This window comes from Pseudomonas sp. BIGb0558 (assembly GCF_024807515.1).
Classification (GTDB): Bacteria; Pseudomonadota; Gammaproteobacteria; order Pseudomonadales; family Pseudomonadaceae; genus Aquipseudomonas; species Aquipseudomonas yamanorum_A.
Map to the genome: position 1 here is coordinate 1 of NZ_JANUEW010000005.1, position 228,729 is coordinate 228,729.

The window sequence follows — 228,729 nt, forward strand, 5'->3', positions numbered from 1 at the left end:
AGACCTTTTGGTTACTTTTGGCTGGGCCGGCATTCCGGGCGTTTGCCAAAAGTGACCCGCTGTAAGAGCGGAACCCTAAGTGGCCGTTACCGCAGCAATGGATATGTACACAGCACAAACCCACTCCGCTATCACCATCATAGGTGGAGTCAAACCTCCCCAACCCCTAGAATCCCCCCACGATTAAAGGAGACGACTTCATGCTGACGGTGATTTCCCCCGCCAAAACCCTCGATTTCGAGTCAAAGCCGGTCACCCCGCGCTTCACCCAGCCGCAATACCTCGACCACTCCCAGGAGCTGATCGAACAACTGCGCGAACTGAGCCCGGCGCAGATCAGCGAACTGATGCACGTCTCCGACAAGATCGGCGGCCTCAACGCCGCACGCTTCGGCAGCTGGACCCCAGCCTTCACCCAGGCCAACGCCAAACAAGCCCTGCTGGCCTTCAAGGGCGACGTCTACACCGGCCTCAACGCCGAAACCTTCACCGACGCCGACTTCACCTACGCCCAGGACCACCTGCGCATGCTCTCCGGCCTGTACGGCCTGCTGCGCCCCCTGGACCTGATGATGCCGTATCGCCTGGAGATGGGCACCAAGCTGCCCAACGCCCGTGGCAAGGACCTGTACGCCTTCTGGGGCACCCGCATCAGCGAGTGGCTCAACGAAGCCCTCGCCGAACAAGGCGACGACGTGCTGCTCAACCTCGCGTCCAACGAGTACTTCTCGGCAGTCAAACGCCCGGCGCTGAACGCGCGGATCATCAACACCGAGTTCAAGGACCTGAAAAACGGCCAGTACAAGATCATCAGCTTCTACGCCAAAAAGGCCCGAGGCATGATGAGCCGCTTTGTGATTGAAGAACGCATCAACGACCCTGCCAGGCTCAAGGAGTTTGACGTGCAGGGTTATCGCTTCAATGCAGAGCAGTCAAAGCCGGATAACCTGGTGTTCCTGCGAGATCACGCACCGGAATAACCGGGCAACGAAAATCCAAATGTGGGAGCGGGCTTGCTCGCGAAAGCGGTGGTTCAGTCGATGCCTGTATTGGCTGACACACCGCCTTCGCGAGCAAGCCCGCTCCCACACTTTGTTCGGATTCCAGCCTTAAAATCGTCATTTATTTGGCGTCAAAAATAATTCTTCAGATTCCCTAACATTTATTTCACTCGACATTCGTCAATTTTTTTCGTAGTGGCACCACTTTTTTCAAACAGTAGTGGCACAAAACTATTTAACCCTCGCAACTCCCCGCAACTACTAGCCCAAGTAGCAAGTGCTATCACTATAGTACTAGTGCCATCTTTCCTAATATTTCAAGAAATTTCCGGAAACAGGATGAGCGGCCAGGAACTATGTCCTGAAGCACCGCTCATACCACCGGTAACGATTATCTCTGCAAATGTAAGAGATGACTTACGTGGCGACCAAAGGAAGTAGCAAAGTTGACATACAACTTTGACTCAATGGTCAAATCATCAACTGACTAGTTGAAGGCGGACGAAAAGGCTTCACTATTTTCTCCGACAAGGCCAAGGCTGAGCTCACCTGTATGGGTCAGTGAGACAACCCAAGCCGTTGATACATAAGGGCTAAATCCCTCTTTCAACGCCTTGCGGCACTGGCGCCAGGCCCTTCCCCAGGAAGGCTGGCTGCATTTCAGGGCAAGCCCCAACAATAAGGCCAAGTTGCGCACAACTTGAGTGCATTAGTTAGTCACTCGACTTTTAGTATGCCTGCACTGGATATATCGACGTTTACTCGTCGCACTTTCCAGTGCCTGGGTGACGCTTCAAAACATGAACTCCGGCCATCTAGTGGCACGATTAACAATGAGGTAAATTCGATGCGCATCAGCATATTTGGTTTGGGTTACGTCGGCGCCGTATGTGCCGGTTGCCTGTCTGCACGGGGCCATGAGGTCGTTGGCGTAGACATCTCCAAGGAAAAGATCGACCTGATCAACGCAGGCAAATCGCCCATCGTTGAACCGGGTCTGGGCGAACTGTTGAGCCAGGGTATTCAGACCGGCCGACTGCGCGGCACCACCAATTTCGCCGAAGCAATCCGTGATACCGATCTGTCGATGATTTGCGTCGGTACGCCGAGCAAGAAGAACGGCGACCTGGAACTCAACTACATCGAATCGGTGTGCCGCGAGATCGGTTTTGTTCTGCGTGACAAGACCACCCGCCACACCATCGTCGTGCGCAGCACCGTGCTGCCAGGCACTGTGGCCAATGTGGTGATCCCGATTCTCGAAGACTGCTCCGGCAAGAAGGCCGGCGTCGACTTCGGCGTCGCGGTGAACCCTGAGTTCCTGCGTGAAAGCACCGCCATCGCCGACTACGACCTGCCGCCGATGACCGTCATCGGTGAATTCGACAAAGCCTCCGGCGATGTCCTGCAGTCGCTGTACGAAGAGCTCGACGCCCCGATCATCCGCAAGGACATCGCCGTCGCCGAGATGATCAAGTACACCTGCAACGTCTGGCATGCGACCAAAGTCACCTTCGCCAACGAGATCGGCAACATCGCCAAGGCCGTCGGCGTCGACGGTCGCGAAGTGATGGAAGTGGTCTGCCAGGACAAGACCCTCAACCTGTCCCAGTACTACATGCGCCCGGGCTTCGCCTTCGGCGGCTCGTGCCTGCCCAAAGACGTGCGCGCCCTGACCTACCGCGCCAGCTCCCTGGACGTGGAAGCGCCGCTGCTCAACTCGCTGATGCGCAGCAACGAGTCCCAGGTGCAGAACGCCTTTGACATCGTCTCCAGCCACGACAAACGCAAAGTCGCCTTGCTGGGCCTGAGCTTCAAGGCCGGCACCGATGACCTGCGCGAAAGCCCGCTGGTGGAACTGGCCGAGATGCTGATCGGCAAGGGTTTCGACCTGAGCATCTACGACAGCAACGTCGAATACGCCCGTGTGCACGGCGCCAACAAGGACTACATCGAAGGCAAGATCCCGCACGTCTCGTCCCTGCTCAACTCGGACTTCGACGAAGTGATCAACAACTCCGACGTGATCATCCTGGGCAACCGCGATGAGAAGTTCCGTGCCCTGGCGCATAACGCGCCCCACGGCAAGCAAGTGGTCGACCTGGTGGGCTTCATGTCCAAGGCCACCAGCGTGACCGGTCGTACCGAAGGCATTTGCTGGTAACAGCAACGGCAAGTTTCGAGCTGCAAGCGTCCTGACCCCCAGCGCTTGCAGCTTGAAGCCTCCTTCACCTGCGGATGACGCCTATGTCCAAGTTAAAACACGTACTGCTCCAATCTGCCGGCTGGTTGTTGTTCCTCAGCCTGCTGATGGGTCTCGCCCTGCTGTTGCCGGCGAGTACGTTCGACTCCGAGTCGAAGAATTTTATTTTCCTGATTGGCGCCGTCGGTATCTGGCGCTACTCGATGGGTGCTACGCATTTCTTTCGCGGCATGCTGTTTTTGTACGTGGTCTACCCGCACCTGCGGCGCAAAGTGCGCAAGCTGGGCAAGGCGGCAGACCCGTCCCACGTATTCCTGATGGTGACAAGCTTTCGGATCGACGCGCTGACCACGGCCCAGGTCTACAGCTCGGTGATCCGCGAAGCCATCGAATGTGGCTTCCCCACCACGGTGGTGTGCTCCCTGGTGGAAATGTCCGATGAGCTGCTGGTCAAGAGCCTGTGGGCCAGGATGAACCCGCCCGACCACGTCAAGCTGGACTTCGTGCGCATCGCCGGTACCGGCAAGCGTGACGGCCTGGCCTTCGGTTTTCGCGCCATCTCGCGCCACCTGCCGGACGACCGCGCCGTGGTGGCCGTGATCGATGGCGACACCGTGCTTGCCGAAGGCGTCGTGCGCAAGACCGTGCCGTGGTTCCAGCTGTTCGGCAACGTCGGCGGCTTGACCACCAACGAGTTCTGCGAAGTGCGCGGCGGCTACATCATGAGCGAATGGCACAAGCTGCGCTTCGCCCAGCGCCACATCAACATGTGCTCCATGGCCTTGTCCAAGCGCGTGCTGACCATGACCGGCCGCATGTCGGTGTTCCGCGCCAACGTCGTCACCGACCCGGGCTTTATCGCCGACGTTGAAAGCGACTCCCTGCAACACTGGCGCCTGGGCCGCTTCAAGTTTTTGACCGGCGATGACAAGTCCAGCTGGTTCAGCCTGATGCGCCTGGGCTACGACACCTTCTACGTGCCGGATGCCGCGATCCACACCGTGGAACACCCGCCGGAAAAGAGCTTCATCAAGGCCAGCCGCAAACTGATGTTCCGCTGGTACGGCAACAACCTGCGCCAGAACTCACGGGCCCTGGGCCTGGGTATGCGACGCCTGGGCCTGTTCACCAGCATCGTGCTGTTCGACCAGCGCGTGTCGATGTGGACCTCCCTGCTGGGCCTGACCGTGGCGATCATCGCCACCTTCAAATACGGCGGCGCGTTCATCCTCGCGTACCTGCTGTGGATCGGCATCACCCGCCTGATCCTGACCCTGCTGCTGTCGTGCTCCGGTCACCGGATCGGCCCGGCTTACCCGGTGATTCTCTATTACAACCAGATCATGGGCGCGCTGGTGAAGATCTACGTGTTCTTCCGCCTTGATCAACAGTCCTGGACACGCCAGGACACCAAACTGACCCGCGATTTGGCCAGCTTTCAACGTTGGTTCAACACCTGGTCGTCTCGGACCATGACCTTCTCCGCCGGCAGCATTTTCGTCGCCGTGTTGCTGATGATGGTTTGACCCTGCCAAGCCTGAATTAACTAGGAACTACACCTGATGAACAGCCCAATGAATGCTCCAGTAAATGCCAACGTCGTCCATGAATCCGAAGCCCAGCGCCAACATGCCCGGGTAAAAATCCCGGCCAAGCTGCGCTTCTTCGGCGCCGACCATACGCCGATGGAAGTGCGGGTCATCGACCTGTCTGCCGGCGGCCTGGCGTTCAACGCCCCGCAGCAGCCGCTGAAAGTCGGTGACGTGCACAAGGGTCGCCTGCAGTTCGTGATCGATAACCTGGGCCTGGCGATGGACGTGGAGCTGCAGATTCGCTCCTACGACCGCCAGACCGGCCGCACCGGTTGCCAGTTCCAGAACCTTGATGCACAAGACATCTCCACCCTGCGCCACCTGATCACCTCGCACCTGGCCGGCGACATCGTGACCATGGGCGACGTGCTGGCGACCCTGCAACGCGACAACTTCACCAAGGCGCGCAAGGTCAAGGACGGTGGCAGCAACATGAGCGTGGGCGGCCGTCTGCGGGCCGTGACCTTCAGCCTCGGGATCTTCGTGGTGGGCCTGGTCGCATTCGGCTTCGTGGTGAAATCGGTATATGGCATGTACTTCGTCAGCCACGCCACTTCCGCCCTGGTGAGCGTGCCCGGGATGAACGTGACCATGCCGCGCGACGGCACCGTGCAGAGCCTGATCAAAGATGACGCGGTCGCTGCCAAAGGTGCACCACTGGCGACCTTCAGCACCAGCATGCTCGATGTGCTCAAGGGCCACCTGGACGAAGACCAGCTGCAACCGGCCAAGGTGGAGGAGCTGTTCGGCAAGCAAATGACCGGCACCCTCACCTCCCCGTGCGACTGCGTCGTGGCCCAGCAATTGGTCGCCGACGGCCAGTACGCCAGCAAGGGCGACGTGATCTTCCAACTGGTGCCACGCGGCAGCCAGGCCAACGTTGACGCACGCTTCTCCTATCGCCAGTTTGCCGATGTTCGCCCGGGCACCCGTGTGAACTTCCAGGTGGCGGACGAAGAGCAAGTGCGCACCGGCACCATCGTCAGCAGCACCAGCCTCAACAGCACTGAAATGTCCTCCGACATCCGCGTGCAGATCAAACCCGATGCCCCGCTGGACAGCACCTACGCCGGTCGCCCGGTTGAAGTGACCAGCGACCGTGGCCCATCCCTGAACTGGCTGATCGACAAAGCCATGGCTCACGGTCTGTAAGCGAGGACATGCCTGTGAACCCTATTCTAAAAACAGCGCTGGCCAATGTGGGAGCCGGGCTTGCCCGCGATGACGGTGGTGAATCCAACATCGGCATCGCAGGCAAGCCAGCTCCCACCCAAAGCAGGTCCCACGCTGCCTTGGCGTATTGTGCCCTGGCCCTGGCCGTGAGCCTCGCCGGCTGCGCCGGCCTGCCCGACCAACGCCTGGCCAACGAAGCCTTGAAGCGCGGCGACACCGTCACCGCGCAGCAGAACTACCAGCAACTGGCAGACCTGGGCTACAGCGAGGCCCAGGTGGGCCTGGCGGATATCCAGGTCGGTACCCGCGACCCCGAGCAGATCAAGCAGGCCGAAGCCACGTACCGCGCGGCCGCCGACACCTCGCCCCGCGCCCAGGCACGCCTGGGTCGCCTGCTGGTGGCCAAGCCCGGCGCCACCGAAGCCGAGCACCATGAAGCCGAAGGCCTGTTGAAAAAAGCCTTTGCCAATGGCGAAGGCAACACCCTGATTCCGCTGGCGATGCTGTACCTGCAATACCCCCACAGTTTCCCGAACATCAACGCCCAGCAGCAGATCAGCAAATGGCGCGCCTCGGGTTACCCGGAAGCCGGCCTGGCCCAGGTGCTGCTGTATCGCACCCAGGACACCTACGACCAGCATCTGGACGAAGTGGAAAGCATCTGCAAGGCCGCGCTGAACACCACCGATATCTGCTACGTCGAACTGGCCACGGTCTATCAGAAAAAAGCCGAGCCGGAAAAACAGGCCGAACTGCTCAAGCAGATGGAAGCAGGCTACAGCCGTGGCACCGTCACCGCCCAACGGGTCGACAGCGTCGCTCGTGTACTGGGTGACGCCACCCTGGGCAAGACCGACGAAAAAACCGCCCAGGCCCTGCTGGAAAAAATCGCCCCGGGCTACCCGGCGTCCTGGGTCAGCCTGGCGCAACTGCTCTACGACTTCCCGGAACTGGGCGACGTCGACCAGATGATGAAGTACCTGGACAACGGCCGCGCCGCCGACCAGCCCCGCGCCGAACTGCTGCTGGGCAAGCTCTACTACGAAGGCAAGTGGGTCCCGGCTGACGCCAAGGCCGCCGAAGAACACTTCCAGAAAGCCGTCGGCCGCGAAGTCGCCGCCGATTACTACCTCGGCCAGATCTACCGCCGAGGCTACCTGGGCAAGGTCTATTCGCAAAAGGCCCTGGACCATTTGCTGACCGCTGCACGCAACGGCCAGAACAGCGCCGACTTTGCGATCGCCCAACTGTTTTCCCAAGGCAAGGGCACCAAGCCCGACCCGCTTAACGCCTATGTCTTCAGCCAGCTGGCCAAGGCCCAGGACACGCCGGAAGCCAACGACCTGGCGACCCAGCTCGAAGCCCCGCTGACCCCGGAGCAACGCGCCGAAGGCCAACGCCTGGTGCAACAGGAACTGGCCGTGCGCGGCACCCTGGCCCAAAGCACGCTGCAATTGCACGCCCTGCAAGAAGAAGACGGCGAGGAATCCCTATGAAGCTCAATCCATTCGTCAAGGCCGGCATCGGCCTGACCTTCGCCCTGCTGTGGTCGTGCCCGACCCTGGCCGCGCTGACCGAAGCCAAGAACTTCGGCCTGGAAGTGAAAGTCACCGGCCAGTCCGAAGATGACCGCGACCTGGGCACCCAGAAAGGCGGCGACGTCAACGGCATCGGCCTCGACCTGCGCCCGTGGATCTACGGCGAAAGCGGCAACTGGAGCGCCTACGCCATGGGCCAGGCGGTGACGTCCAGCGACATCATCGAGACCGACACCCTGCAACAGTCCTCCGATGACGCCACCCAGCAGACCAGTAATGACGACCGCAAGAGCAAGAAAAACTACCTGGCGATGCGCGAGTTCTGGGTCGCCTACGGCGGCTTCACGCCCTACCCCGGCGAGATCCTCAAGCTGGGTCGCCAACGCCTGCGCAATGACGACGGCCAATGGCGCGACACCAATATCGAAGCGCTGAACTGGACCTTCGACACCACCTTGCTCAAGGCCAATGTCGGCGTCGCCGAGCGGTTCAGCGAATACCGCACCGACCTCAAGGAACTGTCGCCCAAGGACAAGGACCGTCAGCACCTGTACGCCGACGCCGCCTATCAGTGGACGCCAGGCCAGTGGATCGGCCTGCGCGCGCACCACACCCATGACGACGGCAAGCTCGACTACCCGCAACCGGGCGTGGCCACCGACTCGCTGGACAAACGCGAGAACGGCGACCTGACCTGGCTCGGCATCGAAGCCAACAGCGACGCCTACAACTGGCGCAACACCAACACCGTCAACTACTGGGCGAGCGTCACCGGCATGCAGGGCGACCGCGATACGGTCAACGCCTTGAACGCCGACGGCACCCGCCCCGCCAACGCCAAGCGCAGCGATGACGTGAATGGCTGGGCCACCGACCTGGGGGTGCGCCTGCGCCTCGACCCGCAGTGGCAAGTGGGCGCCGCCTACTCCCGCGCGAGTGCCGAATACGAGCAGAACGGCCTGCAAAGCAACCGTTCGAACTGGACCGGTACCCAGTCCCGCGTCCACCGTTTCGGCGAAGCGTTCCGTGGCGAAATGAACAACATGCAGTCCATGAGCCTGTTCGGTTCCTGGCAGCTGCGTGAGGACTATGACGCCAGCCTCGTGTACCACAAGTTCTGGCGCGTCGACGGCAACAAGCCGGTGGGCAGCAACGGCATCGATGCCGTGCAGAACAACACCGATGACGTGACCGGCGCGATCCTGTCCAGCACTTCCCTGCCGCTTGAAGACGGCAAGAAAGACCTGGGCCAGGAGATGGACCTGGTGGTCACCAAGTACTTCAAGAAAGGCCTGCTGCCGGCCGGGCTCAGCCAGTCGATCGACGAACCGTCGGCCCTGGTGCGCTTCCGTGCCGGTGTGTTCAAGCCGGGCGACGCCTACGGCAGCCAGGTCGACTCGTACATGCATCGCGCCTTTGTCGACGTGATCTGGAAGTTCTGATGGGAGCCTGCGCAATGAACCCTCAAGCCCTCAAAGGCTCGGTCAGCCTGCTGGTCGCAGCCATGCTGCTGGCCAGCACTTCGGCCTTCGCCGATGTCGCGCAGCAGGTCAAGGCGCCGACCATCGCCAAAGAGCTGCAACAGGCCAAGACCTACACCATCTCCAGCCCGCCGACCGCGCCGCTGGAGATGGCCAAGCCGGCGCTGCCGGATGTGTCCGGCTACACCGCAGCGAATATCGCGAAGAAAATCGTGCGTACGAAACCCGGCAAGATCAGCATCCGCCGGATGATGCAGGAAGACGCCCTGAAGGACTTCATCGGCGGCGACAACAAGATGGCCGAATGGGTGGTGCGCCAGCACGGCATTCCCCAGGCGATCTTCGTCGACGACGGCTACATGAACCTCAAGGACCTGCTGAAGAAAGTGCCCAAGCAGTACTTCAGCGAAACCTCGCCGGGGGTGTTCCTGGCCAAGTTGCCGATCGTGGTGGGCCGTAAAGGCATCCTCGAAATCGACAAGCAGACCCAGGAGTTGCGCCTGTCCCAGGAAGCCGGTTCGTTCCTGATCAACGACGGCCAGCTGTTTGTGCGCGACACCAGAATCACCGGCTGGCGCGAGAAGACCAACGGCCCGGCGACCTTCCAGTCGCCCAAGGAATTCCGCCCGTTCCTGCTGGCCTGGGGCGGCACCGAGACCTACATCGCCAACAGCAAGATGGCCAGCTTCGGCTACGCCAACAGTAAGTCTTACGGCGTGAGTATTTCCCAGTACACGCCGAACATGGCCAAGGTGCTCAAGCGCCCCGAGCCGACGGGCTGGATCGTCGACTCCGAATTCTCGGACATGTGGTACGGCTTCTACTGCTACGAAACCACCGGCTTTGTGCTCAAGGGCAATACCTACAAAGACAACATCGTCTACGGCATTGACCCCCATGACCGTTCCCACGGTTTGATCATCACCGACAACACCGTCTACGGCACGAAGAAGAAGCACGGCATCATCATTTCCCGGGAAGTGAACGACAGCTTCATCTTCAACAACCGCAGCTTCGACAACAAGCTCTCGGGCCTGGTGATCGACCGTAACAGCGTCAACAACCTGATCGCCGACAACGAGATCTACCGCAACCACACCGACGGCATCACCCTCTACGAGAGCGGCGATAACCTGCTGTGGGGCAACAAGGTGATCAGCAACCGTCGCCACGGCATCCGCGTGCGTAACAGCGTGAACATTCGCCTGTACGAGAACGTGGCCATGGCCAACGGGCTGACCGGCGTGTACGGCCACATCAAGGATCTGACCGACACCGACCGCGACATCGCCCTCGACCCGTTCGACACCAAGGTCTCGCTGATCGTGGTGGGCGGTGAGCTGGCCGCCAACGGCAGCGGGCCGCTGTCCATCGACTCGCCGTTGAGCGTCGAGCTGTACCGCGTGTCGATGCTTGCGCCGACCAAATCCAGTGGCATCAGCTTCTCGGGCGTCCTCGGCGATCGCCAGGAAGAGATTCTCGACTTGCTGGTACGCCAGAAAAAAGCCGTGCTGATCGACCCTGTCGAACGCCAGACCGAAATGCAGGACTGAGGATGACCTTTATGCACCGACACATGATCAAACTGCTCAGCCTTTCGGGTTTGACCCTCGGCCTGCTCGCGGCCAGCCAGGGCGTGCGCGCCGACGAAGTCCAGGCGCCGAAATTCAGCGCCGAACCGTGCTGCAGCCTGTGCCCGGCCGCCCACGACGCGAAGAACTACACCACGCGCTACCAGCAGAACTTCACCACCCTGGTGCAAGCCCAGGGCGACTGGCTGTTCCGGACCCAGGAAGACCTGCGCACTGAATTCGACACCAGCCCCGCCGGCTACAAACGCATGCAGCAGTTGCACGATGCGTTCAAGAGCAAGGGCGTGGAACTGGTGGTGGTGTACCAGCCAACCCGTGGCCTGGTGAACCGCAACAAGCTCAACCCCGAAGAGAAAGCCAAGTTCGATTTCGACAAGGCCCTGGGCAATTACAAGACCATGCTCGGCCGCTTCGCCAAGATGGGCTACGTGGTGCCGGACCTGTCGCCGTTGACCAACGAGCAACTGCCCGACGAGTTGCCGGCCCACGATTTCTACTTCCGCGGCGACCAACACTGGACACCGTACGGCGCCCAGCGCACCGCAAAAATCGTCGGCGCCAAAGTACGCGCGATGCCGGAATTCGCCGGTATCCCGCAGCGTGAATTCGAGACCAAACGGTCCGGGCGCATGGGCAAGACCGGCACCCTGCACAACATGGCCGGGCAACTGTGCGGCACCAGCTACGCGATCCAGTACATGGACCAGTTCACCACCGAGCCCAAGGGTGAAGCGGGCGACGGCGACCTGTTCGGTGATTCCGGCAACCCGCAGATCACCCTCGTGGGCACCAGCCACAGCGGCAAGAACTACAACTTCGCCGGCTTCCTGGAACAGGAAATCGGTGCCGACATCCTCAACGTCGCCTTCCCCGGCGGTGGCCTGGAAGGTTCGATGATCCAGTACCTGGGCAGCGAAGAATTCCAGAAAACCCCGCCGAAGATTCTGATCTGGGAATTCTCGCCGCTGTACCGCCTCGACCAGGAAACCATCTACCGCCAGATGATGGCGCTGCTGGACAACGGCTGCGAAGGCAAGACCGCGCAGATGAGTGCCAGCGCCACGTTGAAACCCGGCAAGAACGAATTGCTGGTTAACAGTTCGAACAAAGACCTGCGCAACTCCAGCCATCAGGTCGACATCCGCTTCGCCGACCCTTCGGTGAAAACCCTGCAAGCCACCCTCTGGTACATGAACGGGCGCCACGAGGACATCAAGATCGAGAAACCCGAAACATCCGATACAGACGGGCGTTTCGCCTTCGAACTGCGCACCGACGAAGACTGGGCCACGCAAAACCTGCTGGCCGTGGAAGTGCAGGGCCCCGAAGCGGGCCAGGCCGCTTCGAGGGTTGAAGCGAAAATTTGCACACGCAACGTATTCCCTGCCGGTGGTCAACAGACTGCTTCAACGGGGCAATGAGGTTACTTATGCAGAAGTTATTGATTCCAACGCTGCTGGGCCTGGCGATGTTTGCCGGTTCAGTCAACGCCGCCGCGCCACTGCGTCCACCCCAGGGTTATTTCGCCCCGGTGGAAGCGTTCAAGACCGGCGACTTCAAGAATGACTGCGACGCCATGCCGGCGCCGTATACCGGCTCGCTGCAATTTCGCAGCAAGTACGAAGGTTCGGACAAAGCCCGCTCGACCCTTAACGTGCAGTCCGAAAAAGCCTTTCGCGACAGCACCGCCGACATCACCAAGCTGGAAAAAGACACCAGCAAGCGCGTGATGCAGTTCATGCGCGACGGCCGCCCGGAGCAGCTGGAATGCACGCTGAACTGGCTCACCAGTTGGGCCAAGGCGGATGCGTTGATGTCCAAGGACTTCAACCACACCGGCAAGTCCATGCGCAAATGGGCCCTGGGCAGCATGGCTTCGGCCTATGTGCGCCTGAAGTTCTCCGACTCCCACCCGCTGGCCAACCACCAGCAGGAGTCGCAGTTGATCGAAGCCTGGTTCAGCAAGATGGCCGACCAGGTGGTAAGCGACTGGGACAACCTGCCGCTGGATAAAACCAACAACCACTCCTACTGGGCTGCCTGGTCGGTGATGGCGACGTCCATCGCCACCAACCGCCGCGACCTGTTTGACTGGGCTGTGAAGGAATACAAGGTCGGCGCCAATCAGGTGGATGCCCAAGGCTTCCTGCCCAACGAATTGAAGCGTCAGCAACGGGCCTTGTCCTACCACAACTACGCGCTGCCGCCGCTGGCGATGATCGCCAGCTTCGCCCTGGTCAACGGTGTTGACCTGCGCCAGGAAAACAACGGCGCGTTGAAACGCCTGGGTGACAACGTGCTGGCCGGGGTGAAAGACCCGGAAATCTTCGAGAAGAAGAACGGCAAGGAACAGGACATGAAGGACCTCAAGGAAGACATGAAATTTGCCTGGCTTGAGCCCTTCTGCACCCTCTATACCTGCGCGCCGGATGTGATCGAGCGCAAGCACGGGATGCAACCGTTCAAGACGTTCCGCCTCGGGGGTGACCTGACCAAGGTCTACGACCCGACGCACGAAAAAGGCAACAAAGGCAGCTGATACAAAGCTCCCACACCTGGACTCGGTCCAAATGTGGGAGCTGGCTTTATGTGGGAGCTGGCTTGCCTGCGATGCAGACACCTCGGTAATTCAGACAAACCGAGTTGATCCCATCGCGGGCAAGCCCGACTCCCACATGAGCCGACACACTGAACGCGTACACCCTCCCAGATTCGTGGGGGGTTTGGGGGGGCCGTTGGCCCTTGACTGTTGGTTAAACATGGAGAGATCGGGATGGTTTTCTCGTCCAATGTGTTCCTGTTTCTGTTCTTGCCGATCTTCCTCGGCTTGTACTACTTGAGCGGGCAACGCTATCGCAATCTGCTGCTGCTGATTGCCAGCTATGTGTTCTACGCCTGGTGGCGAGTGGACTTCCTGGCGCTGTTCGCCGCCGTGACGCTGTGGAACTACTGGATCGGCCTCAAGGTCGGTGCGGCAGGCGTGCGCACCAAGCCGGCCCAGCGCTGGCTGCTGTTGGGCGTGGCGGTCGACCTGTGCATTCTCGGCTACTTCAAGTACGCCAACTTCGGCGTCGACAGCATCAACCTGATGATGAAGTCGGCGGGCCTGGAGCCCTTTATCCTCACCCACGTGCTGTTGCCGATCGGGATCTCGTTCTACATCTTCGAGTCCATCAGCTACATCATCGACGTGTACCGCGGCGACACGCCGGCCACCCGCAACCTGATCGACTTTGCGGCGTTCGTGGCGATCTTCCCGCACCTGATTGCCGGCCCCGTGTTGCGCTTTCGCGACCTGGCCGACCAGTTCAACAACCGCACCCACACCCTGGATAAATTCTCCGAGGGCTGCACGCGATTCATGCAGGGTTTCATCAAGAAGGTGTTCATCGCCGACACCCTGGCGGTGGTCGCCGACCATTGCTTCGCCCTGCAAAACCCGACAACGGGAGACGCCTGGCTCGGCGCGCTGGCCTACACCGCGCAGCTGTACTTCGACTTCTCCGGCTACAGCGACATGGCGATCGGTCTGGGCTTGATGATGGGTTTCCGCTTCATGGAAAACTTCAAGCAGCCGTACATCAGCCAGTCGATCACCGAGTTCTGGCGGCGCTGGCACATCAGCCTGTCCACCTGGCTGCGTGACTACCTGTACATCACCCTGGGCGGCAACCGTAAAGGCACGCTGACCACCTACCGCAACCTGTTCCTGACCATGCTCCTGGGGGGCCTGTGGCACGGTGCGAACATCACCTACATCGTGTGGGGCGCCTGGCACGGCATGTGGCTGGCGATTGAAAAAGCCATCGGCCTCAACACCGCACCGCGCAGTTTCAACGTCGTGCGCTGGGCCTTCACCTTCCTGCTGGTGGTGATGGGCTGGGTGATCTTCCGCTCGGAAAACCTGCACGTGGCCGGTCGCATGTACGGCGCGATGTTCAGCTTCGGCGAATGGTCGCTGTCGGAACTCAACCGCGCCAGCCTCACCGGCCTGCAAGTGGCAACCCTGGTGGTGGCGTACGCAACCCTAGCGTTCTTCGGTCTGCGGGACTTCTACAGCAACCGCCCACCGGAAAAAACCAAGCCTGCAGTCAATACCCAGGCCGATGGCCCGGCCACTGCCCAGCCTGGCTTGATCAAGGCGGTACCCGGCGACAACCCGGGCAGCATCCATGAGCCCGGCTACACCGTGGGCACCGAGGCCACCGTGCAACCGGCCTACTGGAGCGCCACCTGGCCACGCTACGCCATGCGCGCTGCAGTGCTGCTGCTGTTCGTGGCATCGATTCTCAAACTTTCGGCGCAGAGCTTCTCGCCGTTCCTTTACTTCCAGTTCTGAGGGAGCCGACCATGACCCGTTCATTACGCGTCCTCTACATCGCCTTGTTCCTCGCCGTGCTGCTGGCGTTGGGCGCCTGGTCGATGCGCAGTTTCCTGGGCTTCAGCACCAACCCCGACGCCACCGTGCTCAACGGTCGCTGGACCAAGGCCGTCGAGACCCATTACGACGACCAGTTCCCGATCAAGCGCCTGGGCACCAACCTCTGGGCAGCGCTGGACTACAAGCTGTTCAATGAAGGCCGCCCCGGCGTGGTGATTGGCCGCGACCACTGGTTGTACAGCGACGAGGAATTCAACCCCATCGTCAACGAAGACCAGAACCTGCAGGGCAACTACGCCCTGGTGGAAGGCGTGCGCCAGAAGCTCAAGGCCCAGGGCATCCAACTGGTGATGGCGATCGTGCCGGCCAAGGTGCGCCTGTACCCGGAACACCTGGGTGAAGTGCAACCGGCCAGCATCCACGCCGGTCTCTACCAGGACTTCCATGCCCGCATGGCCGCCGACAAGATCGTCGCCCCCGACCTGATGGGCCCGCTGCAACAGGCCAAGCTGCACGGCCAGCAGGTGTTCCTGCGCACCGACACCCACTGGACCCCGGACGGCGCTGAAGTGGCGGCCAAAGAGCTGGCCAGGACGATTGCGAATAAAACGCCCCTGAGCGGCGAGCCTCAACGCTTTGTCACCGAAGCCGAGAAGACCGAACCGCACAAGGGTGACCTGCGCCTGTTCCTGCCCCTGGACCCACTGTTCGAAAACCTGATGCCGCCCAAGGAGCCGCTGCAAAAACGCGTGACTCACCTGGCTGAGACCAAGGGCGACGACGCGCTGTTCAGCGACAGCGAAACCCCGGTGGCCCTGGTGGGCACCAGCTACAGCGCCAACCCGAACTGGAACTTTGTCGGCGCGCTGAAGCAAGCCCTGGGCAGCGACGTCATCAACTACTCCGAAGACGGCCACGGCCCGATCCTGCCGATGCTCAGCTACCTGAAAAGCGACGACTTCAAGAACAGCCCGCCACAGGTGCTGATCTGGGAGTTTCCTGAACGTTATCTGCCCGTGAACAACGAAATCGGCGACGCCGACCCGCAGTGGGTTGCGCAGCTCAAACAAGCCGGTATGCGCCAACAGAACATGGCTATCAATACACCAAAATCCGAGACGCCCGACCGGGCGCAAAACTGAAAGAGAGGTAACTCACATGACTTTCACTACTAACCTCGCAAAAACTTTTGCTCTCGTCGCCGGCATGAGCGTTGTTTCGATGTCTGCCTTCGCCGGTGGCGATGCCGCCCTCTACGGCCCCGTCGCGCCAAAAGGCTCGAGCTTTGTGCGGGTGTACAACGCCAGCAACCAGGAAGTCAGCGCCACCGTCGGCAGCACCAACCTCAACGAGGTTGCACCGCTGGCCAGCAGTGACTTCAGCTTCATGCCAGGCGGTGACTACAGCGCCAAGGTCGGCAGCCAGACCCTGCCGGTCAAGCTCGCCGCCGACCACTACTACACCCTGGTCAGCAGTGGCAGCGGCCAGCCGCAACTGATCGAAGAACCGCCGTTCAAGAACAAGCAGAAATCCCTGGTGCGCGTGCAGAACCTCAGTGACAAGTCGCTGACCCTGAAAACCGCCGACGGCAAGACCGACGTGGTCCAGGCCGTAGCCGCCAAAGGCCGTGGCGAGCGCGAGATCAACCCGGTGAAGGTCAGCCTGGCCTTGTATGAAGGCGACAAGAAAGTCGGCGACGTAAAGCCCGTGGCCCTGGAGCGTGGCGAGGCCGCGGTGCTGTACGTCACCGGCACCGGCGCCAACCTGTCGCCAGTGTGGGTGAAACGCCCCGTGTCGACTCGCTAATGATTTATCTGAGTTGACACGCTCCTTGTGGGAGCTGGCTTGCCTGCGATGGCGGTCTTGAAGGTGCCATCGCAGGCAAGCCAGCTCCCACATTGTCAGCATTTCAACTCAGGCCCGGACAAAAACAAGAGTGAAACGACAAACCTTCGTAGCTCTGACCCATATCGATTCAAGGAGAAACACATGATCCCAGTAATCCTTTCCGGTGGTAGCGGCTCACGTCTTTGGCCGCTTTCCCGCAAACAGTTTCCCAAGCAGTTCCTGGCCCTGACCTCCGAGCACACCTTATTCCAGCAAACCCTGGAGCGCCTGGTATTCGAAGGCATGGATGCGCCCATCGTGGTCTGCAACAAAGACCACCGCTTTATCGTCAACGAGCAACTCGCCGCCCGCAAACTGGACACCCAGCGCATCCTGATGGAACCGTTCGGCCGCAACACCGCGCCGGCTGTGGCCCTGACCGCGATGATGCTGGTCAACGAAGGCCGTGACGAGCTGATGCTGGTACTGCCCGCCGACCACGTGCTGGACGACCAGAAAGCCCTGCAACGCGCCCTGGCCCTGGCCACCGTGGCCGCCGAGCGCGGCGAGATGGTGCTGTTCGGCGTACCGGCCACCCGTCCGGAAACCGGCTATGGCTATATCAAGTCGACCAACGATTCGCTGCTGCCCGAAGGCGTCAGCCGCGTGCAGCAGTTCGTGGAAAAACCGGATGAAAAACGCGCCGCCGAGTTCGTCAAAAGCGGGGGTTATTTCTGGAACAGCGGCATGTTCCTGTTCCGCGCCAGCCGCTTCCTCGAGGAGCTGAAAAAGCACGACCCGGACATCTACGACACGTGCATGCTGACCCTGGAACGCAGCAACCACACCGCCGACACCATCGACATCGACGAGTCCACCTTCGCCTGCTGCCCGGACAATTCCATCGACTATGCGGTGATGGAAAAAACCCAGCTGGCCTGCGTGGTGCCATTGACCGCCGGCTGGAGCGACGTGGGTTGCTGGGCATCGCTGTGGGACGTGAATGAAAAAGACGCCAACGGCAACGTCAGCAAGGGCGACGTGGTGATCCAGGACAGCAAGAACTGCATGATCCACGGCAACGGCAAACTGGTGTCGGTGATCGGCCTGGAAAACATCGTGGTGGTGGAAACCAAGGACGCGATGATGATTGCCCACAAGGACAAGGTCCAGGGCGTCAAGCAGATGGTCAATACCCTCAACGAACAGGGCCGCAGCGAAACTCAGAACCACTGCGAGGTCTACCGTCCGTGGGGCTCGTATGACTCGGTGGACATGGGCGGCCGCTTCCAGGTCAAGCACATCTCGGTCAAGCCGGGCGCGTGCCTGTCGTTGCAGATGCACCACCACCGCGCCGAACACTGGATCGTGGTCAGCGGCACCGCCGAAGTCACCTGTGACGAGAACGTGTTCCTGCTCACCGAAAACCAGTCCACCTACATCCCGATCGCCTCGGTGCACCGCTTGCGCAACCCGGGCAAGATTCCCTTGGAGATTATCGAGGTGCAGTCCGGCAGCTACCTGGGTGAAGACGATATCGAGCGCTTTGAAGATATCTACGGTCGGTCTACGCCGATCGAGCGTGGCGTGTCGGTGAAAACCATCGCGCAGTAACACCGCGGAAAAACAAGCGCCCGTCACTGACTGCGTCCCCTATCCGCAGTCAGTGACGGGCTGCTTGCATACCGCCCTGACCTCAGCCGAACGGGCCCTTTTTAATGATTCGATTAACTGGGTTGCCATTGCCGTCCCGGTACTTCAAGGGAATGGCGAACTTTGTATCCACGTAAAAAATGTGCGGATTTTCAGTTGGCATTACCGTCAGGCCCGATGTATTGATCTCGTAGTATTGCGTCATTTTATCCTGGGTATTACCGCCGGGACGCCGACCAAAGATCGTCCGGGATATCTCAGCCTGGTTCGTATCTTCAGGCCTCAGGTCCGTAAAGTAATGCCGGCCCTGGCCACGGGGTAAAGGTTGCCCTTTCAGATCTTTAGAGGACGACTGCAAATGCCAGTCGGCATTGATGGAAGCCGACGCGTTGTTCCCCGTGTAGTGGTAATACACGTTCTCGCCTTTGACGGGAGCCTCCAGCTCGGCTTTTTCACCTGGAAAGGCTTCGGGCGTTCTAGGTCTTTTTGAGGCATTGGAAGAGGCCGGCTGTATATCGAGAGTCGCTGGGCGTTTGACCCCTTGACTGCCTTCTCCCCCCGCACCACCCAGCATCCTGTTCAGCCGCCATTGCCCCTCACCTGCCGACTGCAGGAACGCCACGGTCTTTTTGGTTTGCGGGTCAATGACTCGAACGTATCCGCTTTCGACTTTGTAAACCGGGCTGATTTCATACGGCTTGCTGACGCCGGTACCGTCGGTGTAACGCACATAGAACTGCTCCCCGAGTTGATAAGTACCATCGCCCCTCATCGTACGGCCGTCGAGCACGTTCTCAGGTACGGAATAGGCACTGATGTCTGGCAACGTGCGCGTTGCGCCCCTACCTTGACCCGCTATTTCCGAGGGTGTCAGCGGCATGACCCTGGCTGCCAGCGACGGCTGCAGGACCGGGCGCAGAATCGGACTGGCCGTATCACCAGTCTTCACTCCGCCGCCGTAACGGCTATAGATCATGGCAAGTCGGTTGGGTTTGTCGAGCACCCTCACGATGGATTGGCCAGGCGCCCTGATGACCCTCAGCCCGGATCTGGTGAGCCTGACGGCAGTCGAAATGCCCTTTCCAATCACCGGCAAGAGGTCCATGAACTGGGTGGCGATCTCGATACCGAACATCGTCTTGTTGTAGGCCGACTCCTTGGCCACCTCGGCGGAGCTGACAGAACCGAGATCCGCCTTATCGAGCAGTATCTCCGTCAGCTGTTTGTACAGTGCGTCCTGAAAGTCACCCTGAATAGGTTTGAGGTACGCATTGCTTGTCAGCTCGTTCGCCTTGCCCACACGCTTGAGGTTTTTGATGACGTCGCCGTCTCGATAGTCCTGGATGACAGCCCCCAGGCTGTCCGGATTGAGCGGCGACGTTTTGCTTCGGGCATAGGCTTTCCATTCCGGCTGCTCGAAAAGCGCCTCCAGGGCAGCCTGGTTGGCAACTTGTCGAAAGGACATGCCGTCAGGCGCATCAGGGGTATACAACACCAGCGGCCCGGCCTCGCCATTGCCAATGGCGATGACACCCTGGAGCGCCTGGCCATGGTGACTGACGGTGTTGGCGACGATGTTTTTTCCATCCACCTGGGGCCGGGTGGCCGGGTCCGGAAAATCGAGCACGGTCTGGACCCACTCGGATGCCGGGGATCCCTGTGGATAAGCCTGCGGGTTCAATTCCCCCAGAAACGCCTGCTTGTTCATCACATCGGACAGGTTGGCTTTCCACGCGGAACGCAGTTTCCCCGGTTCTCCGGTCTGAGCGTCGGGCGCCATTCGCGTCTTGAGAAGCTGGATGTAGTTGCCGCCCACGTCCAGCTCATTGACCAACGCCTTGAGCTCTGCAGTTCCCAAGACCACGGGATTTCCGTCTGCCCCCAGTACCGGCTTGCCCGAGGCGTCGGTCAACGGTGCGGCGAATGCCACGGAAGAATACTGGTGACTGTCTGCGGCAGGCCAGGCAGTAGGGTTTTTCAAGGCCAGCTCAGTCAAAGAACTTTGGTGGCTGCTGACATTGCGTGGAACGTAGGCGCCGGGCCGACCGGTATGCACTTTGGATTGCGTGGTGGTGGTCACCACGATCTTGTCCGGGTCAAAATTCGCCGTCGGGTATTTTTTCTGCAGCGCGGCGTTCAGTTGCTGATTGGCAAAACGCTGCAGCGAGGGAATTTCTTCCAATAACGGCACCAGGTTCTGGAGGGATTGGTGCTCGCTCGTGTCCAGGTATTGATATTGCCCCGCGTTCATGGGGGACAGGTTTTTCAACCATGGCGGCTGTTGTTTATCTTCGAGCTTTTCACCCCGGGCAAGCATGGCATTGCTGCTGTCCATTTGAGACGACCAATTGGCGGCATTGTTCATGGCCTGGGCGATTTGGGGGCCGTCCATGTCGCTGGTGTCTGAGTGAGTCAAGGCGCTCAGCTCGGCTTTTTGCCGCTCCAAAAGCTGAGGGACGGCCTCTGCTATCACATCCCCTGAAGTGGGCGCGAAACTGAGCGTCAGGTCATCCCCGCGCAAAGGCTTGCGCAGTTTTTCCACCGACAACGGCAGACTTTCCGACAGGAGCGCTGCGGGGATACCTCCCTGGTCAATGCGTTGGGCCAGCGCCGCTTGCAGTTGGGCCGGGGTCGCAAACTCCTCAAACCCTTCGCCGGGGGTGTAAAGCACCACAGGGCCGTTACCTTCGTCAGCCTTGATGTTTTTGTTACCGTTGGGCCAGTGAGGTTGTGTCTTCCAGGAACCATCTGTGGAGGTAATCATGAAGGCTCCGGCCAGCCGCGCGCCGTTTGGCGTGTTGTCATCCACCGTGATCGGGTAAACGCCAGGCCGCGCACCGTCGGGGAAAGCGCTTTCCCGGGCGGCCAACGTGGGATAGCGGAACGCCTTGTCGATCAGGGCTTTGCTCGCCGGGCTCAGGGTACCGTCCTCCAGGCGCAAAGCCGCCTGGGTGGAAAGCATTTCCCGGTGCAGGTTGATCAATTGATCTTGAGGTGGGCTCGGATCTTTTTCGTTGGGGCGGGGAGACGTCCAGTACCGAGTGACGGCGTTGGCAAACAGCTCCCCGATTTCTCCCACGGCGCCAGGCGTCTTGGCAACGTACTCGTGATACTCCTGCACAAATTGTTCATAGGTGGGCTGCTGGCTGATCAACCGGTTGATTTTAATGTTGAGTGCATCGTGCTGGCCGAGGAAGCCCTGCGGAGCAGAAGCAGGCTTGCCAAAAACATACTCGGCGACCGTGGCCGGATGAATGCTCCGCACGACGGGTATGGCTGGCGTACCAATGGCAGGGAGGCCAGAAAATGGCGCCGGTGCTCCAGGGCCTGGCGCCTCGCTCCCAGAGGATGGCTGGTTGGATGAATCAGATGGAGGGGGAAGATCAGGATGATAGTGGGTGTGACGCTTAACGATCATTGAATGGACCCTGTCATTAAGGGAGTCAGTCCATTGCCCTTTTAAAAGTGATATCGCTCCGATGATGAATCAATCAGTGGTGTAAGAGAGGCGGCGGGTTCCTGTGGGAAAAGTGCAATACGTTACGGTAAGTGAATAGGCTTGGCCCCCGAGCTCAGCTACGATGAACGCTCATGGCAAGCGAGGGTTTTATCGTGTTCATCGGTGTTCTGCTGGTCATTACCTGGCTAATCCTTCTGCTGCGCTACCCGGCCCGGGCCTTGCCGGTTTCCCTCGCGGCCGCCGTCGGCCTGGGCCTGGTAGCGATGTGGGTGGTGTGGCTGGACAACCGCGAGGCCCAGCAATTGGCACGCCTGGAGCTACGTACCGTGTACGCCCCTAAAGAGTGCCCGGCGGACCGTCCGCTCAAACTCACCCTGAACAACGGCAACAACGTGCCGCTGACCGAACTGCGCTGGCGCATCGCGGCCTATGCGCCGGGCGATACGGTCAACCTGGCGGACAACGTGTACGCTGCCCCGCGCTATCGCGGCCCCGGTGAACTGCAGGCCGGCGCCACCTGGGAAGACTGCCTGCCGGTGCCGCCGCTGCGCCCCGGCTACCGCCCGCAAACCCTGGAATTTCGCGCCGAGCATTTGCAAGGCAGCTTTTCCGACTAACCCTGACAAAGGATTGATTCATGCCCAACGTACTCATTACCGGGTGTTCCAGTGGCATTGGCCGTGCCCTGGCGGATGCCTTCAAACACGCGGGCTTTGACGTGTGGGCCAGTGCCCGGCGCACCGAGGATGTTGCAACACTCAGCGCCGCCGGCTTTAACGCCGTGCAACTGGACGTCAACGACAGCGCTGCACTGGCGCACTTGGCCGGGCAGATCGGCGCGCTGGACGTACTGATCAACAACGCCGGCTACGGCGCCATGGGCCCGTTGCTCGACGGCGGCACCCAGGCGATGCAGCAGCAGTTCCAGACCAATGTGTTTTCAGTGGTCGGGGTGACGCAGGCGCTGTTCCCGGCCCTGCGCCAGCGCAAAGGGTTGGTGGTGAATATCGGCAGTGTCTCGGGGGTGCTGGTCACGCCGTTTGCCGGTGCGTACTGCGCTTCAAAAGCGGCGGTGCATGCCTTGAGCGATGCGTTGCGCATGGAGCTGGCACCGTTTGGCGTGCGCGTGATGGAAGTGCAACCGGGCGCCATCGATACCAGCTTTGCGAAAAACGCCGGCACCCAGGCCGAGCTGTTGATCAATGAGCAATCGCCCTGGTGGCCGCTGCGTGAAAGCATCCGCGCCCGGGCCAAGGCTTCCCAGGATCGGCCTACGCCCGCCAGCAAGTTCGCTGCCGATGTGCTCAAGGCCGTACAACAGAGCACACCGCCGCGCCTGTTGCGCTCGGGTAATGGCTGCCAGGCACTGCCGTGGATGGCGGCGTTGTTGCCCAAGGGGTTGCTGGAGACGGTCCTGAAAAAACGCTTTGGCCTAAGCGGAACCTTGTAATAGCAGCACCGCTGACTTGTGGCGAGGGAGCTTGCTCCCTCGCCACAAGGTTTGCGACTCCTCGACGGATCAGCCTTTCATGAAATCAATGAAGGCCCGCACTTTCAGCGGCAGGTGCCGGGTGTCCGGGTACAGCGCATACACCCCCTGTGGCGCAAACCGATAGCCCGGCAGCAGCCGCACCAAACGCCCTGCATCGAGGTCGTCCTGCACCAGCCATTGGGGCAGGATCGCCACGCCATGCCCGCGCACGGCGAATGCCTGCAGGATCGCGGCGCTGTCGGCAACCAGTGAGGCCTTGCCGGGCCCCGGGCGATACAGGTGCTCCAGGCCCGCCGGGTCGACCACCGCCAATTCCGTCAACCGTCCATGCCCGAGCTTGGGCAGTTGCTCCAGTTCATCCAGGGTGGTGACCCCGGCGAAACCCGGCGCGGCCACGGCAAAAATCTCGTAGCTCGACAGCTGCACCGCCCGATGATTCGAATCGAGCATGCGCCCCAGCCGGATAGCGACATCGAACCGCTCGGAGATCAGGTCGGCATGACTGGAGGATGTGGATAACTGAACGTTCAATTCCGGGTGCAGGCCGCGAAAGGTTTCCAGCACCGGCACCACCACGGCCAATCCGTACTCGACAGTGGTGGTGATCCGTAGCGTGCCCTTGAGCTGGCTGTGTTCCGAACGGGCTTCCTCCACCGCCAGCCGCGCCTCTTCCAGCATCCGCGTGCAGCGCAGGTAAAAGCGCTCACCGGCATCGGTCAGCGCCAGTTGGCGCGTACTGCGGGTTAACAGGGTGACACCCAGCTCGGCCTCCAGGCGCTTGAGGTTGAAGCTCACCACGGCCCGCGTCTGCCCCAGGAAATCAGCGGCTGCGGTCAACGATCCGGCCTCGACCACGGCCTTGAAGGTGTCGAATCGATCCAGGCTGACCATTGTCCACGCCCTCCATTGTCAAAATATTTTTGACAAGCTAACAGTCAAACCGCTGTTTCCCAAGTGCCCGCACGCGCCTACCCTGCCGCCATCCAACGCAGGAACCGCGCCATGACCTACCGCTCGAAAGTCACCTGGATCTTTCTACTGGGCTTCGCCCTGGACCTGGTGAACATGTTTGTCGCCACCATCGCCTACCCGGACATCGCCCGCGAATTGCAGGCCTCGGTCACCCAACTGGCGTGGATCGGCAACGCCTATATGCTCGGCCTGACCGTGGTGATTCCCCTGAGCGTGTGGCTGGCGGCACTGCTGGGTGAGCGGCGCTTGATTGCCGTCAGCCTGTTGTTGTTCGGCCTCGCCTCGGTGCTGGTGGGCCAGGCCGCATCGATTGAAGCGCTGATCGGCTGGCGCCTGCTGCAAGGCCTGGGCGGCGGCTTGTTGATCCCGGTGGGCCAGGCCCTGGCCTATCGGCATTTTCCGCCGGCACAACGCAGCCAACTGACAGCCAAAGTCATGTTCGTGGCGCTGCTGGTCCCAGCACTGTCGCCAGCACTGGGCGGTTTGGTGGTGGACAGCGTGTCGTGGCGCTGGATCTTTTTCGCCAACCTGCCGCTGGCACTGATCACCCTGACGTTGACCTTGCGCTGGCTGGAGGCAGACACACCCTCTTCCACCCGCCCGCCCGTGGACCTCGGCGCGGTGCTGGGGCAGATCCGTCGTCCGCTGCTGCGGGTGGCGATGCTGGTTTACCTGTTCATCCCGGGCGTCTTTATCGGCACCAGCCTGGTGGCGATTCTTTACCTGCACGGCCTGGGATTTACCGCCAGCCACATCGGCGCGCTGATGCTGCCTTGGGCGCTGGCCTCGGGGGTGGCCATTGCCCTGAGCAAAAAACTGTTCAATCGTTGCGGGCCCCGGCCGTTGCTGCTGGCGGGCATGGTGCTGCAATCCATCGGCATCCTGTTGCTGATCGAACCCCACCCGCCTGTCGTGGTGCTCGCCTACACCCTGATGGGCCTGGGCGGCAGCCTGTGCAGCAGCACCGCGCAAACCCTGGCCTTTCTCGATATTCCGGCCGAACGCATGGGCCACGCCAGCGCCTTGTGGAACATCAATCGGCAACTGAGTTTTTGCCTCGGGGCAGCGTTGCTCAGTGCCGTGCTGGCCGCGCTGGACTCCTTCACCGCGACCTTTGCGATTGCCGCAGCGTTGACCCTGTTTCCCCTGATTGCAGTACTGTGCCTGGATGCATCCAAGGTACGCACACTGCTTCACCCTGCCAGCGAGCCCACATGATGATTGATTACCGCGACTTTTTTGATGAAGTGATCCAGGCCCATGTCGAGATCGAACAATGGTTTGCCGGGACCGCACCCGAGGGCACACTGGAGACTTTGCTTGCGCGCTTTTCCCCGGACTTTTCCATGATCACCCCGGCGGGCAAGCAGCTGGATTTTGCGCTGCTCAACCAGCTGTTCAGCCAGGCCGGTGGCAAGCGGCCCGGGTTCAGGATCAGCCTCAGCGAATTTGCCGGGATTGACCGACACGCCCGTGGTGCGACGTTAAGTTATCGCGAGCAGCAGGTGGACGGCAGCGGCGCACAAACCGATCGGCGTTCGACCGTGGTGTTTGAAAAGCAGGCCAGCGGCGCCCTGCTGTGGCGCCACTTACACGAGACATTTTTACAAGCCTGATTTCACAAACGATGAAGATCAACGGTAGGAGCTGGCTTGCCTGCGATAGCGGAGTATCAGCCAATACTTCTCTGACTGATGCACCGCCATCGCAGGCAAGCCAGCTCCCACAATTAATTCTGTGTTTGGTTGACGATCACGGTGCAGGTGATACCCGCCGCCAACAGCACACCCTCCGGCACTTCATCGATGTGAATCCGCACCGGCACCCGCTGGGCCAGGCGCACCCAGTTGAACGTCGGGTTCACATCGGCGATCAGCTCGCGGCTCTCCGGGTTGTCGCGGTCGTAGATCCCGCGCGAGATGCTTTCCACGTGGCCCTTGAGGGTTTCGCCGCTCATCAGTTGCATGTCGGCTGTATCACCGACTTTGACGTGGGGCAGCTTGGTCTCCTCAAAGAAGCCGTACACCCAGAACGAGTTCATATCCACCACCGCCATCTTCGCCTCGCCGATGCGCGCGTAGTCGCCGCGGTGCACGTTGAGGTTGGTGACGTAGCCGTCCACCGCCGCCAGCACCTGGGTGCGTTTGAGGTTCAGCTCGGCCGCTTCCAGTTGCGCCAGCGCATGTTGGTAATCCGCCAGGGCCGAGTCGGCGATGTTGCTGGCGTCGTCACGGTTTTCCTTGGAGATCACCAGGGCATCGAGGTCGGCGCGGCGGTGGGCGTTGACCTTGCGCATTTCCCAGGTGGCCTTGCGGGACGCCACCAGCGATTGCGCCTGCTTGACGGCTATCTGGTAGTGCTCGGGGTCGATCTGCATCAGCAGGTCACCCTTCTTCACCAGTTGGTTGTCACGCACCGGGACATTGACCACCTCGCCGGTGACGTCAGCGGCGACGTTGATGATGTCGGCGCGCACCCGGCCATCGCGGGTCCAGGGAGTTTCCATGTAATGCACCCACAACGTGCGGCCAATCCAGATCGCCAGGGCCAGTACCAGCAAGGTCGCGAGCAGGCTGAAAAACTTTTTCATCGGGGCATTCTCAACGGTAGACGGTCAACGCCAGGGCGCCGAACAAGCAAGCGAACAGGCTCAGGCGCAGCAACGCCGGGTGCCAGAAAAAACGGTACAGGTCGAAGCCGGCCAGGAACCGGTCCAGGGCCCAGGCCAACCCCGCCGCGATCAGAAACATCAGGGTCATGGTGGGCATGTACACGCCGTGGAAGGCGATTTCACGAGGCATGAGCGGGTCCTTCAGGCTTGAGGGCAGCCAGGGGTGATTGCGGGTCCAGCAATGAGGTGCGGATAAAGTGCAGGTAGCTTTTCACCCGGCGCAGGGCCGAGGTGTCGAAGTGCGGGGCGAAAGGTTCGTCGGTGGCCTGCACCCGGCTGATGGCATGGTCCACGGCGACCAGGCTGCGTTCCAGATTGCTGGCGCTGGGTTGCAGGAACAGTCGCACCAATGAGCGGCCCATCACCCGGATCGCCTGGCGCCACGGTTGGGATTCGGCATACGCCGGGTGCACCGGCAGGATTGCCTGCTCCTTGCGCAACTCGATAATCGCGTGGCCGACTTCCAGCACCACGAACATCCAGCGCAGCAGGTTGCGTTGCACCTGGGGTTGCCCGGCGGCGAAGCCGTAGGCCTGGTGCAGCAAGTCGCGGGTGCGGCTTTCGAAACCCGACGCCAGGCCCTTGAGCTTGCCGCTGATGGCGAACACTACTTGCTCGCGCAAATCCTGCTCCAGCCGGCGCCACAACCAGCGGCTGTTGGGCGGCAGGATGATTGCCCCCGCCGCCGCACACACCAGCATGCCGATGACCATCGCGATGTAGTCGTTGATGAAGGTGTAGGGGTTGTAGATCGTGAGGTTGTCTGGCACCGAGCCGGTGCTGAAGAAGATCAGCAACCCGACGCCGACTCCCGCGTATTGCGGGCGCGAGGCCAGGAACGAGCCGAAGATGATCACCGGCGCGAGCATCACGCACAGCAGCGGGAACCCGTCGATCCAGGGGAACACGAAGAACATCTCGACAAAGCCCACCAGCGCCCCGATCAAGGTGCCGCAGGCCATTTGAAACGCCATGCGCTTGGGGTTCGGCGTGGCGGCGGACAAGCCCACCGTCGCGGCGGCGATCAGGGTCATGGTGGCGCCGCTGGGCCACGCCGTGGCCACCCAGTAACTGCCGAGCACGACTAGGATGAACGAGGCGCGAATCCCCGAGGCGGCGCAGGCCAGCCAGTTGGTTTTCGGGGTGTAGGGCTCGTCCCAGTGTTCGCGCTCATGGCTGTGGTCGGCCAGGGACGCGTGGGTTTGTGCGTAGCTGTGCAACTCGTCGACGAAGCGGTACAGCAGCTCGTAGGCGGTGTGAAAATCCAGCTGCTCGGCGTCACTGGGCGCGCTTTCCTGAAAGCTCGCCCGCAGGCTGCGCACCTTGGCGGGCAGGCCTTCCTTGTAGGCGGTCAGTTGGCTGACCAGGCGCGCGGCGTCGGGGCTGGTGAGGGCGCGACCGGAGAAGCCGTCGAGCAATTCCGCGAGGTCTTGCAGGCCTGGCTTGATAGCGGCCACCACGTGATCGGCCTCTTGGCTGCGCAGGCGTTCCAGCAGTTGGTGCAAGGCATTGAAGCGGGTAGTGATGCCCATGAACTCGCTGTTCAACCGCGTCAGCCGGCCATTGCGCCGACGCATGTGCGGGTCTTCGAACACGGTGATGCTGCGCAGTCCTTCCAGGCCCACGGCTTCGGCGATAAAACGCACGTTGCTGCGCTCAAACCCTTCGCGCTCGCTGCGACCACGCAGGCCATCGGTGACAAATAACGCGAACACACCGAAGCGTTGGTACAGGGCGTTGCGCATCGCAGCACTGGCGGTTTGCGGCAGGATCGCGGCACTGACCAGCGTGGAGCAGACAATCCCCAACGAGATTTCCAGGACCCGCCACACCGCCGCCATAAAGGCGCCATCCGGATGGGCCAGGGCCGGCAAGCCAACCATCGCCGCGGTGTAGCCGGCCAGCACAAACCCGTAGGCGCGAAAGTTGCGATTGCGGGTCGCGCCGGCGGTGCAGATGCCGACCCAGATCGCCAGCGAACCCAGGAACAGCTCGGTGTTCTGCGCAAACAGGGCGATGAGAAACACCATCACCGCCGAGCCCGCCAGGGTGCCAAGGAAGCGGTAGAAACTCTTGGCAAATACCTGCCCGCTTTGCGGCTGCATCACAATAAATACGGTGATCATCGCGGTGCGCGGCTGCGGCAATTCCAGGCGCATGGCCAGCCACAGCGTCAGGAACGCCGCGATCAGTACCTTGAAGATATACACCCAGGTCACGCCATCACTGCGTGCCCAGTCGAAAAAACCACGGCGCCACTCAAGGGCGTGCAACCAGCGCAGCGGTGCAGGCAAGGGAGTCATTGCGTCCTACTCAGTGATCAAACACGGCGAGGGCCGCCGGGGTCTTGCTCGGGAGAGTCTTGCTGTCTTGCGGCACGTCGCTGCCGGCACCGAGGCCACCGCCCAACGCGGTCACCAGTTCGGCGTGGGCACTCAGGCGCGCGGCCTGGACCTGTTGCTGCACCTGCTGCTGGCGGAACAACAGGCTCTGGGCGTTCAGCACGTTGAGGTAGTCGGTGAGGCCGCGCTGGTAGGCGATCATCGCGATGTCGTAGGTTTTCTGCGCCGAGGCTACGGATTCGGCGGCGAACGCCTGTTGCTTGTCCATCGACTCGCGGCGGATCAACTGGTCGCTGATGCCCTTGAGCGCATTGACCAGGGTCTGGTTGTAGTGCGCGACGGCGATGTCGTAGCCGGCGCTGGCTTCACCCAGTTGCGAGCGCAGGCGGCCACCGTCGAAGATCGGCAGGCTGATGGCCGGGCCAGCGGTGTAGTTGAGCTTTTTGCCCGTGAGGAAACTGAGCATCCCGCCGCCGGTGGCGACGTAGCCGAGGCTGCCCACCAGGTCGACGTTGGGGTAGAAACCGGCGTGGGCCACATCAATGCCACGGGCCTGGGCCGCCACTTGCCAGCGGCTGGCAACCACGTCCGGGCGCTGGCCGAGCAGTTCGGCGGGCAAGCGCGAGGGCAATTTCAGCGGTGCCGCGAGGGACAAGGTCGGCCGCTGCAATTGCGCGCCCGCCCCCGGCCCCTTGCCCGCCAGCGCAGCCAGCTGGTTGCGGCTCAGGGCGATGGCTTCATCCAGGGCGTCCAGTTGCCTATGGGTTTCCGGCAACGGCGTCTCGGCCTGGCTGACTTCGAAGTGGGTGCCGATCCCGCCATTCAGGCGCTTTTGCGCAAGGTCGAGGATCTGTTGCTGCTGGGCCAGGGTCGCGGCCACGATGTCCCGCTGGGCGAAGTGCAACGACAACTGGATATAGGCGCGCACCACGTTGCTCTGCAATTCAAGCTGGGCCTGGCGGGCTTCGGCGGCGCTCATGTGGGCCATGTCCACGGCACGCTCGGTGGCATTGCTTTCGCGGCCCCAGAGGTCGAGGGCATAGCTCAAGCCCAGGGAAGCGTTGTTGTCCCAGGTGGTGGAATTGTCCAGCGCGCCCGGGCCATAGAATTGGTCGCTGGGCCAGTTGTGGCGCTTGAGCGTGGCGTCGCCATTGACCTGCAACGACTCGGCCGACTCGGCGATGCCGGCCATGGCCCGGGCTTCCCGCACGCGAGCGGCGGCCATGGCCATGCTCGGGCTGCCTTGCACGGCGAGGTCGATCCAGTGGTTGAGTTGCGGGTCGCCGTAGGCTTGCCACCATTGCGCAGTGGGCCAGTGGGCGTCCTGGGCAGCGGTTTTGATCGCTTCGTCGGTGGCCAATGTGTTGGCGATGAGTGACTGCCCTTGGGGGGCAACTCCTCCGGTTCCGATGCAGCCGCTGATTGCTAACGATAAGGCCCAAACACTGAGAGTCTTCAGCTCTCTGCTGATGCGACGCGGCACTGCTGCGAATTCCTGAGAGGGTGTTGCGGGGAAGGTGGCGCAATTCTAAGGGGCGGGCTGGATGGCGATAAGGTGGGATTCTTGTGAATCTTTGTTACCGTTCAGGCGATAATCCGTTCGTAGGTTCATTATTCGCTCTGCAAAAAAAAGAAACTTCGTGTCACAATTTGCCATCTCCCAGAGAGCACCCCATGGACACTTTGCAAAACATGCGCGCCTTCAGTTGTGTGGCCGAAGCCGGCAGCTTCACCGCCGCCGCCGTGCAACTGGATACCACCACTGCCAACGTCTCGCGCGCGGTCTCCAACCTTGAGGCCCATCTGCAAACCCGTTTGCTCAACCGCACCACCCGCCGTATCGCCCTGACCGAGGCCGGCAAGCGCTATTTGCTGCGTTGCGAGCAGATCCTGGCCTACGTCGAAGAAGCCGAGGCCGAAGCCAGCGACGCCCACGCCCGCCCCGCCGGCCAGCTGAAAGTGCACACCATGACCGGCATCGGCCAGCACTTCGTGATCGACGCGATTGCCCGCTACCGCCGCACCCACCCGGACGTGACCTTTGACCTGACCATGGCCAACCGCGTGCCAGACTTGCTGGACGAGGGCTACGACGTGTCCATCGTGCTGGCCAGCGAGCTGCCGGATTCGGGGTTTGTCTCGCAACGCCTGGGGATAACTTACAGCATCGCCTGTGCCTCGCCGGCTTACGTCAAGGCCAACGGCTGCGCGCAACGGCCCAGCGACCTGCTCAACCACGCGTGCCTGCGCCTGGTAAGCCCGGTGATCCAGCTGGATAAATGGTCGTTCAATGGCCCTGAAGGCCAGGAAAGCGTCGCGATCAACAGCTCACCGTTCCTGGTGAACTCGGCGGATGCGATGAAAACCGCGATCACCAGCGGCATGGGCGTTGGCCTGTTGCCGGTGTATGCGGCGATTGAAGGTCTGCGCAACGGCACGCTGGTGCGGGTGATGCCCAACTATCGCTCCCAGGAACTCAACCTGTACGCCATCTACCCGTCGCGCCAGTACCTGGATGCGAAGATCAAGACGTGGGTGGAATACCTGCGCAGCTCCTTGCCGGAGATCATGGCCGCGCATCAGGCGGAACTGGCGGCCTATGAACTGAGCGGCAGTCTGGGCGGGGTACGACTGAGTAACTGAGGGTGGTCAGCCGCTACACCGGCAGCGTAATGCCAAAGGTGTTGCCGCCGGCCTCGCTGCGCACAAACACATCCCCGCCGTGCATCAGCGCGATCGCCTTGACGATCGCCAGCCCCAATCCGTGATTCGCCCCGCTGTTGCTGCGGGACGCGTCCACCCGATAGAACCGCTCGAACAACCGAGGCAGATGCTCGCTGGCAATCTCATCGCCCGGGTTGGTCACCCCGATCGCCACGTGATCCTCCAGCACTTCGATCTTCACCTCGATCACCTGCCCCGGCGCCGTGTGCTGCACCGCATTGCTCAACAGGTTGATCAGCGCCCGGCGCAGATGCGCCTTCTCGATCTGCACCTGGGCATCACCGCTCACCCGCACCTGCACCTGGGCGTCTTCGAGGATGAAGTCCAGGTAATCCAGGGTGGTTGCCACTTCATCCGCCAGTGAACTGGTGATCAGCTTGGTGGCCTTGCTGCCCTGGTCGGCGCTGGCCAGAAACAGCATGTCGTTGATGATCGAACGCAGCCGCTCCAGCTCTTCGAGGTTCGATTGCAGCACCTCGAAATAATGCTCGGCCGAACGCCCGCGGGTCAGCGCCACCTGGGTCTGGCCAATCAGGTTGGTCAACGGCGAGCGCAGCTCATGGGCCACGTCGGCGTTGAACGACTCCAGGCGCGAGTACGCTTGCTCCACCCGGTCCAGGGTCGAGTTGAAGGAGTTGACGAACTGCTTCAGCTCCGGCGGCAACGGCGACAATTGCAGGCGCCCGGAGAGTTTCGGCGGCGCGAGTTTCTGCGCTTCATCCGACAGCTTGATCAGCGGCTTGAGGCCGATACGCGCCACCCAGAACCCCAGCAGCGAGGCCAATACCACGCCGACAAATGCCAGGCCGATCAGCGCCACCAACAGTTGATGTTGGGTGGCGCGGAAATTCTCGGTGTCGACGGCGATCATGAAGCGCAGCGGCGGGCGCTGGTCCTTGGCCGGGAACTGGCTGACCAGCACTTTGAACGGATGATGATGGCCTGGCAGGTGCAAATCACGCTTGCCGGTCGGGCCTTCGGCGAAGGCGCGAATCTGCGCGTCCGGGTTGCCATATTCGTAGGTGGGGTCGCTGCTCACCACCCAGAAACGGATGCGCTTGTCTTCCTCCCCCAGCAGCTTGAGCTTGGCGGTGATCTTGGCCCAATGGTCCGGCGTACCGAAGCGATTCACCGAGGACTCCAGCACGCTGTAACGCGCATCCAGCTCGGCACCGGGCAACAGGCCCAGGCCTTTGTCCACCTGCTGGTACAGCGCGCCGCCGATCAACAGGAAGATCAGCAGCGCCACCAGGGTGAACATGCCGCTCAGGCGCAGGGCGATCGAGTTAGCCGACACTGCGGTTCTCCAGCACGTAACCCATGCCGCGAATGGTGTGCAGCAGTTTCTGTTCGAACGGCCCGTCGAGCTTGGCCCGCAGGCGTTTGATCGCCACTTCCACCACGTTGGCGTCGCTGTCGAAATTGATGTCCCAGACCATTTCCGCAATCGAGGTCTTGGACAGGATTTCACCCTGGCGCCGGGCCAAAACGCTGAGCAGCGAGAACTCCTTGGCGGTCAGGTCCAGGCGAACCCCGTTGCGACTGGCCTTGCGGCTGATCAGGTCGATCCACAGGTCGGCGATGGTCACCTGCACCGGCTCGTGCCCGCCGCTGCGACGGGTCAAGGCCTGCAGGCGTGCCACCAGTTCGAGGAACGAGAACGGCTTGCCGAGGTAATCGTCCGCCCCTTCGCGCAGGCCGCGAATGCGGTCTTCCACACGCTCACGGGCGGTGAGCATGATCACCGGCGTCTGCTTGCGCGCTCGCAGCGCGCGCAATACGCCAAAGCCATCCAGGCCGGGCAGCATCACGTCGAGCACGATCACCGCGTAATCGTTCTCCAGGGCCAGGTGCAAACCTTCGACGCCTTCACGGGCGACGTCGACGGTATAGCCTTGCTCCGTCAGCCCGCGGTGCAGGTAGTCGGCGGTTTTTTCTTCGTCTTCAATAATCAGTACACGCATGAGCCTTTTGTTCCAGGACGGGGCCTCAGCCTCAGTGTGTGGTTGCCAGCTGGGGAGCTGGTTTGGGTCTGTGGAAAAACTTCTCGAGGTACAAGTATATGACCGGCGTGGTGAACAGCGTCAGCGCCTGGCTCACCAGCAACCCGCCCACCACCGCGATACCCAGCGGCTGGCGCATTTCCGCACCGGGGCCGGAGCCCAGCATCAGCGGCACCGCACCCAGCAGCGCGGCCAGGGTGGTCATGATGATCGGCCGGAACCGCGTGACACACGCCTCATAAATCGCCTCCTCGGGCGGCAGCCCGCGCACGCGCTGGGCGTCCAGGGCGAAGTCGATCATCAGGATACCGTTCTTCTTCACGATACCGATCAGCAGCACCAGGCCGATCAGGGCCATGATCGAAAAGTCCTGGCCCATCAATGACAACATGATCAGCGCCCCCAACCCCGCCGACGGCAAGGTGGAAATGATCGTCAGCGGGTGCACGAAGCTCTCGTACAGCACGCCCAGGATAATGTAGACCGCTACCAGTGCCGCGAGGATCAGCCAGGGCTGGCTGGCCAACGAACTCTGGAATGCCTGGGCCGCGCCCTGGAAGTTGCCGATGATGGTGGTCGGCATGCCGATTTCATTCTTGGCCTGGTTGAGCATGATCACCGCATCCCCCAACGCGACGCCCGGCGCCAGGTTGAACGACAGGTTGGCCGCCGGGAACATGCCGTCATGGCTGATGGACAACGGCCCGACCGTAGGCGGGTCGACCTTGGCCAGGGCCGACAGCGGCACCATCTCGTTGGTCAGCGGCGAGCGCAGGTAGAAGTAGTTCAGGCTTTCGGCCTTGCCGCGTTGTTGGGTGTCCAGCTCCAGCACCACCTGGTACTGGTTGATCTCGGTCTGGAACTCGTTGATCTGGCGCTGGCCGAAGGCGTCGTACAGCGCCTGGTCCACATCGGTGGCGGTGAGGCCAAACCGCGCGGCGGCCTGACGGTCGATGCTGATGTGGGTGATGCTGCCACCCAGCTGCAAGTCGTTGGACAGGTCGCGGAACGCCGGGTTGGCCCGCAGTTTTTCGGTGAGGCGCTGGGTCCAGGTATTCAGCGTGGGGCCGTCATTGCTCTTGAGCACGTACTGGTACTGGGCGCGGCTGGGGCCGGAGCTTAAGTTGATGTCCTGGCCGGCCCGCAGGTACAGGACGATGCCCGGCACCTTCGCCAGCTTCGGCCGGATGCGGTCGATAAACTGGCTGGCCGACACGTCGCGATCCCCGCGATCTTTCAAGGCGATCCAGAACCGGCCGTTGGCGATGGTCTGGTTGCTGCCGGTCACGCCCACCGAATGGGAAAACGCTTCCACCGCCGGGTCGTCCTTGACGATCTCGGCGAGGGCCTTGTGCTTGGCGACCATGTCCGGGAACGACACGTCGGCCGCCGCTTCGCTGGTGCCGAGGACGAAGCCGGTGTCTTGTACCGGGAAAAAGCCCTTGGGGATAAACACGTAGCCGACCACGGCCAGGGCCAGGGTCACCATGAAGATCGCAGCCATGGTGCGTTGGTGGGCCAGGGCACGGCGCAGATTGCGCGCATAACCGGCCAGCAGGCGTTCGCTGAAGCCGGGCTTGTCGTGGGCGTGATGGGTCGGGGCGCGCATGAACAACGCGGCCAGGGTCGGCGCCAGGGTCAGCGAGACCACCACCGAAATCAGGATGGTCGAGGTGGCCGTCAGCGCAAACTCCTTGAACAACCGCCCCACCACACCGCCCATGAACAGCAGCGGGATAAATGCCGCCACCAGCGAGAAGCTGATGGACACCACGGTAAAGCCGATTTCCCCCGCGCCCTTGATCGCGGCCTCGCGTTTGTCGAGGCCCGCCTCCAGGTGGCGGTGAATGTTCTCCACCACCACGATGGCATCGTCCACCACAAACCCCACGGCGATCACGATCGCCACCAGGGTCAGGTTGTTCAAGCTGAAACCCATCAGGTACATCAAGGCAAAACTGGCTACCAACGACACGCCGAGCACGCTGGACACAATCAACGTGGCGGACAACTGGCGCAGGAACAACGCCATCACCGCCACCACCAGCAGGATCGCGATCAGCAGGGTCACTTCCACTTCATGCAGGGACGCGCGGATGGTCTTGGTGCGGTCGGTCAACACGCTGACCTGCACCGAGGCCGGCAGCATGGCTTGCAGGCGTGGCAGCTCGGATTGAATGCGGTCCACGGTCTCGACGATGTTCGCACCGGGCTGGCGGGAGATCACCAGGTTGACCCCGGGCGTGTCGCCGGACCAGGCCTGCACGTAGGCGTTTTCCGAACCGTTGATAACTTTGGCAATGTCGCGCAGTTGTACCGGCGCCCCATTCTTGTAGGACACGATCAACTGGGCGTAGTCGTCAGGATGAAACAGCTGGTCGTTGGTCGACAGGGTCGACACGCTGTTCTCGCCGTAGATCGCACCCTTGGCCAGGTTGAGGCTCGATTGCTGGATCGCCAGGCGTACGTCCGCCAGGGTCAGGCCGATGGCCGCGAGCTTGTCGGGCGATGCCTGTACCCGGATGGCCGGGCGTTGCTGGCCGGTGATGTTGATCTGGCCGACGCCGTCGATCTGGCTGATCTGACGGGCCAGCAGGGTTTCCACGTAGTCGCTCAGCTCGGTGCTGGGCATGCTGTCGGAGCTGACGCTGAGGATCAGTACCGGGCTGTCCGCCGGGTTGACCTTCTTCCAGGTCGGCAGGCTCGGCATGTCACTGGGCAGCTTGCCGGACGCGGTGTTGATCGCCGCCTGTACTTCCTGCGCTGCGGTGTCGATGCTCTTGTTGAGGGTGAACTGCAGGGTCAGGAGGCTGGAGCCCAAGGCACTGCTGGAGGTCATCTGGGTCATGCCGGGGATGGCGCTGAATTGCACCTCCAGCGGGGTGGCCACGGATGAAGCCATGGTGTCCGGGCTGGCGCCGGGCAACGTGGCGCTGACCTGGATCGTCGGAAATTCCGCTTCCGGCAGTGGGGCGATGGCCAGACGCGGGAAGGCAATCATCCCGAGCAACACCAGGGCGAAGGTCAACAGCAAGGTGGCGACCGGGTGGTCGACGCACCAGGCCGACGGCGAACGACTGCCACTCATGGCTGCACCTTGGCATCAACGGTCTGGATCACCTGCGTCGGTTCCTTGAGCACGTCCACCTGTGCGCCGGCCTTGAGCCGCGACTGGCCGTCGCTGACCAGTACATCACCGGCCTGCACGCCTTCGAGGATGTTCACGTCGCTGTCCTGATACACCACCTGCACCGGCACGATGTCGACCTTGCCACCGTTGACCCGGTACACAAAGTGCGAGTCCAGGCCGCGCTGCACCACGGTGACCGGCACCACCAGCGCGTTCTTGTGCAGGGCGGTCTGGATGCGGATCGTCACCAGTTGCCCCGGCCAGAGTTTTTGCGCGCCGTTGCTGAACTCGGCCTTGGCGCGGATGGTGCCGGTAGTGCTGCTGATCTGGTTGTCGATCAGGCTGAGGCGGCCTTCACCAAGCAGGTCGCCGGTCTGGCCGTCGGTGTCGGCGCCCATGTAGGCGTTGACGTCGGCGGGCAGTTGCGCGGCGATCAGGCCTTGCAGGGTCGGCAGCATTTGTTGCGGCAGGGAGAATTCCACGGCAATGGGGTCGATCTGGGTCACGGAGAACAAGCCCTGGGTGTCGCTCATGCGCAGGAAGTTGCCTTCATCCACGGTGCGAATCCCGACACGGCCGGTCACCGGCGAACGAATCTGGGTGTACGAAAGCTGCACCTGGGCCGAGTCGATGGCGGCCTGGTTGCCTTGGGCCGTGGCCTTGAGCTGGTTGACCAGGGCTTGCTGCTGGTCATAAGTCTGCTTGGACACGCCGTCGTCGATGCTCAGTTCCTTGTAGCGCTTGAGGTTGACCAGCGCGACCTGCAGTTGCGCCTGGCTTTCCCCCAGTTGCGCCTTGGCCTGGTCCAGGCTGGCGCGGATCGAGCGGTCGTCAATGGTCGCGAGCAGGTCGCCGGCCTTCACCAGTTGACCTTCCTTGACCAGCAATTTGGTGAGAATGCCGTCGATCTGCGGGCGAATCACCACACTGTGCAACGACAGCACCGAGCCGATGCCGCTGACAAAACGCGGGATGTCCTGCTCCTTGACGTTGATCACCCGCACCGGGATCGCCGTGGGCGCGGTCAGTTTGGTCTTGGCCGGGCGGGTCACCACCCAGGCGACAACGGCCAGTACCACGAGGACGCCCACGATCAAGGCAGGTTTTCGTTGAATGTGCATGGGGTGAGGCGCCAGGGCAAAGGATCGGAAGAATGAAGGTTCTTTATAGCCCGCCAACCGGGTCAGCAAAGTGACTGCTAACTGACAGCGCCGTCAGTAAAGTCCGACCATTCGTACGAGCAGTGGTTAAAGATCCGAGGCGCGCAGGTATACTGCGCAGCGGTGTGGCCTGCAAGTCGGGCCCGCGTCATTTTCAGTACTCCCCGGAGCCACCATGAATTCCCCGACACAACCCGCTGTTGAAGCGGTCGACATCGACCCACAGGCCAACCCTGACAGCGTCGAAGGCGAAACCAAGGCCGAGATCCCGGCATTCAAGTTTCCGTTCAAGCCGGGCGAACTGGCCGGAGCGAAAAACGCCGGCCAGCCGTGGTACAAAAACGGCGCCAAGAACGGCCACACCAAGAGCCCGGGCATGGCGCCACCTGGCACCCGTCGTTCGATGGGCAAGCGCTGAGCGGTAATAATTCCCTCGCAATGGCGAGCCGTGCCTACAACATTTACTGAAGTTTCGCCTTGTAGGCCTGCGTCCAATTCTTGAAAGCTTGCACGACCCTACCTTGCCCCGGTTCTTTCTCACGGGGCTGGGCGTGGTGACGCTGGTTTTCCGGAAAAGGACGTTCCCGTGGTTCCTATACGTACCTGTATTGCGCTGTGCTTGTCGCTGATAGGCGGTTTGTTCTCCATCGACGCGGCCGGCGATCAACCACGGCGCGAAATTCGCTTCGCCGTCGCTGCGCAATTCCCCCCCTTCCAAAGCCGCAATCAGCACGGCCAGCTTGTCGGACTCAACATCGAATTGGGCAACGCCCTGTGCATACAGCTCAATGTGCGGTGTATCTGGGTCGACCAAGTGCTGGTGGAAGACTTTCCCGCCCTTGAAGCCCGGCAATTCGACGCGATCATGGGCATGGCCCCTACGTCCAGACGGCGCCAGCAGGTGAACTTCACCGCTGACCTGTATCCGATCAACACGCGCCTGGTGGCCCACAGAACATCCGGTTTGAAGCCCACTGCACGGTCGCTGAAGGGCAAGCGCGTGGGAGTATTGGTGGGCAGCAACCGCGAAGCCTTTGCCCTGTCGAAGTGGGCGCCGAAGGGCGTAATCATCAAGGGGTTCTGGCGCAATGACGAACTGGTCCACAGCCTGCTGGCACGTGACATCGATGCCACATTGCAAGGCATGGTGGAAATCCGCGAGGCGCTGCTCGACACCGCCGAGGGCCAGGACTTCGACTTCCTCGGCCCCGCCGTCTCCGCCGAACTGCTGGGCAGCGGCGTGGCGATTGCGCTGCGCAAGCCCGACATCAGCTTGCGCAATGAACTCAACGATGCCCTTGAACAGCTGATGCAGAATGGCGAATACCAGCGCATCGTCCGCCCCTACCGTCTTGACGCACTGCCCGCCAGGCCGTAATGGCCAATTAATTGCTCAGAACGTGAGCTGGATCAGTATTTGCCCAACCGGTGCGCTTAGAGTCGACGCCCTGCCGACTCCACCAACAATCACGAGCGCGCGTTTCCATGAAGATCAATCTGCCGGTCACCGGTCGAAATGTGGACTTTGCCCCCGACGCCAACATCCTCTCGACCACCGACCTGACCAGCGCAATTACCTACGCCAACCAGGACTTCATCGACATCAGCGGCTACACCCGTGAGGAGTTGCTGGGCGCGCCCCATAACCTGCTGCGCCACCCGGACATGCCACCGGCTGCGTTTGCCCACATGTGGCAGGTGTTGAGGAGCGGCCGCTCGTGGATGGGCATGGTGAAGAATCGCTGCAGGAACGGTGATCATTACTGGGTGAGTGCCTATGCCACGCCGGTCACCCGGGACGGCGTGATGGTGGAGTATCAGTCGGTACGCACCAAGCCCGATGCGCGGCGGGTGCAACGGGCTGAACGCGCCTATACCCGCCTGCGCGACGGCACCCGCCGGGTGCTGCCCGTGGTGGGTGTGACGTTCAAATTGTCGGCCTGGGTGCTGGGAGCCTGCGCCGCCACCTGGGCATTGGGCTTTGGCCTGGCCACTTATCCGGTGATCTGGCAACTGCTGGCGGTAACGGCGGGGTGCACCGCGGGGGTGGCGGGCGTACACAGTTTATTGCGGCCCTTGGCACAGCTGAACCAGCGAGCCCGGTTGATTGCCGACAACCCGCTGAGCCAGGCGATCTACACCGGACGCGAGGATGAGTTCGGGCGCATCGAGTTTGCCATGCAGATGCTGGAAGCTCAGGTGGGCGCAGTGGTGGGCCGTATTGGCGACGCCTCGCAACGCTTGTCCGGGCATGCCGCCGCCTTGGTGCAGCAACTGGACAGCAGCCACACCAGCACCCTCGGCCAACAGACCCAGACGGATCAGGTCGCGGCCGCGATCAATCAAATGGCCGCAAGCGTGGCGCAAGTCGCCGAACACGCGTTGCAGGCCTCGAAAGCCGCCGACCAGGCCGGCAACGAGACCCGGGAAGGCCACCAACGGGTGGATGAAAGCCGCGACGCGGTGCTGTGCTTGTCCCAGGAACTGGCGCGGGCCACCGAAGTGATCCATCAACTGGAAAGCCACAGTGGCGACATTTCCGGGGTGCTGGAGGTGATCCGCGCGATTGCCGAACAGACCAACCTGCTGGCGCTCAATGCCGCCATCGAAGCCGCACGGGCCGGGGAACAGGGACGCGGATTCGCCGTGGTGGCCGATGAAGTACGCGGGCTGGCCCAGCGTACGCAGCAGTCGACCAATGAGATCCAGCGCATGATCAGCACCCTGCAAGGCGGCGCCCGGGATGCGGTGCAAGCGATGGCGCAAAGCAGCCAGCATGTAGAGGCCAGTGTCGACCAGGCCCAGCGCGCCGCTGCCGCGCTGGACGGGATCAGCCAGCGGGTGACCCGGATTACCGCCATGAGCCAGCAGATTGCGGCGGCGGTGGAAGAGCAGAGCGCGGTGAGCGAAGACATCAACCGCAACATCATTGGCATTCGCAATGCCGGGGAAGTGACGGTGAGTGCAGGTCAGCAGAGCCAGCTCAGTTCAGGGGATGTGGCGGGGCTGGCGGATGACTTGCGGCGGTTGGCGGAGGAGTTCTGGGGCAAGCGGCGCTAGGCGCGGCATGAGCTGTTTTTGTGGTGAGGGGGCTTGCTGTGGCCAGAGGGCTTGCTGTGGTGGGGGAGCTTGCTGTGGCGAGGGAGCTTGCTCCCGCTGGGCTGCGCAGCGGCCCCAAAATCTTGGGAGCGCTACGCACTCCAGCGGGAGCAAGCTCCCTCGCCACAGCAAGCTCCCTCGCCACAGCAAGCCCCCCCCACCACAGCAAGCTCCCTGGCCACAGCAAACTCCCTCACCACAACGCACATCGTTCCAACTCAAGCCGCGCGCAGCGAGATAAACGCATAGTTGGCCGGCACCTCGGTAGCAATCCGGGCACCGGCATCCAGCAGCTGCTCGGCGATATCCATCCCGGACACATGGAACACCCACTCATTGGCCTGCACGGTCTCTTGCATGGCCAACTCGATCGCCTGGGCAAACAGCCCCATGTCCGGCAGGTACGCGGTAAAACCGTCGCCCTTGAGCGCCGTGGTATGAATGCCCAGTAACCCACACACCGCTTCCTTGGCCTGGATATCGTCGCGGTCGGCCTGGCGTGAACGGCTGATCAACTCGGCCAGTTCCTTGTCCATCAATTCGCCGCCGACGATCAGCGCCGGCCCCTGCTCCCAGGATTCCGGCGGGCAGTCCTTGGCGCCCGGGTTCAACGGGATATGCGGGTTGATCTCCATCGGGTAGATACGGCACACCAGCGGCCGCCGCTCGTAGATGCCGCAGCGGTTGTCTTCGTCAAGATTCCGGCAGCGCCCGGCGTTATAGGCAGCAAAGGTGATTGCCACATACGCCTCGGTATTGCCGCTGGGCACGATGGCGGAACGGCGCTGTGCGTGCTCGCGCTGCAACTCGGGCAGCCCCAGGCCACTGCCCAGGAAACCTTCCACCAGCACGATGACATTACCGCCGTCAGCCGCCCAGCTGCGGGCTTCTTCAAGGGTCAGGGGGACGTGGTGGTCGGTGCAGCACTTGCCGCAACCAACGCAGGAAAAGTGGGTATTCATGGAGGATCTGTCACCAGGCAAGGTCAGAAGGCACTCATGAACGGTGGCGGGTTTTTGCCTCTGCTCACCGTTCGCCTTCGTACGAAGCAAGTTATGCGCCAGCGCCCTCAGTCCTCGGGGACAAGATCGCGCAGCACAAACACCATGCCCGCACGTTCATACAGGTGCCGGGCCCGCAGGTTGGACTCCAGCACCTTGAGGTCGACGAACGCCTCGCCGCGCTGTTTGAACACCTGGAAGGTGTGCAGCAGCAAGGCTCGGCCCAGCCCCATGCCTTGGGCGCACGGGTGAATGGCCAGGTTCTTGATGTAGGTGCTGGTCCAGCATTGCGACACCCCGAGGATGCCGCTGGCATTGCTGGCCACCAGGCACAACTTGGGGTCGAACTCGGCGTCGGTGACAAACTGCTGGCGCCAGTGCTCAAGGGAGCCGACACGTCCGCCGCCCTGTTCCTGGGCCAGGCTCAATACCGCGTGGATCGCCGGGGCCAGGGCCTCGTGGTAATGATCCAGCTGAATATCCGCCGGCCATTGCGGGGCGGGCAAACTGCCGGTGAGGTCCCGGCGTAGCAACTGGAAGTATTCGCCCACCGGTCAGATGCCCTGTTGCGCCACAGTCTGGGCGGCGATCACCAGGCACTTGGTCAACTCAGGGGAGGAAAATTTGGTCAACACCGCATTGGCCCCGGCCAGGCGGGCTTTTTCGCTGTTCATCGCACTGTCCAGGGAGGTGTGCAGCAGCACGTAGAGGTCCTGGAAGTCCGGGGTTTCCCGCAGGGTACGGGTGAAGGCGTAACCGTCCATTTCGGACATCTCGATGTCCGAGACCACCACGTTGATCTGCTCGACAGTGCCTTGCAGCTCCAGCAACCGGTCGATCGCTTCCTTGGCGCTGCGGGCGGTGTGGCAGGTGAGGCCGAGGTTGCGCAGGGTGTGCACCGATTGCTGCAGGGCCACCTGGCTGTCGTCCACCACCAGGATTCGGGCGTTGCCCAGCACTTCGGCTTCTTCCATGGTCAGGTCGGTGGGCGCCGCTTCGATTTGCGCCGGGGCGATGCCGTGGATGACTTTTTCGATGTCCAGTACCTGCACCAGGGCGCCTTCCACCTGGGTCACGCCGGTGATAAACGAACGCGTGCCGCCAGAGCCAAACGGTGGCGGACGAATGTCGGTGGTCAGGCAGTGCACGATCTTGCTCACCGCTTGCACATGCAGGCCCTGCTTGGAGCGGCTTACATCGGTGACGATCAGGCAGCCGCCGTCCGGGTCTTGCAGGGGCATTTCCCCCAGCGCGCGGCTAAGGTCGATCACCGACAAGGCGGTGCCGCGCAAGGTGGCGATGCCTTTGACGTGGGGGTGCGACTCCGGCAGCTTGGTCAGCGGCGGGCAGGGAATGATTTCGCTGACTTTCAGCAGGTTGATCGCCATCAGCTTGCCGCTGCGCAAGGTAAAGAGCAGAAGCGAGAGTGAGTCTGCGCGGGCTTTGGTGGTGGACATAAAAACCTTCTGTGGATCAGGGATAACGATCTATAGACCGTTATCGACTTGCACGCTGAAAACTGTAGGAGCGAGCTTGCTCGCGAAAAACCTGAGGGCACTGCGTTGATCCAGGCCGCCCGCGTTATCGTTGACGTTCTTCGCGAGCAAGCTCGCTCCTACAAAAAGCAGTGATCAGCCCTTCCACACCTGCGGGTTCACCAGATCCTGCGGACGCTGGCCCAACAAGGCACTGCGCAGGTTTTCCAGGGCGCGATTGGCCATGGCTTCGCGGGTTTCATTCGTGGCCGAGCCGATGTGCGGCAGGGTCACGGCGTTGCTCAACTGGAAAAGGGGCGACTCGGACAACGGCTCCTGCTCGTACACATCCAGGCCGGCGCCACGGATGGTCTGGTTCTGCAAGGCTTCGATCAGCGCCGGCTCATCCACCACCGGGCCACGGGAAATGTTCACCAGGATCGCACTGGATTTCATCAGGCCCAGTTCACGATGACTGATCAGGTGCCGGGTTTTCTCGCTCAACGGCACCACCAGGCAGACGAAGTCGGCTTCGGCCAGCAACTGGTCGAGGCTGCGGAACTGCGCGCCCAGCTCCTGTTCCAGCTCGGTCTTGCGGCTGTTGCCGCTGTAGAGAATCGGCATATTGAAACCCAGGCGACCACGGCGGGCGACGGCCGCGCCGATGTTGCCCATGCCGACAATGCCCAGGGTCTTGCCGTGTACGTCGCAGCCAAACAACGGCGCGCCGACACTGGCTTTCCACTGGCCGGCCTTGGTCCAGGCGTCCAGTTCGGCAACGCGGCGGGCGCTGCTCATCAGCAGGGCGAAGGCCAGGTCGGCGGTGCTTTCGGTGAGCACGTCGGGGGTGTTGGTGAGCATGATCCCGCGTTCATTGAAGTACGCCAGGTCGTAGTTGTCGTAGCCCACCGACACACTGGAGACCACTTCCAGCTTGCTCGCGCCTTCCAGTTGCGCACGGCCCAGTTTGCGGCCAACGCCGATCAGGCCGTGGGCATGGGGCAAAGCTTCGTTGAACTGGGCGTTGATGTCCCCAAGCTTCGGGTTGGGGGCGATCACATCGAAATCCTGTTGCAGGCGTTCGATCATTTCCGGGGTGACGCGGCTGAAGGCGAGGACAGTCTTTTTCATGGAAGGCGGGCTCATCGACTACGTGGGAATGGCAAGCACGCTAACATTCTTGCGTGGGCTTGTCAGGACGCGCCACACCCGCGAGCCCCGACTGTTGCGATTTGGGCAACAGTCATTATCTTGTTACACTCTGTATCGCACCGCTCACCTGCGCTAATTTGTCGCATCGATGAGCGCAGCGGTTAAGACCGACCCGCTCTCCCCCGATTTCCCTCGACTTATTTCCAGGGCTCTACACTGGGAATCTGTCTTAAAGCCGCTGAGTTCAGCGGCTTTTTTTTGCGCTGAAAAAAGGCCAGGAACCCCAACAACACTGGCCGGTTTCGATTGACCCAAAGGAGCTCCACCGGTGAAAACCTCGCTGACGTTCACCCCGTTATTCCTCGCGATTGCTGCAACGATCGTTCCCCTTGCCCACGCGGCAGACACCCCGGCCACCGACGGTTTCGTCGAAGGTGCAAGCTTCAAGATCAACACCCGCAACTACTACATGAACCGCGACCGTCGCGACATTCACACCGATGACAGCAAGGAATGGGGCCAGGGCATCATCGGGATCTTCAAATCCGGCTACACCCCGGGTACCGTCGGCTTCGGCCTGGACGCCAACGCCATGCTCGGCCTCAAGCTCGACGGTGGCGGCGGCACCGACGGTTCCAGCATCCTGCCGGTGGGCTCCGGCAACGGCAAAGCCCCCGCCTCGTTCTCCACCGCCGGCGCCACCTTGAAAATGCGCGCCTTCGACACCGAGTTGAAAGCCGGCGACCTGTTCCTCAATAACCCGGTGATAGCCGGCGGCATGACCCGCATGCTGCCCCAGACCTTCCGTGGCGTGAGCCTGACCAACCACAGCCTGGACGGCTGGATGTTCGAAGGCGGCCAGGCCAGCTTCACCAAGCTCTACAACCAGAGCGGCCACCGCCGCATCGGCACCAGCTACGGCGCATTGCCCAATGGCGAAGACAGCCGGCACCTGGACTGGGCCGGCGTGTCCTTCAGCGGCGTGCCGGGGCTGACCAGCAACCTGTACGCGTCCGAACTCAAGGACATCTGGAACCAGTACTACTACGACCTGGACTACACCTGGCAGTTGAACGAACTGGTCAGCCTCAACCCGGGCCTGCACTACTATCACACCCAGGAAACCGGCAAGGCCCTGCTGGGCAACATCGACAACAACACCTACAGCCTGCATTTCACCGTGGGCGTGGGCCATCACAGCGTCACCGCCGCTTACCAGCGGGTCAACGGCAACACCCCGTTCGACTACATCAGCCAGGGCGATAGCATCTACCTGGATAACTCCCAGCAATACTCCGACTTCAACGGCCCCAACGAACGCTCGTGGAAGCTCAAGTACGCCTACGACTTTGTCGGGCTGGGCCTGCCGGGCCTGACCTCGGCCGTGTCGTACATCAGCGGCAAGACCGACCTGACCACGGTCGACCCGGACAGCCGCGGCTATTCCTCCTGGTACAGCGCCGACGGCAAGAACGCCAAGCACTGGGAGCGCGACATCGACCTCAAGTACGTGGTGCAAGGTGGCAAGGCCAAGGATTTGGCCGTGCGCCTGCAATGGGCGACCAATCGCGGCGGTAATGGCTACGCGGCCGTGGACCGGGACGTGGATGAATACCGGGTGATCGTCGACTACCCGATTGACGTTTTTTAACCTTCGGGCTTTCTTTTAGCGGCGGCGACTTTTTTTTCACAACATGGAACTAAACTGCCAGCATCTTGAGTGCCGAAGCCAGTCCCATGAGTCAACGCCGCACCTTCACCCAGCCTGCACGCCCGGAGCTTTTGCTGATTCTGGGCAGTGGGCTCACCGTCATCCTGATCGTAATCATCGTTGCCATACTGCTGATTCGCGAACACGCCAGCGCACTGCTGACGGCCCAGCGCTCCACCACCAACATCACCCAGTTGATCAACGCCGATGTGTTGCGCAACGTCGAACTCTACGACCTGGCCCTGAACGGCCTGATCACCGCAACCACCCGCCATGATCTGCCCCAAGTGTCGGCCGAAATCCTGCATATGGTGCAGTTCGACCAGTCCACGGCCGCCCCTTTCAAAGGCGAAGTCCTGCTGCTGGACAAGAACGGCGCCGTCACCGCCGACTCCTCCACCCTGGCGCCCACGCCGCGCAATTTCGCCAATCGCGACTATTTCCAGGTGCACCAGCAGAACCCCGACGCGGGATTGTTCATCAGCCGCCCCTTCAGGATTCGATGCGACTGCGATCAGGTCTGGCGTATTGCGTTCAGCCGCCGGATACCCGGGCCCAACGGCGAGTTTGCCGGAGTGGCGGTGGCGACCATGCGCCTGGCGTACTTCGACCAGTTGTTCAATCGCCTCACCATCGGCAGTGGCAGCACCATCAACCTGCTGAACAACGACGGCATTCTGTTGGCCCAGCAGCCCCTGCTCGAAAAAGACATGATCAACAAGGACCTGAGCACGCGACCGAACTTCAAAAGAATGCTGCGTGAAGGCAGCGGCAGTTTCAGCGGCGTCTCCTCCACCACCGGCACGCAACGCCTTTACACGTTCACCAATGTCGGCGCGCTGCCGCTGATTGTGGTGGTGGCGCTGTCCAGCGATGACGTGTTCGCCGCCTGGAAGCGCGCCGCCCTGCTGATCAGCGGCGCCACCGGCGTGCTGTGTGCAGGCCTGCTGTGGCTGACCTGGATGCTGCGCCTGGAACTGCGCCGTCGTTATCGCGCCGAAAAGGTCTTGTCGGAACTGGCAGCCACCGACGCCCTCACCGGCCTGGCCAACCGTCGCACCCTCGACCAGCGCCTGCGCCTGGAATGGGAGCGTGCGCAACGTTCCGGCGAGCCGCTGGCCTTGCTGATGATCGACGTCGACCACTTCAAGGCCTTCAACGACCGCCATGGCCACCAGGGCGGTGACGAAGCCTTGCGCCACGTGGCCCAGGTCATCGGCAGCAACATTCGCCGCCCTGCCGACCTGGCCGCGCGTTACGGCGGCGAAGAGTTCGCGGTGGTCCTGCCGGACACCGACGGCGACGGCGCCAATACCATCGCCGAACACATCCGCAGCGCGGTGCAGCACTTGCCGCCTGCGGACGGAGACGCACTGTCGGTCACCGTCAGCATCGGCCTCAGTACCTGGGACAAACGCAGCCGTGGCTCGCTGGAAGCGCTGTTGCTGAGTGCCGACCGAGCGCTGTATGAAGCCAAGCATTCCGGGCGCAACCGCATCGTTCACAGTCAGGCCACATGAGCCGTCATCAGCAACTACGCTAAGGGCATCCTCGAAGCAGAAGTACGCCCGATGAGCCCAAGCACCACCCGCCCGCCCCGCCCTACCCACCGCCCGGAGCGTCTGCTGATTATCGGCAGTTGCGTCACGGTGCTGCTGATCCTGCTGGTGGTCGCGGGGTTGCTGATTCGCGAACACACCAACACGTTGCAGACTGCCCAGCGTACGGCCAATAACATCACGCAACTGATCGATGCCGACGTGCTGCGTAACGTCGAGCTGTACGACTTATCGATCAAAGGCCTGATCGCAGCCACCGAACGCACGGATCTGGCCGGTGTATCGGCCAGCATTCGTCACTTGGTGCTGTTCGACCGCTCGGAAGCCGCGCCGTACAAGGGCGATATCCTGCTGCTGGACAAGAACGGCGAGGTGATTGCCGACTCTTCGCTGCTGACGCCCATCGCCGCCAATTTTGCCGACCGTGACTACTTTCAGGCCCACAGGAAGAACCCCGACCTGGGCCTGTTCATCAGCCGGCCCTTCGTCGCGCGCTGCGTGTGTGACGACCAATGGCGTATCGCATTCAGCCGCCGGGTTTCCGGACCCGACGGGCGATTCCTCGGGGTTGCAGTGGCCTCAATGCGCCTGTCGTATTTCCAGCAACTGTTTCGAAGCCTGAATATCGGCAACGACAGCACCATCAACCTGATCAACCAGCAAGGCATCCTGCTGGCTCAACAGCCGTTGCTGGAACGGGACATGATCGACAAGGACCTCAGCCAGCGCCCGAACGTGGCGCGCATACTCCACGAGCGTGACGGCAGCTTTCGTGGCGACTCCAGCGTGGATAAGGAGAACCGCCTCTACACGTTCTCGACCGTGGGGGATTTGCCACTGATTGTCGTGGTTGCCCTGTCCACCAACGACATATTCGCCCCCTGGAAGCGTGCGGCACTGGTGATCAGCGGTGCCACCGGGATTTTGTGCATCGGCCTGCTGTGGCTGACCTGGATGCTCTGCATGGAGCTGCGCCGGCGCCACCGTGCCGAGCAGGTGCTGTCAGAACTGGCAGCCACCGATGCCCTGACAGGCCTGGCCAACCGTCGCACCCTGGATCATCGCCTGCGCCTGGAATGGGACCGCGCCCAGCGTTCAGGCGAACCATTGACCGTGCTGATGATTGATGTGGACCACTTCAAGGCCTTCAATGACCGGCATGGCCATCAAGGTGGTGACGAGGCATTGCGCACGGTGGCGCAGGTGGTCGAGGGCAATATCCGCCGCCCGGCCGACCTTGCGGCCCGTTATGGCGGTGAAGAGTTTGCGGTGGTGCTGCCGCACACCGACAGCCAAGGTGCGTTGTTGATTGCCGAACATATCCGCAGCAGCGTCGAGCACCTGCCACGGGTGGGAGGGGATACGGTGCCGATTACCGTCAGCATTGGCCTCAGTACCTGGACCAGGCGCAGCCGTACCACCCTGGAAGAATTGCTGCTCAGCGCCGATCAGGCGTTGTACGAAGCCAAGCACACCGGGCGCAACCGCATCGTTGATGCAAAAACCCTGGCATAAAAAAAGGCCACCCGAAGGCAGCCTTTAAAAACAAAAGGAAAGAGAGTTGTTACTTACACCGCCGCGACGGGACGCATGTAAGAGATCGGTGCGGTGCTGGCATCTTCGAAGGTCACGACTTCCCAGGCATCTGTCTGTGCAATCAGCTTGCGCAGCAGTTGGTTGTTCAGTGCGTGGCCCGACTTGAAGCCTTTGAACTCGCCTATCAGGCTATTGCCCAGCAGGTAGAGGTCACCGATTGCATCGAGGATCTTGTGCTTCACGAATTCGTCTTCATAGCGAAGGCCGTCTTCGTTCAGTACACCATCCGCGTCGACCACAATGGCGTTTTCAACGCTGCCGCCGAGTGCGAGGTTGTGCTTGCGCAGGTACTCGATGTCACTCATGAAACCAAAGGTACGGGCGCGGCTGACTTCTTTTACGAACGAAGTGCTGGAAAAATCCACGCTTGCACTTTGTGTGCGGTCACGGAATACCGGGTGATCGAAATCGATCTCAAAGCTCACTTTAAAGCCTTCGAACGGGACGAAGGTGGCGCGCTTGTCGCCGTCTTCTACTGTCACTTCCCGCAGAATGCGAATGAACTTCTTGGCTGCGTCCTGTTCTTCCAGGCCGGCAGATTGAATCAAGAATACGAAGGGTCCGGCGCTGCCATCCATGATTGGGACTTCGGACGCGGAGAGCTCGACGTAGGCGTTATCGATGCCCAGACCGGCCATGGCCGAGAGCAAGTGCTCCACCGTGTCCACTTTGACGTCACCGTTGACCAACGTGGTCGACATCGTGGTTTCGCCAACATTTTCCGCGCGAGCAGGAATCTGCACCACAGGGTCCAGGTCGGCACGAACAAACACGATGCCGGTGTCGACAGGTGCGGGCTTGAGGGTCAGGTATACCTTCTCCCCGGAGTGCAGACCTACACCTGTGGCACGGATAATATTCTTCAGGGTGCGTTGTTTAATCATGGCTTGGACCGCTTCAGCGCAAATTGCGAACTGGTATCAACAAAGGCTGGCGATAATAGCAGACCAGACCTTTGCTGAACACCAATCACCTTCATAGCCCTGATACATTCCATTAATCGGCCTGACGACGCAGGAAAGCCGGGATGTCCAGGTAGTCCAGGTCATCTTGCGGATTCGGGCTACGGGACGCCGCAGCACCGGCCTGAGCCTGGTTGCGCATCACGGTCGGACGATCCAGGTCACGATAGTTCACAGACGGCAGTTCCTGGCGCGCAGGCGCTGGAGCGGCAGCTTGCTGGCTGGCGTGGCTGGTATGGACGGTATTGTCGATGACCTTCACAGGCTTCTCGATTTTTGCACCCAGGCCGGTCGCAACAACGGTCACGTGCAGTTCGTCGCGCATGTCCGGATCGATAACAGTACCGACCTTGACCATGGCGTGCTCGGAAGCGAAGGCTTCGATGATGCTACCCACGTCGGAGTACTCACCCAGGGACAGGTCAGGACCGGCGGTGATGTTCACCAGGATGCCGCGTGCACCTTGCAGGTTCACGTCTTCGAGCAACGGGTTGCGGATGGCCGCTTCAGTGGCTTCACGTGCACGGTTCGGACCGCTGGCGCAGCCAGTGCCCATCATCGCCATGCCCATTTCGCTCATCACGGTACGTACGTCGGCAAAGTCGACGTTGATCATGCCCGGACGCTTGATGATGTCGGAGATACCGCGAACGGCACCGGCCAGTACATCGTCAGCCTTGGCGAAAGCCGACAAGAGGCTTGCGTCCTTGCCGAGGATGGTCAGCAGCTTCTCGTTGGGAATGGTGATCAACGAGTCGACGCTTTCGGACAGCAGACGGATGCCTTCATCGGCGATCTGCATGCGCTTGCGACCTTCGAACGGGAACGGACGGGTCACGACGGCAACCGTCAGGATCCCCATTTCCTTGGCCACTTCGGCAATGATCGGCGCAGCACCGGTACCGGTACCACCGCCCATGCCTGTGGTGATGAACACCATGTTGGTGCCTTGCAGCACTTCAGCAATGCGCTCGCGGTCTTCCAGGGCGGCTTGACGGCCGACTTCCGGATTCGCGCCGGCACCCAGGCCCTTGGTCACGGCTGTGCCCAATTGCAGGATGGTGCGTGCACCGATGCTTTTGAGGGCCTGGGCGTCAGTGTTGGCGCAGATGAATTCAACGCCTTCAATGTTGCTTTTGACCATGTGGTTGACAGCGTTGCCGCCGCCACCGCCGACGCCGATCACTTTGATGACCGGGCTTGCGGGGATGTTGTCTACGAGTTCGAACATTTTCCCTCTCCTTTCATTTCTCTAGTTTTTTCGCCTACTGCTTGAAACGGTGTTGCGGTAAATCTTTAGAAATTGCCTTTCACCCAAGCCTGCAACCGCTCGAACAACGGCGCTTTCGCTTCGTCGTCGCTTCTGTAGCTGTCACGGTTGCTCGGGCCCGACAGGGAAATGCCGTCGGTCTGCTTTTGCAGCCCGTACAACAGCAAGCCCACACCGGTGGAATAAATCGGGTTGCGCACCACGTCGCCCAGGCCTTTCACGCCATGGGGCACGCCCAGGCGGACCGGCATGTGGAAGATTTCCTCGGCCAGTTCGACCGCGCCTTCCATCTTCGAGGTGCCACCGGTCAGCACGATGCCGGCCGGGATCAAATCTTCGTAGCCGCTGCGGCGCAGTTCAGCCTGGATCAGGGTGAACAATTCGTCGTAGCGCGGCTCGACCACTTCGGCCAACGCCTGGCGCGACAGTTCGCGCGGTGGACGGTCGCCCACGCTCGGCACCTTGATGGTTTCACCGGCACCGGCCAGCTTGGCCAGGGCGCAGGCGTAACGGATCTTGATTTCTTCGGCGTACTGGGTCGGTGTGCGCAACGCCATCGCGATGTCGTTGGTCACCTGGTCACCGGCAATCGGGATCACGGCGGTGTGACGGATCGCACCCTCGGTAAAGATCGCGATGTCGGTGGTGCCGCCGCCGATGTCCACCAGGCACACGCCCAGTTCTTTTTCGTCGTCGGTCAGTACCGAGTAGGCCGAAGCCAACTGCTCGAGAATGATGTCGTCGATTTCCAGGCCGCAGCGGCGCACGCATTTTTCAATGTTCTGTGCAGCATTGACGGCGCAGGTCACCACGTGAACCTTGGCTTCCAGACGTACGCCCGACATGCCCAAAGGCTCGCGAACGCCTTCCTGGTTATCGATCACGTAGTCCTGCGGCAGGGTGTGCAGCACGCGCTGGTCAGCCGGGATCGCCACGGCTTGCGCTGCGTCGAGTACCCGCTCCAGGTCCGCCGAGCTGACTTCACGGTCGCGAATCGCCACGATGCCGTGGGAATTCAGGCTGCGGATGTGGTTGCCGGCAACGCCGACGAATGCCGAGTGAATCCGGCAACCGGCCATCAGCTGCGCTTCTTCGATGGCGCGCTGGATCGATTGCACGGTGGATTCAATATTCACCACCACGCCCTTCTTCAGGCCCCGGGACGGATGCGTGCCGATTCCGACGATTTCCAGCGTGCCGTCGTCCGCGACCTCGCCTACCAGCGCCACCACCTTGGAGGTGCCGATATCCAGACCGACGATCATTTTGCCGCTTTGCACGTTTGCCATGGGTCCTGCCTCTTCTTAATTCTTCGCGACAGCAGGTTGCGCTGCCGTGGGCGCCGCAGGGGCCCGCCAGCCGACGGCAAGGCCGTTGGCGTAACGCAGGTCGATGCTCGCAATGTTCGTAATCTGTTCTTTCAAGGTCTTTTCATAGATGGCGATAAAACGGCGCATCTTCTCTACCAGGTTGCCGCGTCCCAGCAACAACTCGATACCCGGGCCGGAACTGCCTGCACCCGTGGTCAAAAACCAGCTGCCCCGCTCACGCAATTCCAGTCGCGCAATCGAGAAACCCAACGGCCGCAGCATCTGGCTCAACGCCTGGTACTGCTGCATCACTTGCTGCTGCGCCCGCTGCGGCCCGAACAGCTGCGGCAGGTGCTCGTAATTCGCCACTTCGCGCGGCGCAAACGCCTGGCCCTGGTTGTTCAGCAACTGCCCATCACCCCAACGGGCCACGGGCAGTTGTTCTTCCAGGCGGATCGTGACTTGATCCGGCCACACGCGACGTACTTCGGCGTGGGCAATCCATGGCATCTGTTCCAGTTCGGAACGCATGCCGGCCAGGTCGATGGTGAAGAAGCTCGACGCCACAAACGGGGCGATTCGCTGCTGCACGGCCTGCTGGCTGATGTAGCTCAAGTCGCCCTGCACGCTGATCTTGGTGATCGGCCGGTCGGCATACGGCAACAGACGCTGGGCGCCTTCGTACGTACCAAAGCCCAACGCCACCAGAATCACCGGCCAGAACAGCGCCTTGAGAAAACCAAAATTGGCTTTCGGCATGCGCGCCGACATCGGCTCTTTAGCCACCATTCGGCTGGCACCACGCGGCACCGGCTTGCGGCCGGGAGCGGGTTGCTGATGACGAAGCGATGCGCCGTTCATGGTTTAGCCTCGTGGCTCAATGCTTGCGGCCAGGATCGCCAGCACCAACTGCTGGAAGTCCAGACCGGCGGCACGAGCGGCCATGGGTACCAGGCTGTGGTCGGTCATGCCCGGAGCGGTGTTGACTTCAAGGAACCAGAAATTCCCTTGGTCATCCTGCATCACGTCTGCCCGCGCCCAACCGGCGATACCCAGCGCCTCACAGGCTTTCGCCGTGAGGTCCATCAATTCCTGTTCCTTGGTTGCATCGAGGCCGCACGGGATCCGGTACTGGGTATCGGAAGCCACGTACTTGGCGTCGTAGTCGTAAAAGGTGTGGGGCGTGCCCAATGCGATAGGCGGCAATACCTGGCCACGCAGGGTGGCGATGGTGAACTCGGGACCTTGAATCCACTGTTCCACCAACACTTGCGAATCGTAGGTACTGGCCGCTTTCCATGCGTCAATCAATTCGGCGGCTGAGTTCACTTTAGCCATGCCGATACTGGAGCCTTCATGGGCTGGTTTGACGATCAAAGGCAGGCCCAGTTCCTTGGCTGCAGAAATACAATCGTCTTCGCTGCACAGCACGCTGTGACGCGGGGTCGGAATACCCAGGCTGTGCCACACCTGCTTGGTGCGCAACTTGTCCATGGCCAGCGCAGAAGCCAGAATGCCGCTGCCGGTGTACGGAATGCCCAGGCACTCCAGCAGGCCCTGCATGCTGCCGTCTTCACCGCCACGGCCATGAAGGATGATGAACGCGCGATCGATTTTCTCGGCCTGCAGGCGCGACAGGAAGTCATCGCCCACGTCGATGCCGAACGCGTTCACACCGGCGCTCTGCAGCGCTTCCAGTACGGCATTGCCGGACTTCAGCGACACTTCACGCTCAGCGCTCTTGCCACCGAACAGCACCGCAACGCGGCCGAAGTCGGCAGGTTGAATCGTCGAGAACAGGGAGCCGTAGTCAGTGGTCATTTAGACTTCCCCTGCGCTGCGGCAAAGAGCGGGCTTGCCAGCAATTTAGGAGCGAGACCACCGATATCACCGGCACCCTGGCACAGCAGGATGTCGCCGGCACGCAGCAGCGGCTTGACGATCGGCGCCAGGTCCACGCCGCGCTCGATGTAGATCGGGTCCAGTTGGCCGCGCTGGCGGATGCTGTTGCACAGCTTGCGGCTGTCGGCGCCGGGGATCGGTTCTTCACCGGCCGGGTAGACTTCCATCAGCAGCAACACGTTGGCGTCCGCCAGTACATTGACGAAGTCGTCGTACAGGTCGCGGGTACGGCTGTAGCGGTGAGGCTGGTACACCATCACCAGGCGGCGCTCCGGCCAGCCACCGCGTACGGCCTTGATCACCGCAGCGACCTCGGTCGGATGGTGGCCGTAGTCGTCCACCAGCATCACGTTGCCGCCGTCCACCGGCAGTTCGCCGTAGACCTGGAAGCGACGACCCACGCCGGCAAAACCCGACAGGCCTTCGACGATGGCTTCATCGCTGACGCCTTCGTCGGAGGCGATGCAGATGGTCGCCAGGGAGTTGAGTACATTGTGGTTGCCCGGCATGTTCACCGAGACATCCAGCGGCTCGCGGTCGGGGCGCAGCACAGTGAAGAAGGTCTGCATGCCCTGCTGGCGCACATTGATTGCGCGCACGTCGCAGTCTTCGCTGAAGCCGTAGGTCACGGTCGGACGTTTGACCAGCGGCAGGATCTCGCGCACCACCGGATCATCCAGGCACACCACGGCCAAACCGTAGAACGGCAGGTTGTGCAGGAATTCGACGAAGGTTTTCTTCAGCTTGTTGAAGTCACCGTCGTAGGTCGCCATGTGGTCGGCGTCGATGTTGGTCACCACGGCCACCAGTGGCTGCAGGTGCAGGAAGCTGGCGTCGCTTTCATCGGCTTCGGCGATCAGGTAACGGCTGGTGCCGAGCTGTGCATTGGTGCCGGCTGCATTCAGGCGGCCACCGATGACGAAGGTCGGGTCCAGGCCACCGGCGGCGAATACCGAGGCGATCAGGGAGGTGGTGGTGGTCTTGCCGTGGGTACCGGCGACGGCGATGCCGTGGCGGTAGCGCATCAGCTCGGCGAGCATTTCGGCACGCGGCACCACGGGAATGCGGCGTTCAAGGGCAGTGGCCACTTCCGGGTTGGAGGTGTTCACGGCACTGGAGACCACCAGCACGTCGGCTTCGGCAGCGTTCTCGGCACGATGGCCGATAAAGATTTTTGCGCCGAACGATTCCAGGCGCTCGGTGACAGGCGACATTTTCAGGTCGGAGCCGGACACCTGGTAACCCAGGTTCAGCAGCACTTCGGCGATCCCGCACATGCCCACGCCGCCGATGCCGACGAAGTGGATGCGACGGATGCGGCGCATTTCCGGTTGTGGCATGGCTTTCTGATTCTCAACCATGGGCCACCTCCAGGCAGATATCGACCACGGTGCGGGTTGCATCAGGTTTGGCCAGGCGGCTTGCGGTGCTCGCCATGCTGTTCAGTCGTTCCGGTTGCATCAAAACCTCGGTCAGGCGTGCGGCCAAATCGGCGGCGCCAGTCGTTCTTTGCGGCAGCAGGAAGGCAGCGCCCTCCCCGGCCAAATATTCGGCGTTGCGGGTCTGGTGATCGTCGATCGCGTGGGGCAAAGGCACCAGCAAGGACGGCAGACCGGCGGCAGCCAGTTCACTGACGGTCAACGCGCCTGCGCGACAGACCACCAGGTCGGCCCAGCCATAGGCTTGGGCCATGTCTTTGATGAAGGGCTGCACATTCGCCTCCACACCCGCATCGCGGTAGCGCGTGGCGGTCACTTCATCGTGATTCTTGCCGGCCTGATGGAAGATCTCGGGGCGCAGCTCCTCGGGGAGTTGCGACACCGCTTCAGGCAGCAATTTGTTCAAGGGCTCGGCACCCAGGCTTCCGCCCAGGATCAACAGGTGCGCCTTGCGACCGGCCAATGGCTGGCGAGCGATGTCCATGAACAGTTCGGTACGCACCGGGTTGCCGGTGGTGCGCAGCTTGTCCGCGGCACCAAAGGTTTTCGGGAACGCCTCGCACACCCGCGCAGCCAGCGGCACCAGCAGGCGGTTGGCGGTGCCGGCCACGGCGTTCTGCTCGTGGACTATCACCGGCACGCCGGCGAGCCTGGCCGCAACACCACCAGGACCGGTGACGTAGCCACCAAAGCCCAGCACGCACACCGGCTTCACTTCACGGATTACCTTGCGCGCTTGCCACACCGCCTTGAGCAACACGAACGGCGCCTTGAGCAGGGACAACTTGCCCTTGCCACGCAGGCCGGTGACGTTGATCAAATGCAGGGGCAAGCCGGCATTCGGTACCAGATCGTTTTCGATGCCACGGGGCGTGCCGAGCCAATGCACGGTGTAGCCACGGTTCTGGAATTCGCGGGCACAGGCCAGCGCCGGGAACACATGGCCACCGGTGCCGCCCGCCATGATCAGCACGTTAGCGCCCATGGGTCGGCTCCTCGGCGAAGTCGCTTTCGCTGAACTCCATCTCTTCGCTGCCCAGGTGGGTTCGACTCTCCCACTCGATGCGCAGCAACAACCCGAGACAGGCGCAGCAAATCACCAACGAACTGCCGCCGTAACTGAGGAACGGCAAAGTCAGGCCCTTGGTCGGCAGCAGGCCGACGTTCACCCCGATGTTGATCAGGAACTGGCCGATCCACAGGAACGACAAGCCGTACGCCACGTAGGCGGCGAAATATTGCTTGGCCTTTTCGGCCCACAAGCCGATGTACATGCCGCGTACACACACGAACACGAACAGCGCGACGGTGCACAGCGAACCGACCACGCCCAGTTCTTCGGCGAGTACCGAGAACACGAAGTCGGTGTGGGCTTCCGGCAGGTAGAACTGCTTCTGCACACTGTTGCCCAGGCCCACACCCAGCCACTCGCCGCGACCGAAGGCGATCAACGCCTGGGTCAGCTGGTAGCCGGAACCGAACTGATCGGACCACGGGTCGGTAAAGGTAATCAGACGCGCCATCCGATAGGGTTGCGCCTGCACCAGAATCGTCACGGCGGCCACTGCCAGCACCACCATCAAGGTGAAGCGAAACAGGCCCACGCCACCAAGGAACAGCATCGCCGCCGCCGCGCCCATCATCACGACGGTGGCGCCGAAGTCCGGTTCCATCAACAACAGACCGGCCATGGGCAGCAGCACGATGAACGGCTTGAAGAAGCCCATCCAGCTTTCGCGCACTTCTTTCTGGCGCCGCACCAGGTAACCGGCGAGGTAGATCACCACGAACACCTTGGCGATTTCCGACGGCTGCACGTTGAACGCACCGAAGCCGATCCAGCGCATCGAACCGTTCACCTCACGCCCGATGCCGGGCAGGATCACCATGATCAACAGGCCGAACGCGCCCACCAGCATCAGCCAGCCCAGGCGCTGCCAGGTGGCGATCGGGATCATCATGGTGACGATGCACGCACCGAGGCCGATCACCAGGTACACCAGGTGACGGATCATCATGTAAAGGGTGTTGCCCGACTGCACCGCGGCCACTTCCGAGGAAGCCGAGGTGATCATCACCAGGCCCAGGCCCAGCAGCGCGAGGCAACCGGCGAGCATCGGGAAATCCAGGTCGATACCGCGCCCGGTAATGATCGGCGACGGGTACGGCTTGATGATGTTCCGCAAATTGATACTCATGCCAAGGCCTCCACGGCGCGGGCGAACAGCTGGCCGCGCTCTTCGTAGTTCTTGAACATGTCGAAACTGGCGCAGGCAGGCGACAGCAGCACCACATCACCCGGTTGGGCCAGGGCCCGGCATTGGGCGATGGCATCGTCCAGGGACTGCGCACGCACCTGCGGTACGGCGTCGCCCAGGGCATCGGCGATCAAGCCGGAATCACGGCCCATCAACACCACGGCGCGGCAGTTGGCAGCGACTGGGCCTTTAAGGTCCTTGAAGTCGGCACCCTTGCCGTCGCCACCGGCGATCAGCACGACCTTGCCTTTGATATCGGCACCCAACCCCTCGATGGCAGCGAGCGCCGCACCGACGTTGGTGGCCTTGGAATCGTTGTAGTAGCCGACGCCATCCAGGTCGCGAACCCACTGGCAGCGATGCTCAAGCCCGGCAAAGGTGCGCAGGGCCGACAGCATGGCGTCGAACGGCAAGCCGACCGCATGGCCAAGCGCCAATGCAGCCAGGGCGTTGGCCTGGTTATGGGCGCCACGGATTTTCAGCTCGCGCACCGGCATCAGGTTCTGGAATTCGAAGGCCAGGTATTTCTCGCCGTTCTCTTCCCGAAGACCGAAGGCCTTGAAATCAGGTTTGTTCAGGCCGAAGGTCCAGCACGGCAAACCTTCGCCGATCAATGGACGGCTCAGGGCATCCTGACGGTTGACCACCACTTGCCGCGCACCACGGAAGATCCGGTGCTTGGCCAGGTGATACGCCGGCAGGCCGCTGTAGCGGTCCATGTGGTCTTCGCTGACGTTCAGCACGGTGGCCACTTCAGCGTTGAGCTGGTCAGTGGTTTCCAGCTGGAAGCTCGACAGTTCCATCACGTACAGCTCGACGTCGTCGCTGAGCAGGTCCAGCGCCGGCGTACCGAGGTTGCCGCCCACTGCCACGCGCTTGCCGGCCGCAGTCGCCATCTCGCCCACCAGGGTGGTGACGGTGCTTTTTGCGTTGGAACCGCTGATGGCCACGATCGGCGCCTTCGCGTTACGCGCGAACAGCTCGATATCGCCGGACAACTTCACGCCACGGGCCGCCGCCGCTTGCAGGGCCGGGGTCGCGAGCGCCAGGCCGGGGCTCACGTAGAGCTCGTCGGCACGGCACAGAAACTCGACATCCAGCTCGCCACAACGCACTTCCACGTGCGGGTAGTCACGGCGCAGCGTGACCAGCTCCGGTGGATTTTCCCGCGTATCAGCCACGGCAAACGACGTGCCCCGGTTCGCCAGGAAGCGAACCAGGGACATGCCGCTCTTGCCGAGGCCGACAACGATGCGGAAGTGGTCTGAAGCGATCAGGGACACTCGTTTCTACCTCAGTTTCAGGGTGGCAAGGCCGAACAGAACCAGAATCACGGTGATAATCCAGAAACGGACAATCACCCGCGGCTCAGGCCAGCCCTTGAGTTCAAAGTGGTGGTGAATCGGCGCCATGCGGAACACGCGGCGCCCGGTCAATTTGAAGGAGGCGACCTGGATCACCACCGACAGGGTTTCCATCACGAACACACCGCCCATGATGAACAGGACGATTTCCTGACGGACGATCACCGCGATGGTGCCCAGGGCCGCGCCCAGCGCCAGTGCGCCGACGTCGCCCATGAAGACCTGTGCCGGGTAGGTGTTGAACCACAGGAAACCCAGGCCGGCACCGATCAGCGCGCCGCAGAACACAATCAGTTCGCCCGCGCCCGGTACATAAGGGATCAGCAGGTATTCAGCGAATTTCACGTTACCCGACAGGTAGCAGAAGATGCCGAGCGCGCCGCCCACCATCACCGTCGGCATGATCGCCAGCCCGTCGAGGCCGTCGGTCAGGTTGACCGCGTTGCTGGAGCCGACGATCACGAAGTAGGTCAGCACCACGAAGCCGACGCCCAGTGGAATGCTGGCGTCCTTGAGCATCGGGATGATCAGGGTGGTTTCCACCGCGCTTGGCGCAGTCATGAACAGGAAGATCGCCGCGCCCAGCCCGAACACCGACTGCCAGAAATACTTCCAGCGGCTCGGCAGCCCCTTGGAGTTCTTCTCGATCACCTTGCGGTAGTCATCCACCCAGCCAATGGCACCGAACAGCAGGGTCACCAGCAGCACGGTCCACACGTAGCGGTTATGCAGGTCGGCCCACAACAGCGTACTGATGCCGATGGACGACAGGATCAACGCGCCGCCCATGGTCGGGGTGCCGGATTTGGACAGGTGCGACTGCGGGCCGTCGTTGCGCACGGACTGGCCGATCTGCAGGTTTTGCAGGGTACGGATCATCCATGGCCCGAGGAACAGCGACAACGACAGCGCGGTCAGCACACCCAGGATCCCGCGCAGGGTCAGGTACTGAAAGACCGCGAAGCCTTTGTGGAACTGTTGCAGATACTCAGCCAGCAGCAGCAGCATTAATGTTTCTCCGTACTTGAGCCACACAAGGCCACGACGACGTTTTCCATCACCGCGCTGCGCGATCCCTTGATCAAAATAGTGGTGTGTTTGTCTTGTTCAGCCGCACCCAATGCCTGGATCAGCTCGGCCTGGCTGGCGAAATGCCTGGCGCCCGGCCCGAAGCTGTCTACGGCGTGGAGCATGTTCGGTCCAACGGCGTACAGGGCATCGACCTTGCCGAGCGCATACGCGCCGACTTCGCGATGAGACTGTTCAGCCCACTCGCCCAGTTCGGCGATGTCTCCCAGCACCAGCACCTTGCGACCGTCAAAGGCGGTCAGCAGGTCGATGGCGGCACAGATCGAGGACTGGTTGGCGTTGTAGGTGTCATCAATCACGCGCATGCCGTTGCTGGCCAGTTGCGCGACGGTGCGGCCCTTGACCGGTTGCACCGCGCCGAGGCCGGTGGCGATGCCAAACAACGACACGCCCAGCACATGGGCAGCAGCAGCGGCGGCCAGGGCGTTCGCCACGTTATGGTTGCCCAGCAGGTTCAGCTGTACGTGATCGTCACCTTGCGGGGTGTGCAGGGTGAAGGCCGGGCAGCCACGAGCGTCGGCTTTGATATTCGAGGCATGGAAATCGGCAGCGGCGTTATGCACCGCGAAGCTCAACACCTTGCGACCGGCGGCACGTACACGCCAGGTTTCGAAGGCTTTATCGTCGAGGTTCAGCACCGCAGTGCCGGATGCGTCGAGGCCTTCAAGGATTTCGCCCTTGGCTTCGACGATCTTTTCAGGGCCGCCGAACTCGCCAACGTGGGCGGTACCGGCGTTGCTGATCACCGCGACGTGAGGTTTGGTCATGGCCACGGTGTAAGCGATTTCGCCGATGCGCGAAGCACCCAGCTCGATCACCGCCGCCGTGTGTTCCGGGGCCAGTTCCAGCAGGGTCAGCGGAGCGCCGAAATCATTGTTCAGGTTGCCACGGGTCGCCAGGACCGGGCCGCGCGTGCGCAGGATGCCGGCGAGTAATTCCTTGACGGTGGTTTTGCCGCTGGAGCCGGTGATCGCCGCCACCGGCTTGGTGAAAGCGGCGCGGTTCAGGGCACCCAGTTGGCCGAGGGCCAGGCGGGTGTCGGCCACCAGCAATTGCGGCAGCGTCGAGTCAGCGACTTCGCGCTGCACCAAGGCACCGGCAGCGCCCTTGGCGGCGACGTCATTCAGATAGTCATGACCATCAAACGTAGGGCCGGCCAAGGCGACAAACAGTTGCCCGGGCTTGATTGTCCGGCTGTCGATACTCACGCCGTCAAAGCTGCAATCAGCCGACAACACACGGGCCGACAATGCCTGGGTCAGTTCGCTGAATTTCAGAGCCTTAAGCATGGGCCACCTCCCATGCGGTCAAGGCGTGATCGGCCTCGACCAGATCGGAGAAAGCGTGACGCTCGCCGTTGATTTCCTGGTAGTCCTCGTGACCTTTGCCGGCCAGTACCACCACGTCGTCAGCGCTGGCGCTGGCGATCAATTGGGCGATGGCTGCACCGCGACCGGCAACGAAAGTGGCCTTGGTCGCCTCTTTGAAGCCGACACGAATATCATCGAAAATCTGGCTTGGGTCTTCGCTGCGCGGGTTGTCGTCAGTGACGAGCACACCATCGGCCAGGCGCTCGACGATTTCAGCCATCAGCGGGCGCTTGCCGCGATCGCGGTCACCGCCACAGCCGAACAGGCACAGCAACTTGCCCTTGGCATGGGGACGCAGGGCCAGCAGGATTTTTTCAAGGGCGTCCGGCGTGTGGGCGTAATCGACCACCACCAGCGGCTGAGTACCGCCACCAAGGCGCTGCATGCGACCGGCCGGGCCTTCCAGCTTCGGCAGCACTCGCAGGATTTCGTCCAGGGCGTAATCCAGGCCGAGCAAGGCGCCGATGGCGGCCAAGACGTTGCTCAGGTTGAAACGTCCGAGCAAGGTGCTGCGCAAATGGTGCTCGCCCTGGGGCGTGACCAAGGTGGCGCGCACGCCTTCGTCATCAAAGGTGGCTTCACGGCAATAAAGGTAGGCGCTGGCGTCTTCCAGGCTGTAGCTGATCAGGCGACCGTCACCTTTGGCGGCGGCCAGTTGGCGACCGAATTCGTCGTCCAGGTTGACGACGCGGCACTTCAGGTCATTCCAGGCAAACAGCCGGGCCTTGGTGGCGGCGTACGCCTCCATGGTGCCGTGGTAATCCAGGTGATCGCGGGACAGGTTGGTCATCACCGCCACGTCGAACGCCAGGGCAGTGACGCGGCCCTGGTCCAGACCGTGGGACGAGACTTCCATGGCAACTGCCTTGGCACCGGCCTTTTTCAGGTCGGCCAGGGTCGCTTGCACGGCAATCGGGTTGGGCGTGGTGTGCAGGCCGCTTTGCAGCGCGCCATAGAAACCAGTGCCCAGGGTGCCGACGATGCCGCAATGCTGGCCCAGCAGGTCAAGCGCCTGGGCGACCAGTTGGGTCACGCTGGTCTTGCCGTTGGTACCGGTCACGCCCACCAGGTTCAGGGTGCGGCTCGGGTCGCCATAAAAGCGCCCGGCGATGTCCGACAACTGCGCCGCCAGGCCCTTGACCGGAATCAAAGGCACGTCGGTGATCGGCAACACGGTGGCGCCTTCCACTTCATAAGCCACTGCCGCAGCGCCGCGCTTTAATGCATCGGCGATATGGTCACGGCCATCGAACTTGCCGCCCGGCACTGCCAGGAACAGGTCACCGGCACGCACGTTACGGCTGTCCAGGGTCAACTCGCGAATCAGCAGGTCGCGGCCAGCGTGGGCAAAAATCTTGTTCAGGCTAAGAGACATCAGCCGCGCCCTCCATTGGCTTTTGCAGCAGCGGCCGGCGGTCCGGCATTCGCTTGTTGGGTCGCTGGCAGGTTGTCCGGGGTGATGTTCATCAGGCGCAGCGTCCCGGACATCACTTTGCTGAACACCGGCGCCGATACCAGGCCACCGAAGTAGCCGGCTTTGCTCGGCTCATCGATCACCACGACGATGGCGTAACGCGGATCGCTCATCGGGCCGAAGCCTGCGAACAGCGAGCGATAGGAGTTTTCGGCGTAGCCCTTGGTACCCACGGCGGTTTTACGCGCAGTACCGGACTTGCCTGCCACGTGATACGCCGGCACCTGGGCACGGAATACGCCGCGCGGGGCTTCGATCACTTGTTGCAGCATGCCTTGCATGGTCTTGGCGACGTTTTCCGGGATCACCTGGGTCGCAGGCGGTGCCGCGTCCAGGTGGATCAGGCTCAGCGGCACCATGCGACCGTTGTTGGCCAGTACCGAGAAGGCGTGGGCCAGCTGGATCGCGGTGACCGACAGGCCATAACCGTAGGAAAGCGTGGCCGTCTCGGCCTTTTTCCAGTCGCGGTAGTTCGGCAGGTTGCCCACACGCTCGCCCGGGAAGTCGAGGCCGGTGGGTTGCCCCAGGCCGACTTTCTGTGCGAGGTGGTAGATGGCTTCGCCGCCGATATCGAAGGCGACCTTACTCATGCCCACGTTACTGGAGTTGATCAGGATACCTGTCAAATCCAGCACCGGACCTTCGGTGCGCGACACGTCGCGAATGGTGTATTTGCCCAACTGCAGGGTGCCCGGGTAAACCTCGACCTTGTCGGCCGGCTTCCAGCGCCCGGTTTCCAGGGCGGCACTCATGGAGATGGCTTTCATGGTCGAACCCGGCTCGAACACGTCGATCATGGCGCGGTTGCGCATCATCGCCGGTTGCAGGTTGCGACGGTTGTTGGGGTTGTAGGTCGGCTGGTTGACCATGGCGAGAATCTCGCCGGTCTTCACGTCCATGATCACCAGGCTGCCGGCTTTCGCGCCGTTCTCGATGATGGCGTTACGCAGCTCACGGTTGGCCAGGTATTGCAGGCGCAGGTCAATCGACAACGCCAAGGGCTTACCGGCCTTGGCGTTTTTGGTGACCTGGACATCCTTGATCAGTCTGCCGCGCCGATCCTTGATGACCTGTCGTTTGCCGGGAACCCCGGCCAGCCATTCGTCGTAGGCAAGCTCGACGCCTTCGCGACCGTGATCATCAATGTCGGTGAAGCCCACCATATGGGCAGTGGTTTCGCCGGCCGGGTAGAAACGCCGAAATTCCTCGATGCCATAGACACCGGGGACTTTAAGGTCGAGCACTTGCTGGCCTTGCTCGGGGGTGAGCCCGCGAACCAGGTAGATGAATTCTTTATTGGCCTGAGCTTCAAGGCGTTCGCTCAGGGCTTTCGGGTCCTGGCCCAGGGCGGCAGCCAGTTGCGGCCACTTGTCCTTGGCGGTCTGCATTTCCTTGGCGTTGGCCCACAGGGTGGTCACCGGGGTACTGACGGCCAGGGGCTCGCCGTTACGGTCGGTGATCAGGCCGCGGTGCGCAGGGATCGGGATATGACGCAGGCTGCGGGCGTCGCCCTGGCCGATCAGGAAGTCACGGTCTACCACTTGCAGGTCGACAATCCGCCAGGCAATCGCGCCCACCATCACTGCCAGCAACCCCATCACTACACGGAAACGCCATGGGTAGAGTGCGCCCTCAAGTTTCATCATGGCGCCACCATGCGAACTTCTGCAGCGCCCGGGATGTGCATCTTCAGTTGTTCAGTGGCCAGCACTTCGATGCGGCTGTGGGCGGTCCAGGTGCTTTGCTCGAGGATCAAACGACCCCACTCCGCCTGCGCCTTGTCGCGCACACTCAACTCCCCGTACAGGGTATTGAGCAGTTGGCGGTTGTAGTGGGCGCTGTAGGACACCGCAATTGCGGACACCAGCACGCCAATAAACAACAGCAACATAAAGAAGCTGCCGCCCGGGAGGGGCTTGGCGAAGAGCTTGCTCACCGCAACTTCTCCGCAACGCGCATGACAGCGCTACGGGCACGTGGGTTGGCCTTGAGTTCGGCTTCGGAAGCGAACTGCGCTTTGCCATGGATTTTGATTTTCGGCACAAAGGCTTCGTAACGTACCGGCAGGTTGCGCGGCAAGTTGTCGGATTCGCCCTTGACCAGACGACGCATGAACAATTTGACGATGCGGTCTTCCAGGGAGTGGAAGCTGATCACCACCAGGCGACCACCCACTTCCAGCGCATCCAGAGCGGCTTCGAGGCCGGCTTCCAGATCGCCCAATTCGTTGTTGACGTGAATACGCAGGCCCTGGAACGCGCGGGTCGCCGGGTTCTTGCCCTTTTCCCACGCAGGGTTGGCGACTTTCAGCACTTCGGCCAGGTCGGCGGTGCGTTCGAATGGCTGGATTTCCCGGCGCTCGACCACGGCACGCGCCATGCGGCCGGCGAAGCGCTCTTCGCCGTATTCCTTGAACACACGGGTGATTTCTTCGTGGGGTGCGGTGGCGATGAACTGCGCGGCGCTGATGCCACGGCTTGGGTCCATGCGCATATCCAGCGGGCCATCGTTCATGAAACTGAAGCCGCGCTCAGGGTCGTCCAGCTGGGGCGAAGACACGCCCAGATCCAGCAGAACCCCAGCCACCTTGCCTGCCATGCCCCGCTCGGCGACTTCTGCGCCGAGCTCGGCAAAGCTGCGCTGCACAACGACAAAGCGGCCGTCTTCGGCCGCTAGCGCTTGCCCGGTGGCAATCGCTTGAGGGTCTTTGTCGAACCCGAGGAGCTTTCCGTCCGAGCCAAGCTGGCTGAGGATCAGCCGACTGTGCCCGCCTCTGCCAAAGGTGCCATCCAGATAGCAGCCATCCGCGCGTACGGCGAGAGCCTCAACGGCTTCGTCAAGCAGTACGGTGATGTGGTTAAAGCCGCTATCAATAGTCACAGGATCAAATCACGCAGTTCATCAGGCATGGCGCCCGGTTGTTGAATAGCAGCCAGGTCAGCTGCAGAAACAGCATCCCAGGCATCTTCGTCCCACAATTGGAACTTGTTCAGTTGGCCTACCAGCATTGCGCGCTTGTCCAGCTTGGCGTAGTCGCGCAGACGCGGTGGAACCAGGAAACGACCACTGCCATCGAGTTCGAGGTCGACGGCATTACCAATCAGCAAACGTTGCAGGCGGCGGTTCTCTTCACGCAGGGAAGGCAGCGCACGCAACTTGGTTTCAATCAGCTCCCACTCATCGAGCGGGTAAACACATAAACAAGGGTCAACGGCATCGATGGTGATGATTAACTGTCCGGAACTTCGCGAAATCAGCTCGTCACGATACCGGCTCGGCATGGCGAGACGGCCTTTTGCATCGAGACTGATAGCGTTAGCTCCGCGAAACACAGATGCGTTTCTCCAAATTTTAGCGTTTTACGTTCAAAAAACCCACTTTGTGCCACTTTCCGCCACTTGCGCACACTATAGGAATGCGCCCACCACACCGTCAAGGCGCGGATTCAAGGAAAAGCCTTACAGAACGGAGATTTAGGAGAGTAAAGGGAGGAGAAACGAGAGTTCGACGGCGATTTTGACTCAACAACGCCAAATAGCTCAAAGAGCTAGGGCTTAAAGTTAAAGTAATTTATTAAGAGTAAGATTTTTTCGGTATTACGAAGACGCATCTGCTAATGATTCAGCAGGGAGGGATTCTCGCGTTACTACCAGGTTCCTGCCCGAGATTCGGACAGAAGGAAAAAAGGTGGAGAGTCGATCTGTAAGCCGGGTTCTGTCTTGAACAGTCATTCGTCTACGATGGCCATCACTGGACATCTTTAGCAACCTACCCGGTCCCAGCGCGGGCCACGCCTTGGGACCCTATTTGGTCTTGCTCCAAGTGGGGTTTACCTAGCCACGAACTGTTGCCAGTCGTGCGGTGCGCTCTTACCGCACCTTTTCACCCTTACCGGTACCGAAGTACTTAGGCGGTTATTTTCTGTGGCACTTTCCGTAGGCTCACGCCTCCCAGGCATTACCTGGCACTTCGCCCTATGGAGCCCGGACTTTCCTCCCCCCTCTAATTTTCATAGAAGGCAGCGACTGTCCAATCGACTCTCCGCCGCGCAGGTTAACGGCACGGCGGCCTTAGAACAAGTATTAAAAGACACTAATGCCATCATGTTCAGACGGAGTGCAGGCTGGAAGCCGGAACTATTCGCTCTTTTGTTTATCCAGCGCCACTTGATACAACACGTTCTTGCGCACACCGGTAATTTCCGCAGCCAGGGCCGCCGCACGCTTCAATGGCATCTCCTTGAGCAGCAGATCCAGAATGCGCATCGCCTCACTGCCCACGGCGTCTTCACTTTCCGGCGCCGACCAGCCGGCCACCAGCACCACGCATTCGCCACGTTGCTGATTGCTGTCGCCTTCGACGAACGCACGCAGCTCTTCCAGAGGCAGGCCCTTGAGGGTCTCGAAGGTCTTGGTGATTTCCCGCGCCAGCAGCGCCAGGCGATCGCCACCGAACACCAGCTCCATGTCTTGCAGGCACTCAAGGATGCGGTGCGGGGCTTCGTAGAAAATCAGCGTGCGCGGCTCTTCCTTTACCAGTTCCAGGCGCGCCCGGCGCCCGACTGCCTTGGCCGGCAGGAAGCCTTCAAAGATAAAACGGTCCGATGGCAAGCCAGCCGCCGACAATGCCGCAATCAGCGCGCACGCTCCCGGAACAGGCACTACATTGATACCAGCAGCCCGCGCCTGGCGAACCAGGTGATAACCGGGATCGGAAATCAGCGGTGTACCCGCATCCGAGATCAAGGCCACATCATCGCCCGCCAACAACCGGGTGATGAAACGACTGCCTTCTTCACGCTCGTTATGCTCATGGCACGCGGCCAGAGGTGTTGGAATGCCAAAATGCTGCATCAACCGCTGGGAGTGCCGGGTGTCTTCGGCGGCGATCAATTTTACGTCGCGCAACACTTTCAGCGCCCGTGCACTGATGTCGTCCAGGTTGCCAATGGGCGTCGCCACGACAAAAAGCGAGCCTGCAGTGGAATTCAAAGGACCTGGAGCAGTCAAAGCGCACACCTCGATGATTGGCAAAAGCCACATTGTAGCGCGTAGACGCCTTGAAAATATGCCCTCCGGGCGGGCTCCATTTCAGCCATCTGTAGGCTGTTGCAACATTTACACGACCTAAATAGACGGTTTCACGCCAGTAACATCGCGCCCCGGCCAGTGCTTGGGTACAATTCCACGCTAATTTGATCGGTATCAGGAACACTTACATGATCGCTTGCCTGCGGCTGTTCTCTGCCCTCTGCCTCGCTGCCCTGTTGGCGGCTTGCGCCAGCTCGCCCTCGTCCAGCCTTGGCGACCTCCCCCGGACCCCGGATGCCAGCATCGAGCAACTGCTCGAACAGGCGGCTTCGGCCAAGACCCCGGAAAAAGCCGCGCTGTTGCGCTTGAGCGCGGCAGACCTGGCTTACCACCAAAACAACCCGGCACGCTCGGCGCAGATTCTTGCCCAAGTGCCGCTGGACGTCCTGAAACCGGCGGCGCAGGTATTTGCCAGCACCTTGTCGGCTGAACTGGCGATGGCCCGCAACCAGCCCAAGGCCGCGTTGACGGCGTTGAACCACCCGAGCCTGCAAAGCCTTAAGGAGCTGCCGCCTGAACAGCAGATCCGTACCGGTACCGTGCATGCCCGCGCCTATGAGGCCGACGGCCAGACCCTGGCCGCCGCCCGCGAGCGTGTCGCCATGGCCCCGCTGCTCTCCGGTGATGCCTATAACAGCAACCACGAAGCTATCTGGGCATTGATTGCCGCCCTGCCTGCCGAGCAGTTGCAAGCCACCGGCAACCCGACGCTGGACGGCTGGATCAGCCTGGCCCAGGCGGTCAAGAGTGCCGGCACCCTGGAGCAACAACAGGCAGCCATCGACACCTGGCGCGCCCAGAACCCTGGCCACCCGGCGGCCTCGCAACTGCCGCAGCCGCTGACCAAGCTCAAGCAACTGGCCAGCCAGCCGCTGAACAAGATCGCCCTGCTGCTGCCGCAGGAAGGCCCGCTGGCCGGCGTTGCCAAAGCACTGCGTGAAGGCTTCATGGCCGCGCACTACCAGGCTGAACAAGCCGGGCAGAAGCCGCCGGTGATCGAGTTCTACGACAGCTCGCGCCTGACCTCCATCGACGACTTCTACGCCAAGGCCCAGGCCGCCGGCGTGCAACTGGTGGTCGGCCCGCTGGAAAAACCGCTGGTCAAGCAACTCAGCGCCCGCCCGCAATTGCCTATCACCACCCTGGCCCTGAACTACAGCGAAGCCGACCAGAACCCGGCGCAACTGTTCCAGTTCGGCCTGGCCGCTGAAGACGAGGCCCGCGAGGTATCCCGTCGCGCCCGCGCCGACGGCCTGCACCGCGCCGCTGCCATGGTGCCGAGAGGCGAATGGGGCGAGCGCGTCTACAAAGCCTTCCGTCAGGATTGGGAAGCCAATGGCGGCACCGTGGTAGGCGTTGAATACGTCGACCAGCCGGTAGCCCTGGCCCAGCAGATTGCCGACCTGTTCCAGCTGCGCAAAAGCGAAGGCCGCGCCAAGAGTCTGCAAAGCACGGTAGGTACGGATGTTTCCGCACAGCCGTCGCGCCGCCAGGACATCGAGTTCATCTTCCTGGCCGTAACCCCGCAACTGGCCCAGCAGATCAAGCCGACCTTGAACTTCCAGTACGCCGGTGATGTGCCGGTGTATGCGACGTCCCACGTATTCAGCGCCAGCGGCGACAAGAACCAGTACCTGGACATGACCAACGTCATGTTCTGCGAAACCCCTTGGCTGCTGAATACCACCGACCCGCTGCGCAACCAGGTCGCCGCCCAATGGCCACAAGCCAACGGCAGCCTGGGCCGCCTGTACGCGATGGGCGTTGACGCCTACCGCCTGGCACCACGCCTGGGGCAACTCAAGGCGCTGCCGGACACTCGCGTTGACGGTCTTTCCGGCAGCCTCGGCATCGGTGCCAGCCAGCGCGTTGATCGCCAGATGCCATGGGCGAAGTTCGTGGGCGGTGATATCCAGCGCCTGCCTGACACCCCGCGCTGATGCCCGAGCGGTCAAGCGCACAAAGCGGCAGGGACGCCGAACTTCAAGCTCTCGAATACCTGCAACAACAGGGTCTGCGCCTCCTGGCGCAGAACTGGTTGTGCAAGCGCGGCGAGCTTGATCTGGTCATGCTTGACGGCGATACAGTAGTATTTGTCGAAGTCCGCTACAGAAAACACGCACAATGGGGTGGCGCACTCGCCAGTATCGACAGGCGCAAGCGCCAGAAGCTGATACTCGCCGCGCAGTTTTTCCTGCTCAAGGAGCGTCGCTGGGCCGATCACCCCTGCCGTTTCGATGTGGTTGCCATAGAAAGCACTCCCCGGGGAACAGCCGATCTGAACTGGCTGCAAGATGCCTTTGACAGCTGATTCGCCGGACATCTACACCGCACACTTTTGCTCTTTGCTTTGCGGGCTGCACATTCCTGTGCCAAACAGCCGCGCTACTTAAGGTCACACAGATGGACATGCAATCCCGAATTCGCCAGCTTTTCCAGGCCAGCATCGATACCAAGCAACAGGCGATGGACGTACTTGCACCGCACATCGAGCAAGCCAGTCAGGTCATGGTCAACGCCTTGCTCAACGAAGGCAAAATGCTTTCGTGCGGCAACGGCGGTTCGGCCGGCGATGCCCAGCATTTCTCCTCCGAGCTGCTCAACCGCTTCGAGCGTGAGCGCCCGAGCCTGCCGGCCATCGCCCTGACCACCGACACCTCGACGATCACCTCGATCGCCAACGACTACAGCTACAACGAAATCTTCTCCAAACAGATTCGCGCCCTTGGCCAGCCGGGCGACGTACTGCTGGCGATCTCCACCAGCGGTAACTCGGCGAACATTATTCAAGCGATCCAGGCCGCACATGATCGTGAAATGATTGTCGTAGCATTGACCGGACGCGATGGCGGCGGCATGGCCTCGCTGCTGTTGCCCGAAGACGTGGAAATTCGCGTCCCGGCCAATGTCACCGCACGTATTCAGGAAGTCCACCTGCTGGCGATCCACTGCCTGTGCGATCTGATCGACAGCCAACTGTTCGGGAGTGAAGAATGACCGTTAAACGCCTTAGCCTATTGGCAATCACGCTGTGCCTAGGCATCAGCGGCTGCAGCTCGGTAATCGAAGCGAGCCGCGACACGCCTATCCAGGACGATAAAGGCACCCGCACTTTCGGCAGCAAAATCGACGACTCGCTGATCGAAACCAAGGTTTCCGTCAACGTTTCCAAGGCCGCTCCGGACTTGGGCAACGGCGCTTCGCGCATCGTGGTCGTAAGCTTCAACGGTGTGGTACTGCTCACCGGTCAAACCCCGCGCGCCGACCTGAAGGCCCAGGCTGAACAAGCCGCCGCTACCGTTCAACGGGTCAAGAAGGTTCACAACGAACTGCAGGTGATGGACCCGATCACGCTGCTGGCAATCAGCAACGATGCCCTGCTGACCACCAAGATCAAGACGCAGATGCTGACCGACAACGCGATCCCGGGCTCACGGATCAAGATCGTCACCGATAACGGCATCGTCTACATGATGGGCCTGCTGACCCAGGCAGAAGCCACCCGCGCCGCCAACCTGGTACAAGGCGTGTCGGGCGTACAGAAGATCGTGAAGCTGTTCGAATACATCGACTGATGTAAGCAAACAGCCACAAAAAAGGGCGCCGTGCATTGACTGCACGGCGCCCTTTTTATTGGCTGGCGATTACTGGTACTGCTGGTACGGGTTGCCCTGGAACTGGTTGTTCTGCTGCGGCGCCTGTTGCTGCTGGGCGCCTGGCTGACCGTATTGCTGGCCAGGGATCGGGCCAAGGTTGACCTCTACACGACGGTTCTGGGCACGGCCATTGACGTCGGCGTTGCTGGCGATCGGGTTATCCGGGCCGGCACCGCGAGCACTCAGGTTGGTCGGGCTCACACCTTGGGACGTCAGGTAATTGGCCACGCTTTGCGCACGACGCTGGGACAGGTCCATGTTGAGCTGACGGGTACCGGTGCTGTCGGTATAGCCAACGATCTGGATGGTGTTCTGGTTGAACTGCTTGAGGGAGTTCGCCAGGTTGTTCAGCGGCGTGTAGAAGCTGCTGGAGATCGCGTCCGAGTTGGTGGCGAAGGTGATGTTACCCGGCATGATCAGCTTGATCTGATCACCCTGGCGCTGCACCTCAACCCCGGTATTGGCCATGCTTTCGCGCAGTTTCTTTTCCTGCTGGTCAGCGTAGTAGCCATAACCTGCGCCGCCCAGGCCCGCAACGGCAGCGCCGATCAGCGCACCCTTGCCGCGGTTGTTGTGGTCGATGGCAGCCCCCGCCAACGCACCGGCCAGGGCACCCAGGCCACCGTACTTGGCGGTGTTGCTCACACCCGAAGAGCCACCACCCTGTGCCTGGCTGCCGTCATAAGGATTAGGTGAAGCGCAGCCCGACAACAGGGCTACGGCAGTAGCGACAACAAGCAGACGACGAGAAGTGAACATGAAGGAAGCTCCTACTTTTGCATTCTGTGATGCAGAGGACATTGGCAATGGACCTGTGCCGAGCTTGGAACACGACAAACGGTAAAAATTCCATGCCCGGCCAACGCTGTGCACAGTGAAACCCTAGCAGAGACTTCCTGAACGGTAATTGTCATTTTATCTATAAGGTTCGTCTGATAGTCGCCACTTGGTATCCGAAAAAATACCCGGTTTTTGCTTCACGCCCTCACGAACGGATTCTCACGCATTTCATCTCCCAGGCGCGTGTCCGGACCGTGCCCGGCCACCACTACCGCCGCCTCATCCAGGGTGTAGAGCCGTTGCTTGATCGAGCGCACGATGGTCGCCTGGTCACCGCCCCACAAATCCGTACGCCCCACGCCACGCCGAAACAGGGTGTCACCGGCAATCAGCAGCTTGGCATCGGCGAACCAGAAACTCATCGAGCCGGGAGTGTGTCCAGGTGTGTGCAACGCCACGCCACAGCCACAGGCCAGCTCTTCTTCATCCTCCAACCAGCGATCCGGCGACGGCACGGGTGTGTACGGCACACGAAACATCTGGCACTGCATTTCCAGGTTGTCCCACAGAAACTGGTCTTCCTTGTGCAAGTGCAAGGTGGCGCCGGTCTTTTCCTTCAACTGCCCGGAGGCCAGGAAATGATCGAGATGGGCATGGGTGTGAATGATGCTGACCACTTTCAGGCCCAGCGCCTCGAGCCGCGCCAGGATCAACTCGTGGTTGCCACCCGGGTCGACGACGATGGCTTTTTTGGTGACCGGGTCACCGATAATCGTGCAATTGCACTGCAACGGGCCGACCGGGAAGGTTTCGCGGATCAGCGCGGGGGACTGAATATTCATGGGCATTCCTGCAAATTCAAAGGCACACTCTTTTGTACTGCATCCTGGCGCACAGTATGTTCGACGATGCGCCCGATCCGAAAGCGCACGAGTATCAAACCCGCCAACTGCTAAGCTACTCTGGCGCCCGTCATACAACGCGCAACCTAGAGCGCTTGGAGTGGGACTCATGGCGACCCTCAGCCCATTGATCATCTGCGAACACTGCGATTGCGTGTATGAAAAAGTCACGCTCGCCAAACATCAGAAGACCCTCTGCACCCGCTGCGCGGGCGTGCTCCAGCGCTACAACGGGCTTTCGGTGGAACAACGCCTGGCCCTGACCCTGACCGCCGCCGTGCTGTGGGTTTTTGCCAACTTTTACCCGGTGATGAGCATCAGCCTGCAAGGCCTGAAAAGCAGCGCGACCTTATGGGATTCAGTGGTGGCGCTGGCCCAGGGCCCGATTACCTTCATCGCGCTGGTGGCCGCGATTTCCATCATCATCGCGCCGGTATTCCAACTGCTGCTGTTGATCTGGGTGTTGAGCTTCGCGATGAAAGGCCAGCGCTCGCCAGCGTTCAAGCTGTGCATGCGCTGGCTGGAAGCCCTGCGCCCCTGGAGCATGCTGGAAGTCTGCCTGCTCGGCGCCATGGTGGCGGTGTTCAAACTCGCGGGCATGCTGGATGTATTGCCCGGCACCGGACTGTTTGCCCTGGCCGCCCTCAGCCTGTTGCTGATCCGCATTGCCGGGCGTGATATTCGCGACCTGTGGGACATTCTATGAGCCGTCCACCAACCGCCAGCGAGCTGAACCTGTGCCTGTGCCACAGCTGCGGCCAGGCCTGCGACGTCAGCGAGAGCCCTGACGAATGCGAGCGTTGCGGCGCGCCGCTGCATCGGCGCAAGACCCATTCGCTGACCCGCACCTGGGCCTACATGCTCACGGCGCTGGCGTTTTACGTGCCCGCCAATTTGCTGCCCGTGATGAACACCACCATGCTCGGCTCGGGCGCCGACAGCACCATCATGAGTGGCGTGCTGGAGTTCTGGCAGCACGGCGCATGGGACATCGCCCTGATCATTTTCATCGCCAGCATCGCGGTGCCGGGTATCAAGTTCGTGGCGCTGACGCTGCTGCTGGTCAGCGTGCAACGCAATAACCAGTGGGCACGCAAGGAGCGCTCGAAGCTGTTTCGTTTCGTCGAGGTCATCGGCTATTGGTCGATGCTGGATGTGATCGTGGTGGCGCTGGTAGCCGCCCTGGTGCGGTTCCAGGCCCTGGGCACCATCGAGCCGCGCCTGGGGATTTTATTCTTTGGCCTGGTGGTGGTATTTACCATGCTGTCGGCAATGAGTTTCGACCCGCGCCTGATCTGGGAAAACCCACACAACGAGGAGATGCCGGATGGCGTCGCAAACCACTGACAAACCGCGGCCTGCGGGCCAACCCGCGATCAAGACGCGGCGCTTCAGCGTGTCGCTGGTGTGGATCGTGCCGATTGTCGCGGTGCTGGTGGGCATTTCGCTGGTGGTGCACAGCATCCTTCAGCAGGGGCCGAGCATTACCATTACCTTCAAGACCGGCAGCGGCCTGACCGCCAACAAGACCGACGTCAAATACCGCAACGTGGTGATCGGCCAGGTGACTGACGTGGAGTTGAGCGACGACCAGAAAAGCGTCAACGCCACCATCAAACTGTCCAAACAGGCCGAAAGCTTCACCCGTGAAGATTCGCAGTTCTGGGTGGTTCGCCCGCGTATCGGCGCAGGGGGCGTTTCCGGCATCGACACGCTGCTCTCCGGGGATTACATCGGTGCCGACATCGGCCAGTCCGATTCCCGCGCCAACCAGTTCACCGGCCTGGAAAACCCGCCGCCCATTACCTATGGCGAGCCTGGCAAGCGCTTCACACTGCATACCCAGGACTTGGGCTCACTGGATATCGGCTCCCCCGTCTATTACCGCAAGATCCCGGTTGGCCAGGTGGTGGCCTATGCCCTGGACGCCGACGGCAAAGGCGTGAACATCGACGTGTTCGTACACGCACCGAATGACGCCTACGTCACCGAGAACACTCGTTTCTGGAACGCCAGCGGGATCGACGTGAGTGTAGGCGCCAACGGGTTTGCACTGAAAACCGAATCCTTGTCCTCGATGCTGGTAGGCGGCATCGCCTTCATCGCCCCGCCCTACAGCCCCAACGACAAGCCGGCCGATGAAGAACACTCCTACGAACTGTTCGCCGACCAGCAAACCGCGCTGGCCCCGCCCAATGGCAAGGCGCAATACCTGAACCTGCGTTTCGATCAGGCCTTGCGCGGGCTCACGGTGGGCGCGCCGGTGGAGTTCCTGGGAATCGAGTTCGGCAAGGTGGTATCGATCAACCTGGATTTCGACGAGAAAAAACGCAGCTTCCCGGTCAACGTCGGCATCGTGATCTACCCACAGCGCCTCGGCGAAGCCAACACCAAAATGCTCACCGTCTTGAAGCATGACCCCAACGACGAAGCCGGCGGCGTGCGCCTGATGGGCAGCTTCATCGAGCACGGCCTGCGCGCCCAGGCCCGCAGCGGCAACCTGCTCACCGGCCAGCTTTACATCGCCCTGGACTTCTTCCCGAAGGCAGACAAAGTCGTGTTCGACCCGAACCAGCGCCCCGTGAGTATTCCGACCATTCCCGGCAACCTGGAGCAACTGCAGGAAAAACTCGAAGGCATCGTCAACAAGATCAACCAACTGCCCATCGAGCGAATTGCCGGCAACCTCGACGGCAGCCTGGTGGAACTGCGTAAAGGCCTGGGCCAGTTCAACGCGAAGACACTGCCGAGCGTGCAGAACACCCTGGCCGATGTGAGTAAAACCTTGCAGTCCGCCAGTTCGACCCTGGCCGAGGATTCCCCGCAACGGGAACAGTTGACCCAGACCCTGGATGAACTGAGCCGCATGTCGCGCTCCCTGCGAGAGCTCTCGGATTACCTGGCACGCCATCCCGAATCGCTGATTCGCGGTCGCCCCGACAACGCTGCGCCATCAGACCTGCAAGGGCCGCCGCGCAAATGACCACAGGAGCAACCACCATGGCTTTCCCGCTGAAGATCACGCTGATCACCGGGTTGCTGCTGCTTGCGGCGTGCCGCAGCGAGCCGATTCAATTTCACACCCTGACCCCGGTGCAGCGCAGCACGGCGTCACTGGCCGCAGGGGGTGAGATTCGCATTGAAAGCATCACCGTGCCGCCCCAGGTCGACCGACCGCAGATTGTCATCCGCCAGGGCGACAGCGGCGTGGCCATCCTTGAGACGCAATGGTGGGCCGCCAGCCTGGTGGATGAGTTGCGCAGCGCGCTGGTGGATCAACTTGCCAGTCACCGGAAAAACCTCGCGGTGCGCATTGAAGTGCAGCGCTTTGACTCGATCCCCGGGCAGTACGCCCTGCTCGACGTCAAATGGCGACTTCGCCAGACGGGCACCGATGAACGCACGCCGCTGACGTGCCGTACGGTGGTGCAGTCGCCCTCGGGGCCGACCATTGATGACCTGGTGATTGCACAACAAAACAACGTCAAACGGTTTGCCGCACTGCTCAGCCAGGTCGCCGACACGTCATCGAGTGAATGCCCTGCAGCGCAGTAAACATTGATCCAAGGGATTGAGACATGCGCACATTCTGGAAGTGGTATTTGCAGTTGCTGGAAAATGATTTCAGCACCCAGGTCTTCGATAACGTGAAGAACCTGCTGGTGTGTGCGTTGCTGTTTGCCGCAGGTACCAATGCACTGGCCGGGAAACATGAGCTGTTCCTCGGCTTCCTGGCGTCCAGTGTGGCCGGATGGGGCTTGATCGTGGTTTCAAGCGCGCTGATGGTGCTGAATGTCAGCGACGGAATCCGCAGGCTCGCCAAGCTTCGTTATCACTTGGTCCTGCAACTGCTGCTTATTCTGGTGTATGTGATGGTGGCGGAACGCGTGGTGGAAATCGTCTGGGGTTTTCGATCCCATTGATCGAGGCGCCTAACCCAACAATCCCATTTCCTGGGCCCGTGCCACTGCCTGGGTGCGCCGTTCCACTCCCAGCTTGCTGTTGATATGGCTGGCGTGGGTTTTCACGGTGTGCAGGGAGATGAACAGCTGATTGCTGATTTCCTGGTTCGAGCAGCCTTGGGCAATCAGGTGCAGCACCGCCAGCTCGCGGGTGCTCAGGGTCTCAAGGGTGTGGGGGTTTTCAATCACCGCCACTTGCGGCAAGAGTGCCAGCAGGCTCTGGTTCAGCAGGCCATGGGGATCGCGCGAAAGCTGCTCCCGTGTCCAGTCCGGATACCGCTCCAGCAGGCGCTGGAAAGGTTGCATCGCGCCACCGGCCGCGGCTTCAAGCGCCCGGACGAACACCGCACGGGCCAGCGTTTCCTGGCCACCGTCCAGCAATAGCAATGCCTGCTGGGTCAACGCCATGAGACTGATCATCTGCCGGCCGCTGTTATGGGCCTGGCGAGCCAGCTCGTCGAGCCGTTGCAGCGAGGCCGCCGGTTGATGACGGATGGCTTCAAGCGCCGCCTGCTGCAGCTCGATATGTTGCGGCAGGTGCGGGTGAAACTCCGGCGCGGCAGCAGCGTGTTCGCCGTTATAGGTTTGCCCCAGGCGCGTCAGCCAGGCGTCGGCCAAGTCGGTGCGGCCCTGGGCCAGCCACAGCTCGCATTTGACCAGGGTGATCATCGCCAGGTAGAAAATCGGCGGCACGTCCCAGATGTGCATCAAGCGCTCAGCCTCGGCCAGCTCGGCAAAGGCCATGGGGAAATCGCCACGGCGCCCTTCGAAGCTGGCGATCACGCAATGGCCGATCAGCACGCTGATATCCCGGCAGGCCCGCGCCTCGGTCAACCCGGCGCGCAGGCGAGCCAGCCCGGCCTCGGGCTGGCAGCGCATCAGCAGCAGGTAACCTTCATACAACGCCAGGCGGGCACGCACGGCGTACAGCCTTTGCGGCGCCAGGCCTTGCAAGCGTTGCAGGCCCTGGCGCACTTCATCCAGGGAACGCAGGATCTCGCCGCGGGCCTGCAGCACCCGTGCGCGGTCGTAATGGGCCAATGCCTCGAACAACGGATTGCCGACCCGCTGCGCCAGTTCCAGGGATTCGCGATTCAGGCCACGGGCGCGCCACAGGTCGGCATCGACGATGGCCAGGTTGGACAGGGTCGACAGGCACATCAACCGCTGGCCATAACGCTTGTGGGGCAGGCTTTCCAGGGCTTCGCTGCAATACAACTGGGTCCGCTCTCGATCGCCACGGCCCCGGGCGATGATCCCGCTGAGGGCCAGCCACTGGGCCAGCATCGACTTTTGCGCGGTGGCCGAAGGCGCCGGCAAGAATCGGCTGAGGTGGCTGGCCAGTTCCTGCGCAGCGTCCAGTTGGCAGGCAAGCCCCAAGGCCCAGCTGTAGAGCACGATCAGGCGTGGCGTGCTCATCAACAGGCTGTCGGGCAAGTCCATTTTCCAGCGCAGCAGCATGCCGACGTTTTGCTCCGCCAGCAGCTGTTCTTCGGAAAGGTTCTGTACCAGGTTTGCCGCCACATCCAGGTGGCCCGCACGCAGCGCCTGCTCCACCGCCTCGTCGATCAAGCCCTGAGCATTGAACCAGCGGCAGGCCCGCAGGTGCAGGCTGGCCGCCGGCAATACGGCATTGCTCGCACGACGGGTGCGCAGCAGGTCGGAAAACAGATGGTGATAACGGTACCAATGGCCCTGCTCATCCAGCGGCACCAGGAATACCTGATGGGCTTGCAGGTAGCGCAGGATTTCCGTGCTGTCGTGGGCTTCGCGCACGGCGTCGCACAGTTCGCTGCAAAAGCGCTCCTGGGAGGCGGTGTCGTAGAGAAACGCCTGGACTTCAGGGGGCAGGCAGTCGATGACCTCTTCCAAAAGGTAATCGCGGATCAGCCCTTCCCCGCCGTGCAAACCCTGGGGCAACGTGCCTTCGCTGCCGGCCTCGGAAGCCGCCAGCAGCCAGAAACGCAGGCCAGCCACCCAGCCTTCACTGCGCCGGATCAGGTTATCCAGGGCTTCGCCACGCAGTGAACTGCTGTGGCGGTCCAGCAGGGCCAGGGATTCGCCGTGGGTCAGGCGCAAATCCTGCTCGTGCAGTTCCAGCAAATGCCGGGACAAGCGCAGGCGCGCCAGGTGCCAGTCCGGGCGCTGGCGGCTGGTGACCAGCACCAGCAGGCCGTCGGGCAGATGATTGAGGAAAAATTGCAGGCAGCGATCGAGTACCGGGCCTTGCGCCAGATGATAGTCGTCCAGCACCAGCAACAGCGGCGACTGGGTGGACAGGTGCACCGTCAGTTCATCCAGCAGGCCGTCGAGCCACTCTTCAAACGCAAAGGGTTGATGCCGCTGGCGCATTTTCAGCAAGCCCAGGGACTGGGCGCCCAACTGCGGAAAGTATTGCTGCAAGCCGTCGAGCAGGCGCTCAAGGAAACGTCCCGGATCGTTATCGCGGGGGCTGAGCCCCAACCACAGGCTTTGCCAGTGGGCCGGCAGGCTCTGGCAGAACTCCACCGCCAGCGAACTCTTGCCGAACCCGGCCGGCGCGCTGACCAGCAACAGACGCCCGGCCAACCCTTCACTCAGCCGTTCGCACAGGCGCGGTCGCAACACATAGCCGTCAGGCAGTGGGGGTCGATAGAAGCGACCTTCCAGGGTCGGAATTACCGCGCTGGCAGGCCCTTGAATTCGGGACAGATCAGTCATCGCCGGGCTCTTGTAGAAGGCTGTTGTCGGCATTGCAGATGTCCGCAGACTAGCGGTAAAAGCGGCAGCTTTGTAGATCTTTGCAACAAATGTCTGAAAAAGACTACAACAAAAAATATCCGGCGGACCTGGCTCAAATATTCCAAACGCCCCAAATAAAAGGTGGGAGCCGGGCTTGCCCGCGATGGCGGTGTGTCAGTCGATACATCCGTTGACTGACACACCGCCATCGCGGGCAAGCCCGGCTCCCACATTCGAGGATGCGGCCTCGTTTACAGCACGTTAGCGAACACCATCCTGGCGCAGGGCCGCCGGGGTGAAGTCGCTGGTGGTGGCGGTGAAGCCGAAGTCATAGGCCTGTTTCTCTTCGTTCTTCATGCCCAGTGCCAGGTAGCGGCCGGACTGCAGGTCGTAGAGGGTTTCGAGGGCGTACCACGGTACTTGCTTGTCGTAGTAGTTCTCGGCATGGGCTTCAGCCACGCGCCACAGTTGGCCACGACCGTCGTAGTGGTCGATGACCGCGGCTTGCCAGGTGTCTTCGTCGATGAAGAAGTCACGCTTGGCGTAGATGTGGCGCTGGCCTTCCTTCAGGGTTGCAACCACATGCCACACACGACGCAGCTCATAGCGAGCCAGGTCCTGGTTGATGTGGCCGGCCTTGATGATGTCGACATACTTGAGCTTCGGATCATCGAGCTTGTAGCTGTTTTCGGCGATGTACAGTTCCTTCTTGCCTTCCAGTTTCCAGTCGTAGCGGTCCGGTGCACCGTTGAACATGTCGAGGTTGTCGGAGGTACGCAGGCCGTCGGCGGCGGTACCCGGGCCGTCATACGACACTTGCGGCGCCCGGCGCACACGGCGCTGGCCGGCGTTGTAAACCCACGCCGAACGAGGTTCTTTCACCTGGTCGAGGGTTTCGTGCACCAGCAGCACACCCCCGGCCAGACGTGCCGGCGCGGTCACTTGCTGTTTGAAGTAGAACAGGATGTTGCCCGGGTTTTTCGGGTCGTAGTCCTTCATCTTGTCGCGGAACACGAACTGGTCGCGGAAGTACACCAGGCTGAACGAGCCGTTGGTCTGCGGCGTGGCCTGGGTCACCAGGCGGGTCACGCTGCCGCCGCGATAGCGGGTGATGTGGTTCCAGATGACTTCCACGCCGCTTTTCGGAATCGGGAACGGTACGGCGGTTTCGAAGTTCTCCAGGCCGTTGCCGCCGGACACCAGGTTGGTGTTGGTGGCGTTTTTCTTGATGGCGGCAAACACATCAGCCGGCACGGTGGCGCCGCGATGGGTCGGGTAGACCGGCATCTTGAAGGTGTCCGGGTAGCGCTTGAACATCGCGTACTGCCCCGGGGCCAGTTTGTCCTTGTACTGCTCGACGTTCTGCGCGGTGATGGTGAACTGCGGTTGTTCACTGGCGTACGGGTTGGCCAGGAAGCCACGGGCATCCACGGCTCCGGCGTTGGTTGGCAATGGCGACCATTTAGGGATGGTGCCGGCCGCGTTGCCGGCCATTTCAGCGCCCATCGGGGTCAGGGTCGTACCGAGTTTGGCGGCTTCATCCGCCGAGACTGCCGCCATGACGCTGCTCGCCATGATCGACAGCCCCAGCACACCCACCTGCAACAGATTTTTAGTTATTTTCATGTTCTGGTTCTTCCTTAAAACATACTGCTTAAAGAGAGTGTGCTTAGAAGTTCACGCCAACGCTTAAGGCTACAAAGTCGCGGTCGTCCACGGTGCTGAAGTCACCACCGAAGAAGTTGGTGTAGTTCAGACTCGCGGTGTAGGTGTTCTGGTATTCAGCATCCAGTCCGAGGCTGACCGCCTTGCGGCCTTCCTCGAAGTTGCCGCCAGGGCCAGGTGAGTAACCTTTGACGTCATGGGACCAGGCGACGTTGGGCTTGAGGTTTACACCGGCAAAGACGTCCGGGTATTCCCAGATCGCCCGGCCGCGGTAGCCCCAGGAAGTCGCCGTGGTGAAGCCGTCATTGTTGCAATTGGTATTCAGGCCATTGGCGTTAGGCAGGCCAGCGCCCTGGGCAGTGGAGTTGTTGAGCGCAGGGCACGCGCCGTTAGGCAGAGTACCTGGGCCGAACACCGGATCACGTCCATAGCGAACTTTGGACTTGCTCTCCAAACCACCTACATAGGTCATGCCGACTTCGCCCACCAGCGTCAGGCGGCTGGCGCCCATGACCTGGTCGAAGAAGTGGGTGAACGTGGTTTGCAGTTGGGTGATTTCTTTGCGGCGGTAGCCATCCAGGTCCTGCCCCGGAACCCCTTTCAACAGCGAGGCGTTGCCCAGCAGCGGCCCGCCCAAAGGCACCACGCCGGCATACAGGATGTCGGTAGAGTTCAACTGCACCGGCGCATTCGGCCGATAGCTCAATTCACCGCTCCACGCCGTACCGGTAGGCAAGGTGGTGGAGAAACTCAAACCGTAGAGACGAATGTCTTCAGGGTAATCAATAAAGTAGTTGGAGTTCCCCGCCACAACCAACGGCGCAAGCGCACCAAAAGGTCCTAGCCCACCCGCCCTGATGCCGTCATAAACCGACTGCGGAGCACCATGTGCACTGAATATCGGTGCACGGCTGTGATAGTTCATGAAATACGCGCCGAACTCGGTATCAAGCGGCTCAAAGTTGTAGTGCAGGGCCACACCAAACTGGCCGCTATCCCGTGCATTGTCGTTCGGTCCACGGCGTACCAGTACACCCTCGTTGTTTACATCTACCCCGTTTCTTGCGAGCAGCGGCAACGTGAGCCCTGGAACCGGAATCGTCGAGCGCTTGTTCAGCACCCGCAAGTTGTCGTTACAGCCGGTGGTAACAATGTCTGGCTGCGAGAAAAATGTGCCGCAGTTGTCCGTAACGGTCTTGTCCCAACCAATCTGATAAAAGCCTTCGGCCGACAGGTTGTCGGTCAAGGTCTGAGACAGGTAGAACATGTTGACCGGAATCAGGCCTTCCTTGATCTCGGCCCCCGGGCGACGGAACGCGGCCACGTCGATCGGGTTGATGGCGTTGATACCGCCACCAATGAAGGTGCTCTCGCCCCAGCTCACGACCTGCTTGCCCAACCGCACGGAACCCGGCTCATCGCCAATCGCGTAGTTGTGGTAGACGAAGGCGTCGAGAATCTGCCCGCCGGAGGAGCGGGCGCCTGTCGGGCGGTTGTTGTCGCTGATGTTCTTGAAGTCGAGGTCGTCGTCTTTGAGCTTGAAGTCATACCAGTACTTGCCCCGGACAAACACGCCGGTGTCGCCGTATTTCAACTCGAGGTCATGGATACCCTTGAAGATCTTCGAGAAGGAGTCGCCCTTGTCGAAGTTCAGGTGACCGTCATCAGAGGTTTGCGACAACCCCTTGCCGCCGTTGTTGACGCCAATCAGGTCTTTGTTGCGACCCGCCGTCGACCAACTGGCCCCGACCGACAGGGACGAGTCAAAGCTGCCTTCGATTTCACCGATGTTGAAACTGACGCCGAATGCAGGCCCGGCGAGCGTAGAGGCGAGGCTGACGGCCAAAGGCAGTTTCGCCCGGCGCCAGAACTGGTGTGCTGAGATCATCGACGCTACTCCATGTGCATTATTGTTATGGCAGTGAGTCGTTTCTAAGGGCTTGTAACGGCCGGAATACAACGATTCCAATGCCGGGTGAACACATGAACCCGCCAGGCTCACAGCACCGCACCTTGAAAAACTCTGGGATGGACTATAGCCAGCAGGGGGTACCGCTTGATCCCTCTAAAGTGTGATTTGCATCACCAACCCGTCTGCCACAGTCCTTTCGCCATGCTGGCGAAGGCCAGCGCGAGAAGGATGGCTGAAAATTGGCAAATCACAAGTGAAGGCTTGAACTAGAGCGCTGCCGTGCCCGAGAGGGCACGGCAAGCGGCGTCAGAGTGTCGAAAGGAAGGTGCTGTTGTTGGCCTGCCATTCAATGATGTCGACACGGATACGTTTTTTGTCGAGCTTGCCGACGCTGGTCTTGGGAATTTCCGTAACAACGGCGATCTGGCTTGGAATCGCCCATTTGCTCAAGTGGCCCAGTTCCACGAACGGCTTGAGATGCTCCTTCAGCTCCTTGGCCCCTATCACATGGCCATCACGCACCACCAGCAATGCAAACGGGCGCTCGCCCCACTGCGGATCGGCAATCCCCACCACCGCTACTTCGCGTACCGCCGGGTGGCGGCTGACTAGGTCTTCCAGCGCCAGGGAGGATATCCACTCGCCGCCGGTCTTGATCACGTCCTTGATGCGGTCGCGGATATCGATCACGCCAAAGGCGTCGAGGGTGGCCACGTCACCGGTGTGCATCCAGCCGCCCGCCCACAGCTCCGCGCCCTTTTCGGGCTCGTTGAAATAGCCTTCGCTGAGCCACGGGGCACGCAGTACCAACTCGCCCTGGGACTCACCGTCGGCCGGCAGGAAGTTGCCGTCGCCGTCGATGATCGCCGCCTCCACCAACGGCCCGGGCACGCCGGCCTTGATGCGGTAGGTGGTGCGTTCGTCTTCGGTGCCGGCCATCAACTCTTCATTGAGGTGCGCGCAAGATACCAACGGCCCGGTCTCGGACATGCCGTACGCGGCCGTCAGCTGAATCCCGCGGGCCTTGGACGCTTCATACAGCGAACGATTGAGGGCGCTGCCGCCGATGACGATTTTCCAGCCTTTGAAATCCACGCCCTGGCCGGCCTTGGCGTTAAGCACCATCTGCAGGATGGTGGGCACGCAATGGGAGAACGTGACCTTCTCCTTGCGCCACAGCTCCACCAGGTATTCGGGGTCGTAGCGACCGGGATAGACCTGCTTCAGGCCAAGCATGGTAGCCACATACGGCAGGCCCCAGGCGTGCACATGGAACATCGGGGTGATCGGCATGTAGACGTCGTTGGTGCCCAGCAGGCGCACGCTGTCGACGCTGCCCATGATGGTCGCCACACCCATGGTGTGCAGCACCAGTTGACGATGGGTGAAATACACGCCTTTGGGATTGCCCGTAGTGCCAGTGGTGTAGAAGGTGGTGGCGACGGAGTTTTCGTCGAAATCCTGGAAGTCATACCGCGGGCTTGCCGCCGCCAGTAACGTTTCGTACTCACCCACGAGGTTGGGCAGCTCGGCGGTTTTTTCCGCGCCGTCGGTCAGCAGCAGGGTTTTCTCGACGGTAGTCAGGTGGCCGGCGATGGCCTGGTAGAGGCCCACAAACTCACTGTTGACCAGCACAAAGCGGTCCTGGGCGTGGTTCATGGTGTAGAGAATCTGTTCCGGCGACAGGCGCACGTTGATGGTATGGATCACCGCGCCGATCATCGGGATGGCGAACATGCATTCCAGGTAACGATGGCTGTCCCAGTCCATCACGGCCACGGTATCACCGGCCTTGACCCCGGCTTCGGTCAGCACATTGGCCAGGCGGGCGACGCGCTCGATCAGGGTCGGATAGGTATAACGCAACTGGTCGCGGTAGACGATTTCCCGGGTCTTCTCGTAGCGTGTCCCGGACATCAACAGGCGTTTGATCAACAGCGGGTATTGGTAGGCGCCTTCGGCGGGCGGGATAACACGAGTCTGCAACATACGAATCCCTTATCTGACTGCACGGTCTTGGCTGAAACATCTGCACTGTAGAGCGCTTATGTTTCAGCCAAATCAGCCAAAGGAATGATTTGCAGAACCCAATGAATGCTAGCTTTGCGCCAGCATCCGGCTTATTTCATGCTGGTAAACGCCAACTTCACCCCGATAGCAATCAGCACCGCGCCCATGGTGCGGTCGAACCAGTGGCCCATGCGTGCAAAACCGGCGCGTACGCGCTGCTGGCTGAACAGCATGGCCACCAGGCAGAACCAGATCGCGGTAGCCACGGCCAGGTACACGCCGTAACCGGCCTGGACCGCCAGCGGCGTGTGGGGATTGATCACCACGGTAAACAGCGACAGGAAGAACAACGTGGCCTTGGGGTTCAAGCCGTTGGTGACAAATCCCGACGTAAAAGCGCCGCGCGCGGTGCGCTCGCCCACTTCAAGGTGCAGGTCTTCTTCACTGGCCGGCTTGGCCGGCTGGGCGCGCAAGGCCTTGAAGCCGATGTACAGCAGGTAGGCCGCCGCCGCCCACTTCAGCGCGTTGAACAACACGATGGACTGGGACACGATCAGGCCGATGCCCAGCAGCGAATACCCCACGTGCAGGAAAATCGCCGAGCCGACGCCCAGTGCCGTCCAGGTGCCGGCACGTCGGCCATGGGTCACGCTTTCACGCACCACCACGGCGAAATCCGGGCCAGGGCTGGCCACCGCCAACAGGTGAATCAGTGCCACGGTCAAGAACTCGGTGAGGTACATGCACACTCCAGGAAGTAACTGATTATTTCATCTGATAGGCTCGGCAGATTACGCCTTCGAACCTCGTCGCAAAAGGTACAGTTGATAATGAACAATCGTCGCGCCGTCTTCCTTGATCACCCTTCCCTGGACCTCGGGGACCTGGACCTCAGCGGGTTGCGGGCCACCTTCAGCGAACTGAGCCTGCACCAGCAGACCACCCCGCAGAACGTTGTAGAACGCCTGCAAGGCGCACAGGTGGCCATCAGCAACAAGATCGCGCTGAATGCAGAGACCCTGGCGGCCTGCCCCGAACTGAAGCTGATCCTGGTCACCGCCACCGGCACCAATAACGTCGACCTCGCCGCCGCCCGCGCCCACGGCGTTACCGTGAGCAATTGCCAGGGTTACGGCACGCCGTCGGTGGCGCAGCACACGATCATGCTGCTGCTCAACCTGGCGACACGCCTGAACGACTATCAGCGGGATGTAAACGCTGGGCTCTGGCAACAAGCCAAGCAGTTCTGCCTGCTGGACTATCCGATCGTCGAACTGGAAGGCAAAACCCTGGGCCTGCTGGGCCATGGGGAATTGGGCGGTGCCGTTGCGCGCCTGGCTGAAGCGTTTGGCATGCGGGTGATCCTCGGCGCCATCCCGGGACGCCCTGCCCGTGCCGATCGCGTGCCGCTGGACGAGTTGCTGGCGCAAGTCGACGCGCTGACCTTGCACTGCCCGCTCAACGAACACACCCGCGATTTTATCGGTGCCCGCGAACTGGCGCTGCTCAAGCCCGGCGCGTTTATCGTCAACACCGCCCGCGGTGGTTTGATCAACGAACAGGCACTGGCTGATGCCTTGCGCAGTGGTCATCTGGGCGGCGCGGCGACCGACGTATTGAGCGTGGAACCGCCGGTCAACGGCAACCCGCTGCTGGCCGGCGACATCCCGCGCCTGATCGTCACGCCACACAACGCCTGGGGCAGCCGCGAAGCGCGGCAGCGGATCGTCGGCCAATTGATCGAAAACGCCCAGGGCTTTTTCAGCGGCGCCCCGCTGCGGGTCGTCAGTTGATAAACTGCGCCCCTTTTCAAGGAGCAGACCATGGATCCGCGCAGTGAAGTACTGCTTCGTCAGGCCGAACTTTTTCAAGGCGACGTGCTGCTGGTGGGCTTGCCCGCCGACGACCTGCTGGGTCGCCTGCCCAATGCCCATGGCTGGAGCTGGCACGCCGGCGACCAGGCCGCACTGGACGCACGTTTTGCCGAGCGCAGCCAGTTCGGCGTGAACGTGCCCGAGCGTTCGTTCGAGACGGCGGTGGTGTTCCTGCCCAAGTCCAAGGACCTCACTGACTACCTGCTCAATGCCGTGGCGGCGCGCTTGCCCGGCAAAGAGCTGTACCTGGTGGGGGAAAAGAAAGGCGGCATCGAAAGCGCGGCCAAGCAACTGAACCCGTTCGGCAAACCGCGCAAGCTCGACAATGCGCGGCACTGCCAGCTGTGGCTGGTAACGGTGGCCAACGCCCCTGAACCGGTAGAGCTGGAAAGCCTGGCACAGGTGTTCGAGGTGCCGCTGGCCGAAGGGGCGATAAAAGTCGTGAGCCTGCCGGGCGTATTCAGTCACGGTCGGCTGGATCGCGGTACCGCACTGTTGCTGGAACATCTGGACAAGCTGCCGAGCGGCCACTTGCTGGATTTCGGCTGTGGGGCGGGTGTACTCGGAGCGGCGGTCAAGCGTCGTTATCCGCATAACACGGTCACGATGCTCGACGTGGATGCCTTTGCCGCCGCCAGCAGTCGCCTGACATTGGCCGCCAATGGTCTGGAAGCCGAGGTGTTGACCGGTGATGGCATCGACGCTGCGCCGATGAATCTGAATACAATTCTGAGCAACCCGCCGTTCCATGTCGGGGTGCACACCGATTATTTCGCCACGGAAAACTTGCTGCGAAAAGCAGCCAAACATCTGGCAAAAGGCGGCGAACTGCGCCTGGTTGCGAATAGCTTCCTGAAGTATCAACCGCTTATCGAAGAGCATCTGGGCGTGTGCGCAATCAAGGCAGAAGGCCAGGGTTTTCGCATTTACCGTGCCAAGCGCGGCTGAAATCTTTTTCCAAAAGAAGGCTTGCCGAATGGATTTTGCCTAGGCAGAATCCGCTCCGTCCTAGGGGAGTAGTCTCCCACGAGCGCCACGCTCGTCCGGCATACGTCAACATACTTGGTCAACAGGCCATGGCGTATGCGACCCAGGAGTCCGCACAGACGGACCGGGGTTTGACAAGACCTATGACACGAACACCTTACCCGGGGCGGGAAGGCTGTACGTGTCATAGCCGTGTCGACCCGCCCCTGGAACTTACCTGATGCTGGATTCTCTGCTCGTCCCTACCGCAATCGTTGCCTTGGCCGAAATTGGCGACAAGACGCAACTGCTCGCACTCATTCTCGCTGCACGCTTTCGCAAACCCTGGCCGATCATCGCCGGCATCGTTGCCGCGACCCTGGCCAACCATGCGGCGGCCGGTGCCGTGGGGGCCTGGTTCGGGAGTTTCTTCTCGGATGCGGTGTTGCACTGGATCCTCGCGGCGAGCTTCTGCGCCACGGCACTCTGGACCCTGGTACCCGACAAACTCGACGATGACGAAGCCAGTACTTCCCGCAAGTTCGGGCCGTTCCTGACCACGCTGATTGCGTTCTTCCTCGCGGAAATCGGCGACAAGACCCAGATCGCTACCGTGATGCTCGCGGCGCAATACCCGGAACTGTGGCTGGTGATTATCGGTACTACCTTAGGGATGTTGATTGCCAACGTACCGGTGGTGCTGGCGGGGAATTTTGCGGCGGACAAACTGCCGCTGACGCTGATTCGTCGCTTGGCGGCTACGGCGTTTTTCATCCTGGCAATCGTTGCGGTGTACAAGGCCATGCAGAGCAGTGGCTGGATCTAGACACGACCCCATGTGAGGGCTGGGCTTTTGTGGGAGCTGGCTTGCCTGCGATAGCATCACCTCGGTGCAACTGACACACCGAGGTGCCTGCATCGCGGGCAAGCCCGGCTCCCACACAGGCCGGGCTCCCACATTCAGATTTGCATTTCAGCCTTATAAATCAGGACTTTTTGGCCTGCTGATACAACGGCATCACCTTCGGAATCGCCGCCTGCAACGAGGCGATCCGGCTGTCGGAAGCCGGGTGAGTGCTCATGAACTCAGGTGGCGAGCCTTCCGAGGCCTTGGCCATTTTGTTCCACAGGGTAATCGCCGCGTTCGGGTTGTAACCCGCGCGTGCCGACAACTCCAGGCCGATCAGGTCCGCTTCGTTTTCATTGCTGCGGCTGTTGGGCAAGGTCATGCCGTAGTTGGCCACGGTATCGGCCAACGCCATGCTGTCCTGACCCAGGCCGAACAAGGCACCGGCCCCCTGCTTCGCCATCTCGATACCGTAAGCCTTGGACATGGCTTCGCGACCGTGCTCACGCAAGGCGTGGGCAATTTCATGGCCCATCACGGCGGCGAGTTCATCGTCGGTCAGCTTGAGGTTATCGATCAGCGCGCTGTACACGAAGATTTTGCCGCCAGGCCCGCAGTTGGCGTTCATCTCGTCACTTTTGATCAGGTTCACCTCCCACTTCCATTGCGCCGCATCCGGCCGGAAAGTAGGCGCCTGGGCGATCAAGCGGTTGGCAATCGCCTGCACGCGCTTGGCGTTGGCGCTGGTCTTGTCCACCAGGCCTTTGCCGCTGGCTTCACCCAAGGTCTGCTGGTAGGACTGCGCATACATCTGGTCGACTTCCTGGCTCGACAACATGCTGAACATGTACTGCTTGCGCTCAACCCCCACGGCGCCGCCGCTGGTGGTGTTGACCGACTGGCAACCGGCGAGCAATACCGCCGCGCCCAATGCACATACCGCTACTGTCTTTTTCATCAACCTGCTCCCTGAAAACATGGCGCGTATCGTAGTCGGCCAATTGTATCGACGCCAGATACAACAGACGTGTAGCCGCCTATTTTCAGATACATCCCACACTGCCGCAAAAAATTCATAAACCGCCGGCGACCTTTCCATTTGCGACATTCGCCGATCCGGCGCAGTCATTTTGAGGGTATGACCCTAATGCCTCCCCCGCTCGCGGCCGATATAAAAAAGCAGCCAACCTCCCCCTGCGCCCGGAGCCGTCATGAAGTTCAAGTCGATTCAATTTTCTGTCGCGGCACTGGCCGGGGCCATTGTCCTGAGCGTGGTCGCGGTGTTGGTGCTGTACGCCTTGTTCGCGGGAGCGCGCACCCAGGAGATGGTGCAGGAACGCACCCAGGGGCAATTCGAACAGATCATCGAACAACGCCTGACCGCGCTGGCGCAAACCCAGGCGACGCTGATCCAGCGTGAACTGGAAGCGCCGCTGGTAACGGCCAAGGGCCTGGCCACCGCCAACGCCCTGATGGGCATGAAAGACGCCAATGGCAACCCGCAACTGGCGGTCTCCCGGGAACAACTGATCAACCTGATCCACGAAACCGTGGTGCGCAACCCTAAGATTCTCGGTGCCTATATCGGCTGGGAAGCCAACGCCATCGACCACAACGACGCCGCCTATGTGAACAGCCCGGTAGTCGGCGTCGAAACCAACGGCCGCTTCCTGCCCTGGTGGTTCCGCAATGCCGACGGCAGCCTGGGCCTGGATAAACTTGCCGACGTGGCCGACCAGACCATCCTGTCCACCGGCGTGCGCGCCAGTGAGTACTACCTGTGCTCCAAGGAAAGCAAAAAGCCCTGCGCCATCGACCCGGCCCCCTACAAAGTGGGCAACGCGATGGTAATGCTCGCCTCGTTTATCGAACCGATCATGATCGACGGCACCTTCCAGGGCATCGTCGGTGCCGACCTGTCGGTGAACTTCATCCAGGAAATGCTCACCAAGGCTGATCAGAATTTGTACAACGGCGCCGGTGAACTGGCGCTGATTTCCAGCAACGGTCGCCTGGTGGCCTACACCCAGGACGCCAGCAAGCTGGGGGAAAAAGCCAGCGACCTGCTCGACAGCAACGAACTCGCCAACCTCAGCCAGCTGAAGGTCGGCGAAGTGCGCTACGACGTGGACAAGGAACACGGGCATATCGAGCTGTTCCTGCCGTTCAACATCGGCCAGACCGACGCCCGCTGGACCCTGATGCTGCAACTGCCCCTGAGCGCAGTCATGGCCGACTTGCAGGCCATGCAACACGACCTCGACGCCCAGCGCAAAACCGATATTTTCGGCATGGCCGTGGCCGGGCTGCTGATTGCCGGCATCGGCTTGCTGGTGATCTGGCTGGTGGGCCACGGCATCGCCCGGCCGCTCAAGCAAATGGTGGCGATGCTCAATGACATCGCCCAGGGCGAAGGCGACCTGACCCGGCGCCTGACCAGTGATCGCGCCGACGAACTGGGAGCGATTGCCAGTGGCTTCAATACATTCCTGGCCAAGTTGCAGGGGATGATCACCCAGGTGGTGAGTTCGGTGCAGAAGGTCAGCGACTCGTCGGAACACACCGCCGACATCGCGATTCGCACCAACCAGGGCGTGCACAAGCAAATGGTCGAGATCGACCAGGTGGCCACCGCCGTGCACGAGATGACGGCCACCGCCCAGGATGTGGCGCGCAATGCCACCCAGGCCGCCCAAGCCGCCAGCCACGCCGACCAGGCGGCGAGCCAGGGCATGCAGATCGTGCGCGACACCTCCACCTCCATCGGCGCCCTCGCCCAGGAAATCGGCAAGGCGGTCGGTGTGGTGCAGGCGCTGGCCAAGGACAGCGAGAACATCAACGCCATCCTCACGGCGATTCGCGGGATTGCCGAGCAGACCAACCTGCTGGCGCTCAACGCAGCCATCGAAGCGGCGCGGGCCGGTGAGCAGGGGCGTGGATTCGCGGTGGTGGCGGATGAGGTGCGCAACCTGGCGCAGAAGACTCAGAAGGCCACCGAAGAAATCCAGACCATGATCCAGCAACTGCAGCAAGGCACGCGCGACGTGGTGCGGGTGATGGAGGACAGCCAGAGCCGCACCGATGAAAGCGTGCAACACGCGGCCAAGGCGGCCCAGGCGCTGGAGACCATTACCCAGGCGGTGTCGCTGATCAACGACATGAACACCCAGATCGCCAGCGCCGCCGAGGAGCAGAGCGCGGTGGCCGAGGACATCAACCGTAACGTGATCAATATCGGGCAAGTGGCCAACGAAGTGGCGGGCGGGGCGGATGAGTCGAGCGCGGCCAGTGCGGACTTGACCAAGCTGGCGGAGCAGCAGCGGCGGTTGATCAATCAGTTCAAGGTCTGAGGTTATTGGGTGAAGTTCAGGGCCTCATCGCAGGCAAGCCAGCTCCCACACTTTGAATGTATTCACAGGTCAAAGGTGGGAGCTGGCTTGCCTGCGATAGGGCCCTAAACCCCAGCACAAACCTGCAGGCTTAAACCGGCGTCAGACACTCCGGCCCATTGAGCTTCGGATCGTTGACCATATTGGCCAGCACCCGCTCGCGCAACGCGGTGGGCTCACTGGCCAGCAACGCCTGCAAGGTGTGCAGCGGTGTCTCTGGATTCAGCCAGGCTGCCTGCCCCGCCGCATCCAGAATCAACGGCCGACGCTGACTCTGCGCGGCCTGGGTCACCACTGCGGTACTCAGCCACACCTGCTCCTGCACCGGGTACGCTTCCCAGATCGCCGCAAAGAACAGCGTGCTGCCCTCCCCCGGCGTCAACCAGTAAGGGCGCTTGCGTTGAGTGCCGCGCCATTCGTAGAACCCGTTGGCCGGCAACAGGCAGCGACGCTGGCGAAAGGCCTCGCGAAACATCGGTTGCTCCGCCAGGGTTTCGGCCCGGGCGTGGGCCGGGGTGCGGGAAAGATCAGTCAACCAGGGCGGCGTCAGGCCCCAGCGCGCCCGCGCGAGGGTGTGCTGGCCGTCGCTCAGGCGCTGGATCAGCACCGAATCATTGGGGGAAATATTCCACTGGGCCTGCTGGTCGGCCGGAAAGCCCGGCAAGGCAGCAAACGCGGGGTTCCAGCGAAACAGGGCATAACGTCCACACATGGGGCAACACGACTCTTGGAGAAACTGGCCGACAGCCTAACAGACCAACACGTCGGGGAAGCTGTCGGGTTCATCCCCGGGCACCGGTTGGGCCCCGTTGTAGGCGGTGATCAACTCACGGGCGTAGGCGGCCTGGTCGTTCTCCACCGCCAGCGCCAGCAGGCCGTAGATCGGCAGTTCGCCAGTGCCGCCGAGCAAATCGCGCCCCACCAGGTGCGCAGTGACGCCCTCGCTTTCGAGCATGCCTTGCAGCAGCTCACCTTCCATCAGGTTTTCGGGCTCGTAGATTCGCTGCATGGGCGTACCTTTATTCGTTCTCGCTGCGCACTTCGAGCATCCATTCATCGCCGTGAATCTGCAGGATGAAGGTAATGGGCCGGCAGCATACCGGGCAGTCTTCAATGTATTGCTGATCGCCTCCGGACAGATCCAGTAACGCCGTGACTATCTCTCCACAATAAGGACATTCGTACGACTCCTCTTCCATCGCGGTCTCCCAGGTGACTTGTGCGTATAATCGCCGGTCTATTTACAGGGCTATTTTTCGTCCCGGCCAATTGCCCGGACCACGCCCTGATATTTATTGTTCCAAACCTTTACTTACCCTAGCCGTTTCTAACAAGAGAGCATGATGGGCGAATTCGATACCATCCGACCTTACAACGACAGCGAAGTCCCGGCAGTGCTGGCCCGACTGTTCAGTGACAAGGCCTTTCTGGACATCCTGACCCACTTTCGCTTCCCGCGCTTTGCCGGCGCCTTTGGCTGGCTGCTCAAGCCGATGATCGCTCATAAACTGCGCCGTGAGTTCGCCGGCGTCACCACCGTGGCCACGCTGCAGGACAAAGTCGAGTTTTACGTCGACCACACCATCGAGCGCGCGACCGACGGCGTGACCTATACCGGCGTGGAGCAATTCAAGTCCGGCAGCGCCTACCTGTTCCTGGCCAACCACCGTGACATCGTAATGGACCCGGCGTTCGTCAACTACGCCGTGTACCACGCCGGCCTGCCGACGCCACGCATCGCCATCGGCGACAACCTGCTGCAAAAGCCGTTTGTCAGCGACCTGATGCGCCTGAACAAGAGTTTTATCGTGCACCGCTCGATTACCGGGCGCAGAGAGAAGATGGCCGCTTATCAGTTGCTGTCGGCCTACATCAACCATTCGATTCGCAACGACTGCCAGTCGATCTGGATCGCCCAGGCCGAAGGCCGTGCCAAGGATGGGGATGACCGCACTGAGTCGGCGATCCTCAAGATGTTCCACATGAGCCGCAAGGACGAGCCGTTCGCCGAGGTTATCCAGTCACTGAACCTGACGCCGGTGTCCATCAGCTACGAATACGACCCGTGCGACGCCGCCAAGGCCCGCGAGCTGTACATCCGCGCTACCACCGGCACCTACAGCAAGGCGCCGGGGGAAGATGACGTGAGCATTGCCTTGGGCATCACCGGCTACAAGGGCCGGGTGCACGTCAACTTCGCGCCGCCGATCACCGAGGCGTTCGAAGACACCAAACTGCTGGCGATCGAGATGGACCGGCAGATCCTGGGCGGTTATCGGTTGTTCCCGGTGCATTACCTGGCGTACGCCCAATGGAGCGATGCCGACCCGCAATTGCAGGTGCCGACCGCCGCCGAGGTATTCCCGGCGGATGAGCTGGCCAAGGCGAAAGCGGAATGGGAACGGCGCTTGAATGCGTGCCCGGCCGAGCATCGGCCGTATCTGGTGCTGCAATACGCAACGCCGGTGAGGAATCAGTACCGGGTTAAAGCGGGGACCGCCCTGTAATGTGGGAGCGGGCTTGCCCGCGATGACGGAGTGTCAGCCCCCGAATCTATCGGCTGACTCACTGCCATCGCGGGCCAGCCCGCTCCCACATCTGTTTTAGGGTGCTCTTACAATCGGGTACTGATCCACGACACCAGCAACGCCAGCCCAAGACAGACAAACCCCAGCCGGTAAAACAGGCGATGGGTACGCTGCGTCAGCACATCCAGCAACAGCATCGGTTGATCAATGGCGCGCAGTTCGCTTTGCGCGGCAAGTCTTTCCATCGCGCGCTGTTCACGCAGGCGCGTGACAAACAGCAGCCAGGCCGCCGGGCACGCCAGCAGCAGGGCAAGGGAATTGAGCAGTAGTGCGGTCAGCGACATCGCAAACCTCGACGTATCAGTGTCTTGGTATCAGTTCAGATACAAACCTGAATGATATGCGCCGCCTGCGCCTGATTGCTCCTTCCCCATTGACGGATAATGTATCCAGTAATTTACAACGTCACCTGAACGTCACCTTAACAAGCCACTCTGTTGCCCTTCGAAAGCCCGGGAGCTTGTCATGTTGCACGCGCAAAACCAGGATCGGCTGTATCTGATCGCCCAAAGCGATGAGCAAGAGGCGCTGGTAGGCGGCCTCGCGTTCAATGTGCAGGACCGCCACTGGCTGGTGTATTGCGCCCTCGGCGGGCATCAGCATGCCGACCTGCCGGAGCTGGACTTGCTCACCGGTGTGAGTGTGCTGGACTTTTATGTCGAAACGGCTGCATGAAAACTGCAGGCGTAAAAAAACCGGGCTCAGTGATGAGCCCGGTTTTTTTATGAGCGGTTATTGCGAGCTGAGCAGCGAACCGATGCTCGGGTCCTTGAACAGGCGCGTCAGGGCATCGCTCAACACATCGCTCACCAGCTTGGTGTTGGTTTCCTGGTTCGGCGCCATGCCGAAGCGCTGGTCCAGGGATGCGCCGTAGCGGCCGCTGTAGCGACGGGTGCCGGCGGTCACGTCGGACTTGAAGGTCGCGCCGATGGTGGCTTCAGTCACGTACAGGCCTTCCTTGGGCGACTGATACTTCAGCTCGGCCAGGGTAATGGTCAGTTGTGGAGCACCCGGCGAGTTGGCCGGGGTGAAGCCCAGCAGGCGCACGGCCGCTTCGGCCTGGGCTTGCAGCTTGGGCAGCACGTCGGCACCGGTCACCGTGATGGCGCTGGTTTCCGGGTACAGGCCGCCACGGGTGCCGAGGGTCGGCGACGGACGCCCGTCAACCACACGCACCGACACCGGCTGGCCATGGCCCACTGGCGCCAACTGAGTGGTGATTTTTGGTTGCGGGCTGAGTTGTTGCGGGCTGTGGGCGCAGCCAACCAGGGTCAAACTGGTCACAGTGATCAAACCGAACAACAGGCGTTGCAACATACTCATTTCTCCAGGACTAGATGCAAACAGGGCGCCAGTATAACGGCGAGCGCTCGCCACTCACCAGAATTCCTGAACGACGGCTGAACTGTCGGCGAAATTACAATTTTCACACAGAACCGTCACCTCAATGTCATGCCAGACTGACAACCTTTGCAGCATGTAACGAACCGGGTACAAAACCATGCGCCTTCTCAAATCATTGTTCTTTTCCCACACCAGTCATCGCCATTTTGCCCTGCTCGATGCCCAAGGTTGCTGCCAGGCGTTCAAGCAGTGCAGCCTGCCGCCCGTCGGCGAAGGCTGGGTCGAAGTCGAAGAGCCCCGCCTGAGCTGGATGCACCGCCCGCTGCCCGCCAGCGCCCGCGTCAGCCCAGCGGTTTCGCAGGCGCAGCCACGGCACGCGTTGGCCTCCTGACCAGACTGCTAATAAAAGTCATTAAACACGTCCATTTGCGCGCATTTCTTCGCTACAATCTCCCCCCGATTATAAGGACGTCTCCTGATCGGGCCTCGCAGCATCGCTAATGCGCTTGTATTAGCTCCCCGCACCGCCCACAGAGAGCCGCCCACACAGATCGAGTGAAGCTGGCGAGCTTGCTGTTTTCTCTGCAAACCATCGTCTTTACCCGAATCTGCCAGAGCTGCCATGCGCTCGGCCACTTGAGTTGTTTGCCCGTTTTGCCGCTTGCCGGCAGTGATCTCGGGCCAGGTGCCAGGCTGGGGCAGCCCTTTTTTGAGGTTCACGTCTTCAAAAGAGCGTGAAAAAAACGGGTTTTCACAACTTCACAAGAGTGTGGCGAGCAAATGAATAGTTTTGCGTTTGTACAAGCACCATCAGCGTCTGGAACAGCCCCACCACACAGGACCGAGCACTCCTCAAAAAACGGAGCTTGAAGCCTGTCCGCTACGGATTTGGTTGCACGATCGGACGAGCTTGACCATAAGTCGAATTGCCACAGGTGTCCTTAAATGCGTTCATACGCACATCAGGCCCGGCCGGCAGCGTCCGCTTGCGATAAATTGCGAAGAATCGGACATGGCGATCCTGGCCATGGGTAACCTGGGGCATCACGTGAACCGCCCCGTCACTCCTGGCAGCCATGCCGTCAATTTGGTGCTGCAGATTTTGGAGACGCGTTAAATGGCGCATAACGAAGCAGTCGACGTAGTACTGGTAGGTGCGGGCATCATGAGTGCCACCCTCGCCGTACTGCTCAAAGAGCTCGACCCCGGCCTCAAGCTGGAAGTCGTTGAGCTGATGGATTCGGGTGCCGCGGAAAGTTCCAACCCGTGGAACAACGCCGGTACCGGCCACGCCGGGCTGTGTGAGCTGAACTACACACCCGAGGCCGCCGACGGCTCCATCGACATCAAGAAAGCCGTGCACATCAACACCCAATTCGAGGTGTCGAAGCAGTTCTGGGCGTACTTGACCAAGAAAGGCACCTTTGGCTCGTCCAAATCCTTTATCAGCCCCGTGCCGCACCTGAGCTTCGTGCAGGGCGAGAAGGGCGTGTCGTTCCTCAAGAAACGCTTTGAAACCCTCAGCCAGCACCACGCGTTCTCGGACATGCACTACACCGAAGACCGCAGCGAGATGGCCGAGTGGATGCCGCTGATGATGCCTGGCCGACCGCTGGACGAAAAAATCGCCGCCACCCGCGTGATGAACGGCACCGACGTCAACTTCGGCGCCCTGACCAACCAGTTACTCTCGCACCTGACCAGCGCACCGGATGCCCAGGTCAAGTACAGCAAGCGCGTCACCGGTCTCAAGCGCAACGGCGCCGGCTGGACCGTGAGCATCAAGGACGTCAACAGCGGCAACTCCCGTGATGTGGACGCCAAGTTCGTGTTCCTCGGCGCCGGTGGCGCGGCCCTGCCGCTGCTGCAAGCGTCGGGCATCGAAGAAAGCAAGGGCTTCGGCGGCTTCCCGGTCAGCGGCCAGTGGCTGCGTTGCGACAACCCGGAAGTGGTCAAGCACCACCAGGCCAAGGTCTACAGCCAGGCCGCCGTGGGTTCGCCACCGATGTCGGTGCCGCACCTCGACACCCGCGTAGTGGATGGCAAGAAGTCCCTGCTGTTCGGGCCATACGCCGGCTTCACCACCAAGTTCCTCAAGCACGGCTCGTTCCTTGACCTGCCCCTGTCGATTCGTGCCGGCAACATCGGCCCGATGCTGGCCGTGGCCCGGGACAACATGGACCTGACCAAGTACCTGGTCAGCGAAGTGCGCCAGTCCATGGAACAGCGCCTGGAATCCCTGCGCCGCTTCTACCCTGAAGCCAAAGCCGAAGACTGGCGCCTGGAAGTGGCCGGCCAGCGGGTGCAGATCATCAAGAAAGACCCGAAGAAAGGCGGCGTGCTGCAATTCGGTACCGAACTGGTTGCGGCCAAGGACGGTTCGTTGGCCGCCCTGCTGGGCGCGTCCCCGGGCGCTTCGGTGACGGTGTCGATCATGCTGGAACTGATCGAACGCTGCTTCCCGGCGAAAGCGGCCGGCGAATGGGCTGCCAAGCTGCACGAGATCTTCCCGGCGCGGGAAAAGGTCCTGGAGACCGATGCCGAGCTGTATCGCAAGATCAACACGCAGAACAACATCAGCCTGGAACTGGTTGATGCAGGAGCGAGCTTGCTCGCGAAAGACGTTAACGATGACACAGCTCGCCTGGTTTAACGCGGTGTTCTCAGGTTCTTCGCGAGCAAGCTCGCTCCTACAGTAACAAGCAAAAACGCCCCGCTCTCATGATGAGAACGGGGCGTTTTTTTTCGTCCGCAACAATCAGCCGCGGGCTTGTTCGATCAGCTCGATGTACTCGGCGGCGTTGCGCTGGTCCTTGATCACTTCAACGAAGGTCAGGCCATGCTCGTCCTTGCCATCGAGGTCCAGGCCGGCTTCCTTGAAGAAAACCAGGAAACGTTCGAAGTCGTCGATGCGCAGGCCACGGTAGGCCTTGATCAGTTTGTGCAGGGACGGTGAAGTGGCGTCTACCGGCTCGAAATTCAGGAACAGCTTGATTTGCTCGTCGCCGATTTCATCACCAATCAGCTGTTTCTTATCTTTACGCATTACCGACTCCAGCCTGCAGACATATACACGGGAAAAGCAGTTTACCTGCGGCACAGCGGCTTCGAAAGGTACGCGAACCAATGTGGGAGCTGGCTTGCCTGCGATAGCGATGCATCAGTAACAGATGGGCCAACTGACCCACCGCTATCGCAGGCAAGCCAGCTCCCACATATGACTGCATTTACACGGCCGAATCCGCGTCGGCTGGATTATTTGGCGCGCACCGCCCCGGTGTGCAAATCAGCCCAGATATGGCCATTGGCGTAAGTGAGGAATTGCACGTAGACCGTGTCATTGCGCAACAGGTCGACAATCACCCGGTACTGGGTCACCGGGTAAGACAACGTGAGGGTTTTGCTTTTATCGTCGAACACCGGCTTCTTCAGGCTTTTGCTTTCGGCATCGAAATTGAGGATCACCTGGGCGATGGTCGCGCCTTTGTTCAGGGACTTGCCCTTGAGGCGGATCATCAACGGCGAGGTCACCGGGATCGGCTGCTGGGTGGATTGGCGCTGGTTGCCCACCACCACCGAATAGTCGGTGACTTGCAGCAATTGCTGTTGGTCCGCAGCTTCGGCTCGCAGATTAAGGTCGTCGGGAGGCAGGAACTGGCCGTGCAACGGCGCAGGAGCGGCCGCCAGGGGCAAACTGAGGGTCAGCGCCAGGGCGGCGCAGGTGCGAATCAACAGGCTCATGAACAGCTCCAGACGCAGGGGCCAAGCACGATAGCATGACAGCCCTGCGCCTGAATCCCGCTTACATTCCTTTAACGGCGTAGATACCGTTAGCGTTGCGCCAGTAGCCTTTATAGTCCATGCCGTAACCGAAGATGTAACGGTCGATGCACGGCAGGCCCACGTAATCGGCTTTCAGGTCCGGACGGGCCTTGCGGTCGTGGTCCTTGTCGATCAGCACGGCGGTGTGCACTTTGCGTGCGCCGGCGTGTTTGCAGAAGTCGATGATGGCGCCCAGGGTGTGACCCTCATCGAGGATGTCGTCGATGATCAATACGTCGCGGTCGATGAACGAGACTTCCGGCTTGGCTTTCCAGAACAGGTCGCCGCCGCTGGTTTCATTGCGATAGCGGGTGGCGTGCAGGTAGGACGCTTCCAGCGGGAATTGCAGATGGGTGAGCAGTTTACCGGCGAAAATCAGGCCACCGTTCATCACGCAAAAGACCACCGGGTTGGTGTCGGCCATTTCACGGGAGATGTGCGCGCCGACCTTGGCGATGGCCTCTTCGACTTGCGCTTCGGTGTACAGGCAGTCAGCCTCGCGCATGATTTGACGGATATGCTCGAGATCAGCGGACATGGCGCTCTCCAAGGGGGTGCTGTGGCAAGAAAAGCGGGCAAAGGTACGCATGTGAGGCGCAACGTTCAAGCCTTAATGGACTAACGTACTAGATGTCTATAGGACAACACCCTCGGATAGATTAATCTAGGCCGGTTTTTTTGCCCGCCGCCGGAGCCTTTCCCCATGCCCATCCGTGAGATCCGCCATCCGCTGATCCGACATAAACTCGGCCTTATGCGCCGCGCCGACATTAGCACGAAGAACTTCCGCGAGCTTGCTCAGGAAGTCGGAGCGCTGCTCACCTACGAGGCGACCAAAGACCTGCCCCTGGAAAACTACGAGATCGCCGGTTGGTGTGGTCCCGTCCAGGTCGAGAAAATCGCCGGCAAGAAGATTACCGTGGTGCCGATCCTGCGCGCCGGTATCGGCATGCTTGAAGGCGTGCTCAGCCTGATCCCGGGCGCCAAGGTCAGCGCCGTGGGCGTGGCCCGCAACGAAGAGACGCTGCAGGCCCACACCTACCTGGAAAAACTGGTCCCGGAAATCGACGAACGCCTGGCGATGATCATCGACCCGATGCTCGCCACCGGCAGTTCCATGGTTGCCACCATCGACCTGCTGAAAAAGGCCGGCTGCAAGGACATCCGCGCCATGGTGCTGGTGGCCGCTCCCGAAGGCATCGCCGCCGTCGAGAAAGCCCACCCGGACGTGCTGATCTACACCGCGTCCATCGATGAACGCCTGAACGAACACGGCTACATCATCCCGGGCCTGGGCGATGCCGGCGACAAGATCTTCGGTACCAAGCAGAAGGACGCGTGACCATGCAGGATGAGTTCAACGACCCGCTTTGGCGCCAGATCCTGTCTGGCGCACAGATGCTCTTCGTGGCATTTGGCGCGCTGGTGTTGATGCCGCTGATCACCGGTCTCGATCCAAACGTCGCCCTGTTTACCGCAGGCTTGGGCACCTTGTTGTTCCAAGTGGTCACCGGGCGCCAAGTGCCGGTGTTCCTGGCGTCGAGCTTTGCCTTTATCACCCCGATCATTCTCGCCAAGGGCCAATTCGGCCTCGCAGCGACGATGGGCGGAGTGATGGCAGCGGGTTTCGTTTACACCTTCCTCGGCCTGGCAGTGAAGATCAAGGGCACCGGCTTCATCGACCGCCTGCTGCCGCCGGTGGTAATCGGGCCGGTGATCATTTCCATCGGCCTGGCCATGGCGCCGATTGCCGCCAACATGGCGATGGGCAAGGCGGGCGACGGTAGCGAGTTGATCCACTACCAGACGGCCATGCTGATCTCGATGCCGGCGCTGCTCACCACGTTGATCGTGGCAGTGTTCGGCAAGGGTATTTTCCGCCTGGTGCCGATCATCTCGGGCGTACTGGTGGGTTTCGCCATGTCGTTCTACTTCGGTGTAGTCGACACGGCGAAGATCGCCGCCGCACCGTGGTTCGCCCTGCCCCACTTCACCGCGCCGGAGTTCAACTGGCAGGCGATCCTGTTTATCGTCCCGGTGGCCCTGGCCCCGGCGATCGAACACATCGGCGGTGTGATTGCGGTGGGCAGCGTGACCGGTCGCGATTACCTGAAGAAGCCTGGCCTGCACCGCACGCTGCTGGGTGACGGGATCGCCACCACTGCAGCCGGCCTGTTCGGCGGTCCGCCCAACACGACCTACGCGGAAGTGACGGGCGCGGTGATGCTGACCAAGAACTACAACCCGAAGATCATGACCTGGGCGGCAGTGTTTGCCATCAGCCTGGCGTTCATCGGCAAGTTCGGCGCACTGCTGCAAAGCATTCCAATCCCGGTGATGGGCGGTATTTTGTGCCTGCTGTTCGGTTCGATTGCCGCAGTAGGGATGAACACACTGATCCGTCACAAGATCGACCTCGGCGAAGCGCGCAATCTGGTGATTGTGTCGGTGACCCTGGTGTTCGGGATTGGCGGCGTGCTGGTGGGAACCGGCACCGGCCCGGATGACTTTGGCCTGAAGGGCATCGCCCTGTGTGCGGTGGTAGCGATTGCGTTGAATCTGCTGCTGCCGGGCAATGATGGCTGGAAGAACAAGAAACCGGATGAGCCGTTGCTGTAAGGCTTCAGCTTTTGGGTGTTGCTGATGGCCTCATCGCGGGCAAGCCCGGCTCCCACGTTGGAATGCATTGTCAGAAAGAATGCAGTCCCCTGTGGGAGCCGGGCTTGCCCGCGATGGCGCCGGTTCAGTCAATAAAGATTACAGCTCACCCAACGCATCAATCAGCGCCTGGTTCTGCTCTGGCGTACCAATGCTGATCCGCAGGAACTGGGCAATCCGCTCCTGCTTGAAGTGCCGCACGATCACCCCTTGCTCCCGCACCTTGGCTGCCAGCCCGGCGGCGTCGTGCCGTGGGTGACGGACAAAGATGAAGTTGGCCGCGGACGGCAACACTTCAAACCCCTTGGCCTCCAGTTGCGCCACCAGCGTTTCACGGCTGTCGATCACCCACTGGCAGGTCTTCTGGAAGTGCTCACGGTCTTCAAACGCAGCCGCCGCGCCGACAATCGCCAGGCGGTCGATCGGGTAGGAGTTGAAGCTGTTCTTGACTCGCTCCAGCGCCTCGATCAGGTCCGGATGGCCCACGGCCAGGCCGACCCGCAAACCGGCCAGGGAGCGCGATTTGGAGAGGGTCTGGGTCACCAGCAGGTTCGGGTATCGGTCCACCAGGCTGATGGCGGTTTCGCCGCCGAAGTCGATATAGGCTTCATCGACCACCACCACCGAATCCGGGCTGGCCTTGAGGATCTGCTCCACCGCATCCAGCTTCATCACACAGCCAGTCGGCGCGTTGGGGTTGGGGAAGATGATCCCGCCGTTGGGCCTGGCGTAGTCCGACACGCGGATATGGAACTGTTCGTCCAGCGGCACCGCGTCGAACGCAATGCGGTACAGGCCGCAGTACACCGGGTAGAAGCTGTAGCTGATGTCCGGGAACAGCAGCGGCAGGTCGTGCTGGAACAAGCCGTGGAAGATGTGCGCCAGGACTTCGTCGGAACCGTTGCCGAGGAACACCTTGCCCGCGTCGATCCCGTAATACTTCGCCACCGCCTGCTTGAGCAGGTCGCTGTTGGGGTCCGGGTACAAACGCAGGTTGTCGTTCAGCTCGGCCTGCATGGCGGCCAGCGCCTTGGGCGATGGGCCGTAGGGGTTTTCATTGGTGTTGAGCTTCACCAGCTTGGTCAGCTTCGGTTGCTCACCGGGCACGTAAGGAACGAGATCCTTGACGAGCGGGCTCCAGAATTTGCTCATGTTTCAGTTCCCCTGCTGCTTGTCGTCAACGATACGGTATTCGGCACTGCGGGCGTGGGCGGTCAGCGACTCGCCACGGGCCAGCACGGAAGCGGTCTTGCCCAACTCCGACGCGCCCTGGGGCGAGCAGAAGATGATCGACGAACGCTTCTGGAAGTCATACACACCCAGCGGCGAGGAGAACCGCGCGGTGCCCGAGGTCGGCAACACGTGGTTGGGGCCTGCGCAGTAGTCACCCAGGGCTTCGCTGGTGTGGCGGCCCATGAAGATCGCGCCGGCGTGGCGAATCAGCGGCAGCCAGGCTTGTGGGTCGGCGACGGACAACTCCAGGTGTTCCGGGGCGATGCGGTTGGCCACTTCGATGGCTTGCTCCATGTCACGGACCTGGATCAGGGCGCCACGGCCATTGATCGACTTCTCGATGATCTCGGCGCGCTCCATGGTCGGCAGCAACTTGGCGATGCTCGCAGCCACCTTGTCCAGGAACTCGGCGTCCGGGCTGACCAGGATCGCCTGGGCGTCCTCGTCGTGCTCGGCCTGGGAGAACAGGTCCATGGCGATCCAGTCCGGGTCGGTCTGGCCGTCACACACCACGAGGATTTCCGAAGGGCCGGCGATCATGTCGATGCCAACCTGGCCAAACACGTGGCGCTTGGCCGTGGCCACGTAGATGTTGCCCGGGCCCACCACCTTGTCGACCTTCGGCACGCTTTCGGTACCGTAGGCCAGGGCCGCAACCGCCTGGGCGCCGCCGATGGTGAACACGCGATCAACCCCGGCAATGCAGGCCGCGGCCAGCACCAGTTCGTTGATTTCGCCACGCGGGGTGGGCACCACCATGACCACTTCAGTCACGCCGGCCACCTTGGCCGGAATCGCGTTCATCAGGACCGAAGACGGGTACGAGGCTTTACCACCCGGCACGTACAGGCCGGCGCGGTCCAGCGGCGTGACCTTCTGGCCCAGCACGGTGCCGTCGGCCTCGGTGTAGCTCCAGGAGTCCTGTTTCTGTTTTTCGTGGTAGCTGCGCACCCGCGCAGCCGCCACTTCCAGGGCTTCGCGCTGCGGGGCAGTGATGCGGGTCAGGGCCAGTTCCAGGCGTTCGCGAGGCAGGATCAGGTCGGCCATGGAGGCGACGTCCAGGCCATCGAACTGCCGGGTGAAATCCACCAGCGCCGCGTCACCGCGCTCGCGCACGGCCTTGATGATGTCGAGCACCCGCTGGTTGACCGAATCGTCGGACACGCTTTCCCAGCTCAGCAGATGATCCAGATGATGGGCGAAATCCGGGTCGGCAGCGTTGAGTCGGGCAATTGCAGTGGACGTGGTCATAGCGAGGGCCTCAATAGAATTGGCAAAAACTCAGGCGCCCTAAACTAGCAGTCGTTTCCGCTTGGGCACCTGAGAATTCTGGCTATGAGGCGGATAGACGGGCGCGGCTCAGGGCCGCGCGGGTGAGTCAACCGCGGTGTCGAGACTCCACTGCCTTGCGCAGCGTGTCGATCAACGCCTGGATACGGGCGTGCTGCATTTTCATCGAAGCTTTGTTGACGATCAGGCGGGAGCTGATGTCGGCGATAAAGTCCTGGGGTTCCAGGCCGTTGGCGCGCAGGGTGTTGCCGGTGTCGACCACGTCGATGATCTTGTCGGCCAGGCCGATCAGCGGTGCCAGCTCCATCGAGCCGTAGAGCTTGATGATGTCGACCTGGCGGCCTTGCTCGGCGTAGTAACGCTTGGCAACGTTGACGAACTTGGTCGCCACCCGCAGGCGGCCCTTGGGCTCGACATCACCGACGCGGCCGGCGGTCATCAGCTTGCACAGGGCAATACGCAGGTCCAGCGGCTCGTACAGGCCCTGGCCGCCGTATTCCATCAACACGTCTTTACCCGCCACGCCGAGGTCGGCCGCGCCATGTTCAACGTAGGTTGGCACGTCAGTGGCACGCACGATCAGCAGGCGAACGTCGTCCTGGGTCGTGGGGATGATCAGCTTGCGGCTCTTGTCCGGATTCTCGGTCGGCACGATGCCCGCTTCAGCCAGAAGCGGCAAAGTGTCGTCAAGGATGCGGCCCTTGGACAGTGCGATGGTCAACATGGGAAACGTCAGTCCTTCATCAGGCTATTGCTGTCCGGTCGCAATCGGCGCCAGACACAGATCGAGGCCATTACAGCCTCGATTTGAAACAAATCAGCTAACAGCATACATCGTCCTGTGGCGAGGGAGCTTGCTCCCGTTGGGGCGCGAAGCGGCCCTGCTCTTTGTTTAAAAAGACTGGGACTGCTGCGCAGTCCAGCGGGAGCAAGCTCCCTCGCCACAATGACCGTATTTGCAGCTCCTGGAACTAGCCCGGTACGCGGCGGATTTTCGCGCCGAGCATCTGCAGCTTCTCTTCGATGCACTCGTAACCACGGTCGATGTGGTAGATGCGGTCGATCAGGGTGTCGCCCTCTGCGCACAGCGCCGAGATCACCAGGCTGGCCGAGGCACGCAGGTCGGTGGCCATCACTGGCGCGCCCTTGAGCTTTTCGATGCCGGTGACGATGGCAGTGTTGCCTTCGACCTGGATCTTGGCGCCCATGCGGTGCAGTTCGTACACGTGCATGAAGCGGTTTTCGAAGATGGTCTCGATCACGGCACCGGTGCCTTCGGCAATCGCGTTCAGGGAAATGAACTGCGCCTGCATGTCGGTCGGGAACGCCGGGTACGGAGCGGTACGCACGTTGACGGCTTTTGGCCGCTTGCCGTGCATGTTCAGCTCGATCCAGTCTTCACCGGTGGTGATTTCAGCGCCGGCTTCCTTGAGTTTTTCCAGGACGGATTCAAGGATGGTCGGATCGGTGTCCTTGACCTTGACGCGGCCACCGGTGACGGCTGCAGCCACCAGGTAGGTACCGGTCTCGATGCGGTCCGGCATTACTTTGTAGGTGGCCGAGTGCAGGCGCTTAACACCTTCAATGGTGATGGTGTCGGTGCCGGCGCCGGTGATGTTGGCACCCATGGCGATCAGGAAGTTTGCCAGATCGACTACTTCCGGCTCGCGCGCGGCGTTCTGCAGCACGCTGCGGCCGTTGGCCAGGGCAGCAGCCATCATGATGTTCTCGGTACCGGTCACGCTGACGGTATCAAAGAAGAAGTTCGCGCCACGCAGGCCGCCTTCAGGCGCCTTGGCCTTGATGTAGCCGCCTTCGACGTCGATGGTTGCGCCCATGGCTTCGAGGCCACGGATGTGCAGGTCCACCGGACGCGAACCGATGGCGCAACCGCCAGGCAGTGCGACTTCGGCTTCGCCGAAACGGGCAACCATCGGGCCCAGTACCAGGATCGAGGCACGCATGGTTTTCACCAGTTCGTACGGAGCGATCAGGGTCTTGATGGTGCGCGGGTCGATTTCGACGCTGAGTTTCTCGTCGATCACCGGCTCAATACCCATGCGACCGAACAGTTCGATCATGGTGGTGATGTCGTGCAGGTGCGGCAGGTTGGCCACGGTAACCGGGCCATCGCACAGCAAGGTCGCTGCAAGGATCGGCAGGGCGGAGTTCTTCGCCCCGGAAATACGGATCTCGCCATCAAGACGAGCACCGCCGGTAATAATCAATTTATCCATAAGAATCTCGACGCCTTGGGGGCTCAGGTGCGCTCGGCCCAGGCCGCGCGGCTGAAAAATTTCATAGTGACCGCATGGATGCTGCCATCGGTGATCCACGGGTTCAAATGGGCATAGATCTGCTGTTGACGCTTGACCGGGCTCAACGCCGCCAGTTCATCGCTAATCACGTTCAGCTGGAAATTGCAGCCTTCGCCCTCAACTTCAACATTAGTTTGGGGCAGCTTTCCTTCAAGGAAGCTTTTAACTTCTAGGGCCTGCATGATCAACCTCTATGGGCGCCCAGTGCGCGCGGGTCGCACATCATACAAAAAAGCCCCGCGCCTGCGAACCCCGCATAGCAGGACTCTGACGGGGGGCTTCTTTAATAATGTGTATTAAGGATGCGCCAACAGCTCGGTCAGACCGGAAACCTCAGCGATTTCACGCATGTCTTCGGGCAATGCACGGATGCTTACCGGCTTGTTGACGGACTGTGCATCACGCATGAAACACAGCAGCAACGACAAGCCTACACTGCTGGACTTCACCACCGCCGAGCAATCCAGCACCAGCGCAGCAGAGGTGCTGGCATTGATCAGCCCCTGGCCCTGCTTGCGCAGGGCTGGCCCGGTGCTGTAATCCAGCACGCCGCTGATCAGCAATTCGCCGGCCTCGCCGAGGCGGATAGCCGACTCGGTCATTGGGCAGGCTTCCCGGCAGCTTTATCGGTTTCTTCCTTGGCCTTGGCGACTTCACCGGCCCAACCATTGATGGTTTTGTCCAGGTCGTTGCCATTGCGCTGCATGGCGTCGGCGAACTGGTCACGGAAAAGCTTGCCGATGTTGATGCCATTGATGATCACGTTACGCAGCTTCCACTCGCCGTTGACCTTCTCCAGCGTGTACTGCACCGGATACACCGCGCCATTGTTGCCCTTGACGCTCATGTTGACGCTGGTGCGATCCCCGGACTCATCCCCGGCCGGAGCGACGGTAATCCCCTGGTTGTTATACTCGAGCAGGGCATTGCCGTAGAACTGGAACAGGCCCTTCTTGAAGTTTTCCTGGAACGTCTGCATCTGCGCAGGGGTAGCCTTGCGCGAGTACTTGACGGTCATGATGCTGCGGGAAATGCCTTCGGCATCGACAACAGGGCCCACAATGGTATTGAGCGCGTTGTAGAACTGACTTGGATCCTGCTTGTACTTTTCCTTGTTGGCCGACAAGTCAGCCAACATCTTGTTGGTAGTGTCCTGCACCAGGTCATGTGCGGAACCGCCGGCAGCGGCGTTAGCCATCAACGGCAGTGCCGCGAGCAGTACCAACAGGCCACGTCGCAAAGTAGAGATCATGAACACATTCCTCATTTGGCGTCTTTATTGACGGTATTGAGCAGGAATTTACCGATCAAGTCCTCCAGCACCAACGACGACTGTGTGTCATGAATGGTCGAACCATCCTTGAGCAGGGCTGTTTCCCCGCCCACGCTGATACCGATGTACTTCTCGCCCAGCAGGCCAGCGGTGAGAATAGACGCAGTGGAGTCAGTCGGCAGATTATCCACCTTCTTGTCCACCTGCATGGTCACACGGCCGGTGAAGCTGTCGCGGTCCAGATCGATCGCTGTGACCTTGCCGATGGTTACACCGGCCATGGTCACTTTAGCTCTGACAGTCAAACCGGCGATATTGTCGAAGTAGGCGTAAAGTTTATAAGTATCGGCGGTGGGGCTGGCCGATAGGCCGCTGACTCGCAGGGCGAGCAACAGTAAAGCCAGGATGCCAGCCAGCAAGAAAAGGCCGACACCGATTTCCACAGTGCGGTTTTGCATCAGAAATCTCCAAACATCAAGGCGGTCAAAATGAAGTCAAGGCCCAGTACCGCCAGCGAGGCGTACACAACGGTCTTGGTGGTGGCGCGACTGATCCCTTCTGAGGTGGGCTCACAGTCATAGCCTTGGAATACGGCGATCCAGGTCACTACAAACGCGAAAACGATGCTCTTGATGATGCCATTGAGCACGTCACCGCTGAAGGTCACGCTGTTCTGCATGTTGCCCCAGTAAGAGCCGTCGTAGACCCCCAGCCAGTCAACCGCCACCCACGAGCCACCCCAGATCCCCACCACGCTGAAAACCATCGCCAGCAGTGGGAGAGAGATGAAGCCGGCCCACAGGCGCGGGGCAACAATGTACTTGAGTGGATCGACACCGATCATTTCCAGGCTGGACAGCTGCTCGGTGGCCTTCATGTTGCCGATCTCGGCGGTCAGCGCAGAACCGGCACGCCCGGCAAACAGCAACGCCGTCACCACCGGGCCCAACTCACGCAACAGGGTCAGGGCAACCATCTGCCCCACCGCCTGCTCGGAGCCGTAGCTGGACAGGATATTGAAACCCTGCAGCGCCAGCACCATGCCGATGAACACCCCGGAAACCACGATGATCACCAGGGACATCACGCCCACGGAGTGCAGTTGCTTGATCAACAGGCCAAAGCTGCCGCCAATGCCGCCACGGCCGAGTAATGCGTGGAACAGGAAAATCGTCGAACGGCCCAGCACGCCGATGATGTCAATGCCGGAGCGGCCGAAAAGGCGAACCTTCTCGATTAGAGATGTCTTGCGCATCAACGCTTCCCCAGAAGATCTGAGCGGTAGTCCGCTGCCGGAAAGTGAAAAGGCACCGGGCCATCGGGATCGCCGGTCATGAATTGGCGAATGCGCGGGTTATCTGCGTTCATCAGCTCTTCAGGCGTGCCCTGCCCCAGCACCTGGCCATCGCCCACTACGTATAGATAGTCGGCAATGCTCGCGGTCTCGGCCAGGTCGTGGGAGACCACGATACTGGTGATACCCAGCGCATCATTGAGCAGGCGGATGAGACGTACCAGCACGCCCATCGCAATCGGATCCTGGCCAACGAAGGGTTCGTCGTACATGAGAATTTGCGGGTCAAGGGCAATGGCACGCGCCAGGGCCACCCGACGCTTCATGCCACCGGACAGTTCGTCGGGCATCAGGTCGATGGCACCGCGCAGCCCTACGGCCTGCAATTTCAGCAACACAATGTCACGAATCATTTCATCGGACAGCTGCGTATGCACCCGCAAAGGGAACGCCACGTTTTCGAAAACGTCGAGGTCGGTAAACAGGGCACCGCTCTGGAACAGCACGCCCATGTGCTTGCGGGCATCGAACAGGTCGCTGCGCGAAAGTGTCGGCAGGTTCTGCCCATTGACCCAGACTTCACCGGCGGAGGGGCGCAATTGCATGCCCATCAGGCGCAGCAGCGTCGTCTTGCCGCAGCCGGAAGGCCCCATGATGCCCGTGACTTTGCCACGGGGAATGCGAATATCCACATTATTGAAGATGCTGCGCGTACCGCGCTTGAAGGAAAGGCCCTTCAGCTCGACCGCGTAGGCGTTATCGGCACTCATCTAAACTCCTTGGGATGCAGCCTTTCACTCAGACACCTTGTTTTCGACAAATGCTTGCGTCGAAGAGACACAAAGGCTGTGCGGACCGAACTGGCGGCGAACTATATCACTGCTGGTACAGCGCCCCCAAGGCCGGAACAGAGCTTGTTCAGAAACAGGACAGCTAAAAAAACCTTGCTGAGGTTCAATCTCAACCACAAACGGAATGAATAAAGCATGACGAACTTACGTGAGGGAATCGATCATTACCGCTATAATCGCCGACTTTTCGTCAGGCTATACGATTTCAGACATGAGCCAATCCAGCGACCTTATTCAATCCGCACAACGCACCATCCGCCTCGAGCTTGAAGCCGTAGAAGGTTTGCTGGCCCATATCGACGCGGATTTCGTACGCGCCTGCGAGATGATTCTGGCCAGCAAGGGCCGCGTAGTAGTGGTCGGCATGGGCAAATCCGGGCATGTTGGCAACAAGATCGCCGCCACCCTGGCAAGCACCGGCACCACTGCATTCTTCGTGCATCCGGCCGAAGCCAGCCACGGCGACATGGGCATGATCACCCGGGATGACATCATCCTGGCCCTGTCCAACTCCGGCACCACCAACGAAATCGTGACCCTGTTGCCGCTGATCAAGCGCCTGGGCATCCAGCTGATCAGCGTGACCGGCAACCCGGACTCGACGCTGGCAAAAGCGGCTGAAGTGAATTTGAACGTGCACGTTGCCGAAGAGGCCTGCCCGCTGAACCTGGCGCCGACCTCCTCCACCACCGCCGCCCTGGTCATGGGCGATGCACTGGCCGTGGCATTGCTGGAAGCCCGCGGCTTTACCGCCGAAGACTTCGCCTTTTCCCACCCGGGGGGCGCCCTGGGCCGCCGCCTGCTGCTGAAAGTGGAAAACGTGATGCACGCCGGCGAAGAGCTGCCACAGGTGGCGCGCGGCACGCTGCTTAAAGATGCCTTGATGGAAATGACCCTCAAGCGCCTGGGCATGACTGTGATCCTGGAGTCCGACGGGCGCCTGGCCGGGGTTTTCACCGACGGTGACCTGCGCCGTACCCTGGACCGCAACCTCGACATCCAGACTGCAACCATCGACGAAGTCATGACGCCTCACGGCAAGACCGCCCGCCCTGAAATGCTCGCGGCCGAAGCGCTGAAGATCATGGAAGACCATAAAATCCTGGCGCTGGTGGTGGTCGACAGCGACGACCGCCCGGTTGGCGCCTTGAACATGCACGACTTGCTGCGTGCGGGAGTGATGTAAATGACCACCGACCTGCTGCAACGGGGCAAGAACATCAAGCTGGCGATTTTCGACGTCGACGGCGTGCTGACGGACGGCCGCCTGTACTTCCTGGAAGACGGCAGCGAATTCAAGACCTTCAACACCCTCGACGGCCAGGGCATCAAGATGCTGATGGCGGCAGGCGTGCAAACCGGCATCATCAGCGGTCGCAAGACCCCGGTTGTGGAACGCCGCGCACAAAACCTGGGGATTCCTCACCTGTATCAGGGCCGCGAGGATAAACTGGTGGTTCTGGACGAGCTTCTTGGCAAACTCAACCTAAGCTATGAGCAGGTTGCCTACCTCGGTGACGATTTACCCGACCTGCCGGTGATCCGCCGGGTCGGCCTGGGCATGGCTGTGGCCAATGCGGCGGCGTTCGTGCGCGAACACGCCCATGGCGTTACCACCGCCCGTGGCGGCGAAGGCGCCGCCCGCGAGTTCTGCGAGTTGATTCTGCGCGCCCAAGGCAGCCTCGAAGCGGCTCATGCCGCCTACCTATAGAGCGTTTTATGCTGAGTAAAAAGATTCGCAATTTCCTGATATTCGCCGTGATCGCCGCCGTGTTTCTCGCGGTTGGCTACTGGAATATCAGCCCGGAGCGCTTCCTCGACAAGCCTGTTGCGCAGGTCGACGAAAGTGCCATCGACTATTACGCCATCAACGCCCACAGCATCCAGTACCTGCCCGATGGCAAGGTCCAGTATGAAATGACCTCCGACAAGGTCGAGCACTTGAAGGCCTCCGAGGTCACGCTGCTCACCAAGCCGGACATGAACCTGTACCGCGGCGCCGAATTCCCGTGGCACGTCACCAGTGAGCGTGGCGAGGTCAACCCGGACGGCACCCAAGTGGAACTGATTGACTCCGTGCGCGTTGCGCGCACTGACGCCAAGAACCGCGACACCATCATTACCAGCAGTCGCATGACCGTATTCCCACAGAAGCAATATGCGCAGACCGAGCAAGACGTTAGAATCGACGGCGCTGGCGGTGTATCGACTGGCAAGGGAATGAAAGCGTATTTGAAAGAAAGCAGGATACACCTGCTATCGAACGTAAGAGGACAGTATGAGGCTCGTTAAAACCCTCCCTATTTTGCTCGGCCTGGGCGCAGCACTGGGAAGCGTGAGCGCCTGGGCTCTGCCGAACGATAGCCAGCAACCGATCCACATTCAGGCTGACGACGCGCAGCTGGATGACAAGCAAGGTATCGCGACCTACACCGGCAGCGTGATCATCACCCAAGGCTCGATGAAAGTGACGGGTAACACCGTGACACTGACTCGCACCCCGGCAGGCGATATCGACGTGGTCACTTCGGTCGGCAACCTGGCGTATTTCGAACAGCTGCAGAAAGTTGGCGACCCTACGCCGGTCAAAGGCTACGGCAAGACAATTCAGTACCACGCCCAGCAAAATCGCATCGTACTGATCGACCAGGCCCGGGTCATCAATGATGGCAACACCACCGACGGCGAAAAAATCGTCTACGACACGGTGAAGCAGATTGCCCAGGCCGGTCGCGCCACCGGCTCTAAAATCAGCACGCCGAAGCCACGCATCGACATGGTTATCCAGCCTAAGCAGAAACCTGGCGAAGCCCAGGCGGCGCCGAAAACCGACGCGAAGAAGGCGAATTAATGGCAACCCTGAAAGCCCAGCATCTGGCCAAGGCCTATAAAAGCCGTCAGGTCGTGCGCGACGTCAGCCTGTCGATCGACAGCGGCCAGATCGTCGGCTTGCTCGGCCCCAACGGTGCCGGCAAGACCACCTGCTTCTACATGATTGTCGGCCTGGTACAGGCCGATCAAGGCCGCGTCCTGATCGACGACCTGGACGTAAGCCACCAGCCCATGCACGGTCGTGCACAGGCGGGTATCGGCTATCTTCCCCAGGAAGCATCGATCTTCCGCAAATTGTCGGTTTCCGACAACATCATGGCGATCCTCGAGACCCGCAAGGAACTCGACCGCGCCGGGCGCAAGAAAGAGCTGGAAAGCCTGCTGCAGGAATTCCACATCAACCATATCCGCGACAACCTCGGCATGAGCCTTTCCGGCGGCGAGCGTCGTCGTGTGGAAATCGCCCGCGCCCTGGCCACTGCGCCGAAGTTCATCCTGCTGGATGAACCTTTCGCCGGTGTCGACCCGATCTCGGTCGGCGACATCAAGCAGATCATCCACCACCTGAAAGCCAAGGGCATCGGTGTGTTGATCACCGACCACAACGTCCGCGAGACCCTCGATATCTGCGAAACCGCGTATATCGTCAACGATGGACAGCTGATTGCCGAAGGTGACTCCGCCACCATCCTGGCCAACGAACTGGTCAAGGAAGTGTATCTGGGTCACGAGTTCCGCCTGTAAACACGGTGGTATCAGGCCATTCGCCATGGAGCGCGGGAGTCAATAAAAACCTCAGTATTTTTATTGTTACCGCGCTCTAGGCAAAGCCCCCGATATCAGGCATATAATTTGCTTATGTTTGGCGCTCACGCGCCCTGTCGTGGATGGCGCATTGCGCCGGCGAATAAGGTGTTAAGCCCCTGCCATGAAACCATCGCTAGTCCTGAGAATGGGCCAGCAGCTGACGATGACACCGCAGCTGCAACAGGCCATCCGCCTGCTCCAATTGTCGACCCTGGACCTGCAACAGGAAATCCAGGAGGCCCTGGAGTCCAATCCGATGCTCGAACGCCAGGAAGAAGGCGACGACTTCGATAATGCAGACCCGCTGGCCGACAACATCGAGCAAAAACCCAACCCCGACGTACAGGAACCCTCCTACCAGGAAACCGCCCCCACGGTGGATAACCTCGAGGAAGGTGAATGGAACGAACGCATTCCCAACGAACTTCCCGTGGACACCGCGTGGGAAGACGTCTACCAGACCAGCGCCAGCAGCCTGCCCAGCAATGATGATGACGAGTGGGACTTCACCACCCGCACGTCCGCCGGCGAGAGCCTGCAGAGCCATTTGCTCTGGCAACTGAACCTGGCCCCGATGTCCGACACCGATCGCCTGATCGCCGTGACCCTGATCGATTGCATCAACAATCAGGGCTACCTGGACGAGACCCTTGAGGAGATCCTCGAGGCCTTCGACCCGGAACTGGACATCGAACTGGACGAAATCGAAGCCGTCCTGCACCGCATCCAGCAATTCGAGCCCGCCGGCATCGGCGCCCGCACCCTCAGCGAGTGCCTGCTGCTGCAACTGCGCCAATTGCCGGCGAAAACACCTTGGCTGGCCGAAGCGCAGCGCCTGGTCACCGACTACATCGACCTGCTGGGCAGCCGCGACTACAGCCAGTTGATGCGCCGCATGAAGCTCAAGGAAGATGACCTGCGCCAGATCATCGAGCTGGTGCAGAGCCTCAACCCGCGTCCGGGCTCACAGATCGAGTCCAGCGAAGCCGAATACGTCGTGCCGGATGTAATCGTGCGCAAGGACAACGAGCGCTGGCTGGTGGAGCTGAACCAGGAATCGGTACCGCGCCTGCGGGTCAACCCGCAATACGCAGGTTTCGTGCGCCGCGCCGACACCAGCGCCGATAACACCTTCATGCGCAACCAGTTGCAGGAAGCCCGCTGGTTCATCAAAAGCCTGCAAAGCCGCAACGAAACCCTGATGAAAGTCGCCACCCAGATCGTCGAGCACCAGCGCGGCTTCCTGGAATACGGCGATGAAGCGATGAAGCCGCTGGTACTGCACGACATCGCCGAGGCGGTAGGCATGCACGAATCGACGATTTCCCGGGTAACCACGCAAAAATTCATGCATACCCCACGGGGCATTTATGAGCTGAAATACTTTTTCTCCAGCCACGTCAGCACCTCCGAAGGCGGCGAATGCTCGTCCACGGCGATCCGCGCGATCATCAAAAAACTGGTTGCCGCGGAAAATCAGAAAAAGCCGTTGAGTGACAGCAAGATCGCTGGTTTACTGGAGGCACAAGGCATTCAGGTCGCCCGTCGAACCGTCGCCAAGTACCGCGAGTCCCTTGGGATCGCGCCTTCCAGCGAGCGTAAACGTTTGATGTGACGGGCGGGCCATAGCGTTCCAGTGGCAGGCACCCCGGCCTGCCGCTTTATGCACTGGCAACGAAGGAGAAGCTGTATGCAAGTCAACATCAGTGGACACCAACTGGAAGTGACCGAACCGCTGCGCGCCTATATCGGCGAAAAACTCAAACGAATTGAGGGGCATTTCGACAAGATCACCAACGTGCAAGTCATCATGACTGTCGAGAAGCTCAAGCAGAAAATCGAAGCCACCTTGCGTATACCCGGCGGGGAAGTAGTCGCCAATGCCGAGCATTCAGATATGTATGCTGCCATTGACGACCTTACCGACAAGCTGGATCGCCAAATCAAAAAGCATAAGGAAAAGCAGCAGAGTCTTCTTCAAGGCACTGGCCGCTAACACTCCCCACCCATGATTCGACTTGAAACCATCCTGACCCCCGGCCGTTCCCTCGTGAACGTGCCGGGCGGCAGTAAAAAGCGTGCCCTCGAACAAATTGCCAACCTGATCGGCCGCGAAGTGCCCGAACTGGATACGCAAGCTGTGTATGAGGCACTGATCGCCCGTGAAAAGCTCGGTTCCACCGGCTTTGGCAACGGCATCGCCATTCCTCACTGCCGCCTGCAAGGCTGTGAGTCGCCAGTCAGCGCCCTGCTGCACCTGGACGCCCCCATCGATTTCGACGCCATCGACGGCGCGCCGGTCGACCTGCTGTTTGTACTGCTGGTCCCGCAAGCTGCCACCGATGCGCACCTGGAACTGCTTCGGCAGATCGCCAGCATGCTCGACCGCAAGGAAGTACGCGACAAACTGCGCAGCGCTCCCAGCAATGAGGCGCTTTATCAGGTTGTCCTGGATGAACAAAACGGGCAGTAATCATGCGTTTGATCATCGTCAGCGGCCGTTCCGGCTCAGGTAAAAGCACGGCTCTCAATGTTCTTGAGGACAACGGCTTCTATTGCATCGACAACCTGCCCGCCGGCCTGCTGCCGGAACTGGCGGAACGTGCACTGATCCATACCGAGCTGGCACAACCGCTGGTCGCTGTTTCCATCGACGCCCGCAACCTGCCCAGCCACCTCACCCGCTTCCCCGAACTGCTCGAAGAAGTGCGGGCCAAGCACATCCATTGCGACGTGCTGTACCTCGACGCCGACGAAGAGACGCTGCTCAAGCGCTTCTCCGAAACCCGTCGACGCCACCCGCTGAGCAGCCCGCACCGCTCGCTGGCCGAAGCCATCGAGGACGAGACCAAGCTGCTGGGGCCGATCATTGACCTGGCCGACCTCAAGATCAACACCACCGGCCTGAACCTGTATCAGTTGCGCGATGCGATCAAGCTGCGCCTGCTGAATCAGCCGGAGCCGGGCACCGCCTTCCTCGTTGAGTCGTTTGGCTTCAAACGCGGTATGCCCGTGGATGCCGACCTGGTGTTTGACGTGCGCTGCCTGCCCAACCCGTACTGGAAGCCGGAACTGCGTGATCAATCCGGGCTGGACGCACCCGTGGCCGAGTACCTGGCGGCGCAACCGGATGTGGAAGAGATGTTCCAGGATATCTCCAGCTACTTGCTCAAATGGCTGCCGCGTTTTGCGGCCAGCAACCGGGCTTATGTCACCATTGCCATTGGCTGCACCGGCGGCCATCACCGTTCCGTCTACCTGACCGAACGCCTGGGCAAGGTGCTGCAACAAACCCTCAAGAACGTCCAGGTTCGCCACCGCGACCTCAGCTGAAAGGAACACCCCCGCGATGCCCGCTCTGGAAATTGAAATCATCAACAAACTGGGCCTGCACGCCCGGGCCTCGGCCAAGTTCGTCGGCGTCGCCGGGCAGTTCCCTTGCCAGATTCGCGCCGGGCGCACCCCGGAATCCATGGTCGACGGCAAAAGCATCATGGCCATGATGATGCTGGCTGCGGGCAAGGGCACGAAGATTCACTTGAAGACTGAAGGCGAGCAAGAGCAGGAAGCGATGGATGCGCTGGTGAAGCTGATCAATAACTATTTTGACGAAGGCGAGTAACGCCCTCTGTAGGAGCCGGCTTGCCGGCGATTGGCCCACAAGTCTTGCACTGACCTCAGGAAGGCCATCGCCGGCAAGCCGGCTCCTACAAGGAATTTGGCAGAGTTCTTAGCCCAACGCCGTATCCATCACCATCATCAAACAAAACCCGATACACAGCCCCAGGCTGGCAAGCTTGTCATGGCCATTGCGCCGCGACTCGGGAATCACTTCGTGGGTCACCACCAGCAGCATCGCCCCGGCCGCCAGCGCCAACCCCAACGGCAACAACACCTGCGCCAAACTCACCAGCCAGGCACACAGCACGGCAAATACCGGCTCCACCAGGCCTGACGCCGCGCCAATCAGGAACGCCTTGACCCGCGACATCCCTGCCCCGGCCAGCACCAACGCAATTACCAAGCCCTCCGGCACGTCCTGCAAGGCAATGCCCATGGCCAGGCTGTCGGCATCGGGCATGCCGCCGCCCGCCGAGACACCGACCGCCATGCCTTCAGGAATGTTGTGCGCAATGATGGCGAACACAAACAGCCAGATGCGCGGCGGTATTACCGGATGCTCCAGACTGCCCACCAGCATTTCCGGGCTGGCGCCGGAGACCTTGCGGTCCACCAGATACAGCCCGAATGCTCCCAGCATGATGCCGAAACTGATCAAACCGCTGGCCGCCCAAGGCGTCAGCCCCAGGCTTTCGGCAGCCGCAATACCCGGCACGATCAGCGAAAACGCAGTGGCCGCCAGCATCACCCCGGCACCGAAGCCGAGCAGCGTGTCACTCACCGCCAACGGCATCCGGCGAATCACCAGTACCGGCACGGCGCCCAAGGCAGTGCCCAGTGCGCAAATCGCACCACCCTGCAAGGCACGCAGGATACGGGGCTCCAGGTCCAGCCAGGCCAGCCCTTGGGCCACCAGCAATGCAGTGCCTGCCAATAGCAGCAGCGAGCCAAACGCATAACGAAACATTCGCACGCTGCTGATCGCCAGTGTTTCAGTGCCCATAGTCGGCCTTAGATCTTGTTATAGAGGAGTTTCAGCCCAGTGCAGCCTGGTAGCGGCCGGCAACTTCCGGCCAATTGATGACGCTGTAGAACGCGTTGATGTATTCCGGACGACGGTTCTGGTACAGCAGGTAATAAGCGTGTTCCCAGACGTCCAGGCCGAGGATTGGCGTATTGCCGTTCATCAGCGGGCTGTCCTGATTACCGCTGCTCTCCACCACCAGGGTCTTTTGCGGGGTGACACTCAACCAGGCCCAGCCACTGCCGAAACGGGTCAAGGCAGCTTTGGTAAAGGCCTCTTTGAAGGCGTCGAAACCGCCCAACTGCTCGTCAATGGCTTTGCCCAGCGCACCGTCTGGCTTGCCGCCGCCCTTGGGCGACATGACGGCCCAGAACAATGAGTGGTTGGCGTGTCCGCCGCCTTGGTTGATCACCGCCGCCCGGAGTTTTTCCGGCAGTTGCTGCACGCTGGAGACCAGCTTTTCCACCGGCCAACCGGCAAACTCGGTGCCTTCCACGGCGGCGTTGAGGTTATTGATGTAGGTCTGGTGGTGCTTGGTGTAGTGGATCTCCATGGTTTGCGCGTCGATATGCGGTTCAAGGGCATCGTAGGCGTAAGGCAAGGCCGGCAAGGTGTAGGACATATCAATGAGCTCCATAAAAAGGGCTGTTGCGGGTCGACGCATCCGATGGCGCCACGTTGCTGCCCAGCAGGCGGTGGGTACGCGGGTACTCACCGTGATCGCTGATGAAATTCAACAGTTCGACGTAGGTCTTGCTGCTCTGGCGCAGCGCCGCTTCCCGCAGTTGCGGGTTGAGGCGGGTGTCCTGCATGGTCTGCAACAGCCGCTGGTGAATGGCGCAGAGGTATTCGGCGCTTTCTTCCGGCTGGTTCAGGCGCAGGTGCAGGTCGGCCAGGTTGTGATGGGAAATGACGCAAGCCGCCACCGCCTCGTCGGCATCCGCCCAGCGCTCAAACAACACTTGAGCCAGGGCCAGGGCTTGCAGGTAGGCCTCGCGGGCATCTACCAGCTCGCCCGCCATAAAGCAGCGATTGGCCCGTTCGATCGTGCGTTTCCAGTGCTCCATGGTGAGCCTCCAAAGCAGGGTCGGTGATTACACGCCGCCGGCCGTGAGCTTTTCCGGATCCAGCAGGATTTCCAGTTGGCTGCGGGGCAAGTCGGTGTGTTCGAGCGCCACATCAATCACCGGACGGCCTTGCTGATAGGCCTTCTTGGCGATTTCGGCGGCCTTTTGGTAACCGATGATCGGGTTGAGTGCGGTCACCAGGATCGGGTTGCGCGACAGCGCTTCCTTGAGCTTGGCTTCATTGACCTTGAAGCTGGCGATAGCCTTGTCGGCCAGCAGGCGGCTGGAATTGGCCAGCAATTCCAGGCTGCCGAGCAGGTTCTGGGCAATGATCGGCAGCATCACATTGAGTTCGAAGTTGCCGGACTGACCGGCGATGGTAATCACCGTGTCATTGCCGATGACTTGCGCGGCAACCATCGCAGTGGCTTCCGGGATCACCGGATTGACCTTGCCCGGCATGATCGAGGAGCCCGGTTGCAGGCCTTCCAGTTCGATTTCACCGAGGCCGGCCAACGGGCCGGAGTTCATCCAGCGCAGGTCGTTGGCAATTTTCATCAAGGACACGGCGGTGGTCTTGAGCTGCCCGGAGACCGCGACGGCTGTGTCCTGGGAGCCGATCAGGGCAAACAGGTTCTTGCCCGGAGTGAACTGCACCTGGGTCAGGCTGCTCAGTTGTTGGCTGAAGCGCGCTGCGAACTCCGGATGCGCATTGATCCCGGTGCCCACCGCGGTGCCGCCTTGGGCCAGCGCCTGCAAACTCGGCAGCAGGTCCTGCAGATGGCCAATATTGGCCTTTAGCTGTTGGGCCCAGCCATTCAGGACTTGGCTCATGCGCACTGGCATGGCGTCCATCAGGTGAGTGCGGCCGGTCTTGACGTAGCGATGCACCTCTTCGGCCTTGTGCTCGATCACCTGCACCAGGTGCAGCAGCGCCGGCAGGGTTTGTTCGTGCAGCACCAGCGCGGCGCTGACGTGGATCGTGGTCGGAATGATGTCGTTGCTGCTCTGGCCGCAGTTGACGTGGTCATTGGGGTTGACCGGCTCGCCCAGCAAACGGCTGGCGAGGGTCGCAATCACTTCGTTGGCGTTCATGTTGGAGCTGGTGCCGGACCCGGTCTGGAAGATATCCACCGGGAAATGTTGCATGAAGTCGCCTTCCAGCAAGCCTTGGGCGGCATCGACGATGGCCTTGCCCTGGGCTTCGCTCAGTTGCTTGAGCTCAACGTTGGCCTTGGCGGCGGCGGCCTTGGCCAGGATCAGCGCACGAATGAACTGCGCCGGCATGCGCTGGTGGCTGATGGGAAAGTTATTCACCGCACGCTGGGTTTGTGCGCCATACAAGGCCTCGGCGGGTACTTGCAGTTCGCCCATGCTGTCGCGTTCGATACGGGTGTTACTCATCGGAAGATCCTTGCACCAGGTCAGAGTGAGAAATCGATGGAAGCAATTCGCAGGTCGCCAATTGCCAGGCAAACGTCTGCCAGCGCTTGAGGCGGCAGGCACAGTGGGAAAGCTTTTCCAGGTCGCGCAACGGGCGCCAGGCCTGGTCCAGGCACATGGATCGCCAGTGCCAGGGCAAGGCGATGTCGGAGGCGGTGTCGAGCAACAGGCGGAATGAGGTTTCGCCGATGGTCCACGGATGGGTTGCCGTGCAACAGGCCAGGTACCGGCCTTCGGCCAGATAATGTTCGATCAGGCGGGGCTCGTCGGGATCAAGGCCGCAGCGAATCTGACGACTCATCCAACGCCAGCTTTCCAGGTAGGGATCCTCATGCAGGACAGAACTCATGATCCACGCTCATTCGGTAATGATATTTATTATTAAATGATATTGAGAATCAAAACAAGAGCCTGAGGAAATCACTCGGAATTCCAGGCACAAAAAAAGGCGCGCCACCCAATGGGTAGCGCGCCTTGTTTACAGCGTCTGACGGCGGGTCAGCTGCCGGCGACGGTCATCTTCTCGATCAACACCGAACCGGTGCGGATGTTGCTGCGCAGTTCCAGGTCATTACCCACCGCGACGATCTGCTTGAACATGTCACGCATATTGCCGGCGATGGTCACTTCCTGCACGGCGAACTGAATTTCGCCGTTTTCTACCCAGAACCCCGCCGCGCCACGGGAGTAGTCGCCCGTGACCATGTTCAGGCCGTGGCCCATCAACTCGGTGACCAACAAGCCGCGCCCCATGCGCCGCAACAGCGCCGCCTGGTCTTCATCGCCATGGGTGATGAACAGGTTGTGCACGCCACCGGAGTTGGCGGTGCTTGGCAGGCCGAGCTTGCGACCGGCGTAGGTGCCCAGCACGTAGGACACCAACTCACCGTTCTCGACGAAAGGCTTGGCGTAGGTCGCCAGGCCATCACCGTCGAACGACGAGCTGCCCATGGCGCGCATCAGGTGCGGGCGTTCATCGATGGTCAGCCATTCCGGGAACAGTTTCTGGCCGATCGCCCCTTCCAGGAACGACGACTTGCGATACAAATTACCGCCGGAAATCGCCCCGAGGAAACTGCCGAACAGACCACCGGCCAGCTCCGCCGAAAACAGCACCGGCACTTCGCACGTCGGCACAGGGCGTGCGCCCAACCGGCTGGCGGCACGTTGCGCGGCACGCTGGCCGATGAGTACCGGGTCCATCAGCAATTCGCCCTGGCGGTTCACGTCGTACCAATAATCACGCTGCATCTGGCCGTTGGCTTCGGCAATCATCACGCAGCTCAGGCTGTGACGCGTCGAGGCATAACCGCCGATAAAGCCATGGCTGTTGCCATACACGCGGCAGCCCTGGTGGGTGCTCAAGGTCGTACCATCGGCGTTCTTGATCCGGCTGTCGGCGTCAAATGCCGCCGCTTCACAGGTCAGTGCCTGCTCAATGGCCTGCTCCGGGGTGATGTCCCAGGCATGAAACAGGTCAAAATCCTTCAGGTCGCGTGCCATCAAGGCCGCATCGGCCAAACCCGAGCTTTCATCTTCGGAAGTGTGCTTGGCGATCGCCAGCGCGGCGGCGACGGTTTCGCGAATCGCTTCCGGGCCACTGGCGGAGGTGCTGGCCGAGCCTTTGCGCTGGCCTACGTACAAGGTGATGCCAAACCCCTGGTCGCGGTTGAATTCGACCGTTTCCACTTCCCGCTGGCGGACCGATGTCGACAAGCCCTGCTCCAGGGACACCGCCACTTCACAGGCACTGGCCCCCTGGCGCTTGGCCTCGGCAATGATCTGCTCGACTTGTTCCTGCAGTGCCGGTAACGCTTGCGGACCGACGCTTTGGGCTGCACTCATGGTTTTCTCCACTCAAATTCTGCTTTCGGTTAAGGCCTTCTAGCGACCGGGCCGGACAAGCGGCCCCCGACTGGTTATCATGGCGGCGTTTCTTTGCGGACTGCCACCATGGTTGATTCTTACGACGACTCCCTCGATGGGGAGAAAAGCAAATCTCAGGTCAAACGCGAGCTGCATGCTCTGGTTGACCTCGGCGAGCGCCTTACAACACTCAAGCCTGACTTGTGTGCAAAACTGCCATTGACCGACGCCCTGCGCCGGGCTCTGAACGATGCGCCCAAGCACACCGCGAATATCGCGCGTAAACGGCACCTCATGTTCATCGGCAAACTGATGCGCGACCAGGACACGGACGCCATTCTGACGTTGCTCGATCAACTCGATGCCTCCACTCGCCAGTACAACGAGCGTTTCCATAACCTGGAACGCTGGCGTGATCGCTTGATCGCCGGCGATGACGCGGTACTGGAGAAGTTCGTCATCGAGTACCCGGATGCCGATCGCCAACAATTGCGCTCCCTGATCCGTCAGGCCCAGCACGAACTGGCGCAAAGCAAGCCACCGGCTTCCAGCCGAAAAATCTTCAAATACATCCGTGAGCTGGACGATAGTCAACGCGGCCTGCGCTGACCCTCTTCCCCGGGTGGCGGCCTTCGCCACCCGAAGCTCCCGTTCTTACGACCCCGTGCCACCCACGGTGATCGCATCAATTTTCAAGGTTGGCTGGCCGACACCCACCGGCACCGACTGACCATCTTTCCCGCACGTCCCCACACCGCTGTCCAGCGACAGGTCGTTACCGACCATCGACACCTTGCTCATGGCTTCCGGGCCGTTGCCAATCAACGTTGCACCCTTGACCGGCGCGGTGATCTTGCCGTCTTCGATCAAGTACGCCTCGCTGGTGGAGAACACGAACTTGCCGCTGGTGATGTCCACCTGCCCGCCACCGAGGTTGGCGCAGTAGATGCCGCGTTTCACCGAGGCGATGATTTCGGCCGGATCGCTTTCGCCGCCGAGCATGTAGGTGTTGGTCATGCGCGGCATCGGCAGGTGCGCGTAGGACTCGCGACGGCCGTTACCGGTACGGGCCACGCCCATCAGGCGAGCGTTGAGTTTGTCTTGCATGTAGCCCTTGAGCACACCGTTCTCGATCAGCGTGGTGCACTCGGTCGGCGTGCCTTCGTCATCGACGCTCAACGAACCGCGACGCCCGGCCAGGGTGCCGTCATCGACAATGGTGCAAAGCTTGGACGCGACCATCTCGCCCATGCGCCCGCTGTAGGCGGAACTGCCCTTGCGGTTGAAGTCGCCTTCCAGGCCGTGGCCCACCGCTTCATGCAGCAGCACGCCGGACCAGCCGGAACCCAGCACCACCGGCAACGTGCCGGCCGGTGCCGGAATCGCTTCCAGATTGACCAGCGCCTGGCGCAACGCTTCACGGGCATAACCCATGGCGCGGTCTTCGGTGAGGAAATAACGGTAGTCGGTACGCCCGCCGCCGCCATGGCCACCGCGCTCGCGGCGGCCGTTCTGTTCGACGATCACGCTGACATTGAAGCGCACCAGTGGGCGTACATCTGCCGCCAGGCCGCCATCGGTGGAGGCCACGAGGATGCGCTCCCACACACCGGCCATGCTCACGGTGACTTGCTGGATACGCGGGTCCAAGGCTCGAGTCGCGGCGTCCACACGCTTGAGCAGCTCGACCTTTTCGGCACGGCTGATCACTTCCAGCGGGTTATCCGGCGCATACAACTGGGCCACGTCCTGGGTGCTGAACGCCTGCACCGTGCCGTTCTGGCCTGCGCGGGAGATCGAACGGGCAGCGCGAGCCGCCAGGCCCAAGGCTTCCAGGGTGATGGCGTTGCTGTAGGCAAAGCCGGTTTTCTCGCCGGACTGGGCACGCACGCCCACACCCTGGTCGAGGTTGAAGCTGCCTTCCTTGACGATCCCGTCTTCCAGGGCCCAGGACTCGGAAATCTGCCCCTGGAAATACAGGTCGGCAGCGTCGATGCCTGGCCCGGCCAAATCGCCGAGCACTGTTTGCAAGCTTTCGATGGTCACGCCACCGGGCGCCAGGAGGTGTTCACTGACTGAGGACAACAACTCGCTCATAGGTTTGGCCTTAAATTCATCGTTCTGAAGCAGGTCGCTGCGCGCCCTGCGAGAAAAAGCGCCGATGGCCTGCCACCGGCATGCGCGTCCGTATCGACGCCTGTTCACTGCTGTCGCGTTCGGCCAGTAACACCGCCTCGCCTTGGTCCTGTTGTGCCAGCACTCGCCCCCATGGGTCGATAATCGCTGCATGCCCGAAGGTTTCCCGTGGCCCCGGGTGCACGCCGCCCTGGGCAGCCGCCAGCAGGTAGCACTGGGTTTCGATGGCCCGCGCGCGAATCAGCACGTCCCAGTGCGCGGCGCCCGTCACCGCCGTAAAGGCGGAAGGCGCGGTGATCAATTCGGCTCCCGCAGCGCGCAATTCGCTGTACAGCTCCGGGAAGCGCAGGTCGTAGCACACCGTCAGCCCCAGGCGGCCCACCGGCGTATCCGCCACCACCACCTGGCTACCATGAGCATAGTCATCGGATTCGCGATAACGGCCCCGGGCATCGGCCACGTCGACATCGAACAGGTGCAGCTTGTCGTAACGGGCGACGATTTCGCCCTGATCGTCGATCAACAACGAGCAGGCGTTGGACTTGGCGTTCGGTTGGTCCTTGGGAGGCAGCGGCAAAGTGCCGGCCACTATCCATAAGGTGAGGTCGCGGGCGGTCTGTTTCAACCATGGCAGGACAGGACCTTCGCCCAAGGCCTCGGCGCGACCGATATCGGCCACATCGCGACGGCCCATGGCGGCGAAGTTTTCCGGGAGGACCGCAAGCTTTGCACCGCCCGCCGCCGCTTGCTCCAGCAGGCGCCGGGCCTGGGCCAGGTTGGCCAGCACGTCGCTTTGGCTGACCATTTGAATTACCGCGAAGGACATGGGCCCACACTCCATAAAAAGCATGAGGCCATGCTACTCCACAGGTACTCAGTTTGGCTTTTCAAATGGCTTGTCGAAGGTGATTTTCGGGTCCTTCCACGGGCCTTCGACCTTGTACTGCACGCTGGCGAAACGCGAAACGCGGTCGCCAATCAGCTTGTCGATCAGGAACAATGCACCGCCAATGGCCGGCGCGCCGACGATCAGCGCCGCAATCGGCAGGTTATTGGTGACCGGTAGCGTCACCAGCAACTTGGCGTCCACGCGATCAGCCACCAGGTCCAGGGTGCCGTTGAGCTCCAGGTTGCTCGACGGCCCCGTCAGGGTGATCGGCTCGCGGGTCACAAACACGCCGTTGCTGGCGGCCAGCAAGCCCTTGACCCGGTCATAGCTCAAGCCTTTGCCGAGCAAGTCCGAGAAGTCCAGGCGCAGACGGCGACCGATGGAGTTGAAGTTCAGCAAGCCAAACACCCGCAGGGCCTGGGCACCGCCTTCCACTTCGACGAATTGGCCTTTGCGAAAGCTTGCATCCAGGCTGCCGGAGAAACGCTTGGGGCCGACCCAGGCCGGCGAACCCGGCCAGCGCCCGTCCACGTCAACATGAAAGTCTTCGCTGGTCACGCTCGGCGCAAACCCCCAGCCCTTGAGCACGTCGCCAATATTCTTGCCATCCAGGCGGCCCTTGTACCAACTGCTGCTGGCCCCGGGAGCGCCTTCCCATCCGCCGGCGCCCTGCAGCAGCATACCCTTGAGCCCCAGGTTGAGGCTGTTGAACGCCATGCCCTTGGTGGTCGGCCGGACTTTCAACGACCAGGCACCTACCAGGTCCGGGCCCTGGAACAACTGGGCAATCGAGATATCCAGTGCCGGAATATCCTTGGGATCGACATCAGCCAGCGGGTCCGGCGCATTTTCATCCGCCTGCACCGTCGGATCCACCGCAGGCAATTTCACGTACTGCAAGTTGACCGCAATCGGCGCGCCCTTGGCATCCGGCAGCCCCACGGTGCCTTTGGCCTGCTGGCTGTCGAACTGCAAACCCCAGGCAGCGGGCTTGCGATCCAGTTGCAGGTTGACCTGGTCAAACTGGGTGCCGAAGCCGGTCAGCTTGCCGACCTTGAAGTCAGCCCCGCTCAACAGTTGCTTGGCACTGCCACCCGGGTCGTTGCCGGCGTAGCGGTCTACCAGTTTTTTCCAGGGGTCGATATCCAGCTCCGACAACACACCGCGAATACGCAAGCCCTTGCCGGCTGGCAACACGGCATCGCCTTCCCCCAGGAACAGCTCACCACGGCCATCGGCAAAATTGTCCGCCGGGGCGGCGAAGGTGAAGCTGCCCAACTCGCCATAATCAAACCAGTAGCGGCGTTCCTTACCCTGCAACGTCATGCGGAACACGCTGTCACGGCCCTGGCTCGCCGGCATGCCGAACGGTGCCGGCAGGTCCACGGCCACGCCCTTGAGGTTGGAGCTGACCATCAACTGGCTGTCGGCGCCGTCGAGGTTGAGCTGCAATTGGTACGGAATATCACCGGACACCGGCAACGGCTGGCTGACTTTCAGCCAGTCAGTCAGCCGCTTGACGGTCACTTGCCCCTTGGCGGTCACGCGGGTATTGAGATTGCCCTGCCGGCCATCGGCAAAAATCTGCGCGGTGATCGGCCGGTCGAAGGCCTGGGCGCTGATGTTCTGGCCACTCAGGCCCTTGGCGCTGTCGAAACGGAAATCACCCTTGAGCTGGCTCAGGTCCAACGTGGGCTCGGCGAGTTGCAGGCGCGCCTTGTCGGTCTTGAAATCCACCACAATCTTTGGATCTGCACCCTTGGCCAGTGGAATATCCAAGTCGAGCTTGCCTTGCAGGTCGCCCTCGCCTTTCCAGCCGGCGAAGGTCGAGGCGGTGCCAATCGGCGCTTCCTGAAGGATCTTGAGGCCATCGCCCAGGCCACCGGCAAAATTGCCGGTGAGCAGCAGGTGGCTGTCTTTGCCTTCCGGGGCATGGGGAATGTTGACGTAGATGTCGTTGACCTTGGTGTCGAGCAACTGGCCCTTGCTGGCCAGGATGCGCACGCCGCTTTCCTCAACAAACACTTCGCCCTTGACCTTGCTGACATGCGGCCAGCCCGGCTGGAATGCCAGCTCGGCGTCATGCACCTTGAAGAACAGGCTGATGTTGCGCGAAGCAGGCAGTGCATCGTGGTTCAGCGAGCCCTGGTACTGGAAGAAACCCTCGTCCACCGCGCCCTTGAGGATCGCGGTGCGCAGCCACTCATCGAGTGCGGGGCTCAAGACGGCGGGCAGGTATTTGGGGGTGAAGCGGCCATCGCCGTCGACCATACCGACCCGCAGGTCCATGTAGTCTTCCTGGCTATGGTCGAAATGCAGGCGAATCAGGAAATCGGCGGCGACTTTGCCCTCTTCTCCCAGCACCTTGATGTACGGCGCAATCAGGGTGAAGCCTTCTTTATCCAGCTTCCACGTCAGGCGAGCGTTGGCCTGGATGTACTGCCAGGGCTTGGCGAAGATCGGAAACAGGTGCAAGGAGAAGTCCTTGCTGTCCATGCGCAACTCGCCCTTGCCCAGGTCACCGCTGATGCTGCCGCTGACATTGCGGGCCGCCGGCGCGCCGAAGTAGGCGTCAAAGCCGATGCGATCGAGGTTGGCCGCGAAGCTCACGCGCTGGTCAGTGGTGTCTTCAGGACGGTAATCCAGCAACACGTTGCGCAGCGTACCCGTGGCCTTGAGGTGATCCAGGGTGGTGGCCAGGGCTTCCGGCAACGGTGCCAAGGCATGCAGCAACGGGGTGATCGGGGTCAGGTCGAGGCGATCGGCCTGCAGGTTCCAGACTTCCAGGGCCTTGTCCGTGGCCAGCGTCTGTTGCAGTTGCAGGCGCGATTCCCAGCGGGTGTCGCCGAGGTTCATCGCCAACGAATCAAACAGTACCTTGAGGCCACTGTCACTGCGTTGCAGGTACGCGGTGAGGGCCAGGTTCTCGATATGGGTCGGCTTGCGGTCGGCATAGCTGCCCTTGAGTTGCGGGGCATTGAGGCGCACGGCGGCGCTTTGCACGGTGCCCTTGGCCCAGCTCAGCCAGAATTCGCCGCCGGCCTTCAGCTCGGTGAGTTTCCACTGTTGAGTCAGTTTCGCCGGGATCCATTTTGCCCAGTCACTCTGCGGCAGGCTCAGGTAAGCCTCGGCTTCACCGTCTTTCCACTGGCTGGCGCGGATCCGGGTGCGCAGGTTCAGCGCCAACGGCTGGCCGTCGGGCAGGGTCAAGCGTGCGTCCAGGCGCTGGCGGTTGGCGCCGGTCTGCAGGCTCACGCCGACATAGGTCAAGGTCAGCGGCGCCTGGTCGAACGGCTGCAGCGTCACCTGGCTGTCGAGCAATGAGACTTGCGCGACCATTTGCATGCGCGTCAGCAGCTGTTCAGGGTCCAGCGGCTGGTCGTCCTGCACCGGCAGGCCTTGCAGCGCCCAGTGGCCGTCCTTGTCTTCCTTCACGCTGACTTGCAGGCCACTGACTTCCAGATGGGCAATCCGCACTTCGCGCGCCAGCAGGCTGGCCCAGATATCCGGCACCACTTGCACCTGGTCCAGGCGCAGGGCGTTGTTGCCCTCGCCGACCATCACGTCGTGAGCCATCAACACCGGGGCGAAACCGCTCCAGCGCCCTTCCAGGCTGCCGATGTTCAGGGGCATATCCAGCGCGGTGCGGGCCTTGGCTTCGATTTCGCCACGGTATTCCGCTACCAGCGGCGTCAATTCACGGCCAAGGCTCACGTACACCGCTGCCAATACCAGCAGCAAGGCACACAGGCCGAGGCCCCAGCGGGTCAATGCGGCAAAAAAGCGTATCAGACGCTCCATGTCAGGCGACCCTCAAAGGCAATAGTCGGACAGCAGATCAAGGTCTGCCGGTCTCGTTGATAAGAGCTAACGCGAATCAGAGCAGCACCACGTCATATTGTTCCTGGGAATACATGGTTTCGACCTGGAAGCGAATGGTGCGCCCGATAAAACCCTCCAGCTCGGCCACGTTGCCGGACTCTTCATCCAGCAGTCGGTCGACCACCTTCTGGTTAGCCAGGACTCTATAACCCTCGGCCTGGTAGGCGCGCGCCTCCCGTAAGATTTCCCGGAAAATCTCGTAGCAAACCGTTTCCGGGGTCTTCAACTTGCCGCGCCCCTGGCAACTGCTGCACGGCTCGCACAGCACTTGCTCCAGGCTTTCGCGGGTGCGCTTGCGGGTCATCTGCACCAGGCCCAACTCGGTAATGCCAATGATGTTGGTCTTGGCGTGGTCGCGCTCCAGTTGCTTCTCCAGGGTACGCAGCACCTGGCGCTGGTGCTCTTCGTCTTCCATGTCGATGAAGTCGATGATGATGATCCCGCCCAGGTTGCGCAGGCGCAGCTGGCGCGCAATCGCGGTGGCGGCTTCGAGGTTGGTCTTGAAGATGGTTTCTTCGAGGTTGCGATGGCCTACAAAAGCGCCGGTGTTGACGTCGATGGTGCTCATGGCTTCCGCCGGGTCCACCACCAGGTAGCCGCCGGACTTGAGCGGCACTTTGCGCTCGAGGGCTTTCTGGATTTCGTCTTCAACGCCATACAGGTCGAAGATCGGCCGTTCGCCCGGGTAGTGCTCCAGGCGGTCGGCGATTTCCGGCATCAGCTCGGCGACAAATTGCGTGGTGCGCTGGAAGGTTTCCCGCGAGTCGATGCGAATTTTCTCAATCTTCGGGCTGACCAAGTCGCGCAAGGTGCGCAAGGCCAGGCCGAGGTCTTCATAGATCACGCTGGGTGCGCCGATGGTCTTGATCTGCGCGCCAATCTGATCCCAGAGGCGACGCAGGTAGCGGATGTCCATAAGGATTTCATCGGCGCCAGCGCCTTCTGCGGCGGTACGCAGGATGAAACCTCCGGCTTCCTTGATGCCTTCCAGCGCAACGCAGTCGCTGACCACCTTTTTCAGGCGCTCGCGCTCGGCTTCATCTTCGATCTTCAGGGAGATGCCAACGTGGGCCGTGCGCGGCATGTAAACCAGGTAACGCGAAGGAATCGACAGTTGCGTGGTCAGCCGCGCGCCTTTGGAGCCAATCGGGTCCTTGGTGACTTGCACCACCAGGCTTTGCCCTTCGTGCACCAGGGCGCTGATGCTTTCAACCGCCGGGCCTTCACGCAGGGAGATTTCCGAAGCATGGATAAACGCGGCGCGGTCCAGGCCGATGTCGACGAAAGCCGCCTGCATCCCCGGCAACACACGCACGACTTTGCCTTTATAGATATTGCCGACGATCCCGCGCTTTTGGGTGCGCTCGACGTGCACTTCTTGCAGAACACCGTTCTCTACCACCGCCACGCGCGATTCCATCGGCGTGATATTGATCAGAATCTCTTCACTCATGGCTGGGTCTCGTTCAGGCGTTTTCACAATAGTGACCGATCGCTTAAGGCTTGGCGCTGGAATACGGCGTTTAGCGCACGGTAAGGTTTTGCCAACAGGGTATGCCGAATTGGCCCAGCAGTTCTGCGGTTTCGCAGACAGGCAGGCCAACGACGGCAGAGTAGCTGCCATTGAGTCCGGCGACGAACACCGCCGCCAAGCCTTGGATAGCATAGCCGCCCGCTTTGTCCTGGGGCTCGCCGCTGTGCCAATAAGTGGTGGCTTCATCCGCTGAAATCTTGCGAAAGCGCACGCGGCTGCTGATCAGCCGCGTTTCGCAACGCTGGCCGTCAATCAGGGCAATAGCCGTCAGAACTTCATGTTCACGATCAGAAAGGGCCAGCAACATGGCCTGGGCGTCGGCCTGACCCACGGGTTTACCGAGGATTTGGCCATCGAGGATGACCGCGGTGTCGGCGCCCAGCACGCAGGCGCCAGCCGCATCGGCCAAGGCCGCACGACCGGCCGCAGCCTTGCCGCGCGCCAGGCGCTCTACGTAGGACGCAGGCGATTCATTGGTAAGGGGAGTTTCATCAATGGCGGCGCTGACGACGGTGAACGGCACACCGATCTGGGTCAGCAGTTCACGTCGCCTCGGGGAGCCCGAGGCCAGATAAAGCGAATTCATGCAGACTCTCCCTGTTGGGTTCGATAACCATGCAGAGCCTCGCGATCCATTCAATTGATTTTATAGCGACGACGCAACCCACGCAGGCCGAAACTGATCCAGGGCCACAACAGCGCACTGACCAGGGCGGGCAATACCAGCGCCAGGGTCGGTTGGCGGTTGCCGGTCAAGGCACTGAGCCACAGCTGCACCAACTGCGCCAGGCCGAAGATCACCAGGATCACCAGGCACTGTTGCCACATGGGGAACATGCGCAGGCGCTGCTGCAACGACAACACCAGGAAAGTAATCAGGGTCAGGATCAGCGCGTTCTGGCCCAGCAGCGTGCCGTAAAGCACGTCTTCCATCAGCCCCAGGCACATGGCCGTGACCATCCCGACCTTGTGGGGCAACGCCAGAGACCAGAAGGCCAGCAGCAAGGCGAGCCACAACGGACGCAGGATTTCCATGAATTGCGGCAGCGGCGAAACGCTGAGCAGCAAGCCGATGGCAAAGGTCAGCCAGACGATCCAGCCGTTACGCGAATGAGTACCGGCCATTATTCTTCCCTCTGCCGAGTGGTTGCCGGGGCCGCTGCCGGTGGCTTGGCGGCGACGGGCGGTTTGGCAGCGGCAGGTGTTGCAGCCGCAGGCTTGGCCGGACGCGCGCTATGGGCCACCGGTTTGGCCGGGGTTGCGACAGGCGCGGCTGGGGTTGCCGGAGCGGCAGCCGGGGCGGCAGGTACAGCCGGCTTTGGCACGGTGGCCGGAATGATCGGCGCAGTGCCGTTTTGCTTGTCTTCCGCTTCCTGGGCCTGGGCGGCGTCGTTGGCGCGCTCTTCCGGGGTGCGGTTGTCGCTGAACACCAGCAGCAGGTAGCGGCTGCGGTTCAACGCGGCAGTCGGCACGGCGCGCACAATGGCGAACGGCTGGCCGGAGTCGTGGATCACTTCCTTGACCGTCGCGACCGGGTAGCCTGCCGGGAACCGCTGACCCAGGCCGGAACTGACCAGCAGGTCGCCTTCCTTGATGTCGGCGGTGTCTGCAACGTGGCGCAATTCCAGGCGTTCCGGGTTACCGGTACCGCTGGCAATCGCCCGCAGGCCATTGCGGTTCACTTGCACCGGGATACTGTGGGTGGTGTCGGTGAGCAGCAGGACGCGGGACGTATAAGGCATCAACTCCACCACCTGGCCCATCAAGCCACGGGCATCGAGCACCGGCTGGCCAAGGACCACGCCGTCGCGCTCACCCTTGTTGATGATGATGCGATGGGTGAAGGGGTTCGGGTCCATACCGATCAACTCGGCCACTTCGACCTTCTCGTTGACCAGCGCGGAAGAATTGAGCAACTCGCGCAGCCGAACGTTCTGCTCGGTGAGGGCCGCCAGCTTTTGCATGCGCCCCTGCAGCAGCAGGTTTTCGGTCTTGAGTTTTTCGTTTTCGGCCACCAGCTCGGTACGGCTGCCAAATTGGCTGGCCACACCCTGGTAAAGACGCTGCGGCAGGTCAGTGATCCAGTAAGTCTGCATCAGGACCAGCGACATCTGGCTACGCACTGGCTTGAGCAGTGTGAAGCGGGCATCGACCACCATCAGCGCAACCGATAGCACGACCAGCACCAACAGGCGCACGCCCAATGAGGGGCCTTTGGAGAAAAGCGGTTTAATAAGCCGCTCCTCCCGGGCAAATGTTTTCTTTATTCATACGGCATCAAACCGGCCTGGATGCAGATTGAAGAAGATAAACGCCAACAGGCAGCACTGCAAAGTGCTGCCTGTTGGCGAAGCATGGGCCAACCAGCAAAATCTTATTCGCTGGAGAGCAGGTCCATGGTGTGTTTATCCATCATTTCCAGTGCACGACCACCGCCACGGGCGACGCAGGTCAGCGGGTCTTCAGCGACGATCACTGGCAGACCGGTTTCCTGGGCCAGCAACTTGTCGAGGTCGCGCAGCAAGGCGCCACCACCGGTCAGTACCAGGCCACGCTCGGCGATATCGGAAGCCAGTTCCGGAGGCGATTGCTCCAGGGCGCTCTTCACAGCCTGAACGATGGTGGCCAGGGACTCTTGCAGAGCTTCCAGCACTTCATTGGAGTTCAGGGTGAAGGCACGTGGAACGCCTTCGGCCAGGTTGCGACCGCGAACATCAACTTCGCGAACTTCGCCGCCCGGGTAAGCGGTACCGATTTCCTGCTTGATGCGCTCGGCGGTGGATTCGCCGATCAGGCTGCCGTAGTTACGGCGCACGTAGGTGATGATCGCTTCGTCGAAGCGGTCGCCGCCAACCCGTACGGATTCGGCATACACCACACCATTGAGGGAGATCAGGGCGATTTCAGTGGTACCACCACCGATATCCACCACCATCGAACCGCGGGCTTCTTCAACCGGCAGGCCGGCACCGATCGCAGCAGCCATTGGCTCTTCGATCAGGAACACTTCACGGGCACCGGCACCAAGGGCCGATTCACGGATGGCACGACGCTCCACCTGGGTGGACTTGCACGGAACGCAGATCAGCACACGAGGGCTGGGCTGCAGGAAGCTGTTTTCGTGAACCTTGTTGATGAAGTACTGCAGCATCTTTTCGCAGACGCTGAAGTCGGCAATCACGCCATCCTTCATCGGACGAATGGCAGCAATGTTGCCCGGTGTTCGGCCAAGCATGCGCTTGGCCTCGGTGCCAACGGCAACGACACTTTTCTGATTACCATGGGTCCGAATAGCCACAACCGATGGCTCATTCAGGACGATACCGCGCTCGCGCACGTAAATAAGGGTGTTGGCAGTGCCCAGGTCGATGGAAAGATCGCTGGAAAACATGCCACGCAGTTTCTTGAACATGGGAAAGGGACCCTAGGCAACGCGTGGGTAAAAAAGTGCGGCAAACTCTAACAACGACAGGGATTTTGGGCAAGGCGCCAATGTGCTAAATTGGCCGACTTTCTGTGCACCAACCCCCACAATCGCGGCCATATGACCGTAGAAATGCGGTAGTGTTCCTACAATCTAACACACGGATAGCTTCCGTTCTGTTTTCCACTGGAGAATCCCATGGCGCTTGAACGCTCCGACGTGGAAAAAATCGCTCATCTGGCCTGCCTGGGCCTCAATGAAGCCGATCTTCCACAGACCACCGCAGCCCTGAACAGCATTCTCGGGCTGGTCGACCAAATGCAAGCCGTGAACACCGACGGCATCGAGCCCCTGGCTCACCCGCTGGAAGCCAGCCAGCGCCTGCGCGCCGACGTCGTGACCGAGCGCAATCATCGCGAGGCCTACCAGTCCATCGCGCCAGCGGTCGAAAACGGCCTGTACCTGGTTCCGAAAGTCATCGACTAAAGGGAAAGAGCCTGCAATGCATCAATTGACTCTGGCCGAGATCGCCCGCGGTCTCGCCGACAAAAAGTTTTCTTCCGAAGAGCTGACCAAGACCCTGCTGGCGCGTATCGCCGAGCTGGACCCGAAGGTCAACAGCTTCATCAGCCTCACCGAAGAACTGGCCCTGAGCCAGGCCAAGGCCGCCGACGCCCGTCGCGCCAACGGTGAGAACGGCGCCCTGTTGGGTGCGCCGATTGCCCACAAAGACCTGTTCTGCACCCAGGGCATTCGCACCAGCTGCGGCTCGAAGATGCTCGACAACTTCAAGGCGCCCTATGACGCCACCGTGGTCGCCAAGCTGGCTGCTGCCGGGGCCGTGACCCTGGGCAAGACCAACATGGACGAATTCGCCATGGGCTCGGCCAACGAGTCGAGCTACTACGGCGCGGTGAAAAACCCGTGGAACCTTGAGCACGTGCCCGGCGGTTCGTCCGGTGGTTCGGCGGCAGCGGTTGCCGCTCGTCTGTTACCTGCCGCCACGGCCACCGATACCGGCGGTTCGATCCGCCAGCCGGCCGCTTTCACCAACCTCACCGGTTTGAAACCGACCTACGGTCGCGTTTCCCGCTGGGGCATGATTGCCTACGCCTCCAGTCTCGATCAGGGCGGCCCTCTGGCACGCACGGCTGAAGACTGCGCAATATTGTTACAAGGCATGGCAGGCTTCGATCCGCAGGACTCCACCAGCATCGATGAACCCGTGCCGGACTACAGCGCCAGCCTGAATACCTCGATCAAAGGCCTGCGCATCGGCGTGCCGAAAGAGTATTTCAGCGCCGGCCTCGACCCGCGCATCGCCGAACTGGTGCACAACAGCGTCAAGGCGCTGGAAAAGCTCGGCGCCGTGATCAAGGAAATCAGCCTGCCGAACAACCAGCACGCGATTCCTGCCTACTACGTGATTGCCCCGGCAGAAGCGTCCTCCAACCTGTCGCGTTTCGACGGCGTGCGTTTCGGCTACCGCTGCGAAAACCCGAAAGACCTCACCGACCTTTATAAGCGCTCCCGCGGCGAAGGTTTCGGCGTGGAAGTACAACGCCGGATCATGGTCGGTGCCTACGCCCTGTCCGCCGGTTACTACGACGCGTACTACCTCAAGGCGCAAAAGATCCGTCGCCTGATCAAGAACGACTTCATGGCTGCCTTTAATGAAGTCGACGTGATCCTCGGCCCAACCACGCCGAACCCGGCCTGGAAGATCGGCGCCAAGACCGGCGACCCGATCGCCGAGTACCTGGAAGACCTGTACACCATCACCGCCAACCTCGCTGGGCTGCCGGGCTTGTCCATGCCTGCAGGTTTCGTCGACGGCTTGCCGGTGGGCGTGCAACTGCTCGCCCCGTATTTCCAGGAAGGCCGCCTGCTCAATGTGGCGCACCAGTACCAGTTGAACACTGACTGGCACACTCGCACCCCTACCGGCTTCTGAGGAGAACACTATGCAATGGGAAGTCGTGATCGGGCTGGAGATTCATACCCAGCTCGCCACCCAATCGAAGATTTTCTCCGGTAGCGCCACCACGTTCGGCTCCGAGCCCAACACCCAGGCCAGCCTCGTAGACCTGGGCATGCCCGGCGTGCTGCCGGTGCTGAACCAGGAAGCGGTGCGCATGGCGGTGATGTTCGGCCTCGCCATCGATGCCGAAATCGGCCAGCACAACGTGTTCGCCCGTAAAAACTATTTCTACCCGGACCTGCCCAAGGGCTACCAGATCAGCCAGATGGAATTGCCGATCGTCGGCAAGGGCTACCTGGACATCCCGCTGGAAGACGGCACCATCAAACGTGTCGGCGTGACCCGCGCGCACCTGGAAGAAGATGCCGGCAAGAGCCTGCATGAAGAATTCAACGGCGCCACCGGCATCGACCTGAACCGCGCCGGCACGCCGTTGCTGGAGATCGTGTCCGAGCCGGACATGCGCAGCGCCAAGGAAGCCGTGGCCTACGTCAAGACGATCCACGCGCTGGTACGTTACTTGGGGATTTGCGACGGCAACATGGCCGAAGGCTCCCTGCGTTGCGACTGCAACGTGTCGGTGCGGCCAAAAGGCCAGGCCGAGTACGGCACGCGCTGCGAGATCAAGAACGTCAACTCGTTCCGTTTCATCGAGAAGGCGATCAACACCGAAGTGCGTCGCCAGATCGAGCTGATCGAAGACGGCGGCAAGGTAATCCAGCAGACCCGCCTGTACGACCCGAACAAAGACGAAACCCGCGCCATGCGCAGCAAGGAGGAAGCCAACGACTACCGTTACTTCCCCGACCCGGACCTGTTGCCGGTGGTCATCGAGGACTCGTTCCTGGCTGACGTGCGCGCCACCCTGCCGGAGCTGCCGCCGCAAAAACGCGAGCGCTTCCAGGAGCAGTTCGGTCTTTCGGTGTATGACGCCAGCGTGTTGGCTTCGAGCCGCGAGCAAGCCAACTACTTCGAAAAAGTCGTGAGCATTGCCGGCGACGCCAAACTGGCGGCCAACTGGGTGATGGTTGAGCTGGGCAGCCTGTTGAACAAACAGGGCCTGGAAATCGACGAAGCACCGGTGTCGGCCGAGCAGTTGGGCGGCATGCTGCTGCGGATCAAGGACAACACCATCTCCGGCAAAATCGCCAAGACCGTGTTTGAAGCCATGGCCGCAGGCGAAGGTAACGCCGACGAGATCATCGAGAAGCGCGGCCTGAAGCAAGTCACCGACAGCGGCGCGATTTCGGCCGTGCTCGACGAGATGCTGGCAGCCAACGCCGAACAGGTTGAACAATACCGTGCGGCGGATGAAGCCAAGCGCGGCAAGATGTTCGGCTTCTTTGTCGGCCAGGCGATGAAAGCCTCCAAAGGCAAGGCCAACCCGCAACAGGTCAACGAACTGCTGAAAAGCAAACTCGAAGGCTGATCGCGGTCGTCTCACTGCGGGAGCCGGCTTGTGTGGGAGCTGGCTTGCTTGCGATAGCATCACCTCGGTGCACCTGAAAGACCGAGGCGCTTGCATCGCGGGCAAGCCCGGCTCCCACATTAAGCCGGTTTCCACATCACTTTCGGGGACACCTTGAATGAAGCGTCTACTCGGCCTGCTGGCCCTGTTCTCACTGCTCGCCGGCTGCGCCAGCGGCCTCATCGACCCCAACGGCTACGACGAAACCGGCACCGCCTCCTACTACGGCGCCAAACACCACGGCAATCGTACTGCCAGCGGTGAACCGTTCAACCAGAATGCCCTGACCGCCGCCCATCGTCGCCTGCCCTTCGGCACGCAGGTGAAGGTCACCAACCTCGACAACGACAAAAGCGTCATTGTCCGCATCAACGACCGCGGCCCGCATACCCGTGGGCGCCTGATCGACCTGTCACGCAAAGCCGCCGAACAGCTGGGAATGATCAGCAGCGGCACCGCACGCGTTCGCGTGCAAGCCCTCAGCAACTGACCCACGGAGCCCAGGCCATTTTCGGATTAACCGCCCTCTCGCTCTTTAGCGTGATCGAACTGATCAGCGGCCTGCTGCTGTTGATCATCGGCGCCGAAGTCCTGGTGCGCGCCGCCGTGCGCCTGGCCGCCAGCCTCAAGGTGCGGCCACTGATCATCGGCCTGAGCATCGTCGCCTTCGGCAGCAGCGCGCCGCAGATAGCCATCAGCCTGCAAGCCACCCTCGCGGACAACACCGACATCGCCGTGGGCAGTGTGATCGGCAGCAGCATCTTCAACACCCTCGTCACCCTTGGCCTGGCGGCCCTGATCATTCCGTTGCGGGTCTCGCGACAACTGGTACGCCTGGATATCCCGGTGATGATTTTCGCCAGCCTGCTGGTGTTCGTGCTCGCCGCCAACGAAGAGCTGACGCCGGCCGACGGCTTGTTACTGCTGGCGGCCCTGGTGGCCTACCTCGGCGTGCTGCTGTACCAGACCCGTCACTCCCGCCGCCCCCGCACCATTCACACCGTGGTGCAAGCACCCTGGCTGAGCAGCGTATTGCTGATGATCGGCGGCCTGTTGATCCTCGTCCTGGCCGGGCACCTGTTGCTGGGCGCCGCGGTGGACGTGGCCGAGGACCTTGGCCTGTCGGAACGCATCATCGGCCTGACGCTGATTGGCGTCGGCACTTCCCTGCCGTGCCTCGCCACCTCGTTGATCGCCGCCCTGCGCGGCCAGCGGGAAATTGCCGTGGGCAACGTGATCGGCAGCAACCTGTTCAACCTGCTTGGCGTGCTGGGTTTTACCGCGCTGGTGGCGCCCTCGCCGCTGTCGGTATCGCCCAACGCCCTCGATTTCGACCTGCCGGTAATGCTCGGCGTGGCTGCCCTGTGCCTGCCGGTGTTTTATTCGGGCTACCGGGTCACCCGCGCCGAAGGCCTGGTGTTCCTGGGGTTGTACCTGGTGTATGGGCTGCATGTGGTGTCGTTCACCTTCGGCATGCCGCTGGCCACCAAGCTTGAACAACTGATGCTGTATTACGTCCTGCCAGCGCTGGTGGCTTTTCTGTTGTTCACTTCGCTGCAAGCCTGGCGCCGCCAACACAAGAGGGAATCGCAATGACCGAACAGAAAAAACCCGGCGTTGAAATGCGCCGCCAGGTAATGGGTGATGTGTTTGTCGATCGAGCGCTGGGCAATGCCACCGAGTTCAGCCAGCCACTGCAGGATTTCGTCAACGAACATGCCTGGGGCAGTGTGTGGAATCGTGAAGGCCTGCCGCTGAAAACCCGCAGCCTGATCACCCTCGCGGCCTTGACCGCCCTCAAGTGCCCGCAGGAACTCAAGGGCCACGTGCGCGGCGCGCTGAACAACGGTTGCACCGTGGAGGAGATTCGCGAGGCGCTGCTGCATTGCGCGGTGTATGCCGGCGTGCCGGCGGCGATTGATGCCTTCCGCGCGGCTCAGGAAGTGATCGACAGCTACCAGAAAGACGCCTAGATCCAACCGCCCGCCTGCAACACGAAGATCCCGATATTCGTGGTCACCGCCGCCATCAAGGTGGTGATCACGATAATCGCGGCCGCCAGCTCATGATTGCCCTCCGCCGCCCGCGCCATGACAAAACTGGCCGCTGCCGTGGGTGCGCCGAAATACAGGAACAGAATCCCCAGCTCCGGCCCGCGGAACCCCAGCAGCCACGCGCCAAGGGTGGCCAGCACCGGCAGCCAGATCATCTTCATCAGGCTGGCACTCAAGGCCATGTCGCCGCTTTTGCGCAATGCCGCCAGCGACAAAGTGCCGCCGATACAGATCAATGCCAACGGCAAGGTCATATCCGCCAGATACTGCCCGGAAGATTCAAGCCAGCCGGGCAAGCCAATCTGGAAATACGCGAAGGGCGCGGCCACGATCACGCTGATGATCAACGGGTTGGCCAGCACACTCTTGAAGATGCTCCACGGGTCGGACTTGATCACCGGGCTGTACACCGCCAGCACAATGGTCGACAGGGTGTTGTAGAACAGGATCACCAACGCCGCGAGCACCGCGCCGAGGGAAATCCCGTAGTCGCCGTACATGCTGGCCGCCAGTGCCAGGCCGATCACACCGTTGTTACCGCGAAACGCGCCCTGGGCATAGATGCCGCGGTCTTCCCGTGGGCAACGAAAGATCGCCCAGCCCCAGGCCAGGGCAAAGCTCAGCAGCGTGGCGACGGCAAAATAGATCAGCAGGCCCGGCTTGAGGGCTGAATGCAGGTCGGCGTGGAGAATCCCGAGGAACAGCAAGGCCGGCATGGTGACGTTGAACACCAGGGACGAGGCGGTGTGGATAAAGTTGTCGTTGATCCAGTTGATGCGCTTGAGCAGGACGCCCAGGAACAGCATGGCAAACACCGGCGCGGTGATATTCAGGGTTTGTAGGAAGATTGCCAGCATGCCGGGGAGAACCTTGGGTGAGCGTCGGTAGGTGGCTAATGATAAGCCACCTGGCGGCCTTATGGTGGGGGCTCGCCCTAATGCCACTCAGTTAAGAGACAGTCCCGAGCTGTAAATAACCTGTGGCGAGGGAGCTTGCTCCCGCTGGACTGCGCAGCAGTCCCATTTTTGGGGGTGCTTCGCACCCCAGCGGGAGCAAGCTCCCTCGCCACAAAAAGCACTGTCGGTGGACAGATCAGGTAATCGGCGCCGGGTTGAACAACGTAATGTCATTGTGCAGCTTGTGCTGCTCCGCCCACGTCTGTTTCTTGCCGCTGGCCACATCCAGATAGAAGTGGAACAGCTCCCAGCCCAGCTCTTCAATCGTCGCCCGCCCGGTGGCAATCCGCCCGGCGTCGATATCAATCAGGTCCGGCCAGCGCTGCGCCAGCTCGGTACGCGTCGAGACCTTCACCACCGGCGCCATCGCCAGCCCATAGGGCGTGCCACGCCCGGTGGTGAACACATGCAGGTTCATCCCCGCCGCCAACTGCAACGTGCCGCACACAAAGTCACTGGCCGGCGTCGCGCAAAAAATCAGGCCCTTGCGATTGAACCGTTCGCCCGGGCCGAGCACCCCATTGATCGCACTGCTGCCCGACTTGACGATAGACCCCAGCGACTTCTCGACAATATTCGACAACCCGCCCTTCTTGTTGCCCGGCGTGGTGTTGGCGCTGCGATCCGCCTCGCCCTTGGCCAGGTAACGGTCGTACCAATCCATCTCCCGTACCAGCTCCCGGGCCACGTCCTGATTCTCGGCGCGGGAGGTCAGCAGGTAGATAGCATCGCGTACTTCGGTAACTTCGGAAAACATCACCGTCGCGCCCGCCCGCAGCAGCAGATCCGAGGCATAACCCAGCGCCGGGTTGGCGGTGATCCCGGAGAATGCATCGCTGCCACCGCACTGCATGCCGAGGATCAACTCCGACGCCGGTACCGTTTCCCGCCGGCGCAGGTCGAGTTTCTTCAGGCGGGTTTCGGCCAATTCCATGATCTGTTCGATCATTTCGGTAAAGCCGTGGCTGGAATCCTGCAACCGATACAGCCACGGCTCACTCAGATCAACCGAGCTGTCGTTTTCATGCATCACCTGCCCGGCCTGCAATTTCTCGCAACCGAGGCTGATCACCAGGGCCTCACCGCCCAGGTTCGGGTTGCGTGCCAGATTGCGCACGGTGCGAATCGGGATGTAGGCGTCGGTAGCCGTGATCGCCACACCACAGCCATAGCTGTGGGTCAGCGCCACCACGTCATCGACGTTGGGGTACTTGGGCAGCAACTCGTCCTTGATGCGTTTCACCGCATGGTCCAGCACCCCGGTGACGCACTGCACCGTGGTGGTGATGCCGAGGATATTGCGCGTGCCCACGGTGCCGTCAGCGTTGCGATAACCCTCGAAGGTGAACCCTTCCAGCGGTGCCTGGGCCTCGGGCACCTCGGTGGACAGCGGCAAGCTGTCCAGAGGCGGCGCCGTGGGCATGCGCAGTTGATCTTCCTGGACCCAACTGCCGCGGGGAATCGGGTGCAAGGCATACCCGATGGTCTGCCCATAGCGAATGATCCGACCGCCTTCGGGGATGTCTTCCAGGGTGACCTTGTGGCTTTGGGGAATGAAATCCACCGTCACCAGGCCGTCGGGAAACTCGGTCCCCGCCGGTACGCCCTGGTCGTTGACCACAATCACCACGTTATCCAGCGCGTGCAAACGGATGGAGCGTGGCGAATCGGCATGTTCAATCAACTGCATGACGCGGGCCCCTTCAGGAATGCGCTTGGGAAAGTTTAGTCAGCTCAGGGCCGTTGGCCGGCGGCTCTTTAAGCACCACACGCTTGATCGGGCCGACGATCACCAGGTAGCTGAACACTGCCAGCAAGGCATTGGCACCGACGAACACCAGGGCCCACTTGAAGGAGCCGGTGGTGCTGATGATGTAGCCGATCACGATCGGTGTGCTGATGGACGCCAGGTTGCCGAACATATTGAACAAACCGCCACTCAGCCCGGCGATTTGTTTCGGCGAGGTGTCGGAAACAACCGCCCAACCCAGTGCGCCAACGCCTTTACCGAAGAAGGCCAGGGCCATGAAGCCCACCACCATCCATTCGATGTCCACGTAGTTGCACGCCACGATGCTACTGGAAATCAGCAGGCCGCCAATGATCGGCGCCTTGCGGGCGAAGGTCAGGGAATGGCCTTTACGCAGCAGGTAGTCGGAAATCACCCCGCCCAATACGCCGCCGATAAAACCGCAGATCGCAGGCAACGAGGCGATAAAGCCGGCCTTGAGGATGGTCATGCCGCGCTCCTGAACCAGGTACACCGGGAACCAGGTCAGGAAGAAATAGGTAATGCCGTTGATGCAGTACTGGCCCAGGTACACGCCGAGCATCATGCGGTTGGTCAGCAACTGACGGATGTAATCCCACTTCGGGCCGTCGGTTTTCTTGCCTTTGCCCTTGTCCTGGTCCATGTCGACCATGGCGCCGTTGGCCGCAATATGCTGGAACTCAGCCTCATTGATCATCGGGTGCTGGCGCGGGCTGTGGATAACTTTCAGCCAGATCAGCGAGAACACAATGCCGATGCCGCCCATCACCACGAACACGTGCTGCCAGCCGAAGGTGTAGACGATCCAGCCCATCAGCGGCGCAAACAACACGGTGGCGAAATACTGCGCCGAGTTGAAGATGGCCGAGGCCGTACCGCGTTCAGCCGTAGGAAACCAGGCCGCCACGATGCGGGCATTTCCGGGGAAGGATGGCGCTTCAGCCAGGCCCACCAGGAACCGCAGCATGAACAGCGCAACGATAGCGGTGGAGACACCGAACTCACCGACATAGCCTTGCAGCACGGTGAACAGTGACCAGGTGAAGATGCTCAGGGCGTAGACTTTTTTCGAACCGAACCGGTCCAGCAGCCAGCCGCCGGGAATTTGCCCGGCCACGTAGGCCCAACCGAATGCGGAGAAGATATAACCGAGGGTGACGGCGTCAATGCCGAGGTCTTTCTGCAGGCTGGAGCCCGCAATGGCAATGGTCGCCCGGTCGGCGTAGTTGATCGTGGTCACCAGGAACAGCATGAGCAGGATCAAATAGCGGACATGGGTCGGCTTGGTCGCTTGCATGAAAATGTACTCCCACTAATTATTTTTTTTGCGGGTAATCAAATTGTAAGCCTGTGGCGGGCACGGACCCGCCACAGGGTGCAGCCGTTACGAACCGATGTAGCTGGTTTTCACCACGGTGTAGAACTCTTGCGCATAGCGACCTTGCTCACGCGAACCGTAGGATGAACCCTTACGGCCACCGAATGGAACGTGGTAATCCACACCGGCAGTCGGCAGATTGACCATCACCATCCCGGCCTGGGAATGACGCTTGAAGTGGTTGGCGTACTTCAGCGACGTGGTGGCAATACCCGCCGACAGACCGAACTCGGTGTCGTTGGCCATCGCCAGCGCCGCTTCGTAATCCGCCACGCGCACTACGTTGGCCACCGGGCCGAAGATTTCTTCACGGCTGATGCGCATCGCGGCTTCGCTGTCGGCAAACAGCGTCGGCGCGAGGAAGTAGCCTTCGGTGTCGCAGGTCACCAGTTCACCACCGCTGACCAACCGGGCACCTTCGCTCTGGCCGATGTCGATGTACTTCAAGTCCTGGTCCAGCTGCGCCTGGGAAACCACCGGGCCGATGTCGGTGCCGGTTTTCAGGGCGTGGCCGACCTTGATCGACTTCATCCGCTCGGCCATGGCCGCGACGAACTGGTCGTGAATCCCGGCGGTCACGATAAAGCGGCTGGAAGCGGTGCAACGCTGGCCGGTGGAGTAAAACGCGCTTTGCACCGAGAGCTCGACGGCTTGCTTGAGGTCGGCGTCGTCGAGAATGATCTGCGGGTTCTTGCCGCCCATCTCCAACTGCACCTTGGCCTGGCGCGACACGCAGTTGACCGCGATCTGACGACCCACGCCCACCGAGCCGGTAAAGCTGATGCCGTCGACTTTCGGGCTGTTGACCATGGCATCACCGACCACACGGCCGCTGCCCATCACCAGGTTGAACACACCGGCGGGGAAGCCGGCGCGGGAGATGATTTCGGCCAGGGCCCAGGCGCAACCCGGGACCAGTTCGGCCGGCTTGAGTACCACGCAGTTGCCGTAGGCCAGGGCCGGGGCGATTTTCCAGGCAGGAATGGCAATCGGGAAGTTCCACGGTGTGATCAGGCCAACCACACCCAAGGCTTCGCGGGTCACTTCGACATTGACGCCCGGGCGCACCGACGGCAGGTAGTCGCCGGACAGGCGCAGGCATTCACCGGCGAAGAATTTGAAAATGTTGCCGGCGCGGGTCACTTCGCCGATGGCTTCGGGCAGGGTCTTGCCCTCTTCCCGGGCCAGCAGGGTGCCGAGCTCTTCGCGGCGGGCGAGGATTTCGGTGCCGACTTTATCCAGGGCGTCATGACGGGCCTGGATGCCGGACGTGGACCACGCTGGGAATGCAGCCCGCGCAGCGTCAATGGCGGCGTGGACTTGGGCAAGATCCGCCTTGGCGTATTCGCCAATGACATCAGACAACTCCGACGGATTGAGGTTGGCCGAATAGTCGGCGCCGGCAACCCATTGGCCACCGATGTAGTTTTCAAAACGCTTGGCTTGGGACACGAATGCTCTCCTGACGCAAAAAGCCGCTGATTACTCAGCGGCCTTGGTGATGGGTTATTGCGCGCCTTGCTTGTCGATCAGCGCGGCCAGGGCTTCGTATTCTTCCGGCAGCAGATCGGTCAGCGGCGTACGCACGGGGCCTGCGTCATAACCGACGATTTTCGCCCCGGCCTTGACGATGCTCACGGCGTAACCGGCCTTGCGGTTACGGATATCGAGGTACGGCAGGAAGAAGTCGTCGATGATCTTGCCGACGGTGGCGTGATCTTCCCGGGCAATGGCGTGGTAGAAATCCATCGCGGTTTTTGGAATGAAGTTGAACACCGCCGAGGAGTACACGGGCACGCCCAGGGCCTTGTAGGCCGCGGCGTAAACCTCTGCAGTCGGCAAGCCGCCCAGGTAGCTGAAACGGTCACCGAGGCGACGGCGGATCGACACCATCAATTCAATGTCACCCAGGCCGTCCTTGTAGCCGATCAGGTTCGGGCAGCGCTCGGCCAGGCGTTCCAGCAGCGGCGCGGTCAGGCGGCAGACGTTGCGGTTGTAGACCACTACACCGATCTTGACCGACTTGCACACCGCTTCAACGTGGGCGGCAACCCCGTCCTGGCTGGCTTCGGTCAGGTAGTGCGGCAGCAGCAGCAGGCCTTTGGCGCCAAGACGCTCGGCTTCCTGGGCGTACTCGATGGCCTGGCGGGTGGCACCGCCGACACCGGCAAGAATCGGCACGCTGGTGGCGCAGGTATCAACCGCGGTTTTCACCACTTGCGAATATTCGCTGGCCGCCAGGGAGAAAAACTCACCGGTGCCGCCAGCGGCGAACAAGGCCGTGGCGCCATAAGGGGCCAGCCATTCCAGACGCTTGATGTAGCCCGCCTGGTGGAAATCACCCTGGGCATTGAAATCGGTCACCGGGAAAGACAGCAGACCGTGAGAGAGGATGGACTTCAGTTCTTGTGGATTCATTATTCGAACACCCTGGGCGAAGACTTTCTGTTGTGAGATTGCGGATGGTTATCTTGATGTCGTACGTCATCGTACAACTATAAAAATATTCGTCAACTGCAATTCATCGACCTTCTACCGGTTCGGGATTTGTATACGCCTCCCTTGACGTAGGAAATTTCTCCTCTATGCTCGATTTAACTGTATATACGTACAGTTATTACGGAAGATTCCTACGACATAGCAAGGAGCTAACATGTCAGGTCTTGAACTCGCCACACCTGTAAAAAAGCCACCCACCCTGCGTTTTGAAGGGGGCGAACACACCGCCATCGGCGACGACACCCTGTTGCGCTTCGTCAAGGATGCCCCAGCGATTCCTGCGCGCCAGGTTGAATTGCACCTGCCCAACGGCCTGGCCCTGAGCTATGGCCAGATCATCGCCCTGGGCGGCGATTTCTACGGAATTCCCGGGCGCCCCATCAACGAAGGTGCATCGCCCGCTGATCGCGTGCAGCGCTTTACCGACGCCTTCAACTCGCTGGCGGTACTCCCGGCATCACGGGAGGAAGCAGGAAAAATCCTGGCGGTGATGCAAAAAGAGATCAACGCGGTCAACCAGGCGATCAAGGACGGCAAGCAGCCCCATGAAGCCTATGACGCGCTGGGTGACACACTGTCCGAAGAGTGGAACCGCATCACCGGCGGCGGCAGTGCCGTGTCGGCGCTGATTCCGCTGGGGCGCTATCTGAAACTGGCGGCAGACAACGCCGATCACTTCGGCGAATGGGCGTTGGCAGCCTATCTGGCGGGCCATACTGCGGCGTTGCAACAAGCGGTGGTGGCCCATCAGACCGGCACCGACCAGGCGCTGGAACTGGCCTACGCCATGAACGGTTTCGCTGATCACTTTTTGACCGATCTGTTTTCCGCCGGCCACCTGCGGGTACCGCGCAAGCAACTGGCGGCAGTGGTGACACCGGGTGAACTGGGCTCGCTGATCAGCCGCTTCATGCACGACGAAGACAGCAAGTTCGGGCTCAATGTGCGCAACGCCTTGGGCGAACAGTGGCACGCCTACGGTGATAAACGTTATTTCGACAGCAACGATGCGGCCAACCGGGCCATGGTCAAACGTGCCGTGCAGGCCTCGGCCGACGAAATCTTCGAAACGTTTATCAGCGGCGTGGCGCCCTCCCCGGCCAACTTCAAGGCGCCGTTGTATGTGCCGGACCTGAATGCCGCGCAAAACCCGGCGAACAACTTTTCACCGCTGTTCAAGGCTGAAGGCGACAAAGTGCTGCGGCGCAAGGACGTCAACAACCTGAACGACAAGCAGTGGACCAATGACTGGTGGGGCTGGAGTACGTACCTGCTGCTCAAGGACTACAAGCCGAATCAGCCGGCCTGAACGACATGAGTTAAGCCTTGTGCATTAACCTGTGGCGAGGGAGCTTGCTCCCGTTGGGCTGCGAAGCAGCCCCAGCGAGAACACGGGGTTCTTTCAGACAGAACTCGGGGGAATGGTTTTGGGGCCGCTGCGCGGCCCAACGGGAGCAAATTCCCTCGCCACAATGAGCTTCCAAGCCTTCCAGGCTGGAATTAACCGCGCTGCGCTTCAGCCTCTTCATGAGCATGGCGCAGCCGCTCACGGCTGTTGGTCAGGTGCAAACGCATGGCCGCCCGCGCCGCATCCGAGTCCTGGCGAGCGATCGCCTCATAGATCTCTTCGTGTTCGCGGCTCAGGCGGCTCATGTAGTGCTGCTGGTCATCATGGGCCAGGCGCGCCGAGTTCAACCGTGTGCGCGGAATAATGCTGGTGCCCAGGTGGGTCATGATGTCGGTGAAGTAGCGGTTGCCGGTGGACAGGGCAATCTGCAGATGGAACTGGAAGTCCGACGCCACCGCATCACCAGCGCGGGCCGCGCTTTCGTTCAGGGCATCGAGGGCTGCGCGCATGCCTGCCAATTGCTCTTCGCTGCGACGCTGGGCAGCAAGGCCGGCAGACTCCACTTCCAGGCTGATCCGCAGCTCGAGGATCGCCAGAACATCACGCAGCGTAACAACAGTGGCCGGGTCGATCCGGAAGCCGCTGGGACTCGGCGTATCCAGCACAAAGGTGCCGATGCCATGGCGGGTTTCCACCTGCCCCGCCGCCTGCAATCGCGAGATGGCTTCACGCACCACGGTGCGGCTGACCCCATGGGCATCCATGATCGCCGACTCGGTGGGCAGCTTGTCGCCACGTTTGAGTTGGCCGTCGCGGATCTGCTCGGACAACACCGTGACCAATTCCTGGGCAAGGCTGCGGCGCTTGCGGGGATGACGAGGGGCGGCGCTGGCGTTTTCCATGATGAATCATCTATCTCGGCGATCAGAAGTACGCATGATAGCCCATGGCGGTTGTACGATCACCGTTGCGTCATGACTTTCATCTATAACCGCCGGGGTTTTCACCAGGCAAAAAAATGCCCCGGCATTGCCGAGGCATTTTCAACACTGGCCCGAGGGCTGGCGTCTTGTTACTTCACCACTTTCAGACTCGGCCGACCGCTTGGGCGCGGTGGCTCGGAATCCGGCGGCGGTACATCATCTTCGCCTTCGAGCTCGATCGCTTCGTCATCCTCAAGGGACGACTCCAGATCAAACACCATGCCCTGGCCATTTTCCCGGGCGTAAATCCCGAGGATGGCGCCGATGGGCACGAACAGCGTATGCGGCACACCGCCGAAACGCCCTTCGAAGCTGACCGCTTCATTGTCCATGTGCAGGTGACGCACAGCACTGGGTGAAACGTTCAGGACGATTTGTCCGTCACTGGCAAAACCTTGCGGTACCTGAACCGCGGGAAACTCGGAATTGACCAGCATGTGCGGGGTGCAATCGTTGTCCACTATCCACTCATAGAGCGCGCGGACCAGGTAAGGTCGACTGGAGTTCATCAACGGCTCCTTAAGCCTTAGCGCATATCGCGTTCGACGCCAGACAGACTCGCCTGGAAAGCCTCACGCGCAAACTGGCGCTCCATGTAGTCAAGCAGCGGCTTGGCAGGCCGCGGCAGTTCTATGCCCAAAATCGGCAAGCGCCAGAGTATGGGTAATAGGCAGCAATCCACCAGACTTTGTTCCTCGCTGAGGAAAAAAGGTTTGTCGGCAAACAACGGCGAAACACCGGTCAGGCTCTCGCGCAATTCCTTGCGCGCCTGAACCCGGGCCGCTTCTTTACTGCGTGAATCCAGAATCAGGTCCACCAGGCCACACCAGTCACGCTGGATCCGGTGGATCAGCAGGCGGCTGTTGGCACGCGCCACCGGATACACCGGCAACAACGGCGGATGGGGATAACGCTCATCCAGGTATTCCATCACCACGGTTGACTCCCACAACGCCAGGTCACGATCGACCAGGGTGGGCAAGCTGCCGTAAGGGTTCACTTCGATCAGTTTCGGTGGGTGACGACCCGCCTCCACAGTAATGATCTCTGCGCTGACACCCTTCTCTGCGAGCACGATGCGTACTCGGTGGGAATAGTGGTCGGCGGGGTCGGAGTAACAGGCCAACCGATTGGTCACGCCCATGGCGGTCCTCCTCGCTTGTTGAAATTATCGGAAGCTCAAAAACGAGCGCGCCCAGTGAGCATCTCCGTGACGCCTGGATAAACCAGACTTACCTTCAGAGATGCCGCTGGGCGCGCAAGATTAACAGCAATTACTTACGGTTGGATCAATGCACATCCTTCCAGTATTCGCGTTTCAGCAGGTAGGCGAACACGAAGAAGAAGGCCAGGTACAGCAACACATAGGTACCAATGCGCTGATGCTGCAGCTTCACTGGGTTGGCCGAGTAGGCCAGGAAGGTCACCAGATTCTTGACCTTCTCGTCGAACTGCTCTTCGTTCAGCGCGCCGGTCTTCGGCACTATGGTCAGCTGATCGCACGCTTCATGAGTCAAAGGCGTACCGGTGAGCGGATCATACTGCTTCTTGCCGTCTTCGACGATTTGTACTTGCTTGCATCCTACCACTTGGCGGCCTTGCAGGCCGACCAGAACGTTAGGCATACCGACGTTCGGGAACACTTTATTGTTCACGCCGTAGGGACGCGTCGGGTCTTCGTAGAAGGATTTCAGGTAGCCGTAGAGCCAATCGGTGCCACGCACACGGGCCACCAGGGTCAGGTCGGGCGGCGCAGCCCCGAACCAGGTCTTGGCGTCGGCAGGTTGCATGCCGATGGTCATGTGGTCGCCGATCTTCGCACCGGTGAACACCGAGTGGCTGAGCATCACGTCATGGGGAATGCCCAGGTCGTCGGCTACGCGCTCGTAACGCTGGAACTTGGCGCTGTGGCAGCCCATGCAGTAGTTGGTGAACGTACGCAGCCCGTCCTGCATCGCAGCCTTGTCCGACACATCGATGTCGACTTTTTCCAGCTCTGGGCCGTGTTCAGCGGCGAAAGACAGCAGCGGCAGGGCCGCAAGAATGAATGCAACGAATAATTTTTTCATCAGCCAGTCACCCTTTCCGGTACCGGTTTGGTCTTCTCGAGCCGGGTGTAGAACGGCATCAGAATGAAGTAGGCGAAGTACAGGAAGGTGCAGACCTGCGACAACAACGTCCGCTCCGGGGTCGGCGCCAACACGCCCAGTACACCCAGGATCACGAACGCAATGCAGAACACCCACAGCCAGATCTTGCTCAGCCAGCCCTTGTAGCGCATGGACTTGACCGGGCTACGGTCGAGCCAGGGCAGCACGAACAGCACCGCAATCGCCGCGCCCATGGCGATAACGCCCATGAGTTTGTCGGGAATCGCTCGCAAGATTGCGTAGAACGGAGTGAAGTACCAGACCGGGGCAATGTGTTCCGGGGTCTTGAACGCGTTCGCCTGTTCGAAGTTGGGTTTCTCGAGGAAATAACCGCCCATCTCCGGGAAAAAGAACACGATCGAGCAGAAGATGAACAGGAACACCACCACGCCGACAATGTCTTTCACCGTGTAATACGGGTGGAAAGGAATGCCGTCCAGCGGTACACCGTTTTCGTCCTTGTGCTTCTTGATGTCCACGCCGTCGGGGTTGTTCGAACCCACTTCGTGCAATGCCAGGATGTGCAGCACCACCAGGCCCAGGATCACGATCGGCAAGGCCACCACGTGCAAGGCAAAGAAGCGGTTCAGGGTGATCCCGGAAATCAGGTAGTCACCACGAATCCACTGGGTCAGGTCGTTGCCGATGACCGGGATCGCGCCGAACAGCGAGATGATCACCTGGGCGCCCCAGTAGGACATCTGGCCCCACGGCAGCAGGTAACCCATGAAGGCCTCGGCCATCAGCGCCAGGTAGATCAGCATGCCGAACACCCACACCAGCTCGCGGGGCTTCTGGTACGAACCGTAGAGCAAGCCACGGAACATGTGCATGTAGACCACGATGAAGAACGCCGAGGCGCCGGTGGAGTGCAGCAGACGCAGGATCGAGCCGTACTCGACGTCGCGCATGATGTATTCGACGGAGGCAAAGGCTTCTTCGGCCGACGGGGTGTAGCTCATCGTCAGCCAGACACCGGTAACGATCTGGTTGACCAGTACCAGAAGTGCCAGGGAGCCAAAGAAATAGAAGAAGTTGAAATTCTTCGGTGCGTAGTACTTGCTGAGGTGGTCTTCCCACATTTTGGTCGCGGGGAAGCGCGCATCCACCCAATCCATGAACTTGCTCATCAGGCTTTCTCCCCCTCGTCGACGCCAATGACAATGACACTGTCAGTCTCGTAGTGATGTGGCGGAACTGGCAGGTTCAGTGGTGCGGGTTGTGACTTGTAGACGCGGCCAGCGAGGTCGTAGTGAGAACCGTGGCACGGGCAGAAATAGCCCCCGACCCAGTCCTTGCCCAGGTCCGCGGGCGCCACTTCCGGGCGGAAGGTGGGAGAGCAACCCAAGTGGGTGCAGATACCGATCAGCAGCAGAATCTCCGGCTTGATCGAGCGAATTTCCTTATCGACGTAAGCGGGTTGGTCGGAATTCTTCGAGTCGGGGTCAGACAGCTGGCCCTCGATCTTCTTCAGATTTCCCAGGATTTCCTCGGTACGACGAACGATGAACACTGGCTGACCGCGCCACTCAGCAATCATTTGCTGGCCTGGATCGATCTTGCTGACATTCACCTTCACCGGTGCACCTGCGGCTTTCGCCTTGGCACTGGGAAACCATGACCCCACGAACGGGACCGCAGCCCCCACCGCTCCTGCAGCACCCACCACGGATGTGGCTGCTACCAAGAAGCGACGCCGGCCTGCATTCACGCCGTCATTGCTCATTCAGTCCTCTCCCATCAGCTTTGTGGCCTGTTAAATCAGGCGTCTACTAAGTGTTAAATCTGAACTTATAAAAATTTTGCCGAATGGTAATGAAAAGCCCCACGTCTGACAAGGTAATTACCCCCGGCACCAGCTCCAAGCCTTTGAGTATAGGGGCTCTACGGATGTGGCAAGTTGTCACAGAGATTTTTTTACATAAATAGCAGGCAATAAAAAACGCCCAGCTCCGTGAGGAGGCTGGGCGTTTTCTGGAACGTAAAAGCGAATTAACGCTTCGAGTACTGCGGACGCTTACGCGCTTTACGCAGACCAACTTTCTTACGTTCAACTTCACGAGCATCGCGAGTAACGAAGCCAGCTTTGCGCAGAGCGCCACGCAGGGTTTCGTCGTACTGCATCAGAGCGCGAGTGATACCGTGGCGGATTGCGCCAGCTTGACCACTTACACCGCCACCGATAACGGTGACGTAGATGTCGAACTTTTCAACGGTCTCGGTCAATTCCAGCGGCTGACGAACTACCATGCGGGCAGTTTCGCGACCGAAGAAATTTTCCAGAGTGCGGTTGTTGATCGAGATGTTACCAGTACCCGGACGCAGGAAAACGCGAGCGGTAGCGGTTTTGCGACGGCCAGTGCCGTAATTTTGAGTCGCCGACATAATGAACTATTCCGTTAAAACTTCAGTTCTTGGGGCTGCTGAGCAGCATGAGGGTGAGCAGCGCCCGCATAGACTTTCAGCTTGCGATACATGTCGCGACCCAGTGGGCCCTTCGGCAGCATACCTTTGACCGCGATTTCAATCGGGGCTTCAGGCTTTTTGGAGATCAGGCCTTCGAAGTTCGAAGACTTGATACCGCCTGGGAAACCGGAGTGACGGTAGTACATTTTGTCTTGCGCTTTGTTGCCGGTAACACGTACCTGCTCGGCGTTGATGATGACAATGTAGTCACCGGTATCAACGTGAGGGGTGTACTCAGGCTTGTGCTTGCCACGCAGACGGCTGGCGACTTCAGTGGCCAGACGACCCAGGGTCTGACCAGCGGCGTCGACGACAAACCAGTCGCGCTGAACTGTTTCTGGTTTTGCAGTAAAAGTTGTCATTCTTTAATAGCCTCAGGGGCCGCCCTGTAAATTAGACGGCGGATCTTACTGAATAGTGCGTACTTTGACAAGTCAAAGGCAGCCGGATACAGACGCTATCGGGGGCTCGGGTCGGCGCGTCCGTTCAACGGCAAGATTCTTCGGCAGGCGGCGCATCACTTCCACTGCAGAAAGAGGTGGGCAATTATGCAGATTGCCAAAAAAATTTCAACCTGCTTTTATGATTGTTTTCCCCGAAGGAGTACCCGATGGACTATCGACAGCTGGGCCGAACCGATCTGAACGTGAGCGCGATAGCCTTGGGCACCATGACCTGGGGCGAGCAGAACAGCGAGGCAGAGGCCTTCGCACAGATCGAACGGGCCAAGGCCGCGGGCATCAACTTCATCGACACCGCAGAAATGTACCCGGTGCCGCCCAAGGCAGATACCTACGCCACCACCGAGCGCTATATCGGTAATTACTTCAAAAGCCGCGGCGACCGTGCCGACTGGATCCTCGCCAGCAAGATCGCCGGCCCCGGCAACACCATCGACTACATCCGCGACGGCAGCCTCAAGCACAACCGCAAGCACATCACAGAAGCCCTGGACGCGAGCCTGAAACGCCTGCAAACCGACTGGATCGACCTCTACCAGCTGCACTGGCCCGAGCGCAGCACCAACTTTTTCGGCCAACTGGGCTACAAGCACAAAGCTGAAGAGGACCTGACGCCGCTGGAGGAAACCCTCGAAGCCCTGGATGAACAGGTCAAGGCCGGCAAGATCCGCCACATCGGCCTGTCCAACGAAACGCCGTGGGGCACCATGAAGTTCCTGGCCCTGGCCGAAGCCCGTGGCTGGACCCGCGCGGTGTCGATCCAGAACCCCTACAACCTGCTCAACCGCAGCTTTGAAGTGGGCCTGGCGGAAATCGCGATTCGTGAACAGTGTGGTTTGTTGGCTTATTCACCGCTGGCGTTCGGCATGCTCAGCGGCAAATACGAAGGTGGCGCACGCCCGGCCAAGGGCCGCCTGAGCCTCTACAGCCGCTTCAGCCGCTACTTCAATGCGCAATCGGAAGCAGCGTGCAGCCGTTATGTGGCATTGGCCCGTGAGCACGGCCTGGACCCGGCGCAGATGGCATTGGCGTTTGTGACCCAGCAACCGTTCGTGACCAGCAACATCATTGGCGCCACTACCCTGGAGCAACTGGACAGCAACATTGCCAGTGCCGACCTGAAACTGTCGGATGAAGTGTTGGCGGGGATTGAGGCGATCCAGAAGGATCATCCGAATCCTGCGCCGTGATTAACCTTTAGATAGCTATCGCAGGCAAGCCAGCTCCCGCAGGAAAATGCATTCCAACTGTGGGAGCCGGGCTTGCCCGCGATAGCATCATCAGCCACACCGAAGATTCAAAGTGCCCGCGCAATAATCTCCTTCATGATCTCGTTGGTCCCCGCATAAATCCTCTGCACCCGCGCATCCGCCCACGCCCGCGCGATCGGGTATTCCCACATGAAGCCGTAGCCTCCGTGCAACTGCACGCACTCATCCAGCACCTTGCACTGCAGGTCCGTGGCCCAGTACTTGGCCATCGCCGCCGTTGGCACATCCAGCTTGCCTTCCAGATGCAGCTCCATGCATTTGTCGACAAACACCCGGCCAATCTGGGTTTCCGTAGCAATCTCCGCCAACTTGAAACGGGTGTTCTGGAAATCAATGATCGCCTTGCCGAACGCCTTGCGGTCGCGGGTGTACTCCAGCGTCCACTGCAACGCCGCCTCGGCTGACGACAACGCACCAATCGCCACCGTCAGGCGCTCCTGGGGCAACTCCTGCATCAGATAGGCAAAGCCCATCCCCGCCTGGCCCAGCAAGTTTTCCTTGGGTACGCGCACATCCTGGAAGAACAGCTCCGACGTATCCTGGGCCTTCATTCCCACCTTCTCCAGGCGCTTGCCCTTGTCGAATCCCGGCGTGTTGGCTTCCACCAGGAACAAGCTGGTGCCTTTGGCGCCGGCCTTGGGATCGGTCTTGGCGACAACGATCACCAGGTCCGCCAGAAAGCCATTAGTGATGAAGGTCTTGGAGCCGTTGATCACGTACTCATCACCGTCCAGCACCGCTGTGGTCTTGACCCCTTGCAGGTCCGACCCGGCACCCGGCTCGGTCATGGCGATGGCCGTGACCATCTCCCCGGAGATCAGCTTGGGCAGGTATTTGTGCTTCAGCGCCTCACTGCCGTAATGCAGGATGTAAGGCGCGACGATGTCCGAATGCAGGGAGAAACCAATCCCGGTCAGGCCCAGACGACTGATCTCTTCGATCACCACCGCGCTGTAGAGAAAGTCCGCCCCGAGGCCGCCGTACTCCTCCGGCAGGTGCGAGCAGAGCATCCCCGCCTCCCCTGCCTTGTTCCACAGGTTGCGATCAATGTAGCCCTGCTTTTCCCATTGCCCGTGGAACGGCGCCGCGTCTTTTTCGAGGAAGGTGCGCACGCTCTGGCGGAAGAGTTCGTGCTCCGAGCTGAACAAGGTTCTGGGAATCATGGGTCACCTGCGTGAATTGTCGGACAAGACCGGGATCACAGAGCCTAAGCCGCGAATGCCTCACGGGACACTGGACACATGCGACAAAAAATAAGACGATCCAGCCGTCTGGTGACCACTTTCCCCTATAAGAATAAATGAAATTATGTCTAACCAAATCTCCACGCCCTTGCGGCGCGTCAGCATTTTGGCCATTGATCGGGTATTCGCTTCAACCCTCATGCAAGCCAAGGATTTCTTTCACCTCGCCAGCCTGCGCTACGGCAAACAGCTGGGCCAGGGCCTTACTCCCGCGTTTGAAACCCGCCTGGTCAGCCCCGACGGGCAATCGGTGCGCAGCTTCAGCGATGTGATCATGCCGGTGGACGGCGGCCTTGAAAACGCCGACATCATCGTACTCCCGGCCTTCTGGGACGACTTTGACTCATTGTGCCAACGCTACCCCCAAGTGCTGCCCTGGCTGCGCGAACAACATGCCCGTGGCGCGGTGCTGTGCGGCGAAGCCACCGGGGTGTTCTGGCTTGCCGAAGCTGGCCTGCTGGACGGCAAGGAGGCGACCACCTACTGGCGTTTCTTCAACGCCTTCAGCGAACGCTTCCCCAAGGTGCAACTGAACCAGGACAAGCACCTGACCGACGCCGACAACCTGTACTGCGCCGGCGGCACCACCTCGGCCTGCGACCTCTACATCTACCTGATCGAACGTTTCTGCGGCGCCAACATCGCCCAGGCCGTGGCGCGCGACATCCTCTATGAAGTGCAGCGCAGCTATGCACCGGGGCGTATCGGGTTTGGCGGCCAGAAGCTGCACCAGGACGTGATCATCCTGCAAATCCAGCACTGGCTCGAAGAGCACTTCGCCGACAAGTTCCGCTTCGAAGACGTGGCCCGGGAACACGGCATGAGCATCCGCAACTTCATGCGCCGCTTCCAGACCGCCACGGGTGACAAGCCGCTGCACTACCTGCAACGCCTGCGCATCGAGACGGCCAAGGGCTTGCTGTCCGGTAGCCGCAAAAGCATCAAGACCATCAGTTACGAAGTGGGCTACGACGACGCGAGCTTCTTTGCGCGGCTGTTCCGGCAGCACACCGAGCTGTCGCCCAACCAGTATCGCCAGCAGTTCCAGCAGGCCGCATAACCAAAGGGTGTACACAGTACAAATGTGGGAGCTGGCTTGCCTGCGATGGCGGCGTGTCAGGCACCAGCTGCATTAGCTGCCAGACCGCTATCGCGGGCAAGCCCGGCTCCCACAGTTGATTTCTGTTGAGCTGGAAATTTTGCATAAAAAAGGCCCGCATCGCTGCGGGCCTTTTTCATTTCGAGCACATCGCTTATGGCTTGTGCGCCCGCGACAGGAACTCGTGGGACTGCATTTCCAGCAAGCGGCTCAAGGTCCGTTGGAATTCAAAGTTCAAGCGACCGCCCGTGTAGAGGTCCTTGAGCTCGACTTCCGCCGAGATGATCAGCTTGACGTTACGGTCGTAGAATTCATCGACCATGTTGATAAAGCGCCGCGCGATGTCGTCGGTGGTGACGCTCATCTGCTCGACACCGCTCAGGATCACCGCATGGAAGATCTTGCCCAGTTCGATGTAGTCGTTCTGGCTGCGAGGGCCGTCGCACAGCTCGCGGAAATCGAACCAGGCCACGTCATCGCAGGTGCGCAACGCGATGATTTCGCGGTTTTCGATGATCAGTTTGTCGTTTTCGATCGCCTGGGTGCATTCCGGCGTCAGCGCACGGAAGCTCTTGCGCAGGCTTTCCTGGGCCACTTCGTTGAGCGGATAGTGGAACAGTTCGGCTTGCTCGAGGTGACGCAGGCGGTAGTCGACGCCGCTGTCGACGTTGACGATGTCGGTGTTCTGCTTGATCAGGGCGATGGCCGGCAGGAAGCGCGCGCGTTGCAGGCCGTCCTTGTACAGGCCGTCGGGCACGATGTTCGACGTGGCGACCAGGGTCACACCGTTCTTGAACAGCTCTTCCATCAGGGTGCCGAGGATCATCGCGTCGGTGATGTCGGACACGAAGAACTCATCGAAACAGATCACCCGGGCCTCTTCCGAGAAGCGCTTGGCGATGATGGTCAGCGGGTTCTTCTCGCCCGGCAGGGTCTTCATCTCTTCGTGCACGCGCTTCATGAAGCGGTGGAAGTGAGTACGGACCTTTTCCTTGAACGGCAGCGCCTCGAAGAAAGTGTCCACCAGGTAAGTCTTGCCCCGGCCAACACCACCCCAGAAATACAGGCCCTTGACCGGCGTGTGGTCTTTCTTGCCAAACAACTTGCTGAACATGCCCGGCTTGTTCTGCGAGGCCTGGACCAGATCGTCGTACAGGCGCTGCAAATGGCGCACCGCAGTTTCCTGGGCAGCGTCATGGAAGAATTCGGGGCGTTTCAGATCAGCTTGATATCGTTCTAGGGGCGTCATAATTCGTTAGCAAGGCAACAAAAACGGGCCGCCACTGTAACGACGGCCCTGAAGAATGGCAATCAACCCTTGGTCGGGTCAATCCTCGATTGGGGTCAACGCAACGCGCAAGGCTTCGATGGCCGCATCCCGCGAGGCGCTGTCGGCGAACGCCGGGCTATCGGCGACAGCAGCACCTTCCAGCCACACGCTGAAGCTCAAGTCTTCACTGCGTACATCCAGCGCCTGACCCGATTGCAGCTGCTTGGTCACAGCGCCAGCGGTTTTGCCGTCGGCAAAGTTGCGCGACAGCAGCAATTGCTCGCCTTCGGCCGCCAGCAAACGGAAACGGAAGCTGCCGTCGTCTTCGCGAAAGCTCACAAAACGCGCGGCTTTCGCGGCTTTCTTCTTGGTGGTGGCGGCAACGGCGACCGGGTTGACAAACGAACGCAGGCCCACCGCTTCACGCAACTCGGCCAGGAACGGTGCAGCCACGGCGCGGGCTTTGCGGGCGCCGATCAGCAGCAGGTCTTCCATGTCCGACGGGCGCGACATCAGTTGATGGTAACGCTCGCGCGCTTCACCCAGTTGGCCGTCCAGCAATTGGAACAGACGATTCTTCGCCTCGCCCCAGCCCAGGCCTTGCAGCAGTTCGCCGCGGAATTCTTCTTCCTGGGCCTTGGTCGCGAACGCCTGGTACAGGGTGAACAGGTGCGAGTTGTCCGGGTCCTTCGCTTCGCCCGGCGCGCGGGAGTCGGTGACGATGCGCGAGATCGCGTCCTTCATCTCCTTGGCGCTGGTGAACAGCGGGATGGTGTTGTCGTAGCTCTTGGACATCTTGCGGCCATCCAGGCCCGGCAAGGTGGCGACGCTTTCTTCGATCAACGCCTCGGGCATGGTGAAGAATTCCTTGCCCTTGCCAAACAGGTGGTTGAAGCGCTGGCCGATGTCCCGGGCCATTTCCACGTGCTGGATCTGGTCACGACCGACCGGCACCTTGTGGGCATTGAACATCAGGATGTCCGCCGCCATCAGCACCGGGTAGCTGTACAGGCCCATGGTGATGCCCGCATCCGGGTCTTCGCCGTTTTCCAGGTTCTTGTCCACCGAGGCCTTGTAGGCGTGCGCACGGTTGAGCAGGCCCTTGGCCGCCACGCAGGTCAGCAGCCAGGTCAGCTCGGGGATTTCCGGGATGTCGGACTGGCGATAGAACGTCACCCGGTTCACATCCAGGCCACCGGCCAGCCAGGTCGCAGCGATTTCCATACGCGAGCGCTGGATGCGCTGCGGGTCATCGCACTTGATCAGGGCGTGGTAGTCGGCCAGGAAGTAGAAGGAGTCGGCATTGGCGTCCTGGCTGGCAAGAATCGCCGGGCGAATCGCGCCGGCGTAGTTGCCCAGGTGCGGCGTGCCGGTGGTGGTGATGCCGGTGAGGATGCGGGTACGGGTCGTCATGGGTGATCGCTTGTCATCAATTCGAAAGACGTGGCAGCACAAGATCCTTGAGATCGGTCAGCTTGCCATGAAAAAAGTGTCCGCATTCTGCCACTTTCAGAAGCTCATGGGGGCGATTCAGGGCGGCGGACCAGTCGTAGACCAGTTGCGGGTCGACCACTTCGTCGGTTTCCGGCTGGATCACGGTCAATGGGCAGCCTTGTGGTAGCACATCGTTATCCCGCAGGCGCATCACGGCCGCGGCCACCATGAACAGGTGTGCAAGTTTCTCGCCCTTGGCTTCCAGGCGGCCGCCGAGGGTGGCCGCCACAAATCCGCCGAAGGAAAACCCCAGCAGGGTAATCGGCAGATCGGGGTGTTTTTCACGCAGCCAGGTGGCGGCCGCTTCGGCGTCGTCGACTTCACCGGTGCCCATATCGTGCGTACCGGCGCTGGCGCCGACACCGCGATAATTGAATCGCAATGTGATCAAGCCGGCATCGCGGGCGGTGCGTTGCAGGGTCGATACAACTTTGTTGAGCATGGTGCCGCCCTGCACCGGGTTAGGGTGGCAGATCAGCGCCAGGCCACGTGGCTCGGGGTGATCCAGATACAGGGCTTCCAGTTGGCCTACCGGGCCATCGATCAAAACAGGGGTTTCACGCATCAGCAAGGAAGGAACTCCGTGACCTCTCAAGGGGTCGACTCGTCTAGCTAAAAGTCTGTGCATGGCATCATTGCGAGCTTAATCGCGGTATACAGCGCAGGTCCGAGCCGTTAACGTAAAGCAAAGCCGTTTATAGAGGAAGGACTCGTGGAACACTCGCTCTTAGTTTGGTTGTTGCCGACTCTCGCCTTGGTTGCCGGTGTCGCCATTGGATTCCTGGTTGCCCGCCTGCTGCCGAATGCCGCGCCTAACCGCACGCAGCGTCAGCTGGATGACATTCAGGAACGTTTTGACAGTTATCAGAACGAGGTTGTTACCCACTTCAACAGCACCGCGACCCTGGTGAAAAAGCTCACTCAGAGCTACCAGGAAGTACAGGATCATCTCGCCGAGGGTGCCAACCGCCTGGCCCTGGACGACATCACCCGCCAGCGCCTGCTGGCCGCGCTGCATTCCGATGCACCGCAAGCGCCACGGGAACGCCTGACCCCACCCCGGGAAAATCAGGAACCGCCACGGGACTACGCGCCAAAAACGCCAAACGCCCCGGGGATGCTGGATGAGCATTACGGCTTGAAAAAGTAATACGCTTTCAAGCGACATGAAAAAGCCCGGCTGATCGATGATCAGCCGGGCTTTTTTGTCAGCGCCAGCCGACCGCTTATCGACACTGTTATTTCTAACAGTAGGCAACCGCGCCGGGATTGGCCCTAATGAATCCGCTACCTGGGTGCTTGCAAGCACAGCACTCCGGGACGAGGACTTCATCAAAGGAACGGACACATGCAAATCATCCCGCTGAAAAACCGTCATACCTGGCCAGCCCCCACCAGCACTGATGTGAAAGACGGCACGCTGCTGACGGCCAGCCTGAAGGAGTTTTTTCATCTCACCATCGCCTTTCCCGGCCTGAAAAAAGGCGATCGCATAGACACGCAAATACTGGTCACGCATGACAGGTTTTCTCCACCACAACTGTGGAGCGGCCAAGTCATCGCTGGACAGGACAACAGTGAAACCTTCCAGACATCGAAGACCCCGTTTTCAGGTACGTTCAGTAAAGGAACAGGGGTTGTTTCCTTTACGGCGCACGGGCAGTCGTCCGTCCCCCTAGAGTTCTCAATCACCTCCTGAACGCCTACGCGGGGTTAGCGATGTGCGCCAAACCCCGCGGTCATCCCTAAACGCTTTGTTCGAGCAACTGCCCGTTCTCGATCCGCACATGCCGCCCATGGAAACGCTTGAGGCTGCTGCGGTGGCCGACGCTGACGATGCTCAAGCCCGGCAACTCATCGATCAACGCCTGATACAGCGCCGCCTCGTCCTCTTCGTCCATCGCCGACGTGGCTTCATCCATATACAGCCATTGCGGTTCAAACAACAACGCGCGGGCAAAGGCCAGGCGTTGCTGCTCACCCGGTGACAACATGCGCTGCCAGTGGTTGGCTTCATCCAACCTTGGAGTCAGGTGTGCCAGGCGGCAGGTTTCCAGCACCTGTGCATAACGTTCCGCCGGGTAGGCGCCCTCCTCCTGTGGATAACTCAACACGCCGCGCAAGGTGCCGATCGGCAGGTACGGCTTCTGCGGCAGGAACAGGTAACGCTCGGCCGGCAGACGGATGTTGCCGTGGCCGTTCGGCCACAGATTGCCCATGGCCCGCAGCAAGGTTGATTTGCCGCTGCCGGAACGGCCGCTGAGCATCAGGCGTTCGCCCTCGGCAACGCTCAGGTTGGCGCCGTCGAGCAGGTGACGACCATCAGCCAGATCAAGGCTGAGGTTGTTCATCTGCAAATTGCCGCCCTGACGCTGCAACTCAATGCCCATGTTGCGGCCTTCGTTTTCTTCCATCGCCTCGCCAAAGCTCAGCAGACGATCGCAGGTAGCGCGCCAGCTGGCCAACACGGTGTACGCATCGACAAACCAGCTCAGGCTGCCCTGCACGCTGCCAAACGCACTGGCCACCTGCATCAGCACACCCAGCTCTATCTGCCCGGAAAAGTAGCGCGGCGCGGCCACCACAAACGGAAAGATGATCGCAATCTGCGAGTAACCGCTGGTGAAGAAATTCAGGCGCTTCTTGAGCTGCATGATGCTCCAGAAGTTGCTCCACACCCGCCCGAAACGTGCGCTCAGCTGCTGGTGTTCATTCGGCTCGCCATTGAACAGCGCGATGCTTTCGGCGTTCTCGCGCACCCGCACCAGGCTGAAACGCAAGTCGGCCTCAAACCGTTGTTGGCGGTTGCTCAAGCCGATCAGTTTTCGACCAATCAAGTGGGTCAACCAGCTGCCGAGCACGGCATACACCAGCGCCGCCCAGAACATGTAGCCGGGAATGGTGATGCCCCACACTTCGATGCTGCCGGACACGCCCCACAAAATCACCGAGAACGACACCAGGCTCACCAGGTTACTGATGAAACCCAGGCCCAGGCTGAGGGTGCTGCTGGTGAAGGCGTTGAGGTCTTCGGAGATACGTTGGTCCGGGTTATCGGTATAGCCGCCGTATTCCAGGTGGTAGTAGTTCTTCTGGCTCAGCCACTTGGCGAAGTAGGTTTCGGTCAGCCAGCGCCGCCAGCGGATGGTGAGCATCTGCTGCAGATAGGAGGTGAACACCCCGGTGACGATCGCCACCACCGCGATCACGCTGAAATACATCAGCAAGTGGGTGAAGGCGTCGTAGTCCTTCTTCTCCAGGGCGTTATAGAAGTCGCGGTTCCAGCTGTTGAACCACACCGACACGGCCACGCTGAACAGCGACAGCCCCAGCACCACCAGCAGCAACAGCCAGGCCTTGCCCTTCTCCTCACTGCGCCAGTAAGGGGTGATCAGCGCCCAGACTTTCCTTAAAAATTGCCCACGCACCGCGTCATTGACCGCGGAATACTCAGCGTTCTGATTCATTGTTCAGGCTCGGTAGGAAATAAAGAACAGGCGTCGGACCGATCATAGCCGATCGATCCGGGGCTCCGTGCAGCCTGAAGCAGATTGTTCAGTCGCCGTTCAACGTCGAACCGGGCGCTTCTGCAGCTTGCGCTGCAACGTCCGGCGATGCATGCCCAGGGCGCGGGCAGTGGCGGAGATATTGCCTTCGTGCTCGGTCAACACCCGCTGGATGTGTTCCCACTGCAGGCGGTCCACCGACATCGGGTTTTCCGGCACCAGGGTGTCGAGGTCGGCGTGCTCGGAGAGCAAGGCGGCCAGCACGTCGTCGGCGTCTGCAGGCTTGCACAGGTAGTTGCAGGCGCCGCGCTTGATCGCCTCGACAGCAGTGGCAATGCTGGAATAGCCGGTGAGGATCACCACGCGCATTTCCGGGTCCAGCTCCAGCAGCTTGGGCAGCAGCACCAGGCCGGAGTCGCCGTCCATTTTCAGGTCCAGGGCGGCGTATTCCGGCAGGTCGGCCGTGGCGATGGCCAAGCCTTCTTCGGCGGAACCTGCGGTACTCACGCGAAAGCCACGACGGCTCATGGCGCGGGCCATCACGCGGGTAAAGGTGGCGTCGTCATCTACCAGCAACAGGTGCGGCAGTTCTTCGCCTTCGACTTGGATCTCGTCACTCATCGATGTCTCCTCGTGCGACACGGGGCAGGCGCAGCTCGGTGAGCGTGCCGCCTTCCTCATGACTATAGAGTTTCACTGAGCCGCCCGCGCGAGTCACGCTGGCCTTGCTCAAAAACAGGCCCAGGCCGAAGCCTTTGCCTTTGGTGGTAAAGAATGGCTTGCCGATCTGCTCGGCAATCGCCAGCGGCACACCGGCGCCATGGTCGCGAATGCTGATGGTGAGGTCTTCGGCGTCCCAGTTCAGGGTCACTTCCAGCCCCTCCGGGCAGGCATCTGCGGCGTTGTTCAGCAGGTTCAGCAGCGCCTGGGTCAGGTCCGGCGGCGGCGCCATGCGCGGCACTGTGCCCTGGCCCAGCAGGTGGAAACGGTAGCTGGCTTCGGGACGCATCAGGTGCCAGCGGTTCAGGGCTTCGTCCAGCCACTGGGTGACGTCTTGCATCTCCACGGCGAGGCGACGATTGGCTTCAGCGGCGCGCACCAATTGCTGCAACGTCAACTTGCACTGCTTGACCTGTTCCTGCAGCACGCTGAGGTCGTCTTGCAGGGCCGGGTCGTGATGGTCCTGGGTCATTTCCTTGAGCAGTACGCTCATGGTCGCCAGCGGCGTCCCCAACTCATGGGCCGCGCCGGCAGCCTGGGTGGCGACGGCCAGCAGTTGCTGGTCCCGCAGGCCCTCTTCACGGCGAATGGCGCGCAGTTCTTCCTGGCGGCGCAGCTCTTCCGCCATTCGTGCGGCAAAGAAGGTGATGACCGCCGCCGACAGGGCAAAACTCAGCCACATGCCGTAGATCTGCAGATTTTCCCGGGCGATGGGGAAGGTCTGCAACGGGTAGAACTGGGCGAGCAGCAGGGTGTACAGGGCCAGGGCGATGCCCGACAGCACCACCGAGTAACGCCATGGCAAGGTCACCGCAGCGATAGTCAGTGGCACCAGGTAATAAGAAACAAACGGGTTGGTGGAACCACCGGAGAAGTACAGCAACACACTGTGGATAAACAGGTCGCAGGCCAGTTGCAGGGCGTATTCCAACTCGGTCACCGGCCACGTGGTGCGCAGCCGGATGGCGGTAAACACGCACAAGACGGTCGAGAAGCCGAGGGTCACGGCCAACTGCAACCAAGGCAGCGGCAGCAGCTTGAACCAATAGGCAAGCCCCACCGAACCGGCCTGTGCGGCCAGCACCAAGGTGCGGATGAACGTCAGGCGCCAGAGGTTCTGGCGGGTGGCGGAAGTCAGTTTTACGGCGGCGAGCATGAGCTCTCCCGATGAGCGCTGCAGGCGGATCGCACGGAGTATAAACGAAGCGACAGCGCTGGCACGGCGTGTGTGGCTCTTTGACGCAGGGGTCAGGAACATGACCGTTCGTCGGCATTGAGTAACTTGTTGCGAATGTGTAAACCCGAAGAACTGAAACCTTGCGTCTACAGTCTTACCGAACACGAACATCTCAAGGAGCTTACATGTCACGTTTCATTCGCAGTGCAGCCACCCTCGCCCTCGGCGCCGCCACCCTCGCCAGCCTGCCTGCCATGGCCGCTGATGAACTGCATTACAACCAGATTTCCCTGCGTGCCGAAGTCAGCCAGGAAGTGGCGCGCGACCAGATGATCGTCACTCTTTACACCGAGTCGCAGAACTCCGACCCGGCCAAGCTGGCCGCCGAAATCACCACCACCATGAACAAGGCGCTGGCTCAGGCCCGTGAAGTCAAAGGCGTGACCTTGCGCCAGGGCAGCCGCAACAGCTACCCGATCTACGACAACAAGAACCAGAAGATCACCGGCTGGCGTGAACGCGCCGAGCTGCGCATGGAAAGCGCCGACTTTGCCGCGCTGTCCAAGCTCACCGGCGACATGCTGACCAACCTGAAAATGGACAGCATGGACTTCGCCATCGCCAACCCGACCCGCAAGGCCAGCGAAGATGCCTTGCTTAAAGAAGCAGTCACCGCGTTCAAGGCCCGTGCGCAACTGGCCACCGACGCGCTGGGCGGCAAGGGCTACAAAATCGTCAACCTGAACTTCAACACCAATGGTTACCCACAGCCCTACGCCCGCGGCGGGATGATGATGAAAGCCGCTGCGATGGATTCGGCGCCGACGCCGGAAGTCGAAGCCGGCACCAGCCAGGTGAGCATGAGTGCCGACGGAGTGATTGAAGTCCAGCAATAAACTTATTCAAGATAAAAGAATGGCGCGACCCTATAGGGCTCGCGCCTTTTTTTATCCAGAAGTTCCGACCAAGCGGGCAATATGCGCGCCGTTGAATATGGTCCACGTCTTATATCGTTGACTGCAAAATACCCAACATGTAAAAAAACCTGATACGTAAATGATATTTACTTACTTATGACTCGGAACTCTTCCTGCATATCCATCCACATAAGTGGATAGAACAATGTCGCTTCACCACGTACGCCATTTAAGGTTACACCAATGAAAGTGGTCGCTCATCCAACGGCGCAGCGCCATAAATATGCTTCCCGCACCCTGCCAGGTAACATAAAATGACAACATCGACTCAGTATAGTATTGTCCGTTACCCAACAGCACCAATTCCCGGATCTACCCAGGAAGAACGCACCGAGTCACAGGAACAGAAAGTCCCACAACCGTTGAGCAATAGTGAAACATATAGCCTAGAAAACAATACATCACAGACCAGCTCTGACGAGGTTGCATCTTCCACATTCGAATCCAATACCTACAAAACAACAATTTATGGATCGGGCAGCGCTTCTGCGCCTATAGCCGGGCTTTCTCTGCTGGAACGGGAACAGCTTGTTGACGCCTATGCCAACCGTGTAAAGGCGCAAATCGGAAATATAGAAAGTGGCAGCGAAGGCGAAAGAAACGTTAAGTTCCAGAATGTGCGTTTATTCATGGAGCCCTCTGGATATTTCAGTGCTGGCTTGTTGGCAGCCGGGTATGACCCGAATGAAAAAATCACGGTAACGTTCAACTCCTACGTAGGGAAATGGAAACCGGAACACCTGACCGATACCGACACACGCACCTACTTTGCATGGGAAATTGCAGCGGGTGCCCTTAAGCACGATAAGCCACCAGGAGGCGGTCTGCTCAATTTCCATCAGATGGAAATCGCGCCTAAAGATCAGAGTAAGATTAACGATCTGGAGTCACTTGGCAAGAAACTCCAAAATTACTGGGAAGACGAAATAGCCAAGCCGATGCGGGATGAGTCGGGAGAAATTACGAAGCGCTCAGGAAAAGCAGATAACTATATAACACGGGGAACCTTGCAAAGCCTGGCCAATAACAAGGAAAGTTTTAAAAAATTAAGCACTGAAGGCCAAGAGGCGGTTAATCGTACATTGGAAAATAATGGACAAGTCATTATCCCCAACATATATGGCTTTCCACTGGCGGGGTATGCATTTATCCCTTATACCCCCTATGACGGCAATTATGATCATAGACCCAATAAGGGCCTGATGATCGATTTGAAGAACGGCGCCGTCCATGAAATCAGGGGAGATGAAGATTTTTCCAACTGGACTAAAAGCAATCGAAATGATTTGCTGCGTAGCTTCAATGCCAGCGATAGGCAAGGAGGTAAAGATGCTCATTGGCCAAAGGCGGGGGATGTGCTCGACAACTTGATCGCAGGCAATCATGCCAGCTACCCGGGATACTCCAGCCTCCTAAAAGATAAAGCAGTACCGGTGTGGGAGACATTTAACTATACCGAATCACGGGGTAGCGAATATCGGTTGAAGTACGGCAACCTCGACTCCAGTATTGCGGCAAAATACCAGGAGGTGAACGCCAAAAATGCGGTGTGGTCCGACCAGACCGAAGTGTTTGGTTCCTCGCAGCAAATCTGGAAGGACGCGAAAGAATTGTGGGGGCGCACCTTTGGTTACGTGCCCATCCTTGGCAACGCGGGCAATATTTATTTCGGCGTCCATGACTCCACTTATGGCATGACAGCCGACGATCGCATTGGCGGGTCTGCTGCCGCAGTAATATCGGGCCTGCAATTACTGCACGAACTTGCGCCCTATGCGGCAGAGTCCGGATCGGGTGATGTACCGGCGAACGTTAACGCCCTGAAGGCCAAAGATTACAGCTGGGAATACAATTCAAAGACAAATGATTTTGAGTTGGTACGAGTGCAGAAGGAGCCAACGTCCCTGGCGCCAGTGGCCCCCATCACCGAAACCGTGTCGAAGGATGGCAATCTGGTCACACTCACAGGGACCAAAGACAACCTGAATAAAGTCGAAGATAACCTTTACACCTTTGCCGACATGAACAAAAAAGGTACCCAACATCGACTCAACATCATTGCCCACGGCGATGGTACGCACATCTTCTACAACGGCAAAAAACACACCCCGCAAGGGCTATACAACACGCTAAAGCGTAACGGCGTCATCGTTTCACACTATGACAACATTCGAATTTTGAGTTGTTACTCAGGAAAGCTCGGCGAAAACTCTTTCGCCGCCGAATTTCAACGGCTCACCGACCGTCCTGTTAAAGGCTATACAGGAGAGATCATTGCCAGGTACTCCGCCGAAGAGATTACAGGCGACTCTAACGTTATCTATAAGAGCGGCGAAAACCCGGTGGACAACCCTGATGCCATAAACAACAACAGTATCGAAAATAAGGAATTCAAACCGGAAAAAAACAACCCTTATTCGATTTTCCAGAACCCGTTCAAGTGGTGGAAATTCAGCTACAAACCCGTCGTATTCGCACCGGGTACTAACAGCCTGTAGCCCAGGAACGCCGACCGGGCCAAGTAGACCCTTCAGTGACCCCTACCTGACAATCCTGAACGGCGGTAACCTCGGTGACCGCCGTTTTCGTTTGGGCAGCCTTCAGCTGCCATCTCAGGGGTCTCCATGGAAAGAATCGCCTTTAAACCGCTCCTCCTCGCTGCCGGCCTGCTGGCATTTATGCCGATGGCCCAGGCGGCCAGCACCCTGGTCTACTGCTCCGAAGCCAGTCCCGCCGGTTTCGATCCCAGCCAGTACACCAGCGGCACCGATTTTGATGCCTCCGCCGAAACCGTGTTCAACCGCCTGACCCAGTTCAAGCGCGGCGGCACCGAAGTCGAACCGGGCCTGGCAACCAGTTGGGACGTGTCCAAAGACGGCCTGACCTACACCTTCCACCTGCGCGATGGCGTCAAGTTCCACACCACCGACTATTTCACCCCGACCCGCGACTTCAACGCCGATGACGTGCTGTTCACCTTCCAGCGCCTGCTCGACCCCGAGAACGCGTTCCGCAAGGCCTACCCATCGGAGTCGCCGTACTTCACCGACATGGGCTTGAACACCACCATCAAGAACGTCGAAAAACTCGACGAGCACACCGTGCGCTTCAACCTGAACAACGTCGACGCTTCTTTCGTGCAGAACCTGGCCATGAGCTTCGCCTCGGTGCAGTCCGCCGAATACGCCGCGCAGTTGCTCAAGGAAGGCAAGGCCGCCGACATCAACCAGAAGCCGGTGGGCACCGGGCCGTTTGTGTTCAAGCGTTACCAGAAGGATTCGCAGATTCGCTACAGCGCCAATAAACAGTATTGGAAGCCCGAAGACGTGAAGCTCGACAATCTGGTGTTCTCGATCACCCCGGATGCCGCCGTGCGCCTGCAAAAGCTCAAGGCCGGCGAGTGCCAGGCCAGCGGTTACCCGCGCCCTTCCGACATTGAAGTGATGAAGCAGGACCCGAACCTGCGGGTGCTCCAACAAGCCGGCTTCAATCTGGGCTTTCTCGCCTACAACGTGACCCACCCGCCCCTGGACCAGCTCAAGGTACGCCAGGCCCTGGACATGGCCATCGACAAGCCAGCAATCATCAAGGCGGTGTACCAGAGCGCCGGACAATTGGCGCAGAACGCGCTCCCTCCGGCGCAGTGGTCTTATGACCCGACGATCAAGGACGCACCCTACGACCCGGCCAAGGCTCGGGCGCTACTAAAAGAAGCAGGGGTTGCACCAGGTACCACCATCAATCTGTGGGCGATGACGGTTCAACGCGCGTCCAATCCCAATGCCCGAATGTCGGCGCAGATGATCCAGCAGGATTGGGAAAAGATCGGCATCAAGGCCAATATCGTCAGCTATGAGTGGGGCGAATACATCAAACGCGCCAAAGCCGGCGAGCATGACGTGATGATTTACGGCTGGACCGGCGACAACGGTGACCCGGATAACTGGCTCGGCGTGCTCTACAGTTGTGCTGCGGTGAAGGGCAGCAACTATGCCAAATGGTGTAATCCGGCCTACGACAAACTCGTGCAACAGGCCAAGGTCAGCAGTGACCGCGAGCAGCGCATCAAGTGGTATCAACAGGCACAAAAAATCCTTAAGGAACAAGTACCTATAACGCCTATCGCGAACTCGACGGTTTTCCAGCCCCTTCGAAAGGAAGTGCAGGATTTCAAAATCAGTCCATTTGGGCTCACACCGTTCTATGGCGTCAGTCTGAATAAGTAACAGCCCCGCCCCAACCGAGTGCGCCAGACGCCTCGGCTGGGCATTCCTGGTGCACGCCTCGCACCGAAAAAAACCCTCAAAAGTGCGTAAATGTGTCTGAACTTACACATATGCGACATTCGTGTACGTTCGTACCACTGTTTAGCCGTTGTAGGCTCTCAACATCTTGCATTGGGTATGGGCCCTGCATAAGTATCCGCAGGTCGACTCACGAGGTCGCCCTCACTACCAAAAATGACAACAAATCATGAGGCCAACATGCTTAAACACGCAGTCATTCCGTTATTAGTCAGCGCCGGTTTAATGGCTGCTGCACCTTTCGCCCAAGCGGCGAGCAACCTGGTGTTCTGCTCCGAAGGGAGCCCGGCCGGTTTTGATCCAGGCCAGTACACCACCGGAACAGACTTCGATGCTTCGGCCGAAACCATGTTCAACCGTCTGACCCAGTTTGAGCGCGGCGGCACCGCTGTTGTTCCTGGGCTGGCCACCACCTGGGACGTTTCCCCGGATGGCCTGACGTACACCTTCCACCTTCGTGAAGGCGTCAAGTTCCACACCACCCCGTACTTCAAGCCAACTCGTGAATTTTCGGCTGACGACGTACTGTTCACTTTCAACCGGATGATCAACAAAGATGATCCGTTCCGCAAAGCCTACCCAACCGAGTTCCCGTACTTCACGGACATGGGTATGGACACCAACATCAAGAACATCGAGAAAGTCGATGCCCATACCGTCAAGTTCACCCTTGGCACTGTGGACGCCGCCTTTATCCAGAACCTGGCAATGAGCTTCGCCTCCATCCAGTCGGCTGAATACGCCGCCCAACTGTTGAAGGAAGGCAAGGCACAGGACATCAACCAGAAGCCAATCGGTACTGGTCCGTTCGTGTTCAAGAGCTACCAGAAAGACTCCAACATCCGTTACACCGGCAACAAGGATTACTGGAAACCTGAAGATGTGAAGATCGACAACCTGATCTTCGCCATCACCACCGACCCGTCGGTGCGTATCCAGAAGCTGAAGAAAAACGAATGCCAGGTGACCCTGTTCCCGCGTCCGGCCGACCTCAAGGCGCTGGGTGAAGACAAGGACCTGAAACTGCCGCACCAGGCCGGTTTCAACCTGGGCTACATCGCCTACAACGTAATGCCGGTCCTCAAGGGCCAGACCGCGCCTAACCCGCTGTCGGACATCCGGGTGCGTGAAGCCCTGGACATGTCGGTGAACAAGCAACAGATCATCGACTCGGTTTACCAGGGCGCTGGCCAACTGGCCGTCAACGCCATGCCGCCAACCCAGTGGTCCTACGACACCACCATCAAGGACGCCCCGTTCGACGTGACCAAGGCCAAGGCTTTGCTCAAGGAAGCCGGCGTCAAGGAAGGCACCGAGATCACCCTGTGGGCGATGCCGGTCCAGCGTCCGTACAACCCGAACGCCAAGCTGATGGCTGAGATGCTGCAGAACGACTGGAAACAGATCGGCCTGAAAGTGAACATCGTCAGCTATGAGTGGGGCGAGTACATCAAGCGCTCCAAAGGCGGCGAGAACCAGGCCATGATCATTGGCTGGAGCGGCGACAATGGTGACCCGGACAACTGGCTGAACGTGCTGTTCGGCTGCGATTCCCTGGCCGGCAACAACTTCTCCAAGTGGTGCGACAAGAAATTCGATGGCATCGTGAAAGAAGCCAAGGCGACTTCCGACGTAGCCAAACGCACCGAGCTGTACAAGCAGGCGCAACATATCCTCAAAGATGCAGTCCCGATGACACCTATCGCGCACTCGACGGTGTATCAACCCATGCGCAACAACGTGCAGGACTTCAAGATCAGCCCATTTGGCTTGAACTCCTTCTACGGCGTGAGCGTAAGCGGCAAGTAAGGGTCACTGGCGGCGACGTTTCATAAACGTCGCCGTTATTGCATCCGCCAAGACCGTAGGAAACAGACCACATCCGCACACGCTGCCGTCCTACGGCAGCTAACTGCGAATCGCGGCTCCGTTGCCTACAAGGTCTGTCAGATTCGTTGCATTTACTGCCCGGCTCCCGACCCATAACGTCGTGGCACGGCAGAAGCATCGTCTCTGATAAGGCAACTGCCGTTGTGGGATCAGTGTTGTCCCAGGGCCCAGGCCTTGGGATTGCTCACTGACGAAAACAACAAACAAGGATCGGGATTGTCATGCGCCATACCACCGTTCTATCCGCGATATTTGGCACCAGCCTGTTGGCTGTGGCCTCGATGGGCCAGGCTGCCGAGAAAAAGAGCCTGGTGTTTTGCTCCGAAGGCAGCCCGGCTGGCTTCGACACCGCGCAATACACGACGGCCACCGATAACGACGCCGCCGAGCCTATCTACAACCGCTTGGCCGAGTTTGAAAAAGGCGCGACCAATGTCGTACCGGGCCTTGCAACCCGTTGGGATATTTCCGAAGACGGCCTGACCTACACCTTCCACCTGCGCGAAGGGGTGAAATTCCACAGCAACAAGGACTTCAAGCCGACGCGTGATTTCAACGCCGACGACGTGCTGTTCACCTTCAATCGCATGCTTGACCCCGAACATCCGTTCCGCAAGGCCTACCCCACCGAGTTTCCGTACTTCAACGGGATGAGCCTGAACAAGAACATTGCGAAGGTCGAAAAAACCGACCCGCACACCGTGGTGATGACCCTGAACACGGTCGACGCCGCGTTTATCCAGAACATCGCCATGAGCTTCGCCTCGATCCTGTCGGCTGAATACGCCGACCATTTGCTCAAGGTCGGCAAGCCCAGCGACATCAACCAGAAGCCGATCGGCACCGGGCCGTTCGTGTTCCAGCGTTACCAGAAAGACTCGCAGATCCGCTACACCGGCAACAAACAGTACTGGGACCCGAGCCGCGTGAAGCTCGACCAGCTGATTTTTGCGATCAACACCGACGCGTCGGTGCGGGTACAAAAGCTCAAGGCCGGCGAATGCCAGATCACCCTGCACCCGCGCCCGGCCGACGTCGAAGCCCTGAAGGCCGACCCGAAGCTGCAACTGCTGACCAAACCCGGCTTCAACCTCGGCTACATCGCCTATAACGTGCGGCACAAGCCCTTCGACCAGCTTGAAGTGCGCCAGGCCCTGGACATGGCGGTGAACAAGCAGAGCATTCTCAACGCCGTGTACCAGGGCGCGGGGCAACTGGCGGTCAATGCCATGCCGCCGACCCAGTGGTCTTACGACGACACCATCAAGGACGCCGCCTACAACCCGGAAAAAGCCAAGGAATTGCTCAAGGCTGCCGGCGTGAAGGAAGGCACCGAGATCACCCTGTGGGCGATGCCGGTGCAACGGCCGTACAACCCCAACGCCAAGCTGATGGCCGAAATGCTGCAAAGCGATTGGGCGAAGATTGGCCTCAAGGTCAAGATCGTCAGCTATGAATGGGGCGAGTACATCAAGCGCACCAAAAATGGCGAGCACGACATCAGCCTGATCGGCTGGACCGGCGACAACGGTGACCCGGACAACTGGCTGGGCACCCTCTACAGCTGCGACGCCATCGGCGGGAACAACTACTCGATGTGGTGTGACCCGGCGTACGACAAGCTGATCAAGCAAGCCAAGGTCGTGACCGACCGCGAACAAAGGACTGTTCTGTACAAACAGGCGCAGCAACTGCTTAAAGCACAGGTGCCGATCACGCCAGTCGCCCACTCGACGGTCAACCAGCCGTTAAGCGCCAAAGTCGAAGGCTTCAAAGTGAGCCCCTTCGGCCGCAACGTGTTCTCGGGCGTCAGTATCAACCCATAAAAAGATAACCGGATTGCGCAGGGTGAGCATTCACCTTGCTGCAAACGTGCAGCCTTATTTCGGGTTTTAGCCCAAGGCAAACGTTTGCAAAGGCTTGAAAGAGTTACACACCCAATAGCCGGTTCACCTAAAAAGACCGGCATTAAAAAGAGAACCAAAGGAGCTTCACCCATGAAACTGAGCAGCACCGCGCTACTGGCCCTGGCCATCAGCAGCATCACGGCTACCGCCTACGCTGAACCTGCAAGCCAGGACTTCGTTCCAACCACACTGGCCGGCACCAGCGCCCAAAGCGAGGCCAAAGGCTTTATCGACGGAGCAAGCCTGGGCGGTACAACCCGTAACTGGTTCTCCAACGAACAGCGCTTCCGTGGCAGCAAGTTCACCTACCAGAAGCACGGCGAAGCCCGTACTGACAATTACCGTACCAACTGGGTGCAAGGCACCATCCTCAACGCTACCTCGGGCTTCACCCAAGGCACCGTTGGCGTGAGCACTGAAGTGGCCGTCTACAACGCTGTGGTCCTGGACCGTAGCAAGCGTGACATCAAGGGCGGCTCTAACCGTACCCTGGCCGACTCCGACGGCGACGCCGTAGACCAGTGGAGCAAACTGGGCCTGGCCAACGTCAAGTTCCGTGTGTCGAACACCACCTTGACCGCCGGTCGCCAGAACTTCAGCAGCGGCATTATCGACACCATCGGTAACCGTGCACTGCCTTCGAGCTTCGAAGGTGTGAGCTTCAACAGCGAAGAGTTCAGCAACCTGTCGTTCCAGGGCGGCGTGTTTGACCGCGTTTCGCCACGGACCGAGCAGAGCCTGTCGAAATTCCGCACTGAATACGGCAATGGCCGCCAGGAAACCGACAAGGTCAACACCCTGGGCGTCAACTACCAGCCGTTCAAGAGCCTGAAGACCAGCCTGTTCGCCGCTAACGTAGAAGACTTCTGGAACCAGTACTACTTCGGCGCTACCCACGAGCTGGGTGACAGCCAGACCCTGTCCCTGACCACCGGCCTGAACTACTACAAAACCGTCGACGAAGGCAAAAAGTTGATGGGCAAGATCGACAACGACACCTACTCGCTGTCGTTCGGCCTGACCCACCAGGCTCACAGCCTGACCTTCTCGTACCAGGCCGTGAACGGCGACGAGTACTTCGACTACCTGCACGAAACCAACGGTATCTACCTGGCCAACTCCCTGACGTCCGACTTTAACGGTCCGAACGAGAAGTCCTTCCAGATTGCCTACGGCATCAACATGGCCGAATACGGCGTGCCAGGCCTGAAGTTCAACGTCTACTCGGCTCGTGGCTGGGGTATCGACGGTACTCACTACACCGGCGACGGCGGCCGCGCAGGCTTTGCCTACAACGGCATTCAGGCCCAGGACGGCGAGAAACACCAGGAATACGGTGTAGGCGCGGCTTACGCGATCCAGAGCGGCGCACTCAAGGCCACCACCATTCGTGGTACCTACGTGACTCACCGTGCCAGCGCCAACCAGGCTGACGGCAACCTGCGTGAGTTCCGCCTGGTAACCACCATCCCGTTCAACATTCTTTAATCAGCGCCAGGTAGGCGGCGGGCTCAGGACGAGCCTGCCGCCTACGCTTGTCTGGTCCAATCGATTGCAGAGGGCTCTTAGATGAAAATGCTCCCGTTACAAGCTGCCATTGCCGCTGCGCTGTTGAGCGTCGCTGTCGGCATCTCGGCCAAACCGTTGGTCGTCTGCACCGAAGCCAGCCCGGAAGGCTTCGATCCGGTCCTGTACACCACGGCTGTCACCGCTGACGCTGCGGCTGAAACCATGTTCAACCGCCTGGTGGACTTCAAGCCCGGCACCACCGAAGTGATCCCGGCGCTCGCCAAGGACCTCCCAGAAATCAGTGCCGATGGCCTGACCTACACCTTTCACCTGCGTGACGACATCAAGTTCCACACCACCGACTACTTCAAACCCACGCGCAACATGAATGCCGACGACGTGCTTTGGAGCTTCCAGCGCCAGCTGGACCCGAAACACCCGTGGCACACCAAGTCCAACGTGGGCTACCCGTACTTTGAAAGCATGGGCTTCAAGGAACTGCTCAAGAGCGTAGAGAAGACCGATGACCACACCGTGGTCTTCACCCTGACCCGCCCTGAAGCACCGTTCCTGGCCGACCTGGCCATGGCGTTTTCCTCGATTCACTCCGCCGAATACGCCGACCAGTTGCTCAAGTCCGGCAAGACCGATGACCTGAACGCCAAGCCAATCGGCACCGGCCCGTTCATCTTCACCCGCTACGCCAAAGACGCCCAAGTGCGCTTCAAGGCCAACCCGGACTACTTCCGTGGCAAGCCGCCGGCCGATCCGCTGATCCTGGCCATCACCACCGACAACAACGTGCGCCTGCAAAAGCTCAAGGCCAACGAATGCCAGATCGCGCTGTATCCGAAACCGGATGACGTGCCGAGCATGAAGGCCGACCCGAACCTGAAGGTGGCGGAACTGGCAGCCATGACCACCGCCTACACCGCCATGAACACCACCCACAAGTACATGAGCGACGCGCGGGTGCGCCACGCGATCAACATCGCGTTCGACAAGAAAGGCTACAACGAGTCCCTGTACGGCAAAGGCAACGCGGTCGACGCCACCGGCCCGTACCCGCCAACGCTGCTGGGTTTCAGCGACAAGCTGAAGAACCCGCCGCGTGACCTCGACAAGGCCCGCGCCCTGCTCAAGGAAGCCGGCGTACCGGAAGGCACCGAGTTCACCCTGTTCACCCGCAACGGCGGCGGCCCGACCAACCCCAACCCGATGCTCGGCGCCCAGCGCATGCAGGCGGACCTGGCGCAAATCGGCCTGAAAGTGAACATCAGGGTCATGGAATGGGGCGAAATGCTCAAGCGCGCCAAAAATGGCGAACATGACATGGTCTCCGCCGGCTGGGCGGGGGATAACGGGGACCCGGATAACTTCCTCACGCCGAACTTGAGTTGCGATGCAGCGAAAAACGGCGAAAACTACGCCCGCTGGTGTAACAAAGAGTTTCAAGACTTGATCGACAAGGCGCGCGCCATCGCTGAACCCACCCAGCGCGCTGCACTCTATGAACAAGCAATGGACGTTTTCGACAAGGACCAACCATGGATTCCCATGGCTTACCCGAAAATGTTCACCGCCATGCGTAAAAACGTCGAGGGTTATACCCAAAGCCCTCTGACCACAAATAACTTCGCCACCACCCAGGTGAAGTAGATAAGAGACGCTCGGCACCGTCGACATTGACGGTGCCGAACCTGCCTAACCGGCTGATTGAGGTACACAACAAGATGTTTAGTTTTATTGCCCGCCGATTGGGGTTATTGATCCCCACGTTTTTCGGCATCACCTTGCTGACTTTCGCGTTGATTCGCATGATCCCTGGCGACCCCGTCGAAGTCATGATGGGCGAACGACGAGTCGACCCCGAGATGCACGCTCAGGCAATGGAACGCCTTGGTCTGAACAAACCGCTCTACGCGCAATACCTGGATTATGTCGGCAAGCTCGCCCAGGGCGACCTCGGCGAATCCCTGCGCACCCGTACCAGCGTGTGGACTGAATTCACCGCACTCTTCCCCGCGACCCTGGAACTGTCCATGGCCGCCCTGTTGTTCGCCGGCATCCTGGGGCTGTTAGCCGGGGTGATCGCGGCCTTGAAGCGAGGATCCCTGTTCGACCATGGGGTGATGGGCATCTCCCTGGCGGGATATTCGATGCCGATCTTCTGGTGGGGCCTGATCCTGATCATGTTCTTCTCCGTGAGCCTGGGCTGGACACCTGTGTCCGGGCGGATCGACCTGCTCTACGACATCGAGCCGCGCACCGGCTTCATGCTGATCGACACTCTGCTGGCTGGCGAAACGGATGCTTTCTGGGACGCCCTGCACCACCTGATCCTGCCGGCCATCGTGCTCGGCACCATCCCGCTGGCCGTTATCGCGCGGATGACCCGTTCGTCGATGCTCGAAGTGCTGCGCGAAGACTACATTCGCACCGCCAAGGCCAAAGGCCTGTCGCCGGCGCGCGTGGTGTTCGTCCACGGCCTGCGTAACGCGTTGATCCCGGTACTCACCGTGGTCGGCCTGCAAGTCGGCACACTGCTGGCCGGTGCGGTCCTGACCGAAACCATCTTCTCGTGGCCCGGCATCGGCAAATGGCTGATTGAAGCCATTGGCGCACGGGATTATCCCGTGGTGCAAAACGGCATCCTGTTAATCGCCTGCCTGGTGATTCTGGTGAACTTCGTGGTGGATATCCTCTACGGCTTCGCCAACCCACGCATCCGTCACCAGCGCTGAGATCATGACCATGACCACACCTACTCCCGCGGTAGCAGTCGATCAAAGCCTGCTGTATCCGTCCCCGTACAAAGAATTCTGGCAAGCCTTTTCCAAGAACAAGGGCGCCGTTGCCGGCCTGTTGTTCATGTTGCTGGTGGTGTTTTGCGCGCTGTTCGCCCCTTGGGTGGCACCGCATAACCCGAGCGAGCAATACCGTGACTTCCTGCTGACCCCTCCGGCCTGGCTGGAAGGCGGGCAGATCCAGTTCCTGCTGGGCACCGATGAACTGGGTCGTGACCTGCTGTCGCGCCTGATCCAGGGCTCGCGCCTGTCGTTGCTGATCGGCTTGTCGTCGGTAGTGATGTCGCTGATCCCGGGGATCCTGCTGGGCCTGTTCGCCGGCTTCTTCCCGCGCCTGCTCGGCCCGACCATCATGCGTTTGATGGACATCATGCTGGCCCTGCCGTCGCTGCTGCTGGCCGTAGCCATTGTCGCGATCCTCGGCCCTGGCCTGATCAACACCGTGATCGCGATTGCGATCGTATCGCTGCCGTCCTATGTGCGTCTGACCCGCGCCGCGGTGATGGGCGAACTGAACCGTGACTACGTGACCGCCGCCCGCCTCGCCGGCGCCGGCCTGCCGCGCCTGATGTTCGTCACCGTGCTGCCGAATTGCATGGCGCCGCTGATCGTTCAGGCCACCTTGAGTTTCTCCTCGGCGATTCTCGATGCCGCTGCCCTTGGCTTCCTGGGCCTTGGCGTACAACCGCCAACGCCTGAGTGGGGCACCATGCTGGCCTCGGCCCGCGACTACATCGAACGCGCCTGGTGGGTCGTGAGCCTGCCTGGCTTGACCATTTTGCTCAGCGTGCTGGCAATCAACCTGATGGGCGACGGCCTGCGCGATGCGCTGGACCCGAAACTCAAGAACGCCGCCTGAGGAGATTCCCATGTCACTGCTAGAAATCAAGAATCTCAATGTCCGCTTCGGCGACAAGACCGCCGTACCGGTGGTCGATGGCCTCGACATCTCCGTCGACAAAGGCGAAGTATTGGCGATCGTGGGCGAGTCGGGTTCGGGTAAATCCGTGACCATGATGGCGCTGATGGGCCTGATCGAGCACCCCGGCATCGTCACCGCCGATGCCCTGAACTTCGACGGCAAGGACATGCTCAAGCTGAGCAACCGTCAGCGTCGGCAGATCGTCGGCAAAGACCTGGCGATGGTGTTCCAGGACCCGATGACCGCGCTGAACCCAAGCTACACCGTGGGCTTCCAGATCGAAGAAGTGCTGCGCCTGCATCTGAAAATGTCCGGCAAGCAAGCGCGCAAGCGTGCCATCGAACTGCTCGAAAAGGTGGAAATCCCGGGCGCAGCCAGCCGAATGGATGCCTACCCGCACCAACTGTCCGGTGGCATGAGTCAGCGTGTGGCTATCGCCATGGCAATCGCCGGCGAGCCGAAACTGCTGATCGCCGATGAACCGACCACAGCCCTCGACGTGACCATCCAGGCCCAGATCATGGAACTGCTGCTGGCCTTGCAGAAAGAGCAGAACATGGGCCTGGTGCTGATCACCCACGACCTCGCGGTGGTGGCCGAAACCGCCCAGCGCGTGTGCGTGATGTACGCCGGCCAGGCCGTGGAAGTCGGCCAGGTGCCACAGTTGTTCGACATCCCGGCGCACCCGTACAGCGAAGCGCTGCTCAAGGCGATTCCCGAGCACAGCCTGGGTGCCACCCGCCTGGCCACGCTGCCGGGCATCGTGCCTGGCCGTTATGACCGCCCGCAGGGTTGCCTGCTGTCGCCGCGCTGCCCGTATGTGCAGGAATCCTGCCGCGCCCAACGCCCGGGCCTTGACCCGAAAAGCAACAGCCTCGCCCGCTGCTTCTACCCGCTGAATCAGGAGGTGGCGTAATGGCCGTCGTACTTACCGCCCGCGACCTGACCCGTCACTACGAAGTGTCCCGTGGCCTGTTCAAGGGCCACGCCCTGGTGCGTGCCCTCAACGGCGTGTCGTTCGAACTGGAAGCCGGCAAGACCCTCGCGGTCGTGGGCGAATCCGGTTGCGGCAAATCCACCCTGGCCCGCGCCCTGACGCTGATTGAAGAACCGTCTTCAGGCTCGCTGAAAATCGCCGGGCAAGAAGTCACCGGTGCCGACAAGGCCCAGCGCAAGCAATTGCGCAAAGACGTGCAGATGGTGTTCCAGAGCCCGTACGCCTCGTTGAACCCGCGCCAGAAGGTCGGTGACCAACTGGGCGAACCGCTGCTGATCAACACCAACCTGTCCGCCGCCGAGCGTCGGGAAAAGGTCCAGGCGATGATGAAGCAGGTGGGCCTGCGCCCCGAGCATTATCAGCGCTACCCGCACATGTTCTCCGGTGGCCAGCGCCAGCGGATCGCACTGGCCCGGGCAATGATGCTGCAACCCAAGGTGCTGGTGGCGGATGAACCGACCTCGGCGCTGGACGTGTCGATCCAGGCCCAGGTGCTGAACCTGTTCATGGACCTGCAGCAGGAATTCAACACCGCCTACGTGTTCATCTCCCACAACCTCGCGGTGGTGCAACACGTCGCCGATGACGTGATGGTGATGTACCTCGGCCGCCCGGTTGAAGTGGGCCCGAAGGAAGACATCTACGCGCGCCCGCTGCATCCCTACACCCAGGCGCTGCTGTCGGCGACCCCGACCATTCATCCGGACCCGAACAAACCGAAGATCAAAATCGTCGGCGAGTTGCCCAACCCGTTGAACCCGCCGTCCGGCTGCGCATTCCACAAGCGCTGCCCGTACGCGACCCAGCTGTGCAGCACCGATGAACCGGTGCTACGACCACTCGACAACCGCCAGGTGGCTTGCCACTACGCGGAGCAATTTGTGGTCTGACAGGCAAAAAAAATGCTCTGGAGGGTGAGTCCAGAGCATTCCAGTGTTCTACAGCCCTGCTTGTCGGATAGCGCATCTGTCCGGTAAGCGGGGCTTTCTTTTGCCTGCGTTACTTACGTATCGCTGTCGCCATCGTTGTAGGTGTCGCTGTCTTCGCCGTCATTGTCCGGGTTTTCGGCGTCGTCATCGTCCTTGGAACCGCCCTGGTTCTCGTCACCGGGCTCGGATTCACTCTTGGCCAGCTGCAAGCCACCCGCCTGTACCGTCTTCGCCGCCACAAACCCTGTGCCATGGCTTTGCACGGCCGTATTGGCCCACGCGGCAGACATGCCCAGTGACATCATCACCAGCACTTTGAGCAACAGCACCACACGTTGAAAGATACTCATGGTCGAATTCCGCCCAGTCAGGAGTTGAATTGCGTACGACGGCTGTCCGCCGTCGCCTTGCTTCAAGCTAGTCCCGAACTGAAGTTTTCGCCAATGAAACAACCCGGATAGCAGCCAAAGAAAAAGGCGAAGCCATCACAGCTTCGCCCTCTCTTATATCGCCAACCCTTAGTGATGCTCGCGGGTCGCGCGGAATTTCACATCCGGCCAGCGCTCTTCCATCAGCGCCAGGTTGACCCGGGTCGGGGCCAGGTAGGTCAGGTGACCACCGCCGTCGATCGCGAGGTTTTCCACCGCCTTGATCTTGAACTCTTCCAGCTTCTTCTTATCGCTGCAATCGATCCAGCGCGCGGAGTACACGGTGATCGGCTCGTAGGAGCATTCGACCTTGTATTCCTCTTTAAGGCGACTGGCCACCACATCGAACTGCAGCACACCCACGGCGCCGAGGATGATGTCGTTACTGCGCTCCGGGAAGAACACCTGGGTGGCGCCCTCTTCCGCCAGCTGCTGCAAACCCTGGCGCAGTTGCTTGGATTTCAGCGGGTCACGCAGGCGTACGCGGCGGAACAGTTCCGGGGCGAAGTGCGGGATACCGGTGAAGCCCAGCACTTCGCCTTCGGTGAAAGTGTCACCGATCTGGATGGTGCCGTGGTTGTGCAAGCCGATGATGTCGCCGGCAAACGCCTCTTCCAGTTGCTCACGCTCGGAGGAGAAGAAGGTCAGGGCGTCGCCGATGCGCACGTCCTTGCCGGTGCGCACGTGGCGCATCTTCATGCCTTTTTCGTATTTGCCGGAGCAGATGCGCATGAAGGCGATGCGGTCGCGGTGCTTGGGGTCCATGTTCGCCTGGATCTTGAACACGAAGCCGGCAAACTTCTCTTCCACAGGCTCCACGGTACGCTCGTTGGCAACCCGGGCCAGCGGCTTGGGTGCCCAATTGACCACGGCGTCGAGCACGTGGTCGACACCGAAGTTGCCCAGGGCGGTCCCGAAGAACACCGGCGTCAGCTGGCCGTCGAGGAATTCCTGCTGGTTGAACTCGTGGCAGGCGCCCTGCACCAGTTCCAGCTGGTCGACAAACCGGTCGTACTCGTCACCCAGGTGGGCGCGGGCTTCGTCGGAGTCGAGCTTCTCGATGATTTTCACATCGGTACGTTCGTGGCCGTGGCCGGCGGTGTACACAATGATGTAGTCGTCGGCCAGGTGGTACACGCCCTTGAAGTCGCGGTAGCAGCCAATCGGCCAGGTGATCGGCGCGGCCTTGATCTTCAGGACGGCTTCGATTTCGTCCAGCAGTTCGATCGGGTCGCGGATGTCACGGTCGAGTTTGTTGATAAAGCTGACAATCGGCGTGTCCCGCAGACGGCAGACGTCCATCAGCGCGATGGTGCGGGGCTCAACGCCTTTACCGCCGTCGAGGACCATCAGGGCCGAGTCCACCGCGGTCAGGGTGCGGTAGGTGTCTTCGGAGAAGTCTTCGTGGCCCGGGGTGTCGAGCAGGTTGATCATGTGATCGCGATACGGGAACTGCATGACCGACGTGGTGATGGAGATACCACGCTGCTTTTCCATTTCCATCCAGTCAGAGGTGGCATGGCGGTCGGATTTACGGGATTTCACCGTGCCGGCCACCGCGATCGCCTTGCCCATCAGCAACAGCTTCTCGGTGATGGTGGTTTTACCGGCATCGGGGTGGGAAATAATGGCGAAAGTGCGGCGTTTCGCGACTTCGGCGGCCTGGTGGGTCATGGGAAATCGCCTGGCAGGTGAGTCAAAAAAGGGCGGCGAGTATAGCGCAAACCCGAGGTGACGGACCACCGTTCACCCCATTGGGGGTGGCTAATTGCTGCCAAGTATGGAACCTTTTAAAAGGTAGAGACGTCCACTCCCCTGCTACCGCACTCGTAACAGGGGCTGAAAAATCAGCAAGTTAGCCTGACGAGGCTGCGCTCATGGCTCGACCGCATACCGCGTTGCCGGTATTGGCGAGCTGCTATTCGCGACCACATTCAGAGGCAGCCAGGAATGGCATTGCCGCTCGGAAATGTGTTCGCCGACAAAAGAAAAAAGGAGTCCGCCTGTGGCTATTCGCTATGGCAAAGGGCTGATAGGAGGAGTGGTTGTCGTCGCTCTCCTGGCCCTGCTGGTCCACTGGATCGGCATCAACACGATCGAACTGTACCGCGACGATTTGTTGTTTTACCTGCAAGCTCATTTGATCCTTGTTCTAGTCTCCATGCTGGCGGCCCTGATTGTGGGCATCCCCGCCGGTATCCTGCTCAGCCGACCGAACATGGTCGGGCGCGCAGAACGCTTCATGCAGATCTTCAACATCGGCAATACCGTCCCTCCCCTGGCCGTACTGGCCATCGCCCTCGGTGTCCTTGGCATCGGCAGCGGCCCTGCGATCTTCGCGCTGTTCCTCGCCTCGTTGCTGCCCATCGTGCGCAACACCTATGAAGGCCTGAAAAACGTACAAGGCTCCCTGAAAGAAGCCGCCGTGGGCATCGGCATGACGCCGCGCCAGGTGCTGTTTCGGGTGGAGCTGCCCAACGCCGTGCCGATCATCATCGGTGGCGTGCGTGTGGCCCTGGCGATCAACGTCGGTACCGCGCCCCTGGCCTTCCTGATTGGCGCCAACAGCCTGGGCAGCCTGATCTTCCCCGGCATCGCCCTGAACAATCAGCCGCAACTGTTGCTCGGCGCCGCGTGCACCGCGCTGCTGGCCTTGCTGCTCGACGGCCTGGTGACCATGGCCAGCCGCCTCTGGCTGGAACGCGGGTTGCGTCCGTCTTAAGGCTTGGCAAAGGAAATCACATGAAAAAACTGACATTGATATTGAGCTGCGTCCTGCTGTTCGCAGGATTTGCGCAAGCCGCTGAAAAACCGGTCATCCGCATCGGCGCCCGAGTGTTCACCGAACAGACCCTGCTCGCCGAAATCACTTCCCAGTACCTGCGCACCAAGGGTTACGACACCCGTGTGACCGGCGGCCTGGGCAGCAACCTGGCGCGCAGTGCCCAGGAAAGCGGGCAACTGGACCTGATCTGGGAATACACCGGCGTGTCGCTGGTGGCCTATAACCACGTCGACGAGAAACTCGACAGCGAACAGTCCTACGCCCGGGTGAAAGAACTCGACGCGAAAAAAGGCCTGGTCTGGCTCTCCCCGTCGAAATTCAGCAACACCTACGCCCTGGCGCTGCCAGAGAACGTGGCCAAGGAATTCCCGCAGATCAACAGCATCAGCGACCTGACCACGGCCCTGGCCGAGAAAACCAAGGGCACGCGCCTGGTGGCCCTCGACACCGAGTTCGCCAACCGTTCCGACGGCATGGCCGGCATGGTCAAGCTCTACGACATGAACCTGACCCGCAAGAACACCCGGCAGATGGACGCCGGCCTGGTGTACACCGCGCTGCGTAATGGCCAGGTGTTTGCCGGTTTGGTCTACACCACCGACGGTCGCCTGAACGCCTTCAAATTGAAGCTGCTGGAGGACGACAAGCATTACTTCCCGGACTACACCGCAGCGCCTGTGGTGCGTCAGGTTTATCTCGACGCCCACCCTGAATTGGCCGCCGACCTGAAACCGCTGGCCGCGCTGTTCGACAACGAAACCATGCGCCAGCTGAACGCGCGGGTCGACGTCGACCATGAAAGCCCGTCCGCCGTGGCCGCAGATTTCCTGCGCCAGCATCCGATCAACTAAGAGGAGAAGACATGGAATTCCTGAACGCCTTTTCCCATCTTGATTGGGCCCAAGTCCTGCACCTGACCTGGCAGCACATCACCCTGGTCGGCATTGCCGTGATCCTGGCAATCGTCGTGGGCGTGCCCCTGGGCGTGCTGATGACCCGCTTCCCGACACTCGCCGGCCCGTTGCAAGCCAGCGCCACGGTGCTGCTCACCGTGCCGTCGATTGCCTTGTTCGGCCTGCTGCTGCCGTTCTACTCCAAGTTTGGCCAGGGCCTGGGGCCGATGCCGGCGATCACCGCCGTGTTCCTCTACTCCCTGCTGCCCATCATGCGTAACACCTACCTCGCCCTCACCGGCGTTGAGCCGGGCATCCGCGAAGCCGCCAAAGGCATCGGCATGACCTTCGGCCAGCGCCTGCGCATGGTCGAACTGCCGATTGCCGTACCGGTGATCCTTGCCGGTGTGCGCACCGCCGTCGTCATGAACATTGGTGTGATGACCATCGCCGCCACCATCGGCGCCGGTGGCCTGGGTGTACTTATTCTGGCTTCCATCAGCCGCAGCGATATGTCGATGCTGATCGTTGGCGCCGTGCTGGTCAGTCTCCTGGCCATCTTCGCCGACCTGCTTCTGCAATGGCTGCAACGCACGCTGACTCCAAAAGGACTGCTCAAATGATCGAACTTCAAAACCTGACCAAGACCTTCCAAAGCAACGGCAAGACCATCACCGCCGTTGATTCCGTAAGCCTGACCGTCAACGAAGGCGAAATTTGCGTATTCCTCGGCCCGTCGGGCTGCGGCAAGAGCACCACGCTGAAGATGATCAACCGCCTGATCAAGCCGACTTCGGGCAAGATCCTGATCAACGGCGAAGACACCACCGACCTCGACGAAGTGACCCTGCGTCGCAACATCGGCTACGTGATCCAGCAGATCGGCCTGTTCCCGAACATGACCATCGAAGAGAACATCGTTGTCGTGCCCAAGCTGCTGGGCTGGGACAAGCAGAAATGCCACGACCGCGCCCGCGAATTGATGAGCATGATCAAGCTGGAGCCCAAGCAGTACCTGCATCGCTACCCGCGTGAACTGTCCGGTGGCCAGCAACAGCGGATCGGCGTAATCCGGGCCCTGGCGGCGGATGCCCCGCTGCTGCTGATGGATGAGCCGTTCGGCGCGGTCGACCCGATCAACCGCGAGATGATCCAGAACGAGTTCTTCGAGATGCAGCGCGCGCTGAACAAGACCGTGATCATGGTCAGCCACGACATCGACGAAGCCATCAAGCTGGGTGACAAGATCGCGATCTTCCGCGCCGGCAAGCTGCTGCAGATCGATCACCCGGACACCCTGCTGGCCCACCCTGCCGACGAGTTCGTCAGCAACTTCGTGGGCCAGGACAGCACCCTCAAGCGCCTGTTGCTGGTGAAGGCCGAGGATGCGGCGGACAACGCGCCGTCCGTCAGCCCGGAAACGCCGGTGGCAGATGCCCTGGAGCAGATGGACGAACTCGACCGTCGCTACGTGGTGGTCACCGATGCCGAGAACAAGGCACTGGGTTATGTGCGACGTCGCGACCTGCACCGTCAGACCGGCACCTGCGGCCAGTACCTGCGCGAGTTCAACGCCACGGCGGCGTACGACGAGCATTTGCGCATCCTGTTGTCGCGCATGTACGAGTTCAACCGCTCGTGGTTGCCGGTGATGGATGCGGAGCGGGTGTTCCTGGGGGAAGTGACCCAGGAGTCGATTGCCGAGTACCTGAGTTCCGGTAAGTCCCGTGGTGGCAAGACCAGCATTGTGTCGCCAGCCGAGACTGCGCTGGCCTGATAGACCGCTATCGCGGGCAAGCCCAGCTCCCACATTGAATTGCATTCATCTGTTGGAATGCATTCCCCTGTGGGAGCCGGGCTTGCCCGCGATGAAGGCAGCACAAATCCTTCTGAATTGCCCCTCCTGGGGAACATCAATCCGTCATCCCTGTCGGTTACATAAGTAGCTGCACACGGCCTCACGACGAACGCGTGCAAAAACGCGACATTTTTAGTTGATCTATAGCCCCTCACGTCCTAAAGTTCGCGCCGAACGTCCATGCTGGAAACGATCCATCCGGCTCAAGTACTGACGACGAGACAGCAAGGCCAAGGGAAGCAGTTGATCCCATGGCCTTTTTGCTTTCGGCGACATGCCTTGGGAAGTAGGCGAACCAAAGTGGGGATACGGAGGACGTTCATTTGCACCCATTGATCAATCTAGTTTGCCAGTAGGAGTTCCCAGCATGTCGATCCAGGTCGAAGACTATTTCGCGCGCGCCACTTTTGACAAAATGAAGGCGTTCGCCGATACCCAGGAAACCCCGTTCGTGGTGATCGACACCGCGATGATCAGCCAGGCCTACGATGACCTGCGCGCCGGTTTCGAATTCGCCAAGGTGTACTACGCCGTCAAGGCCAACCCGGCCGTCGAGATCATCGACCTGCTCAAGGACAAGGGTTCGAGCTTCGACATCGCGTCGATCTACGAGCTGGACAAGGTCATGGACCGCGGCGTCAGCCCCGACCGTATCAGCTACGGCAACACCATCAAGAAATCCAAGGACATCCGCTACTTCTACGAGAAGGGCGTGCGCCTGTTCTCCACCGACTCCGAAGCCGACCTGCGCAACATCGCCAAGGCCGCGCCGGGTTCGAAAGTGTACGTGCGTATCCTCACCGAAGGCTCGACCACGGCCGACTGGCCGCTGTCGCGCAAATTCGGCTGCCAGACCGACATGGCCATGGACCTGCTGATCCTGGCCCGCGACCTGGGCCTGGTGCCTTACGGCATCTCCTTCCACGTCGGCTCGCAACAGCGTGACATCAGCGTGTGGGACGCGGCGATCGCCAAGGTCAAAGTGATCTTCGAGCGCCTGAAGGAAGAAGACGGCATCCACCTGAAGCTGATCAACATGGGCGGTGGCTTCCCGGCCAACTACATCACCCGCACCAACAGCCTGGAAACCTACGCCGAGGAAATCATCCGCTTCCTCAAGGAAGATTTCGGTGACGACCTGCCGGAAATCATCCTGGAACCGGGCCGTTCGTTGATCGCCAACGCCGGCATTCTGGTGAGTGAAGTGGTATTGGTTGCGCGCAAATCCCGTACCGCCGTCGAGCGTTGGGTATACACCGACGTGGGCAAATTCTCCGGCCTGATCGAAACCATGGACGAAGCCATCAAGTTCCCGATCTGGACCGAGAAGAAAGGCGAGATGGAAGAAGTGGTCATCGCCGGCCCCACCTGCGACAGCGCCGACATCATGTACGAGAACTACAAGTACGGCCTGCCGCTGAACCTGGCGATTGGTGACCGGATGTACTGGTTGTCTACCGGTGCGTACACCACCAGCTACAGCGCGGTTGAATTCAATGGCTTCCCGCCGCTGAAATCGTTCTACCTGTAAGCCGGCGGCAAACAAAAAACCCATGACGCGTCATGGGTTTTTTTATGGGTTCAGGAAAGCTCGGCGATGCGTCGCTGGTAGGCCACAGCCATCGCCCGAATCTGCGGGTCGTTGGCGGCAGACAACTCCTTGTGCGCCACGCGCAAGAACTTCAGATTCCCGCCCGCCAGCGCCTTGCGCAGCCACTCCAGCGCCGCGTCGACCTGGCCGCGATCCGCCAACACCGCCGCATAACTGAACTGCCCGCGAAAATCCCCGCCTTCTGCTGACCGGCGATACCACTCCACCGCCGACTCCAGATCCCTCGGGCAAAACTGCCCTTCTTCCAGGTAACGCCCCAACAGGTTCATCGACTTGGCATGGCCCAGTTCCGCTGCCTGTCGATAACACGCCAGCGCCTGGGCTTGATCCTCGGCAACCCCGCGCCCGGTCGCCAGCAGGTTGGCGTAGTTGTACAAGCCCCAATCCAGCCCGGCCTCCGCCGCCAGCCGATATTCCCGGGCCGCCGCCACGGCATCCGCCTCGCAACCCCAGCCATGCTCCAGGCAACGCCCGAGCATATTACGCGCCATCAGATGCCCGCCTTGGGCCGCAATGCGGAACCAGCGCACCGCCAGCGCTTCATCGCGCTCGATGCCACGCCCTTCCAGCAGGATTTGCCCGAGCAGCGCCTGGGCATCCACCACGCCCTCCTTCGCCGCGATCAGAATCGCCTGGGCGGCGCGGACCGGGGAATCGTCGAGCATGCTCTGCAATTGCTCGACGTTGAGCACTTCTTCGCGACGCAATAAAAAGCCCATGGTCAGACCTCAACCCAGCGGCGCAGCAGGTTGTGATAAGTGCCGGTGAGCTGGATCAGCGCCGGGTGGTCGGGCACGTCCCGGCTCAACTGCTGGATCGCACCGTCCATCTCGAACAGCAAGGTGCGCTGGCTGTCTTCGCGCACCAGGCTCTGGGTCCAGAAAAACGAGGCGTAGCGCGCGCCACGGGTCACGGCGTTGACCTTGTGCAGGCTGGAGCCGGGGTACAGCACCATGTCACCCGCCGGCAACTTGACCCGTTGCAAGCCAAAGGTGTCCTGGATTTCCAGCTCGCCGCCGTCGTAGTCGTCGGGGTCGCTGAAAAACACGGTGGAGGACAGGTCGGTGCGCACTCGCTCGTGGCTGCCCTTGGACTGGCGCACGGCGTTGTCGATATGGAAGTCGAAACTGCCGCCAGCGGTGTAACAGTTCACCAACGGCGGGATGACCTTGTGCGGTAACGCCGCTGACATAAAGAGCGGGCTTTTCCACAGGCGCTCAAGGATCGCCGCGCCGATTTCCTTCGCAAGCGGGTGGCCTTCCGGCAGTTGCAGGTTGTGTTTGGCCTTGGCCGACTGATGCCCGGCAGTGATTTTGCCGTCGGCCCATTCGGTGTGCGCCAGGGCTTCGCGGATGCGCAGCACTTCCTCGCGAGAGAACAGGCCGGGAATGTGCAGCAACATGAGGGCGTTACCTGAAAACAGTGAGGCGCCAATGGTAGTGATTCTTATTGACTGTGTACAACCCTACTCCCGCCCAAAGGACGAACGAGAGAGTAAAAACCGTAAGCAAAAAGTGTAAAGAACGTAAATTCAGTGCGAATAGTAATGTATCGCAATTGATATAAAGTCTTGTTCTCCCTATATTCCGCGGCCTCAACTCCTTGGGGAAAGGACACTGTCATGCCGCGCACTTCGATAAAAACACCTGCCAGTTCACCGCGTTTGCTGGCCTCGGCCATCGGCGTTGCCATCAGTGCCAGTGCTGCCGCCCAAATGGCGCAAGCAGCTGAAGACACCGAGCAGAAAGGCGAGCGCAACAGCATTTCCCTGGGTGCCACCAGCATCACCGGCCAGGAACAGGACAGCACGTCCTACCAGGTCGAAAAAGCCTCCTCGCAGAAGTACACCGCACCGCTGGTCGATACCCCGCGCTCGGTCACAGTGGTGCCGCAACAAGTACTCAAGGACACCGCCGCCACCTCGTTGCAGGATGCCTTGCGCACCGTGCCGGGGATTACCTTCGGCGCCGGTGAAGGCGGCAACCCTCAGGGCGACCGTCCGTTCATTCGCGGCTTTGACGCCCAGGGCGACACCTACCTCGACGGCGTGCGCGACACTGGCGGCCAGAGCCGTGAGATCTTCGACATCGAATCCATCGAAGTCAGCAAAGGCCCCAACTCGTCCTTCGGCGGTCGCGGGTCGGCCGGCGGCAGCCTCAACCTGGTGAGCAAGACGCCACAGGCGCGGGACTTCACCAACGGTGGTTTCACCTACGGCTCCGACCAGACCCGCCGCTACGTGCTCGACGTCAACCGCCAGTTCCTCGACAGCGCGGCATTCCGCCTGAACCTGATGAGCCACGAGCAGAACGTCGCCGGGCGTGACGCCGTCAACTACGACCGTTGGGGTGTGGCGCCGTCGCTGACCTTCGGCCTGGGCACACCGACCCGCGTCAACGTCAGCTACTACCACATGGAAAGCAACGACCTGCCGGATTCGGGGATTCCGTATGGCTACAGCTCGCCGACCGCCGCTACCCACGGCCATGACAAACCCACCGATGGCGGCGACAGCAATAACTTCTACGGCCTGAAGGATCGCGACTTCCGCAAGACCCGCGCCGACATCAGTACGTTCTCCATCGAGCACGACCTGAACGAGAACATGACGCTGAAAAACACCCTGCGCCATGGCAACACCGGGCAGGATTACATCCTCACACAACCGGACGACAGCAAGCGCAACGTCAGCCAGTTCGGCACCGTATGGCGCCGCGCCAACGCTCGCGTGTCCACCACCGAAACCACCACCAACCAGACCGACCTGTTTGGCAGCTTCCAGGCCCTGGGCTTCAAGCACTCTTACTCCACCGGCCTGGAATTCACCGGTGAAGAAACCCGTGTCAGCGGCTACAACTTCGGCACCTCCAACAACGCGCAAGTGTGCAACCCCGGCACCGCGCCCAGCTGTACATCGTTGAGCAATCCAAACCCGAACGACCCGTGGAACAGCAGCATCACGCGCAACTACAACGGCACCAACACCCAGGCCACCAGCCGCGCGGCCTACGTGTTCGACACCATCGAGCTGGACCCGCAATGGCTGCTGAACGTCGGCCTGCGCTACGACACCTTCGACACCGTGGCCAACACCAACGCGGTGCCGAGCGCTACCGTCAAGGCCCGCAGCAAGATCAAGAACGACAGCCAGTTCTTCAACTGGCAGGCCGGCCTCGTCTGGAAGCCAGCGGAAAACGGCAGCATCTACGCCTCCTACGCCACCTCGGCATCGCCTGCCGGCGGTCTGGTGGGTGAAGGCGCCGACGGCAACCCGCTGTCTGCCGGGGCCGCCACCAGCGACCTGCAACCGGAAGAAACCGTCAACTATGAGCTGGGCACCAAGTGGGACCTGTTCCATGATCGCCTGTCCCTGACCGCGGCGGTGTTCCGCACCGAGAAGAAAAACACGCGGATCCTGGTGGACGCGCTGACCTATGAAAACGGCGGCGAATCCCGCGTCGACGGCCTGGAGCTGTCCGCCAGCGGCAAGCTCACCGATCACTGGCAAGTGTTCGCCGGCTACAGCTACCTGAAAAGCGAACTGGTAGACCCGGGGTTGAACGGTCGTAACGGCGTCATCAGTAGCGGCTCCAGCAAGGGCAACCAAATGCCCAACACGCCGAAAAACAGCTTCAGCCTCTGGACCACTTATGACGTGACACCCAAGCTGACCATCGGCGGCGGCGCGTTCTATGTCGACGAAGTCTACGGCGATGCTGGCAACACCGTTTACGTGCCGTCCTACACCCGCTACGACGCCATGGCCAGCTACAAGCTGACCAAGAATGTGGACCTGCAACTGAACGTACAGAACCTGACCGACAAGACCTATTACGACAAGGCGTTCGCCGCACACTTCGCCAACCAGGCGGCAGGCCGCACAGCCATGTTGACCACCAGTTTCCATTTCTAAACCGATACAAATCACCGCACAAAACCCCACGCATCGGATGCGTGGGGTTTTTGCGTGTAAAAAAGAATCTTTCTCGACAACTCGCGGCATAATGCGCGCCGTGAGACACCTAACCTGATGACGAGGCCGTACGACGTGTTGAAGAAAACCCTGTTCCAGTTGCATTGGTTCTTCGGCATTACCGCCGGGCTGGTGTTGGCCTTGATGGGGATCACCGGCGCGACGGTGTCGTTCCAGGACGAAATCATCGAGGCGCTGAACCCGACCATATTGACGGTTGAACAGCACCCGGCCGGTGTACTGCCGCCCGCTGAACTGGTGCGCCTGTTGGAAGCCCGGGAAGGCAAGGTCGTGTCGATGCTCACGGTGCAACCCGACAGCACCAATGCCGCCAAGGTCTGGTTCACCCCGCCGCCCGGTGAACGCCGCGGCCAGATGCGCTACTTCGACCCGTACACCGGCGACTACCTGGGCGACCCTATCGGTCAGGACTTCTTCGGCTTCGTGCTGCAACTGCACCGCTTCCTCGCCATCGGCGACACTGGCCGGCAAATCACCGGCGCCTGCACATTGATCCTGGTGTTCTTCTGCCTCTCGGGCCTGTACCTGCGCTGGCCGCGCCAGGTGGCAAGCTGGCGTGCGTGGTTGACCCTGGACTGGCGCAAAAAGGGCCGCAGCTTCAACTGGGACCTGCACTCGGTGTTCGGCACCTGGTGCCTGCTGTTCTATCTATTGGCGGCGCTGACCGGGCTGTTCTGGTCCTACGAATGGTACAGCGACGGCATGACCAAGCTGCTGTCCGACGCTCCGCAAAACGAACGGGTACGCAAGCGCGGCCCGGCGCCGGAAGGCCCGACGCCCGTGGCCAATTACGACGCGATCTGGAGCAGCATCTACAGCAACGCCGGCCCCGGCTTGAGCGGCTACAACATCCGTATGCCAGCAGTGGCCGGCCAGCCCGCCACGGTCTACTACCTGCTGAAGACCTCGCCCCACGACCGCGCCCTGAACCAGATCAACCTCGACCCGGCCACCGGCGAGGTCAAGTCCCACGCCACCTACGCCGGCAAAAGCTTCAAGGCGCAGATTCTGACCAGCATCTATGCACTGCACACCGGCAGCTATTTCGGCCTGCCCGGACGGATCATCCTGACCTTCACCGCGCTGCTCATGCCGCTGTTCTTTATCACCGGCTGGCTGCTGTACCTGGACCGTCGCCGCAAAAAACGCCAGGTGCGCGATGCACGCAAAGGCCTGGCCGATAACCACAGCGACGCGCCGGCCTGGCTGATCGGTTTTGCCAGCCAGAGCGGTTTTGCCGAGCAACTGGCCTGGCAGACCGCCGGGCAATTGCAGGCCGCCGGCTTGCCGGTGAAGGTGCAGTCGCTGGGCAGCGTCAGCGAAGAGGATTTGCGCCAGTCGAGCAATGCATTGTTCGTGGTCAGCACCTTCGGCGACGGCGAAGCGCCGGACAGCGCCCGGGGTTTCGAGCGCAGCGTGCTCGGCCGGGACGTGTCCCTCAAGGGCTTGAACTACTCCGTACTGGCCTTGGGTGACCGCCAGTATCAACACTTCTGCGGCTTCGCCCGGCGCCTGCATTTCTGGCTGACCAACCAGGGCGGCAACCCACTGTTCGCCCCGGTGGAAGTCGACAGCGGCGACACCGATGCCCTGCTGCACTGGCAGCAACAACTGGGTCAACTGACTGGCCATGTACCGGCGACGGCATGGGCCACCGCGACTTATGAAAACTGGACGCTGAGCCAGCGCACGCTGCTCAATCCGGACAGCAGTGGCTCCGGCGTCTATCTGCTCGGCCTCACCCCACCCGCGCCCCGGGATTGGCTGGCGGGTGACCTGGTGGAAGTGCTGCCGCGCAATTGCCCGTGGGCCATCGAACACTTCCTGGAGGGTCTGGGCTTGGCCGGCAGTGAAGGTGTCGTGGTCGACGGCCTGACCCACACCCTGGACCAGGCGCTGGCCAGCCGCCAACTGCCGGACAATCGCGCGCACCTGGTGGGCCTGCATGCCCAGGCGCTGGTCAATGCACTGGTGCCGTTGAGCATGCGCGAATACTCCATCGCCTCGATTGCCAGCGATGGCGTGCTGGAACTGATCGTGCGCCAGGAACGCCACTCCGACGGCAGCCTGGGTGTGGCTTCCGGCTGGCTGACCGAGCATACGCCGGAGGGTTCGAGCATCAGCCTGCGGCTGCGGCGCAACAGTGGGTTCCATTTGCCAACCGAACCGGTGCCGATGATTCTATTGGGCAACGGCACTGGCCTGGCCGGGTTGCGCAGCCTGCTCAAGGCGCGGATCGCCGACGGCCAGCAGCGCAACTGGTTGCTGTTTGGCGAACGCAATATCGCCCACGACTACCACTGCCAGGACGAGTTGCAAGGCTGGCTGGCCAGCGGTGACCTGGCGTTGCTGGACCTGGCGTTTTCCCGGGACCAGGCAGAGAAAATCTACGTTCAGGATCGCCTGCGAGAGTCGGCTGATGTGCTGCGTAAATGGGTGGCGGAAGGCGCCGCGATTTATGTCTGCGGCAGTTTGCAGGGGATGGCGGCGGGTGTGGATCAGGTGCTGCACGATGTGCTGGGCAGTGAAGCCGTCGAGCGGTTGATCGAGCAGGGGCGCTATCGCCGGGATGTCTACTGATTTCCTCCAGACAATGAAGGTCAACTGTGGGAGCTGGCTTGCCTGCGATGGCGGTGTATCAGTTAAAAATTATTGACTGACACTCCGCCATCGCAGGCAAGCCAGCTCCTACATTTTTAACTGCATTCCAAATCAGGCGGGCTGCAGCTTCTGCTCGAACACCGACACGCCATCCAGGTCCCGCAAAATCACCGTCAACTCCGCCGTCTGCCCATCAATCTGCACCTCGCCAAAAAACTGGAAGCCGGCAAACGGCGAGCTGTTCTGCACCGTCGGTGCCTTCTCGAACACCACTTGCGGGCCAAAGGTCTTATCCAGCGGATTAGGCCCGAAACTCCCGGCATTCAGCGGCCCGGCGACAAACTCCCAGAACGGCTCAAAATCCTGGAACGCCGCCCGGTCCGGGTGGTAATGATGGGCCGCGCAGTAATGCACATCCGCCGTCAGCCACACGTGATTGCGCACCTGCTGCGCCCGCAAAAACGCGAGCAATTCGGCAATCTCCAATTCCCGCCCCTGGGCCGGGCCCGGGTCGCCGTTGGCGATGGCCTCCCAGCGCGGCACACCGGGGCTGACTTCACCGTCGGGCACACCGAGACCGATGGGCATGTCGGCGGCGATGACTTTCCACTGGGCCTGTGAGTCCTTCAATTCGCGCTTGAGCCAGTCCAGTTGCTCACGCCCCAGGAACGGTTTTTCGCCGCCGAGGTTGTCGTCGTTGGGCCCGCGATAGCTGCGCATGTCCAGCACAAACACATCCAGCAACGGGCCATAGCTGAGCTTGCGATAGATGCGCCCGCCCTGGTCGGCGCTCTGCCGGCGCATGGGGGAATATTCAAGCCAGGCCTGGCGTGCGCGGCCCACCAGGGTGTTGATGTCGCGGGTCTTGTAGCGCTCATCCAGTTGCTTGCTCGGCGACCAGTTGTTGATCACTTCGTGGTCGTCCCACTGCCAGATCTGCGGCACTTCGGCGTTGAAGCGGCGCACGTTTTCGTCCATCAGGTTGTAGCGGTAGTTACCTCGGTATTCATTCAGGGTTTCGGCGACTTTGCTCTTGGCTTCGGTGGTGATGTTGCGCCAGAGGCGTCCGTCTTCGGTGGTCAGTTGCGCGGGCACCGGGCCGTCGGCGTAGATGGTGTCGCCGCTGTGGATAAAGAAGTCCGGCAGGCGCAGGCGCATGGCTTCGTAGATGCGCATGCCGCCGATGTCCGGGTTGATGCCGAAGCCCTGGCCAACGGTATCGCCGCTCCATACGAAGCGGATGTCCCGGCGCTGTTGCGGCACGCTGCGCAGGTGGCCGAACCAGGGCTCGCTGGCCACGCCGGTCTGGGCGTCTTCGAAGTGCACACGGTAGAAAATCGCCTGGTCGACGGGCAGGCCGGTGAGTTCGACACGGGCGGTGAAGTCGGTGCGGCTGTCGGCCAGGGGCGAGACGAATTTGCGCGGGTTGCTGAACACGCTGCGGGTGTCCCACTCCACCACCATCCGTGCCGGGCGGTCGCTGCGGCTCCAGATCATCGCGCGGTCGCCCAGCAGGTCGCCGGACTGCACGCCGTCGGTGAGTTGCGGGCGGTCCTTGACCGAAGCGATCACCGCTGGCGCGAGGCCCGGCAGCAACAGGCCGGCGCCGACGGCTTGCATCACGCGGCGGCGGCCGAGATTGAAGTGGCTCATGCAGGTTCCCTCTCGAGCAGCAAAAGGGAAACTTAAGCATGGGGGCGTGAAGGGCGTGTGACACCCTCTCAGACACTGGAGATCAAATGTGGGAGCTGGCTTGCCTGCGATGGCGGACTGCCAGTTGACATCCCTGTTGCTGATGCACCGCTATCGCAGGCAAGCCAGCTCCCACATTGACCGAGTCAGACCTTGACGGGCGCGACCGTCAACTCGACCGCTTCGGGCCGCTTGATCAAGGCATACACCACCGCCGTCAACAAACTCCCCGCCACGATCGCAAACAGATACAGCAGCGCATGGTTGATTGCATTCGGGATCAGCATCACGAACAAACCGCCATGGGGCGCCATCAGCTTGCAGCCGAAATACATCGACAGCGCACCGGTCAATGCGCCGCCGGCGATGCTGGCCGGGATCACCCGCAGCGGGTCCTTGGCGGCAAACGGAATCGCGCCTTCGGAGATAAAGCACATGCCGAGGATCAGCGCCGCCTTGCCGGCCTCGCGTTCGGTCTGGGCGAACTTGCGTCGCGCCAGCAAGGTGGCGATGCCCATGCCAATCGGCGGCACCATACCGGCGGCCATGGTCGCGGCCATCGGCGCGCCGCTCTGGGCCGCCAGCAGGCCGACGGAAAACGCATAGGCCGCCTTGTTGATCGGCCCACCCAGGTCGACGCACATCATGCCGCCCAGCAAGATGCCCAGCAGCACGGCGTTGGTAGTGCCCATGGTGCTGAGGAAATCCGTGAGGCCGGTGAGCATCTGCGCCACCGGCGGCCCCACCAGGTAAATCATCGCCAGGCCCGTGAACAGGCTCGCCAGCAACGGGATGATCAGGATCGGTTTGAGGGCTTCCAGGCTCTGTGGCAAGCGGATCGCGCGGCTGATGAATTTGACGCAGTAGCCAGCCAGGAAACCGGCGAAGATCCCGCCGATAAACCCTGCACCCAAGGTGCTGGCCAGCAGGCCGCCGATCATCCCGGGCGCCAGGCCCGGACGGTCGGCAATCGAATAGGCGATGTAGCCTGCCAACAGCGGCACCATCAGCATGAAGGCCTGGTCACCGACAGTTTTCAGCGCGGCGGCCAGGGTGCCTTTTTCTTCAAAGGCATGAATGCCGAACACGAACGACAGGGCGATCAGCAGACCACCCGCCACCACCATCGGCAGCATGAACGACACGCCGGTAAGCAGGTGTTTGTAGACACCGGTCTTTTCCGGCTTGGCAGCGCCACCGCTGGCGGCGGACTCCTGCTTGGCTTCGGCCAGCGCCTTGTTGAGAGTCGCCTCCGATTGCTTGAGCGCAATCCCGGTGCCACAGCGATAGATTTTCTTGCCGGCAAATCGCTCGGTGGCGACTTCGATATCCGCCGCCAACAGCACCACGTCGGCGTCACGAATCGCCTCTGGGCTCAGCGGCGTGCGGGCGCCTACCGACCCCTGGGTTTCCACCTGCAGGTCATACCCCAGGCGCTTGGCTGTTTGCTGCAACGCTTCGGCAGCCATGAAGGTGTGGGCGACGCCGGTCGGGCACGCGGTGATCGCAACGATACGCGGCGTGCTTTTAGCCGGAGCCGCTTCAGCCACCTGCACCTGGGCCTCTTCGGCCCCGCGACGCAACACCGCTTCCACATCCTGCAACGCCTGGGCCGGCGTGCTGCGGAATACGCGCTTGCCGACAAAACGCTGCATATCCACCGGGGTGCTGGTGACCAGCAACACCCACTCAGCGGCCTCAATCGTGGCCGCCGACAACTGGCGTTCCGGGTGTTGCACATCGACCACTTCGACGCTGGTGCTCCAGCCCTGGCGTTGCGCGGCGGCGTCCAGCAAGCGGGCGCACAGCACGCTGGTGACCATGCCATTCGGGCAGGCAGTAACAATGGCTAACTTCATGACCAACCCTCTTATTGTTCTGTCAGCGGGCGCACGTGGACGCCGCTCTGCAAAGACTCAAGCTGTGCGTCGTCGGTGATGCCGAAGCCGATCTGCGTGACCGCCATCGCGGCGATTGCGGTGGCGCGGCGCAAGGTGGTTTCGGGCACGTCGAAGGTCAGCAAACCGTGGAGCATCCCGGCCAGCAACGAATCCCCGGCACCCACGGTGCTGGCCACGCTGACCTTGGGCGGCGTGGCGTGCAACGCCGTGCCGGGGCTATACCAGCTCACGCCCGCAGCACCGTCGGAGACCACCACATGTTCCACACCCAGCTGGTGCAGCTCGCGGATTGCATCCGTGGAATGACCCAAGGCATCGGCCAGTTCTTCAGTGTTGGGTTTGATCAACCAGGGGCCGGCATTCAGCCCGGCGCGCAAGGCTTCACCACTGGTGTCCAGGGCGACTTTCAAACCAAGGTTTTTCAGTTGCTGCAGCAAGCCCTGGAACCACTGTGGGGTGATGCCACGAGGCAGGCTGCCGGCCACGACGACCGCATCGTATCCGGGTGCAATCCGCGCCAGTTGTTCAAGCAGCGCCTGTTGCGCCTGCTCACTGACTATCGGCCCGGGTGCGTTGACGTCCGTTACCCGTCCATCCTGCTCGGCGATCTTGATATTGCTGCGGGTTTCGCCCGGCACACGAATAAACGCATCGGTAAAACCACGCCGCGCAATCAGCATCTCAAACGCTTGAGGATTGTCCTCCCCAAGAAAGCCGCCCACGGTCACCTGATGGCCAAGGTCCGCCAGCACCTGGGCCACGTTCACGCCCTTGCCGGCGGCGTGAGTGATCATCGCTTCGCTGCGGTTGACCTCACCCGGTTCCAGGCGGGCCAGGCGTACCGTGAGGTCCAACGCCGGGTTCAGCGTCAGGCTTAAAATCCTTGCCATTTACACGGCCTCCACAAGCGCACGCACTTCGGCGGGAGAACCCACCGCCAGGGCTTTTTGGGCCAGGCCTTGAGCCTCGACCAGACTGAATTCACGTACCCGCGCCTTGACCTCGGGGATGCTGCGCGCCGAGACGCTCAGCTCATCCACACCCAGGCCGATCAGCACCGGAACCGCCAGCGGGTCGGCCGCCAACTCGCCGCACACGCCCACCCACTTGCCATGGGCATGGGCGGCGCGCACGGTGATGTCGATCAATTGCAGCACCGCCGGGTGCAGGCCATCCGCCTGGGCCGACAGCGTCGGGTGGCCACGGTCGATGGCCAGGGTGTACTGGGTCAGGTCGTTGGTGCCGACGCTGAAGAAGTCCACTTCCCTGGCCAGCACCGGCGCGAGCAAGGCGGCCGACGGCACTTCGATCATGATCCCCAGTTGCAGGTCGGCCACCGGGATTTCCAGGCGCAGGCGCTCGGTCATCTCACGGGCCTGGCGCCACTCGTCAACGCTGCCGACCATGGGGAACATGATGCGCAGCGGACGGTTGTCCGCCGAGCGCAGCAGCGCGCGCAACTGCGCTTCCATGATTTGCGGGCGTTGCAGGGTCAGGCGAATGCCGCGCACGCCGAGGAAGGGGTTTTCTTCCTTGGCGATCGGCCAGTACGGCAGCGGTTTGTCGCCACCTACATCGAGGGTGCGCACCACCAGTGGCCGGCCGCCGAGGCCGTCGAGCACGCGGCGGTATTCGGCTTCCTGGGTGGCTTCGTCGGGCGCCTGTTTGTGGGCCATGAAAATCAGTTCGGTGCGCAGCAGGCCAATGCCTTCGGCGCCCTGCTCCACCGCGCTGGCAACCCCGGCGCTTTCGCCGATATTGGCGAACACTTCAACGGCATGGCCGTCGCGGGTCAGGGCCGGCTCATGGCGTTGCGCGGCAGCGGCTTGCAGGCGTTGTTCGCGGGTGTCGCGCTCGACGGTGGCGCGCTGCAAGGTGGCGGCGTCGGCGTCGACATGCAGGCGACCGCGCTGGCCATCAAGCAATAGCGGAGTGCCGGACGCCAGCAGCAACACGGCAGGGCCTGCGCCCACCAGCGCCGGAATGCCCAGGGCACGGGCGACGATGGCGCTGTGGGCGGTGGCGCCGCCACGGGCAGTGAGGATGCCGGCGACACGCACCGGATCCAGGCGTGCCACGTCCGAGGGGCCGACTTCGTCCATCACCAGGATGTAGGGTTCGTCGGGCTCCTGAGCAGTTTCGACGCCACACAGTTGCGCCAGCACGCGGCGGCCAATGTCACGCAGATCGGCCGCGCGCTCGGCAAGCAAGGCGTCCTGCAGCGACTCCTGCTGTTTGGCGGCGGCTTCGATCACGCTCATCCAGGCCGCTTCGGCGCTTTCGCCTTGCTTGAGGCGCGTCTCGACTTCGTCGGTCAGTTCCGGGTCGTCGAGCATCTCCTGGTGGGTGATGAAGATCTCGCGAATGGCCTTGGATTTACTGCGCTCGATCAGGCCCTGGATATCCCGGCGCACATCGGCCAATGCCGCGTGCAGGCGTTGACGCTCGACCGCCGACGACTCGCCGCGCAATGGGTATTCAAAGGGTTGCAGCACCTGGATATGCGCCGGGCCAATCGCAATGCCAGGGGCGGCGGCGATGGCCTGGATCAGGCTGCCGGACACTGGCGCGCTGAGCACCGGTTCGATGTCGACCACAGCCTGTTGAACGCTGACCGCCGGCAGCGGCTCGACTTCTTCGCCAAGGCCTTCTTCCACCGCCGCCAACAAGGCCGGCAAGGCGTCGCCGGCTATGCCCGGTTCTGCGACAAACTCCAGCACCTGGCCACGACGCGCGCCGAGGCTCAGCAACTTGCTCAGGCTTTTTACCGACACGGCGCTGACGTCGCCATCAACGATGCGCACACGAATTTCACCGTCAAAACTTTTCGCCAGTTGCGCGAGGATCTTCGCCGGGCGCGCATGCAGGCCGTGGGCGTTGGCCAGGGCGATGCGCACGCTTGGCCAGTCGGCAGGCAACTCACCGCCGAGCACTTCCAGCACGGCGCGGCTGCTGGTGGCGCGGCCGAGTTCCTGGCCGCGACCTTCGATCAGCAAGGCACACAGGCGTTCGAGCAAGGTTTGGTGGGCCTCGCCCAGGCTGGCCAGGCAGAACAGGCCACTCAAGGGCTGGCCCAGGTAACGCATGGGTTTGTCCGGAGTGACAAAGGCCAGGCCCGGACGTTTGACCGTCTGCTCGCTGTGCAGCCACCACAGGCCATCGCCCAGGGGCAGCGCGTCGACTTGCTGCAGCACGGCGGCAAAACCATTGCTCACGCAATCGGCCTGGCGCAACAGGCGCGCGCCTCTCCAGACAAGCTCTTCGAAATCGTCAGCCGACACGCCCAGGCCGATCATCTGTGCATCCAGCGCCAACTCCTGCGGCGCACCTTGCAGCAGCTTCAGCAAGGCTTCGGCGGAGCCGGCGCGACGCAGGGCCTGGCCCAGGTCGGTCTCGCCGAGGGCGCGGGTCAGCAGTTGCAGCAGGCGCAGGTGTTCGTCGGATTTGGCGGCAATGCCGATCGCCAGGTAGACGATCTGGCCATCGCCCCAATCCACACCTTCGGGAAACTGCAGCAGGCGCACGCCGGTGGCGAACACTTGGTCGCGGGTCTCCGGGGTGCCGTGGGGGATGGCGATGCCTTGGCCGAGAAAGGTCGAGCCCTGGGCTTCACGCGCTTGCAAGCCACTGAGGTATCCCTCGGCGACCAGGCCATCGGCCACCAGTTTTTCAGCCAGCAGTTGCAAGGCAGCAGACTTATCCACAGCCGTCTGGCCCATGGAAATCTGCTCGTGGGTGAGCTCAAGCATGCCGTTCTCCTAGTTAGTGCGGCGGGCGCACTAGGTATTATTTTGAATAAATCAGTGCAAAAGCGTTCGAATAAAATTGACTGAGTGGTCAGTTGGCAGGACCACGTTCGTCGCGATAATCGTAAAAATACGCTTGCTGAAACGTTTAATCTAGAATTTATGGCAGATTACGCGTTAATTAAGCATGATTGAAGAGCCACTCGGCTGTTGAGTTGCGACAATGGTCGGCTGCAGTAATCGGTTACGATTGGACAAAATGTCGGGGCAAGCTCTAAAAAACAAGGAAATCCCGGTTTGAAACTCAGTGATATCGCGCGCATTGCCGGTGTGTCCGTGACCACCGCCAGCTACGTCATCAATGGCAAGGCCGAACAGCAACGGATCAGCAGCGCAACCGTCGAACGGGTGCGCGCCGTGGTTGAAGAACATGGCTTTACGCCCAACCCCCAGGCCGCCGGGCTGCGCAGCCGGCACACCCGTACCCTGGGCTTTATCCTGCCGGACCTGGAAAACCCCAGTTACGCCCGGATCGCCAAGCTTCTGGAACAAGGCGCGCGGGCCCGTGGCTATCAACTGCTGATCGCCAGCTCCGACGACGACGCCAACAGTGAACGGCAATTGCTGCAGTTGTTCCGCGCCCGCCGTTGCGATGCGCTGTTTGTTGCCAGTTGCCTGCCGGCCAGCGACGACAGCTACCGTGAACTGCAAGCCAAGGGCTTGCCGGTGATCGCCATCGACCGGGTCATGGAGTCTACGCAGTTCTGCTCGGTGGTCAGTGATGATCGCCAGGCCTGCCAGCAATTGACCAGCAGCCTGCTGCAACCGCTGCCCAAGCAGATCGTGTTGATCGGCGCCCGGCCCGAGCTGAGCATCAGCCAGGAACGTACCGCCGGCTTCAAGGAAGCGCTGAAAGACTTCAGCGGTGAAGTGCTGATCGAACAGGGCGAGGCCTTCAGTCGCGACTGTGGCCGACAGTTGATGGAGCAATTGCTGCAAAGCCTGGGGCATTTACCTGACGCGCTGGTGACGACGTCCTACGTGCTGCTGCAAGGGGTGTTTGATGCGCTGCATGATTTCCCGCTCAAATCCCGCCCCCTGCGCCTCGGCACCTTTGGCGACACCCAGTTGCTGGACTTCCTGCCGCTGCCGGTGAACGCCATGGCCCAGCAGCATCAATTGATCGCCGACACCGCGCTGCGCCTGGCACTGGCGGCCATTGAAGAACAGCACTACGCGCCGGGCGTGCATGCCATCGGCCGTACCTTCAAGCAGCGGATTCACGCGGAGTAAGCGGTGTGGAGCTGATCGACAGCCACACCCATCTGGACTTTCCGGACTTCGATGCCGACCGCAGTGAAGTCCTGATGCGCAGTCGCGAGTCGGGTGTGCGCCGGATGGTGGTGCTGGGGGTCTATCAGCAGAATTGGCAACGGCTGTGGGACCTGGTGCAAACGGACGCGGATCTATTCGCCGCTTTCGGCCTGCATCCGGTGTATCTCGACGACCATCGCCCCGCCGACCTGACGGAGCTGGGCGACTGGCTGACCCGCCTGAGCGGCCACCGGCAACTGTGTGCGGTGGGGGAAATCGGCCTGGATTACTTCCTCGAACAACTGGATCGCGAACGCCAGCAGGCGCTGTTTGAAGCCCAACTGAAGTTGGCCGTGGATTTCCAGCTCCCGGCGCTGCTGCACGTGCGCCGCAGCCACGCCGCCGTGATCGCCACCCTCAAGCGCATTCGCCTGCCACGGGGCGGCATCATTCACGCATTTGCCGGCAGCCAGGAAGAGGCTCGCGAGTACATCAAGCTCGGTTTCAAACTGGGCCTGGGCGGCGCGGCGACATGGCCCCAAGCCCTGCGGATGCACAAGGTGATCGCCCGCCTGCCACTGGAAACCGTAGTGCTGGAAACCGACTCGCCGGACATGGCGCCCGTGATGTACCCCGGCCAGCGCAACAGCCCCGAACACCTGCCCGACATCTGCACCGCTCTGGCGGAGCGCATGGGCATCAGTCCTTCAGCATTGGCGCAAGCGAGCACCCGCAATGCCTGCGAGCTATTCAACTGGTAAGGGTTTTACCTCACGCAGTGTCAGGGTCATTCGCTGGCGATGACGGGCATAGCGCAAGGTGATGAAGTAGATCAGCACAGCCACCAGTGAGATGTTGAGCTGCCCGATCACGCTGATCAGCCCTATCCACTCCGCCACCAGTGCCACCAGCAGCGCGGCGCTGGTGAGTACGATCATGCTCGGGCGCAGCAGGCCCAGGTTCTCCAGGGACTTGAACTGCTTCAACTGCTTGGGGCAACTCGGTTCCACGCCTTTGTGGCAATACGGGCACTCAAAGGGTTCGTTGATGGCAATGGCATTGAGCTGCCAGGGCTTGAGTTCAAAGGACACATCGCAAAGGACGCAATGCCCTCTGACGCCGACAATGGCAGCGGTCATAAGCGAACCTCCGAGAAATATGTGGCACAAATTTTGGTCTATTTTGGCAGCGGAAAAAGATCAGCACCAAAAATAAGACAAATGCCACGCCATCTTCGAAGTAGTCCTACAGCCAAACCTCACACCCGAAAGGCACCGATCAACTGCTTCAGCTCGATCACCTGCAAGGACAACTGCCGGCTGGCCTCTTCGGTCTGGTGCGCGCCCTGCGCCGCGTGTTCACCGGCACGGTTGATTTCAACGATGTTCTGATCGATATCGTGGGCCACGGCGGTCTGCTGCTCGACGGCAGCGGCAATCTGCTGGTTCTGGTCGACGATCATGCCCACGGCGCCGAGGATATTTTCCAGAGCCTGCTGGACTTTTTCCGACTGGCCCACCGTGCCATTGGCCATCTCGTGACTGGTGCCCATGGCCTTCACCGCCGCGCCGACGCCGCTGTGGAGCTTGGCGATCATCTGCTCGATTTCCTCGGTGGAGTGCTGGGTGCGCCGGGCCAGGGTGCGCACCTCATCGGCCACCACGGCGAAACCGCGCCCTTGCTCACCGGCGCGCGCGGCCTCGATGGCGGCATTCAGCGCCAGCAGATTGGTTTGTTCGGCAATGCTCTTGATCACGTCCAGTACGCGGCTGATGGACTGGCTATCGATGGCCAGCTGGTTGATCACCCGCACCGATTGATCGATCTCCGAGGCCAACGCTGCGATGCTGCCTTGCTGGGACTGCACCAGGCCACGACCGCTGACGGTTTCATCGTTGACGCTGTGGGCGCTGCTGACCGCCGCTGCCGCGCTGCGGGCCACTTCCTGGGCAGTGGATGACATCTGGTTCATGGCGGTGGCCACTTGCTCGATCTGGCTGCGCTGGCCGGACACGGCCTGGTTGCTGCTGGCCGAAACCGACTCCACTTGCCCGGCCTGGTGTTCGACCTGGTTGACGGTGTGCCCTACCCGCTCGATCAAGTCATGGATCTTGGCCACAGTGCCGTTGAACACCTGGCCCAAGTCCCCCAGTTCGTCACGGCTGTGGGCGACGAAGGTGACGGTCATGTCGCCCGCCGCCACCTTGTCCATCATCGCTCCGAGGCGACGCAGGGTGGTGCGGGTGGAGGCGTAAAACCCGGCGTACAGGTAGAAGATCAGCAAAAACACCGACGACAGGGCTGCCACCAACCCGATCATGTGTGTGCGGTTTTCCGACAGGCGCTGCTCCAGTTGCTGCTCGAGGAACGCCAGGGTGGCTTCGTCCAACTGATAGGTCTTGGCCATCAATGTGCTGACTTCGTCGTAGAACCCTTGCCACGGGGCGTCCAGGGTTTCGGCCATGACGACCTGTTCTTCGAACAACTCACTGCCTTGCTTGAGGCTGGCTTTGCTCGCGTCCGCCAGGCTCGCCAGGGCGGCGTGAGCGGGTTTGCTGGCGCCGAGGGCGTCTTGCAGTTTCAGGCCATATTCGGCCTGGAGTTTTTCCAGTTGCTGCAGCAATTCATCAAAGCGGGTACTGGAAGATGAGTTGAGAAAGCCCTGGCCCAGCGAATAAGCCCCCATCGCCCGGCCTTCGCCCAGGGTCTGGGTGACGAGCGGAGTGACGCTGGTGATCAGTTCGCTGAGTTGGCGCAGGTCACCTTGGCGGTCACGGCTCAAGCCCGACTGGCTGGCAATGATCTGGCTGAGCATTTGCGCCTTGTTGAGGAGTTTGCCGATCAGCGCGCTTTTGCTGAGCAGCGAGGTTTCCTGTTGCTGGGCCTTGAACGCAGCGATCATTTCATCGCGTTTGCCTTCGAAGGCGGCGGCTTGTTCGGGGTCGGCGGACAGCGCCTGGAAGCTTTGCAGGCGCTGCAACAGGCTCTGTTCAAGGGCGACGATCTTGCCTTCGATATCACCGGCCTTGCCCGACTGGCCAAGAGTTGCGTTGATCTGCACCTGGTTGTTCAAGGTTTCCAGGTCGCGACGCAGGGCCAGGCTGCTGCCCAGCAGGTCGAGGCTTTGCAGCTCGATGCGGGTGCCCTGGAATTCACGCCAGGAATCACGCACCAGGTAGTAATTGGTAGCCAGCATGGGCAACAGGAACAGCACGCTGATCAGGCTGAACTTCATGCCGAAGGTCAGGCGGTTCATGAACGCGACGGCGGGATAGAGCAAGCTCTTCACAGGTGAACTCCCTTTTCTTTTATTTTTATTGAGGGCGCAGGGCGGCGGCAGATAGCCACTATTTGGCGCTCTGTCTGTATAGCTCAATTCGAAAAGGAGGTTTGTAACTTAAGGTTAACGAGGTAGGAGCGAGCTTGCTCGCGAAGAACGTCAACGATAACGCGCGCTATCTGGATGCACGCGGTGTCCTTGCGTTTTTCGCGAGCAAGCTCGCTCCTACAGGGGTGGATCAGGGCAGCACGGTCCAGATGGCGAAGCCGGCGTACCACAGCACGGCGGCGCGCAGCAGCAGTTCCCAGATTCGGTCGAGGCTGTTGATGCCCTCGGCGCCCACCACCGGCGGCGGGATTTCAGCGGCCACCAGGCCGACCTTGTCCACCAGTTGCGCCGCCGTGATGTCCCAGCTCAGCAGCTCATGCAGCATCACCCGGCCGACCGCCACAAAGTTGCCCACCAAGGCGAAACTTGCCGCCAGCAGGCGTACCGGCAACCAGTCGAAGGCATGGCGCAATTGCCCGGCACGTTCGGCTACCAGCGGGTTCTGGCTGTTTTCGGTGGCCAGCGCCAGCAGCCGGTAGGCCAGGGCCGCAACCGGTCCGAGGAGGAAGTACCAGAAAATCACCGCAAAGAAGCTTTGGTAGGCCTGCCACAACAGATGGCCCTGGACCCGTTCCAGCAACTGCTCGCCACTGTCGGCGCTGATGCTCAAGTCGCGCTCGGCCACATGCTCGGCGGCTTGCAGGTCACCCCGGCGCCAGGCATCCCGAAACGGTCCCAGCCCGGCCAATAGATCGCCACGGCCCAGGCTGTAGATCACCACCAGCAAATGCACCGGCAGCGCCAACAGGCCATAGGCGACGGGCTCCAGCACCAGCAACAACAGCGCGAGCAAGGCCACCGGCAGCAGTACCAGCAGGGCAAGGATCAGCCATGGCTGCTTCCCAAGGCTGGCGCTCGATTCCAGCTTGGCCAGCTCACGCAGCCAGCCGCCATCACGTTGTATACGCTGGCGCAGGGCCGAGAACTTCTCGATCCATACCGCCAGCACCAACACCAGAAAACTCATTGTGCGTGTCCTCCATCCTGCAAGGCGCTGCGAAAGCGCGCCCAATCAAAAGCGGGTCCGGGATCGGTCTTGCGTCCCGGGGCGATATCGCTATGGCCACAAATGCGCTGGCGGGTAATGCCCGGGTACGCCGCCAGCAACTGGCGCGTCAGGGTAATCAGGGATTGATACTGGGCATCGGTGAAAGGCAGGTCGTCCGTGCCTTCCAGCTCGATCCCCAAGGAAAAGTCGTTACAGGTCTCGCGGCCTTCAAAGCTGGATATACCGGCATGCCAGGCCCGGTCCCGACACGAGACAAACTGCGTCACCGCACCCTCACGCTCAATCAGAAAATGCGCAGAAACCCGTAGGTCGGCAATGCCTTCAAAGTAGGGATGTTCCGTGACATCCAGACGATTCTGGAAAAACTCGTGCACCTTGCCGGTGGCGAATTGCGCAGGCGGCAGGCTGATGTTGTGCACCACCAACAGGGAAATCTCGCCACCGGGGCGCTCGTTGAAGTTGGGCGAGGGGCAATGACGAATGCCCTGGCACCAACCGCTGGCGGGGTCCAACTGCATACAGGTTCCTTGAACGAGGCTGGGGTGACTCAGTATGCCGCGTTCCGCTGTCTGGTTGCGATCACTTGGCGCGATGAAGTTGACGCAGGTTGCCAATCACCGAGGCCAGGGCACGGTCGAACAGCAGCGCATCGTCCAGGGTTCGCACCGCGCCGCGCTTGAACTCCAATGCCAGTTCAACCGGGCTTCTTTCCAGAACCTTGAGGCCGGTTCGATTGACGAAAATACAGGTATTGCCCGGCGCAATAATCGCCGTCAGCTTGCAACGCAGGGTGTTTTCAGCGTCTTCCTGGAACTCGACCCAGCAACCGACCCGCAACTGGCGAGCCTTGAGCAGGTCGGGATCATCTTCCGGCAGGCTCACCGCAATGGCCGGTGCAGCCGGATGGAGGACGAATGCCTCGCGCACCTCGATCGGCGACAGCGAAGGTTGTTCGCCTGCGTCGCCCCGGAACGATTGAACATGCAGGGTTTGCAACTGGGTGAAAAAATCCCGGGTGATGAAGGGATCAAATGCCGCGCCGCTCAACCCATCCCGCAAGGCCTTGAGCAAGCCCGGTAACTGCTCCAGCAAGTGCCGGCCGGCTTCGGTGTCTTCGTTCAGGCCCACACTCCAGATCAACTCGTCCATGGTGCGCAGCCCGGCTGCCCATTGCGGCGAGTCATCGCCATGTTTCAGGCACGCCAGCAACAGCACCTGGCTCCAGGCTTGCTGCAGGAACTGCACGACGAACGCGGGCAGCATTTTGCCCAGCAACCGCCGATTGAGGGCCTCGGCCACCCGCTGACGGGCGATTTCGGTACGGGCGCGCCCCTCTTCCGCATCGCGGGTGCGTTGTTCCAGCAATTCGCTGCGGCGTCGCTCGTCATGGCTGAACGCGGTGAACTCCGCCAACAGCTGGGAGAAAATCGCCGGGTCATCCACAAAGTCGTTCAACAACCGCTGCACCACCTGCTCGATGTGCAGGTACAGGCTGTCACGCTGATAGTCGTCGCGTCGGCTCCAGCCCATGGCGGCCGCGGCGATTTCATTGAGCAGGCGCCGCGCCGGATGATTGGCGCGGCTGAAAAAGCTCTTGTCCAGTACCGCCACCTTCAGCATCGGAATCTGCAGGCGGGCAATCAACGCCTTGAGGGACTCGGGCACCGTGCCGTCGTTGAGGATGAACTCGAAGAGCATGGCGATCAGGTTGATCACATCCTCGTCAGCATCCTCCACCACCCGCGACTTGCCGCTCTTGACGCTGACTCGGGTCAGCAGCTGTTCAAGCTGGTTGCGCAGGTCGAAATCATCCTCGACCTCGGGCGCGGGCACATATTGCTGCAAATGGGAGAGCAGGCGCAGCAGGTCGCGGGTGGAAATCGGCTGGGTCTCGGCACTGGCCTCGAGGGTGGGGGCCACACTGCCGCGCACGGCAGACAACAACTCCTGCAGCGCCGCGAAGACTTCCTGCCCGCTGTCGTCGGCGGGATGTTCGGCAGCGGGGCGCGCGTCTTCGGGCAACTCAGCGGTGGCGACGGCACGCCGCGATGGCACGGCCTTGAGTTCGGGCAAGACGCCGGTGGCGATCAACAACTGATTGGCTTCGCCGTACAGCAGGTCGGCATCACTGAGGACGTATTTTTCAAACAGCTTGAGAATGATCAGCTTGACCCGGATTTCCACGCCAAGGCTGCGTCCCGCTTGCAGGAAGAACGCGCACAGCATCGCCGGGCCAAGGGGGTTGTCCCGATCGTCCAGCGGGTTGTCGAGCAGCGCGCTCAACCTGGCCGTCAACTGCCCAAGGGCCAGGCCATCACGGCGCAGCACCTTGCCAAGCATGGCCTCAAGGGCGACGGCTTTTTCCAGCTCATCGCCGGAAACACCAGGCACCGCGGTGTAGGACACCACCGGAATCAGTTGCAGGTCGCCGCGCTCCACAGTGCCAAGGTTGGCAAACGCCTCGTAGAGCTGCTCCATGAAGCCACGCTCGAAATTCTTGCGCTTGAGGCGCAAGTCGCGCATGGCTTCAAAGAAAATACCGTGGTCGACATTGCTGCGGGTCTTGTCGGCCATTTCGAACAAGGTGTCGTCGGCGTTATCAAACAGTTCCTGCAATCCCTGCCTGAGTTGCTGCGCCGCCTTGTCACGGACCTGAAGCAACACCACCGGCAGGCGGGCAAGCGGCGATGGCGTTGCCCGTGCCTTATTGATCGGCACCACCTTCCCGTCATTGTGCATCCTGGCCTCCTGAAACGGCGGTATTCGATTGTGTGAAAGATCGGTGCAGTCACGGAGCAAACACCCCGGAACACTGCGAAAATCGGGCTATCACTGCGACGTCAAAGCTATGACGCCAATTGCAAGGCGCGAGATTATCTTGCAAATGGGGGTTGTTGCGCCAGCAAACTCTGTGATGGCCGCGCAAATGAGCAGCACAAGCCGCGTCAGGGGTACTTGCTTGCCTTGGGTTCAGGCCCGCCCTGCCCCTATAATCCAGGCACTTTGTTTGTGGAGCCTGTTATGCCCAATCTTCGTCTAGCCGACCTGACCGCCGAAATCGAAGCCAACGTGCGTCGCGCACTGCTGGAAGACATCGGCAGTGGGGATATCACCGCACAACTGATCCCGGCCGAACGCCTGGCCAAGGCCACGATCATTACGCGCGATGCCGCCGTTATCAGCGGCACGGCCTGGGTGGATGCGGTGTTTCGCCAGCTGGACCCGCGCGTTGCGGTGCATTGGCAGGTGCGCGACGGTGAGCGCGTCAGCCCGAACCAGGCGCTGTTTCACCTGGAAGGCCCGGCCCGTTCGCTGCTCAGTGGCGAGCGTTGTGCGCTGAATTTCCTGCAACTGCTGTCAGGCGTTGCCACCCGCGCCCAATATTTGGCGGACTTTGTCGCGTCTACCCAAGTCAAGCTGCTGGACACCCGCAAGACCCTGCCCGGCCTGCGCCTGGCGCAGAAGTACGCGGTGACCTGCGGCGGTTGCCATAACCATCGCATCGGCCTGTATGACGCGTTCCTGATCAAGGAAAACCACATCGCGGCCTGCGGTGGCATTGCCCAGGCCATCAGCGCCGCCCACAAGATCGCCCCGGGCAAGCCGGTGGAAATCGAAGTGGAAAGCCTGGAGGAACTGCGCGAAGCATTGGCGGCGGGCGCCGACATCATCATGCTCGATGAGCTGAGCCTGGATGACATGCGCGAAGCGGTGCGCCTGAACGGCGGCAAGGCCAAGCTGGAGGCCAGCGGCGGAATTAACGAAAGCACCTTGCTGCCCATCGCTGAAACCGGCGTGGACTACATCTCCATCGGAGCGATGACCAAGGATGTGAAGGCGGTGGATTTGTCGATGCGGTTGAGTCTCTGAAACGCCTTTAAATGTAAGCGCATGCTTTTGTGGCGAGGGAGCTTGCTCCCGCTGGGTTGCGAAGCGACCCCAAAAACCTTGGGAGCGCTGCGCACTCCAGCGGGAGCAAGCTCCCTCGCCACATTAAACTTGTGTCAGATCGCGAGATTATTCATCCCGCAATACTCGTTCCAGTCGACACCCAGCACCTCGGCAGCCTCCTTGTGCAACGCCAGGCGCGCCGCCTCGAACGCTTCGGGGGTGGAGGTGTACTTCAGGGTCAATTCCCATGGCTGCAGGCCCTGAGCCTCGGCCTCATCCTCAAATGCCCATTGGATCTGGTCCCTTTGATCATCGGCGCTCAGGTCCTTGATCTCATCCAGCAGTTCCGGCGACTCCGCCACGTACTTTTTGAGGGCTGCTTCGTGCCGCGCTTCCTGGGTCATTTCTTGTGTGGTCATGTCGTTCTCTTAGATCGAGGAATGGGGATGCATCTGGGTCATCAAGGTCGCGCAGATACAAAAGAACAGGCATGAATACCGGTTCGTCTGGCCTTCAGAACCATTCTGGGATCATCTGAAAACTGTGTTGCCTTTTTGCCCGAGACAGGAATCGAACCTGCGACCTTCGCGTTACGAGTGCGCTGCTCTACCGACTGAGCTACACGGGCGGTGGGCTAAAGCTAGCACTGCCTTGGACGTCCGGCAACTCACTGCTTTTCGAGGGCAATCACGCCCTGCACCCAAAAGCGTGGCTGCAGATGACCGTCACTCAGTTTCATATAGTGCTCGCTACGTTGCGTGAGGTGGGGCACGTCACGAGTCGCGACGAACACCAGCAAGCCGATGGCCACGACACTCGCCGCCAGCCAGGTCCTGTAAAATATCGGCGCCGGCGCGACCGGTGGAGTTCGCCACACATGCAATGCCATCAACCAGCCCACCACCAACGCCAGCCAGAGTTGCGAAACGGGCATCACAATCACCCCGTCCACCATGGACTGGGTCAAAGCCCCCACCAGTGCGCCAAACAGACACAGGCGCAGCAGATCCACGGGCGCCAACGACAACGCACGCTCACGCAACACACCCACCGTTGCCCAACTCGCCCGCGCAACCAACACGATCACACACAGGGCCGACGGTACGCCCCATTCGCTGGCCCACTGCAGGAGCGCCTGGTGAGGATGCGCGGCAATGTCGTTGGCGATGTCGGCGAAATGCATCGGCCCGAAGCCCAGCCAAGGCCGCTCAACGATCATGCTCCAGGCCTGCCACCAGATGGGCCCACGCCCCGACAAACTGGTCGTCAGGCGGTCTGCGGCAGCATTGGAAACTTCAAGCCCCAGGTAGCCGGCCAGCACACTGAACACCCACCAATACAGCAATAACCCGCAGGCCAGCGCCGCCAACTGCCAGGCCAGCCAGCGCCGCCCCGACGCTCCAAAAAACACCAGCATGGAGCCGGCGATGCCCATACCGAGCCACGTGCCACGGGTGCCGCCAGCGATCGCGATCAGCCACCAGGCACAGAGCAGCGCAAACACCATTGCCCGCGCTGTACGCGAGGTAGTTGAAATCAGCAAGGGAAGTGCCAACAGCGGCAGGGTGAAGGTCTGGAATTGCCCATAAAAGCGCTTATTGGAAAACCCCGAAAGCAACAGATCCGGGTCCAATATCGCTGCACCGCTGGAAAACGCGAGGATGCCAGCATGCAGATACTGAATACTTTTGATCAGGCACAGCAACAATACGAACAGGATCAACACGCGATCCAGGGACTCATCCCCCTTGCGCCTGACCCGGCTGAAAGTAACGGCAATGGCGCAACAACTGATTGCCAGCGCCAGCTCGGTCAAGGCCCAGACCGGCTGATGGGCCAATACGGCAGAAGCCAGGCCTATCACACCAATCAGTAACACTCCGACGGCTGTCGGCCTATCGACGCATCGGTCTGCCCGCGGCAGGCACAGCCCATACACCACGGCACACACCGCCACCGATATCTGCACCACACGTTGCCAGTCGTGACTGCTGAAAGGCGCGCAAATAGCCAGGGTCAGCAAACACATCACCACGACGAGGAATGTGCTCCCCCGCTGCTGGACAGACAACGTCATCGGCAACCTCTACTTCCTTGTGGCGGATGTGGAGCGGTTTACGCAAGCGCTCTCCATTGTTGGCTAAACAGTAGACGACCTTGCGATCATGCGCCGCCGGAGGCGCACCCTTTGGCAGCGTATTGATCTTCTGCCGTGGTGACGCACTTCCAGCCGGTTGTGGCGCTGCGGGTCAAGGTGATGCTCTTGCCCAGGACCGGTGCGGGTGCATCGAGGATTTCGCAGGCAATGGTGCCGGCACCGGTGGCGACATCGCCGGTCACGTCAATCTTGCAGTTGGCGGTGGGGCTGGTCCCGCCAATCAACGCCAGGGTCGGCGGCGTACCTTGGTTCAGCGTGTCTTCAAAGCCCGCCTTCAACGCGGAGATTTCAGCCAGCCCGGCAGTGAACTTGGCCTTGGCCTGGTGCTTGGTGTACATGGGCAGGCCGATGGTGGCCAAAATGCCGATGACCGCCACGACGATCAACAATTCGATCAAGGTAAAGCCTTTCTGACGCATCACATTCACTCTCCAGAATAAAACCTGTCGCAAGGTGCATCCTGCACCCCGTCTCGGTAACCGCGCCAGTGTACTCATCCCCGCGCAGCCAATCCTGTACAAGACGCACAAACTGACATTTTTTCGCTCAAGACGCCCAGGCCCCAATCCGTCACCTGACTAAGCTATAAAACTTCCACTGTCGGCGTGCGGAACTGCGAAATGAATGATGTTTCAGCGATCTATGCCTGGGAAGGCGTCAACCGCAAAGGGCGCAAAGTATCTGGAGAAACCAGTGGCCATAATCCTGCATTGATCAAGGCCCTGTTACGCCAGCAAGGGATCAGCCCCGGGCGGGTGCGGAAAAAATTCAGGGGTTGGCCGAGCCTAGCAGCTCCGGTCAAATCGACAGAGATCGCCCTCTTCACCCGCCAGTTGGCAACGCTGCTAAAGGCCGGCATTGCACTGTTGCAGGCGCTGGACATCATTACCGAAGGGGTCGAAAACCGGCACATGCGGGCACTGGTACAAGGTTTGAAACAGGAGATCGCCGCCGGCAGCAGCCTGGCAGCCGCGCTGCAAAAACAGCCACGCTACTTCGATGAGCTGTACTGCAATCTGATCGTAGCAGGCGAGCAGGCGGGCGCGCTCGAAGCACTGCTGGAACGGGTCGCCATTCACCTGGAAAAAAGCCAGCAGCTGAAAGCCAAAATCAAGAAAGCCATGACCTATCCCATCACGGTGCTGGCAGTCGCCACCGTGGTCAGCGCGATCTTGCTGATACACGTCGTGCCGCAGTTCCAAAGCCTGTTTGCCGGCGTCGATGCGCCACTGCCGGGCTTTACCCTGGGCGTCATCAGCCTGTCGGAGTTCATCCAGCAAAACGGGTGGGTGCTGATGCTGGCCGCAGGAACCAGTTTCATCGGGTTGCGCAAAGCCTATGGTGCATCCACGGGCTTTCGCTACTGGCTCGATGCCAGTTTGTTGAAAGCCCCCGTGGCAGGCACACTGCTGAAAAAGTCGGCGGTCGCCCGTTACGCCCGTACGCTCTCCACCACCTTTGCTGCCGGTGTACCGTTGGTGCAAGCACTGGACTCAGTGGCCGGCGCCACGGGCAATGGGCTGTTCAAACAGGCAATCAATCGCATGCGGCACGACGTATCAACCGGAACCCAATTGAATGAATCCATGGCCACAAGCGGTCTGTTTCCTGGCATGGCGATCCAGATGACCGCTATCGGCGAGGAGTCGGGCACCCTCGACACCATGCTGGAAAAAGTCGCCAGCCACTACGAAGCCGACGTCGACAATCTGGTGGACAACCTCACCAGCCTGATGGAACCGCTGATCATGGTGGTACTCGGGGGCATCGTCGGGGCCTTGGTACTCGCCATGTACCTGCCGATCTTCCAGCTCGGTACTGCCTTTTGAGCACGCCATTGACTGAAATCCTGGTTTATCAGCCATGGGTGTTCGTATCGGCTGCGCTGGTGCTGGGCCTGATTGTCGGCAGTTTTCTCAACGTGCTGGTATGGCGCCTGCCGAAGATGCTGGAGCGCGAATGGCGAGCCCAGGCCCATGAAGTCCTTGGCCTGCCCGCCGAGCCGGTGGCCGCCCCCTACAACCTGATGCGGCCCAACTCCTGCTGCCCCCACTGCAACCACCCGATTCGGCCCTGGGAGAATATCCCGCTGCTCAGCTACCTGCTGCTCAAGGGGCGGTGCTCGAGCTGCCATCAACCGATCGGCGCGCGCTATCCGTTCACCGAGTTGGCATGTGGATTGATCTCGGCGGTTGTCGCCTGGCATTTCGGCTTTGGCTGGGAGGCCGGCGCAGTGCTGGTATTGAGCTGGGGCCTGCTGGCAATGAGCCTGATCGACGTAGACCACCAACTGCTGCCGGACGCACTGATACTGCCATTGCTGTGGCTGGGATTGATCCTCAACAGCTTCGGCGCTTTTGTGTCGTTGCCCGATGCGTTATGGGGCGCGGTAGCCGGTTACATGAGCCTGTGGTCGGTTTTCTGGCTGTTCAAGCTGATCACCGGCAAGGACGGTATGGGGTACGGTGATTTCAAGCTGCTGGCAATGCTCGGTGCCTGGGGCGGCTGGCAAATCCTGCCGATGACGCTGCTGCTGTCATCCATGGTGGGCGTGATGGGTGGCCTGATTCTATTGCGCCTGCGCAAAGCCCAAGCCTCCACGCCAATGCCTTTTGGTCCGTATCTGGCAATTGCCGGCTGGATTGCATTGCTCTGGGGTGGTCAAATAACCGACTTCTATTTGCAGTCTGTCGGTTTCAGATGACCACTTCTGTTGCAACACCCTGGATTCTTGGCCTCACTGGCGGCATCGGCAGTGGCAAAAGCGCGGCAGCCGAACACTTCGTGCGGCTTGGCGTGGACTTGATTGACGCCGACCACGCCGCGCGCTGGGTCGTCGAACCCGGGCGCCCTGCCCTGGTGCAGATTGCCGCGCATTTCGGTGCGGGCGTGCTGCAACCTGACGGGCAACTGGACCGCGGGGCGTTGCGCAAGCTGATCTTTGAAGTACCCAACGAGCGCCGTTGGCTGGAGGCTTTACTGCACCCGCTGATCAACGAGGAGATTCGCAGCCATCTGGCCCGCGCACAATCGCCTTACGCGATCCTGGTGTCACCGTTGCTGATCGAGTCCGGCCAGTACACCATGACCCAGCGCGTGCTGGTTATCGACGTGCCGCAATCGTTGCAGATTCAGCGTACCCTGCAGCGCGATGGCATCAGCGAAGAGCAGGTGCAGGCGATTCTCAAGGCCCAGGCCACCCGTGAAGACCGCCTGCGCCATGCCGATGACGTGCTGGTCAACGACCAGGACCTGGCCCGGCTGCATGCCGAGGTCGAGCGACTGCACCACTTTTACCTTACTTTGCGTGGAGGCCGATCATGAGCCAACCCTTGACCGTCGAATGCCCAACCTGCGGCGCGCCCGTGGAATGGAAAGCGACCAACCCCAACCGCCCGTTCTGCTCGGACCGTTGCAAACTGATCGACCTGGGCGCCTGGGCGTCGGAAGAACACAAGATTCCGGTCAGCCCGGACGCCGAGGACGAACTGTTCTCCGAAGACTTTCAGCCCAAACACTAAGGCCGCATAAAGCCATAGTCCTGCTGGTCGTCGAGATTCTCTGCAAGGTATTGCAGCTCGTCGGCCAGGTCTTCAAAACTGCGTACGCCCTTGCTCTGCTGCACCACCGCGCTGAGCATGGCGCGCAGGGTCAAGCCCGGGTCAAAGCCGATTTCCTGCGCCGCGTCCTGGCTTCTGCGTAACTCCTGCCGTGCCCACTCGTACACACTCATGATTCCGTGCTCCTGGAAATTTTGCAGAGCATGCGACCACTCACGTGTACAGGATTTGACCTGGATCAAGGCCGTGGATCGTCGTCCTTCCAGGGCGCCGAGAGGTAGCGGGTGCGGTTGAATGTCTCCAGCCACTCAGGGCAAAACACCACCAGGGCGCTGATCACCATGCCGTTGATAAAGGCCTCGGGGAAAATGATCAGCCACAGGTAGCCGACGAAATCCTCGATCCACTCCGGCATCGCGAAACGGCCGTCGAACCATAGCAACCCCAGGCCAACCAGCAGGCACAGCAACGCCGACAGCGCGGCGGCGAAAAAGCCCGAACAGAAGATATACACAAAGGGGTTACGCGGTTTCGCCCGTTCCACCAGCAGCGCACAGCCTTCGGTGACCAGCACCGGCAACAGGATCAACAGCATGCCGTTGATGCCCACGGCGGCCAGGTCCTGGCGACCGAGCAACACCAGGCCCAACTGCGCGGCAAACCCGCCGACGATGGCCAGGGGCCAATCAAGCAACAAGGTCACGGCGGTCATGCCGATGAAGTGGTAGGACACACCGGTGTCGAAATCCCGGCGCACCAACCACAACATAAACAGCGCAAACACGGTACCAAACAGTAAATGCTGGCGCCGCCGGTCGGCAAACAGTTCGACCCACGGCGAACGCAGGAGCGCCCACATCACTACCGGCGCATACAGCAGCCAGCCGATGCTGAGGGTTTCCGGCGCCAGCACCGCTGCGCTGATCACGGCTGCACCTGCTCCAGGGCCTGGCGCAGTTCAGCGGCGGAAGCGTATTCGTGCTGCGCCACCAGCGTGCCGTGGTTCAGTTGCAGCCACAGGACTTTATCCACAGGCGCCGGATAGCGCGGCGTTATGCGCGCATCGCGGTCGAGCATGACGCGATAGTTGTAGGCCTGCATCGCCGGCACCGCGAACAGCTTCGCAATCAGCCGGGGCATACGCTGGATATCCGCGAGAAACACGGTATGCCGCGCCTCCAGATAACCCTTGGGCTGGCCTTGCAGCGCCGCATCGACGATTTTGGCCGCGTCCATGCTGCGGGCGACGAGCAGGGTTTGCGCCTGGTCATCCAGGGTGTACGCCTGGTCGAACTGGTCAAGCAACGTCCAGGGTGCAACACGCTCACCGACCTCGACGGCCTGGGCCCACAAGGGCAGAAGACTCAAGAACAGCACCACAAAAAACTTCACTGCACGCACCTCTCAGCACGGGAAACTGTCGAGCGACAAGTCTACACCGACCTTTTGACCCGGGACTTCCTGCGGTCATCATTTGGACGCTAAGCTGGTGACATGGATGACTCAGATTATTTGCGCCTGCTCACCGTAGCGGCCGAACAAGCCAACGCGTTCCTGTCCAATGCCCGCAAATGGGAGCGTGAGCGTTGGGTCTGCCAGCGCCTGTTGCAAGGCTTGAACGTGCCCTACCGTGCCGAAGAATTCCACGCCGCCGGGCAAGAGCCGCCGGATGTGCTGTTTCGCGACGCCAGTTTCGAGGTGTTTTTCGTACTCGACGAAGGCCGGCGCCTGAACGACGAGTGGCGCGACGAACTGTTGCGTCGACGCAGTGCCTTTTCCCTGAGCCAACTGGTTCGGCGCGAAGCCAAGCCGCGGCGCATTCCCGCCCACGAATTCCTGCTGCGCCTGGCACCCACCCTGCGCAAGAAGGCTCATAACTATAAGGAGCGCGGGATGGACCTGGGGGAGCTGGACCTGATCGCCTTCGCCAGTCTCAAGCGCGAAGTGCTGGACCTCAACAGCCATTTTCCACCGCCCACCGAGTACCTGCGCCAGGGCTGGCGCTCGTTGTCCCTGGTCGGCCCGACCTTTGCCCGCGTATTGTTTGCTCATCCGGACGCTCCGGACTTCTTGCGCAACAATCTGGGGCGCAGCATAGTGTTCGATGTGGGCATCAGCCTGTGATCGGGTTGGCGACTATGCTTCCTGCAATGCCGCCAATCACACGACTGTAACGTGGCGCCCTTTAGCAACGTCTACCTGACGAGGCCTTTATGACCAGCCGCCTGAACCCCGACGACCAACAGCATGTCGAAGAGTACCTGCAACTGTCCCAGAACCAAGTCGAGCGCAAGCCTTTCCGGCCCTGGCTGCTCCTTGCCGTGGTGCTGGTTGCAGTGATCGGCATGGGTTTGCTGAGCCGCCTTTTGAGTTACCTGACGCTATGAGCTGCCTTGCGCTCGCACGGGTAACCGCACCGATTTCTTTTAGCCTTGCGAGATATCCCCATGACCCATCGTATTATTATCGTCGGCGGCGGCGCCGGCGGCCTGGAGTTGGCTACCCGCCTGGGTAAGACTCTGGGCAAGCGCGGCACCGCCAGCATCACGCTGGTGGACGCCAACCTTACCCATATCTGGAAACCCTTGCTCCACGAGGTGGCGGCCGGTTCGCTGAACTCTTCGGAAGATGAACTCAATTATGTTGCCCAGGCCAAATGGAACCACTTCGAGTTCCAGCTGGGGCGTATGAGCGGGCTTGATCGCGAGCAGAAAAAAATCCAGCTGGCCGCCACCCTCGACGAAGAAGGCCGGGAACTGGTGCCTGCGCGCGTGCTGGGCTATGACAGCCTGGTGATCGCGGTCGGCAGCACCACCAATGACTTCGGCACCGAGGGCGCAGCGCAACACTGCCTGTTCCTCGACACCCGCAAACAGGCCGAGCGTTTCCACCAGCAGTTGCTCAACCACTATCTGCGGGCCCATGCCGGGCAAACGGATGTGGTGGAGCAGATCAGCGTCGCCATCGTCGGTGCCGGTGCTACCGGGGTCGAGCTGGCCGCCGAGCTGCATAACGCGGCCCATGAACTGGCGGCCTACGGCCTGGACAAGATCAAACCGGAAAACATGCACATCACCCTGATCGAAGCCGGCCCACGGGTGCTGCCTGCCCTGCCGGAGCGTATCGGCGGGCCGGTGCACAAAACCCTGGAGAAACTTGGGGTGACCGTACTGACCAACTCCGCCGTAAGTGAAGTGACTGCCGACGCCCTGATCACCAGCAGCGGCCAGGTGATTCCCGCCAGCCTCAAGGTCTGGGCTGCGGGGATTCGCGCGCCTGGGTTCCTCAAGGATATCGACGGCCTGGAAACCAACCGCATCAACCAGCTGCAAGTGCTGCCGACCCTGCAAACCACTCGCGACGAGAACATCTTCGCCTTTGGTGACTGCGCGGCCTGTCCGCAACCTGGCACCGATCGCAACGTGCCGCCACGGGCCCAGGCAGCTCACCAGCAGGCGTCCTTGCTGGCCAAGTCGCTGAAACTGCGGATCGAGGGCAAGGACCTGCCGTCGTACAAGTACACCGACTACGGTTCGCTGATCTCGCTGTCGCGTTTTTCGGCGGTGGGTAACTTGATGGGCAACCTGACGGGCAGCGTGATGCTGGAAGGCTGGCTGGCGCGGATGTTCTATGTGTCGCTGTACCGCATGCACCAGATGGCGCTGTATGGCTTCTTCCGCACGGCGATGCTGATGCTGGGGAGCAAGATTGGGCGAGGGACCGAGCCGCGCCTTAAATTGCACTGATAACACGGCCCCGGATGGGGCGCGGTTAGTGTGGGAGCGGGCTTGCTCGCTCCCACATTTTTTTGTGGTGAACCCAGGATTTTCGCGCACAAAAAAAAATCCCCGTATCTTTCGATACGAGGATTTTTAATATGGTCGGGGTAAGGGGATTCGAACTCCTGACATCCTGCTCCCAAAGCAGGCGCGCTACCGGACTGCGCTATACCCCGGTAAAAAAAAGGCGACCTTTCAGTCGCCTTCTTCGATCAGCGCTTTTGGCCTCTGATCTTAAGATTCGATTCCAGCGTTAACTGGTCTCAAAAATGGTGGGTCGTGTGGGATTCGAACCTACGACCAATTGGTTAAAAGCCAACTGCTCTACCAACTGAGCTAACGACCCAAATATGGTCGGGGTAAGGGGATTCGAACTCCTGACATCCTGCTCCCAAAGCAGGCGCGCTACCGGACTGCGCTATACCCCGGTTTGAAATTGGCTCCGTGACCAGGACTCGAACCTGGGACCCAATGATTAACAGTCATTTGCTCTACCGACTGAGCTATCACGGAACTACATATTTCAAAGTGTTACGTTGTTGCTTGTTACCTTCTCTTCGTCGCTTCCGTATCGCTACGTTAGTGCCTCTGAGGCGCGCTATTCTACAATCTTAAAAACCTCTGTCAACCCTTTAAATTGCTTTTAAGACAAGGATTTGCGCTTCTTTCTGATTTCTCCTTGGGGAGAAGAAACCGTTGGGCTGACGTTGCTGCGGGGCGCACTTTACAAGCCTTTGCCTTACAGTTCAACGCCCTATCGAAAAAAAAGGCCCCGCAATGCGGGGCCTCTTCTTATAGCACTACAGCCTGGACTCAGTGGAAGACGATTTCGTCGTTCTCCACCGTAGCCTCGACGCTGGTGCCCGGCATAAAGCTGCCCGACAGGATCAGCTGTGCCAACGGGTTCTCGATCCAGCGCTGGATAGCACGCTTCAACGGCCGTGCGCCATACACCGGGTCGTAACCAACGGCGATCAGCTTGTCCAACGCCTCGCGGCTCAGCTCCAGCGACAACTCGCGCTCCGCCAGACGGCTGCGCAGGCGGCCCAACTGGATCTCGGTGATGCCCGCGATCTGATCCCGAGCCAAAGGCTCGAAGATCACCACTTCATCGACCCGGTTGATGAACTCCGGCCGGAAGTGGCTGGTCAGCGCGTCCATCACCGCTGCACGCTGGGCTTCACGATCACCCACCAGTTCCTGGATCTGTACCGAGCCCAGGTTGGAGGTCATCACGATCACCGTATTACGGAAATCCACGGTACGCCCGTGGCTGTCCGTCAGCCGGCCATCTTCCAGCACTTGCAGCAACACGTTGAACACATCCGGGTGGGCCTTCTCGACCTCGTCCAGGAGGATCACCGAGTAAGGCTTGCGCCGCACTGCCTCGGTCAGGTAACCGCCCTCCTCGTACCCTACATAGCCTGGTGGAGCTCCGATCAGGCGAGCCACGGAATGTTTCTCCATGAACTCGGACATATCGATCCGTACCATGGCCTCTTCGGTATCAAAGAGGAACTCGGCCAAGGCCTTGCACAGTTCGGTCTTACCCACGCCGGTCGGGCCGAGGAACATGAACGAGCCGCTCGGACGGTTCGGGTCGGACAACCCGGCCCGGGAACGCCGTACCGCGTTGGACACCGCGACAACAGCCTCTTCCTGGCCGATAACGCGCTGGTGCAACAGGCTTTCCATCTTCAACAGCTTGTCGCGCTCGCCTTCGAGCATTTTCGACACAGGGATACCGGTCCACTTCGAGACGACTTCGGCGATTTCTTCCTCGGTCACCTTGCTGCGCAGCAATTGGTTCTCAGGCTTGCCGTGCTGGTCGACCATCTGCAGGCTGCGCTCCAGGTCCGGGATCACCCCGTACTGCAACTCGGCCATGCGGTTCAGGTCGCCTTTACGGCGTGCCGCTTCCAACTCCTGGCGGGACTGCTCGATCTTTTGCTGGATCTGCGCAGAACCCTGCACTTCGGCTTTTTCCGAGGTCCAGATTTCTTCGAGGTCCGAATACTCGCGCTCAAGGCGAACAATTTCTTCCTGGAGTTTTTCCAGGCGTTTCTTCGCCGGCTCGTCCTCTTCTTTCTTCAGGGCCTGGGATTCAACTTTCAGTTGAATCAGGCGCCGATCCAGACGATCCAGGACTTCGGGCTTCGAATCGATCTCCATCCGAATACGGCTGGCCGCCTCGTCGATCAGGTCGATGGCCTTGTCCGGCAACTGACGATCAGTGATGTAGCGATGGCTCAATTTCGCCGCCGCAATGATCGCGCCGTCGGTGATCGCGACTTTATGGTGAACCTCGTACCGCTCTTTCAGGCCACGCAGGATCGCGATGGTGTCTTCTTCGCTCGGCTCTTCCACCAGTACTTTCTGGAAGCGTCGCTCGAGGGCCGCATCCTTCTCGATGTACTGGCGATATTCATTCAGCGTGGTCGCACCGACGCAATGCAACTCACCACGAGCCAGTGCTGGCTTGAGCATGTTGCCCGCGTCCATCGAACCTTCGCCTTTGCCGGCGCCGACCATGGTGTGCAGTTCGTCGATAAACAGAATGATCTGCCCTTCCTGCTTCGACAGTTCATTCAGCAGGGACTTGAGGCGTTCTTCGAACTCGCCACGGAATTTGGCGCCCGCAATCAGCGACCCCATATCCAGCGACAACAGGCGCTTGCCTTTAAGGCCATCCGGCACTTCGCCATTAATGATGCGCTGGGCCAGGCCTTCGGCAATCGCGGTTTTACCCACGCCAGGCTCGCCGATCAATACCGGGTTGTTCTTGGTGCGGCGCTGCAGGACCTGAATGGTGCGACGAATTTCATCGTCACGGCCGATCACCGGATCGAGCTTGCCTTCTTCGGCGCGCTTGGTCAGGTCGACGGTGTATTTGTCCAGGGCCTGGCGCGACTCCTCGTGGTTAGGGTCATTTACCGCTTCGCCGCCACGCAAATTGTTGATGGCATTTTCCAGGGCTTTCTTGCTCACGCCCTGGCCCAGCAACAATTTGCCGAGCTTGCTGTTGTCGTCCATCGCGGCGAGCAACACTACTTCACTGGAGATGAACTGGTCACCCTTCTGCTGGGCCAGGCGGTCGGCCTGGTTCAACAGGCGCGCCAGGTCCTGGGACATGTTCACGTCGCCAGTTGGATTTTGGATTTTCGGCAGTTGGTCGAGCTCTTTGCT

The 228,729-nt window shown here is 60.9% G+C and carries 206 protein-coding genes, 5 tRNA genes, 1 other RNA gene, 3 pseudogenes and 1 riboswitch (1 of these 216 only partly in view); of the genes and pseudogenes, 94 read left to right on the forward strand and 121 right to left on the reverse strand.

What is annotated here, in order from left to right:
- Nucleotides 1-200 precede the first annotated feature (200 nt).
- From yaaA to M2400_RS09155, 13 genes are all read left to right on the forward strand, one after another.
- Complete coding sequence (gene yaaA / locus M2400_RS09095) at nt 201-980, forward strand: peroxide stress protein YaaA (protein WP_177043510.1); 780 nt, start codon at nt 201-203, stop codon at nt 978-980.
- 868 nt (nt 981-1,848) lie between these two features.
- Nucleotides 1,849-3,165, forward strand: coding sequence for a nucleotide sugar dehydrogenase (locus tag M2400_RS09100; protein ID WP_177043509.1), 1,317 nt, complete (start codon nt 1,849-1,851; stop codon nt 3,163-3,165).
- Nucleotides 3,166-3,248: 83 nt separating this feature from the next.
- Nucleotides 3,249-4,730 (forward strand): mannuronan synthase, encoded by a 1,482-nt coding sequence (gene alg8, locus M2400_RS09105; RefSeq protein WP_177043508.1) that lies wholly within the window; start codon nt 3,249-3,251, stop codon nt 4,728-4,730.
- Nucleotides 4,731-4,778: 48 nt separating this feature from the next.
- Entirely contained in the window at nt 4,779-5,948 is a 1,170-nt protein-coding gene (locus M2400_RS09110) for an alginate biosynthesis protein Alg44 (RefSeq protein ID WP_259195800.1), read from the forward strand.
- Between the two features lie 8 nt (nt 5,949-5,956).
- Complete coding sequence (algK, locus tag M2400_RS09115; protein WP_259195802.1) at nt 5,957-7,465, forward strand: alginate biosynthesis TPR repeat lipoprotein AlgK; 1,509 nt, start codon at nt 5,957-5,959, stop codon at nt 7,463-7,465.
- Nucleotides 7,462-8,949, forward strand: a complete 1,488-nt coding sequence (locus M2400_RS09120; protein WP_010170420.1) for an alginate export family protein — start codon at nt 7,462-7,464, stop codon at nt 8,947-8,949. The genes algK and M2400_RS09120 overlap by 4 nt, the downstream gene beginning before the upstream one ends.
- Nucleotides 8,949-10,541, forward strand: coding sequence for a mannuronan 5-epimerase AlgG (gene algG / locus M2400_RS09125; RefSeq protein ID WP_177043505.1), 1,593 nt, complete (start codon nt 8,949-8,951; stop codon nt 10,539-10,541). The genes M2400_RS09120 and algG overlap by 1 nt, the downstream gene beginning before the upstream one ends.
- Nucleotides 10,542-10,552: 11 nt before the next feature.
- Nucleotides 10,553-12,001: an alginate O-acetyltransferase gene (locus M2400_RS09130; protein WP_259195807.1), complete on the forward strand. Its 1,449-nt coding sequence runs from the start codon at nt 10,553-10,555 to the stop codon at nt 11,999-12,001.
- An 8-nt stretch (nt 12,002-12,009) separates the two neighbouring features.
- Nucleotides 12,010-13,119 (forward strand): mannuronate-specific alginate lyase, encoded by a 1,110-nt coding sequence (locus M2400_RS09135; protein WP_177043504.1) that lies wholly within the window; start codon nt 12,010-12,012, stop codon nt 13,117-13,119.
- Between the two features lie 234 nt (nt 13,120-13,353).
- Nucleotides 13,354-14,919 (forward strand): MBOAT family protein, encoded by a 1,566-nt coding sequence (locus tag M2400_RS09140; protein WP_169386267.1) that lies wholly within the window; start codon nt 13,354-13,356, stop codon nt 14,917-14,919.
- 11 nt (nt 14,920-14,930) lie between these two features.
- Nucleotides 14,931-16,103: an alginate O-acetyltransferase gene (locus M2400_RS09145; protein WP_259195808.1), complete on the forward strand. Its 1,173-nt coding sequence runs from the start codon at nt 14,931-14,933 to the stop codon at nt 16,101-16,103.
- A 16-nt stretch (nt 16,104-16,119) separates the two neighbouring features.
- A complete protein-coding gene (locus tag M2400_RS09150) occupies nt 16,120-16,767 on the forward strand; it encodes an alginate O-acetyltransferase AlgF (RefSeq protein WP_008434181.1) in 648 nt (215 codons plus the stop codon).
- A gap of 183 nt (nt 16,768-16,950) precedes the next feature.
- Nucleotides 16,951-18,402, forward strand: a complete 1,452-nt coding sequence (locus tag M2400_RS09155) for a mannose-1-phosphate guanylyltransferase/mannose-6-phosphate isomerase (protein ID WP_177043501.1) — start codon at nt 16,951-16,953, stop codon at nt 18,400-18,402.
- Nucleotides 18,403-18,484: 82 nt separating this feature from the next.
- On the opposite strand, the gene M2400_RS09160 is transcribed toward M2400_RS09155, so the two are convergent.
- Nucleotides 18,485-21,859, reverse strand: coding sequence for a dermonecrotic toxin domain-containing protein (locus tag M2400_RS09160; protein WP_259195810.1), 3,375 nt, complete (start codon nt 21,857-21,859; stop codon nt 18,485-18,487).
- A gap of 194 nt (nt 21,860-22,053) precedes the next feature.
- Between M2400_RS09160 and M2400_RS09165 the strand changes: the two genes are divergently transcribed.
- Together M2400_RS09165 and M2400_RS09170 are read left to right on the forward strand one after the other, a co-directional pair.
- A complete protein-coding gene (locus M2400_RS09165; protein ID WP_177043523.1) occupies nt 22,054-22,518 on the forward strand; it encodes a multidrug transporter in 465 nt (154 codons plus the stop codon).
- A gap of 20 nt (nt 22,519-22,538) precedes the next feature.
- Entirely contained in the window at nt 22,539-23,351 is an 813-nt protein-coding gene (locus M2400_RS09170) for an SDR family oxidoreductase (RefSeq protein WP_259195811.1), read from the forward strand.
- Nucleotides 23,352-23,420: 69 nt separating this feature from the next.
- On the opposite strand, the gene M2400_RS09175 is transcribed toward M2400_RS09170, so the two are convergent.
- Nucleotides 23,421-24,284: a LysR family transcriptional regulator gene (locus tag M2400_RS09175; protein ID WP_259195812.1), complete on the reverse strand. Its 864-nt coding sequence runs from the start codon at nt 24,282-24,284 to the stop codon at nt 23,421-23,423.
- A gap of 111 nt (nt 24,285-24,395) precedes the next feature.
- Here M2400_RS09175 and M2400_RS09180 point away from each other — a divergent pair, with 111 nt between their 5' ends.
- Nucleotides 24,396-25,583 (forward strand): MFS transporter, encoded by a 1,188-nt coding sequence (locus M2400_RS09180; protein WP_259195813.1) that lies wholly within the window; start codon nt 24,396-24,398, stop codon nt 25,581-25,583.
- Entirely contained in the window at nt 25,583-25,981 is a 399-nt protein-coding gene (locus M2400_RS09185) for a DUF4440 domain-containing protein (RefSeq protein ID WP_177114494.1), read from the forward strand. The genes M2400_RS09180 and M2400_RS09185 overlap by 1 nt, the downstream gene beginning before the upstream one ends.
- Before the next feature lie 113 nt (nt 25,982-26,094).
- On the opposite strand, the gene M2400_RS09190 is transcribed toward M2400_RS09185, so the two are convergent.
- Genes M2400_RS09190 through M2400_RS09205 form a run of 4 tightly spaced genes read right to left on the reverse strand, consistent with a single transcriptional unit; the run spans nt 26,095 to nt 30,861 of the window.
- Nucleotides 26,095-26,955: an HlyD family secretion protein gene (locus M2400_RS09190; RefSeq protein WP_177043496.1), complete on the reverse strand. Its 861-nt coding sequence runs from the start codon at nt 26,953-26,955 to the stop codon at nt 26,095-26,097.
- A gap of 10 nt (nt 26,956-26,965) precedes the next feature.
- Nucleotides 26,966-27,166, reverse strand: coding sequence for a DUF1656 domain-containing protein (locus M2400_RS09195; protein ID WP_003216262.1), 201 nt, complete (start codon nt 27,164-27,166; stop codon nt 26,966-26,968).
- Complete coding sequence (locus M2400_RS09200; RefSeq protein ID WP_177078230.1) at nt 27,156-29,339, reverse strand: FUSC family protein; 2,184 nt, start codon at nt 29,337-29,339, stop codon at nt 27,156-27,158. The genes M2400_RS09195 and M2400_RS09200 overlap by 11 nt, the downstream gene beginning before the upstream one ends.
- A 10-nt stretch (nt 29,340-29,349) precedes the next feature.
- Nucleotides 29,350-30,861 (reverse strand): efflux transporter outer membrane subunit, encoded by a 1,512-nt coding sequence (locus tag M2400_RS09205; protein WP_259195815.1) that lies wholly within the window; start codon nt 30,859-30,861, stop codon nt 29,350-29,352.
- Nucleotides 30,862-31,052: 191 nt separating this feature from the next.
- On the opposite strand from M2400_RS09205, the gene M2400_RS09210 reads away from it, so the two are divergent.
- Complete coding sequence (locus M2400_RS09210) at nt 31,053-32,021, forward strand: LysR family transcriptional regulator (RefSeq protein ID WP_003216257.1); 969 nt, start codon at nt 31,053-31,055, stop codon at nt 32,019-32,021.
- A 13-nt stretch (nt 32,022-32,034) separates the two neighbouring features.
- On the opposite strand, the gene M2400_RS09215 is transcribed toward M2400_RS09210, so the two are convergent.
- From M2400_RS09215 to M2400_RS09230, 4 genes are read right to left on the reverse strand one after another with little or no spacing between them, the layout of a single operon-like run.
- Nucleotides 32,035-33,399 carry a heavy metal sensor histidine kinase gene (locus M2400_RS09215; RefSeq protein WP_177043493.1) on the reverse strand — a complete coding sequence of 455 codons (1,365 nt, stop codon included), beginning with the start codon at nt 33,397-33,399 and terminating at the stop codon, nt 32,035-32,037.
- Nucleotides 33,389-34,066, reverse strand: a complete 678-nt coding sequence (locus M2400_RS09220) for a heavy metal response regulator transcription factor (protein WP_003216255.1) — start codon at nt 34,064-34,066, stop codon at nt 33,389-33,391. The genes M2400_RS09215 and M2400_RS09220 overlap by 11 nt, the downstream gene beginning before the upstream one ends.
- Before the next feature lie 31 nt (nt 34,067-34,097).
- The gene (locus M2400_RS09225) at nt 34,098-37,193 is read right to left on the reverse strand and encodes a multidrug efflux RND transporter permease subunit (protein ID WP_177043492.1); all 3,096 of its coding nucleotides are present in this window, start codon (nt 37,191-37,193) and stop codon (nt 34,098-34,100) included.
- Nucleotides 37,190-38,356 carry an efflux RND transporter periplasmic adaptor subunit gene (locus M2400_RS09230; protein WP_259195816.1) on the reverse strand — a complete coding sequence of 389 codons (1,167 nt, stop codon included), beginning with the start codon at nt 38,354-38,356 and terminating at the stop codon, nt 37,190-37,192. Before M2400_RS09230 ends, M2400_RS09225 begins: the two co-directional genes overlap by 4 nt.
- Before the next feature lie 214 nt (nt 38,357-38,570).
- Here M2400_RS09230 and M2400_RS09235 point away from each other — a divergent pair, with 214 nt between their 5' ends.
- The 3 genes from M2400_RS09235 to M2400_RS09245 all read left to right on the forward strand — a co-directional run bounded on the left by M2400_RS09235 (nt 38,571) and on the right by M2400_RS09245 (nt 41,455).
- Nucleotides 38,571-38,813, forward strand: a complete 243-nt coding sequence (locus M2400_RS09235; protein WP_177043490.1) for a hypothetical protein — start codon at nt 38,571-38,573, stop codon at nt 38,811-38,813.
- Between the two features lie 168 nt (nt 38,814-38,981).
- The gene (locus M2400_RS09240) at nt 38,982-39,773 is read left to right on the forward strand and encodes a transporter substrate-binding domain-containing protein (protein ID WP_177078222.1); all 792 of its coding nucleotides are present in this window, start codon (nt 38,982-38,984) and stop codon (nt 39,771-39,773) included.
- 107 nt (nt 39,774-39,880) lie between these two features.
- Nucleotides 39,881-41,455: a PAS domain-containing methyl-accepting chemotaxis protein gene (locus M2400_RS09245; RefSeq protein WP_259195817.1), complete on the forward strand. Its 1,575-nt coding sequence runs from the start codon at nt 39,881-39,883 to the stop codon at nt 41,453-41,455.
- Nucleotides 41,456-41,712: 257 nt separating this feature from the next.
- Here M2400_RS09245 and M2400_RS09250 read toward each other — a convergent pair whose 3' ends face one another.
- The 5 genes and pseudogenes from M2400_RS09250 to M2400_RS09270 all read right to left on the reverse strand — a co-directional run bounded on the left by M2400_RS09250 (nt 41,713) and on the right by M2400_RS09270 (nt 45,101).
- A complete protein-coding gene (locus M2400_RS09250) occupies nt 41,713-42,456 on the reverse strand; it encodes a YkgJ family cysteine cluster protein (RefSeq protein WP_259195818.1) in 744 nt (247 codons plus the stop codon).
- 107 nt (nt 42,457-42,563) lie between these two features.
- Complete coding sequence (locus tag M2400_RS09255; RefSeq protein WP_259195819.1) at nt 42,564-43,046, reverse strand: N-acetyltransferase; 483 nt, start codon at nt 43,044-43,046, stop codon at nt 42,564-42,566.
- A 3-nt stretch (nt 43,047-43,049) separates the two neighbouring features.
- The gene (locus M2400_RS09260) at nt 43,050-43,952 is read right to left on the reverse strand and encodes a chemotaxis protein CheV (protein ID WP_177043485.1); all 903 of its coding nucleotides are present in this window, start codon (nt 43,950-43,952) and stop codon (nt 43,050-43,052) included.
- Between the two features lie 51 nt (nt 43,953-44,003).
- Nucleotides 44,004-44,123 (reverse strand): annotated as a pseudogene (locus M2400_RS09265) (outer membrane lipoprotein carrier protein LolA); the annotation flags it as partial.
- A 3-nt stretch (nt 44,124-44,126) separates the two neighbouring features.
- Nucleotides 44,127-45,101, reverse strand: a complete 975-nt coding sequence (locus M2400_RS09270; RefSeq protein WP_177043484.1) for a D-glycerate dehydrogenase — start codon at nt 45,099-45,101, stop codon at nt 44,127-44,129.
- A gap of 349 nt (nt 45,102-45,450) precedes the next feature.
- Here M2400_RS09270 and M2400_RS09275 point away from each other — a divergent pair, with 349 nt between their 5' ends.
- The 3 genes from M2400_RS09275 to M2400_RS09285 all read left to right on the forward strand — a co-directional run bounded on the left by M2400_RS09275 (nt 45,451) and on the right by M2400_RS09285 (nt 49,907).
- Complete coding sequence (locus M2400_RS09275; RefSeq protein ID WP_259195820.1) at nt 45,451-46,773, forward strand: OprD family porin; 1,323 nt, start codon at nt 45,451-45,453, stop codon at nt 46,771-46,773.
- Nucleotides 46,774-46,859: 86 nt separating this feature from the next.
- On the forward strand, nt 46,860-48,353 hold the full coding sequence (locus M2400_RS09280) for a sensor domain-containing diguanylate cyclase (RefSeq protein WP_259195821.1): 1,494 nt from the start codon (nt 46,860-46,862) through the stop codon (nt 48,351-48,353).
- Nucleotides 48,354-48,404: 51 nt separating this feature from the next.
- Nucleotides 48,405-49,907, forward strand: coding sequence for a diguanylate cyclase (locus tag M2400_RS09285; RefSeq protein ID WP_177129779.1), 1,503 nt, complete (start codon nt 48,405-48,407; stop codon nt 49,905-49,907).
- 53 nt (nt 49,908-49,960) lie between these two features.
- On the opposite strand, the gene lpxC is transcribed toward M2400_RS09285, so the two are convergent.
- The 18 genes from lpxC to rsmI all read right to left on the reverse strand — a co-directional run bounded on the left by lpxC (nt 49,961) and on the right by rsmI (nt 69,468).
- Nucleotides 49,961-50,872 (reverse strand): UDP-3-O-acyl-N-acetylglucosamine deacetylase, encoded by a 912-nt coding sequence (gene lpxC, locus M2400_RS09290; protein WP_003216227.1) that lies wholly within the window; start codon nt 50,870-50,872, stop codon nt 49,961-49,963.
- A gap of 112 nt (nt 50,873-50,984) precedes the next feature.
- Complete coding sequence (ftsZ, locus tag M2400_RS09295; protein ID WP_010170471.1) at nt 50,985-52,181, reverse strand: cell division protein FtsZ; 1,197 nt, start codon at nt 52,179-52,181, stop codon at nt 50,985-50,987.
- 65 nt (nt 52,182-52,246) lie between these two features.
- Nucleotides 52,247-53,509, reverse strand: coding sequence for a cell division protein FtsA (gene ftsA / locus M2400_RS09300; RefSeq protein WP_003216224.1), 1,263 nt, complete (start codon nt 53,507-53,509; stop codon nt 52,247-52,249).
- 15 nt (nt 53,510-53,524) lie between these two features.
- A complete protein-coding gene (locus M2400_RS09305) occupies nt 53,525-54,391 on the reverse strand; it encodes a cell division protein FtsQ/DivIB (RefSeq protein ID WP_029615882.1) in 867 nt (288 codons plus the stop codon).
- A gap of 3 nt (nt 54,392-54,394) precedes the next feature.
- The gene (locus M2400_RS09310; protein WP_010170475.1) at nt 54,395-55,351 is read right to left on the reverse strand and encodes a D-alanine--D-alanine ligase; all 957 of its coding nucleotides are present in this window, start codon (nt 55,349-55,351) and stop codon (nt 54,395-54,397) included.
- On the reverse strand, nt 55,348-56,793 hold the full coding sequence (gene murC, locus M2400_RS09315; RefSeq protein ID WP_003216219.1) for a UDP-N-acetylmuramate--L-alanine ligase: 1,446 nt from the start codon (nt 56,791-56,793) through the stop codon (nt 55,348-55,350). Before murC ends, M2400_RS09310 begins: the two co-directional genes overlap by 4 nt.
- Nucleotides 56,786-57,856 carry an undecaprenyldiphospho-muramoylpentapeptide beta-N-acetylglucosaminyltransferase gene (gene murG, locus M2400_RS09320; protein WP_259195825.1) on the reverse strand — a complete coding sequence of 357 codons (1,071 nt, stop codon included), beginning with the start codon at nt 57,854-57,856 and terminating at the stop codon, nt 56,786-56,788. The genes murC and murG overlap by 8 nt, the downstream gene beginning before the upstream one ends.
- Nucleotides 57,846-59,069 carry a putative lipid II flippase FtsW gene (ftsW, locus tag M2400_RS09325; RefSeq protein WP_371131954.1) on the reverse strand — a complete coding sequence of 408 codons (1,224 nt, stop codon included), beginning with the start codon at nt 59,067-59,069 and terminating at the stop codon, nt 57,846-57,848. Before ftsW ends, murG begins: the two co-directional genes overlap by 11 nt.
- Complete coding sequence (gene murD / locus M2400_RS09330) at nt 59,066-60,412, reverse strand: UDP-N-acetylmuramoyl-L-alanine--D-glutamate ligase (protein ID WP_177043479.1); 1,347 nt, start codon at nt 60,410-60,412, stop codon at nt 59,066-59,068. The genes ftsW and murD overlap by 4 nt, the downstream gene beginning before the upstream one ends.
- A 6-nt stretch (nt 60,413-60,418) precedes the next feature.
- The gene (mraY, locus tag M2400_RS09335; protein WP_008434230.1) at nt 60,419-61,501 is read right to left on the reverse strand and encodes a phospho-N-acetylmuramoyl-pentapeptide-transferase; all 1,083 of its coding nucleotides are present in this window, start codon (nt 61,499-61,501) and stop codon (nt 60,419-60,421) included.
- Nucleotides 61,501-62,871 (reverse strand): UDP-N-acetylmuramoyl-tripeptide--D-alanyl-D-alanine ligase, encoded by a 1,371-nt coding sequence (murF, locus tag M2400_RS09340; RefSeq protein ID WP_259195826.1) that lies wholly within the window; start codon nt 62,869-62,871, stop codon nt 61,501-61,503. The genes mraY and murF overlap by 1 nt, the downstream gene beginning before the upstream one ends.
- The gene (locus M2400_RS09345; RefSeq protein WP_177043477.1) at nt 62,864-64,327 is read right to left on the reverse strand and encodes a UDP-N-acetylmuramoyl-L-alanyl-D-glutamate--2,6-diaminopimelate ligase; all 1,464 of its coding nucleotides are present in this window, start codon (nt 64,325-64,327) and stop codon (nt 62,864-62,866) included. Before M2400_RS09345 ends, murF begins: the two co-directional genes overlap by 8 nt.
- Nucleotides 64,327-66,069: a penicillin-binding protein 2 gene (locus tag M2400_RS09350; RefSeq protein ID WP_177043520.1), complete on the reverse strand. Its 1,743-nt coding sequence runs from the start codon at nt 66,067-66,069 to the stop codon at nt 64,327-64,329. Before M2400_RS09350 ends, M2400_RS09345 begins: the two co-directional genes overlap by 1 nt.
- Nucleotides 66,069-66,362, reverse strand: a complete 294-nt coding sequence (gene ftsL, locus M2400_RS09355) for a cell division protein FtsL (protein WP_016974244.1) — start codon at nt 66,360-66,362, stop codon at nt 66,069-66,071. The genes M2400_RS09350 and ftsL overlap by 1 nt, the downstream gene beginning before the upstream one ends.
- Nucleotides 66,359-67,306, reverse strand: coding sequence for a 16S rRNA (cytosine(1402)-N(4))-methyltransferase RsmH (rsmH, locus tag M2400_RS09360; RefSeq protein WP_010170491.1), 948 nt, complete (start codon nt 67,304-67,306; stop codon nt 66,359-66,361). The genes ftsL and rsmH overlap by 4 nt, the downstream gene beginning before the upstream one ends.
- Nucleotides 67,303-67,758, reverse strand: coding sequence for a division/cell wall cluster transcriptional repressor MraZ (mraZ, locus tag M2400_RS09365; protein ID WP_122427928.1), 456 nt, complete (start codon nt 67,756-67,758; stop codon nt 67,303-67,305). The genes rsmH and mraZ overlap by 4 nt, the downstream gene beginning before the upstream one ends.
- A 355-nt stretch (nt 67,759-68,113) precedes the next feature.
- Nucleotides 68,114-68,467, reverse strand: an RNA gene (gene rnpB / locus M2400_RS09370) — RNase P RNA component class A.
- A gap of 95 nt (nt 68,468-68,562) precedes the next feature.
- Entirely contained in the window at nt 68,563-69,468 is a 906-nt protein-coding gene (rsmI, locus tag M2400_RS09375; protein ID WP_177043476.1) for a 16S rRNA (cytidine(1402)-2'-O)-methyltransferase, read from the reverse strand.
- A gap of 176 nt (nt 69,469-69,644) precedes the next feature.
- Here rsmI and M2400_RS09380 point away from each other — a divergent pair, with 176 nt between their 5' ends.
- From M2400_RS09380 to M2400_RS09395, 4 genes are all read left to right on the forward strand, one after another.
- Complete coding sequence (locus M2400_RS09380) at nt 69,645-71,456, forward strand: penicillin-binding protein activator (RefSeq protein ID WP_177043475.1); 1,812 nt, start codon at nt 69,645-69,647, stop codon at nt 71,454-71,456.
- Nucleotides 71,456-71,827: a YraN family protein gene (locus tag M2400_RS09385; protein WP_259195828.1), complete on the forward strand. Its 372-nt coding sequence runs from the start codon at nt 71,456-71,458 to the stop codon at nt 71,825-71,827. Before M2400_RS09380 ends, M2400_RS09385 begins: the two co-directional genes overlap by 1 nt.
- Before the next feature lie 92 nt (nt 71,828-71,919).
- A complete protein-coding gene (locus tag M2400_RS09390) occupies nt 71,920-72,513 on the forward strand; it encodes a phosphoheptose isomerase (protein ID WP_003216190.1) in 594 nt (197 codons plus the stop codon).
- Entirely contained in the window at nt 72,510-73,091 is a 582-nt protein-coding gene (locus tag M2400_RS09395; protein ID WP_088423809.1) for a BON domain-containing protein, read from the forward strand. Before M2400_RS09390 ends, M2400_RS09395 begins: the two co-directional genes overlap by 4 nt.
- 69 nt (nt 73,092-73,160) lie before the next feature.
- Here the strand turns inward: M2400_RS09395 and M2400_RS09400 are convergent, their stop codons facing one another.
- Both M2400_RS09400 and M2400_RS09405 read right to left on the reverse strand, forming a co-directional pair.
- Entirely contained in the window at nt 73,161-73,931 is a 771-nt protein-coding gene (locus tag M2400_RS09400; RefSeq protein ID WP_177043473.1) for an OmpA family protein, read from the reverse strand.
- Between the two features lie 218 nt (nt 73,932-74,149).
- Nucleotides 74,150-74,794 carry an MBL fold metallo-hydrolase gene (locus M2400_RS09405; protein WP_177043472.1) on the reverse strand — a complete coding sequence of 215 codons (645 nt, stop codon included), beginning with the start codon at nt 74,792-74,794 and terminating at the stop codon, nt 74,150-74,152.
- A gap of 169 nt (nt 74,795-74,963) precedes the next feature.
- Here M2400_RS09405 and M2400_RS09410 point away from each other — a divergent pair, with 169 nt between their 5' ends.
- Genes M2400_RS09410 through M2400_RS09430 form a run of 5 tightly spaced genes read left to right on the forward strand, consistent with a single transcriptional unit; the run spans nt 74,964 to nt 78,777 of the window.
- Entirely contained in the window at nt 74,964-75,560 is a 597-nt protein-coding gene (locus tag M2400_RS09410; protein ID WP_177043471.1) for a paraquat-inducible protein A, read from the forward strand.
- Nucleotides 75,557-76,201 (forward strand): paraquat-inducible protein A, encoded by a 645-nt coding sequence (locus tag M2400_RS09415; protein WP_177043470.1) that lies wholly within the window; start codon nt 75,557-75,559, stop codon nt 76,199-76,201. Before M2400_RS09410 ends, M2400_RS09415 begins: the two co-directional genes overlap by 4 nt.
- Entirely contained in the window at nt 76,182-77,837 is a 1,656-nt protein-coding gene (locus M2400_RS09420; RefSeq protein ID WP_259195830.1) for an intermembrane transport protein PqiB, read from the forward strand. The genes M2400_RS09415 and M2400_RS09420 overlap by 20 nt, the downstream gene beginning before the upstream one ends.
- A 17-nt stretch (nt 77,838-77,854) precedes the next feature.
- A complete protein-coding gene (locus tag M2400_RS09425; RefSeq protein WP_259195831.1) occupies nt 77,855-78,409 on the forward strand; it encodes a membrane integrity-associated transporter subunit PqiC in 555 nt (184 codons plus the stop codon).
- A gap of 23 nt (nt 78,410-78,432) precedes the next feature.
- Nucleotides 78,433-78,777 carry a hypothetical protein gene (locus M2400_RS09430; RefSeq protein ID WP_177043467.1) on the forward strand — a complete coding sequence of 115 codons (345 nt, stop codon included), beginning with the start codon at nt 78,433-78,435 and terminating at the stop codon, nt 78,775-78,777.
- A 9-nt stretch (nt 78,778-78,786) separates the two neighbouring features.
- On the opposite strand, the gene M2400_RS09435 is transcribed toward M2400_RS09430, so the two are convergent.
- From M2400_RS09435 to M2400_RS09455, 5 genes are all read right to left on the reverse strand, one after another.
- On the reverse strand, nt 78,787-81,516 hold the full coding sequence (locus tag M2400_RS09435) for a LuxR C-terminal-related transcriptional regulator (protein ID WP_259195833.1): 2,730 nt from the start codon (nt 81,514-81,516) through the stop codon (nt 78,787-78,789).
- Between the two features lie 282 nt (nt 81,517-81,798).
- On the reverse strand, nt 81,799-83,163 hold the full coding sequence (locus M2400_RS09440) for a DUF1329 domain-containing protein (RefSeq protein WP_177121596.1): 1,365 nt from the start codon (nt 83,161-83,163) through the stop codon (nt 81,799-81,801).
- Between the two features lie 43 nt (nt 83,164-83,206).
- Nucleotides 83,207-85,090, reverse strand: coding sequence for a DUF1302 domain-containing protein (locus M2400_RS09445; RefSeq protein WP_259195834.1), 1,884 nt, complete (start codon nt 85,088-85,090; stop codon nt 83,207-83,209).
- Between the two features lie 330 nt (nt 85,091-85,420).
- Nucleotides 85,421-87,103, reverse strand: a complete 1,683-nt coding sequence (locus M2400_RS09450) for a fatty acid--CoA ligase (RefSeq protein ID WP_177043463.1) — start codon at nt 87,101-87,103, stop codon at nt 85,421-85,423.
- A 131-nt stretch (nt 87,104-87,234) separates the two neighbouring features.
- Nucleotides 87,235-87,867 carry a LysE family translocator gene (locus tag M2400_RS09455; RefSeq protein ID WP_076014406.1) on the reverse strand — a complete coding sequence of 211 codons (633 nt, stop codon included), beginning with the start codon at nt 87,865-87,867 and terminating at the stop codon, nt 87,235-87,237.
- Between the two features lie 87 nt (nt 87,868-87,954).
- Here M2400_RS09455 and M2400_RS09460 point away from each other — a divergent pair, with 87 nt between their 5' ends.
- The 3 genes from M2400_RS09460 to M2400_RS09470 all read left to right on the forward strand — a co-directional run bounded on the left by M2400_RS09460 (nt 87,955) and on the right by M2400_RS09470 (nt 90,790).
- The gene (locus tag M2400_RS09460; protein WP_405046167.1) at nt 87,955-88,917 is read left to right on the forward strand and encodes a 2-hydroxyacid dehydrogenase; all 963 of its coding nucleotides are present in this window, start codon (nt 87,955-87,957) and stop codon (nt 88,915-88,917) included.
- 30 nt (nt 88,918-88,947) lie between these two features.
- A complete protein-coding gene (locus M2400_RS09465) occupies nt 88,948-89,946 on the forward strand; it encodes a class I SAM-dependent methyltransferase (protein ID WP_259195836.1) in 999 nt (332 codons plus the stop codon).
- Between the two features lie 51 nt (nt 89,947-89,997).
- Nucleotides 89,998-90,117, forward strand: a riboswitch (yybP-ykoY riboswitch).
- Between the two features lie 88 nt (nt 90,118-90,205).
- The gene (locus M2400_RS09470; RefSeq protein WP_003216166.1) at nt 90,206-90,790 is read left to right on the forward strand and encodes a TMEM165/GDT1 family protein; all 585 of its coding nucleotides are present in this window, start codon (nt 90,206-90,208) and stop codon (nt 90,788-90,790) included.
- Nucleotides 90,791-90,950: 160 nt separating this feature from the next.
- On the opposite strand, the gene M2400_RS09475 is transcribed toward M2400_RS09470, so the two are convergent.
- Entirely contained in the window at nt 90,951-91,769 is an 819-nt protein-coding gene (locus tag M2400_RS09475) for a M48 family metallopeptidase (RefSeq protein ID WP_177043461.1), read from the reverse strand.
- Nucleotides 91,770-93,102: 1,333 nt separating this feature from the next.
- On the opposite strand from M2400_RS09475, the pseudogene M2400_RS33525 reads away from it, so the two are divergent.
- Both M2400_RS33525 and M2400_RS33530 read left to right on the forward strand, forming a co-directional pair.
- A pseudogene (locus M2400_RS33525) lies at nt 93,103-93,303 on the forward strand (HAMP domain-containing protein); the annotation flags it as partial.
- 114 nt (nt 93,304-93,417) lie between these two features.
- Nucleotides 93,418-94,161 carry a methyl-accepting chemotaxis protein gene (locus tag M2400_RS33530; protein WP_405046169.1) on the forward strand — a complete coding sequence of 248 codons (744 nt, stop codon included), beginning with the start codon at nt 93,418-93,420 and terminating at the stop codon, nt 94,159-94,161.
- Between the two features lie 130 nt (nt 94,162-94,291).
- Here the strand turns inward: M2400_RS33530 and M2400_RS09485 are convergent, their stop codons facing one another.
- The 3 genes from M2400_RS09485 to M2400_RS09495 are packed head-to-tail and all read right to left on the reverse strand — an operon-like array spanning nt 94,292 to nt 95,399.
- On the reverse strand, nt 94,292-94,912 hold the full coding sequence (locus tag M2400_RS09485; protein ID WP_259195838.1) for an SOS response-associated peptidase: 621 nt from the start codon (nt 94,910-94,912) through the stop codon (nt 94,292-94,294).
- 36 nt (nt 94,913-94,948) lie between these two features.
- Nucleotides 94,949-95,209: a putative signal transducing protein gene (locus M2400_RS09490; protein WP_076014409.1), complete on the reverse strand. Its 261-nt coding sequence runs from the start codon at nt 95,207-95,209 to the stop codon at nt 94,949-94,951.
- Between the two features lie 10 nt (nt 95,210-95,219).
- The gene (locus M2400_RS09495) at nt 95,220-95,399 is read right to left on the reverse strand and encodes a CPXCG motif-containing cysteine-rich protein (RefSeq protein WP_177043459.1); all 180 of its coding nucleotides are present in this window, start codon (nt 95,397-95,399) and stop codon (nt 95,220-95,222) included.
- A gap of 144 nt (nt 95,400-95,543) precedes the next feature.
- Here M2400_RS09495 and M2400_RS09500 point away from each other — a divergent pair, with 144 nt between their 5' ends.
- The gene (locus M2400_RS09500; RefSeq protein WP_259195840.1) at nt 95,544-96,707 is read left to right on the forward strand and encodes a 1-acyl-sn-glycerol-3-phosphate acyltransferase; all 1,164 of its coding nucleotides are present in this window, start codon (nt 95,544-95,546) and stop codon (nt 96,705-96,707) included.
- Nucleotides 96,708-96,814: 107 nt separating this feature from the next.
- Here the strand turns inward: M2400_RS09500 and M2400_RS09505 are convergent, their stop codons facing one another.
- The gene (locus tag M2400_RS09505; RefSeq protein WP_177043457.1) at nt 96,815-97,072 is read right to left on the reverse strand and encodes a hypothetical protein; all 258 of its coding nucleotides are present in this window, start codon (nt 97,070-97,072) and stop codon (nt 96,815-96,817) included.
- 181 nt (nt 97,073-97,253) lie between these two features.
- Here M2400_RS09505 and M2400_RS09510 point away from each other — a divergent pair, with 181 nt between their 5' ends.
- On the forward strand, nt 97,254-97,463 hold the full coding sequence (locus tag M2400_RS09510) for a hypothetical protein (RefSeq protein WP_177043456.1): 210 nt from the start codon (nt 97,254-97,256) through the stop codon (nt 97,461-97,463).
- Between the two features lie 57 nt (nt 97,464-97,520).
- Here M2400_RS09510 and M2400_RS09515 read toward each other — a convergent pair whose 3' ends face one another.
- Nucleotides 97,521-98,105 carry a YajG family lipoprotein gene (locus M2400_RS09515; RefSeq protein ID WP_010170546.1) on the reverse strand — a complete coding sequence of 195 codons (585 nt, stop codon included), beginning with the start codon at nt 98,103-98,105 and terminating at the stop codon, nt 97,521-97,523.
- A 184-nt stretch (nt 98,106-98,289) separates the two neighbouring features.
- On the opposite strand from M2400_RS09515, the gene M2400_RS09520 reads away from it, so the two are divergent.
- The gene (locus tag M2400_RS09520) at nt 98,290-98,523 is read left to right on the forward strand and encodes a hypothetical protein (RefSeq protein ID WP_177043455.1); all 234 of its coding nucleotides are present in this window, start codon (nt 98,290-98,292) and stop codon (nt 98,521-98,523) included.
- Nucleotides 98,524-98,531: 8 nt separating this feature from the next.
- On the opposite strand, the gene M2400_RS09525 is transcribed toward M2400_RS09520, so the two are convergent.
- The gene (locus M2400_RS09525; protein WP_141629498.1) at nt 98,532-98,852 is read right to left on the reverse strand and encodes a hypothetical protein; all 321 of its coding nucleotides are present in this window, start codon (nt 98,850-98,852) and stop codon (nt 98,532-98,534) included.
- Between the two features lie 397 nt (nt 98,853-99,249).
- Here M2400_RS09525 and mqo point away from each other — a divergent pair, with 397 nt between their 5' ends.
- Nucleotides 99,250-100,785 (forward strand): malate dehydrogenase (quinone), encoded by a 1,536-nt coding sequence (gene mqo / locus M2400_RS09530; RefSeq protein WP_259195842.1) that lies wholly within the window; start codon nt 99,250-99,252, stop codon nt 100,783-100,785.
- Between the two features lie 105 nt (nt 100,786-100,890).
- Here the strand turns inward: mqo and M2400_RS09535 are convergent, their stop codons facing one another.
- From M2400_RS09535 to M2400_RS09545, 3 genes are all read right to left on the reverse strand, one after another.
- The gene (locus M2400_RS09535) at nt 100,891-101,178 is read right to left on the reverse strand and encodes a PA4642 family protein (RefSeq protein WP_259195843.1); all 288 of its coding nucleotides are present in this window, start codon (nt 101,176-101,178) and stop codon (nt 100,891-100,893) included.
- Nucleotides 101,179-101,387: 209 nt separating this feature from the next.
- The gene (locus tag M2400_RS09540; RefSeq protein WP_177043452.1) at nt 101,388-101,873 is read right to left on the reverse strand and encodes a hypothetical protein; all 486 of its coding nucleotides are present in this window, start codon (nt 101,871-101,873) and stop codon (nt 101,388-101,390) included.
- A 61-nt stretch (nt 101,874-101,934) separates the two neighbouring features.
- Nucleotides 101,935-102,492, reverse strand: a complete 558-nt coding sequence (locus M2400_RS09545; protein ID WP_003216150.1) for a hypoxanthine-guanine phosphoribosyltransferase — start codon at nt 102,490-102,492, stop codon at nt 101,935-101,937.
- A 165-nt stretch (nt 102,493-102,657) separates the two neighbouring features.
- Between M2400_RS09545 and upp the strand changes: the two genes are divergently transcribed.
- Both upp and M2400_RS09555 read left to right on the forward strand, forming a co-directional pair.
- Complete coding sequence (upp, locus tag M2400_RS09550) at nt 102,658-103,296, forward strand: uracil phosphoribosyltransferase (RefSeq protein WP_003216149.1); 639 nt, start codon at nt 102,658-102,660, stop codon at nt 103,294-103,296.
- A 2-nt stretch (nt 103,297-103,298) separates the two neighbouring features.
- Complete coding sequence (locus tag M2400_RS09555) at nt 103,299-104,573, forward strand: uracil-xanthine permease family protein (RefSeq protein WP_177043451.1); 1,275 nt, start codon at nt 103,299-103,301, stop codon at nt 104,571-104,573.
- A 138-nt stretch (nt 104,574-104,711) separates the two neighbouring features.
- On the opposite strand, the gene hisC is transcribed toward M2400_RS09555, so the two are convergent.
- The 10 genes from hisC to M2400_RS09605 form a co-directional block, all read right to left on the reverse strand.
- On the reverse strand, nt 104,712-105,764 hold the full coding sequence (hisC, locus tag M2400_RS09560) for a histidinol-phosphate transaminase (protein WP_259195844.1): 1,053 nt from the start codon (nt 105,762-105,764) through the stop codon (nt 104,712-104,714).
- A 3-nt stretch (nt 105,765-105,767) separates the two neighbouring features.
- Nucleotides 105,768-107,096, reverse strand: a complete 1,329-nt coding sequence (gene hisD, locus M2400_RS09565) for a histidinol dehydrogenase (RefSeq protein ID WP_177077904.1) — start codon at nt 107,094-107,096, stop codon at nt 105,768-105,770.
- A 127-nt stretch (nt 107,097-107,223) separates the two neighbouring features.
- Entirely contained in the window at nt 107,224-107,859 is a 636-nt protein-coding gene (gene hisG / locus M2400_RS09570) for an ATP phosphoribosyltransferase (protein WP_003188599.1), read from the reverse strand.
- Between the two features lie 247 nt (nt 107,860-108,106).
- On the reverse strand, nt 108,107-109,372 hold the full coding sequence (gene murA / locus M2400_RS09575) for a UDP-N-acetylglucosamine 1-carboxyvinyltransferase (RefSeq protein WP_177043448.1): 1,266 nt from the start codon (nt 109,370-109,372) through the stop codon (nt 108,107-108,109).
- 23 nt (nt 109,373-109,395) lie between these two features.
- Entirely contained in the window at nt 109,396-109,635 is a 240-nt protein-coding gene (locus tag M2400_RS09580; protein WP_010170570.1) for a BolA family protein, read from the reverse strand.
- Between the two features lie 114 nt (nt 109,636-109,749).
- Complete coding sequence (locus M2400_RS09585; RefSeq protein ID WP_177120551.1) at nt 109,750-110,055, reverse strand: lipid asymmetry maintenance protein MlaB; 306 nt, start codon at nt 110,053-110,055, stop codon at nt 109,750-109,752.
- Nucleotides 110,052-110,705 carry a phospholipid-binding protein MlaC gene (locus M2400_RS09590; protein WP_010170573.1) on the reverse strand — a complete coding sequence of 218 codons (654 nt, stop codon included), beginning with the start codon at nt 110,703-110,705 and terminating at the stop codon, nt 110,052-110,054. The genes M2400_RS09585 and M2400_RS09590 overlap by 4 nt, the downstream gene beginning before the upstream one ends.
- Nucleotides 110,706-110,716: 11 nt before the next feature.
- Nucleotides 110,717-111,184, reverse strand: a complete 468-nt coding sequence (gene mlaD, locus M2400_RS09595; protein WP_010170575.1) for an outer membrane lipid asymmetry maintenance protein MlaD — start codon at nt 111,182-111,184, stop codon at nt 110,717-110,719.
- Nucleotides 111,184-111,981 carry a lipid asymmetry maintenance ABC transporter permease subunit MlaE gene (gene mlaE, locus M2400_RS09600; protein ID WP_177043446.1) on the reverse strand — a complete coding sequence of 266 codons (798 nt, stop codon included), beginning with the start codon at nt 111,979-111,981 and terminating at the stop codon, nt 111,184-111,186. The genes mlaD and mlaE overlap by 1 nt, the downstream gene beginning before the upstream one ends.
- The gene (locus M2400_RS09605) at nt 111,981-112,790 is read right to left on the reverse strand and encodes an ATP-binding cassette domain-containing protein (RefSeq protein ID WP_003216128.1); all 810 of its coding nucleotides are present in this window, start codon (nt 112,788-112,790) and stop codon (nt 111,981-111,983) included. Before M2400_RS09605 ends, mlaE begins: the two co-directional genes overlap by 1 nt.
- A gap of 292 nt (nt 112,791-113,082) precedes the next feature.
- Between M2400_RS09605 and M2400_RS09610 the strand changes: the two genes are divergently transcribed.
- The 10 genes from M2400_RS09610 to M2400_RS09655 all read left to right on the forward strand — a co-directional run bounded on the left by M2400_RS09610 (nt 113,083) and on the right by M2400_RS09655 (nt 120,132).
- Nucleotides 113,083-114,057 (forward strand): KpsF/GutQ family sugar-phosphate isomerase, encoded by a 975-nt coding sequence (locus tag M2400_RS09610; RefSeq protein WP_177043445.1) that lies wholly within the window; start codon nt 113,083-113,085, stop codon nt 114,055-114,057.
- Complete coding sequence (locus M2400_RS09615; RefSeq protein WP_177043444.1) at nt 114,058-114,582, forward strand: HAD family hydrolase; 525 nt, start codon at nt 114,058-114,060, stop codon at nt 114,580-114,582.
- Nucleotides 114,583-114,590: 8 nt separating this feature from the next.
- Complete coding sequence (gene lptC, locus M2400_RS09620; protein WP_177043443.1) at nt 114,591-115,163, forward strand: LPS export ABC transporter periplasmic protein LptC; 573 nt, start codon at nt 114,591-114,593, stop codon at nt 115,161-115,163.
- On the forward strand, nt 115,150-115,722 hold the full coding sequence (gene lptA, locus M2400_RS09625) for a lipopolysaccharide transport periplasmic protein LptA (RefSeq protein WP_177043442.1): 573 nt from the start codon (nt 115,150-115,152) through the stop codon (nt 115,720-115,722). Before lptC ends, lptA begins: the two co-directional genes overlap by 14 nt.
- Complete coding sequence (gene lptB / locus M2400_RS09630; protein ID WP_003216119.1) at nt 115,722-116,447, forward strand: LPS export ABC transporter ATP-binding protein; 726 nt, start codon at nt 115,722-115,724, stop codon at nt 116,445-116,447. The genes lptA and lptB overlap by 1 nt, the downstream gene beginning before the upstream one ends.
- Nucleotides 116,448-116,631: 184 nt before the next feature.
- A complete protein-coding gene (locus M2400_RS09635) occupies nt 116,632-118,125 on the forward strand; it encodes an RNA polymerase factor sigma-54 (RefSeq protein ID WP_026078000.1) in 1,494 nt (497 codons plus the stop codon).
- A 75-nt stretch (nt 118,126-118,200) separates the two neighbouring features.
- The gene (hpf, locus tag M2400_RS09640; RefSeq protein WP_010170586.1) at nt 118,201-118,506 is read left to right on the forward strand and encodes a ribosome hibernation-promoting factor, HPF/YfiA family; all 306 of its coding nucleotides are present in this window, start codon (nt 118,201-118,203) and stop codon (nt 118,504-118,506) included.
- A gap of 12 nt (nt 118,507-118,518) precedes the next feature.
- Nucleotides 118,519-118,983 (forward strand): PTS IIA-like nitrogen regulatory protein PtsN, encoded by a 465-nt coding sequence (gene ptsN, locus M2400_RS09645; RefSeq protein WP_010170588.1) that lies wholly within the window; start codon nt 118,519-118,521, stop codon nt 118,981-118,983.
- A 2-nt stretch (nt 118,984-118,985) separates the two neighbouring features.
- A complete protein-coding gene (gene rapZ / locus M2400_RS09650; RefSeq protein ID WP_177043441.1) occupies nt 118,986-119,843 on the forward strand; it encodes an RNase adapter RapZ in 858 nt (285 codons plus the stop codon).
- Between the two features lie 16 nt (nt 119,844-119,859).
- Entirely contained in the window at nt 119,860-120,132 is a 273-nt protein-coding gene (locus tag M2400_RS09655; protein WP_017138240.1) for an HPr family phosphocarrier protein, read from the forward strand.
- 108 nt (nt 120,133-120,240) lie between these two features.
- On the opposite strand, the gene M2400_RS09660 is transcribed toward M2400_RS09655, so the two are convergent.
- From M2400_RS09660 to pmbA, 6 genes are all read right to left on the reverse strand, one after another.
- Entirely contained in the window at nt 120,241-121,134 is an 894-nt protein-coding gene (locus M2400_RS09660; protein ID WP_177043440.1) for a ZIP family metal transporter, read from the reverse strand.
- Nucleotides 121,135-121,165: 31 nt separating this feature from the next.
- Complete coding sequence (locus M2400_RS09665) at nt 121,166-121,777, reverse strand: superoxide dismutase (RefSeq protein ID WP_076014428.1); 612 nt, start codon at nt 121,775-121,777, stop codon at nt 121,166-121,168.
- 1 nt (nt 121,778) lies between these two features.
- Nucleotides 121,779-122,222, reverse strand: a complete 444-nt coding sequence (locus M2400_RS09670; protein WP_063027153.1) for a hypothetical protein — start codon at nt 122,220-122,222, stop codon at nt 121,779-121,781.
- Between the two features lie 27 nt (nt 122,223-122,249).
- A complete protein-coding gene (locus M2400_RS09675; RefSeq protein WP_177043439.1) occupies nt 122,250-123,626 on the reverse strand; it encodes an aspartate ammonia-lyase in 1,377 nt (458 codons plus the stop codon).
- Nucleotides 123,619-124,014, reverse strand: a complete 396-nt coding sequence (locus M2400_RS09680) for a hypothetical protein (protein WP_010170602.1) — start codon at nt 124,012-124,014, stop codon at nt 123,619-123,621. The genes M2400_RS09675 and M2400_RS09680 overlap by 8 nt, the downstream gene beginning before the upstream one ends.
- Nucleotides 124,015-124,163: 149 nt before the next feature.
- Nucleotides 124,164-125,510, reverse strand: a complete 1,347-nt coding sequence (pmbA, locus tag M2400_RS09685; RefSeq protein ID WP_003216094.1) for a metalloprotease PmbA — start codon at nt 125,508-125,510, stop codon at nt 124,164-124,166.
- A gap of 108 nt (nt 125,511-125,618) precedes the next feature.
- On the opposite strand from pmbA, the gene yjgA reads away from it, so the two are divergent.
- On the forward strand, nt 125,619-126,140 hold the full coding sequence (gene yjgA / locus M2400_RS09690) for a ribosome biogenesis factor YjgA (RefSeq protein ID WP_003216092.1): 522 nt from the start codon (nt 125,619-125,621) through the stop codon (nt 126,138-126,140).
- 45 nt (nt 126,141-126,185) lie between these two features.
- Here the strand turns inward: yjgA and tldD are convergent, their stop codons facing one another.
- From tldD to mreB, 8 genes are all read right to left on the reverse strand, one after another.
- On the reverse strand, nt 126,186-127,628 hold the full coding sequence (gene tldD / locus M2400_RS09695; RefSeq protein WP_010170608.1) for a metalloprotease TldD: 1,443 nt from the start codon (nt 127,626-127,628) through the stop codon (nt 126,186-126,188).
- 16 nt (nt 127,629-127,644) lie between these two features.
- On the reverse strand, nt 127,645-128,493 hold the full coding sequence (locus M2400_RS09700; protein WP_177077908.1) for a carbon-nitrogen hydrolase family protein: 849 nt from the start codon (nt 128,491-128,493) through the stop codon (nt 127,645-127,647).
- 48 nt (nt 128,494-128,541) lie between these two features.
- Nucleotides 128,542-132,357, reverse strand: a complete 3,816-nt coding sequence (locus M2400_RS09705) for a YhdP family protein (protein ID WP_259195850.1) — start codon at nt 132,355-132,357, stop codon at nt 128,542-128,544.
- Between the two features lie 76 nt (nt 132,358-132,433).
- On the reverse strand, nt 132,434-133,891 hold the full coding sequence (gene rng / locus M2400_RS09710) for a ribonuclease G (protein WP_003216085.1): 1,458 nt from the start codon (nt 133,889-133,891) through the stop codon (nt 132,434-132,436).
- Between the two features lie 70 nt (nt 133,892-133,961).
- The gene (locus tag M2400_RS09715) at nt 133,962-134,558 is read right to left on the reverse strand and encodes a nucleoside triphosphate pyrophosphatase (RefSeq protein WP_177113435.1); all 597 of its coding nucleotides are present in this window, start codon (nt 134,556-134,558) and stop codon (nt 133,962-133,964) included.
- 50 nt (nt 134,559-134,608) lie between these two features.
- Nucleotides 134,609-135,097 carry a rod shape-determining protein MreD gene (gene mreD / locus M2400_RS09720; RefSeq protein WP_177043435.1) on the reverse strand — a complete coding sequence of 163 codons (489 nt, stop codon included), beginning with the start codon at nt 135,095-135,097 and terminating at the stop codon, nt 134,609-134,611.
- Entirely contained in the window at nt 135,097-136,206 is a 1,110-nt protein-coding gene (gene mreC, locus M2400_RS09725) for a rod shape-determining protein MreC (RefSeq protein ID WP_259195916.1), read from the reverse strand. Before mreC ends, mreD begins: the two co-directional genes overlap by 1 nt.
- Nucleotides 136,207-136,346: 140 nt before the next feature.
- Nucleotides 136,347-137,384 carry a rod shape-determining protein MreB gene (gene mreB / locus M2400_RS09730; protein WP_002555108.1) on the reverse strand — a complete coding sequence of 346 codons (1,038 nt, stop codon included), beginning with the start codon at nt 137,382-137,384 and terminating at the stop codon, nt 136,347-136,349.
- A 210-nt stretch (nt 137,385-137,594) separates the two neighbouring features.
- Between mreB and gatC the strand changes: the two genes are divergently transcribed.
- The 6 genes from gatC to M2400_RS09760 all read left to right on the forward strand — a co-directional run bounded on the left by gatC (nt 137,595) and on the right by M2400_RS09760 (nt 142,818).
- Nucleotides 137,595-137,882: an Asp-tRNA(Asn)/Glu-tRNA(Gln) amidotransferase subunit GatC gene (gatC, locus tag M2400_RS09735; RefSeq protein WP_032860102.1), complete on the forward strand. Its 288-nt coding sequence runs from the start codon at nt 137,595-137,597 to the stop codon at nt 137,880-137,882.
- A gap of 16 nt (nt 137,883-137,898) precedes the next feature.
- Nucleotides 137,899-139,350: an Asp-tRNA(Asn)/Glu-tRNA(Gln) amidotransferase subunit GatA gene (gatA, locus tag M2400_RS09740; RefSeq protein ID WP_177043434.1), complete on the forward strand. Its 1,452-nt coding sequence runs from the start codon at nt 137,899-137,901 to the stop codon at nt 139,348-139,350.
- Nucleotides 139,351-139,360: 10 nt separating this feature from the next.
- The gene (gatB, locus tag M2400_RS09745; RefSeq protein ID WP_010170723.1) at nt 139,361-140,806 is read left to right on the forward strand and encodes an Asp-tRNA(Asn)/Glu-tRNA(Gln) amidotransferase subunit GatB; all 1,446 of its coding nucleotides are present in this window, start codon (nt 139,361-139,363) and stop codon (nt 140,804-140,806) included.
- A 157-nt stretch (nt 140,807-140,963) separates the two neighbouring features.
- A complete protein-coding gene (locus M2400_RS09750; RefSeq protein ID WP_177043433.1) occupies nt 140,964-141,335 on the forward strand; it encodes a septal ring lytic transglycosylase RlpA family protein in 372 nt (123 codons plus the stop codon).
- A 50-nt stretch (nt 141,336-141,385) separates the two neighbouring features.
- The gene (locus M2400_RS09755) at nt 141,386-142,441 is read left to right on the forward strand and encodes a calcium/sodium antiporter (protein ID WP_177077916.1); all 1,056 of its coding nucleotides are present in this window, start codon (nt 141,386-141,388) and stop codon (nt 142,439-142,441) included.
- Nucleotides 142,438-142,818, forward strand: coding sequence for a carboxymuconolactone decarboxylase family protein (locus M2400_RS09760; protein WP_003216068.1), 381 nt, complete (start codon nt 142,438-142,440; stop codon nt 142,816-142,818). Before M2400_RS09755 ends, M2400_RS09760 begins: the two co-directional genes overlap by 4 nt.
- Here M2400_RS09760 and M2400_RS09765 read toward each other — a convergent pair.
- From M2400_RS09765 to kdgD, 5 genes are all read right to left on the reverse strand, one after another.
- Nucleotides 142,815-143,756 carry an AEC family transporter gene (locus M2400_RS09765; RefSeq protein ID WP_177043431.1) on the reverse strand — a complete coding sequence of 314 codons (942 nt, stop codon included), beginning with the start codon at nt 143,754-143,756 and terminating at the stop codon, nt 142,815-142,817. The two genes, M2400_RS09760 and M2400_RS09765, sit on opposite strands and share 4 nt — an antisense overlap.
- A gap of 235 nt (nt 143,757-143,991) precedes the next feature.
- Nucleotides 143,992-145,545, reverse strand: coding sequence for a galactarate dehydratase (gene garD, locus M2400_RS09770; RefSeq protein WP_177043430.1), 1,554 nt, complete (start codon nt 145,543-145,545; stop codon nt 143,992-143,994).
- A 13-nt stretch (nt 145,546-145,558) separates the two neighbouring features.
- Nucleotides 145,559-146,923 (reverse strand): MFS transporter, encoded by a 1,365-nt coding sequence (locus M2400_RS09775; protein ID WP_010170736.1) that lies wholly within the window; start codon nt 146,921-146,923, stop codon nt 145,559-145,561.
- An 87-nt stretch (nt 146,924-147,010) separates the two neighbouring features.
- Complete coding sequence (locus M2400_RS09780; RefSeq protein ID WP_177043428.1) at nt 147,011-148,456, reverse strand: aldehyde dehydrogenase family protein; 1,446 nt, start codon at nt 148,454-148,456, stop codon at nt 147,011-147,013.
- 54 nt (nt 148,457-148,510) lie between these two features.
- The gene (gene kdgD / locus M2400_RS09785) at nt 148,511-149,422 is read right to left on the reverse strand and encodes a 5-dehydro-4-deoxyglucarate dehydratase (RefSeq protein ID WP_003216058.1); all 912 of its coding nucleotides are present in this window, start codon (nt 149,420-149,422) and stop codon (nt 148,511-148,513) included.
- A 235-nt stretch (nt 149,423-149,657) separates the two neighbouring features.
- Between kdgD and M2400_RS09790 the strand changes: the two genes are divergently transcribed.
- Nucleotides 149,658-150,812: a phospholipase gene (locus M2400_RS09790; RefSeq protein ID WP_259195853.1), complete on the forward strand. Its 1,155-nt coding sequence runs from the start codon at nt 149,658-149,660 to the stop codon at nt 150,810-150,812.
- Nucleotides 150,813-151,003: 191 nt separating this feature from the next.
- Here M2400_RS09790 and M2400_RS09795 read toward each other — a convergent pair whose 3' ends face one another.
- The 8 genes from M2400_RS09795 to rplM all read right to left on the reverse strand — a co-directional run bounded on the left by M2400_RS09795 (nt 151,004) and on the right by rplM (nt 156,812).
- A complete protein-coding gene (locus M2400_RS09795) occupies nt 151,004-151,753 on the reverse strand; it encodes a FadR/GntR family transcriptional regulator (RefSeq protein ID WP_177043426.1) in 750 nt (249 codons plus the stop codon).
- A gap of 170 nt (nt 151,754-151,923) precedes the next feature.
- A complete protein-coding gene (locus M2400_RS09800) occupies nt 151,924-152,343 on the reverse strand; it encodes a ClpXP protease specificity-enhancing factor (RefSeq protein WP_003216051.1) in 420 nt (139 codons plus the stop codon).
- A 17-nt stretch (nt 152,344-152,360) separates the two neighbouring features.
- A complete protein-coding gene (locus M2400_RS09805) occupies nt 152,361-152,978 on the reverse strand; it encodes a glutathione S-transferase N-terminal domain-containing protein (protein WP_010170749.1) in 618 nt (205 codons plus the stop codon).
- Between the two features lie 145 nt (nt 152,979-153,123).
- Complete coding sequence (locus tag M2400_RS09810) at nt 153,124-153,903, reverse strand: cytochrome c1 (protein ID WP_010170751.1); 780 nt, start codon at nt 153,901-153,903, stop codon at nt 153,124-153,126.
- Nucleotides 153,903-155,114: a cytochrome bc complex cytochrome b subunit gene (locus M2400_RS09815; RefSeq protein WP_003216042.1), complete on the reverse strand. Its 1,212-nt coding sequence runs from the start codon at nt 155,112-155,114 to the stop codon at nt 153,903-153,905. Before M2400_RS09815 ends, M2400_RS09810 begins: the two co-directional genes overlap by 1 nt.
- Nucleotides 155,114-155,710: a ubiquinol-cytochrome c reductase iron-sulfur subunit gene (gene petA, locus M2400_RS09820; protein ID WP_003216040.1), complete on the reverse strand. Its 597-nt coding sequence runs from the start codon at nt 155,708-155,710 to the stop codon at nt 155,114-155,116. Before petA ends, M2400_RS09815 begins: the two co-directional genes overlap by 1 nt.
- Nucleotides 155,711-155,976: 266 nt before the next feature.
- The gene (gene rpsI / locus M2400_RS09825; RefSeq protein WP_003216038.1) at nt 155,977-156,369 is read right to left on the reverse strand and encodes a 30S ribosomal protein S9; all 393 of its coding nucleotides are present in this window, start codon (nt 156,367-156,369) and stop codon (nt 155,977-155,979) included.
- A gap of 14 nt (nt 156,370-156,383) precedes the next feature.
- A complete protein-coding gene (gene rplM, locus M2400_RS09830) occupies nt 156,384-156,812 on the reverse strand; it encodes a 50S ribosomal protein L13 (protein WP_003216032.1) in 429 nt (142 codons plus the stop codon).
- A gap of 248 nt (nt 156,813-157,060) precedes the next feature.
- On the opposite strand from rplM, the gene M2400_RS09835 reads away from it, so the two are divergent.
- The gene (locus tag M2400_RS09835) at nt 157,061-158,101 is read left to right on the forward strand and encodes an NADP(H)-dependent aldo-keto reductase (protein ID WP_177043425.1); all 1,041 of its coding nucleotides are present in this window, start codon (nt 157,061-157,063) and stop codon (nt 158,099-158,101) included.
- Between the two features lie 107 nt (nt 158,102-158,208).
- Here the strand turns inward: M2400_RS09835 and M2400_RS09840 are convergent, their stop codons facing one another.
- Nucleotides 158,209-159,345 carry an acyl-CoA dehydrogenase family protein gene (locus M2400_RS09840; RefSeq protein WP_003216028.1) on the reverse strand — a complete coding sequence of 379 codons (1,137 nt, stop codon included), beginning with the start codon at nt 159,343-159,345 and terminating at the stop codon, nt 158,209-158,211.
- 220 nt (nt 159,346-159,565) lie between these two features.
- Between M2400_RS09840 and M2400_RS09845 the strand changes: the two genes are divergently transcribed.
- Nucleotides 159,566-160,486 carry a GlxA family transcriptional regulator gene (locus M2400_RS09845; RefSeq protein ID WP_172834601.1) on the forward strand — a complete coding sequence of 307 codons (921 nt, stop codon included), beginning with the start codon at nt 159,566-159,568 and terminating at the stop codon, nt 160,484-160,486.
- Nucleotides 160,487-160,542: 56 nt separating this feature from the next.
- Here the strand turns inward: M2400_RS09845 and M2400_RS09850 are convergent, their stop codons facing one another.
- The 4 genes from M2400_RS09850 to M2400_RS09865 form a co-directional block, all read right to left on the reverse strand.
- Nucleotides 160,543-160,665, reverse strand: coding sequence for a hypothetical protein (locus M2400_RS09850; protein ID WP_259195861.1), 123 nt, complete (start codon nt 160,663-160,665; stop codon nt 160,543-160,545).
- A 14-nt stretch (nt 160,666-160,679) separates the two neighbouring features.
- Nucleotides 160,680-161,774, reverse strand: coding sequence for a cell division protein ZapE (gene zapE, locus M2400_RS09855; RefSeq protein ID WP_177043424.1), 1,095 nt, complete (start codon nt 161,772-161,774; stop codon nt 160,680-160,682).
- Nucleotides 161,775-161,852: 78 nt separating this feature from the next.
- On the reverse strand, nt 161,853-163,208 hold the full coding sequence (locus M2400_RS09860; protein WP_177077920.1) for a tryptophan--tRNA ligase: 1,356 nt from the start codon (nt 163,206-163,208) through the stop codon (nt 161,853-161,855).
- 16 nt (nt 163,209-163,224) lie between these two features.
- Complete coding sequence (locus M2400_RS09865; protein WP_026078004.1) at nt 163,225-163,854, reverse strand: alpha/beta hydrolase; 630 nt, start codon at nt 163,852-163,854, stop codon at nt 163,225-163,227.
- 147 nt (nt 163,855-164,001) lie between these two features.
- Between M2400_RS09865 and M2400_RS09870 the strand changes: the two genes are divergently transcribed.
- Together M2400_RS09870 and M2400_RS09875 are read left to right on the forward strand one after the other, a co-directional pair.
- Nucleotides 164,002-164,439 carry a YhcB family protein gene (locus M2400_RS09870; protein ID WP_010170781.1) on the forward strand — a complete coding sequence of 146 codons (438 nt, stop codon included), beginning with the start codon at nt 164,002-164,004 and terminating at the stop codon, nt 164,437-164,439.
- Nucleotides 164,440-164,637: 198 nt separating this feature from the next.
- The gene (locus M2400_RS09875; protein ID WP_177043421.1) at nt 164,638-164,988 is read left to right on the forward strand and encodes a hypothetical protein; all 351 of its coding nucleotides are present in this window, start codon (nt 164,638-164,640) and stop codon (nt 164,986-164,988) included.
- Nucleotides 164,989-165,034: 46 nt separating this feature from the next.
- Here the strand turns inward: M2400_RS09875 and M2400_RS09880 are convergent, their stop codons facing one another.
- The 3 genes from M2400_RS09880 to M2400_RS09890 all read right to left on the reverse strand — a co-directional run bounded on the left by M2400_RS09880 (nt 165,035) and on the right by M2400_RS09890 (nt 168,671).
- The gene (locus M2400_RS09880; protein WP_177077921.1) at nt 165,035-166,756 is read right to left on the reverse strand and encodes an ABC transporter ATP-binding protein/permease; all 1,722 of its coding nucleotides are present in this window, start codon (nt 166,754-166,756) and stop codon (nt 165,035-165,037) included.
- A 99-nt stretch (nt 166,757-166,855) separates the two neighbouring features.
- Entirely contained in the window at nt 166,856-167,416 is a 561-nt protein-coding gene (locus M2400_RS09885; protein ID WP_003216016.1) for a response regulator transcription factor, read from the reverse strand.
- Nucleotides 167,409-168,671: an ATP-binding protein gene (locus tag M2400_RS09890; RefSeq protein ID WP_177043419.1), complete on the reverse strand. Its 1,263-nt coding sequence runs from the start codon at nt 168,669-168,671 to the stop codon at nt 167,409-167,411. The genes M2400_RS09885 and M2400_RS09890 overlap by 8 nt, the downstream gene beginning before the upstream one ends.
- 206 nt (nt 168,672-168,877) lie before the next feature.
- On the opposite strand from M2400_RS09890, the gene M2400_RS09895 reads away from it, so the two are divergent.
- The 11 genes from M2400_RS09895 (at nt 168,878) to M2400_RS09945 (ending at nt 184,895) form a co-directional block, all read left to right on the forward strand.
- Nucleotides 168,878-169,588 carry an SIMPL domain-containing protein gene (locus tag M2400_RS09895; protein ID WP_177043418.1) on the forward strand — a complete coding sequence of 237 codons (711 nt, stop codon included), beginning with the start codon at nt 168,878-168,880 and terminating at the stop codon, nt 169,586-169,588.
- A gap of 335 nt (nt 169,589-169,923) precedes the next feature.
- Nucleotides 169,924-172,167 (forward strand): hypothetical protein, encoded by a 2,244-nt coding sequence (locus tag M2400_RS09900; protein ID WP_259195864.1) that lies wholly within the window; start codon nt 169,924-169,926, stop codon nt 172,165-172,167.
- A 126-nt stretch (nt 172,168-172,293) separates the two neighbouring features.
- The gene (locus M2400_RS09905; protein ID WP_259195865.1) at nt 172,294-173,895 is read left to right on the forward strand and encodes an ABC transporter substrate-binding protein; all 1,602 of its coding nucleotides are present in this window, start codon (nt 172,294-172,296) and stop codon (nt 173,893-173,895) included.
- Between the two features lie 258 nt (nt 173,896-174,153).
- Nucleotides 174,154-175,782, forward strand: coding sequence for an ABC transporter substrate-binding protein (locus M2400_RS09910; protein WP_177077925.1), 1,629 nt, complete (start codon nt 174,154-174,156; stop codon nt 175,780-175,782).
- Nucleotides 175,783-176,144: 362 nt separating this feature from the next.
- Nucleotides 176,145-177,689, forward strand: a complete 1,545-nt coding sequence (locus tag M2400_RS09915; RefSeq protein WP_405046170.1) for an ABC transporter substrate-binding protein — start codon at nt 176,145-176,147, stop codon at nt 177,687-177,689.
- 171 nt (nt 177,690-177,860) lie between these two features.
- Complete coding sequence (locus M2400_RS09920) at nt 177,861-179,258, forward strand: OprD family porin (protein WP_177113445.1); 1,398 nt, start codon at nt 177,861-177,863, stop codon at nt 179,256-179,258.
- Between the two features lie 81 nt (nt 179,259-179,339).
- On the forward strand, nt 179,340-180,938 hold the full coding sequence (locus M2400_RS09925) for an ABC transporter substrate-binding protein (RefSeq protein WP_259195867.1): 1,599 nt from the start codon (nt 179,340-179,342) through the stop codon (nt 180,936-180,938).
- 74 nt (nt 180,939-181,012) lie between these two features.
- Nucleotides 181,013-182,023, forward strand: coding sequence for an ABC transporter permease subunit (locus M2400_RS09930; RefSeq protein WP_177043413.1), 1,011 nt, complete (start codon nt 181,013-181,015; stop codon nt 182,021-182,023).
- A 10-nt stretch (nt 182,024-182,033) separates the two neighbouring features.
- Nucleotides 182,034-182,945: an ABC transporter permease subunit gene (locus tag M2400_RS09935; protein WP_003215991.1), complete on the forward strand. Its 912-nt coding sequence runs from the start codon at nt 182,034-182,036 to the stop codon at nt 182,943-182,945.
- Between the two features lie 10 nt (nt 182,946-182,955).
- Nucleotides 182,956-183,924 (forward strand): ABC transporter ATP-binding protein, encoded by a 969-nt coding sequence (locus M2400_RS09940; protein ID WP_017138287.1) that lies wholly within the window; start codon nt 182,956-182,958, stop codon nt 183,922-183,924.
- A complete protein-coding gene (locus M2400_RS09945; protein ID WP_177043412.1) occupies nt 183,924-184,895 on the forward strand; it encodes a peptide ABC transporter ATP-binding protein in 972 nt (323 codons plus the stop codon). The genes M2400_RS09940 and M2400_RS09945 overlap by 1 nt, the downstream gene beginning before the upstream one ends.
- Nucleotides 184,896-185,008: 113 nt before the next feature.
- Here M2400_RS09945 and M2400_RS09950 read toward each other — a convergent pair whose 3' ends face one another.
- Together M2400_RS09950 and M2400_RS09955 are read right to left on the reverse strand one after the other, a co-directional pair.
- Nucleotides 185,009-185,284, reverse strand: a complete 276-nt coding sequence (locus M2400_RS09950) for a hypothetical protein (protein ID WP_003215984.1) — start codon at nt 185,282-185,284, stop codon at nt 185,009-185,011.
- 168 nt (nt 185,285-185,452) lie between these two features.
- A complete protein-coding gene (locus M2400_RS09955) occupies nt 185,453-187,036 on the reverse strand; it encodes a peptide chain release factor 3 (protein ID WP_010175060.1) in 1,584 nt (527 codons plus the stop codon).
- Between the two features lie 295 nt (nt 187,037-187,331).
- Between M2400_RS09955 and M2400_RS09960 the strand changes: the two genes are divergently transcribed.
- The 5 genes from M2400_RS09960 to M2400_RS09980 all read left to right on the forward strand — a co-directional run bounded on the left by M2400_RS09960 (nt 187,332) and on the right by M2400_RS09980 (nt 192,429).
- Nucleotides 187,332-188,084, forward strand: a complete 753-nt coding sequence (locus M2400_RS09960) for an ABC transporter permease (RefSeq protein ID WP_256352305.1) — start codon at nt 187,332-187,334, stop codon at nt 188,082-188,084.
- 20 nt (nt 188,085-188,104) lie between these two features.
- Nucleotides 188,105-188,998, forward strand: a complete 894-nt coding sequence (locus tag M2400_RS09965; RefSeq protein WP_177120541.1) for a glycine betaine ABC transporter substrate-binding protein — start codon at nt 188,105-188,107, stop codon at nt 188,996-188,998.
- An 11-nt stretch (nt 188,999-189,009) separates the two neighbouring features.
- Complete coding sequence (locus M2400_RS09970; protein WP_003215973.1) at nt 189,010-189,663, forward strand: ABC transporter permease; 654 nt, start codon at nt 189,010-189,012, stop codon at nt 189,661-189,663.
- Nucleotides 189,660-190,817, forward strand: coding sequence for a betaine/proline/choline family ABC transporter ATP-binding protein (locus tag M2400_RS09975; protein WP_008437274.1), 1,158 nt, complete (start codon nt 189,660-189,662; stop codon nt 190,815-190,817). The genes M2400_RS09970 and M2400_RS09975 overlap by 4 nt, the downstream gene beginning before the upstream one ends.
- Nucleotides 190,818-191,265: 448 nt before the next feature.
- On the forward strand, nt 191,266-192,429 hold the full coding sequence (locus M2400_RS09980; protein ID WP_003215969.1) for a type III PLP-dependent enzyme: 1,164 nt from the start codon (nt 191,266-191,268) through the stop codon (nt 192,427-192,429).
- Between the two features lie 50 nt (nt 192,430-192,479).
- Here the strand turns inward: M2400_RS09980 and M2400_RS09985 are convergent, their stop codons facing one another.
- Nucleotides 192,480-193,229 carry a tetratricopeptide repeat protein gene (locus M2400_RS09985; RefSeq protein WP_259195871.1) on the reverse strand — a complete coding sequence of 250 codons (750 nt, stop codon included), beginning with the start codon at nt 193,227-193,229 and terminating at the stop codon, nt 192,480-192,482.
- A gap of 2 nt (nt 193,230-193,231) precedes the next feature.
- Nucleotides 193,232-193,912, reverse strand: coding sequence for a Fe2+-dependent dioxygenase (locus M2400_RS09990; protein ID WP_177043408.1), 681 nt, complete (start codon nt 193,910-193,912; stop codon nt 193,232-193,234).
- Nucleotides 193,913-194,131: 219 nt separating this feature from the next.
- On the opposite strand from M2400_RS09990, the gene M2400_RS09995 reads away from it, so the two are divergent.
- Entirely contained in the window at nt 194,132-196,423 is a 2,292-nt protein-coding gene (locus M2400_RS09995) for a TonB-dependent siderophore receptor (RefSeq protein WP_259195872.1), read from the forward strand.
- Between the two features lie 135 nt (nt 196,424-196,558).
- Complete coding sequence (locus tag M2400_RS10000; protein WP_259195917.1) at nt 196,559-199,084, forward strand: sulfite reductase flavoprotein subunit alpha; 2,526 nt, start codon at nt 196,559-196,561, stop codon at nt 199,082-199,084.
- Between the two features lie 132 nt (nt 199,085-199,216).
- Here M2400_RS10000 and M2400_RS10005 read toward each other — a convergent pair whose 3' ends face one another.
- The 4 genes from M2400_RS10005 to ptsP all read right to left on the reverse strand — a co-directional run bounded on the left by M2400_RS10005 (nt 199,217) and on the right by ptsP (nt 206,447).
- Nucleotides 199,217-200,758, reverse strand: coding sequence for an alkaline phosphatase (locus M2400_RS10005; RefSeq protein WP_259195873.1), 1,542 nt, complete (start codon nt 200,756-200,758; stop codon nt 199,217-199,219).
- Between the two features lie 185 nt (nt 200,759-200,943).
- The gene (locus M2400_RS10010) at nt 200,944-202,656 is read right to left on the reverse strand and encodes a PTS fructose-like transporter subunit IIB (protein ID WP_259195875.1); all 1,713 of its coding nucleotides are present in this window, start codon (nt 202,654-202,656) and stop codon (nt 200,944-200,946) included.
- A gap of 11 nt (nt 202,657-202,667) precedes the next feature.
- Nucleotides 202,668-203,588, reverse strand: coding sequence for a 1-phosphofructokinase (pfkB, locus tag M2400_RS10015; protein ID WP_259195876.1), 921 nt, complete (start codon nt 203,586-203,588; stop codon nt 202,668-202,670).
- On the reverse strand, nt 203,589-206,447 hold the full coding sequence (ptsP, locus tag M2400_RS10020) for a phosphoenolpyruvate--protein phosphotransferase (RefSeq protein WP_259195877.1): 2,859 nt from the start codon (nt 206,445-206,447) through the stop codon (nt 203,589-203,591).
- 294 nt (nt 206,448-206,741) lie between these two features.
- On the opposite strand from ptsP, the gene cra reads away from it, so the two are divergent.
- Both cra and M2400_RS10030 read left to right on the forward strand, forming a co-directional pair.
- Nucleotides 206,742-207,737, forward strand: coding sequence for a catabolite repressor/activator (gene cra / locus M2400_RS10025; RefSeq protein WP_177043402.1), 996 nt, complete (start codon nt 206,742-206,744; stop codon nt 207,735-207,737).
- Nucleotides 207,738-207,742: 5 nt separating this feature from the next.
- Nucleotides 207,743-208,519 carry a TatD family hydrolase gene (locus M2400_RS10030; protein WP_259195881.1) on the forward strand — a complete coding sequence of 259 codons (777 nt, stop codon included), beginning with the start codon at nt 207,743-207,745 and terminating at the stop codon, nt 208,517-208,519.
- On the opposite strand, the gene M2400_RS10035 is transcribed toward M2400_RS10030, so the two are convergent.
- From M2400_RS10035 to M2400_RS10060, 6 genes and pseudogenes are all read right to left on the reverse strand, one after another.
- Entirely contained in the window at nt 208,505-208,897 is a 393-nt protein-coding gene (locus M2400_RS10035; protein WP_259195882.1) for a hypothetical protein, read from the reverse strand. The genes M2400_RS10030 and M2400_RS10035 overlap by 15 nt on opposite strands.
- A 119-nt stretch (nt 208,898-209,016) precedes the next feature.
- A complete protein-coding gene (locus tag M2400_RS33535; RefSeq protein WP_405046171.1) occupies nt 209,017-209,946 on the reverse strand; it encodes a methyl-accepting chemotaxis protein in 930 nt (309 codons plus the stop codon).
- Nucleotides 209,923-211,014, reverse strand: a pseudogene (locus M2400_RS33540) (methyl-accepting chemotaxis protein); the annotation flags it as partial. The gene M2400_RS33535 and the pseudogene M2400_RS33540, both read right to left, overlap by 24 nt.
- Nucleotides 211,015-211,276: 262 nt before the next feature.
- Nucleotides 211,277-212,113 (reverse strand): regulatory signaling modulator protein AmpE, encoded by an 837-nt coding sequence (gene ampE, locus M2400_RS10050; protein WP_177043398.1) that lies wholly within the window; start codon nt 212,111-212,113, stop codon nt 211,277-211,279.
- Nucleotides 212,110-212,673: a 1,6-anhydro-N-acetylmuramyl-L-alanine amidase AmpD gene (gene ampD / locus M2400_RS10055; protein ID WP_177043397.1), complete on the reverse strand. Its 564-nt coding sequence runs from the start codon at nt 212,671-212,673 to the stop codon at nt 212,110-212,112. Before ampD ends, ampE begins: the two co-directional genes overlap by 4 nt.
- 61 nt (nt 212,674-212,734) lie before the next feature.
- Nucleotides 212,735-214,894 carry a DUF1631 domain-containing protein gene (locus tag M2400_RS10060; protein WP_259195884.1) on the reverse strand — a complete coding sequence of 720 codons (2,160 nt, stop codon included), beginning with the start codon at nt 214,892-214,894 and terminating at the stop codon, nt 212,735-212,737.
- 282 nt (nt 214,895-215,176) lie between these two features.
- Between M2400_RS10060 and nadC the strand changes: the two genes are divergently transcribed.
- Nucleotides 215,177-216,025, forward strand: a complete 849-nt coding sequence (nadC, locus tag M2400_RS10065) for a carboxylating nicotinate-nucleotide diphosphorylase (RefSeq protein WP_177043395.1) — start codon at nt 215,177-215,179, stop codon at nt 216,023-216,025.
- A gap of 134 nt (nt 216,026-216,159) precedes the next feature.
- Here the strand turns inward: nadC and M2400_RS10070 are convergent, their stop codons facing one another.
- The 4 genes from M2400_RS10070 to M2400_RS10085 all read right to left on the reverse strand — a co-directional run bounded on the left by M2400_RS10070 (nt 216,160) and on the right by M2400_RS10085 (nt 218,623).
- Nucleotides 216,160-216,465, reverse strand: coding sequence for a DUF6388 family protein (locus M2400_RS10070; protein WP_008437299.1), 306 nt, complete (start codon nt 216,463-216,465; stop codon nt 216,160-216,162).
- A gap of 136 nt (nt 216,466-216,601) precedes the next feature.
- Nucleotides 216,602-216,674, reverse strand: a tRNA-Thr gene (locus tag M2400_RS10075).
- 39 nt (nt 216,675-216,713) lie between these two features.
- The gene (locus M2400_RS10080; RefSeq protein WP_259195885.1) at nt 216,714-218,123 is read right to left on the reverse strand and encodes an O-antigen ligase; all 1,410 of its coding nucleotides are present in this window, start codon (nt 218,121-218,123) and stop codon (nt 216,714-216,716) included.
- A gap of 86 nt (nt 218,124-218,209) precedes the next feature.
- A complete protein-coding gene (locus M2400_RS10085) occupies nt 218,210-218,623 on the reverse strand; it encodes a pilin (protein WP_310503526.1) in 414 nt (137 codons plus the stop codon).
- A 201-nt stretch (nt 218,624-218,824) separates the two neighbouring features.
- Between M2400_RS10085 and M2400_RS10090 the strand changes: the two genes are divergently transcribed.
- The 4 genes from M2400_RS10090 to yacG are packed head-to-tail and all read left to right on the forward strand — an operon-like array spanning nt 218,825 to nt 221,725.
- Nucleotides 218,825-220,033: a type II secretion system F family protein gene (locus M2400_RS10090; RefSeq protein ID WP_259195889.1), complete on the forward strand. Its 1,209-nt coding sequence runs from the start codon at nt 218,825-218,827 to the stop codon at nt 220,031-220,033.
- Nucleotides 220,030-220,908 carry an A24 family peptidase gene (locus M2400_RS10095; protein ID WP_371321478.1) on the forward strand — a complete coding sequence of 293 codons (879 nt, stop codon included), beginning with the start codon at nt 220,030-220,032 and terminating at the stop codon, nt 220,906-220,908. The genes M2400_RS10090 and M2400_RS10095 overlap by 4 nt, the downstream gene beginning before the upstream one ends.
- A complete protein-coding gene (gene coaE, locus M2400_RS10100; protein WP_177077955.1) occupies nt 220,905-221,528 on the forward strand; it encodes a dephospho-CoA kinase in 624 nt (207 codons plus the stop codon). The genes M2400_RS10095 and coaE overlap by 4 nt, the downstream gene beginning before the upstream one ends.
- Complete coding sequence (yacG, locus tag M2400_RS10105; protein WP_010174995.1) at nt 221,525-221,725, forward strand: DNA gyrase inhibitor YacG; 201 nt, start codon at nt 221,525-221,527, stop codon at nt 221,723-221,725. Before coaE ends, yacG begins: the two co-directional genes overlap by 4 nt.
- On the opposite strand, the gene M2400_RS10110 is transcribed toward yacG, so the two are convergent.
- The 3 genes from M2400_RS10110 to M2400_RS10120 all read right to left on the reverse strand — a co-directional run bounded on the left by M2400_RS10110 (nt 221,722) and on the right by M2400_RS10120 (nt 223,156).
- Complete coding sequence (locus tag M2400_RS10110; RefSeq protein ID WP_003215917.1) at nt 221,722-221,937, reverse strand: hypothetical protein; 216 nt, start codon at nt 221,935-221,937, stop codon at nt 221,722-221,724. The genes yacG and M2400_RS10110 overlap by 4 nt on opposite strands.
- Before the next feature lie 65 nt (nt 221,938-222,002).
- Entirely contained in the window at nt 222,003-222,692 is a 690-nt protein-coding gene (locus tag M2400_RS10115; protein WP_177043390.1) for an energy-coupling factor ABC transporter permease, read from the reverse strand.
- Nucleotides 222,689-223,156: an FAD/FMN-containing dehydrogenase gene (locus tag M2400_RS10120; protein ID WP_177077957.1), complete on the reverse strand. Its 468-nt coding sequence runs from the start codon at nt 223,154-223,156 to the stop codon at nt 222,689-222,691. Before M2400_RS10120 ends, M2400_RS10115 begins: the two co-directional genes overlap by 4 nt.
- A 102-nt stretch (nt 223,157-223,258) precedes the next feature.
- Between M2400_RS10120 and M2400_RS10125 the strand changes: the two genes are divergently transcribed.
- From M2400_RS10125 to M2400_RS10135, 3 genes are all read left to right on the forward strand, one after another.
- Nucleotides 223,259-223,888, forward strand: a complete 630-nt coding sequence (locus M2400_RS10125; RefSeq protein ID WP_008437312.1) for a DUF1780 domain-containing protein — start codon at nt 223,259-223,261, stop codon at nt 223,886-223,888.
- Nucleotides 223,889-223,977: 89 nt separating this feature from the next.
- A complete protein-coding gene (locus M2400_RS10130) occupies nt 223,978-224,151 on the forward strand; it encodes a DUF3094 family protein (protein WP_177043388.1) in 174 nt (57 codons plus the stop codon).
- Nucleotides 224,152-224,211: 60 nt separating this feature from the next.
- Nucleotides 224,212-225,510, forward strand: coding sequence for an NAD(P)/FAD-dependent oxidoreductase (locus M2400_RS10135; protein WP_177043387.1), 1,299 nt, complete (start codon nt 224,212-224,214; stop codon nt 225,508-225,510).
- A 132-nt stretch (nt 225,511-225,642) separates the two neighbouring features.
- Here M2400_RS10135 and M2400_RS10140 read toward each other — a convergent pair.
- The 5 genes from M2400_RS10140 to clpB all read right to left on the reverse strand — a co-directional run.
- Nucleotides 225,643-225,719 (reverse strand) — tRNA-Pro (locus M2400_RS10140).
- Nucleotides 225,720-225,813: 94 nt separating this feature from the next.
- A tRNA-Lys gene (locus M2400_RS10145) sits at nt 225,814-225,889 on the reverse strand.
- 5 nt (nt 225,890-225,894) lie between these two features.
- Nucleotides 225,895-225,971 (reverse strand) — tRNA-Pro (locus M2400_RS10150).
- Nucleotides 225,972-225,980: 9 nt separating this feature from the next.
- Nucleotides 225,981-226,056 (reverse strand) — tRNA-Asn (locus M2400_RS10155).
- A gap of 300 nt (nt 226,057-226,356) precedes the next feature.
- Nucleotides 226,357-228,729: the 3' portion of an ATP-dependent chaperone ClpB gene (clpB, locus tag M2400_RS10160; RefSeq protein ID WP_169386332.1), read on the reverse strand. Its footprint extends 192 nt past the window's final position; 2,373 of the gene's 2,565 nt are visible here — the last part of the coding sequence; its start codon lies off the right edge, out of view; its stop codon occupies nt 226,357-226,359.

What these genes read in the sequence shown, in the direction of transcription:
- M2400_RS09490 (WP_076014409.1), bottom strand. Translation starts at nt 95,209, where the DNA reads ATGCAGCGAATCTACGAGCCCGAAAACCTGATGGAAGGTGAGCTGCTG.
- M2400_RS09775 (WP_010170736.1), bottom strand. Translation starts at nt 146,923, where the DNA reads ATGCAAGCGACCAAGCCGACCCATGTCCGCTATTTGATCCTGCTCATG.
- M2400_RS09350 (WP_177043520.1), bottom strand. Translation starts at nt 66,069, where the DNA reads ATGAAACTTGAGGGCGCACTCTACCCATGGCGTTTCCGTGTAGTGATG.
- M2400_RS09810 (WP_010170751.1), bottom strand. Translation starts at nt 153,903, where the DNA reads ATGAAAAAATTATTCGTTGCATTCATTCTTGCGGCCCTGCCGCTGCTG.
- M2400_RS09435 (WP_259195833.1), bottom strand. Translation starts at nt 81,516, where the DNA reads ATGACTGATCTGTCCCGAATTCAAGGGCCTGCCAGCGCGGTAATTCCG.
- M2400_RS09760 (WP_003216068.1), top strand. Translation starts at nt 142,438, where the DNA reads ATGACCGAACAGAAAAAACCCGGCGTTGAAATGCGCCGCCAGGTAATG.
- M2400_RS09670 (WP_063027153.1), bottom strand. Translation starts at nt 122,222, where the DNA reads ATGGAGCACTGGAAACGCACGATCGAACGGGCCAATCGCTGCTTTATG.
- M2400_RS09245 (WP_259195817.1), top strand. Translation starts at nt 39,881, where the DNA reads ATGAAGATCAATCTGCCGGTCACCGGTCGAAATGTGGACTTTGCCCCC.
- M2400_RS09935 (WP_003215991.1), top strand. Translation starts at nt 182,034, where the DNA reads ATGACCACACCTACTCCCGCGGTAGCAGTCGATCAAAGCCTGCTGTAT.
- M2400_RS09200 (WP_177078230.1), bottom strand. Translation starts at nt 29,339, where the DNA reads ATGACTCCCTTGCCTGCACCGCTGCGCTGGTTGCACGCCCTTGAGTGG.
- pfkB (WP_259195876.1), bottom strand. Translation starts at nt 203,588, where the DNA reads ATGGCAAGGATTTTAAGCCTGACGCTGAACCCGGCGTTGGACCTCACG.
- M2400_RS09130 (WP_259195807.1), top strand. Translation starts at nt 10,553, where the DNA reads ATGCACCGACACATGATCAAACTGCTCAGCCTTTCGGGTTTGACCCTC.
- M2400_RS09590 (WP_010170573.1), bottom strand. Translation starts at nt 110,705, where the DNA reads ATGATCTCTACTTTGCGACGTGGCCTGTTGGTACTGCTCGCGGCACTG.
- mreB (WP_002555108.1), bottom strand. Translation starts at nt 137,384, where the DNA reads ATGTTCAAGAAACTGCGTGGCATGTTTTCCAGCGATCTTTCCATCGAC.
- M2400_RS09920 (WP_177113445.1), top strand. Translation starts at nt 177,861, where the DNA reads ATGAAACTGAGCAGCACCGCGCTACTGGCCCTGGCCATCAGCAGCATC.
- M2400_RS09940 (WP_017138287.1), top strand. Translation starts at nt 182,956, where the DNA reads ATGTCACTGCTAGAAATCAAGAATCTCAATGTCCGCTTCGGCGACAAG.
- M2400_RS09865 (WP_026078004.1), bottom strand. Translation starts at nt 163,854, where the DNA reads ATGCGTGAAACCCCTGTTTTGATCGATGGCCCGGTAGGCCAACTGGAA.
- M2400_RS09900 (WP_259195864.1), top strand. Translation starts at nt 169,924, where the DNA reads ATGACAACATCGACTCAGTATAGTATTGTCCGTTACCCAACAGCACCA.
- M2400_RS09960 (WP_256352305.1), top strand. Translation starts at nt 187,332, where the DNA reads ATGTGTTCGCCGACAAAAGAAAAAAGGAGTCCGCCTGTGGCTATTCGC.
- M2400_RS10005 (WP_259195873.1), bottom strand. Translation starts at nt 200,758, where the DNA reads ATGAGCCACTTCAATCTCGGCCGCCGCCGCGTGATGCAAGCCGTCGGC.
- lptA (WP_177043442.1), top strand. Translation starts at nt 115,150, where the DNA reads ATGAGGCTCGTTAAAACCCTCCCTATTTTGCTCGGCCTGGGCGCAGCA.
- M2400_RS10090 (WP_259195889.1), top strand. Translation starts at nt 218,825, where the DNA reads ATGAATGATGTTTCAGCGATCTATGCCTGGGAAGGCGTCAACCGCAAA.
- M2400_RS09540 (WP_177043452.1), bottom strand. Translation starts at nt 101,873, where the DNA reads ATGAGCCTGTTGATTCGCACCTGCGCCGCCCTGGCGCTGACCCTCAGT.
- M2400_RS09790 (WP_259195853.1), top strand. Translation starts at nt 149,658, where the DNA reads ATGTCAGGTCTTGAACTCGCCACACCTGTAAAAAAGCCACCCACCCTG.
- garD (WP_177043430.1), bottom strand. Translation starts at nt 145,545, where the DNA reads ATGCAGTTGATTGAACATGCCGATTCGCCACGCTCCATCCGTTTGCAC.
- M2400_RS09765 (WP_177043431.1), bottom strand. Translation starts at nt 143,756, where the DNA reads ATGCTGGCAATCTTCCTACAAACCCTGAATATCACCGCGCCGGTGTTT.
- M2400_RS09470 (WP_003216166.1), top strand. Translation starts at nt 90,206, where the DNA reads ATGCTGGATTCTCTGCTCGTCCCTACCGCAATCGTTGCCTTGGCCGAA.
- murA (WP_177043448.1), bottom strand. Translation starts at nt 109,372, where the DNA reads ATGGATAAATTGATTATTACCGGCGGTGCTCGTCTTGATGGCGAGATC.
- M2400_RS09945 (WP_177043412.1), top strand. Translation starts at nt 183,924, where the DNA reads ATGGCCGTCGTACTTACCGCCCGCGACCTGACCCGTCACTACGAAGTG.
- M2400_RS09700 (WP_177077908.1), bottom strand. Translation starts at nt 128,493, where the DNA reads ATGTCCTTCGCGGTAATTCAAATGGTCAGCCAAAGCGACGTGCTGGCC.
- M2400_RS10035 (WP_259195882.1), bottom strand. Translation starts at nt 208,897, where the DNA reads ATGACCGCTGCCATTGTCGGCGTCAGAGGGCATTGCGTCCTTTGCGAT.
- M2400_RS09420 (WP_259195830.1), top strand. Translation starts at nt 76,182, where the DNA reads ATGGCGTCGCAAACCACTGACAAACCGCGGCCTGCGGGCCAACCCGCG.
- M2400_RS09235 (WP_177043490.1), top strand. Translation starts at nt 38,571, where the DNA reads ATGAATTCCCCGACACAACCCGCTGTTGAAGCGGTCGACATCGACCCA.
- M2400_RS09440 (WP_177121596.1), bottom strand. Translation starts at nt 83,163, where the DNA reads ATGAAAATAACTAAAAATCTGTTGCAGGTGGGTGTGCTGGGGCTGTCG.
- M2400_RS09345 (WP_177043477.1), bottom strand. Translation starts at nt 64,327, where the DNA reads ATGTCTCTTAGCCTGAACAAGATTTTTGCCCACGCTGGCCGCGACCTG.
- M2400_RS10070 (WP_008437299.1), bottom strand. Translation starts at nt 216,465, where the DNA reads ATGACCACACAAGAAATGACCCAGGAAGCGCGGCACGAAGCAGCCCTC.
- M2400_RS09225 (WP_177043492.1), bottom strand. Translation starts at nt 37,193, where the DNA reads ATGAGTGGCAGTCGTTCGCCGTCGGCCTGGTGCGTCGACCACCCGGTC.
- M2400_RS09605 (WP_003216128.1), bottom strand. Translation starts at nt 112,790, where the DNA reads ATGAGTGCCGATAACGCCTACGCGGTCGAGCTGAAGGGCCTTTCCTTC.
- M2400_RS09195 (WP_003216262.1), bottom strand. Translation starts at nt 27,166, where the DNA reads ATGCCTCGTGAAATCGCCTTCCACGGCGTGTACATGCCCACCATGACC.
- M2400_RS09400 (WP_177043473.1), bottom strand. Translation starts at nt 73,931, where the DNA reads ATGTTCACTTCTCGTCGTCTGCTTGTTGTCGCTACTGCCGTAGCCCTG.
- M2400_RS09905 (WP_259195865.1), top strand. Translation starts at nt 172,294, where the DNA reads ATGGAAAGAATCGCCTTTAAACCGCTCCTCCTCGCTGCCGGCCTGCTG.
- algG (WP_177043505.1), top strand. Translation starts at nt 8,949, where the DNA reads ATGGGAGCCTGCGCAATGAACCCTCAAGCCCTCAAAGGCTCGGTCAGC.
- rplM (WP_003216032.1), bottom strand. Translation starts at nt 156,812, where the DNA reads ATGACAACTTTTACTGCAAAACCAGAAACAGTTCAGCGCGACTGGTTT.
- mqo (WP_259195842.1), top strand. Translation starts at nt 99,250, where the DNA reads ATGGCGCATAACGAAGCAGTCGACGTAGTACTGGTAGGTGCGGGCATC.
- M2400_RS09660 (WP_177043440.1), bottom strand. Translation starts at nt 121,134, where the DNA reads ATGGGCACTGAAACACTGGCGATCAGCAGCGTGCGAATGTTTCGTTAT.
- yaaA (WP_177043510.1), top strand. Translation starts at nt 201, where the DNA reads ATGCTGACGGTGATTTCCCCCGCCAAAACCCTCGATTTCGAGTCAAAG.
- M2400_RS10010 (WP_259195875.1), bottom strand. Translation starts at nt 202,656, where the DNA reads ATGAAGTTAGCCATTGTTACTGCCTGCCCGAATGGCATGGTCACCAGC.
- M2400_RS09875 (WP_177043421.1), top strand. Translation starts at nt 164,638, where the DNA reads ATGCAAATCATCCCGCTGAAAAACCGTCATACCTGGCCAGCCCCCACC.
- M2400_RS09465 (WP_259195836.1), top strand. Translation starts at nt 88,948, where the DNA reads ATGGATCCGCGCAGTGAAGTACTGCTTCGTCAGGCCGAACTTTTTCAA.
- M2400_RS09580 (WP_010170570.1), bottom strand. Translation starts at nt 109,635, where the DNA reads ATGCAGGCCCTAGAAGTTAAAAGCTTCCTTGAAGGAAAGCTGCCCCAA.
- rsmI (WP_177043476.1), bottom strand. Translation starts at nt 69,468, where the DNA reads ATGTGGCTTTTGCCAATCATCGAGGTGTGCGCTTTGACTGCTCCAGGT.
- algK (WP_259195802.1), top strand. Translation starts at nt 5,957, where the DNA reads ATGCCTGTGAACCCTATTCTAAAAACAGCGCTGGCCAATGTGGGAGCC.
- M2400_RS09950 (WP_003215984.1), bottom strand. Translation starts at nt 185,284, where the DNA reads ATGAGTATCTTTCAACGTGTGGTGCTGTTGCTCAAAGTGCTGGTGATG.
- M2400_RS09915 (WP_405046170.1), top strand. Translation starts at nt 176,145, where the DNA reads ATGGGCCAGGCTGCCGAGAAAAAGAGCCTGGTGTTTTGCTCCGAAGGC.
- M2400_RS09425 (WP_259195831.1), top strand. Translation starts at nt 77,855, where the DNA reads ATGGCTTTCCCGCTGAAGATCACGCTGATCACCGGGTTGCTGCTGCTT.
- M2400_RS33535 (WP_405046171.1), bottom strand. Translation starts at nt 209,946, where the DNA reads ATGACCGTCACCTTCGTCGCCCACAGCCGTGACGAACTGGGGGACTTG.
- murG (WP_259195825.1), bottom strand. Translation starts at nt 57,856, where the DNA reads ATGGGCGCTAACGTGCTGATCATGGCGGGCGGCACCGGTGGCCATGTG.
- M2400_RS09980 (WP_003215969.1), top strand. Translation starts at nt 191,266, where the DNA reads ATGTCGATCCAGGTCGAAGACTATTTCGCGCGCGCCACTTTTGACAAA.
- alg8 (WP_177043508.1), top strand. Translation starts at nt 3,249, where the DNA reads ATGTCCAAGTTAAAACACGTACTGCTCCAATCTGCCGGCTGGTTGTTG.
- zapE (WP_177043424.1), bottom strand. Translation starts at nt 161,774, where the DNA reads ATGACGCCCCTAGAACGATATCAAGCTGATCTGAAACGCCCCGAATTC.
- M2400_RS09415 (WP_177043470.1), top strand. Translation starts at nt 75,557, where the DNA reads ATGAGCCGTCCACCAACCGCCAGCGAGCTGAACCTGTGCCTGTGCCAC.
- ftsW (WP_371131954.1), bottom strand. Translation starts at nt 59,069, where the DNA reads ATGAGTATCAATTTGCGGAACATCATCAAGCCGTACCCGTCGCCGATC.
- M2400_RS09450 (WP_177043463.1), bottom strand. Translation starts at nt 87,103, where the DNA reads ATGTTGCAGACTCGTGTTATCCCGCCCGCCGAAGGCGCCTACCAATAC.
- M2400_RS09610 (WP_177043445.1), top strand. Translation starts at nt 113,083, where the DNA reads ATGAGCCAATCCAGCGACCTTATTCAATCCGCACAACGCACCATCCGC.
- ptsP (WP_259195877.1), bottom strand. Translation starts at nt 206,447, where the DNA reads ATGCTTGAGCTCACCCACGAGCAGATTTCCATGGGCCAGACGGCTGTG.
- hpf (WP_010170586.1), top strand. Translation starts at nt 118,201, where the DNA reads ATGCAAGTCAACATCAGTGGACACCAACTGGAAGTGACCGAACCGCTG.
- M2400_RS09800 (WP_003216051.1), bottom strand. Translation starts at nt 152,343, where the DNA reads ATGAACTCCAGTCGACCTTACCTGGTCCGCGCGCTCTATGAGTGGATA.
- ptsN (WP_010170588.1), top strand. Translation starts at nt 118,519, where the DNA reads ATGATTCGACTTGAAACCATCCTGACCCCCGGCCGTTCCCTCGTGAAC.
- M2400_RS10125 (WP_008437312.1), top strand. Translation starts at nt 223,259, where the DNA reads ATGGATGACTCAGATTATTTGCGCCTGCTCACCGTAGCGGCCGAACAA.
- petA (WP_003216040.1), bottom strand. Translation starts at nt 155,710, where the DNA reads ATGAGCAATGACGGCGTGAATGCAGGCCGGCGTCGCTTCTTGGTAGCA.
- mraY (WP_008434230.1), bottom strand. Translation starts at nt 61,501, where the DNA reads ATGCTGCTGCTGCTGGCTGAGTATCTGCAACAGTTCCACAAAGGCTTC.
- M2400_RS09280 (WP_259195821.1), top strand. Translation starts at nt 46,860, where the DNA reads ATGAGTCAACGCCGCACCTTCACCCAGCCTGCACGCCCGGAGCTTTTG.
- M2400_RS09665 (WP_076014428.1), bottom strand. Translation starts at nt 121,777, where the DNA reads ATGTCCTACACCTTGCCGGCCTTGCCTTACGCCTACGATGCCCTTGAA.
- M2400_RS09585 (WP_177120551.1), bottom strand. Translation starts at nt 110,055, where the DNA reads ATGACCGAGTCGGCTATCCGCCTCGGCGAGGCCGGCGAATTGCTGATC.
- M2400_RS09515 (WP_010170546.1), bottom strand. Translation starts at nt 98,105, where the DNA reads ATGTTGCAACGCCTGTTGTTCGGTTTGATCACTGTGACCAGTTTGACC.
- kdgD (WP_003216058.1), bottom strand. Translation starts at nt 149,422, where the DNA reads ATGAATCCACAAGAACTGAAGTCCATCCTCTCTCACGGTCTGCTGTCT.
- M2400_RS09835 (WP_177043425.1), top strand. Translation starts at nt 157,061, where the DNA reads ATGGACTATCGACAGCTGGGCCGAACCGATCTGAACGTGAGCGCGATA.
- M2400_RS09190 (WP_177043496.1), bottom strand. Translation starts at nt 26,955, where the DNA reads ATGAAAAAGTTTTTCAGCCTGCTCGCGACCTTGCTGGTACTGGCCCTG.
- M2400_RS09520 (WP_177043455.1), top strand. Translation starts at nt 98,290, where the DNA reads ATGCGCCTTCTCAAATCATTGTTCTTTTCCCACACCAGTCATCGCCAT.
- M2400_RS09100 (WP_177043509.1), top strand. Translation starts at nt 1,849, where the DNA reads ATGCGCATCAGCATATTTGGTTTGGGTTACGTCGGCGCCGTATGTGCC.
- M2400_RS09410 (WP_177043471.1), top strand. Translation starts at nt 74,964, where the DNA reads ATGGCGACCCTCAGCCCATTGATCATCTGCGAACACTGCGATTGCGTG.
- M2400_RS09930 (WP_177043413.1), top strand. Translation starts at nt 181,013, where the DNA reads ATGTTTAGTTTTATTGCCCGCCGATTGGGGTTATTGATCCCCACGTTT.
- M2400_RS09185 (WP_177114494.1), top strand. Translation starts at nt 25,583, where the DNA reads ATGATTGATTACCGCGACTTTTTTGATGAAGTGATCCAGGCCCATGTC.
- M2400_RS09445 (WP_259195834.1), bottom strand. Translation starts at nt 85,090, where the DNA reads ATGATCTCAGCACACCAGTTCTGGCGCCGGGCGAAACTGCCTTTGGCC.
- lptB (WP_003216119.1), top strand. Translation starts at nt 115,722, where the DNA reads ATGGCAACCCTGAAAGCCCAGCATCTGGCCAAGGCCTATAAAAGCCGT.
- M2400_RS09750 (WP_177043433.1), top strand. Translation starts at nt 140,964, where the DNA reads ATGAAGCGTCTACTCGGCCTGCTGGCCCTGTTCTCACTGCTCGCCGGC.
- M2400_RS09850 (WP_259195861.1), bottom strand. Translation starts at nt 160,665, where the DNA reads ATGAAAAAGGCCCGCAGCGATGCGGGCCTTTTTTATGCAAAATTTCCA.
- M2400_RS09405 (WP_177043472.1), bottom strand. Translation starts at nt 74,794, where the DNA reads ATGAATATTCAGTCCCCCGCGCTGATCCGCGAAACCTTCCCGGTCGGC.
- M2400_RS09220 (WP_003216255.1), bottom strand. Translation starts at nt 34,066, where the DNA reads ATGCGTGTACTGATTATTGAAGACGAAGAAAAAACCGCCGACTACCTG.
- M2400_RS09705 (WP_259195850.1), bottom strand. Translation starts at nt 132,357, where the DNA reads ATGGAGCGTCTGATACGCTTTTTTGCCGCATTGACCCGCTGGGGCCTC.
- M2400_RS09395 (WP_088423809.1), top strand. Translation starts at nt 72,510, where the DNA reads ATGACCGTTAAACGCCTTAGCCTATTGGCAATCACGCTGTGCCTAGGC.
- M2400_RS09430 (WP_177043467.1), top strand. Translation starts at nt 78,433, where the DNA reads ATGCGCACATTCTGGAAGTGGTATTTGCAGTTGCTGGAAAATGATTTC.
- M2400_RS09975 (WP_008437274.1), top strand. Translation starts at nt 189,660, where the DNA reads ATGATCGAACTTCAAAACCTGACCAAGACCTTCCAAAGCAACGGCAAG.
- M2400_RS09955 (WP_010175060.1), bottom strand. Translation starts at nt 187,036, where the DNA reads ATGACCCACCAGGCCGCCGAAGTCGCGAAACGCCGCACTTTCGCCATT.
- M2400_RS09170 (WP_259195811.1), top strand. Translation starts at nt 22,539, where the DNA reads ATGCCCAACGTACTCATTACCGGGTGTTCCAGTGGCATTGGCCGTGCC.
- coaE (WP_177077955.1), top strand. Translation starts at nt 220,905, where the DNA reads ATGACCACTTCTGTTGCAACACCCTGGATTCTTGGCCTCACTGGCGGC.
- M2400_RS09160 (WP_259195810.1), bottom strand. Translation starts at nt 21,859, where the DNA reads ATGATCGTTAAGCGTCACACCCACTATCATCCTGATCTTCCCCCTCCA.
- M2400_RS09815 (WP_003216042.1), bottom strand. Translation starts at nt 155,114, where the DNA reads ATGAGCAAGTTCATGGATTGGGTGGATGCGCGCTTCCCCGCGACCAAA.
- M2400_RS09510 (WP_177043456.1), top strand. Translation starts at nt 97,254, where the DNA reads ATGTTGCACGCGCAAAACCAGGATCGGCTGTATCTGATCGCCCAAAGC.
- gatC (WP_032860102.1), top strand. Translation starts at nt 137,595, where the DNA reads ATGGCGCTTGAACGCTCCGACGTGGAAAAAATCGCTCATCTGGCCTGC.
- M2400_RS09715 (WP_177113435.1), bottom strand. Translation starts at nt 134,558, where the DNA reads ATGAATTCGCTTTATCTGGCCTCGGGCTCCCCGAGGCGACGTGAACTG.
- M2400_RS10080 (WP_259195885.1), bottom strand. Translation starts at nt 218,123, where the DNA reads ATGACGTTGTCTGTCCAGCAGCGGGGGAGCACATTCCTCGTCGTGGTG.
- M2400_RS09795 (WP_177043426.1), bottom strand. Translation starts at nt 151,753, where the DNA reads ATGGAAAACGCCAGCGCCGCCCCTCGTCATCCCCGCAAGCGCCGCAGC.
- mlaD (WP_010170575.1), bottom strand. Translation starts at nt 111,184, where the DNA reads ATGCAAAACCGCACTGTGGAAATCGGTGTCGGCCTTTTCTTGCTGGCT.
- M2400_RS09210 (WP_003216257.1), top strand. Translation starts at nt 31,053, where the DNA reads ATGGACACTTTGCAAAACATGCGCGCCTTCAGTTGTGTGGCCGAAGCC.
- ftsA (WP_003216224.1), bottom strand. Translation starts at nt 53,509, where the DNA reads ATGGCAAACGTGCAAAGCGGCAAAATGATCGTCGGTCTGGATATCGGC.
- M2400_RS09260 (WP_177043485.1), bottom strand. Translation starts at nt 43,952, where the DNA reads ATGTCCACCACCAAAGCCCGCGCAGACTCACTCTCGCTTCTGCTCTTT.
- ampD (WP_177043397.1), bottom strand. Translation starts at nt 212,673, where the DNA reads ATGCAGTTGGACCCCGCCAGCGGTTGGTGCCAGGGCATTCGTCATTGC.
- M2400_RS09860 (WP_177077920.1), bottom strand. Translation starts at nt 163,208, where the DNA reads ATGACGACCCGTACCCGCATCCTCACCGGCATCACCACCACCGGCACG.
- nadC (WP_177043395.1), top strand. Translation starts at nt 215,177, where the DNA reads ATGCCCAATCTTCGTCTAGCCGACCTGACCGCCGAAATCGAAGCCAAC.
- M2400_RS09140 (WP_169386267.1), top strand. Translation starts at nt 13,354, where the DNA reads ATGGTTTTCTCGTCCAATGTGTTCCTGTTTCTGTTCTTGCCGATCTTC.
- rapZ (WP_177043441.1), top strand. Translation starts at nt 118,986, where the DNA reads ATGCGTTTGATCATCGTCAGCGGCCGTTCCGGCTCAGGTAAAAGCACG.
- M2400_RS09135 (WP_177043504.1), top strand. Translation starts at nt 12,010, where the DNA reads ATGCAGAAGTTATTGATTCCAACGCTGCTGGGCCTGGCGATGTTTGCC.
- M2400_RS09250 (WP_259195818.1), bottom strand. Translation starts at nt 42,456, where the DNA reads ATGAATACCCACTTTTCCTGCGTTGGTTGCGGCAAGTGCTGCACCGAC.
- M2400_RS09285 (WP_177129779.1), top strand. Translation starts at nt 48,405, where the DNA reads ATGAGCCCAAGCACCACCCGCCCGCCCCGCCCTACCCACCGCCCGGAG.
- M2400_RS09500 (WP_259195840.1), top strand. Translation starts at nt 95,544, where the DNA reads ATGGGCGAATTCGATACCATCCGACCTTACAACGACAGCGAAGTCCCG.
- yjgA (WP_003216092.1), top strand. Translation starts at nt 125,619, where the DNA reads ATGGTTGATTCTTACGACGACTCCCTCGATGGGGAGAAAAGCAAATCT.
- rng (WP_003216085.1), bottom strand. Translation starts at nt 133,891, where the DNA reads ATGAGTGAAGAGATTCTGATCAATATCACGCCGATGGAATCGCGCGTG.
- M2400_RS09460 (WP_405046167.1), top strand. Translation starts at nt 87,955, where the DNA reads ATGAACAATCGTCGCGCCGTCTTCCTTGATCACCCTTCCCTGGACCTC.
- M2400_RS10135 (WP_177043387.1), top strand. Translation starts at nt 224,212, where the DNA reads ATGACCCATCGTATTATTATCGTCGGCGGCGGCGCCGGCGGCCTGGAG.
- M2400_RS09615 (WP_177043444.1), top strand. Translation starts at nt 114,058, where the DNA reads ATGACCACCGACCTGCTGCAACGGGGCAAGAACATCAAGCTGGCGATT.
- murF (WP_259195826.1), bottom strand. Translation starts at nt 62,871, where the DNA reads ATGCTTAAGGCTCTGAAATTCAGCGAACTGACCCAGGCATTGTCGGCC.
- M2400_RS09890 (WP_177043419.1), bottom strand. Translation starts at nt 168,671, where the DNA reads ATGCTCGCCGCCGTAAAACTGACTTCCGCCACCCGCCAGAACCTCTGG.
- M2400_RS09985 (WP_259195871.1), bottom strand. Translation starts at nt 193,229, where the DNA reads ATGGGCTTTTTATTGCGTCGCGAAGAAGTGCTCAACGTCGAGCAATTG.
- rpsI (WP_003216038.1), bottom strand. Translation starts at nt 156,369, where the DNA reads ATGTCGGCGACTCAAAATTACGGCACTGGCCGTCGCAAAACCGCTACC.
- M2400_RS09120 (WP_010170420.1), top strand. Translation starts at nt 7,462, where the DNA reads ATGAAGCTCAATCCATTCGTCAAGGCCGGCATCGGCCTGACCTTCGCC.
- M2400_RS09655 (WP_017138240.1), top strand. Translation starts at nt 119,860, where the DNA reads ATGCCCGCTCTGGAAATTGAAATCATCAACAAACTGGGCCTGCACGCC.
- M2400_RS09635 (WP_026078000.1), top strand. Translation starts at nt 116,632, where the DNA reads ATGAAACCATCGCTAGTCCTGAGAATGGGCCAGCAGCTGACGATGACA.
- M2400_RS09845 (WP_172834601.1), top strand. Translation starts at nt 159,566, where the DNA reads ATGCAAGCCAAGGATTTCTTTCACCTCGCCAGCCTGCGCTACGGCAAA.
- M2400_RS09995 (WP_259195872.1), top strand. Translation starts at nt 194,132, where the DNA reads ATGCCGCGCACTTCGATAAAAACACCTGCCAGTTCACCGCGTTTGCTG.
- M2400_RS10130 (WP_177043388.1), top strand. Translation starts at nt 223,978, where the DNA reads ATGACCAGCCGCCTGAACCCCGACGACCAACAGCATGTCGAAGAGTAC.
- lpxC (WP_003216227.1), bottom strand. Translation starts at nt 50,872, where the DNA reads ATGATTAAACAACGCACCCTGAAGAATATTATCCGTGCCACAGGTGTA.
- upp (WP_003216149.1), top strand. Translation starts at nt 102,658, where the DNA reads ATGCCCATCCGTGAGATCCGCCATCCGCTGATCCGACATAAACTCGGC.
- M2400_RS09270 (WP_177043484.1), bottom strand. Translation starts at nt 45,101, where the DNA reads ATGAAAAAGACTGTCCTCGCCTTCAGCCGCGTCACCCCGGAAATGATC.
- gatA (WP_177043434.1), top strand. Translation starts at nt 137,899, where the DNA reads ATGCATCAATTGACTCTGGCCGAGATCGCCCGCGGTCTCGCCGACAAA.
- M2400_RS09310 (WP_010170475.1), bottom strand. Translation starts at nt 55,351, where the DNA reads ATGACCACTGACTACGGCTCCCTGTTCTCGACGATTCAACCTGCCGAC.
- M2400_RS09455 (WP_076014406.1), bottom strand. Translation starts at nt 87,867, where the DNA reads ATGTACCTCACCGAGTTCTTGACCGTGGCACTGATTCACCTGTTGGCG.
- M2400_RS09680 (WP_010170602.1), bottom strand. Translation starts at nt 124,014, where the DNA reads ATGAGTTCTGTCCTGCATGAGGATCCCTACCTGGAAAGCTGGCGTTGG.
- M2400_RS09150 (WP_008434181.1), top strand. Translation starts at nt 16,120, where the DNA reads ATGACTTTCACTACTAACCTCGCAAAAACTTTTGCTCTCGTCGCCGGC.
- M2400_RS09840 (WP_003216028.1), bottom strand. Translation starts at nt 159,345, where the DNA reads ATGATTCCCAGAACCTTGTTCAGCTCGGAGCACGAACTCTTCCGCCAG.
- M2400_RS09535 (WP_259195843.1), bottom strand. Translation starts at nt 101,178, where the DNA reads ATGCGTAAAGATAAGAAACAGCTGATTGGTGATGAAATCGGCGACGAG.
- hisC (WP_259195844.1), bottom strand. Translation starts at nt 105,764, where the DNA reads ATGAGCAAATTCTGGAGCCCGCTCGTCAAGGATCTCGTTCCTTACGTG.
- tldD (WP_010170608.1), bottom strand. Translation starts at nt 127,628, where the DNA reads ATGAGCGAGTTGTTGTCCTCAGTCAGTGAACACCTCCTGGCGCCCGGT.
- ftsZ (WP_010170471.1), bottom strand. Translation starts at nt 52,181, where the DNA reads ATGTTCGAACTCGTAGACAACATCCCCGCAAGCCCGGTCATCAAAGTG.
- M2400_RS09675 (WP_177043439.1), bottom strand. Translation starts at nt 123,626, where the DNA reads ATGAGTAACACCCGTATCGAACGCGACAGCATGGGCGAACTGCAAGTA.
- M2400_RS09385 (WP_259195828.1), top strand. Translation starts at nt 71,456, where the DNA reads ATGCCCGAGCGGTCAAGCGCACAAAGCGGCAGGGACGCCGAACTTCAA.
- M2400_RS09230 (WP_259195816.1), bottom strand. Translation starts at nt 38,356, where the DNA reads ATGCACATTCAACGAAAACCTGCCTTGATCGTGGGCGTCCTCGTGGTA.
- yacG (WP_010174995.1), top strand. Translation starts at nt 221,525, where the DNA reads ATGAGCCAACCCTTGACCGTCGAATGCCCAACCTGCGGCGCGCCCGTG.
- M2400_RS09805 (WP_010170749.1), bottom strand. Translation starts at nt 152,978, where the DNA reads ATGGGCGTGACCAATCGGTTGGCCTGTTACTCCGACCCCGCCGACCAC.
- hisG (WP_003188599.1), bottom strand. Translation starts at nt 107,859, where the DNA reads ATGTTGACCATCGCACTGTCCAAGGGCCGCATCCTTGACGACACTTTG.
- M2400_RS09155 (WP_177043501.1), top strand. Translation starts at nt 16,951, where the DNA reads ATGATCCCAGTAATCCTTTCCGGTGGTAGCGGCTCACGTCTTTGGCCG.
- M2400_RS10060 (WP_259195884.1), bottom strand. Translation starts at nt 214,894, where the DNA reads ATGCACAATGACGGGAAGGTGGTGCCGATCAATAAGGCACGGGCAACG.
- mreD (WP_177043435.1), bottom strand. Translation starts at nt 135,097, where the DNA reads ATGGCCGGTACTCATTCGCGTAACGGCTGGATCGTCTGGCTGACCTTT.
- M2400_RS10110 (WP_003215917.1), bottom strand. Translation starts at nt 221,937, where the DNA reads ATGAGTGTGTACGAGTGGGCACGGCAGGAGTTACGCAGAAGCCAGGAC.
- murC (WP_003216219.1), bottom strand. Translation starts at nt 56,793, where the DNA reads ATGGTTGAGAATCAGAAAGCCATGCCACAACCGGAAATGCGCCGCATC.
- M2400_RS09145 (WP_259195808.1), top strand. Translation starts at nt 14,931, where the DNA reads ATGACCCGTTCATTACGCGTCCTCTACATCGCCTTGTTCCTCGCCGTG.
- M2400_RS09505 (WP_177043457.1), bottom strand. Translation starts at nt 97,072, where the DNA reads ATGTCGCTGACCGCACTACTGCTCAATTCCCTTGCCCTGCTGCTGGCG.
- M2400_RS09990 (WP_177043408.1), bottom strand. Translation starts at nt 193,912, where the DNA reads ATGTTGCTGCACATTCCCGGCCTGTTCTCTCGCGAGGAAGTGCTGCGC.
- pmbA (WP_003216094.1), bottom strand. Translation starts at nt 125,510, where the DNA reads ATGAGTGCAGCCCAAAGCGTCGGTCCGCAAGCGTTACCGGCACTGCAG.
- M2400_RS09485 (WP_259195838.1), bottom strand. Translation starts at nt 94,912, where the DNA reads ATGTGTGGACGTTATGCCCTGTTTCGCTGGAACCCCGCGTTTGCTGCC.
- M2400_RS09885 (WP_003216016.1), bottom strand. Translation starts at nt 167,416, where the DNA reads ATGAGTGACGAGATCCAAGTCGAAGGCGAAGAACTGCCGCACCTGTTG.
- M2400_RS09545 (WP_003216150.1), bottom strand. Translation starts at nt 102,492, where the DNA reads ATGTCCGCTGATCTCGAGCATATCCGTCAAATCATGCGCGAGGCTGAC.
- M2400_RS09910 (WP_177077925.1), top strand. Translation starts at nt 174,154, where the DNA reads ATGCTTAAACACGCAGTCATTCCGTTATTAGTCAGCGCCGGTTTAATG.
- hisD (WP_177077904.1), bottom strand. Translation starts at nt 107,096, where the DNA reads ATGACCACGTCCACTGCAATTGCCCGACTCAACGCTGCCGACCCGGAT.
- M2400_RS09475 (WP_177043461.1), bottom strand. Translation starts at nt 91,769, where the DNA reads ATGAAAAAGACAGTAGCGGTATGTGCATTGGGCGCGGCGGTATTGCTC.
- ampE (WP_177043398.1), bottom strand. Translation starts at nt 212,113, where the DNA reads ATGAGTTTTCTGGTGTTGGTGCTGGCGGTATGGATCGAGAAGTTCTCG.
- M2400_RS09555 (WP_177043451.1), top strand. Translation starts at nt 103,299, where the DNA reads ATGCAGGATGAGTTCAACGACCCGCTTTGGCGCCAGATCCTGTCTGGC.
- M2400_RS09495 (WP_177043459.1), bottom strand. Translation starts at nt 95,399, where the DNA reads ATGGAAGAGGAGTCGTACGAATGTCCTTATTGTGGAGAGATAGTCACG.
- M2400_RS33530 (WP_405046169.1), top strand. Translation starts at nt 93,418, where the DNA reads ATGGTCGAGATCGACCAGGTGGCCACCGCCGTGCACGAGATGACGGCC.
- M2400_RS09305 (WP_029615882.1), bottom strand. Translation starts at nt 54,391, where the DNA reads ATGAACGGCGCATCGCTTCGTCATCAGCAACCCGCTCCCGGCCGCAAG.
- gatB (WP_010170723.1), top strand. Translation starts at nt 139,361, where the DNA reads ATGCAATGGGAAGTCGTGATCGGGCTGGAGATTCATACCCAGCTCGCC.
- M2400_RS10085 (WP_310503526.1), bottom strand. Translation starts at nt 218,623, where the DNA reads ATGCGTCAGAAAGGCTTTACCTTGATCGAATTGTTGATCGTCGTGGCG.
- lptC (WP_177043443.1), top strand. Translation starts at nt 114,591, where the DNA reads ATGCTGAGTAAAAAGATTCGCAATTTCCTGATATTCGCCGTGATCGCC.
- M2400_RS09970 (WP_003215973.1), top strand. Translation starts at nt 189,010, where the DNA reads ATGGAATTCCTGAACGCCTTTTCCCATCTTGATTGGGCCCAAGTCCTG.
- M2400_RS09380 (WP_177043475.1), top strand. Translation starts at nt 69,645, where the DNA reads ATGATCGCTTGCCTGCGGCTGTTCTCTGCCCTCTGCCTCGCTGCCCTG.
- M2400_RS09965 (WP_177120541.1), top strand. Translation starts at nt 188,105, where the DNA reads ATGAAAAAACTGACATTGATATTGAGCTGCGTCCTGCTGTTCGCAGGA.
- M2400_RS09895 (WP_177043418.1), top strand. Translation starts at nt 168,878, where the DNA reads ATGTCACGTTTCATTCGCAGTGCAGCCACCCTCGCCCTCGGCGCCGCC.
- M2400_RS09390 (WP_003216190.1), top strand. Translation starts at nt 71,920, where the DNA reads ATGGACATGCAATCCCGAATTCGCCAGCTTTTCCAGGCCAGCATCGAT.
- M2400_RS09110 (WP_259195800.1), top strand. Translation starts at nt 4,779, where the DNA reads ATGAATGCTCCAGTAAATGCCAACGTCGTCCATGAATCCGAAGCCCAG.
- M2400_RS09925 (WP_259195867.1), top strand. Translation starts at nt 179,340, where the DNA reads ATGAAAATGCTCCCGTTACAAGCTGCCATTGCCGCTGCGCTGTTGAGC.
- M2400_RS09180 (WP_259195813.1), top strand. Translation starts at nt 24,396, where the DNA reads ATGACCTACCGCTCGAAAGTCACCTGGATCTTTCTACTGGGCTTCGCC.
- M2400_RS09175 (WP_259195812.1), bottom strand. Translation starts at nt 24,284, where the DNA reads ATGGTCAGCCTGGATCGATTCGACACCTTCAAGGCCGTGGTCGAGGCC.
- M2400_RS09880 (WP_177077921.1), bottom strand. Translation starts at nt 166,756, where the DNA reads ATGAATCAGAACGCTGAGTATTCCGCGGTCAATGACGCGGTGCGTGGG.
- mlaE (WP_177043446.1), bottom strand. Translation starts at nt 111,981, where the DNA reads ATGCGCAAGACATCTCTAATCGAGAAGGTTCGCCTTTTCGGCCGCTCC.